We start from the raw sequence: 223777 nt of genomic DNA on the forward strand, positions 1-223777 counted from the left end.
CGAGCAGGAGTACCCAGCCGCCGAAGGCGACGGCAGCGACGAATTCGGGGACGGCGAACCACGTGCCGATATCGATCGCACCGCCGAGGGACGCCAGCCAGCCCAGCCACACGACCGGGTGAACGATTCCGAGCCAGAACGAGGCGACTGCGAGACGGCCATCACCGGCCAGCGCCGCTCCTGACCCGTAGACCCAGCTCGCGAACGGTGCCACGCCGAACACGGTCAGGGCCGCGAGCCCGTGTTTGCTCGTCTCAAGGTAAAGGCTCGTATGTTCGAGGAAGAAGATTCCGACGCCGATCATCCCGACGACGGCGACCGCGAGTAGCGCGACGCCGACGCGCTCGACGGCGTTGCGGCTCGCGATCCAGAGCCGCCACCCGAACGGGAGGCCGATCAGCCCACCCAGAATCAGCCCGCCGTTGAACAGCAGGAACGTCGGGGCCCCGTACCGGCCCATATCGGAGAGCGCCCGGTCTTGCCACGTGAACGTCTCCGGCGGGGCGAGGATCGTCGCGAGGAAAATGGCCCCCACCGAGACGATGGGCCCGACGATCCCGCAGTACGTCGCGATCCGTCGCCTGTCAACCATAGAACTGGGTCATCGGCGCGTGTCTATCAAACTGACCGTTTGGATCGTCGATGAACGTGAGAGGGTTAAGGGTCGGCGCGTCAACTCATCATCCGTCGACCGGTGGCGTTTGCCGGCAACCGTTCTCCGTCGGGACGCGGGAATCGAGCGAAATGACCGGGCCGATCCGACCGACGGGATCGAATTCAGAATCGGGCTAGAGTTCGACGCCGCTGGGGATCAGACTGTGTTGCCGGAGCAGGCTCCCCTCGTCGTCGTAGACGAGAAACGTTCGTTTATCGTAGTCGACGAACGAGTCACCGTCGAGCGTGATCTCGACCGCGTACCGGCCGTCGTCGTCGGCGGTATCGCCGTACCCGCGCGCGGCCTGAATGAATCGGAGGACGTCGTCGGCGTCCTCGTTGAGTTCGAGGATGAACTCGCCGGTGATGCGATTGGTGACGCTCACTACCCCCGCAGTGTCGTCCCCCAGCGGCCCCTGTAATCGGAGGGCAACGTCCGTTTCGCTCGCCTCGAGAACGTCGCCGCCGGGACCGGTCAGGCGCTCGCGAAGCATCGTCGCCGGGCCGGTGAAATCGATCGATACCACGGGCTTCTTCGGTTCGCCGTCGGTCTCGACCCAGTCGATATGAGTGACATCTAACGTGAAGTGCTCGCGCCTCATTCCGTACCCGATGCTTCGGACTCCCGCGGTATGAACGTAACGCACGACAAATTATATTAGCCACCGAATTGGCCGTCCGATCCACCGATAACGGCCACGCCGATCCGCCACGCTGGCTGAGAGCGGACGGCCGACGCGCCGATCGGCCGTCTCCTTTATAATAGTCGCGTCCGGACGTGTCACGAAACCCGCGATCGATGGACTCCTCAGACCACAGCGGTTCGGGCGAAGCGAGAAACGGCGACGAGAGCGACGCCGACGCCCGTCCGTCCGACGGCTCCGCGACTCCCGGCACCGGCGGTTCGGATACGGCGGCGGAGACCGAGTCGACGATCGACGCCGCTCGACGCGCGCTCAGACGGGTCGTCGAGACCCTCCGGGGGTCGACCGTCGACGTCGGAGCCTACGAGCCGGGTAGCCACGGTCCGCTGGTTACGTTCGACGACCCTCAGGGGCTCGAAGAGGTCGACCGCTACTGGGTCGACGCGCCGTTTTCGTTCGTCTCGATCGGCTACGACCACGACGCCAGCCAACACCGGTACCGGACCGTCGAACCGACGCTCCGCGACGAGGAGGCGGTCCTGCTCGAGACGCTGCTCGAGGACGTCCGCGATCCGCTGTTGTACCGCGAGAACGAGGGGGAGGACGTCGAATCGCTGCTCCGGGAGACGGTTCGGGAGTTCCTGGAGCGCTACGGGGCCGAGATCGACGCGGCGACGTTCTACCGACTGTTTTACTACATCCACCGGGACTTCCGGGGGTACGGCCCGCTCGACCCGATCATGCACGACCCGCACGTCGAGGACGTCTCCTGTGACGGCTACGAGTTGCCGCTTTTCGTCTATCACGACGAGTACACCGACGTCGCGACGAACGTCTCCTTCGAGAAGCCCGCGCTCGATCGGTTCGTCGTCCGACTGGCCCAACACTCCGGCCGACACATCTCCATCGGCGACCCGATGGTCGAAACGACCCTCCCCGACGGCTCCCGGGCCGAACTCGCCCTGGGCGAGGAGGTGACGCCGCGTGGCTCGGCCTTTACGATCCGGAAGTACGCCGACGAGCCGTTCACGCCGATCGACCTGCTCGAGTACGGCACGTTCGACGTCGAACAGTTGGCCTACCTCTGGCTCGCGATCGAGCACAACAAGAGCCTGCTCTTCGCGGGCGGCACCGCGTCGGGGAAGACGACCAGCATGAACGCCATCTCGATGTTCATCCCGCCCCGATCGAAGGTGGTGACGATCGAGGACACCCGCGAACTCCAGTTGTCTCACGACAACTGGCTCTCCTCGATCACGCGCGAGCGAGTGCACGAGGGAACCGACGTGACGATGTACGACCTGTTGCGATCCGCGCTCAGGCACCGCCCCGAGTACATCGTCGTCGGCGAGGTCCGCGGCGAGGAAGCGATGACGCTCTTTCAGGCGATGAACACCGGACACACGACGTACTCGACGATGCACGCCGATTCGGTGCAGACGGCCATCAACCGGCTCGAGAACGAGCCGATCAACGTTCCCCGGTCGATGGTCCAGAGCCTCGACGTGCTCGCGGTGCAGACGCTGACGCGCACGGGCGATCAGCGCGTGCGCCGGAACAAGGTCCTCGCGGAGATCGAAGGCGTCGACCAGCGGACCGGCGAACTCGATTACTCGACGGCCTACACCTGGAACGGCGAGACCGACAGCTTCCGAAGCGCCGGCAGCAAGCTCCTCTCGGAGATACGGGACGAACGCGGCTGGAGCCAACAGGAACTCCTGACCGAACTCGCGAACCGGAAGCGGTTCCTCGAGTACCTACAGGCTAACGGTATCGCCGACTACCGGCGCTTTACCGCGCTCGTCAACGAGTACTACAGCGACCCGGATCGGATCCTCGAGACGATCGCGGACGATGTGGACGATACTGCGGACGGCGTGGACGTTGCTGTGGACGGCGCGGACGTTGCTACGGGAAACGTAGGCGATGTGACGGACGAGGCCGCTGATGCTCCGACCGGTGACGACGATCGCGCACCCGCCCGCCCCGACGCGGGACGCGTCGACGGATCGACGCGAACTGAGACTGACGACGCTCGAGACGGATGAGACTCGTCACCGTCGGTCCGCTGGCGTTCGCGGTCTTGCTCTGTGCGCTGGTCGTGATCGCCAGATACGCCGATCGCGTCGATCGAGCCCTGAGTCGGATTGCGATCCGGCTCTTCGGGAGCAGCGTCGATGCGGTCCGCGGCGAGCGCCCGGACAGGCAGGCGGCGTTACGGGCCGCACGGGTGCCGACGACCGGCCGCGATTACGGGTCGAAGACGCTCCTGTACGCCGCCATCGCCGCCGTCGCCGGCTCGGTTCTCGGAGTGTATGCGATCTGGGGCCTTCTCGTTCTCCTCTCGATCGATTCCGACACGATGCGGGCGGCGCTCCCGGATCCGCTCGGCTTCCTCGCGGCCCTGGGCGGGCTCCCGTCCCTGTCGCTGGTCGAACTCGTCGTCCTCTTCTGTGGCTCCGCGCTCACGTTCGGGGCAGTGGCCGGCTACGGCGCGTACTGGTTCCGGTGGTGGTATCCGGGGTACGTCGCCGACGCCCGCGCCCGGCGGATCGAGGCGGGGTTACCCGCGCTGGTCGCGTTTATCTACGCGCTCTCGCGGAGCGGCATGGCGTTCCCGGCGGTCGTCCGCGTGGTCGCCGATCAGCAGGATACCTACGGCGAGGCCGCCGCGGAGTTTTCGGTCGCGCTCCGGAGCATGGACACGTTCGGCACGGACGTCATCACCGCCCTCCAGACGATGGGGCGGCGCTCGCCCAGCCCGCAGTTCCGCGAGTTCACCGAGAACCTCGTCAGCGTCCTCCAGAGCGGACAGGGACTCTCGCCGTTCCTCGAACGCCAGTATCAGGACTTCCGCGAGGACGCCGAATCCCAGCAGGAGAGCGCCCTCGATCTGCTCGGGACGCTGGCCGAAGCCTACGTCACGGTGCTGGTCGCGGGGCCGCTCTTTCTGATCACCATTCTCGTCGTCATGGGGATCGCCGGCGACGACACGTTCGGACAGTTGCGGCTGTTCGTCTACCTCGTCTTGCCCCTGGCTAACGTCGGATTCATGGTGTATCTGAGCACGGTGACCGACAAGCTCGATCCCAGCAGCGGGGTCGCCGAGGAGTCGCCCGCCGTCGACGCGCCGTCCGTCGGCGCGGATTCCGCCGGCGTCGAGCGACGGGCAGACGGCGGGCGCGGAACGGCGGAGGACGCCGCCACTGGCCCAGCCTCGACTCCGCACCCGAACGTCGAACGGGTGCGGTACTACCGCCTGCTGGCCGGGATCCGCGATCGGTTCGGACACCCGATTCGGACGCTCGTCGAGCGGCCGACGCTCACGCTCGCGATCACCGTCCCGATCGTGCTCGTGGCGCTGGCCGGCCGGCTTCCGACGGCGCTCGAGGGCGGGTTCGACGCGACTGCGGTCGACGACACCGTCGCCATCGGGGCCTTCGGGGTCCTGACCGTCTTCGCGGTCGCCTACGAACTTCACTGTCGCCGGCTCGCGGCGATCGAAGGCGCGGTCCCTGACCTGCTCGATCGACTCGCCAGCGTAAACGAGGCCGGCCTGTCGATCGTCGCGTCGATCGGCCGAGTTCGGGGGTCAGCTCTCGGTCCGCTCGGTCCCGAACTCGACCGGATCTGGAACGACATCCAGTGGGGTGCCGATCTGCAGACGGCGCTCGTCCGATTCGAGGGGCGCGTCGGCACCCGCTCGATCTCCCGGGTCGTCACCCTGCTCACCGAGTCAATGAAGGCCAGCGGCAACCTCGAGACTACACTCCGAATCGCCGCGCGACAGGCCGCGGCCGACCGCCGCCTCGAGCGCGAGCGCAAGCAGGCGATGGTCGAGTACATGGTGGTCGTCTACGTTTCGTTTCTGGTCTTCCTGTTCATCATCGCCGTGCTCGCCGGCTATCTGATCCCGAACCTTCCGACCGGGGGTACGGAGCTGCCCGCCGCGTCCGGGTCCGGAATCAGCGGCCTGGGCGGGTTCTCCCAGGTCAGTGCCGACGCCTACGCCACGCTGTTCTACCACGCGACGCTCGTCCAGGGGACGTTCTCCGGGCTGATCGCCGGCCAGTTGAGCACCGGGGATGTCGGAGCGGGGACGAAACACGCCGCCGCCATGATCGGGCTCTCCGTGCTGGTCTTCGCCATTTTGCTCTGATCGACGGCCCCGTGGCAGCCGCGGCGGCCTCCCCAGCCGCCCGACGACCCTTGCGATGTAGAAACGCTTTAGTCCCCGACGACGGAAGCGGTAGTGGGAAGCGCACGGCCGCAAATCCGACTGCGTCACCCCCTCTTTCGGGTGGCTTGGGATTGCGGAAGTGCACGGCGAGAGCCACGGACTGTCGGACAGCGCGACTCCCGACGCGGGAGCAGTAACTGTCGCTCGACAGACGACACTCGCGGTCAGTGCGATTCCTATCCTCAACCAATGGCACGAATGCACACCCGCCGTCGCGGCTCGTCCGGTTCGGACAAGCCGTCGGCAGACGAACCGCCGGAGTGGAGCGACGTCGACTCGGACGATATCGAATCCCGAGTCGTCGAACTGGCAGAACAGGGCCACGATCCCAGTCAGATCGGGATGAAGCTGCGTGACGAAGGCGTCACCGGCACGCCCGTCCCGGACGTCAAGCTGGCGACCGGGAAGAAGATCACCGAGATCCTCGAGGAAAACGACGCGGAAGCGGCGTTCCCCGAGGACCTCCGGAACCTCATGGAACGCGCCGTTCGACTGCGCGAGCACGTCCGCGAGAACCAGCAGGACTACCAGAACAAGCGCGCCCTGCAGAACACCGAAGCGAAGGTTCGCCGCCTGGTCAAGTACTACCGCGGCGACGAAATCGCGGCCGACTTCCAGTACTCCTACGAGGTCGCGACCGAGCTGCTCGAGCTCGAGGACGAATAACCCGCATGTCCACCGAGGGTCGATCCGCCGAGCCGGCGTCCGCCACGAGCGCCCTCGAGAGCGCCGGCTTCGTGCGCCTCGTCGCCCGGGCCGACGGCGACGCACTCGCTGCGAGCGGCCTCCTCGCGAGCGCCCTCGCCGAGCGCGAAACGCCGTACCAGGTGACCGTCGGCCGAACGATCGCGGAGCGATCCGAGCGCGTCCCGGCCTCGAGCGGCGAGGGCGACGCCACGATCCTCGTCGGCGCCGCCGACGCGGCCGACACGGACGATTTCGTCCGGCTCGCGGCCGAGAATCGACCGGCGACGCTGGAAGCCGTTGATCTCGTCCGCGAGATGGGTGCGACGCCGGATCCGGTGCTCGCACTCGCCGGCGTCGTCGCCGGCGGGAGCGACCCCGGTGCCGGCGAGAGCGAGTGGCTCCTCGAGACCGCGAGCGAACGCGGCCTCGTCGAGCGGCGACCGGGCGTCGCGGTACCGACCGCCGATCCGGTCGACGGGCTCGCGCACTCGACGCGCCTCCGCGCGCCGTGGTCGGGCGATCTCGACGCGACGCGCGAGGCGATCGCGGCCGCCGTCGACGGCGACCCCGCCGACCTCGATGCGGACGACCACCGGGCGATCGGCTCGCTGGTCGCACTCGACGTCGTCGGTGCCGACGGGGCGGCCGACGCCGCGGCGGCGTCAATCGGACGCGCGCTCCAGCCGTACGCCACGTCCGAGGCCCCCTTCGCGACGCTCGGCGGCTTCGCCGACGTGCTCGAGGCCCTGGCCCGAACCCAACCGGGGACGGGAACGGCGCTCGCGATGGGCCACGACGTTCGCGAGGCGGCGCTCGAGGCCTGGCGCGAGCACGGACGCCGCGCCCACGCGGCGCTCGCGGACGCCTCGACCGGCCGCTACGACGGCCTGTTCGTCGTCGGGATCGACGACGGTCCCGTCGAAGCCGTCGCGCGGATCGCGGCGGCCTCCCGGTCGCCGGAGCCGGCCGTTCTCGTCGTTTCCGACGGCGAGGCGGCGATCGCGACCCGCGACGCTGACCCCCTCACCGCGACCGTCGAGGGCGTCGCTCGCGAACTCGAGACCGGAGCGGCCGACGGGGACTCGGAGACGGCCCCCGACGCCGGTATCGCGGTCGAGTACGACGTCGGTCACCGGCGCGGCTACCTTCGATACGACCCCGACGTGGACGAATCGGCGATCGTCGCGGCAGTGAGGGAGTTCCGATGAGTCGGCGCGCGACGATCAGGACGGATCACGACGACGCCGCCCTCATCGCGCGGGCGCTCAGCCCGGACAACACCGACGAGATGTCGACCACCGTCGAACGCGACGGTGAGTCGATAGACGCGGACGACGACGCGACGATAGCAGACGACGAGACGACGGCAGACGCCGCAGGCGACGAGACGCCAGCGGACGCGACCGACGGGACGGCGGGCACGATCGTCACGCGGATCGACCGCGAGACGACGAGCGGCCTCCGATCGACGGTCGACGACTACGTCGTCAACCTCGAGGTGGCGATCGACGTGACGTCGCAGGGACGGACGGTACAGCACGCGGAACCGACGGACACGGGACCTGTGTCCGAACGCGGTAGCGACTCAACACACGATACAACACAATGAGTGAACGATCAGTTTCACGCGCGAAACAGGAGAAGCGGTGGTACACCGTTCTGGCACCCGAGCAGTTCGACCGCCAGGAACTCGGCGAAACCCCCGCTGACGAACCGGAAAAGGTCTACGACCGAACCATCGAAACGACGCTCGGCGACCTCAACAACAACGCCAGCGAGAACAACACGAAGCTCACCTTCAAGATCACCGACGTGGGGAGCGACAGCGCGTACACGGAGTTCGTCGAACACTCCCTGACGCGGGACTACCTGCGCTCGCTGGTCCGCCGCGGCGCCTCGAAGATCGAGGCCTACGTCACCGTCCTCACGACGGACGACTACCGCGTCCAGATCCAGCCCGTCGCCTTCACGACGAAAAAGGCCGACGCGAGCCAGGAGAAGGCCATCCGCGAGCAGATGGTCGCGATGATCGAAGAGGCCGCCGAGGAGCGCTCCTTCGAGGAGATCATCGACAGCGTCGTCGAGGGACATCTCTCCTCCGCGATCTACGGCGAGTCCAAGACGATCTACCCGCTTCGCCGCGTCGAGATCCAGAAGGCCACCCTCGAGGCGCACCCCGAGGAAGTCGCCGAAGAGGAAGCGACCGCGGTCGACGTCGACGACGAAGACGTCGCCACGGGCGACTGATACGGCTTGCTGTAACGATTTACCGGCGCGACCGCAGGCCGAATCGCGGTCGCGCCGGAACTGACTTACAGCAGACCGTATGAAACCGGCGCCGAGCGCGATCGATTGTCGCGGTACCGATTTCGATATTTTGGGGCCGAAACTGACCGATAGCGGTCCGTCTCAGAGCTCGAGTTCTTCGGCGGACGCCACGTCGAATCGGGTCACCGTGGGCTCACCGGCGAGTAGTTCCGGTAACGCCGCGGAAAACTCCTGAAAGTGATCGGATTGGGCGTGTGCGCCGAACGCCGCCTCGTCTTCGTACCGTTCGAAAAAGCGGACGACGTTCGGATCGGAGACGTCCGTCGTCGCTCGGTAGTCGATCACGCCGTCTTCTCGCTGTGACTCGGTGACGAGTTCCTCGACCGACTCGAGCGCGTCGTCGCGGCGGTCCGGGTCGATCGGGAAACTCGCGTGAATAACGATCATTGCGGCAGTACAATTCGGCCGGCGGGAGATAAAAGCAATCCGTGAGTCCGCGAGGCTCGAGCCGCCGTCCGACGGCCGTCACTCCGAAACGACGATTGAACCCATCATCTCGGCCCCCTCGTGGGGAATGCAGAAGTATTCGTACGTCCCGGGGACCTCGAAGGTGTGCTCGAACGTGTCGCGCGTCCCGAGTCGACCGCCGCGGCCGTCCCAGGCGTCGTACGCGGCCGCCTGACTCTCGTAGCCGCCGGACGCGAAATACTCGGCGTCGTCCGGAATGAGCGTTTCGTAGGCCGTGACGGTGTGGTCGGCCTCGCTCGTGTTCTTCCAGATCACCGTGTCGCCGACGGATACCTCGTACTCCGCCGGGAGGAACTCGGTGCGGTTCATCCCGATGTGGCAGTCGTCGCCGGTACAGGGATCGTCCTCGAGGACGCTGAGCGCGGACGAACAGCCCGCGAGGCCGGCCGAGGCGGCGGTTCCGACGGCGGCGAGATAGGCACGCCGGTGCATACGTGATCGTTAGGAGAGTTGCGGTATAACCGCCCCGGTTCAATCCTCGAAAGTGAGAACGCTGTGGAAACGAAAACACGTAAGGTAGCTCCCCGTCGATTCCGGGCATATGCTTCCCCGGTTCGTCGGTCGGGTCGGCGTCGCCGACGCGGTGACGATCGCCAACGCCGCGCTGGGGTTCGTCGCGGTCGTCGTCGCGGTCGTCGACATCGATCTGGCGGCTCGGCTGATCCTCCTCGCGGCCATCGCGGACGGCCTCGACGGTATCCTCGCACGGCGCTACGGCGGGACCGACGCCGGCCCCTACCTCGATTCCCTCGCCGACGTCGCCTCCTTCGCCGTCGCCCCCGCCGTCCTCTCGTTCGTCGTCGTCACCGGGGGCCTCGAGATCGGATTCGACGCGGTCAGCGCCGAACTCCTGCTCGTGACGACGGTCTGTGCGCTATTCGTCGCGATGGCCGTCACTCGTCTCGGAATGTATACCGCCTACGACATCTCCGGTAGCTACACCGAAGGCGTTCAGACGACGCTGGCCGCGACGATCCTCGGTGCAGCGATCCTCGCCGGCGAGACCCAGCCGTGGCTCGTGCTCGCGATCACCGGCGCGTTCTGTTACCTGATGGTCTCGCGGATCCAGTACCCCGACCTGCTGGCTCGAGACGCCGCCATCATGGGCGTCATCCACGCCCTCGCGATCCTCGTTCCCGATTTGGTCGGTCGGACCTTTCCGTACGCCCTCCTGACGCTCGGGCTGGCGTACATGGTTCTCAGCCCCTGGCTGTACTGGGGCGACGCCGAGCGGACCGGCGAGGTCGGCGTGCATGGAAACGCTTAGGGCCGTGCTGACACGACCGTAGGGTATGTACACTGTCACGCGTCGGCGTCGCCTCGAGGTGGGACGATGAGCGAGGACGAGTCGAACGGTGACGACGGGGCCGTCGAGGACGAACCGGGCGACGACGAGCAGCCCGCCGACCTCGCGGAGATCCGCGAGCGACTCGATGCGCTGGCCGCCGATCTCGAGGGACTCGATTCGACCCTCGAGGCGGCCGAGACCGAGGACGACCTCGACGTGGTCGAGGCGGATCTCGCGTCGTTCCGGACCGAACTCGAGAGCGTCGAGGTACCGGAGCCGCCCGAAACCGACGACGAGGACGAGGAAGACGAGGACGCGGAACCCGCGCCGGAAGAAGAGTTACAGGAGGAGTACGACGAGATCGAGAGCGACCTCTCGGACCTCGAGTCCGACCTCGAAGACCAGCGCGGCCCCTACGGCGAGGACGTCGTCGGTGAGATCGACGATGCCAGCGGGACGATAACGGACACCCGCTGGACGGAGGAGGGCAAGGCCGAACTGATCGAAGCCGTCGACGACTTCCTCGACGAGTTGAACGGCCTACTCGGAAGCTCGGTCACGCTGGTCAATCGGGGCGAGACGGTGCCCGAGCAGCTCGATGCGACCCTCGACGAGGCGGCCGAAGCCGTCGAGGACGCCGCACTCGACGCCGACGACGACGCCGAGACGATCGCCGACCTGCTCGAGGCGACCGACGGTCTACAGAGCGATATCGACGACGCGACCGAGTGGACCGACCTCGAGATCCGCGAGCAGCTCCGCCGCGAGGGCTACTACGACGTGCTCGATCACGTCAAGGACTTCCCGCCGGAGTGGCACGCGCTCAAGGTCCACGAGAAGCAGGGGAACGTCGATCAGATCCTGCTCGCGCTCGAGACGTTCGACTCCGACTTCATGGAAGAACACTGCATGGAAGCCCTCGAGCGGATGGGGCCCGAGGAGGCCATCGACCCGATGCTCCAGAAGGCCAACCGGCGCGATCAGGCCGCGATGGCCGTCCTCGGGAAGATCGGCGTCGACGACGAGGAGATCGTCGAGACGCTGGTCGATTACGTCGACTCCAACCCGAACCTCCAGCGACCCGCGTTCCGCGCCCTCGGCGAAATCGGTGCCGCGGACGCGGTCGAGCCGATCGCACAGCAGCTCGTCGCCGGCGAGGCCGACGTCCGCAGCTGGGCCGCCCGCGCGCTGGGCCTGATCGGCGACACCCGCGCCATCGAGCCGCTCGCGGACGTCCTCGCGGACGACGACTCAGATCGCGTCCGTGCCAGCGCCGCGTGGGCGCTCAACCGCATCGGCACCCAAGACGCCCTCGAGATCGTCGCCGACTACGGCGACGACCGTGCTTACCTCGTCCAGGCCGAAGCCGAGCGCGTGGATCTCGAGCCCGCGGCCTGACACGCGGAAAGACGGAGAATCGTCTTTCGACTGGTTTCGATCGTACGACACCAGAGCGGACAATGTGGGCGGTCGTACCTTTCGATCCCCTACTACTACTGCTACGGACGGATCCAATCGCGACCAGAACTCATTGACGCCGATATTTTAAGTAGGGAAAGGCAGCCAGACGGAGCGATGGATCTCCGGCGGGCCGCATTCGTCGCCGTACTCGCCTGCTGTCTCGTTGCCAGTGCAACGATACTCGCTGGGTTCGCGGTCGCCAACGGAACGTCGATGCGCGAACTGCCCGCTGCTCGAGCAGCCGCGGATGGAACATCGAGCCAGTCCGAACTCGCCTGTCCGCCTCGAGCGGGGGAGCGGAATCCGATCCCCACTGACACGACGACGAACCCACGAATAGTCGGCCTCTACCCGAACCCCACCACCGACGGCAACGCCGGCGAGTTCGTCGTCCTCGAAGTCCCGCCCGAAACCCGCCTCGAGACCCTGACCCTCGCGGACGGCCACACGACGGCGACACTCCCGAACGAGACGGACACCGGACGTATCGTCGCGAGTACTGCGCCGAACGTCACGAAAACGCTGACCGAGCTCCCTGTCCTCGGGCTCGAGGGTCACCTTCAACTCGCGAACGATGGCGACGACCTGCGACTCCGAAACGCGACGACCACGATCGATTCGGTATCCTACGATCGCGCACCGGCGGCCGAACGGTGGTACCGAACGGAGTTGACCGACGTCGAGGGTGAGAACAAAAGCGGCGGCCACTGGTGGCCGCGAGACGCGACCTGTCACCCCGTCTCGAGCGCCGAAATCGACGAGGCGACGGCGTTCGTCCTCCCCGACGGCCCCGAGATCCCGCGGGAGACGATCCGGAACGCCGACGAGCGGCTCCTGCTGGCCGGCTACACCGTCACTTCCGACGCGATCGCCGCGGACCTCGTCGACGCGGTTGAACGCGGCGTCGACGTCTCGGTGCTCCTCGAGGCGAGCCCCGTCGGCGGTACGCCGGCGGCGACCGAGGGCGTCCTCGAGACGTTCGCAGCCGGCGGGGTCGACGTGCGGGTCATCGGCGGCGAGGGAGCGCGCTACCGGTATCACCACCCCAAGTACGCCGTCGCCGACGACCGCGTGCTGGTCACCAGCGAGAACTGGAAGCCCTCGGGCGTCGGAGGAGAGAGCAGCCGCGGCTGGGGCGTTCGACTCGAGGACGAAACCCTCGCAGCCGATCTCGCGAGCGTCTTTCGAGCTGATTTCGAGGGATGGGACACGGTATCGGGCGAATCCTACCGAGCGAAGGCCTCGTTCATCGACGACGAGGAGCAGGGCTTCTCGTCGTCTCGATCCGAGTTCCCCACGAATCACGAACCCGCGACGGTCCCCGTCGACTCGGCCGAACTCCTGATCGCGCCGGACAACGCCGAGGGCCGACTGCGAGAGCTACTCGCTGGTGCGGACAACGAAATCCTCGTCGTCCAGCCAACTATCGCCGCCGACGTCTCGTTGCTCGAGGCGACCCTCGAAGCGGCCCGTCGCGGCGTCAACGTGAAAATTCTGCTCGGATCGACGTGGTACAACGCGGACGAAAACGAGCGTCTCGCGGCCGACCTCGAGCGGGTCGCCGATCGGGAGGCGCTCCCGCTCGAGGTCCGCCTCGTCGAGGATACCGACCGATTCGAGAAGATCCACGCCAAAGGGGTGGTGATCGACCGAGAGGTCGCGATCGTCGGCAGTGCGAACTGGAACGCGAACTCGCTCGAGAACAACCGCGAGGTGCTCGTGGCGCTCCACGGCGAGCAGGTCGCAAACTACTACGCCGACGTGTTCGACGCCGACTGGTCGGGCGATACCCGGACGTTCCCGATCGGACTCAGCGTGGCGGTCGTCGTTGCCCTCACCGTTGCGGCGATTATCGGACGGCGATACGTTCGATTTGGAAACCAAAGATCGTCCGACTACACGTAACCAGCGGCGGTGTCAATCGATATTCCGGGCGGCAGAAGCGACGGTTCTCAGTCCGCGTGACCGCCGGCCTCGAGTTCGAGCAGTTCACAGCAGTCCGCTTCGGCATCGAAACAGTCTGGACACTGCTCGGGCCGGTCGATGATCGTGTCCAGCCGTTCCGCGACGGTGTCGTCGATGACGCTCTCGAGGGCGCGGGCCTCGTCGCGAAACTCCTCGACCTCGAGGACGTTCGCGAGGAACCGCTCGATGATACAGTAGGTCTGGAGGGCGTTGTGGGCGCGCTCGAGTCCCTCGTCGGTCAGACTGGCTCCCTTGTACTTCTCGTGGTCGACGAGTTCGCGGTCCTGGAGTTTGCCGATCATCTCGTTGACGCTGGCCGGGCTCACCTCGAGCAGATCCGCGAGCGTGCCGGTCGATGCGGGGCCGTCCTCGATTCGCTGCGCCAGATAGATCGCTTTGAGATATTGATCTGCGGTGTTCATGCTCTCCCTCCGTCGGGACCGCCACGGGCCGCGTCCGTGCTGCGCCGGTGTACTCGAATCCGGGGACCGATGCGGGCGTCGGGCGGCGAGCCACCGATAGCGGCCGCCGCGGTCGTCCGTTTCCCGATCATGCTCTGTGCTCCATGATCTCGGTCACTTCCTCGACGCCCTCCTTTTCCTCCTCGCGGATGCTGTACAGCGTCTCGAGTAGCCGATCGCGATCGACGGCGAACGCGGCGTCCGACGCCTCGATCGCGTCGATCAGATCGTCGTAGAACTTGTAGGCCGTCTCCTCGTTCGCCAGCTGATCGTAGAGCACGCCGTCCGTGTCCTCCGGCGGCCCGTACTGGGCGTCGACCAGCGCGTTGATCTCCTCGTACCCGACCGTTTCAGCCTCGAGATCGTCGATCAGCGCCTCGAGTCGCTCGCGGTGGTCGGCCGATTCGGCGGCCGCCTCGGCGAGCAACTCCTCCACCTCCTCGTCGAACTCCGCCCGCTCCTGGGGGGGCAGGGACTCGATGTGGTGGGCGGCGCGTGACTCGACGAGTTCCTCCAGTACGACCCCGATCTGCAGCAGCCGGGTCAACTGGTGGTCGCTCGAGACACGCTGTCCCAGACTCATATCGTGACAAGCGGGCCGCTGTTACTTAGTCGTCTCGGAGAGTGGGCGTCAGAAAGGATCGAAGCAAAAGAACGGAAATAGGGTGGTCGGCGTCTCGGTATTCACGGGGCGCTTCGCGCCCCGTTCGTTCGAGGGCCTCGCGTAGCGAGCCCCTCGCTAGTCTCGCTGCCGGAGTCGCGCACCGATCAGTCCCTCGAGGTCGTCGCGGAGTTCGTCGACGTCGATCTCCTCGAGGACGGGGACGAAGAAGCCCTCGACGAGCATGTTGCGGGCCGACCGCGGATCGACGCCGCGGGAGGTCATGTAGAACAGATCCTCCGCGTCGATCTGGCCGACCGTGGCGCTGTGGGACGCCTCGGTGTCGTGGTTGTTGATGATCAGCTTCGGGGAGGCGTCGGCCTCGCTCTCGTCGGAGAGCATCAGCGTGTTCTCGCGCTGGTAGGAACTGGTGTCCCACGCGTCGGGGCCGACATCCTGGACGCCTTCGTAGACCGAGCGAGCCACGTCGTCGGTAACGCCGCGGGTGACGAGGTCGGCGGTCGTGTGCTCCGCGCGGTGCCAGACCTTCGCGTCGAGGTCGAAGTGCTGATCGTTGTGGCCGTAGAAGGCCCCGACGATCTGCGTTTCCGACGAGTCGCCGCTGAGCGTCGTCGAGACTTGGGTCTTCGTGAGTTGCGTACCAAGGTTCCCCTCGATCCAGTCGATCGTGGCGTAGGTGTCGGCGACGCCGCGCTTGACGGTGAAGTTGTAGGCCTCCTCCGAGAGGTTCTGGAGGCTGCCGTACTGCACGTAGCTGTTCTCGCCGGCGGCGACCTCAACGACGCCGCTGTAGTACTGTTCGTCCTGCTCCGCGCCCGTCGACTGACGCTCGACGATCGTGACCGAGGACGACTCCTCGGTGACGACGAGCGTGTAGTTGAACAGCGACCGGGAGTTCTGCTCGGTTCGGATGGCGACGTCCTCGGCGTCGACGCCTTCCGGGACGTAGACGACCGTCCCGGTGCTGAAGAGGGCGGTCGAGAGCGCCGTCAGGTAGTTCTCCTGCGGGTCGACGGTGGTGCCGAAGTGTTCCTTCAGGAGGTCCTCGTGTTCCTGGACCGCGTCGGCCCACGAGAGGACCTCGGCCTCGTCGGGGCCGACCTGATCCTTGTTCTCGGCCGCGTTCAGCGGGTCCACGAGGGACTCGAAGTCCAGCTCGTGGAGGTTCGTCCAGTCCCGGCCCGGCGTCCGGATGACGTCGGGCATGTCGAGCTCCTCGAGCGCGTCGAGGGCCTCGAGACGGGTCTCGAGGAGCCACTCGGGCTCGTCGAGGCCGCCGCTGATCTCGCGTACCTGTTCTTCGGTCAGATTGGCGTGTACCTGTGTTCCTGCGCTCATATTATCCGAGGCTCCCCTCCATCTCGAGTTCGATTAAGCGATTCAGTTCGACCGCGTACTCGATCGGCAGTTCCTCCGTGATCGGCTCGATGAAGCCGGCGACGATCATCTTCTTGGCGTCGTCGTCGTCCAGTCCGCGCGACTGGAGGTAGAAGATGTCCTCGTCGCCGATCTTGCCGACGGTCGCCTCGTGAGCGACGTCGACCTTCGACTCCTCGATCTCCATGTACGGCATGGTGTCCGACGTGGACTCGTTGTCGAACATCAGGGCGTCACACTCCACCGCAGTCGAGGAGTTCTCGGCGCCGTCGGCGATGTGGACGAGCCCGCGGTAGTTGGTGCGGCCGCCGTCCTTGGCGATCGACTTGGACTCGATGGTCGAACTCGTCTCGGGCGCGTTGTGGTAGACCTTCGCGCCGGTGTCGATGTCCTGACCCTCGCCCGCCAGGGCGATGGTGATGTGGGTGTCGGTCGAACCGCGACCCTTGAGGATCGTACACGGATAGAGCATGGTCACTTTCGATCCCATGCTGCCCGAAACCCACTCCATCGTGCCGTTTTCTTCGCAGATGGCGCGCTTGGTGTTCAGGTTGAACGTGTTCTTCGACCAGTTCTGGACGGTCGAGTACTGCACGTGTGCGTCTTCGCCCACGAAGACCTCGACGCCGCCCGAGTGGAGGTTGTGGGTGCCGTACTTCGGTGCGGAACAGCCCTCGATGTAGTGGACTTCCGACCCTTCCTCGGCGATGATGAGGGTGTGCTCGAACTGGCCCATTCCCTCCGAATTCATTCGGAAGTAGGCCTGAACCGGCATCTCGACGGTAACGTCCTCCGGGACGTAGACGAACGAGCCGCCGGACCAGACGGCCCCGTGCAGCGCGGCGAACTTGTTGTCGCTCGGCGGCACGCAGGTCGTCATGAAGTGCTCCTTGACGAGCTCGGGATGCTCGCGAACGGCCTCGTCCATGTTACAGAAGACGACGCCCTTCTCCTCCCACTGCTCTTGCATGTTCTGGTAGACGACCTCGGACTCGTACTGGGCACCGACGCCCGAGAGAGCGTTCTTCTCGGCTTCCGGAATGCCCAGCTTGTCGAACGTGTCCTTGATCTCGTCTGGCAGCTCCGTCCAGTCGTCGACGCCTTCGCGTTTGTCGACGTCCGGGCGGATGTAGGGAATGATCTCTTCGACGTCCAGTTCGGAGAGGTCGGGCATGCCGGGCCAGTCCGAGGGCATCGGCATGTTCTGGTACTGCTCGAGCGCGCGGAGGCGCCGCTCGAGCATCCAGTCGGGCTCGTCCTTGTCGTCGGAGATCATGCGGATGACCTCCTCGGTCAGCCCTTTTCCGGATCTAACGGCGGAGTTCTCTTCCTTCTTGAACTCGAACCGGGCCTCAGTGTCTGTCTCTTTTAGGTGGTCTTGATCGGAACTCATTGGTTGATGTAGTTGTGTTTACGGCTGTAGCGTTATTACGGTTGTTCTAGTCGGAATCGGTTACGCGGTGCCGTAGACTTCCTCGCGGACCCAGTCGTACCCCTTGTCCTCGAGCTTCTCGGCGAGTTCCGCCCCGCCGCTCTTTGCGATCCGACCGTCGAGCATCACGTGGACGTGATCGGGCTCGACGTAGTCGAGGATGCGCTGGTAGTGGGTGATCTGGAGGATCCCGGTGCCCTGCTCGTCGCGCAGCGCGTTGATCCCGTTCGAGACGTCCTGCAGTCGGTCGATGTCGAGCCCGGAGTCGATCTCGTCGAGGACGGCGATCGAGGGCTCGAGGATTGCGGCCTGCAGCACCTCGTTTTGCTTCTTCTCCCCGCCGGAGAAGCCGGCGTTGAGGTAGCGCTGGGCGAACTTCTCGTCCATCTCCAGCTGTTCCATCTTCTCCTGAAGGATCTGCTGGAATTCGGCGACGCCGACCTCGCCCTCGTCGACGTTCCCTTCCATCGGCGAGGTCTCGAAGCCGTCGTCCTCGGCTTCGGCTTCCTCGCCGTCCTCGTCCTCGAAGAGCTCCTCGCGCTCCTCGATCTTGGCGTTCAGCGCCGTTCGGAGGAAGTTCGTCATCGTGACGCCTTCGATCTCGGCCGGATACTGGAAGCCGAGGAAGATGCCGAGCGCGGCGCGCTCGTTGGGCTCGAGGTCGAGCAGGTTCCAGGTTCGCTGGTCCTCGTCGATCTCGATATCCTCGCCGAACTCCTCGTCCTCCAGGTGGAGCAAGACCTCACCGTCGGTGACCTCGTAGGCCGGGTGGCCGGCGATGACCTTCGCTGTCGTCGACTTCCCGGAGCCGTTGGGCCCCATCAGGGCGTGAATCTCGCCCGACTGTACTTCGAGGTTTACGCCCTCGAGGATCGTCTCGTCGCCCTCCGCCACTTCCGCGTGCAGGTTGTTTAGTTCGAGGCGTGCCATAGTATTCTGTCGTATGGACCAAGGGCCGTTCGCCCCATAACGTTTTCGTGTTCGATTGGATGCGATCCGATTTCGAGAAGATTATTTTTCGTTTTGGAAACTCGCAGACTCGAGCACAGCGGGGTCCGTTCGGGCGACCGCGAGACCGAACGGCGGCGCCCGCTTCGAGGTCGACACCGACCGACTCACATGAAGCTATCGAGGCCCTTCTGCTCCTGTCCGCTTTTGACTTCGTCCCACGAGATGTCGAGCGCCTCGAGGATGCGCTCGATCGGCCCTTGCAGCGTCTTCTCGAGCATCTTGTCGTAGTCGACCTCGAACTCCTCGGGAATCTGGTCCTCGTACTCGAAACAGATGACGTCGGGATCGCGCTTGAACGCGCCGTAGAGCGGGTCGGTGCGGGCGTCGAACCCTTCTTCCGACTCGAGCCGTTCGAAGAACGAGGGATCGACGCGGTCGAGGTAGAGCCGCTTGGGTTTGCTCCCGCGTTGGAAGTTGGTCCCCAGCAGGAGGTTGGCGTACTTCGCGCCGCGGACCTGGGCCGTGTCGGTGTCGTAGTTGTCCAGTCGCTTGCCGATCCCGCCCGGAATCGCGATTTCCTCGAGCGAGATGTCACCGTCCAGGACGTCCTCGATGATGCCGTTGACGTACTCTTTCGCGCCTTCGACGTCGCCCTCGCGGACGATCATCTCGATGACGCGATGTTGGACCTCCTTGGTGATCGGGGCGATATCCGAGCGCTGGTACTCGAAGCCGACGATGTCGACGTTGTTGACGTCCTTGCCCTCCTTCCAGGTGATGTGTCCCGCGTAGCGTTTCTTCTTGCCGGCCTGGAAGAATCGTCGATAGAGCTTCTCGAACTCGATCTGGAAGCGGTGGTCGTCTGCGTTCAGATCCTCGCGCGCGAAGTCGTCGTAGCGGCCGTTGATGTACTCCTCGATCTCGAACGACTGCTCGAGCGCGTCTTCCTTCGAAACGTCGGGGCCGAGCTCGAGCATGACGCTGTCCGTGTCCCCGTACGCAACGGTGTACTCCAGTTCGCCTGCGGCGGTGTCCGTGAACTCGATCACTTCGCGACCGGTCGCGGTGATCGCGGACGCCGCGTCCTTATCGTAGAGCCGAAATTGTTCCCACCCCGACACCCCGTAGAGCGAGTTCATGATGACCTTGACCGCGCCCTGCTGGCGGTCGTACTGCTCGTACTCCCGAGTGCCGGGTTCGTACTCGTTACGCTGAGATTTCTTCTCCTCGCGTTCGGCCAGTAGCTCGTTGATCATCTCCCGCATGACGCCGTCGGGCTCCTTGCGGAAGTGGGTGGGTTCGGGCTTGGTCGGTGCGACGTAGGTCTCCCCGCCGTACTCGTCGGGATCGACCCGCGTCTCCGGCGAAGCGTTGATCGTCGTCATACACATCGGATACAGCGACTTCAGGTCGAGCACGGTCACGTTCTCCTTGACGCCCGTGATCGGCTCGAAGACCGCCCCGCCCTCGTACTCCTCGCCGGCCTCCTGTTGGCCTTTCGAGGGGAGCGCGAACCGCCCGTACGCCTCGTGGAGGACGTACATGTCGACCGCGTCGCCCGGCGTCGGCGCGTCCTCGAGTTTGCAGCCGACGAACGAGCGCACCTCGTCCCAGAAGGTGACGATTTCCTGCTGGCGGTCGAGTTCGACGCAGAGTTCGACGTCCCGGAGGTTGTACTCGAGCAGCCTGGTCGGATCGCCCTCCCAGAGGTCGCCGATGTCGCCGGCGTAGCGCTCCTTCCCGACGCCCAGTTCGGCCTCGCCGACGGCGTCGAGCCGATAGGAGTCGAGTTCGGAGAAGACCGTCCGCTGGTAGGCGTAGAGCAGATCGAAAACGATCCGGCCCTTGATGTCCGGGCCGCCCCAGTTGCTGCGCCAGACCTCGTCGACTCGAGAGAGTTGATCGATCGAGAGATCGTACTCGTGGTCCGGGCCGGCGAGTTCCTCGAGGCGGTCGAGGAAGTACGGCGCGTCGAAGTCCTCGAAGTTCCAGCCCGTGAGGATGTCCGGGTCGGTGTCGTCGATGTACTCGATGAAGGCCTCGAGCATCGCCTCCTCCTCCTCGAAGCACCGGACCTCGTGGTCGATCGCGCCCTCGATGGGGTCGTAGTCGTCGATTTCGGCGGGGATCTCTCCGTCGCCGTTCGGGGCCTCGTAGAGCCACATGATGTACTCGTCGCGGTAGGAGTCGTGGCTGGTGAGACAGACGATCGGCTCCTCGCCGTCCTCGGGGAACCCCTGTCGGTCGTCGACCTCGATGTCGAACGTGTTCACGCGAGGGGCGGCGTCGACGTCGGCCGCCTCGACTTCGGTGTGGGGGACGACCAGTGACTCGTCGTCCGCGCGTCGCTCCGGCACCCGAATGCCGCTCCGGACGTCCTTGTCGATCAGAAACCGGTTCGGGAACAGGATGTCGGCCTCGAAGTGATCGAAGTCGTCCCGGATCTGCCCGACGTCCCGGGGCGTCTGGCCGAAGATCTTGGTGAGCTTCTCGCCCCGAATGCTCTCGTAGGGCTCGCCGTCCTCGTCGTACTCCTCGCTGCCTGTGAGCCGGTCGTATTGCTCCTCTGGCGGTCGCTCGAGCGTCTCCGTCGGCGCGTAGAAGTACGGCTGGAAGCCGACGACCTGGACGTGCTCGAGCGTGCGATCGGGCGTCCGCCCGAACACGTGCATGATCGGGCGCTCTTCGTCGCCGTAGCCGGCGATCGTATAATCGACCTGCATCACGGCAAGTTCGAGTTCGCCCTCGGGTTCGGGGAGGGTCTCCTCGACGACGTCGATCACCTCTGCGGCGTTCGATCCGCCGTTACCGGCGATGGCAACCGCCTCTTCTGCCGGCCGGTCGTCGGTCTCCTCGGAGTCGCCGCCGAACTCCGCGAGTCCGGTCTGGCCCGCCTCAGTCATGATAGCGAGATTTGCAGTCGGCGGATAAAAACCCCTGCAATCCCCGCCCGCGAGCGGTGTCACACCGGGAGCGCTCGTATTGCCGATTCCGTTCTCGGTACTGATCGTTGCGACCCCAACAGGGCCCGCACGTACCGTCGTCGCTTCATAGTTATAGTGATGCGACAGTATCAGTTCGAATTGAAATATGATTATTCGTCTCTATCAGTAGTCTGTTTATATAGGGTGTCGAAAGCTTGCAGGAGCAACAAGACATATAACTTGGTAACACATAGCACGGAATCAGGTGATCGACGTGTCCACCCACATGAAAGACGATGCGACGGATCGGAGTGAACCGAGCAGCGAACCCGAGGGGACCGCAACGATCGAATCCTACGAGACCGACGACGGCGTCGTCTTCTACGACGCCGAGAACCCGCTGGCGTGGGTAGAGACCTCCCAGACGCTCACGCTCGAGGACCTAGCCTGAGACGGTTTGCTGTACCGATGTACCGGCGCAACCGCAGGCCGGATCGCGGTCGCGCCGGAACTGACTGACAACGGACCGTCTGAGACGGCAGTCGCGAAGCGAACGTTTTTGCTCTCGCTGGTCATCGGGCCGTATGTGGTACTCGACCGGAACGAGAACGAGCCCGAGGAGTGGGATCCCGAGGAGGAGTTTTACGACCCAGACAGCGACGGGTTGACGATTCCACAAGTGACGACCGGGAACGACGAGTCGGGCGACGACCCGGGCGAAGAGTCGGCCGAGGTCGAGATCCCCAGCGTCTCCACCTCCGAAATGGACGCTCCGGACGAAATCATCGAAACCTTCTGGGTGCTGGTGTTGGTTATCAACGTCGCCGTTCTGGTCGCGTCGCTCGGGCTGATGCTGGTCGCGTTCGAGGGCGACCTCAGGCGCGGCGGTATCCTCCTCACCGCCGGGTTCGTTCTGTTCGGGCTGGCCGGTCGCCGGTACAGGCGGTTTCCCGACGACGAGACGAACACTGACCGCGAGACGACAACTGAGAGCGATACCGAGATGAACGATACTCCGACCGGGAGCGCGGAACCGACCGAATTTACCGTCGACGAGACGAACACTGACCGCGAGACGACAACTGAGAGCGATACCGAGATGAACGATACTCCGACCGGGAGCGCGGAACCGACCGAATTTACCGTCGACGAGACGAACACTGACCGCGAGACGACAACTGAGAGCGATACCGAGATGAACGATACTCCGACCGGGAGCGCGGAACCGACCGAATTTACCGTCGACGAGACGGCCGAAACCGATACGACCGAAGGCGCGTCAGGGGACGGTATCGACCGACGGCCAGCGAACCGGAACGACCGCTCATGAAAACAGTCGAAGACGACACCGGCAAACGGTACCTGCTTCGGAAGCGATCGGACAACGCGAGTCTCGTTCGCGATCCCGAAACCGGTAACGAGTGTTACATCCAGAACGATCGCCTCGAGCTGATCGGCGAGGAATCCGCCCTCGAGACGGCCGCTCGAAGCGTCAGCGATCCGGTCCTGACGCTGTTGACCAACGTCCACGACGAGGAGACGGTCGGCCTCCTCGTCGAACTCTGGGAGCGGGGGCCACTCGGCGTGCGCACCCTGCTCGACGCCTACGACTTCTGTGAGAGCGATCTGCACGGCCGACTCACGGTCCTCTCCGCCGCAGGGCTGCTCGAGGAGGCCGAGGTGGCCGGCGAGCGCGGCTACCGGCTCACCGAGGACTGTGAGGCCGCACTCGAGACGATTCGGCCGACTATCGAGGCGACGGACGAGAACGTAACTGACCGTTCTTAAGCGTCCGAATCGGTCGAAACGGCGGCTATCGGCCTTCTCTCCGGCTTAATCCGACGCGAGCAGTTCCGCCTCCGGCGGCTCGCCGTGCTCGAGTCGCGAGCGGTTCGACGTCGCGTCTTTTTCGACGCGGACGATGGAGTCGGCCGCGCCGACGAGTTCCTCGTCGTGGCTGACGACGACGATCTGTTCGACGCCGAGATCGCGCATCGACTCGACCAGCGAGACGAGTTGCGTGACGTGGCCCGAATCGAGGAAGACGGTCGGCTCGTCGAGTATCAGCGGTGGCATCGGGGCCGTCCCCTCGACCCCTTCGGCGAGCAGTCGGTAGATCGCACAGCGCAGGCTGAGATTGAACAGCGCCCGTTCGCCGCCCGAGAGTTGTTCGGGCTCGAGCGCTTCGCCGTCTTTCTGATAGACCGTCAGCCGGTAGTCGCCGTCGAGGTCGATCGCCGCGTAGGAGTCGTTCTGGTAGACCAGATCGAACGTCTCGTTCAACAGGCGTTCGAGGGTTTCGACGTTGCGCTGGCGCAGTTCCGCCCGTAGCTCCCCGTAGGTCGTCTGCAGCGTCTCGGCCTCGTCGTACAGCGACTCGAGTCGTTCGCACCGATCTTCGACGGTTTCGAGGCGCTCTCGGAGGCGCTCGAGTTCCTCGAGTTCGTTCTCGACCGCGCCGATGGCGTTCTGGATCCCGTTTCGTTGCTCCTCGAGCTCCGCGAGTTTCTCGTCGACCTGTTCGATGTACGTCTCTGCGTTTTGTTTGTCCGCTCGCGCGGTTTCGACTCGCTCCTCGTCGAACGCCGACTCCAGTTCGAGCTTGCGGTCGCGCTTTTCGGCCAGTCCCTCTCGGCGCTCGTCGTTCATCGTCTCCCAGTCCCGCAAGCGCTCGCGGAGGGTTTCGATGTCGCTTTCGAGGTTGGCTCGTTCGGCGGCGATTTCCGAGATGCGCTCGAGGGACTCGAGCGTCTCCGATATCTCTCCGCGCTCGGTGTTGATCGTCCCGAGTTCGGTTCGCGCGTCGGCTACCTCCGCTTCGCGCTCGTCCGCTGTGGCCCGCTTTTCCTCGGCGTCGGCCTCGTACTCCTCGGCGTCGTCCCGCAACTGGTCGCGCTGGTCGCGCCGCTCTGCGAGGCTCTCGCGTTTCTCCGCGAGCAACTGCTCGATGTTGTCGCGATTCTCCTCGAGCCGATCGACTCGCCGTTCGGCCTCTCGTAGTTCCGCAGCGCGTTCGATCCGCTCGTCGACGTCGTCGCGGTCGGCCTCGAGTTCCTCCCGCTCGGCCTCGAGATCGGCGAGTTCCTCTCGGCGTTCGTCCAGCACGTCGACGTGGGGCGAGTCCTCGACCGGCTGGCCGCACTCGGGACACTTCCCCTCCTCGAGCAGCCGTTCGCCTTCCTCGATCGCGTTCTCGGCGGTCCGGATATCGGCTGTAACGTCGTTGAGGTCCGAAACGAGAGCTTCGCGCTCGGCTTCGAGCTCCTCGAGGTGCGATTCGGCCGCCCCGAACTCGACCGGCGCGTCGTCGAACGTCGCCCGCGCGTCGTCGATCCGCGCGTCGAGGTCGTCGAGTTTCTCCTCGCGATCGGCGATCGTCTCCTCGTCGGTCTCGATCTGGTCCTCGAGTTGGTCGGCCTCTGCGCGAGCCTCTTCGGCTCGTTCCTCGAGCTCGTCGGCCGCCTCGCGGAGCCGCTCGGTCTCGTTGGTCCCTTCCGTGATCGTCACTCGGACCGACTCGAGGTCGTCTCGAAGCTCCTCGTCGCGGGCCTGAAGTTCCTCGATACGGTTCTCGATGGTCTCCTCGTCGGGATCGGCCGCCTCGAGATCGACGTTCTCGAGATGCTCGGCGCGCTCGTCTGCAAGCTCCTCGCGTCGGCTCCGAATCTCGCTGATTTCGTCGGTCGCGTCCTCGCGCTTGCGCTCGGTCTCCGAAATTTTCGATCGCAGCGCGTCGATCTCGTCGTCGAGTTCCGCGATCTCCTCGCGGGTTTCCTCGTGGCGCTCGAGCACGTCCGCGGCGGTCTCGAGCGTCTCCTGGGCCTGCTCGCGCTGTGATTCGTACCGATCGATCTCGTCGGTGATCTCCGTGCGACGGGACTCGAGGCCGTTCAGCCGCTCGTGAAGCTCCTTGTCCTCCTTTTGTTCGACCTGTTTTCGGACGTCCTCGAGCACCTCCTGCTGGCCGTCGAGAACGGTTTTGACGCCGAGCCGAGCGTCGCTGGCCCGCTCGCGATAGTCCTCGAGCGCGCCGAGCTGGAGGAGGTCGTCGATCATGTCTTGACGATCGCTCGGCGAGGCGTGAATGAGTTTGTTCACCTCACCCTGCCGGACGTACGCGCAGTTGACGAACGCCTCGGCGTCCATCCGCAGGAGTTCGGTCACCTCTCGACGAACGTCTCGTGCACCCTCGATGGTCTCCGTCGGCGTCTCGAGGACGCACGTCGTCGTCGTCGCGCGATCACCGCGAAGTTTGAGGCGGCGTTCGACGTGGTACTCCCGGCCGTCGTGGGTGAACCACAGCTCGATCTCGCACTCCTCCTCCCCAGTCGTGATGACGTCGTCGAGGGTGCGCTCGTCCAGCGCCTTCGAGCCGTAGAGCGCGAAGAAGACGGCCTCGAGCAGCGTCGACTTCCCGCTGCCGTTGACGCCGTGGACGACGGTGACGCCGCGCTCGAGCGAAAGGTCGGCGTCGCCGTAACACTTGAAGTTCAGCAGGCGGACGCGGTCGACCCTCACGCGAAATCACCCAGCGATGCGGTGTCGGCATCGGCAGTCTCCTCGGGCTCGTCGTCATCGTCCGTCGGGTCGCCGTCATCGTCCGTCGGGTCGCCGTCGGGCGGTGCCGTCGTCGCGTCGGGGTCGGAAGCCGGTGGGGTCGAATCCCCTTCGGTATCGGCGGCTGCCGTCTCAGCACCTCCGTCCACGTCGGCCGTCTCGGCGCCGCCGTCCGCTTCGGCCGCCTTCGCCGTCTCGGCTGAGTCGACCGCCTCGGCATCGATTGAGTCGGCTGTCGAATCGGTCTCGTCGACGAGCTGATCGGCGACCGTCGTCACGTCCTCGTCGCCCGGTTCGCGTTCGGGCGCCGGGTCGAACGCCGACTCGTCGTCCTCGAGCAACTCTCGAACCCGACGCTCGACGGATTCGCGGACGTTCGAATCGGCGAGATCACCGTTTCGGACGCTCTCGTCGATCTCGAGTGCGGCGTTGCTGAGTCCCAGTTCGCGAACCCGCTCGCGGACGGCGTCGTCCGGGTCGGCGAAACTCACCGACACGTCCTCGTCCGCGTCGGGGAGGTCCCGTCGGTCGTTCACGCGAGCGACGAGCGCGCCGCGATCGATCGCGAGTTCCTCGATCGCGGCCGGGGCAATCGGCCGGCCCTCGCCCTCGACGGTGACGATGACCACCGCGTCCGCGAGGTCGTGCTGGCGGACGCGCTCTTGCACGCGGTCGACTCCCTCGCCCGCCTCGAGTTCGACGTCGACGAAGACGAACTCGCGGGTCGAGGGGAGCCCGCGCCGGCTGATCGCGACTGTATCGTCCTCGAAGTCGACGATGTTGTAGCCTCGATCCTCGCGCTCGCTGGCGCTGGCGCGCTCGGTCGAGCCGCAGTAAGTGACCCAGGTGTCTAGAACGTCCGCGGTGTCCGGTTTGTGGTTGTCCCCCAGCAGGACGGCGTCGAAGTCGACCGTCGACTCCTCGAGGACGGTTTCGGTGTCCCAGTCGGCGTGTGCGAAGGGTTCGAAGAGACCGTGGCTCACCAGGCTCGCGTGGTCCGCTTCGTCTGGCAGCGAGTCGAAGTCGTAGGTGAGGTCCTCCCGGCGCGAGCGGGGGACAAAGTCCAGTCCGTAGACGGCGACGTCGTCGACGACGACCGGATCGGCACCGAGCCGGGTCGCCAGTCCGAGATCCGCGAAGAGATCGAGCCACTGCGCGTCGCGTTTCGACTCGTGGTTGCCCACGACCGCGAGAAAGGGAATGTCCGCGTCGGCGAGCGTCCGGAGGATTTCGACGGTTCCCTGTAGGTCGACCAGCGACGGCCGGCGGTCGTGAAAGAGGTCGCCGGCGTGGATCACCGCGTCGACGTCGTCGGCCACCGCGTCCTCGACGACCGACCGGAACGCCTCGAGAAAGTCCTGTCGTCGGTCGGGCGAATTGTACTGCTGGTACCCGATGTGGGTATCGCCCGTATGGATAACCCGCGTCATTGGCCAGTCGTTGGCGAGCCGACCCTAAAGGGGTTCCGTGACCGAAGTGAAAGTGAAATTGATACGTCACGCGAAACGCATTCGGCCTTCGTCTCGCGTACGGATGAGCCGCCGTTGTAGTGGCGACGCGTTCGGATCGGCTGCGACGACGAACCGAAGCGAAAAGAATCGAGGCGTCGAGAGCGACGATCGACCGTTACGATCGAATATCGAGACTGTACAGGCGCTTCCGCGCGTCGGAGAACGAGAAGCGGGAGTCGATGACGTTCTGCTCGTCGAGGCGGTTCAGCGCGTATCGAACCGTCCGGGAGGGAAGCAACGTCTCGTCGGCGATCTGCTGTTGGGTCATCGTGTCGTTGTACTCGAGGACCTTCGCGACGAGTTTCGCACTCGGGGGCAGCTCCCGAACGTCGTCCCACGTTCCCCGCTCGCTGGTCTCCTGTTGAAGCGACTCTGAAGCACTCATCTTACCTCCCCATTCCGAATACGGGGTAATAATATTTTCTATTCCATCTAATGCTCTACAGTAATACCTCGCGGTTGAGTGCACCTACCCGAAGCCTCTTATGAACCAACACCCAAAGGGTGCGTGATGAGCGACACCGTGGACGACGTCGACCTCCCATATGACGAGGACGAGGCGTCCCAACAGGAGAAAATACAGTCACTCGAGGACCGACTGGAGATCCTTGAGGCGCAAAACGAGGAGATGCGCGACAAGCTCCTCGACGCCAACGCCGAGAACAACAAGTACCAGCAGAAACTCGAGCGGCTCACGCACGAGAACAAGAAACTCAAGCAGTCCCCGCTGTTCGTCGCCACCGTCCAGGAAGTCACGGACGACGGCGTCATCATCAAACAACACGGGAACAACCAGGAGGCCCTGACCGAAGTCACCGACGAGATGCGCGGCGATCTCGAACCCGACGCGCGAGTCGCGGTCAACAACTCGCTGTCAATCGTCAAACCCCTCTCGAACGAAACCGACGTGCGCGCTCGCGTGATGGAAGTCACCGAGAGCCCGGAGGTCAGCTACGAGGACATCGGCGGCCTCGAGGACCAGATGCAGGAGGTCCGCGAGACTGTGGAGATGCCCCTCGAGAAGCCCGAAATGTTCGACGACGTCGGAATCGACCCGCCGAGCGGCGTGCTCCTCTACGGGCCGCCGGGGACGGGCAAGACGATGCTCGCCAAAGCCGTCGCGAACCAGACCGACGCCACCTTCATCAAGATGGCCGGCTCGGAACTGGTCCACAAGTTCATCGGTGAGGGTGCCAAACTCGTCCGCGACCTCTTCGACGTCGCCCGCGAGCACGAGCCCGCCGTCATTTTCATCGACGAGATCGACGCTATCGCCTCCAAGCGAACGGAGTCAAAGACCTCCGGCGACGCCGAGGTCCAGCGGACGATGATGCAGCTCCTCTCGGAGATGGACGGCTTCGAGGAGCGCGGCGAGATCCGCATCATCGCCGCCACCAACCGCTTCGACATGCTCGATCGCGCCATCCTGCGTCCCGGCCGGTTCGACCGCCTCATCGAGGTGCCCAAGCCGAACGCGGAGGGCCGCGAGATCATCTTCGAGATCCACACCCGCGGGATGAACGTCGCCGACGACGTCGAGTTCGCCCAACTGGCCGAAGACGCCGACAACGCCTCCGGTGCCGACATCAAAGCCGTCTGCACCGAGGCCGGCATGTTCGCCATCCGCGACGACCGCACCGAGATCCGAATGGAAGACTTCCACAACGCCTGGGACAAGGTCCAGGCCGAATCCGACGAGACCGAAGAGGTCTCGAAGACGTTCGCCTGAACCCGCTCTCGAGGTCGGTGTCGTTTCTCGCTCCGTTTTCCGTTCGTGCTGAGCAATACGCTCGATTGTCCAGAAGCGCGGTCTCGAGACGAGAGGCGGTGCTCTCGCGTTTGGTATATTTGCGAATAGAACTGTAGAGACGGTCGACAGCGCGCGCTACCGCGTGTCGGCTGCTCAGTCTGAGTGGGATCTATATCGTCTGCACTGCTCGAATGACAATTAGAAACGGTAACGCGATCGAATCAGTCGCTACAGGGCCGAGAAGACGAGCCACGGGACGATGAATAACGCCAGCGTCAGCACCACGAGGATCAGTCCGTATCCGATTCCCATTCCCGCCGCGGTGAGCCACGCCGGATGATCGAATTCGCCGAGATCGACTGCCATGTGCGTGCCATCCGGTGACGAACGCTTAAACGTACCGGAACACCGGCTCCCGCGGCCGACCACTGACTCGAGGGCGCACCCGAGACCGGCCGCGCGCGGCCGGTACCCGGTCCGACTACCGGTAGACGTTCTCGTATCGCTCGCGGTACTCCCGCAGCGCGAGCCTCGCTCTGCGCCGCGAAGTGAACCCGAAGCCGATCGCCTCACAGTCATCGTCGTCGCACTCCCAGCGGAAGGTCTCCGAGTGGGAGTCTCTCCTCACCGATGCGTCCGTCTCGCACAGCGGACAGATCCATCCCCACCGCATATCGCCGGCGTCCGCGCTCGCCCGATCCATTGGTTTGACGACGGAATTGGAGCGACGGGGCAAAAACCCGCGCCTCGAGTGGATCGTTCTTTTTCCGTTCGCCGGCGCTCGATCTCGGTCAGCGGTCGACTCGAGGACGCGTTTCGGACCGTTTTTACCCGGTGATCCGCTACGAACACCCAATGACGACTATCGTCGTGGTGGACAACCACGGACAGTTCACCCACCTCGAGCAGCGGGCGCTTCGCGACCTCGGCGTCGACACGGAGTTGATCGACAACGACACGCCACCCGCGGACGTCGACGCCGACGGCGTCGTCCTCTCGGGCGGCCCGGATATGGATCGGATCGGACGGTCCGCCGAATACCTCGACGCGGACGTACCGGTCCTCGGTATCTGCCTGGGAATGCAACTGATCGCCGAAGAGCTGGGCGGTCGCGTCGGGGGCGGCGAGTACGGCGGGTACGCCGACGTCACCGTCGATATCGTCGACGCCGAGGACCCGCTGACCGGCTCCCTGCATCCCGAGACTCGCGTCTGGGCGAGCCACGCCGACGAGGTCACGGAGCTGCCCGAGGGCTTCGAGCTGACGGCGAAAAGCGACGTCTGCGACGTCGAGGCGATGAGCGATACCGACCGCGATCTCTACGGCGTCCAGTGGCACCCCGAGGTCGCCCACACCGAGGAGGGCGACGAGATCTTCGAGAACTTCCTGGCGATCTGCGAATCGCGATAGTCTCGCGGAGCCGCCGGTTCGGACGCCGGCGACGGCAGTCGTCGTCCCTCTCAGATGCAAGCTGCTTGTTTATTGAAATCAGGGCTGTCCACTCGGACGAAAGTCCATGACCATCGATTCAACCGAAGACCTCTTCGTAGACGGCCTCAAGCACGCGTACTACACCGAACAGCAACTCGTCGACGCCCTCGACGAACTCGAGCAGACCTCCTCGACCGAGGAACTCAAGTCGGGATTCGCCGAACACCGCGAGGAGACCCGGAACCACATCGACCGCCTCGAGGAGGTGTTCGACCAGGTCGACGCCGACGCGGAGGCCGAGGAGGATCCGGTCGTCGAGGGGATGATCCAGGCCCACGAGGAGTTCATGGATAAGGACCCGAGCAACGAGGCCACCGACCGGTTCAACATCGCCGCCGGCCAGAAGTCCGAACACTACGAGATCGCCGTTTACGGGAACCTCATTCCGATGGCGGACCAGCTCGGCATGGACGACGTCGCGGACACCCTGGAAGAAACCCTCCGGGAGGAACAGGACGAACTCGACAGCCTCTCGGAGATGGGTGAGGAGTTCGATTACGGCGAGTTGACGGTCTCGGAGTAACGACGATCCGATCCACATCTCTTTCGAGCGGGCAGTGACGTTCGGGCGTCGTGTGACGGGTTTCGACGACGACCGGCTCGGTACCGACGAAACTGACCGGCAGTCTCTTCCCCGTCCGCACGGATGTGAGAGATGATGACAGTCGACACTGTCGGTCGGTTCGAACGCGCACTCGAGGGACTCGAGGTGGGGTTCGAGCGTGTTCCGGCCGCCGACGCGACCGGGCGAATCGAAACGATCTCCGCGGAGCCAGCGGTCGGTTCGCCGCTCCCCTTCGACGGCGTCTCGCTCCCCGAGGCGGTGACGACAGAGCCGACGAATGCCGAACTCGAGGCGGCCGAGACCGGCGTCACGCCGGTCGGCTACGCGATCGCGGAGTACGGCACCGTCGCCGTCGAGTCGACGGCCGACGGCGCGGAGCCGATCAGCCTCTACCCGGAACACCACGTCGCCGTCGTCGCGGCCAGCGACGTGGTGTCGGATCTGAGTAGCGGTTTCGACCGCCTCGCCGACGGCTTCGCGGACGGCCAGGACAGCGTCGTCTTCGCCACCGGGCGGAGCGCAACCGCCGACATGGGCGATCTCGTCCACGGCGTCCACGGCCCCGGCGAGGTCAGCGTGATCGTCCTGGAGGATCGATAAGATGGCCCAGCGCACGCGATCGGCGCAGGCCGACCGGATCCGACACCTACTCGAGACCGAAGGCGAGGCCATCCACGCCCACGCGAGCGCATCGAACGCCCGCCGGTACGAAACCTACGGCGCGACCGACGATCTCGAGGCGCTGCGTACGGACGCCCGATCGATCAAGGAAGACGCGATCGGCCGACTTCCCGACCTGATCGAGACGGTTCGGGAGGCGGTCGAGGCGAACGGCGGCACCGTCTATCTGGCCGACGACGCCGCGGACGCGAACGCGTACGTGGCCGACGTGGTCGAGTCACGGACCGATGCGAACGGAACGGCGGGGGACGGCGACGCTCCGTCGGTCGTCAAGTCCAAATCGATGACGACCGAGGAGATCGACCTCAACGAGGGACTCGAGGCCGAGGGGATCGACGTCACCGAGACGGACCTCGGCGAGTGGGTGTTGCAGGTGGCCGACGAGACCCCTTCCCACATCGTCGGCCCGGCGATGCACATCTCCCGCCCGGAGATCGCCCAACTGTTCAACGAGCGCTTCGACCCCGAGGAACCGTTCGAGACCGCCGAAGGGCTGACCCGGTTCGCCCGCGACCACCTCGGCGAGCACATCCGAGAGGCCGACGTGGGGATCACCGGCGCGAACTTCGTCGCCGCCGACAGCGGGACGATCGCGCTCGTCACGAACGAGGGCAACGCGCGCAAGTGTGCGGTCACGCCCGACACCCACGTCGCGGTCGCCGGCGTGGAGAAACTGATCCCGACGCTGTCGGACCTCGAGCCGTTCGTCGATATCATCGCCAAGAGCGCGACGGGCCAGCCGATCTCGCAGTACGTGACGATGCTCTCACCGCCGACTGATTCGCCGACGCTGGACTTCGATTCGCCGGACGACCCGATCACGGGCGACGGCGACGGAGCCGCCGACGGGCCGAACGCGGCGGACGGAACTGGTGATCCGGACCGCGAGTTCCACCTCGTCTTACTCGACAACGGCCGCATGGACATGCGCGAGGACGACCAGCTCCGGGAGACCCTCTATTGCATCCGCTGTGGGGCCTGTTCGAACTCGTGTGCGAACTTTCAGTCCGTCGGCGGCCACGGCTTCGGCGGCGAGACCTATTCGGGCGGGATCGCCACCGGCTGGGAGGCCGGCGTCCACGGGCAGGAGTCCGCGGCCGAGTTCAACGACCTCTGTACCGGCTGTTCGCGCTGCGTCGACGCCTGCCCGGTGAAGATCGACATTCCGTGGATCAACACCGTCGTGCGGGATCGAGTCAACCGCAGTCGCGATCCCGAGGCGTACGACTTCCTCGTCGACGGCCTTACGCCCGACCTCGAGGAGGACGGACTCGACCCGGGCAAGCGGTTCTTCGGCAACATCGGTACCGTCGCGAAAGTCGCCAGCGCGAGCGCACCCGTCTCGAACTGGCTGGCCGACGCGGGCCCGGTTCGTTCGGCGCTCGAGCACACCCTCGGGATCGATCGCCGGCGCGACCTCCCCGCGTTCCAGCGCGAATCGCTCGTGGACTGGTTCGAGAGGCGAGGTGGCGAAGCCACCTCGAAAAAGCGAGCGGCAGAGCCGCGAGCACACCGAGGCGGTGCAGCGGCCTCGGAAAAGCGAGCGGAGGGGGCCATCTCCCGCGACGATGGGACCGACCTCGAGCGCGAGGTCGTCTGCTACCCCGACGTCTACACGAACTACGTCGACACCGACCGCGGGAAGGCCGCCGTCCGGACGCTCGAGGCGCTGGGCGTTCCGGTCCGCGTCCCCGATCTGCCCGAGAGCGGTCGCGCGGCGCTCTCCCAGGGGATGATCGCGACGGCGGACCGGCAGGCCAGCCGGCTCTACGCCGCCCTCGCTGAGGATCTCGACGCCGGTCGGGACGTGGTCGTCATCGAGCCCTCCGATCTGGCGGCCGTGCATCGCGAGTACGAGCGGTTGCTTCCCGAGGAGTCCGTGGAGCGTCTCCGCGCGAACAGCTACGAGATCTGCGAGTACGTCTACGGACTGCTCGAGAACGGCGCGGACCCCTCGGCGCTGTCGACCGGCGACGGGGCGGAGCCGGTAGCGTATCACTCCCACTGTCAACAGCGGACGCTCGACCTCGAGGCACCGACCGTGGCCGTCCTCGAGCGCTGTGGCTACGCGCCCGAAACCTCCAGCGCCGAGTGTTGTGGCATGGCTGGCTCGTTCGGCTACAAGCGGGAGTACTACGAGCTGAGTATGGACGTCGGCGAGCGGCTGGCGTCGGAAGTCGAGGGCGCGGAGACCGTCGTCGCGTCGGGAACCTCCTGCGGGGACCAGCTCGAGACGCTGCTCGAGCGCGACGTACCCCATCCGATCGAGTTGCTCGCGCCCGGCGGATATCAGTCGTAGCAGCCGTTCGAATTTTTGTCGGCGATCGAGCCCCGTCCGAAGAGAGCGTCGGGGCGGTTTCTCACGGAAATCGTCAAGGACAGTGATATACGTCTCGTCGTTGAGGATAGGGGTAGTATGCTTGGTGAAGACGTACTCCTGAACGTACAGGACGGTATCGCGACCGTCACGCTGAACCAACCGGACCGGATGAACGCCCTCTCGGCGGGCATCAAAGCCGGTATCGGGGAAGCGCTCGACGAAGTGTCCGACCGAGACGACGCGCGAGTCGTCGTCTTCGAGGGGGCGGGGAAGGCGTTCTGCGCCGGCGGCGACATCAGCGGCATGGACGACGCCGAGTACACGGACCACGAACGCACGCAGGGCATCGTCGAGGACTGCGAGGCAATCCCGATGCGTATCTACAACCTCGAGTTGCCGACGGTGGCGACGGTCGACGGCTACTGCGTCGGGGCCGGCGTGGGCGTCGCGATGTCCTGTGACATGGTGCTGGCGAGCGAGCGCGCCCGGTTCGGGCTGGCGTTTCGCAACATCGGACTGACGCTCGACTACGCGACCTCGCTGTTGGTCACGCGGGCCGTCGGCCCGTACGTCGCGAAGGAACTGGCGCTCACGGGCGAGACGATCACCGGCGAGGAGGCCGACGAAATCGGGCTGATCAACCACGCGTATCCGACCGACGAGTTCGAGGACGAGGCGGGCGACCTGATAGAGCGGATCGCCACCGGCCCGACGGTCGCGCTGCACTACTCCGTTCGCAACATCGACCGGTCGCACAACAGTTCGATCCAAGACGTCGTCGAGCGGGAAGCACAGTCCCAGAACCTCGCCAGTAGCACGCGGGACCACCGGGAAGGCGTCGGGGCGTTCGGCGAGGATCGCGATCCCTCGTTCGAGGGTCACTGACCGCGGTTCCGGCCGGGCTCGAGTCGACTCTCCGCCCGCGGCTCACCGCCCGCGGAACTCCGGCTCTTCGCCGTCTCGCAACGCCTCGACCGCCCGTTTGTAGTCCTCGGTTTCGAAGACGATCGACTGTCGCGTCGCCTCGTTCGCCAGCGCGTCCTCGAGGCTCGTTTCGTGGCTGGTCCGGACGAGTTCCTTGATGTGCTGGAGGGCGATCGGCGGGCCGGTCGCGATTTCCGAAACGATCTCGTCGGCCCGCTCCTCGAACTCGTCGGTCGGGAAGACGTGATTGACGAGCCCGAGTTCTCGAGCGCGGTTGCCGTCGACGATTCGACCGGTCATCGTCAGTTCCATCGCGAGTCCCCGACCGACGAGGCGGGGCAGGACGTACGAGATGCCACAGTCCATACTCAGGCCGAAGCGAACGTGCGAGAAGCCGATCCTGGTTCGCTCGCTCGCGAGCGGAATATCGCACGCGATGGCGAACCCCGCCGCGTCCCCGATCGCCGGCCCGTCGATCTTCCCGATGACGGGAAGGGGATGGGTGATAATCTCCCGGACGAGTCGGTGCTCGTGGCGCTGGATCTGCTCGACGCTCTCGTGAAGCGGCCCGTCCTCGGCGTCCGACTCCCCCATCGACTCCATGTCGAACCCCGACGAGAACGCGTCGCCGGCACCCTGCAACACGACGCACCGCGCGTCGGTATCGCGCGCCGCCTGCAGCGCGTCGTAGATCGCGAGATAATCGTCTCGAGAGAGGGGATTCCCGCGCTCGGGCTCGTTCATCGTGACCGTGACGACTCGATCGGCGAACTCGGTATCGATACTGTCCGACATCGTCAGTCACATCACCGAGTACGCGTGTAAAATTTCCGTACGGTTCTCCTTGACGGCACGTTGTCACGTCGTCTGCTGGGAGTCATGCGCCGTCCAACTGGACGGACCGTCACTCGCGCCCTCGAACCTCTACTATTACGTCGCTCCGGCGACGCCGTCCCGGTATGCAGTCCCTTTCCATGCGCGATCACGTCCGGCCGACCGACGGCGACTACCCGGCGGGAATCTACCGCGTCGTCGGGACGGGCGACGTCGTGACCCTGCTCCGGGTCGGCGACGCCGACGGCCGGCGGGTCAACACCGGCGAAATCGCAACCGTTGCGGAGGGCGATCTCGAGGCGTTCGAACCGGCCGAGAACCCCGACGGGAACCGGCCGCTCGGAGCGACCGTCGCCTCGAGCCTCGAGATGATTTACTGGCGGCTCCGGGCCTTCGGACAGCAACTGGCAGCACGTCCGATCCCCGCCACCGTCGCAGCGGCGCTCGTCGCGGTCGGGTACGTCGGTGACTCCGTCGGTCCCCTCTCGGAGTCCGTCGCGAGCGCGGTGCTGTTCGTCGGTGCCATCGGACTCGCGATCGTCGGCAGCGGCTATCTGGATCGGTGAGTCGAGAGAAGGGGCGACCTCGACCGGCTGCGTCGGGCCGCTACGCTTCGAACAGGTCGTCGACGGCCTGTCGCGCGGTGAGCGCGGCGTCGTCGGCGACCCGCTCGGGATCGGGTTCGCCCTCGCCCTCCGGCGCGTTGAGGTAGACGTCGACTTCTAAGACGCCGTCCTCGAAGACGACGGTCACGTCGTAATCGCGCACGTCGGATTGTTTGTACTGCGAGAAGATCACGCCCTCCGCAGCGTCCGAAGCCGTCTGGACGACGGTCTCGTCAGACGGCTCGTCGGTCGACATTTACGCGCCGCCAGCGCCCGGGCCGCCGGGGCCGGCCGGACCGCCCATGCCGCCGCCACCGCCGAGCAAGTCCTCGAGCTCCTCCTGGAGGCTCTCGAACTGGTCCTGCACGCGTTCTTCTTGCTTCTCGAGGGTCTCGAGGCGGATCTCGAGCGTGTCGACCTTGTCCTCGAGGTCCTCCTCGGCCTGGTCGTAGTCCGTCTCGACGAGGAGTTCGCCGACGTTCCGGTACATGGTCGTTCCCTCGTCGATGTTCTCGAGTTCGTCGAGGGCGTTCTGTGCCTCGGTGAGTCCCGAGTCCGCTTCCTGCTTCTGGACGGCGACTTCCTGTGCCGTCTCCTGAAGATCCTGTAGCTGCTCGATTTTCTCTTGTGCTTCGGGCGGCAGGTTTCCTTGCATATCTCGACCGTCGCCCTCCGGACTGATAAAGGCCAGCTTTGTCTTCCGTATCGCCGTTCGGCCACGGATCGGCGGCCACCCTCTCGGCAGCGTCCGATCGGGCTACTCCGAGCCGCTGCCGTCCGTCGCAACCGCCTCGTCCGTGGCCGTCGGCGTGGCGGCGCTGTCGGACCGAATCACGAGATAGCCGCCGACGATGAAGAGCGCACCCCAGAGCAGGAAGACCGCGTCCCACAGGACGACCGGGCCGGGTCCGGCGGGCCAGACGTGGTGAAGCCCGAGTAACTGATGATCGACGAGCCCCTCGACGACGTTGAACACGCCCCAGCCCATGATCACCGCGCCGAGCAGCATTCGACCTGATTTCGGCACCGAATGGAACCGCCACGCGCGGGAGAACAAGACGAGGCCGATGATCGTGAAGGTGTACGTCGCGAGGTGGAAGAGTCCGTCGGCCATGACGTTGAGCTCCAGATCCGTCGCGACGCTCGAGTCGGGATACGACGACAGCATGTGGTGAATCTGGAGGATCTGGTGGAAGACGATCCCGTCGAAGAAGCCGCCCACCCCCACTCCGAGCGCGAGGCCGGCGATCACCAGCGGCTTGGCGTCCCGTCGCAATCCGAGCCACGTCCCGTCCCGTGCGGCCATACCGATTCCTCGAACGTGCCGATCAAAACACCGGTGCCTGCCTGTTCCGGGATCACGAGCGTTCCGGGACCGAGAGCCGGAAGTCGGCGAGAATCGAAGATATCGGGAAATCGGCTCCGCTCGAGAATACCGTGAAGTTAGCGCGACTCGAGAACTCGTTCGCCCGCGTCGGCGGTCCGTTCCGCCACGTCGATCAGCGCAAACCAGGTGTTCAGCGCCGCCCGCAGGGCGATCACGTCGGCGGCGACGATCTCGATCAGGACCCGGTTTCCGTCTCGCTCGAGGGTCGTCCGCGAGCGCTCGTCGTCGATCTCGCCGATTTCGCGGGCGACGCTCTCGGCGACGAGTCGTGCACGCGACGCGCTCTCGTAATCGAACTCGAGGGTCGCGTCGTGAGAAGACACGCGTTACTGGACGTCGACTTCCTTGACGTCGCGGCTGCGTTCTTTCAGGAGCACGCGGTGACCGCAGTAGGGACAGCGGACGCCGCCGTACTCGTCGAGTTGGACGTCGCGTTTACAGCGGGAGCATTTGTAACTCATGCTGGTCTCGAAGTCGGTTACTCGTCCTCGGTGTCTTCTGCGAGGGCAGCGCGGATGGAGCGCTTGACTGTGCGGCCGGCGGGGGTCTCGGGGCGGTACGCGCCGCCGGTGAAGACCTCGCCGGTCTCGTCGTTCTTCCAGATGCCGGTACCGACACGGGTAACGTCGTCGCCGTCGACTTCGGCGTTTTCCATGTCGTCTTCGATCTCGCTGACGCGACGCCGCGCGACGCGGCCGTAGCGGGCACCGAATCGACCGGCGCTACCGACCTCTCCTTTGTTGGCCATAGTAGTGCTGTCTATCGCCAGCGCATTCTTAAACCTGTTGAGTCACGTCGGTTCCTGCGGGAGCACAGTCTCGTTCGGCCTCCCGATCACGACCCATCCATCCGCTCGGCGACCGGCCACGCGAGCAGTTCCAGGAAGACGACCGCGAGCGCAGCGACGTATCCAGCGACCGCGAGCGGAGTGGTGAGTACTCCCGTGCCGACACCCGGGGCTGCGATCACCGCGCGAACAACGAGGCCGCTCACCGCCAACAGCGGAATCAGGGTCAGGACGGCGTCCGGTCGCTCGAGCATGGCTAATTATATCTAATTACATCGATCCCATTAAGGCCGGGAGAACCAGCAGCACCTGTCACCGCCATCGGGAAGCAACAATACTTGCCTCGAGAATCTCCCGACCGTGAGACTGCCATCGACGGCGGACGCTGGCAGCTACTAGAACTCCGCGTCCGTGAGCACGTCGTTCAAATCCTCCCGGATCCGTTCGCCCATCTCCCGATCGCGGGCGGTCGTCACGACGCGGTTCTCCTGGACGCTCGAACCGTCTCGCAACAGCATCCGAACGTTGCCGCCGTCGTCGGCGCGGGTCACCTTCGCGCGCATGCCGGACTGAGAGCCCTTGCCACCGGCGTCGATCGGGCCGGGAATCACCTTCTTGACGTGGGGATGGTCCGCGACGGTCCGAATGGCCCGCATCCCTGTCCGGCCCCCGATGAGCGTCGTGTGGCTGCCGCCGATCTTCTCGGCCGGCGGCGTCTCGACGACGTCCAGCGCGCGATTCCCGCGGCGCTCGAGCACCGCCCGAACCGGATCGTCGTCGTCGACGCGATAGAACGAGTGGTGGGTGTCGTCGCGAACGGCGCGAATCACCGTTCGGACGCCGCCGGCGTAGACCTCCTCGGGACGTTTCCGACGTATTTCGTCGCCGATCAGGCCCGCGAAGTTCCGGAGTTCGATCGGCTCGTTCTCGCCGTCCTCCGGCGTCGTCGTGATCGTCGTCTCGCCGAGTACCAGCTCGTCGCGGTCGGCTTCGGAATCGGGGTCGGTCGGCTCGTCGGGTTCGCCGGCGAGCATCGTGATGGTCGCTCTGTCGCGCGCCGCCTCGAGGACGATCGCCTCGGTGTTGGCCTCCCGACAGACCAGACAGAAGTCCCCGGGTTTCTCGAGCGGCGATGCGCAGTGGCGACACTCCATAGCGGAGATTCGGGAGACGGATGTAAAACAGGCGTGTTTCCGACCGGATCCGACGGTTGCCAGCAGTTCGTCGGCCCCTTCACGAAACGCGCCGGTCCCGGACCGAAGGCGTCTCGAGCCGAAAGCGAGTCGAATCGACGGCCGCGATCGGTTACCGTCCGCTCCCGCGTACGATCCGTTCGTCGCGCGCCGTGTTTCCGCCCGCATCGATAGCGGTGGCGACGACCCGGTATTCCGGAAGTCGTTTCCCGCCTTGGACACGCAGGGTTGCGGTCACGGTATCGGAACCGCCGCTCAGCTGTCCCTCCTCTCTATCGAGGACCTCGCCAGTGTCGGGGTTTTGAAGTTCAAACGCGGCAGTCTCGAGATTTCCGTCGGGATCAGTCGCCTCGAGGGAGACGGCGTACTCGTCCTGATTGCCGCCGAGATCGGTGACGTCGGTGATCGTCGCGCTCGGTCCGGTCGGCGCCCCCGATCCGCCACGATCCATCACGCGAACGTCGAACGTGGCTTCCCGAGACGGTCCCTCGCCGAAGTTTAGCGCCACCTGGACGTCTCGAGTCCCGTTGACGTCGTCGGGAGCGTCGTAGACGAACGTCGCGCGTCCCTCGGCATCGGTGACGGAATCGACCGCCCGAACGGTGCCGTCACCGCCGGCACTCCCGGTCACGGTAACGCCGCTGACGGGGTTGTCGAACCGGTCGCGGGCCTCGACGACGAGCCGCTGGCGACCGCCCTCCGGGATCGCCGTCGCGTTGCCGTCGACGTCGGTGAGGTACGCCGCGTTCTGCTCACTCACCCCTCCACCGAGGGCGACGGCGCCGAGTCGGAGTTCGTAGGTCGCTCCCTGCTCGAGCGCCAGCGTCAACTGTCCGCAGGGGTCCGGTGGCGCTCGCTGACAGTCGATCCCCGTCACGTACCGGCCGTCGTCCGGCCCGCTCGCCGAATCGAGTTCGTCCGCGAGGAGCTCGACCCACTCGTCTTCGGTGAGCCGGGTGGGAACCGTCAGCGTGACCGGTTCGCCGTCGTCGCGGACCGTCACCGTCCGGGCCGGCGCGCTGGCCGGTTCGACGCCGATCGAGACGTCTCCCGCACGCGAGACGGAGCGCTCGCCCTCGAGCGCGACGAAATCGATCCGGCGGCCGTCGACGAGATCCTGCTCGGTCTCGGCTCGGTTCGTCCCGTCGAGTCTCTCGTAGACGACCCACGGCTCGGAGACCGTCACCGGCGCGCTCCCGTACTCGTTGTAGTCCGGGGCGTACTCGAGCGATCGCGTTTCGAACGTCCGCGGCGTTCCGTTCCAGTAGTCGCCGGTCTCGCCGGCGGCGGACGCGTTGGCGATCTCGACCGCCTCGGGCTCCGTCGTCCGAACCGTCCCGGAGACCGGTGGCGGGTTGACGAAGAACAGTCGGGGCGGATAACGGAGCCCTGCCTCGATCGAGACCGTCTCCCCGGTCCCGGTCGCGGCGACTCGGCCGATGGTCTCGCCGACGCCCCTCACGTCCGTCTGGACCCGCTCGTTGTGCTGGAACTCGAGTCCCTCGTTCACCGCCGGAATCGCCGTCATCTGGAGGACCGCGAGCAGCGCGAGCGCGAGTGCGAACATGAGGATCGCGCCGATAACGGGCGAGACGGCGCGATCCGTGTCGGGAGCCATCGGTCGCACACTCGCACGCGCTGTCGACGGTGTCTCGGTCTCGCGTGCGTCGTTCTCGGATCGTTCGGGGACTGTCTGTCGGGACATGATTACACCAGGAGGAAGAACGCGACGACGGTGAGGACGACGAGCCCCAGTCCGTACTTGAGTCCGCTGAGGACGTCGTTCTCGGCCAGCTTACCGGCGATCAGTCCGCTTCCGAACCCCTGAACCAGCGCCGAGTGGAGAAAGAGGAGTTCGTAGGTCTCGACGGGGATCGCACCCAGCGAGACCGGTCCCTCGGCCGCCGTCGTCTCGGAGTCGGCCGCTATCTCGGCGATCGGCGCGAGATAGCTCGCGCTGACCATGACGATGACCAGCAGATAGACGAGGAAGCCGATCACGACGATGGCGACGTAGGAGCCGACTTCGCGCCGGCGCTGCCGGGCGAGTTTCGCCTGCGCTCGAGTGTTCCTCGCCGCGATCTCGAGCAGGCCGTGGAGATCGCCGCTCGAGCGGCTCCCCTCAGCGACCAGCGTCATCGTCCGCGTCAACTGGGGGACGTTCAGCCGGTCGGCGAAGCCGAGCAACGCCTGGGTCAGGTCGTGGTTCCAGGCCACGTCGTTACGAACGCGGCGGAGCTCCTCGGCGAGCGTCCCGCTCGCCCACCGCGTGACGAGGTCGAAGGCGTCGACCACGTCGACGCCCATCTGGTTCGCGCTGGCGAGGATGCTCAGCACGTCCGGGAACCGCTCGGTGATGACGTTCGTCCGGCGGCGTTCGCGCTCGTGGAGGACCAGTAGCGGCGCGGTCGCGGTCACCAGCGGAACGACGACGAGCCCGACGGTCGTTCGGAGCGGCGTCGCGAGAAATCCCGCGGCGGTCGGCTCGACCAGTCCGGTCCAGATTCCGAGGCCGACGACGGCGATCGCGGCCGGTATCGTCACCCCCAGCGAGAGGACGGGGCGGCGTCTGATCGCCCGAAACGGATCCGAGAGGAACGCCCGAAGGCCGGTCTCTCGCTTGGACTGCCGGTAGGCGGGAAAGCGAGGGTCGTCCTCGACTCGCTCGCTCCGGACCGTCCGTTCGTCTTCGACGGCCAGCCTGGCCGTCGGCTCCTGGTAGGGCCGCGAGAGCAGGTCGACGGCGAGCAGGAATCCGACCATCGCCAGCGGGAAGACGACGTAGACGAGCGCCGCGATCAGACTGACCGTCTCCGCGCCGAGGAAACTCACGACCATCAACACGACGATCAAGAAGAGCGGAGCCGCGACGAACGCGACGACGAACACCTCGCTGATCACGCCGAGCGTCTCGATGAACGACGCCTGCTCCTCGAGCGCGTCGTCGAGCGCCTCCTCGGACACCTCCTCGAAGAACGTCTCGAGGTCGCCGCCGGAGTCGAGGACGCCCAGCAGGTCGTCGAGGAACCGGCGGAAGTCGTCGCTCGGGGTGAGCAGCCGGACGTTGTCGAGGGCCTGCAGCAGGTCGTTGCCGAACAGGTCGATCTCGCGGACGACCAGGTCGAACTCGTTCGCGACCTCGCCGTAGACCTCCTCGCTGTCCCCGAGTCGGCGACACACTTCGATGAAGTTCATCCCGCCGCTGGACAGCGCGTACATGAACGTGATCGCGTAGGGAAGGTTGAGCGCGATGCTCCGCCGCCTCGCGGCGACGACGCTCCGCGGATAGTAGTAGTTCCGGCCGACCCAGACGGCACCGCCGGCGGCGAGGGAACAGCACAGGGGAACGAGCAGCGCGGCGACGAGCAACGGGTTCGACAGGAACGCGTCCCGCGTCCGACCGGAGAGCCCGAAAAGCGGCTCCAGCACGTCGAACCACGTGCCGGTCAGCGCCAGCACGACGAGCGCGGCGTTGCCGACGATTCCCGCGACGATCGCGGCGATCACCGCGAATCTGACGCTATCGGTCAGGTACGTATCGTAGGTATCCCGGACGCGGGCCTGCTTGAGCAGCCGCTGGAGCCCGCGGTATCGCTCCGGGCGCGTCTTGAAAAACGTCCGAATACGCCCGTACGAATCCCTGAGTTCGCGTTGCTCCGCCGCGCCGAGTTCGCGCTCCTCGGCGAGGGGCTGACTGAGCACCTCCTCGGGCTCCGGTTCGGCGTCGTCAAGTTCCGCTCGGCGTCCGTCGCCCGCCTCTCCGAGCGAGTCGTTCGAATCCGACTCGAACGAGACCGTCGGCTCGTCGTCGAACGCGTCCTCGAGAACGGCCGCGGCCGTCTCTTCGTCGAGAGCGGGGTCACGGAACGCGGGTTCGTCCGTATCGCGCTCTGGACCGTCATCGGGGCCGATATCGTCACCGACCGGGGCGTGGTCGACGTCGTCGTGGGACCGATCGCAGTCCACATCGCCGTCGGATCGATCGCGGTCATCGTCACTGCCGGGCCGGTCACGTTCGGTCACGATTCAGTCGTCGGCCTCCGCGATCGCGATCTCGTCGGGATCGAGGTCGCCGGCGCGGACCTCCTCGAGAACGTACTCCGGATCGCGGATGAACCCCTGAATGACCCGCGCGACGCTCTCGTAGTCGGTTATTTCGGCCTCGAGGAGGTATCGCAGGACGGCTTCCCGTCGGTCGAGTTCCCGCTCGATGTGGCCGGGCGTCCAGCCTCGTTCGTCGGCGATGGCACCGAGGACCGTCGATCCCGAGGTCTGTTCGAAGCGATCGGCGTGGGGATCGTACCGAAACACCTCGTGGGGCGCGATTTCGTCCGCGTCCCCGTCCGGATCGCCGTGGCTGAACTCCACGAGCCGCCTGTTCCGCCGAACGCGCTTGCCGTTCTGGGTGGTCTGTTGTTGAATCGAGACGATGTCGAGGTTGCCGATCATCTGCGTCGGGACGTTCAGCGGCTCGTTCCGGAGTCGACTCAACAGCCCGCGGACGGAGTCGGCGTGAAACGTCGTGTACGCCGTGTGGCCGGTAGCGATCGACTGGAAGAAGGTGAGCGCGACGTCGCTCTCCGTTCGGATCTCCCCGACGACGAGGTACTCCGGGCGCTGGCGCAGGGCGGCCTGCAGCAGGTCGAACATCCCGACGGAGCCGCGCCCGCCCGCGGTGACGCCGTCCCGGGTAACGCTCTGAATCCAGTTGTCGTGGGGGAGCGTGAGCTCCGGCGTGTCCTCGATGGAGACGACCTTGCTCTCGGGCGGGACGAACATCGAGACCGCGTTGAGGCTGGTCGTCTTCCCCGAGCCGGTGCCGCCGGCGAACATGAGCGAGGCGTTGTTCTCGACGGCCAGCCAGAGGTAGGCCATCTGCTCGAGCGAGAACGTCCCCCAGTTGACGAGATCGACGGGGGTGAACGGGACCTCGGCGAACTTCCGGACGGTGAAGTTCGCGCCGCCGGTCGTCACCTCGCCGCCGAGGGTGAGCTGGACCCGCGAGCCGTCGGGTAAGGAGGCGTCGACCAGCGGGTCGGCGACCGAGAGGTGTTTGCCGGCTCGCTGCGCGAGGCGCACGACGTAGGCGCTCAGGCGTTCGTCGCCGAACGCGAGATTCGTCCGGAGGTCGCGGTAGCCGTGGTGGTAGACGAAGACGGGTTTGGCCGCGCCGTCACAGGAGATGTCCTCGACGGCCCGGTCGCGCATGATGGGGTCGATCTTCCCGTAGTTCACGAAGTCCCGGCGGAGGTAGTAGAGGAGTTGCTGCAGTGAGCCGTCGCCGACGGTGGCGGCGTGTTCGCGCATGACTCTCGGCACTTCCTCGTCGAATGCGGCCGCCCGGTTCACCTCGCCGTCGAACTCCTTGTACATCAGGTCGCTCCGGAGCGCCCGGATCAGGTCCTCGCGGACGTACTCCTCGAACTCGTCGAGGTCGGGCTCGACGACGTGATACCGATTGGTGTTGGTCGCGTCGTCGTACAGTACCGTCACGTACGCGTACGGCTTATTCACCCAGTAGCGCTCGACTTCCTCGTAGTCGTCGAGGTAGGTGAAATCGAAGAACTCCTCCTCGATGAACGCGTCGGACGGGCGACCGGGGAACACCTTGTCGGTGGTGCCATCAAAGCGATCGTCAAAAAACGCCGTCACGTCCGCGAGCACTGCGTCGATGACCTGCCGCTTCGACCGCGCGTCGGCGGGTGCGATTGCCGACGCCGTCTCTCGGTCGTCCACCGTCGTACTGTCGTCCACCGTCGTACTGTCGTCCACCGTCGTACTGTCGTCCGCAGTCGTCCTGTCGTCCCCAGTCGTCCCGTCATCGGTCCGAGCGACGGCGGAGTCGACGTCCGTCTCCGTCTCGGCGGCCGGACCGACATCGCTCGGGGGGCTCGAGGGGATCCGTCCCGGATTGTCGTCGCGTTCGTCCGGCTGATTGCGGTCCGACATCGATCGATTGCGTCCCCCTTGTGAGCCGATCACCTAAACCGTACTGGCTTCTGAAAAGTCTGGACGCAGTGATAGACGGGGTTACAAAATTTCGTCGAAGACGTTCCGAACCGGTTCCGTATCCACGACCTCGTAGGGGACCCGCAGCGGAGAGATCGACACCCGTTCCTCGAGCAGGGCGTGGCGATCGGTGTCCTCGGCGTCGGGGATGTCCCGGTTCGCCATCTGCTGCCAGAGTCGGTTGGTCAACTGAAACGCGCCGTTTTCGAACGCGGCGTCCATCTCGTAGACCTCGGTCGGCCGGGTCAGTTGGAAGCCGTTCGGATCCCGATCCGGCCGGGGGACGTTCACGTTCAGGTAGTCGACGCGGTCGAACAGTCCGGTACCGGGGACGCCGGCGACGAGTTCGGCGGTGATCTCGCCCGCTCGCTCGAAGTCGGCCGTTTCGAGGTCCCGATCGTAGCCGAGCGTGTCCAGCGAGACGGCGATCGACGGCGTCCCGAGGAACGCAGCCTCCATCGCGGCGCTGACGGTTCCCGATCGGGAGAAGACGTAGGCCCCGAGGTTCGCGCCCGAGTTACAGCCCGAGACGACGATGTCGGGTCGGGGCTCGAGGCCTTTCGTGCCGACGATGGCGCAGTCACAGGGGGTCCCGTCGACGGCGTATCCCAGTTCGTGGTCGGCGTGGGGAACCGGCGAGGTGAACGAGTCCGTCTCCAGATCCAGCGAGAAGTCGTCATCGTCTCGCGACGAACTCGTTCGGCCGTAGGAGAGCGACCGGCCGACGGCGCTCCGGTTTCGATCGGGCGCGATGACGGTGACCGTGCCGACCGCCGAGAGCGCGTCGTGAAGCGCCCGAATGCCGGGCGCGTCGATCCCGTCGTCGTTCGTCAGGAGGATGTGAGGGTCCGAGTCCAGTTCCATTGCCTGTTCTGTCGCTAGCGGGCGAGCTACGTATCAGTTCGGTTCCCCGACGACGAGCGACCGAACGTGGCGGCGAGTTTCGTTCCGCAGGACGGACAGTACCGCGATCCGTCGGCGGCGACTGCGTCGCATTCGGGACAGACGATGCCCTCGTTCGGTTCGGCGACCGGCTCGAGGTCCTCGCCACAGGACGGGCAGTAGTCCGCGGACGACGGCACGTCCGTACCGCAGGACGGACAATCGCCACCGTCCTCCCAGAGGACGCGACGCTGGGATTTCGAGACGTAGTTGTACGCGCCCCAGACGACGTTTCCCAGCCCCATCGAGAACCAGAACGTCAGGAGTGCGACCAGGACGTGAGAGACCACCGAGCCGAACGTTCGGTCGACCAGCACGACGCGATCGGGCGTTTCTTCCTCGATCTTCCAGCCGTGCGCTACGAGGTCGTCGATTTCCCGCTGTAGATGTTTGCTACGCATAGTATTATGGAGGACGCGAGCGAGCAAAAGCCTGTCAGCGGATGCCGGGACGACGTCGAGACAGCACGTTCACATCAGTGCAGTTCCTCTATACGTTATGATCGGACTCAGTCACGCTCATCTGATAGTCGCGCTGATCGCACAAGCCGATCCCGGCATCGATATCGATATCGGCACGACCGGCGGACTCCTCGGGGGTGCGGTCGGGGCCTTCCTCACCACGCTGGTCGTCGGCGCGATCCTGGTCGCCGTCGTCCCCGAGTACACGGAACGGATGATGGCGGACGTGCTCGAGGATCCGATCGGGGCGTTCGCGTACGGGATCGCTTCGCTGCTCGCACTCGCCCTCGTAATTCTCCTCCTGGTCATCACGATCGTCGGAATTCTGGTGGCGTTTCCGCTCGGACTCCTCGCGTACCTCGTGTGGGCGGTCGGCGCAGCGATCGCCGCCCTCGCGATCGCCGAGCGACTGGTCGGTCGCGAGGACGGCTGGCTGAAGCCGCTGGTGGTCGGTGCGGGAATCAACGGCGTCCTCGCGGTGACCGGCGTCGGCGCGATTCTCTCGATCTGTATCGGTGCCGCCGGCTTCGGTGCGGTGCTCCGAGATTACTTCGGGTGACACTGCTTACGGGCCACCGAAAGCGACGGCGTCACCACGGCAGGTATCGCCGAAGGCGAGCTATCACCGACGGTTCGTGGCGCACTCGCAGCGTCGTTCCGTCGGCCTCGAACACCGCTTCGCTCGCGGGAATCCGCTCTCCGTCCGGCAGGTGAACGTACTGCTCGCCGGCCGGAACCGTCCCGCCGCTACTCGCGCCGAACAGCGACTTCGATCTCCCCGTCGGCGCCGAGACGGGTTCGTCGTACTCGATTTCGTACACCGTCTGCCCGTCTTCGGTTACCGTTCGCCAGTCGACGATTTCCCGGTTCTCGTTCGTCCCGATCATGCTCGCGAACCCGATCGCTTCGGCCCGTGGTGAGTCGCGGTGTCCATCTCCTCAGTTGATACTCGAGGCTGCGACCTAAAAACCGGGGTGACTGTGACGACCGGCAACCCGTATCGCAGTTTCGAAGCCCTATCCGAGATCGACCGGATCCACCTTCAGATACTCTCGCAGAACGACCGTCGCGTACGATCCCTTCGGCAGCGCGAACTCGAGCGTCAGCGGCTCGGTCTCGAGTGAAAGATCCGTCCGCAGGAGCATCGCTCGCCGAGTGCCGCTCGAGTGAAACTCGCCGGGGAGATCGAAGTCCGCGGGCTCGAGACCGAGGTCGTCGAGGACGGCGCGCTCGATCTCGCCCTGCTCGCCGTCTGCGAGGTCCGTCTCGGTGCCGACCAGCGGCGCGGTGACGAACGCCCGGCCCCGCTCGCAGTGGCGAGTCACCGAGTCGACCCGGCGCTCGTCGACTCGCTGGAGGCGGTCGGTATCTGGAAGCTCGAGCCCGTCGGGCGCGTCGGTATCCGAAAAACAGACCACGTCGCCCGCGACGGGGCGATCGAACGGCAGCCCGCGCTCGAGACGCTTGCTCAGCATCAGGTTGAACGCGTAGGACTGGGCCGCGTGGACGAACAGCCGCTGGAGGTTCGACGGCACCCGCTCGAGGGCCTCTCGAAATTCCGCGGGGCCGGGCTCACCGTCGTCCTCGGCGAGCGCGTGGATCATCGAGCGCTCGTAGCGGAGGCGGTTGGGAACCCGCTCGAGGGCTTCCTGCCAGTTTCGCGTTTCCTCGACGAACGTCCGAGCTTCTTGCGTCGACTCGGGTTCTGCATCCGTCGGATTCCCCAGATAGGCCATCACCGCACCCTCCCAGTCGTCGCGAGCGATCGCGAGCCCGACTTCGTGCGTGACCGGCCGGCGGCTCCCGAAGCGCTGCTGGCCGAAGAAGTTGGGGACGCCGATCGAAACCGCGGAGTCGCCGTCCGAATCGCCGATACCGCCGTCCTCGAGCCCGCCGAATTCCCCCAATTCGTCGGTGATCGTCGCGGCGTTTTCGGGCCGCTCGGGATCGGAGACCACGAGTTCGAACTCGTTGCCCGCGAGGTCGCCGAACTCGAGGTTCCGCCCGGCCCGCCCGAGCACCTCGATATCGACCCCGTTGATCTCGGGCAGGTCCGCCGGGTCGGCTCCGTAGACCGAAAACAGCTGGGTGGTCACGGCGTACTTGTCCTTCGTGCCGGCCCAGTTGACCCGCTCGCGGGAGACGCCCAGCGCGTCCGAGAGCCGCGAGGCGAAGTCGTTGGTGTCCCACCCCCGCAGCGTCGCTCGAAAGACGAGGTGGGGATAGGCGTCCGTCGGCGCGTCGACGGGTTCGGTGTCGAAGCGCTCGAGTTCGCGCACCCGAAAATCGGCGTCGTCCTCCCGGAGGCGACCGCCGACGCCGTCCGCGTCGCTGACGTAGTACTCCATACCGACGGCCTGCTCCGTGGGGTGGCCTGAGCGCATACTGATTGCCGTCGATTCGAGTGCCGCGCGTAAATCGGTTCGTTCTCGAGGCGCTCAGTCCGTCCGCGGAATCGACCGCGCACCCAGCGCGAACGCGACGACAGCAAGTACGGCGAGAATCCCGAGGTTCGCGAGCGCGGGATCGACGCCGGCGATAGCTGGCGTCTCCGCACCCGAGTAGGTCGCGGCCCGAACTCCCCGTGCGAAGTAGGTCAGCGGCGAGAGGTTCACCAGCGGACCGAACCAGCCCGGAAGCTGGGAAAGCGAGATGAACGTCTCCGAGAGGAAGAGCAGCGGGAGCCCGATCGCGTTGCTCGCGGCGACCGCGCCGTCCTGGGAATCGGTGTAGCTGCCGAGCATCGCGCCGACGCCACAGAAGCAGACGACGCCGACGAGGATGTAGGGCACCAGCAGCGGGGAGAACGCGATCTTCGCGCCGGTCAGCGCGACTACCAGTCCGAGGATGAGCAGGCTCGCGAGTCCGATAATGGCTGCGTTGACGACCGTCTGGGCGAGCAACCACTCGCCGCGAGTCAGCGGCGTCGTCGCCAGCTTCTCGAAGCGACTCCCCTCGCGGTGGCGCGCGACCTCGCTGCCCATCCGCGACAGCGGGGTGAAGAGGACGACGACGGCGAGGTAACCGGGAACGTAGTAGGCCGCCGGCTCGGTGAACAGGCCCTCGCCGGTCGGATCGGTGCGGATCAGCGCGCCGAAGATGACGATCAGAATCACCGGGAAGAAGAAGGTGAAAAAGACCGCCGTCCGCCGGCGGATGAACGAGCGCCAGCCGGCGCTCGTCTCGGCTCCGACGCGGCCCATCCGACTCACGCCGTCTCACCCGCCTGCGCGATATCTGACTCGCCGGAACCGCTTTCTCCGCGCCCGGCGCGCTCCCCGTCCGCGAGTCGATCGGTCCGCTCCCGCTCGGCCGCGTCGGCCAGGGAGAGATAGACGTCCTCGAGGTCGGGTTCGGCCCACGAGAGTTCGGTGTACTCGATGCCGCGGGTCTCGAGATAGTCGACGACGGTGCCGATCGCGGCGGGATCGATATCTCGGACGACCACTGCACTGTCCGGGCTTCGACCCCGGCCGCGCTCCGGGCGTTCGACCGGGTACTCGAGGTCCGCGAAGGCGTCCGGATCGGCCGCCGTTTCGATCGTGAGCCGGCTCGAGCCGCCGTGGTCCCGGACGAGTGCGTCGGGCGTGCCCTGTGCGACGAGCGAGCCGTCGGCGAGCAGGCCGACGCGGTCGGCGAGCCGTTCGGCTTCGGCCATATCGTGGGTCGTGAGGACGACGGTCGTCCCGCCCGCGGCGAGGTCCTCGATCAGTCGCCAGACGGTGCGACGGCCGGCGGGATCGATCCCGGTCGTCGGCTCGTCGAGAAAGAGCAGATCGGGGTCGTTGACCAGCGCGGAACCGACGCAGACCCGGCGCTGCTGGCCCCCCGAGAGGTCCTCGTACCAGGTGTCGCCGGCGTCGACGAGACCGACGTCCGCGAGCACGTCGTCGGAATCCCGCGCGTCGTCGTAGAGTCCCGCATAGTAAGCGAGCAGTTCTCTCGCGCTGAGTCTGCCGGGTGGCGAGAACTCCTGTGGTAGCACGCCGAGTCGGTCGCGGTCGACGGCCGACGGCGACGCGTCGAGGATTCGTGCGCTGCCGCCGTCGGGTTCGGTCGTCCCCGTCAGCGACCGGACGAGCGTCGTCTTGCCGGCCCCGTTCGGACCGATCAGCGCGAAGACCTCGCCGCGCTCGACGGAGAGCGACGCCCCCGAGAGGGCCGTCGTCTCGCCGTAGACCTTCTCGAGGTCCGTCGCTTCGACTACGGCTTCCATACCGACGGGTTTCCGCGCATCGCGGGTAAGACGTTCGATTCCCGCGGCAGGCGCACTCACTCGCTCACGGCTTCGCCGTTCGCCCGCGGTTCTCACTCGCTTCGCTCGTTCCGAACCGCGCACGCGCTCTTGCCGTCGCAGGTACAACCGTTACCCGTCCGGCAGTGATACGAAATCGGGAATGACGAAACTCGGATACACCCTCTCGAGCGAGGAGTTCGGCCCGACGGAACTGGTCGACATCGCCCGCCGCGCCGAGGAAGCCGGCTTCGACTTCCTCTCGATTTCGGATCACTTCCATCCCTGGACGTCGGCCCAGGGCGAGTCGCCGTTCGTCTGGTCGACCCTGGGCGCCATCGCGACGGCGACCGACGAGATCGAAGTCGGCGTCGGCGTCACCTGTCCGACGATCCGGATCCACCCGGTCAACGTCGCCCACGCCGTCGCCACCGTCGACGAGATGCTCGGCGACCGCTTTACGTTCGGCGTCGGCACCGGCGAGAACTTGAACGAACACGTCACGGGCGAGCGCTGGCCCGAACACGACGTTCGACTCGAGATGTTGGACGAGGCGATGGACGTGATGCGCTCGCTCTGGACGGGCGAACCGACCAGCCATCACGGCGAACACTACACGGTCGAGAACGCGCGCCTCTACACCGTTCCCGACGAACAGCCGACGACGATCGGGAGCGCGTTCGGCCCGCAGACCGCCGAGTGGGTCGCCGAGACCGTCGACGGGCTCTGGTGTTCCGGCCCGAAGGAGGAGCCGGTCGAGGCCTACGAGGACGCCGGCGGCAACGGCCCGAAATACACCCAGCTGCACGGCTGCTACGCCGACAGCGAGGAGGAGGCGATCGAGACGATCTACGAGCAGTGGCCCAACGGCTCGATTCCGGGCGAACTCGGGCAGGAGCTGCCGACGCCGGCCCACTTCGAACAGGCCGCCCAGATGGTCGAGAAGGAGGACATAGCCGAGGCCGGAACCACCACCGAACCGGACCCGCAAGCCCACATCGATAGCATCGAGGAGGCGATCGACGCCGGCTACGATCACGTCTACTTCCACCAGATCGGGGACGAACAGGAGAAGGCGCTCGAGTTCTACGAGGACGAAGTCGTGCCGGCGTTCGATTAGCAGGGGACGCCGAGAATCAGCACGCGAGCGCGACGAACTGGTTGATCGCCTCGTCGCTCCCCGCGACGATCAGCATGTCGTCGGTCCGGACGACGAACTCCGGCCCGAGGTCGGTCAGTAATTCCCCGTTCCGTTCGACCGCGACGACGGTACACCCCGTCCGCGCTCGCAGGTCCACGTCGCCGAGACTTCGACCGACGATCCGCGGGGCAGTCGTTCTGACGAGTTCGAACTGCGTCTCCGGCGTGAGGATCTCTTCGTCCTCGATCAGGATAGAGGCGAGCATTCGGCCGGTCACCGTCGACAGCGACAGGACGTACTCGGCTCCCGCTCGGTAGAGCTTCGGAATGTTCTCGGTCTCGTTTGCACGTGCGATGATCTCGACGTTGGGAGCGACCTGTTTGAGGACCAGCGTCGCGTAGATCGTCGTCGCATCGTCGTCGAGGGTGAGAATGACGGACCGGGAGTCCTCGACGTTCGCGGCCTCGAGGACGGATTCGTCGGTGGCGTCGCCGACGATGTCAACCCCTGCCTGGTCCGCGATATCGACGACGCAGGTCGAAACGCCGCCGGACGCCAGGGTCTCGACCGCGGTTCGGCCGACGACGCCGTAGCCGCCGACGACCACGCGGTCCGTGTTGTGCCGCAGCGCCGACACCGTCCGCGATTTCAGCTCCGTGAGATCGTCGCGTCGCCCCGCGACGAGCAGGATCGTGTTGCCGTCGATCACGTTTTCGGGCCCCGGAACGGGGACGAACTCCCCGTTGAACCACGCGCCGATGACGGTGATCCCCATTCGGTCCCGGATACCCGACTCCGGGATCGTCTGGCCGACGAGGTCGCTGCGCTCCTGGACGAGGAGTTCGGTCACCGCGAGGTCCTCGCTGAGCTCGATCGTGTCCCGAAGCTCGGCCGAGACCGTCGTCGTCGCCTTCGTCGCCAGACTCTGTCCGAGCACCCGTCGCGGCCGGACGATTTCGTCGGCGCCGGCGTAGCGGTGATAGCTCGCGACGTCCTCGTCTTCGACCACGCTGACGATCCTGAGATCGCTCGAGAGCTCTCGAGCCGTGAGGATCACCATCGCGTTGGTTTCGTCGTCGATGTCGGTAACGAGGGCGTGAGCGTCCGCGGCGTTTGCCGCCTGCAGCGTTTCCTCCTGATCGAGTTCGCCGTAGATGGCGTTGGTGCCGTCGCCATTGAGTTCGACGACGAGTTCGGCGTCGTCGTCGATGAAGACGTAGGGGACGTTCGCCGCCTCGAGTTCCCCCGCGAGCACGTCCGAGCGCGGCGTGTACGAGCAGATAATGACGTGATCGGTGAGCTCTGTCGACTCCGGCGGCCGATCCTCGAGGGCCTGCTGGAACAGCGGGATCACGATCAGCGGCAGCGCGAGGAAGACGAGCAATACGCCCGTGAGGTTCATGACGACCACAAACAGGTTCATCTGGGGACTCTGCCAGTCGTCCGCGTCACCGCCGAAACCGGCCGTCGTCAGCGTCTCGATGACGGTCTGGATCGCATCGGCGTACGTCCTCGTTTCACCCTCGAACGTGGCCATTCCCAGTTGGTAGAGCCACGCATAGACGAGGACGAGAACGAGGACGGCGACCAGCGAGAGTACGATTCGCCGCCACCAGTGATTCATCATCGGGAGGTGACCGTCGAGTACTTTGTAGCTTCGGAAAGCACGCTTGGAACTGTCCTGCGGTGAGGGGACGACGGAGCTCGATCCCTCGCCGCTTCCCAACTCGTTTTGACCCTCGCTGCTGAACCGCTTCCCATGGAGTACACGACGCTCGGCGACACGGGCACGACGGTCTCGAAACTCTGCTTCGGTACCTGGCGCTTCGGAAAGGAGAGCAACGGCACCGTCGAAACCGACCGCGAGGAGGCCCACGAACTCCTCGATACCTGTTGGGACAACGGTATTAACTTCATCGACACCGCGAACGTCTACGGCGATCCGAACGGGAAAAGCGAGCGCTGGATCGGCGAGTGGCTAGAGGATCGGGACCACCACCGCGAGGACCTCGTCCTCGCCTCGAAGGTCTACTTCCCGTTCGACGGGCGCGGCGAGCCCGGTCCGAACGACTCCGGGCTGGGACGCAAGCACATCCGCGCCCAGATCGAGGGCACCTTAGAGCGGCTGGGCACCGACTACCTCGATCTGTACTACATTCACCGCTGGGACGAGAACACGCCGATCCGGGAGACGATGCGGACGCTCACGGAACTCGTCCGGGAGGGGAAAGTCCACTATCTGGGGGCCTCGAGCATGGCCGCCTGGAAGCTCACTAAAGCGCTGTGGGAAAGCGACGCGGAGGGCCTCGAGCGCTTCGACGTGACCCAACCGATGTTCAACGCCGCCGATACGGACGACGTGAGCGACTACCTCGACGTCTGTGCGGATCAGGACGTCGCGGTCTGTCCGTACTCGCCGCTGGCCGGCGGCTTCCTTACCGGGAAGTACGAGCGGGCCGAGGACGGCACCGTGATCGCGCCCGACGGCGCTCGCGGCAGCCTCACCGACCTCTTCGAGGACCGCTACACCAGCGAAACCGCCTGGGAAGTGCTCGAGGCCGTCGAGTCCGTCGCCGAGGAGGTCGACGCCACGCCGGCGCAGGTCTCGCTGCGCTGGCTGATGGAACAGGATCGCTTTACCTGCGTGCCGATCGTCGGCGCGCGGACGCCCGACCAGCTCGAGGAGAACGTCGGTGCGGTCGAACTCGAGTTGAGCGACGAGCAGTTCGGGCGGATCGACGACGCTCGGGGTCCGGACGACGGCGGTTACCGCTGAGTTCCTCGGTCGCCGTGATCCGACTCCCGGTACCCGAAGCGGGGCTCACGGCGAGCACCTATACTCATTATTCGATTACATTTATCCGTCGGTCGGACGTTTCCTCGGCTATGCAACGTGCCAGTCGCCACACCCTCATCGCCCTCATCCTCGGAGGCGGGATCGGGGCCGGTCTCTACTGGCTCGGCGGATACGCCAGTCTCGCGCTCGTAACCGGTCTGTGCTGGACCTGCGGGCTCACGCTCACCTTCCGCATCGGTCGCCTGTATCCGGCGTACGCCACGGGCGAAACGTGGGCCGATAAGCGGTGGACGGGGCTCGGCGTCGGGCTGGTCACCCTCGCTGCTCTCACGGGTGTGAGTCCGGCGCTCCCGATTTCGGAGGAACTACGGCTCGGACTCGGGGTCCTCGTCACGGGCGCCGGCGTAGTCGCGTACGCGGCAGGGACGATCGCCGTCCTGGAACGGGTCGAGGACGTATCGAACGTCGCTCCCTCGAACGCCGGCGCGTCGTATTCGGCGGACGGCGATTGACGCTGCGGTGTCCGAGGCGAAATTCCGATCCGAAACGGTATCTTCCGAACGCAGCGCGATCTATCGTCGCCCGTCGGCGGTCGGCTCGAGCCCGATCCGATACTCGGTGAGGTTCTCGTAGCCGTCCTCGGTGACGACGATCAGATCCTCGATGCGAACGCCGCCGACCGCGGGGTCGTAGATGCCCGGTTCGATCGAGATCACGTGGCCGGGCTCGAGCTCGCCGCCCGAGGGCGAGACGCTGGGCTCCTCGTGGATGTCGAGGCCGACGCCGTGACCGGTGCTGTGGATGAATCCCGTCTCCGCGTTCGGATCGCTGCGCAGCGTCTCGTAGCCCGCGTCCTCGATCACGTCGCAGGCCGCACCGTGCACGTCGGCACCCGTCACGCCGGCCGCGACGGACTCGAGCGCGGCCTCGTACGCCTCCCGCGTGACCTCGTAGCGCCGCCGGGCTTCCTCGCCGGGGTCGCCGCGGGCGAACGTCCGGGTCATATCGGCGAAGTAGCCAGTCTCCTTGTCGCGCGGGAAGATGTCGATCACGATCAGTTCGTGGGACTCGAGCGGCCCGCTTCCGCGGTCGTGGGGGTCCGCGCCGTCGGCCCCGCAGGCGACGATGGTCTCGTCGAGCGCGCAGCCGTGGCGGAGTAAGGTGATCTCGATCTCCTCCGTGACGCGCTCGCTGGTGAGCGCGTCGCCGTCGCGAACGAGGATGCCATCCTCGACCTCCGCGGTGGCGATCAGCTCCTCCGCCCTCGCCATCGCGGCCTCGTTCGCCCGCTGGCTCGCCCGGATCCGATCGACCTCCCACTCGGTCTTCGTCGCGCGGATCTCCGTCACGATCCCCTCCCGTTCGACCGTCACCGCGAAACCGTGCTTGCGGAGGCCGTCCGCGGTTCCCGTCGGGAAATTCTGGGGGACCGCGATCGAGGCGACGTCGTGGTCCTCGAGAAATGCCGCCAGCGTGCGGATCTTCCCCTCGTATCGGCCGTACTCGGCGACGAGTTGCTGGTAGTCGTACGCGGATCGACGAGCGACGGAGTCGACGCTCGCTTCCGCGCTCGCGCGACCGTACTCGAGGCCGGAGACGAGCAGATGGACCCCGTCGGAAGTCACGAGCGTCTGAAAGGGATCCGGTGCCGTAAAGCCCGAGACGTACCGCTGGTCGGAGTCCGAGGCGTCGTCATCGAGCAGATAGCCGTCCAACTCGTTGGCCTCGAGAACGTCCCGAAGCGGGGAGAGATCGACGTCGAGATTCATGAACGGACGTGTGACAGCGTCGTACATAATCCCGGGGATCCCGGCCATCGGTTCGAACCCACAAACTTATCACTAGTGATGGTAATTCCCCGCGTATGAACCGTCGTCGGCTCCTCGCAACGGGTGCCGCGGTCGCACTCGCCGGCTGTCTCAGCGACCCCGACGATGGGACGCCGACGGGCGAGGATCTCGTCAGAGACGCGATCGAGACGCGCCGCCACATGCGCTCCCTCGAGGCCCGGCGGACCGTGGCGGTCGACGCCCCGGACGAGAGCGTCGAACGGGCCGAGCGCATCGCTCGACGACCGCCGGCCGAACAGCGGATCGAAGTGCTCGAGTCGACCGATTCGGACGTCCCGGTCGGTTCGATCACCGTGACGAATCGGGCGACGACGTGGGAGTACAACCCGTCGACGGAAGTGGTGGACAAACAGTACCATCCGAACAAGGTCGACACCGACCGGACGCGCCTCGTTCTCGAGAATCTCCTCGAGGAGTACCGTCTCGGCTACGAGGGAACCGAGACCGTCGACGGCCGCACTGCACACGTCGTCGAGACGAAACCGCCGGTCGACGACGTCGGACCGAAGGTCGAACTCGTCGTCGGAGACACGACGTACGTCATGCCGGTGAACATCATCCGAGACCTCGAGAAGCTGGACGTCTCCCGAACCGTGTGGATCGACGACGAGTATCGGTATCCGATCAGGGAACGGAACACGATGAGCGAGGAGGGCGAAACGCGCCACGACCTGACCGTCACGTACGAGGACCTCTCGATCGACGCGGGGCTCCCATCGGGGACGTTCACGTACGAACCGCCGACGGGAGCGACCGTCGTTACTGACGGTCGCGAGCCCGAGGGCGTCTTCGAGCGTCGAGAGGCCGCCGAAGCGCACCTCCCGTACGGTCTTCCGGAGCCGGACGTGCCGGACGCGTACGCGCTCGACCGGATCACCGTCATCGATCGGGAAGACGAGTACGGTGGGACCACCGCGATGCTGTGGTACAACGATCCGAACGTGGTCGCACGCGAACTCTACGTGGCCGTCCGAGAGTTCCAGCGGTTCAGCCCGACGTCGTCGACGCTCGAGGAGGTCGAGGTCGACGGAACCACGGCCTACCGTCGCGACGGGCGGATTCAGAGCATGTTCTGGACGTGCGACGACCTGAGCTACGAGGTCTCGAGTCTCACCGACGACACGCCGCTGCTCGAAATCGCGGCCTCGATCGGCTGTGCGTGATTCGTTCGTCGACGGCTCTCTTCGACTACCGTTCAGGCAGGAACGCCCCGCTGATCGGTACGGATCGGGTAGATGCCGAAGGTTGTTCGCTGCCAGGTCGCGAGCCTTCTCGACCTACTCGTCGGTCATCTCGATACCCGTCACCGTGCCGGTCTCCGTGACGTGCACCCCGGCGACGAAGGCGACCATTCCCGACCCGCTACCGAGGTCGAGCACCGCCTCGCCCGGCTCGAGCTCGGCCAGGTCGAAGCGGTAGCAGACACCCGCGAACGAGTCGATCGCCGCGTCGGGAACGTACTCGAGATCGTCGGAGTCGTAGCCGAGACGGTCGACGAGGTCGCGGCCCGTCTCGAAGTGGAACGCCGCGTCAGCGGATTCGGCGACGTCCCGATACATCGACCAGACCTCACGTTCGAGTTTGTCCGTGTCGAGCGATTTACTCAGCGGTGGTCACCGGTTAGTCGTCGCCCACCACCTCGGTGGGCGCGTTGATGGTCATATCGACATCCTGAGCGAGAGAGACGAACGTGTAGACCGGTGCCCGCCGCGCCCATTCGTCGATCAGGTCCTGATCGAGACTTTCGCCGTCGATCTCGACCTCGGCAGAGAGGTTCTCGAAGACCGAGTCGGCCTCTTTGAGTTCCTCGAGACTGAAGAGAACTGCTGGATCGAAATCGGTCCGGACGCGCGTCTGGAGGTGGTCGATATCCACGCCGTTCGCGGCGGCGTTGATGGTGATGCCGACGTTGATACAGGCGGCCAGCGCCGACAGCGCCGCTTCTACCGGTTCGAGCCGATCGGTCCCACCGACCCACCCACCGGCGTCCAAGACTTCCTTCCAGGCACCGTAGGGAATCGTGTATTCGCGCGTTTCACGAGCGATCGTCTCACCCCCGAGCTCGTAGCTATCGACTTTCGCCAGGCTGTGCGCGGCCGTCCCCTCGTAGGTCGCAGACGCCTCGAGGCCGAACTGGACGGCTTCGGGGTTCTCCGCCGCGTGTGCGGCGAACCCCTCGAGTGTTTCGAGGTCGATACCGTGCGATAGTTGTCGTTCGTCAGTCATCGTTTGTGTTTCCTCCGGTTAGAGCGTTTTTTGTGTCTCCAACCGGCGAGAGTGATTACGAACCCTTGCGTATAGTAGCTATTTCGTGAAAAATAGTCGATTCCTGCCGTTCACGCACCCACTGGAAAAGAACCACCGACTGCGATCCGGCGCGCGTCGAGTCCGATCACAGTAAAGTAGCAGCTACGCCTCACACTCCTGCGAAAAGTGCGTGGAACGTAATCGGTCGGATTGCGTCGCTGGAACCCTTACCCGACAGTCGTTTGCGGTTCGACGGGGCGTGCACCGGACCTGTAGGTTTCGTAGACGGACACCGCCCACTCGCGGACCGCCGGCGCGTCAGTGTCGATCAGTGCGTGTACCGCTCCGCTATCCTGCTCGTAGCAACCGATCGTAACGCGTTCGTCGAGCAGACCGATTCCGTTTGGAGGGAGGTCGTCGTGCTCTAGAACCGTGAAATTGTCCCGTCGCATCATCTCCGAACTGCGATCCGGGTACGTCGAAATAAAGTACGCGTGACACTCGGGACGGTCGATCAACGTCACGTCTACGCCCTCGTCGATCAGTCGGTAGAGCACGTCGAAACACGGATCCATCAGCGCGACTTCCGGGCGAAGAGACCGTACGGTGGTCGTCTCCCGGAGAAGCGACTCGAATCGTCCTACCGGCCGATACGGAGCGTCGGGTTCGGCGACCGTTACGGTCAGTTCCGACCACGTCTCGAACGGAAACTCGCCGATCGCGTCGGGGAGCCAGTGCCAGACGTGACGTAACGTTCGCTCGGTTTCGACCCGTTCGATCAAGTCCTCCATCCCGGACGCGATAGCTTCTCCCAGCCGTGTCGCGACGTACTGGTACCCGTCTTTGCGGATCCAGAGCCGGTCGTCGAATTCGTCCAGCGTCCGGCGCATCGTGGACGACGAAACCCCGGTCAACTCGCAGAGTTCGGAGCGGCTCCGGGGGCGCTCCGTCAGTGCGACGAGCGTCGGGACGCGATGTTCGGACCGCGCGAGATACGCTATGTCGACGACCGGCGAGTCTCCAGTATAGTGTTTCAAGTTAACATCCCCCAATGAAGTGGGTACGCGAAGGAACGTGAAAACGATTGGGTGCTCTCACACGAGGATCGATAGTCGGTTCGCCGAGGCGTCTGCCGAATTCTGATAAACGCGGTGCAGTCACGGAAACGCGCCATCACTCGCTCGTCGATATGTCTCTCGGGCCGAGACTAACGGGATCGGTATCGGTAAGGCGGGGCCACCCCACAGAGCGACCATGAACGTCACTATCAGGCCCTCGAGCGTCGAGGGGACGGTACAGGCACCGCCCTCGAAGAGCTATACGCACCGGGCGATCCTCGCGGCGGGCTACGCCGACGAGGCGACCGTCCGCGACGCGCTCTGGAGCGCGGACACGCAGGCGACCGCCCGCGCGGTCGAACGCTTCGGCGGCGACGTCGACCGGCGCGAGGACGGAAACCTCGAGATCGACGGCTTCGACGGCCGGCCCACCGTCCCGTCGGACGTCATCGACTGCGCGAATAGCGGCACCACGATGCGCCTCGTTACCGCCGCGGCCGCACTCGCGGATGGCACCTCGGTGCTGACCGGCGACGAGTCCTTGCGCTCGCGTCCCCAGGGACCGCTGCTCGAAGCTCTTACCGGTCTCGGCGTCCGAGCCGACAGCACCCGCGGAAACGGCCAGGCGCCCCTGGTCGTCACCGGCCCCCTCGCGGGCGGCGAGGTGTCGATCCCCGGCGACGTCTCCTCCCAGTACATCACCGCCCTGCTCATGGCCGGTGCGGTCACCGACGAGGGAATCGCGATCGAGCTCGAGACGGAACTCAAGTCCGCGCCGTACGTCGACATCACGCTCGAGGTGCTCGACGACTTCGGCGTCGAGGCGCGGAAGACGGACGCCGGGTTCGCGGTCGACGGCGGGCAATCCTACGCGCCCGCGGGCGGCGAGTATGCGGTCCCCGGCGACTTCTCGTCGATCTCGTATCCGCTGGCGGCGGGTGCGATCGCCGGCAACGAGGGCGAAGGCGTCCGCATCGAGGGGGCACATCCGAGCGCGCAGGGCGATACCGCGATCGTCGAGATCGTCGAGCGGATGGGTGCCGACGTCGACTGGGATCGGGACGCGGGGACGATCGACGTCGCCGAGGCCCCGCTCACCGGGATCGAGGTCGAGGTCGAAAACACGCCCGACCTCCTCCCGACGATCGCGACCCTCGGTGCGGTCGCGGAGGGCGATACCCACATCGCGAACGCGGAACACGTTCGGTACAAGGAGACCGACCGCGTGAGTGCGATGGCCGAAGAGCTGGGCAAGATGGGCGTCGAAACGACCGAGGAACGGGACTCGCTGACGGTCCACGGCGGCGACTCGAGCCTCTCGGGAGCGACCGTCTCCGGGCGCGACGATCACCGGATCATCATGGCGCTCGCGCTCGCGGGGCTGGTCGCCGACGGCGAGACCACCATCGAGGGAGCCGACCACGTCGCCGTCTCGTTCCCGGGTTTCTTCGGGATGCTCGAGGAGTTAGGGGCCGGACTCGAGCGACTGGAGTAGGCTATCGGGAGCGCTGCCGACCGCCCCTCGCCGATCGCGCCGGTCGCGTTCCGACAGAGATAGCTATTTATGCCCTCGAAAAATGATGATATACAATGGCAAGCAGTACGCCGGTAATCGTTAGCGCTGTTAGGACGGCTCAAGGAAGAGAAGACGGTGCGCTCGCGGACATTCGGAGCGAGGATCTCTCGATTCCGCTAGTCGACGAGATGCTCGCCGAGACGGGCGTCGACGGCGAGGACGTCGACGACCTGATGTGGGGCTGCGCCCAGCAGCGAGCGGAACAGCGAACGAACATCGCGCGACAGATCGCGCTCTTCTCGGAACTCGGCGAAGGGGTTCCGGCGACGACAGTCGACCGGCAGTGTGCCTCCTCGGCGCAGGCGATTATCAGCGCCGCGGACTCGATCGCCGCGGGCCGCCACAATGCGGTTATCGCCGGCGGCGTCGAGAGCATGAGCCGCGTCAAGATGGGAGCCGCCGACAGCGGCGAGATGTATCCCGGACTCGACGAGGAGTACGGCATGCGCAACCTCCAGATGGGGATGACGGCCGAGAAGGTCGCCGAGCAACACGACATCTCCCGGGCGGAACAGGACGAGTACGGGGCGCGGAGCCAGCAGCGCGCGGTCGAAGCCACCGAGGAAGGAAAGTTCGACGACGAGATCGTCCCCATCGAGACCGACGAGGGTGTCCACGACGAGGACGAGGGCCTGCGCCCCGGCACCACGGCCGAGAAACTCGCCGAACTCCCCACCGTATTCAAGGAAGACGGCACCGTCACGCCGGGCAACGCCTCTCAGATCGCCGACGGCGCGGCCGGTGTCCTGCTGACCAGCCGGGACTTCGCCGACGAGAACGACCTCGAGGTCCTCGCCGAAGTCGGGACCAGCTACGTCGCGGGCGTCGACCCGACCGTCATGGGAGTCGGCCCGGTCCCCGCCACCGAGGGCCTGCTCGAGCGAGCGGGCCGCGAGATGGATGACTACGGACTCGTCGAGATCAACGAAGCGTTCGCCAGTCAGACGCTGTACTCCCAGCGCGAACTCGGGATTCCGGACGATCAGCTCAACGTCAACGGCGGCGCGATCTCGATCGGGCACCCGCTGGGATGTTCGGGCGCGCGCCTGCCGGTGACGCTCGTCCACGAGATGAACCGCCGCGGAGTCGACCGCGGGATCGCGACCGAGTGCGTCGGCTTCGGACAGGGAGCGGCCATCGAGTTCGAACTGCCCTGAGACGCGTCGGCTGCGTTTTTAGCTCGCTTCGCGAAAGTGCGGGACCGCTGGTCCCGCATACCGTGCGAACGGCACTTCGTGCCGTGAGCAGACGAAGTGAGCGACGGTCAGCGGGAGCTATGAGAGGTCGTACGTCGTCTCGAGGTGCGTAACGAGCTCGTCGACTATCGATGGGGCGTACGTCCAGAAGCCGTAGAACTCGCCGTCTCGGCGTTCTTCGGCGAGTAACGCACAGGCCTCCATCTCGTTGTCACCGCCATCGAACGCCACGAACCAGAACTCGCCGAGCTCGCTGCCCGATTCGGAAACGACCGTCACGCCGTCGGGTGGCGCTTCGTCCCACGCGTCGTCGAGGAACACCGCCACCGCGAGCGAGCCGTGGCTCCCCAACCGTTCGTAGACCGCAGTCTGTGCGGCGAGTGCCGCCGCTCGCTGGAACCCCGCGTACAGCCGGCCGGACCCGACGCGCCACGCCCGTTCTTCGATCTCGCGGGCCGTGGCCACCATCTGCCGGCGGTCGTAGGCGGTGAACAGCGTGTTCTCGAGGAAGTCGAACAGGACCGATCGGTCGGATCGGCGTCGGCGAGTTCCCAGGGCGGATGGGTTTCCGGCGAGAGGATCGCGCGAAACTGGTCGATCCCCAGCGCGCCGCGGAACTCGCCGTCGGCGCTCCGAACGATCACGAATCCCGGATCGTCGAGCGAGCCGACGGATCGATGGACCACGTCGACGTTCCGCGTCTCGAACTGGCGTTCCAGTTCCGCGCCGATCGCGTCGTCGTCCGTGTGGATCTCGAGCGTTTTCCGCCGTCGTTCGACCCGTTCGATGAGGGTTCCGAGCGAGTTCATGGCGGTGAATCGGTTACTCCCATAGCGTCGGTGACTGTGGTCGGGATGGTCGCGTCGGTGACGGCGTTCGTCTCGGAGTCGAACGCGATGAACCCCAGCGCGTCGATCCGGGGAAGTATCGCGTGATACAGCCGAACCCGGATCGGATTCCGGTCGGCCGGCGTCGCGATCGTCCCCCTGACGCTGGCGTCTTTGGCCGCGAGGACGTCCGCGAGTTCCTCGACCGTCGGCGTCGGATTTTCGTGCAGATAGACGAGCGCGTAACGGGCGTGACGATCCGCGAGCAGTCGGAATACGTCGTCGACCGGAAGCTCAGCAGCCGCTGCGTCGAGGGTGAACGGATCGGGTTCGAACTCGCGGTCGCCCATTCAGTGATCGTACGCCGTCAGTACTGAAATAGCTGTACACGGTGATGGGACGCTCGAGCGCGTTCGATTACGGCCAGTCGACCGTTTCGCCGGAGCCGGCGGCGATAGAGACGGTGGCGCTGTCGACGGGGATACCGCTCCGATTGTAGACGGAGACGGTGACGTCGTACGCGTCCCCGTTGACGCCGCCGCGTCGGTTGTCCGCCGAGGGATAGACGACCGTCCCGGTCGGCGCCCCATCGTTCGTTTTCGTGGCATCGGACCAGTCGTGTTCGGTGTTGTCGAAAACGACCCTGACCTCCTCGAAGTCCGCGCCCGGATCGACTTCGTAGTCGACGGTGAACCGATTGTTCGTATGCAAGACGTCGTTCGTGACGGAGAACCCGACGAGCGTCGGATCGCCTTCGTCAGCCAGATCGTCGCCCGGCGGATTCGAACCGTCTGCGGTCGTCGTGACCACCCTGGAGAGATCGGTGACCTCGCCGGAGCCGTCGTACACGCGAAACCGGAACTCGTAGGTATCGCCGGCGGCGCCGCCGTCGGTGCCTCCTCCTGGCGGATACGGGACGGTCTGCTCCGGAGCACTCTCGGTGTACGTCGTCGTCCCGATGTGACCGGCATCGAGGTTCTCGACCTCGAGTTCCACCCGGTCGAAGTTCGGGAGTCGACTTACGCGATAGGAGATCGTAAACGCGGCGTTGTTGTTCCGCGAATCGTCGCGAATCTGCTGTTTGAACGCCGGGCCGGAGGAGACCGTAACGCGGCGTTCCAGCGACACGCTCAGCGTCTCGTTCGATGCGACGACGTCGAACGCCAGCGCGTCGCTCCCGGTCGGGCTGTCGGAATCGACGGAGACGAGGACGGACCGAGTCGCCCCGCTCTCGATCGAGGGGGCGGACGTCGAGAGCGTCCCCTGACCGGGGTCCGAGAGCGCGAGCGAGACGTCGAGGGTGTCGCTCGTGTTATTCGTCAGAGCGACCAGATTCTGGTCGGCCGTCCCGGCCCGTACCGACGAAGCGACGTCGAGTCCGAGCAACGCGTTGCCGTCCTCGGTCGCGTTCACGGAGACCGCCCGGTTCGCGCCGAACTGCGAGAACGCCCCCGTCCCACCGAGAAGCAAGGCTCCGCCGCCGACGAGCGATCCGTTCGCGAGAAACCGGCGTCTCGTACTCCCCCCTCGAGATCGCCGACGGCGTCGTCCCATTTAATTACCAATTCTATTATATGAATCCGGTCGTGATGAGTGTGTCGGTAGCGCGAAACTAAAGCGACGCGACGGAACGATCCGCCGTCGACGCGATCCGAGCGTTCGACGGGGGCCGATCTCGGACGCCCTGCGTGAATCCTGCACCGCTAAGTGGCCCCGCCACCGAGGACGTGGTAATGAACGGCAACCGCTTCGGTCGCCTCTTTCAGGTGACCACGTTCGGCGAGAGTCACGGAGAGGCGATGGGCTGTACGGTTTCGGGCTGTCCCGCCGGCCTCGAGCTGTCGGCGGACGACATCCAGGGGGACCTCGACCGTCGAAAGCCGGGGCAATCGATGATCACGACGAGTCGCGGCGAACCCGACGCGGTCTCGATCAAGTCCGGGATTCAGGACGGCTACACGACCGGGACGCCGATCGGGCTGGTCATCCAGAACAAGGACGCCCGATCGGGCAAGTACGAACCCTTCATCACCGCACCCCGACCCTCTCACGGCGACTTCACCTACTCGGCGAAGTTCGGGACGCGAAACTGGGGCGGCGGCGGCCGCTCGTCGGCCCGCGAGACGGTCAACTGGGTCGCCGCGGGCGCGATCGCGAAGAAGCTGCTCGCCCGGGAAGGGATCGAACTCAAGGCCCACGTCAACCAGATCGGTGACATCGAGGCCCCCGAGGTGGACTTCGAGGAGATCGTGGAGCACTCGGAGGAAAACGACGTCCGCTGTGCCCACCCCGAGACCGCCGAGCGGATGCAAGAGCGGATCGCGGAGTACCAGGAGGAAGGCGACTCCATCGGCGGCAGCATCTACTTCGAGGCGCAGGGCGTTCCGGTCGGCCTCGGTGCACCTCGCTTCGACTCGCTGTCCGCGCGACTGGGACAGGCGATGATGGCGGTGCCCGCCACGACGGCCTTCGAGTTCGGCCTCGGGCGCGAGGCCCGCGAGTGGACCGGCAAGGAGCGCAACGACGACTGGGAGTTCGACGACAGCGAGGCGCATCGCGCCTCGGACGAGAGTAGCGCGGAGCAAAGCTCCGCGGACAGTCAAGCGGCGAAGCCGCGAGACGACGGCGATGAGCCGCGAACGTGGGGGAACCCGACTCCGGTCGAGAACGATCACGGCGGGATTCAGGGCGGGATCTCGAGCGGCGAACCGATCTACGGCGAAGTGACGCTCCACGCGCCCACCTCGATTCCCAAGTCCCAGCAGACCGCCGACTGGGAGACGGGCGAGATCAAAGAGGAGAAGGTCATCGGCCGCCACGACCCCGTCCTCCCGCCCCGCGGCGTCCCCGTCGTGGAGGCGATGCTCGCGCTGACGCTGGTCGACTTCATGCTCCTCGGCGGCCGCATCAATCCCGACCGCGTCGACGACCAGCCCGGCGAGTACGACACGGAGTACCATCCGAGCAATCCGAACAACGAGTAGCTCGCCGGTCCGAAGGAACGCCTTCGATTCGATGCAGACGTCTCCTGTACACCGAGTTGCGAGCGGAGGGGAGCGAACTGAGAGACGCTCCCTACTCCGAGCTGTCAGATGGACGATTCGGGCGAAGACGAGTCCTCTTCACAGTAGTAGATCCAGAACGTGTGTGCAGCTGAACATTCCATCTTCGTGTGCTCTCCGAACGCCGCTCGATACGGACTGATTTTCAGTTCTACGTTCGCGTCCGGGACCGGTACGGTACTCGGCTCACCGCATTTTGGACACGCGACTTCCCGTGTTTTTGGTACTTGCATCTGCGCTGATCGAGCATAATAGGTCACGAACAATCATGAACTTATCTGCGCCCGGTTGATAGATTCGCCATCGCGACAGTCTCCGCACTGATCATCGAGACTCGAGAGAGCGTGTCGCGTCAGGTGGCGTTACTGCACTACAGAGGGTCTGCCGACGCGATTGGATCCGTTAGTATCCCAGCTGCTCGCGGACGAGCACGACGGTCGTGCGCCCCTCCTCGAGTTCCCGTCGGAAGATGAGTTCCTTGGCGATGGCCGAATCGACGCCGTAGGCCTCCTTCGCTCGTTCGTTCTCGAGGGGGTAGGCCACCGACTCGAGGCGATCGAGCGCGTCGTCGAGCGTCGGGACGATCTTGTTGACGCCGCTGACGATGACGACGTTGGCCGCGGCGAAGGGGTACGCGCCGATCCGACTGCCCGAGCGGTCGGCCGCGACGAGTTCGCCGGTCTGAGAGATCGCGTTGATCCCGCCGAGGAAGTAGTCCGCGGTCTGGGAGTCGCGACGGGCGGCCTGTCGTTCCGCGTCGTCGTCGATACTCCAGATTTTCTCCGCCAGGTTCTCCCACTCGTGGTCGCCCTCGGAGAGGTAGTCGGCGAAGCCGATCTCCTCGAGGGTCGTCGAGTGACCGTTCATCACCGACGCGTCGGCGGGGATCCGCGACTGAATCGTTTCGAGGGCGTCCTCGGCCGAGTCGGCGACGACGACCTCGAAGCCGTTGGCCTCGAGGTTTTCCGCGGCCGTCTCGACGGCCTCCTCGGTCGGTAGTTCGTCGAGCGTTGCGTCGATCTCGGCGTCGTCTGCGTAATCCGATTTCTGCTGTGACATCTAATGGTTCCGTACGTTCCTCTGGGGCCGAGATCGACTTAAGCGCTCGCGGATACCGGTGTTAGCTGATTACGCCGGTGTTACCCCGCCCGCTTTGCGAACCGATCGCGTCGTCGGCTGCGACCGAGCGGCCTCTTCACACCGCCGGCGGCTCCCCGCTCCGACACTCGCTCCTCGAGCGTAACACCTAACCCGCAGTCCGTGGTCAACGACGTATGCGGGATTTTCACGTCCACTCGAACTACTCTGACGGCGACTTCCTCAGGAGAATGGTCCGCGCCGCCGAGTCGGCCGGCCTCGAGGGCGTCGGCTTCGCCGACCACTGTAACGTGGCCTCGCGCGAGCGCCACGCGTCGATGCGGAACGTCTACGGGTTCAATCTCGATCTAACCTACGAGCGCCGACGGCGGGGAATCGACCGCCTGCGTGACGACTTCGCGCTCGAGATCTACGACGCCGTCGAGATGGACTACGACCCGCGTGACGAGGACGCGATCGACGCGTTCCTCTCGGAGGCGAGTTTCGACTACGCGATCGGAAGCGTCCACGACGTCGACGGAAACAACGTGCAGGTCCCGTCCCACTTCGCCGAGATGAGCGACGCCGAGCGCAACGCGGTCGTCGACGAGTACTTCGAGACCCTGATCGCGCTCGTCGAGTCGGAACTGTTCGATATCGCGGCTCACGTTGATCTACTCGAGCGCACGCCGCCGTTGCGAGGCCGGGCGACGACCGACCAGTATCGGCGGGTGGCGCAAGCGTTCGCCGACTCGCGGACCGTCCCGGAGATCAACGCCGGGCGAGCGCTCACCGACGCCGAGATCGTCCACCCCGCCGAGCCGTTCCTGGCGGTGCTTCGCGATCACGACGTGGCCGTCACCCTCGGTACCGACTCCCACCACCCGACCGAAATACCCGAGCGCGCGGACTTCCTCGCCGGGTTCGTCGACGAGATTGGCCTCGAGCCGGTCGTCCCCGACGGGATCGCGTCGACGTCGTAGAAACTCGTAGGAACGTGCGCAGAATTCAATAGCGGGAAACGCGGTGAGTGTTCCATGAACGAATGTGAGCAATCGTGGCCGGAATGCGCGACAAAAGTAATGGTCTTTCACACATATTCTTCAATGGATGTCCATTCTTCACGAAAGTTCCTTGGTAATCTATAGCAAAGTCTTTAGGTTCGGTAGTGCGAATTCCGAGTACGGTTGGCCCACAGGCCACTGATCCACATATGAGCAGCGACGAACTCATCTGGCGAATCGCAGGCGGTTCCGGCGACGGAATCGACTCGACGAGCCAGAACTTTGCCAAGGCGCTGATGCGCTCGGGGCTCGACGTATTCACACACCGCCACTATCCGTCGCGGATCCGCGGCGGCCACACGTACGTCGAAATTCGGGCCGCAGACCGCGAGGTACAGTCACGCGGCGACGGCTACAACTTCCTGCTCTCGCTGGGCGACTCGTTCGCCCGCAACCCGCAGGAGGAGGCCTACTACGGAAACGAGGAGATCAAACCCCTCTCGGAGAACTTGGACGACCTCCGCGAGGGCGGGATCATCGTCTACGACGAGGGCCTCATCAGCGAGGAGGACGTCGAGGCGATCGATCTCGAGGCCCGCGCCGAAGAGAACGACTGGCACGTCTTCCCGATGGACCTCCGGTCGCTCGCACGCGAACACGGCCGCGAGGTCATGCGCAACACCGCCGGCGTCGGCGTCACGGCCGCGCTGCTCGACATGGACCTCGAGCACATCGAGGACCTGATGTCGGACGCCATGGGTGGGGACGTTCTCGAGGCGAATCTCGAGATCCTCCACGAGGCCTACGACACGATCAACGAGGAGTACGAGTTCGAGCACGACCTGCGCGCCCCCGAGGGCTCTCACGAGACCGAGCAGGCGCTGCTGTCGGGTTCGAACGCGATCGCCTACGGCGCGATCGACGCCGGCTGTCGGTTCATCGCCGGCTACCCGATGACGCCGTGGACGGACGTGTTCACCATCCTTGCCCAGAACTTCCCCGACATGGGCGGCGTCTCCGAGCAGGTCGAGGACGAGATCGCCGCCGCGGCGCTCGCACTCGGCGCGAGCCACGCGGGCGCGAAGGCCATGTCCGGTTCGTCCGGCGGCGGCTTCGCGCTCATGAGCGAACCGCTCGGCCTGGCGGAGATGACCGAGACGCCGCTCGTCCTCGTCGAGTCGATGCGGGCCGGCCCCTCGACCGGGATGCCGACGAAACCCGAGCAGGGCGACCTCGAGTTCGTCCTCTACACGAGCCAGGGCGACTCCTCGCGGGTCGTCTTCGCGCCGAGCAACATCGAAGAGGCCTACGAGCAGACCAGGCTCGCCTTCGAGATCGCGTGGGACTACCAGCTCCCGGCGATCGTCATCTACGATCAGAAGCTCTCCGGCGAGAACAAGAACGTCGACGTCGAGTTCTTCGATCGAGAGCCCCAGCCGGATCTGGGATCGACGCTGACCGAAGACGAACTCGCCGAAGCCGCCCACGACGCGAGCGGCAAGTTCAAGCGGTTCAACTACGAGGACGCCGAGAACAACGTCGCCCCGCGGTCGCTGCCCGGCCAGAAGGGCGGTCGCTACCTTGCGACCGGCAACGAACACTCGCCGGTGGGCCACATCAGCGAGGATCCCGACAACCGCGTCGCGCAGATGACGCGGCGCATCGAGAAACTCGAGACCATCCGCGAGGAACTCGACGAGGAACACGAGTCGAACCAGACCTACTACGGCGACGAGACGGCCGAGTACGGCATCATCACCTGGGGTTCCTCCCACGGTGCCGTCCACGAGGCCGTCGAACGGCTCAACGACGACGGCCACGCCGTCAAGGGGATCAGCGTCTCCGATATGATGCCGTTCCCCAAGGCCGAGGTCACGGAGTTCCTCGAGAGCGTCGACGAGGCGATGGTCGTCGAGATGAACGCCACCGCGCAGTTCCGCGGGCTGATCCAGAAGGAACTGGGCCGCTTCGGCGAGAAGATGACCAGTCTGCTGAAGTACAACGGCAACCCCTTCGAGCCCGCCGAAGTCGTCGAGGGCTACGAAGTCAACCTCGCCGACGAGGACCGCGAACCAACCGCACAGGTACGAATCGAACCGGCGGCAGGTGACTAACCATGAGTGCATTCAACGCAATCGGAGAGGAACGAGAGATCGACCGGGACGAGTTCACCCCGGGCGTCGAACCGCAGCCGACCTGGTGTCCGGGCTGTGGCGACTTCGGCGTCCTGAAGTCGCTGAAACAGGCGCTGCCGGAAGTCGGCAAGACGCCCGAAGAGGTGCTGACGGTCACCGGGATCGGCTGTTCGGGCAAGCTGAACAGCTACCTGGATACCTACGGCTTCCACACGATCCACGGCCGCTCGCTGCCCGTGGCCCGCGCCGCGAAGCTGGCGAACACCGATCTCGAGGTCATCGCGGCGGGCGGTGACGGCGACGGCTACGGGATCGGCGGCAACCACTTCATCCACACGGCCCGGGAGAACCACGACATGACCTACATCGTGTTCAACAACGAGATCTTCGGCCTGACGAAGGGCCAGACCTCGCCCACGAGCCCGAAGGGTCACAAGTCCAAGACCCAGCCATCGGGCAGCGCGAAGACGCCGCTGCGGCCGCTATCGCTGTCGCTGACCGCCGGTGCGAGCTACGTCGCTCGAACCGCCGCCGTCAATCCGAATCAGGCCAAGGAGATCATCGCGGAGGCCATCGAACACGACGGCTTCGCCCACGTCGACTTCCTGACCCAGTGTCCGACCTGGAACAAGGACGCCCGCCAGTACGTCCCCTACATCGACATCCAGGAATCCGAGGACTACGATCACGACATTACCGACCGGCGCGAGGCCGCCGAGATGATGCACGAGACCGAGGACGTCCTCAACGAGGGCACCGTCCTGACCGGTCGCTACTACGTCGACGAAGACCGGCCGTCCTACCAGCAGGAGAAGTCGGCCGTCGGCGAACTCCCCGACCAGCCCCTCGCCGAGCGGTACTTCGACGAGGACGCCGAGTGGGAGCGCAGCTACGACCTGCTCGAGCGCCACACCTGAGCGCACGCCGAATTGCGGTCCGTTCCCATAGCCCGACAGTCGGTACCGGGACGGCCCCCGACCGTCGGTCGTCTCTCCGTTTTTCAGGACGTTTCGTCGGTTAACAGCCCGTTTCGAGCGACTCGCCGACCGCAAGCGCCGTTCCGTCGTCGAACCCGCTCTCGACGAACACCGAGTAGTAGCGACCACCACACGGCCACTGTAGTTCCGTCCCCTCGTCGGTTTCCGCGATCGTCCCCCTAGCAGCGCCGACCGGGACCGCGTCGCCGCCGTTCGCGAACCGCCGCGGCCCGTCGCTCGTGACGACCGACACCGTCTCGTCGGCCGCGGTCCGGTACTGCAGCGTCACCTGCGTCCGGTTTTCGTCCGGGAACTCGTAGCCCGTGACCGACTCGAGTTCGACCCCGTCGGGCAGCGCGCTCGCAGCCGGCTCGGCGACCTCGAACGGGACGGCGTCCTCGGCCGCGTCGACGGTCTCGTAGGAATCGATCGATGGGAACGTGATCGTCCCGACGCCCGTTTCGTTCCCCGGCGACGACTGCGGATCGAACGCGAAGCGGTCGTCGTCGATCCCGCCGTCGATCTCGAGGTTCCGGTAGGTCCGCTCCAGCGTTACGCCGTCGCCCTCGATCGCGTGTTTGACCGGGAACAGCGTCTCCTGACCGTACCAGATCTCGACGCGATCAGCGCCGCGCTGTGCGGGCTCTCCCTCGCTGGTCGCCAGCGGCAGGACGTACTCGGTGTCCTCGATCAGGACGCTGATCGATCGCTCGATCGTCTCGTTAGTCGGCGGGTCGAACGTGACGCGATAAGTGTCCCGACCGTCGACCGTCGCCTCTTCGACTCCCGTGATTTCGTAGGCCTCGAGGTAGCGCTCTTGCTGGGCGTATATCCCCTCGAGGTACGACGTCGCGTTCGGGTCGGTCTCGAGGCGAGTCGCCCAGTCGGCGGCGGCGTCGTAGTGCCAGCGATCGTCGCCGTCGTCGACGACGACGGTCTCGGTACCGTCGGCGCTCGTTTCGACGCGGCTCCGACCGTCGGCGCGGAGCCAGACCTCCTCGGTGTACCGGGTCGTTTCGCCGTCGATCGTCCGGCTGACGTCGACCGTTGCGGAGACCTCGTCGGGCGGGTCGGCCGCGGCGATCTCTCGCTCGAGATCCGCCGGTGTCGGACCGGAACTCGGAAGGGCGGCACAGCCAGCCGTCAGGAGAACCACCAGCAGCGCCAACACGGTGAGTACGGACCGGACGTCGCTATCGCCGACGAACATGTTTACTACGTCACCTGTCGCGTCTCATTAACGCATCGGTCCGGTCAACGGCGGGAGCGAGGGACCGGCGGTCGACTACTCGCCGGCACCGAAGCCGCGGGCGAAGAGCTTCGAGAGGTAGCTCAGAACGAGCAGCGCGACGACCAGACCGGCGAGCAGGCTGGGCTGGAATCCGTACCGCATCTCGCGAACGCCGTAGGCGACGACGAGCGCTCCCATCAGCAGCGCCGACCCGCCGGCCCACCGGGAGACGTGTGCGGGGTCGACCGACTCGTCGTAGTTCGCGTGCAGGTCCACTCGTCCGCGAAACGCGATGAGCGAACCGAGACCGAGAATCGCGAGCCCGCAGACGACCCAGACGGCACCGCTGACGAGATTCGGTTCGACCATATCGATAGCGAACTTGCGGCCAGCGGGCGAATAAGTCCGGCGGTTACGTGCCCGCGGCGGACGACCGTCGGAACCGCCGTCGCATCGTCTTCCGTTCGGATATCCGTCGTTTTCGTATACAAAAGATATTTTTCCGCCGGAGCAAAACATACGGTCATGAGTACTCAGGCGACGGAAGATCGTATCCTCGAGGTCCTCGAGGAGGACGCCCAGGCGTCCTACGCCGAGATCGCCGACCGGGCGAACGTCTCGAAACCGACGGTGCGGAAATATATCAACCAGCTCGAGGAGGACGGCGTCATCATCGGCTACTCGGCCGATATCGACCCGAAGAAACTCTCGAGTCAGACGATCGCGCTGGTTGGGCTCGACGTCGCGAGCGAACGCTACGTCGAGGCGACGCAGGCGATCAAGGACCTCGAGGAAGTCGAGGCGTTATACAGCTCCAGCGGAGATCACATGCTGATGGCCGAAGTGCGCGCCGAGGACGGCGACTCGCTGGGAGAGATTATCTCGGAGGAACTGCTCGAGATCGACGGCGTCACCGCGGCGCATCCATCGTTCCTGCAGGAACGGTTGAAATAAACCGCTCGGTTCTCCGCTCCGTCGTCGCCGTTCGTGGGTGGACGTTTTCCCGCTGGCCGTCGTAGGGTGCACGAGCGATGCCGACGTACGAACGCGAAACGACCGTCGACTCGCCATTTGATGACGTCTGGGCGTTTCACTCCCGAGTCTCCGGCCTCGAGGCGGTGACGCCGGACTGGCTGGGCCTGCGCGTCGAGCGCGTGATCGGTCCCGACGGCGAACCGAATCCGAACGTGCTCGAGCCCGGCTCGGAAGTCGCGCTCTCGATGCGCCCGTTCGGGGTGGGACCGCGCCAGCACTGGACCTCGGTGATCACGGACCGCGAGCGCGACGAGGGATCGGCGTACTTCCGCGACGAGATGGTTCACGGCCCGTTCGACCGATGGGAGCACACGCACGGCTTCTTCGCCGACGGGGATCGGACCGTCGTCCGGGACCGAGTCGAATACGAGCTTCCGTTCGGCGGACTCGGCGACCTCGTCGAACCGGTCTCGACGGTCGGGTTCGAGGCCATGTTCCGAGCGCGCCACCGGCTGGCGAAAGCGCAATTCGAGTGAGCGGCGCTCCCGGTGGCCCCGAGCGGGAGCGCGCCCGGATTCGACGCCCGAACCACGTCGGTTTTGACCGATGGCCCCGTAGAGCGGCGTATGACAGAACGCGCCGGCCTCGAGCGACGGCGGCTGCTGGGCGCGCTCGGGATGGGCGCGACCGCGTGCGTCGGGGGTTGTCTCGGCGGCGACGGAGCCGGAGACGACGATGACGGAGACGCCGACGCGCAGGTATACGAGCCGTCGATGGAGATCGAGTTCGACGGCGACGGCCCGTTCGCCTTCGACGACGAGGAGCGCTGTGCGGTCTGTGGCATGCCGGCGAAGAAATACTTCGGAACGGGACAACTCGTCCACGAAAACGGGCTGGCGGCCGTCTTCGACTCGCCGGGCTGTCTGTTCGCCTACACGGTATCGTCGACCCCCGACTCGCCGGTCGCGGCCGTCTGGACGACCGATTACGAAACCGGAGACCTCGTCGACGCGACCGCGGCACATTTCGTCCTGATCACGGACGAAGAGGCGGCCGACGACCCGATGGGGATCGATCCGCGTCCCTACGCCGACCGCGAGGACGCCGTCGCCTTCCTCGAGGAGTGGGAGGCGGAGGATCTGACGCCCGAGGAGGATATCATCGTCGGGCTCGAGGACGTCGACATGGAAACCGCGGCGATCTACCGCGGGAACCGGCTACCCGACGAGTAACGCGTCGCTCCCGACACCGATCGGTGCGAAACAGTCGCCTGCTCGAGATTGTCGGCGCGATCCGTCCGGTTACTTAGTAGCGCTCCGCTCGTGATGCCACATATATCATGTCATCAAATGGCACGATTCCCGTCACCGTCGTCAGCGGTTATCTCGGCGCGGGAAAGACGACGCTGCTCAATCGCGTCCTGTCGAATCCGGGCGGGCGGCGGGTGGCGGTGATCGTCAACGACATGGGCGAGGTGAACGTCGACGCGGAGCTGATCGCGCGAGAGAACGACGACGAGGGAATCGTGGACCTCTCGAACGGCTGTATCTGTTGTCGGTTACAGGGCGACCTGCTCGAGGAAGCGACACAGCTTGCGGAAAGCCGAGCGTTCGACTACCTGCTGGTCGAGTCGTCGGGGATCAGCGAACCGGTTCCCGTCGCGCAGGTGTTCACCGAAGGGACGGACGAAAGCGATGTGGATCCGACGACCCGCTTTCGGCTGGACACGATGGTAACCGTTCTCGATACGTACGGGTTCTGGAAGGAGTTCGACGCCGGGGCGCAGCTCCCGGAGGGTGCCCAACCCGACGAGGACCGACCGTTGAGCGAGGTCCTCGTCGAGGGAGTCGAGTTCTGCGACGTCCTGCTGCTCAACAAGGCCGACATGGTTCCCGACGACGTCCTCGAGGAGATCGAATCGGTCGTCGAGACCCTCCAGCCGCGGGCGAAACGGCTTCGAACGACCTACTGCGAGGTGGATCCGGACGTCGTTCTCGACACCGGTCGGTTCGACTTCGAGACGGCGAAGCGCTCTCAGGGGTGGAAACGCCACCTGCGCGGGGAGGGCCACGACCACGAGGCGCACGATCACGACGAGGAGCGAAGCGCCGCTGAACGACACGGCGTCTCCTCGTTCGTCTTCCGGTCCGATCGACCGTTCCACCCGGAGCGACTCGCGGCCTGGCTCGAGGACTGGGACGGAGCGATTATCCGAGCAAAGGGCGTCTGTCACGTCGCGAACCGCGAGGAGGTGATCGGCGTCAGTCAGGCCGGGACGTCCGTCAGGGCCGGTCCGATCGGCGAGTGGCGGCCGGACGACGACCGTCGGACGCAACTGGTGTTCATCGGCCGAGACATGAACGAGGAACGAATTCGCGAGGAACTCGAAGTGTGCGTACTCGAGGCCGACGAGACGGAGGGAACGGAGGCGATGGCCGACCCGTTCCCGCTGTAGCCGTTGCCCCGTCTCTACGATTCCAGTTGGTCACTGAGTTCCGCCCAGGACTCGTGAAAGCCGTGCGTCGACTGATCCGTCGTTCGTTCGGGACGGGCGTCCTGATAGACATCGTCGTACTCGAGCAGCCGCGTCCAGCCGTCGTGCAGGGAGTAGCTGCAGTACTGGCACATACTATCGGCTACGTCGTTCGTCGCCATACCAGTTTCTCCAGTCGAGCGGCCGCTCTCACTCGAGTCGGTCGTGAGCGCGGGGCGACGTCCCGGCGGTAGCGGACGCGAGTGATCGTCGGTCGGACCAGAAGAACTATACTGACGTGAGAACGCGACGATGAGCATGAGTCGACGGGGCGGATACGTTAGTAACGCGAACGACACGGTCGAACGGGAGTGCGACCGCTGCGAGTGGCACGGGGCTGCGGGATCCTATCCGGAACTGATCAAACGGTATCAGGATCACCTCCGTGACGAACACCCGACGGCGTGGCTGCGAAGCTAACGTCGGGCTCTCCGACGGGCCGGAATCCCGTCCGGTCCGATCCCGACGGAACGGTTACGGCTCGAGCAAGACTTTGATGACGCCTTCCTCGCGGTCGTCGAACTTCTCGTACATCTCGGGCGCGCGCTCGAGGTCGACGCGGTGGGAGACGACCCAGCTGGGGTCGGCGCGCCCCTCGATGATCATGTCTCGAAGCTCCCGATTGTACTCCTTGACGTTACACTGGCCGGTGCCCAGCTTCAGTCCCTTCTCGAAGAGTTTGCCGAAGTCGATGCCGAGACGGCCCTGCGCCGCCATCTCGTCGGGCGCGCCGGGGTCCGACGGGACGTACAGGCCCGGGATACCGAGTTCGCCGGTCGGTCGCACGGTCTGGATGAGCTGGTTGAGCACGATCGCGGGGTTTTCGCGGGCCGGATCGTACGCGTCGTCGGACGGATCCGTCTCGGGGTCGATCGCCTGATAGCCCACCGCGTCGACGCCGTTATCGACGCCCCCGCCGTGCAAATCCGTGATCTGTTCGACCGGATCGCTCTCCTCGAAGTTGATCGGGCGCGCGTCGCAGTGATCTTCGGCCAGCTCGAGGCGGCTCTCCACGCGGTCGACGACGTAAATCTCGGAGGCACCCTGAATCTTCGCGCTGTAGGCGGCCATCAGGCCGACGGGGCCGGCCCCGAAGATCGCGATCGACTCGCCGGGTTGCAGGTTCGCGAGTCGGGTGCCGTGCCATCCCGTCGGGAAGATGTCCGCGAGGAGTGCGAAGGAGTCCTCGTGCTCGTCACCCGCCGGTAGTTTCAGCGCGTTGAAGTCGGCGTACGGGACACGGAGTGTCTCGGCCTGGCCGCCCTTGTACGGTCCCATCGCGACGTACCCGTACGCACCGCCGGCGAAGCCGGGGTTGACGTTGGTACAGAACCCGGTGTAACCGTTCTCACAGTTCCGACAGAAGCCACAGGCGACGTTGAACGGCATCACGACCCGGTCGCCCTCCTCGAGGGACGTGACGGCGTCGCCGGTCTCGATCACGTTCCCCATGTTCTCGTGACCGAAGACGATCCCCGGGTCGGCCGCGGTTCGTCCCTCGTACATGTGGAGGTCCGAGCCACAGATGCAGGTCGTCGTGATGTCGACGAGAATATCGTTTTCGTGTTCGATCTCGGGTTCGTCTACCTCCTCGACGGCCACGTCGTGCGGTCCCTGATAGACGACGGCGTCCATTGACATTTGGTATCAAACCTCGATGAACGGACCACAAGCGCCGTTGTAAATGTTCGTGTAGATTCCGACGATAATCAAGAATCAATATTGTTTGAGTGTCGATAGAGCCTATATATAGAGATTACAGGTGAGTGTACTGGACATATGGGATTTTTCATAGAGGGTATTTATTCCTCTCTAGAGTGTGTGGGAAGTCCGCATGGTAGAGACAGTGCGCCTCGAGACAGCGAAGGAGGTCATCGACGCGGCCGAACGGCGAGCCGACGAGATCGACAATCCCATGGTGATCACGGTCGCGAACTCCGAGGGTAATCTCGTCGCTCAACACCGGATGGACGGCGCGTGGCTCGCGTCGGTCGACATTTCGCGGAACAAAGCCTACACGGCGGCCGCCCTGGATATGCCGACGGACGAACTGGCCGATCCGACCCGGCCGGGAGAATCGCTGTACGGCCTGCAGAATACCAACCAGGGACGGATGGTCATCTTCGGCGGCGGCTACCCGCTGATGCGAGACGGTGACGTCGTCGGGTCGATCGGCGTCAGCGGGGGCGCGGTCGAACAGGACATGGACGTCGCGGAATCCGGCGTCGACAGATTCGACGAGCTCTCCACGTAACGGCCGTCACGTGTTCGACGTCCGTCGACCGCACCGAAGAAAAACGAGGATCGCCCACGGCGGAGCGGTTTCAGTCGCCGGTCGTTTAGCCGTCCCCTCCGCTGACGGTAATCTCACCGAGCGCATCGAGTTGCGACTGGTCGAGATAGACGGCCATCTCTTCGTTGGCGACGAACTCGACGGTCTGCGTCGCGCCTTCGTCGGCGGTGAAGTCCGACCGGACGTACGTGTTCCACTGGTTCGTGTCGCCGCCGCTTGCGATCGCGAAGTTGTGACCGGGGAGGGGTTCGTAGTGTCTGTTCTCTCCCTCCGGCTGGTGGCGACCGATCGCGTTCTCCCACTCGACCGCGTAGGTTTCACCCGCCTCGAGTTCGAGCGTCGGGTTCGTCTCGTCGGCGATCGAGTCGGGCGATCGGCCGACCCACTGGCCCTCCTCGAGTCGCATCGAGTAGGTCTCGGTCGGCTCGCCGGGTTCGATAGCCGATAGCGTCGCGACGAACTCCCTGTCGCTACCGTCGATCGTCACCGTATCCGTGATCCGTTCGTGGCCGTAGGTCCATATTTCGACGTCGTACTCGCCGTCCTCGAGGAGATCGAACCGGGCGACCGCCCGCTCGTCCGACCGCTCCTCGGGTGGGCTCGGCCGAGCGGCGATGTTCGAAAACGAGTGACGGTCGCCGACGAGCACCTCCGCGCCCAGCGGCTCGCCGTTCTCGTCCTCGACGCGGACGACCAGTTCGTGGGCCTCGTCCGGGCTGATCAGCTCGACCGGACCGCGCATCTGGGCCGGATGCGGCGCGCAGAAGTACTCCTCCATTCCCTCCTGCGGGGTGAACTCGAGGGAGGTGGTCGCTCCCTGTTCGGAGACCGTCTCCGTCGACTCGAGTATCTCGCCGTCGCCGCCGACGGCGCTGCCGGTGGTGATGTTGAAGTTGTGCGTCGCGCCGTCGCCGTTCGTCCAGATGATTTCGTGCTGTTCGCCTTCGATCAGCCGCAGCGTCGGGTTCGAGACGGCGTCGACGTCGTGGGGGGAAACCCCCATCCAGCCGCCGACGATCCCGAGTAACTGAACGGTTCGGCCCTCGCCGTCGTTCTGAGCGGTGGGGAGCGTGACGTCGAGCTCGCGATACGCACCTGCGCGACCCGCGGTCGCCGCCGCCCCGGCGAGCGTCGCCGTTCCCATCAGCACGCCGCGGCGGGAAACGTCCTCGCGTGAGCGTTGTTCGTTCGTCATGGGTGTGTCGTGTCTCAGTCGGTTTCGTTGTCTGTCTGCTCAGGCGTCCATCGAGAACACGGCGAGCGTGTCGCCGCGCGGTCCCTGCCGGAGCCAGCCGCTGCCGCCGACCTGCACGGCGACGTACTGTTTCTCTTCGCCCGGGTCGTACCAGCTCATCGGCGACGCGCTGATCGGCACGTCGAACTCGTGCTCCCAGAGGCGGTCGCCGTTCTCGCCGTCGTAAGCGACGAAGGTGCCGTTTTGGGTCCCGTTGAAGACGAGTCCGGTCGCGGTCGACAGCGAGCCGCCCCACATGTAGCGTTCTTCCTCGCTCTCGATCCACTCGCGCCAGACGCGCTCGCCCGTCGCCGGATCGACCGCCGCGAAAGCGGTGATCGACCCGTTCCACTCGTCGGGGAACTCGCTGGCCGGATCGTCGAGGTTGCCGCCCCAGTAGGGGTTGCCCTCGCTGAACTCCTCGTAGCGCCAGTAGAGGTCCTGCGGGTAGTTCTGGTGGATGACGTACACCAGCCCCGTTTCGGGGTTGTACGACGGCGGCTGCCAATCGTTGCCCCCCGGCGCGCCGGGGACGAACGGGATCCGCTCGTCCTCGCTGATGTGGGGGATCATCTCCCACATATTGATGTGCTGGCAAATCTCCTCGCTGCGCTCGTGGAGTCGGCCGGACTCGGCGTCCAGCATGTAGACCCAGCCGGTCTTGTCCGAGCCGGCGACGATGTCCATCGACTCGCCTTGGACGTCCACGTCGCGTACCAACACTCGCGGCGCGACCGCGTCGTAGTCCCAGACGTCGTGCGGACTGCTCTGGAACCCCCACTCCCACTCGCCGCTCTCGAGGTCCAGCGAGATGGTTCCGCAGGTGGGGAAGTTCGGTCCCGGCCGCACCGTGCCGTCGAAGTCCGGTCCGGGGTTCGCGACCGCCGTGTAGAGGACCTCGCGGTCCTCGTCGATCGTCGGCGTCATCCAGGTCGTCCCGCAGCCGTGCTCTCGACTCGCGCCGACCCACTCGTCCTCCGGAAGCGTCTCGGTCTGCCACTGCATTTCGCCGCTCTCGGCGTCGAGGGCGGCGACGAACCCGAGCACGCCGTACTCGCCGCCGGCGCTGCCAGTGTAAATCGTTCCGTCGCGGATCACCGGTGCCCACGTCGCGGAGTACCCCTCCTCGTGGTCCGCCGTGCTCGTGTACCAGACCTCCTCGCCGGTGTAGCGATCCAGCGCGACGACGCCCGAGTCGAGCGTCGTCATGTACACGTTGTCGCCGTAGACGGCCGCCCCGCGATTGTTGTCGTCACAACAGAGCTCGACCCCGATCGGCGGCGCGTAGGTGTAACTCCAGAGGACCTCCCCCTCGCGGGGGTCGATCGCCTTCATGTGGTTCGGTCCGTTCGTCTGGTACATGACCGGCGGGTCGCCCGGGACGACGATGGGCGTCCCCTCCATGCTCGAGCCCGTCCCGACCGACAGTTCGTACTCGAGCTCGAGGTCGCCGACGTTCTCGGGGGTGATGACGTCGGCGGGTGTGGCTCGGTGCTGTTCGTAGTTCCCGCCGTACATGAGCCACGACTCGGGATCGTCCCCGGTGTTGCTCAGCATCTCCTGGTCGACGTCGCCCTCGGGAATGCGGTCGGTGTCGTGCTGTTCGGTGACCGCCTCTTCAGGGCCACCGACCAGGGTATAGCCGTCCTCTATCTCTTTCAGTTCGATGTCGCGTGCGGCCTGTACGGCCCTGTCGTTGCGTAGTGCCATACGGAATCACCTCAGTTCGCTCGGAGCGCGCATCCCGTCCCTGATGTAGAAGACGCTGTGCAGCAACTCCTCTTGGCTGACGATCTGGACGGCCGAACCCGCGGTGAGCGCGGCGGTCAACTGTTCGTCCGTGAACCGCCCGTCCCCGGCGAGGTCCCACGCCGCGGTCGCCGTCACGAACAGCCCGCCCAGCATCGCTTTGACGTACCTGACCGCGTCGTCGAGGATCTCGTCGGTGATCAGCACCTCGTTCTGCCAGAGGTGTCTGTCGAGTCCGCGGATCCACAGCAGCGCCCCGCCCATCGCGCGCTGGTGGAGCGGCGGGACGGTCTCCGTCTCGAACTCGACGCCGTCCGGAATCTGGTTCGACGGGACCCAGCGGGCGAGGCGCTCGTCGTTGTTCGCCACGTCGAGCAACAGTGCCGTCTTCTCCGACTCGTCGAACCCGACGTCGTCGAGCGACGACGACAGGGGATCCGCGAGGAGGAGTTCGCGCGCCGTGGTCTCGATGTGATCCGCCGTAAACCGCGGCAGGTTCTCGTCGAGGCTCTCGAAGAAGTCCACCTCGAGGAGATGGTCGTACAGTCGCCAGCCGGGTGCTGCGACGTCCGTATACGGTCCGCTCGGTTCGTCCGGGACGCCGACATCGCGGACGTCCGGTAAACGGCGGATTTCGTCCGCGATGTTCTCGCGTTCTCGCTCGAGCAACTCCTGATCGAGTCGTCCGGCGAGATCGGCCCGGATCGCCTCGCCGCGAGAGGCGAACGCCGAGTCGGACTGCGGTTCGATCCGTCCTGCGAGTAGCTCCCACGTCACCGCCCCGTCCCCCGGGGTGTCGACGTCGAGGGTCGTCGCCAGATCGCGTTGTTCCGCGACCGTCATATCTGACGCAGTGGATATTTGTGTCATGATACCACGCCACAAAGAACTCCATTACGTGTTTTGATAATGCTTACCAATGGATTCCGGATCGCTACGGACTGGCTAAATGAATGTGTGTTTACAATAGATAAAGTTGCGGACAGTCCCGGTTTCGGTTCGTTCGACCCTCGTCGCACCGCGGCGACTAGCCCGCAGAGCGGACGGAGTTCGGTACGATCTCGATTACAGTCTGTAGCGGTCGCCTTCCCGAACGTGACGACCGCCGTCCGTCGCAAACGATCGGTACGGCAACTCGGTATCGTCGCTGCACGCGCTTCCCTTTGACGCGAGTACGGCAGCGGTTTTTCACCGTTCGGACCGTACTGATCGACAGTGAGAGCCGGTGATCGATCGTCCCGACGTCCTCGCGCGGCTCGAGCAGCCCGCCTACACCGGTGAAAATCGGTGTCTCCCGTGTACGGTGGGCAACGTCGCGATCGCACTCGCGCTCGCGGTCAGCATCGCTGTGGCGACCACTGCAGCCGTCGGTGCACTCGCACTCGCAGCCTTTCTGGGAGTCATCGGTCTCCGCGGCTACCTCGTTCCGGGGACCCCGACGATCACTCGGCGGTATCTCCCGGAGCCCCTTCTCGCCGCGTTCGGAAAATCTCCGTCGGACGCCCCGACGGTCGAGGCCGTCTCGCCCCAAGCCCTCGAGGACGTTCTGACCGCCGCTACCGTTGCGACCGACGACGGCACCGGGATCCGACTGACGCCGTCCTTTCGGGAGCGATGGAACGACCGACTGCCGCGCGGCGGCGCTCCCGAACCATCTTCGGACGACGTGCGATCGACGCTCGGTGCGGACGAAATCGGGCGACTCGACGACGCGTCGTACGTTCTCGACGGGCGAAAGCGGGTCCGCTGGGAGTCGACCGCGGCGCTCGCGGCGGACGCCGCCGCGGCGGCCGAACTCCGAACGCGACTCGACGGATGGGAGACGCTCGAGGTCGACGAGCGTCGCGACCTCCTGACGGGACTGCGACTGCTTCGAGACCGCTGTCCCGCCTGCGACGGCGGGGTGACGACGACGGCCGAGCGCCTCGAGCACTGCTGCCGGAAGCCTCGCGTCGGGATCCGATCCGTCTGCGAGGCGTGTGATCGGCCGCTGGCCGAGGTCGTCGTCACCGAGTCGAACGCCGACCCGTGGCTCGAGTTGGCCGGCGCGACGGTCGCGAACGACTCGGCGTCCGACCCGTAGGAACCGAGCCGCGTCACGCGGCCGTCTCAGTCGTCGTCGGCCGCCGGATCCGCGGTTTCGCCGAGGGGTTCGATATCGACGTCGATCTCGGCGGCGGCGGCCTTGTACTCGGGAATCTTCGAGCGCTCGTCGAGCACGTGGTTCGTGAGCTTGTTCGCCGAGGCGGCCGCGAAGTGCGGCGTCGTCCAGACGACCCCCTCCTTGGTGTCTTCCGTTACGTGGGCCTCGAGCGTAATCTCGCCCCGCCTCGAGCGAAGCCGGACGTACTCGTCGTCCTCGATGCCGTAGCGCTCGGCGTCGGCCGGATGCACGTCGACGAAGTTCTCCGGGGTCTGTTTGTTGAGCGTCGGCGACCGGGTGCTCATCGTCCCGGTGTTGTAGTGTTCCTCGAGGCGCGCGGTCGTGAGGATCAGCGGGTACTCGTCGTCGGGCGTCTCGGCCGGCGGTTGGTGATCGACGCCCTCGATTCGGCCGAGGCCGCTCTCGGTGTCGAACTCGCGTTCGTAGAGGAACGGATCGCCCTCGTCGCCGGGTTCGTAGCAGGGCCAGTGAAGCCCCTCCTCGCCCAGCAGGTCGTAGGTCATCCCGTGGTAACTGGGACAGACCTGCCGGAGTTCCTCGAAGATCGCTTCTGGGTCGTCGAAGCCGAACTGTTCGTCGCCGTCGTCGAACAGCCGAGTACCGATCTCCCTCAGGATTTCCCGGTCGTGCTTCGTGTTCTCGTGGACTTTGCCGACGCCGCGCATCCGCTGGACGCGGCGGTCGGTGTTGGTGACGGTGCCGCCGCGTTCGGCCCAGGTCGTCGCCGGGAGGATCACGTCGGCGTACTCCGCGGTTTCGGTGTGAAAGATGTCCTGGACGACCGTGAATTCGAGCTCCGCGAGCCGCTCGGCGACGGCGTTGGCGTCGGGTTCGCTCATTACAGGGTTCTCGCCCATGACGTAGAGGCCCTTGATCGAGTCGCCGGCCTCGTAGGAGATTTCGACGTTCGTCAGGCCGGGCTCGTCCGGAATCTCGAAGCCCCATACCTCCTCGACCGACTTGCGGGCCTCGTCGTCGTCGACCAGCTGATAGCCCGGCAGCACGTTCGGCATCGCGCCGACGTCGCAGGTCCCCTGGACGTTGTTCTGCCCGCGCAGCGGGTTGACTCCCGTGCCGGGTCGACCGAGGTTACCCGTGATCAGCGCCAGGTTGATCTCGTTTTGCACGTTGTCGACGCCGCAGGCGTGCTGGCTCATCCCCATCCCGGTGAAGATGGCAGCGTTGTCGGCCGTCGCGTACTTTTCCGCCGCCAGTTCGATCTCTTCGAGGGAGACCCCACACTCCTCGGCCGCGGCTTTCTCGTCGAAGTCCTCGAGCGTCTCGACGAGGTGGTCGAATCCCTCGGTTCGCTCCTCGATGAACTCCTCGTCGATCCAGCCCTCGTCGGGGTTCGCCTCGTGGTGCTCGAGGATCGTCTTCAGGACGATGTTGAGCAGCGGGATGTCGGTGCCGGGATTCAGCTGCAGGTGTTGGTGACGGTCGGTGTCGTCGATCTGGAACGATCGCGTCGTCTTGTTCGCGTGCGGGTCGACCTGAATGACGGTCGCCCCCTCGAGGACGGCCTGCCGGAAGTACTGGCTGTTCGCGATCGGGTGTTGCTCGCCGGGGTTGGCCCCCTGGATCCAGAACACGTCGGCCTCCTCGCGGAGGTCTCGCATGCTGTTGGTCATCGCTCCCGCGCCCAGACTCGTCCGCAGCGCCCAGACCGTCGAGGCGTGGCACATTCGCGTGCAGTTGTCGACGTTGTTGGTACCGTAGCGGCGAGCCAGCTTCTGGAGGAGGTAGTTCTCCTCGTTCATCACCTTCGAGGAGCCGAAAAAGCCCATCGCGTCCGGGCCGTAGTCGTCGCGAATCCGCTCGAGTTCGCCGACGACGTACTCGTAGGCCTCCTCCCAGGAGGCCTCGCGGAACTCCCCGTCTTCTTTGATCAGCGGCTCGGTGAGCCGGTCCTCGTGGTCGACGACTTCAGTCGCCGCGCCGCCTTTGATGCAGATGCGCCCCTCGTTGACCGGGGCGTCACCCCACGGCATGAACTGCACGTCGCCGGGCTCCTCGCCCGGCTGTACCTTGATTCCACACCCGACGCCACAGTACGGACAGATCGTCTTGACTGGCTCCTGTTGATCGCTAGACATCGAAATCACACCCGTTAGGCGAACCAGTCTACCTCCACGTGCATGTCACTTTCTACCACGCAGATGGTATGTGGTTATCAGTAGCTAGTAACTCGCTTTTGTTTTCCACAACTATCCGTGAAACCCGCGATCAGCATAGGGGAGCAACGTATCGCTCCAAACCAGTCCACCGGCGTGCGGTGGCGCACGCTGGGCCGCGGCGAGCGGATTGTGAGCCGCGGCCTGAAGCCGTGCGAGGGATGAGCGAGCGCCGCGAGGCGTGAGCGAATCGGCTGGGGAGGGCGTGGCGACCCCCTGTTGCCACGATAGCAGGACGCTTTGTCCTGACCAATTCCAACCAGTAACCCACTGTTCCATTCACATCTGTGGTTATCGCTCAGTACAGGTGAGGAACATACCGTTCAGAACAAATACGAGAGTAACAGCTGTGTGTCACCATCTCTATCTACTAAGTACAGAGTCAGAACAAAAGCCAATCATATTAAATAGATGATGTTAATCAGTGTAGATATATGACCGAATGGACTCGTCGACAACTACTTGGAGTGAGTCTTGGACTTGTCGGCACGTCCGCCGGCGGGTACGCCATCGGCAACTGGCAATCCAGTGACGATGATCCGGATGACGATGATCCGGAGCCACTCCAATTGAGCCAAGTTAGCTACCAAAATAGGGATGATTCACCACACACACTGGACATTATCATCAGTACCGCTGACGAAGTCCGCTACTGGGACACGGTTAATTTGACCGCCGTAGATAACGACGAAGAGTCCTCGTGGGACAAATTCGATATTCCATCGTCAGAAAAACCCGACGAGTACACTGTAATCGCTCGAGTAGACGGGGAGGAAACGGATCAAATCAGTTCTGACGACGGCCTCGATTGGTTAACCAGCAACGCCTCGAGAGATTCACGCTGCACGCTCGTCTCTATCTTCATTGAATCCGGCGGCTCAATCTACGTAGAGAACCACCAACAAGAGAAACAGGAGTGTGAGGATAACTCGACAACGAATACGCAATAACCAGCCGATGACACTATCCATTCCGATCGAGTGATGCGTGGACGATGGATCGAACGCCGATCGCTATCGAACGGCGGTCCCGTCTCGAGGATACCGGGATAACGCCTACGGCCCACCGTGTCAAACAGTTCTGCGATGGAACTCACTCGCTCGCTCGTCACCTCGAGGGCCCGCGAGTACCTCGAGCGGGAGCCACTGTATACCGTCGAGGCGGAACAACTCGAGACGCTCCCGGCGGCGTTCGAGTCGGGCGAGTACGGCCGGCGGGACGCGGCCTGGGTCGTCAGATGGTACTACCGGCGATTTCTCGGCGACTACCCCGACGACGAGCGCCGCGAGGCGGAGGATCGATTCTGGAACAACGATTTCGAAACCGTCCGGAGCGCCATCGCCGACGCCGTCGATGCCGCCGACGCCGCCGACGAAAACGACCCGAGCGACGCCGCTGCGGGAATCGACCCGCTGACCGAACTCGAGGCGGTCGACGTCCCCGTCGCCTCGGCGTTTTGCATGTTCATCGACCCGGCGCAGTACGTCGTCGTCGGCCCCCGCGAGTGGTCGGCGCTCCGGGACGCGGACGAACTCTCTCACTCGTATCCGGACCCGCCGTCGGGTTCGCAGTACGCGACCTACCTCGAGCGCTGCCGGTGCCTCGCCGACCGCTTCGATTGCGATCTGTGGACGCTGTATCGGGCGCTCTGGCGACTCTCGGACTGAGCGGCACCGCTCGATCGCGACCGGAACGCGCCCGGACCCTTTTGCCGTCGCTGGACGAACGGTCGACTATGTCCATCGAGAGCGGGCGAGACGAGCGCACGGGTATCATCCTCGCGGGCGGCCACTCGACGCGCTTCGGCGAGGCGGACAAGGCCGTCGCCGACCTCGCCGGGACGCCGATGATCCGCCGCGTCGTCGATCGCCTCGACCCCTCGGTCGACGAAATCGTCGTTAACTGCCGAGACGAGCAGGTGCCGGCGATCCGCTCGGCCCTCGAGGGCGGTCCGGACGCCTCGTTCGCGGTCGACCCGGTCCCCGACCGCGGGCCGATGGCGGGCATCATGACCGGACTCGGCGAGGCGACGGCGGCGTACGCCGTCGTCGTCGCCTGCGACATGCCCTTCGTCGAGCCGGCCCTCGTCGATCACCTCTTCGAGCGGGCGGCCGGCCACGAGGCCGCGGTCCCGCGGCTCGATGACCGGTGGTTTCAGACCACCCAGGCCGTCTATCGCGCCGGGCCGATGATCGACGCCTGCGAGCGCGCCCTCGAGCGCGACGAGCGCAGAGTCGTCGAGCCCCTGCTGGACCTCGACTACGTCGTCGTCGACGAGGACGAGGTCCGCGAGTACGCGCCGCTCGAGACGTTCGAGAACGTCAACACCCGCGAGGAGTTCGAGGCGGCGCGCGAGCGACTCGAGGGGGAGTGACGGGACCGCAGCTACGACTCGAGGACGGCGACCACCGGGTCGTCGGCGACCATCCGCGCGAGCACCACCCGGGAGACGGCCGGCGCTCGCTCGAGCACCTCCCGTCCGATTTCCTCGGCGGTGTCCCGCAGCTCGGCGTCGTCGACCTTGTTGAGCAACGGGACGACCGTCGCACCGTCCGGCACCCCCTTGCATCCACCGCGATCGCTCGCGAGCACTCGAGCGACGTCTTCGGGCCCGATCGCGTCGCCGCGATCGAGTCCGGTGATCGCCGCCACTCGCTCCGGCCGGTGGACGTGGTCGGCCGAGAGCGGTTTCCCGACGGCCTGCACGCTCGCGATCGGGACGACGGTGTCGACGCGTCGGGGGAGTTGCGGTTCGCGCTCGTTCGGCGCTTTGAACTCCCGCGTCCGCGCACCGTCGGCCTTGACGAGAACGAGATCGGCGACGCCGGCCGCCGCGATGTCGTCGACGGCTTCGGGATCGTACCCCTCGTACCGGTCCTTTCCCGCTTGCTCCGGGACGACGCCGACGGGCCACGCGTCCGCTCGCTCGAGGGCCGCGACCGGATCCGCGGTCACGACGACGTCCTCGACGCGTCGATCGAAGATCGGGATCCGAACCGTCGCCGTCACGACCGCTCGCAGGGAGCGATCGCGTGCGGCGCGTTGGGCCAGCGTGTAGAGCGTCGTCTTCTTGCCGCCCGCACCGACGACGGCGACGACGCCGGACTCGGCTCGGAGCGCCTCGGGAACGTCCATACCGCACCTACGACCGGATCCGGCTAATCGTTTGGGCCCGTGAGCCCGCGGCCGTCGCTCGAGTCCGGCGCAGTGAGGGCGGGCACCGCCCGCCTCTTTTATCCGCCCGAAGACCGTACTGCACCGGAGAGCGACGATGGCTTCGATTCTCGTCAGTTACGGGACCGGTGAGGGACAGACGGCGACGGTCGCCGATCGAATCGGCGACGTGCTCGCCGACCGCGGTCACGACGCTACGACGATGAATGTCGACGCGATTCCGGCGGGCTTCGACTGCGAGGCGTACGACGCCGTTCTCGTCGGCGCGTCGGTTCACATGGGGAAGCATCAACCGGCCGTGGGAAAGTTCGTTCGTGATACCCGCGAATCACTGATCGGCCGTCCGACGGCGTTCTTCCAGCTCTCCATGTCCGATGCCGTGAGCGACGAAACCCGACGCGCTGAAGCGGCGGGCTACGTCGATGCGTTTCTCGAGGAGACCGACTGGCAGCCCGACCGAATCGCCCGCTTCGGAGGCGCGCTCCGGTACTCGAAGTACGGCTTCCTCAAGCGGCTCATGATGAAACGGATCGCCGCGGATGCGACCGGCGATACGGACACCGCCCGCGACTACGAGTACACCGACTGGGACGAGGTCGACGCCTTCGCCGCGGACTTCGCCGCGTTCGTCGAGGGTCGTCTCGGCCTGCGATCGCCCGAAAACGGCAGCGCGAACTGACTCGAATGGCCGCGTCTCAAACCGCCGTTCCACGTTCGTACGGCCTCGCGTCGCTTGCGACGCTCGTTTTGACGCTCGTTGCGACGCTGGTGGGGCTGTTCGTCCCCGGTTTCTATCGCGACGCGCCGGTACTGCTCCCGCAGGTGTACGGCCAGGACCTGCTGACGCTCGTCGTCGCCGTCCCCGCGCTGGCCGTCTCGCTGTTCTTCGCCGCTCGCGGCTCGCTCAGAGGATACGTCTCGTGGCTCGGCGTCACCGGTTACCTGCTGTACACGTACGCCTCGTACGCGTTCATGACCGCGTTCAACGAACTCTATCTCGTCTACGTCGCGCTGCTCTGGCTGACGCTGTTCACGTTCGTCGGCGGAACGGTCCGTTTCGATGCGACCGCGTTGAAACGGCGGGTCGGAGACGCGTCGATCCGCTCGTACGTCGGCTTCCAGCTATTGCTGGTCGTCCTGATCTCGGTGCTCTGGCTGTCGGAAATCCTGCCGGCGACCGTTTCGGGGACGACACCGCCGAGCGTCGCCGACGCCGCGCTCCCGACGTCGGTGATCTACTCGCTCGATCTCGGCGTCGTCGTGCCCGGGTTCGCTCTCTCGGCGTACTGGCTCCGGCAGCGCCGGGCGTGGGGCTACGCGTTCACGGCGGTCCTCCTCGTCAAGATCGCGACTCTCGGCGGGGCCGTGCTGGCGATGTCGGCGTTCATGATCCGCGACGGGCAACCGGTACCGCTCCCCCAGATCGTCATTTTCGGCGTACTGACGCTCGTAAGCGTATTTTTGATGGGACAATTCTTGCTCTCCATCGGTTCCGAACCGCGCTTCGCAGCCGACCGAGCCGACACCTAGCGCCCGAGAATATCCCACGCTTGCGCCGGCGTCGCGACCTCGCGGCCGATTGTACCGACTGAAACGATTCACAGATCGATCGCACAGCCGTCGTGCGATCGGGTATGCAGCGACGTTCAGTGGCTACTCTCGTGCTCCATCGATCAGCCGGTCAGGTAGATCGGAGTGATACGTCGCCCATCGGTACCGAACGCCGATCGGTCTGCCGGTGCTCGCGGCTTTAATACGTACCGACGCGTACGAGGCTTCATGACGGACTCTCGCTCGAGCGAGCGCGATCCGGCCTTCCGATTCGAGTACGAACCCGCCACCGTCAGGTTCGGAGCCGGCTGCGTCGACGACCTCGATGTGGAACTCGAGGCTCAGGGTCTCGAGCGCGCGCTGGTCGTCTGTGGCTCGACCGTCGGGAGCACGCCCGACGTGATCGACCCGGTCAGGACGGGGCTGGGCGATCGGTTGGCCGGCGTCTTCGACGAGACGACGCCGAGAAAACGGCTCGCGACGGCGATCGACGGCCGCGAGCGGCTGCGAACGGACGACGCCGACGTGCTCGTCAGCCTCGGCGGCGGCAGCAGCCTCGACGTCGCGAAGCTGATCAGTACCCTCGCGGCGAGCGATCGGTCCCACGAGGACGTGGCGGCCGAGTTCGCTGCTCGAGGGACGATCGCGGTCCCGGAGGAGGGACTGGTCCCGATCGTCGCCGTCCCGACCACGTTGGCCGGTGCAGACCTCTCGATGGTCGCCGGCGTCACGGCGTCGCCGGACTCGAGCCCGGTCGACGCGGAGATCGGCGGCGGGGGGATCAGCGATCCCGGATTGATGCCCGCGACCGCCGTCTACGACCCAGCGCTGGTCGCGACCACGCCCGACTCGATCCTCGCGGGCTCGGCCATGAACGGCTTCGACAAGGGAATCGAGACGTTGTACGCGCGCAATGCGACGCCGATCACCGACGCGACCGCCCGCCACGGCCTCGAGAAACTCGGGGACGGACTGCGAGCGTTCGGCGACGGCGAGCGGGATATCGGGACGTTCGAGACGATCCTCGAGGGGGTCGTCCTCGTCCAGTACGGCATCTCGAGACCCGGGGAAACGACGGCGTCGATCGTCCACGCCTTCGGCCACGGCCTCACGCGGACGGACGACGTTCAGCAGGGGGCGGCCCACGCCGTCGTCGTCCCCTACGTCCTCGAGTATCTCTTCGAGAGCGACGGCGTGGACGCTCGAGCGGGGATGCTCGCGAACGCGCTCGGGGTCGGGGACGCCGCGGATCACGAGGCCGCGGTCGTCGAGGCGGTCACCGAGGTTCGGGACGAACTCGGCCTGCCTTCGCGGCTGCGGGACGTCGACGGTCCCGACCCCGCGGCGTTCACCGCGGTGGCGGAGGCGATTCTGAACGACGCGTTCATGGCGAACGCGCCGCCGGGACTGGAGCCGACCGTCGACGAAATCGAGGGCGTGCTCGAGCGGGCGTGGTGAGTGACCGAAAAACCGGCCAAGATCCCGTCTCACTGGTAGTATTTCCGCTGTCGCAACCGTTCGAACTCCCGCGTTTCCGGAGTGGAACGTACTTATTGAACCGATAAGTAACAGTGCTCGATACCGCCGTTCGGATAGATCATGAGCGAGCACGACAGACGGACCGTTCTCCGGTACGCCGGACTCACGCTTGCTGCCGGAGTCGGGGCGGCGACGGGCACGGTAGCAGCCCGGGAACCCGTCGTCGACGGATCCGCGGACGACGCAATCGCGGAGGGGGGATCGACGACCGGCGAATCGGTGACCGCGAACGGCTCGAGGGGCTGGTCGTCGATCCGTGGCGATGCGGGAAACACGGGTTTCGCTCCGGGTTCGGCCGGGCCGAAATCGCCTGTCAGCGTCGCCTGGGAGGACGATCACGGCGGAACGTTCGCCGTCGTCGACGGGACGGTCTACCTCGTCGCCGACGACGGGCAGGTGCGCGCGATCGACGCGATCGACGGAACGCTCCGGTGGGAGACCGAGATCACGGCGGCGAGTCGAGAGGAGCCGGTGGACGCCACGGGGCCACCGGCGGTGGCACACGAGACGGTGTACGTCACCAGCAAAGGAGACGACCCGAATCTGACCGCGCTCGACGGTGCGACCGGGGACGTCCGCTGGCAGGAGAGCGGCCTCGGATCCGAGACGAACCTGTCGCCCACCGTCGCGAACGAACTGGTGTTCCTCGTGGCCGACAAGGTCCTGTACGCGCTCGACGCGCATAGCGGCGAGCGGCGGTGGCAGTTCCAACCGGGCACGGTGACGACTGACGACGGGCGAGAACGGGGCGATTACCTGCAGCGAGACTCGGTCGCCGTCGCCGGCGGAACGGTGTTCGCTCTCAGCAACAAGCGGCTGATCGCTCTGGACGTCGAAACCGGGGACGAACGGTGGACGGACGGCGTCGACGACTGGGCCTCGAGCACGTTCTCCGGTCGCCCGATCGCCGCCGACGGTGTCGTCGCCGCCGTCAAAGCCGGCGTCGTAACGATCTACGACGCCGGAACCGGTGCGGAGCGATCGACGATACCCACCCACTCGCTGGACGTACTCACCGACGATCGCGTGTACGCCGTGACCGACGCCGAAGACGGCGACCGGAAGACCGTCACCGGCTACGATCCGGAGACGGGAGATCGCGTCTGGCAACCGTCTGACGGCGACGGATCGTTCGCGTCGGTGGTCGTCGCCGACGACTCCGTCTACGTTGGGCTCGAGGAATCCGGCGTGGCCGCGTTCGCCCGAACGGACGGCAGCGGCGAGTGGCGCGTCGACACCGGGACGAAGCCGCGACAGGTAGCGGTCGTCGGCGACACCGTCTATGTCAGCAGCACTGGCCTGTTCGCGATCCGGACCGACGGCGAAGAGCGAGGCGAGGCGAGCGACGGCGGTGAAACCGGGAACTCCTCCGATGCCGGAAACGAATCGTCCGATGCCGGAAACGTATCGACCGATGCCGGAAACGAATCAACCGGTGGCTCCGAGAACGGAGCGGCCGACGACACCGATACCGAATCGGCCGACGATGCCGACGAAACTCCGGGTTTCACCGCCGGCACGAGCATCGCCAGCGGGGTACTCGCCCTCGAGTGGCTGCGCCGACGGACCGGCGGCGACGAGTGAAACACAGAGTCGAGGTGGCGCGGTAACGGCGGTCGGGGTCAGCGGTCACGGTTCGTGAACGCCTCCGTCCCAGTCTCCGACCCCGATCCGACCGCCGACGGCGGTTCGACCCCGCGTCGCGGCGGCTCGAGGCCGGGGTGGAAGGGTGAGCACAATCTAACGCCGTAAATCAACACGATCGTCCCGCCGGCGGCGAGGATGAACAGGACCGTGGGATCGGCGACGTGGACGAGCCGGAGGAGCGTGAGCCCGAACCCGCCGGCCAGGAGGGAGAACACCTGCCCGACGGAGACCCAATCGGGAACGCGCTCGACGATCGCTTCTCGATAGGACGTCACGTACAGGAAGCCGGAACAAACGCCGAGGATCACGACCGGCCAGTACTCGAGCGGCCGGGGAAGCCCCGCATCGAAGTGAACGAACGCGGCCAAAGCCGGCAGGGTGAGTGCGAGCGTCACGAACTCGCCGCGACGCCCCTCGGGGAACTGCCAGCCCCCGTCATCGTCTCGGAACCAGCGGGCCACAAAGCGCGTCACGAGCGGCCGGTTCGACGTGTCGGCTGTTGAAGGTTTTCATCGCGTTTCGGAATCCCGGACGGTTTCCGACGGATTGTGACGTATACTGACGTCTTTACTGACCGCCAGGCTCGTCCGCGTACGACGGTCGCTCGGCGTACTCGATCGGGTCGCGAACGCCGATATTCTGGAAAGCCTGCAGCCGGAACGCACACGCGTCACAGGTGCCACAAGCGGGCTCGTTCTCGCGGTAGCAACTCCAGGTGTGCTCGTAGGGGACCGCGAGTTCGACGCCGCGCTCGGCGATGTCGGTCTTCGAGTCGTCGACGAAGGGGGCTTCGATCGAGAGGTCGGTCTCGGGTTTCGTGCCGACGTCGACGACCGCCTCGAAGGCCTCGAAAAATTCGGGGCGGCAGTCGGGATACCCCGAGAAGTCCTCGCTGTGGGCACCGATGAAGACGGCCTCGCAATCGTTCGCTTCGGCGTAGGAAACGGCCATCGAAAGCAGGTTCGCGTTCCGGAAGGGGACGTACGACGAGGGGATCTCGTCGCTCTCGAGGTCGGCGTCGTCGACGGCCATTTCGTCGTCGGTGAGGCTCGAGGCCCCGATCGCCGACAGGTGGTCGGTCTCGAGTCGCAGGAAGTCGGCCGCGTCGAACTCGTCGGCGAGCCGGCGCGCGCACTCGAGTTCGCGATCCTCCGTTCGCTGGCCGTAGGAGGTGTGCAGCGCGTAGATCTCGTAGCCCCGTTCGCGGGCCTCGGCGGCGGCGGTGGCGCTGTCCATGCCGCCCGAGAGGAGGACGACGGCGCGTTTGGCGGTCGATTCGTCGGTCGTGGGCTCGGTGGTTGTGTCAGTCATGCAGGTGGCGTCAGATCACGTTTCGGGGGCGTCGTTCCAGAGGTCGACGTGCAATCGCGGCGTGTACCGAAAGCCGTACTCCATCGCGAGGTCGGCGACCGCCGTTCGAGTCTCCGCGAGGCGCTCGCGAGTCGCCCCTTCGGGCATCAAGAGCACGTCGTCGTCGCTGATCGGAGCGTCGGCAACAGTGCGAAGCTCTGCGAGTAGCTCGAGGATTTCCGGCATGTCCTCGGCGTCGGTCACGACGAACTTCAGCTGAAAGTCGTAGTCTTCGACCAGCCTCGCGAGCGAGTCCATGTCGATTCGATCGCTCTCGTGGCGCGCTTCCCACTCGCCCTCACCGCTGGGATCGCGTTCGGGCGTCGGCGTACTGCTCTCGAGTTTCGGACTGATCGAGGCCAGATCGATCGGCGCGTCCCGGTAGATCGTCCCGTTGGTCTCGACGGTGGTGTGATAGCCGCGCTCGTCGAGCGCCTCGAGCAGGGCGACGCTCTCCTCGTGAATCAGCGGTTCGCCGCCGGTGAGGACGACGTGATCGGCGTCGTGGGACTCGATTTCCGCCAAGATCTCCTCGAGTCCCAGCCACGCGTGGGTCGGCTCCCACGAGGTGTGATAGGAGTCGCAGAACCAACACCGGAGGTTACAACCGCTCGTCCGGACGAACACCGAGGGGACGCCGGCGAGCGTTCCCTCTCCCTGCAGCGAGTAGAACAGTTCGTTGATCGGGAGCCCCTCGGTGGAACGACCGTCCTCGGCGTCGATTTCGGCCGCGTTCTCGGCATCAACCCCGGCCACGTTCTCGAGATCGACCGAATCGGAAACCGGCATCTCAGAACCCGCTTCCGCCGCAGAGTTCGTGCGTCTCGCTGACCTGCACGGAAACGTCGGTGACCGTCTCGGGCAGGGCCGCCTCGAGTTTCCGCTCCAGGATCACGCTCATCACCTCGGCCGTCGGCGGGTGGTCGAGGACGACGACCGCCTCGTCGTCGCCGGCGGTCTCGAAGGCCTCCACGAGGGGGTCGCCGGTCTCGAGCAGGAACGCGTGGTCCCACTCGGATATCACCTTAGTAATATCGCCTTTGTCGGCGATCCACCCCTCCTCGGTCAGGTGACCCGCGACGGTGACGGCGACCTCGTAGTTGTGTCCGTGCGGTCGCGAACACTTGCCGTCGTGATGTCTGATCCGGTGACCGGCGCTGATTCTGATCGGCCGGTCGCGGCCGACGTGGAGGACGCGATGGCTCCCAACGACCCCGTCGTCCGCCGTGGCGGCCGGGCCGGACTCGCGGTTCTCGACTGATTCGGTCATACCGTGGTCTTCTCTCGGGAATACTTAAAGATGGTCGCTTACCGACGCGCGACCGGATCGGCGTCGGCGAACGATCGTCTCTCGGTAGTGACGGAGCAGATCGATCGCAGAAATATCGGTCCTTCGGCGTCGACTTCGTCTCCGGATTGCTGTCCCGGTTTCGCGATGCAACTGCGACCGTCCGTCCGGAGCCGTCGAAACCGACTTCGAGCGGTCCGTCCCGTCAGTTCTCGAGTTGATCCTGGAGCCGGTTTTTCGCCTCGGTGCGACGCTTGCGCGAAAACTCGGGCGCGTCGTCCGAGAAGTCGATCTCGATCTCGTCGAGCGTGCGTCGGTAGATGTTCGTTCGTCGGCCTTCCTCGGAGAGCTGTCGGCCCTCGCAGGTCAACAGCCCGGCGTCCACGAGTTCTTCGATTCGGCGATAGCAGGTCGCGATCGGAATCTCGATCGCTTCGCTCAGTGATTGGGCTGATTTCGGCGTTCCCGCGGCGCAGAGGATTTCTGCGCTGTATTTGTTGCCCAGCGCGGAGAGCACCGAGGTCGAATCCCCGTCCGTTCGTTCCGTCCGACTGCGAGACATACTCCGCTCGTTATCAATTACCATAATTGAATCTTTTGGTTATTACTAGTTATCTGTTATACTGAATTACCCGCTCGATTAACTCTCCATATCTCAGAGTGTTATTACGGCTACAACTAATGCGATATCTACTCGCAGAGTAAACGACCGAGACGTCGGTCCCATTGAAAGCGTGGTATATCTGTCCGTCGACGAGGGCGAGACGCATTTGAGGACCCGGCTCGAACGGGCCGGTATGAACGTCGCGGTCGTGACGATCGGAGACGAACTGCTCGCCGGACGAACGGCGGACACGAACGCAACGTGGCTCTGCGAGCAGCTCGACGATCGGGGCGTCGACGTCGAGCGCGTGACGACGCTCCCCGACCGGGTCGGCGACATCGCACGCGTCGTCAACGAGTATCGCGCCGAGTACGACGCCGTGATCATCACCGGCGGTCTCGGCCCGACTCACGACGACCTCACGATGGAGGGCGTCGCGGCCGCGCTCGGGCGCTCGCTCGAGGAACACGACGACGCACTCGCCTGGCTCGAGACGGACGGCTACACTCGCGACGACCTCGCGGCGGGAACGGCCGACCTGCCGGCCGGTGCGCGGGCGCTGCACAACGAAACCGGCGTCGCTCCCGGCGCGGTCCTCGAGGGCGTCTACGTGCTCCCCGGCGTTCCCTCGGAGATGAAGGCGATGTTCGAGACGATCGCCGACGAGTTCGCGGGGACGCCGACCTATCGGGAGACGGTCGTCGCCGACGAACCCGAAAGCGCGCTCCTCGATCGGATCGCCGCCCTCCGCGAGCGCTACGATGTCTCCGTCGGGAGCTATCCGGGCGAGTCGGTCCGGATCGAACTCAAAGGGGCCGACGAGTCGACCGTCGCGGAAGCGGCCGCGTGGCTCCGCGAGCGGGTCGAGTCTCCGTAACCGGATCGAACCGTCAGCGGTAGAAGTAGGCCATCCAGGCGACCGTTACGAGCAGGCCCAGAGCGAGCGCGCTCCAGCCGACGATATCCATTGGTAGCTCCGTGTCCGTCGCGAGAACGGCGGCGTCGATCAGTGCAGGCATGGTCGGCGATCGGTTCCCGTCCCTCTTAATCCTTCAGAAAACGAGCGGATCGCTCGTCGCTCGTCGGTCTCGAGCCGGTGGTGAGTTACGGGCGAGCTGTGGCTGGATCGCGGACCGGTTGCAGTATCGCTCGCGGCGCGAGACCGACGGACGGCTGCGACACGGCTTTCCCACTGGCGTCCGCATAGCACGCCATGGAGTCCATCGGCGTCGTCGTCAACCCGATCGCGGGGATGGGCGGTCGGGTCGGATTGAAGGGGACCGACGGGAACGTCGAGGAGGCGCGACGGCGCGGTGCCGAGCCGCGAGCGCCGGACCGAGCGCGGGAGGCGTTGCGATCGCTCCGCCGACGCGCGCCGGATCTCACCGTCTACACCGCCGCCGGCGTGCTGGGCGAACGGGCGGTCCGGGACGCGGGCTTCGAGCCCACGGTCGTCTACGAACCGGGAGCGACCGGCGACGACGGCTCGAGCGATCCGGCGCGGCCCGACGATCCTGGAGCCGCCGAGACGACGGCGGACGATACCCGCGCTGCCGTCCGCGCGCTGCTCGAACGGGATGTCGAACTAGTTCTGTTCGTCGGCGGCGACGGCACCGCGGTCGACGTCGCCGCGGTGCTCGAGGAGGCGGCGGGAGAGACGCCGATGCTCGGCGTGCCGGCCGGAGTCAAGATCTACTCGTCGGTCTTCGGCGTCACCCCGACCGATGCCGGCCGGATCGCCGCGGAGTTCGAGCGCGTCGAGTCCCGCGAGGTCAACGACATCGACGAGGCCGCCTACCGCGAGGGGGAGGTCCGGTCGGAACTGCGGGCGATCGTTCCGGTTCCCGTCGCGCCGGCGTTACAGTCGGGCAAGCAGGTCTCGAGCGGCAGCGTCGACTCGCTGGCCGCGGGGTTCGCCCGCGAAGTCGAACCCGGGCGGACCTACGTTTTCGGTCCCGGCAGCACCGTCGGAGCCATCGAGCGGGAACTGGGAATCGACCCCTCGCCGCTGGGCGTCGACGTCTGGCGCGCTGGGCTCGAAACGGGCGGGGCCGCGGGCGACGACGCCGAGTCGGACGACCGGCGCGGTGACGTTCTCGCTCGCGACGCCGCGGAGTCGGACATCCTCGCGGTGCTCGCGGACCCGGTTACCATCGTCGTCTCGCCGATCGGCGGGCAGGGGTTCATCTTTGGTCGGGGAAACCACCAGATTTCCCCGGCAGTGATCCGCCGCGCCGACGATATCGAGGTCGTCGCCGCCGACGAGAAACTGGACGGAATCGAGACGTTGCACGTCGATACCGACGACGATGAGATCGACGAACGACTCGAGGGGTGGCTGCAGGTTCGGACGGGTCGGTTTACCACCCGGATGGTTCCCGTCGCCTGACGGTTGGGGCAGCATCCAGTTATTTGCTGTTCCATACGGCATTCCGTCAGCTGCACCCTAGACGTCCCGTCGGCAACTACTCTACGCGTCCCGTCGGCTGCGATCCCGAGGGCGTTTCGAACAGCGGTCCCCTACCGAATTATATAAGGACGATGTCGCATCTGCCAACGACCTCAACCATATAACGATTGAAGACGATATAATGACCATATAGTCAAGATTAAGGTCAAGTCGGTCGTATGGTGTCACATGGAAACGCGGAAAGTGCAACGACTCGGTCCATCGACCCTCGCCATGACGCTCCCGGCGGAGTGGGCGTCCGAACACGCCGTCGAAAAAGGCGACGAAGTATCGCTGCGGACCAGCGGCAAGGGCACACTGACCGTGATGCCCGAGTCGGCCAACACGGAGGAGACCGAAGCGATCATCCACACCGACGAGCTCGACGCCGACGCCGTCGAGCGCGCGATCGTCGCCCAGTACGTCCTCGGGCGGCGCATCATCCGCATCGAGCGCGAGGACGGCGCCCTCGAGTCCGATCACATCAACGCCGTCTATCAGGCCGAGACCCAGCTGATGGGACTCGGCGTCATCGAGGAGACCCCCGAGAGCATCTCGATCCGCTGCTCGGTCGATCCCGAGGACTTCACGCTCGATAACCTCCTCGAGCGCCTCGAGCGGACCGGCCAGACGATGCGCGGCGAGGGCATCAAGGCGCTGGCCCACGGCAACCCGGATCTGGCCCAGCGCGCCCTGAATCGGGAGCGACAGGCCAACAAGATCTTCGTCCTCCTGTTGCGCCTGATCTTTACGGCCTACCAGAACCCGAACCTCGCGCGAGCGGTCGGCCTCAACACCAGCTTCCCGCTGATCGGCTACCGCTCGATCGCGAAGAACCTCGAGTTGACCGCCGACAACGGCGAGGACATCGCCGAGATCGTCATCGAGACCGAAGGGCACTCGCTCAACGTCGATAGCTCCGTGATGCGCGACATCCGGGAGCTGAACGAACTGGTCGACGATATCACGTCCAGAGCCGTCGAGGCCGCCGTCGAACGCGACTACAACAAGTCCAACGAGGTCCGCGCGCTGTTCCACGATATCTCCGACCTCGAGCAGGAGATCCTCGCGGAGTTACCGGAGATGGATAACGAAGACCTGCTACGAGTCCGTGAGGTGCTCGTCAGCCTCCAGCAGACCGCCCAGTACGCGATGCGAAACGCCGAAATCGCGGCGAACCTCGCGCTTAACGAGGAGTCCGAGCACACCACGATCAAGTGAGATTCGTCCCGGTAGTTCCATCGCGGATCTCCCGGTCCGTGGTGCAAGGATAGCCGGTAAACAGTCCCGTTATGCAGGACTAGCACGAAATCCGTGATGACTATTCGACAGCTGTACAGCTGCCGAATCTACCGAGGTGACGCCTATCCGCTAGTAGTGACGTCGATAACGTTGCGATGGCTTCACACGAGTACCGATCTGATAATCTTCGCTTCTGCTCGTCGAAGATGATCTCCAACTGTTCCCCGTGAAAGTCCGAGCTCGGTGGCTAACTCGCGTTGGGTTGTCCGACGAGGGATGTCATAGTATCCTGCGGCGAGTGCTGTCCGGAGGATTTCTTTCTGCCGGTCGGTGAGTTGCCCCGCTGGGTCGCTCACGTCCGGCTGATACTCTCCCGCGCGTTCGAGAGTCACGTCTACTTCCGCGGGGAGGCCAGCGATCAGTTGCTGAAGGGCTGCATCCTCACCAAAGAGCGTAACTTGTAGTCCATCATCGGTCTCTCTCATCGGCCAGTCGATACTGATCGCTTCGGTATCGATCCGTTCGAGAAGGGCAGTTTCGAGTTCATCGGGCTCGTAGTGCAGATACGCCAGCCACGTCTCACCGCCCGTCACAGTGCAAGATCTGATCTCAGGGATCTCGTCTTCGATCGTCCCGAGCCGGTCAGCATCGCCCCTGAACCGCGCGACGCCGACAACGGTCCCATCATCGAGGAGATTGACGTAGTGTATCGCTTCCTGTGTCGCGACGAGCGTGCCATCAATCCGAACCTCTCTCGGATCGTCGACGCCTCTTTGCATCCGTTGCTCGTTTTTCGACCGAATGTGTTCTTCCAGGGCTACGACGACGGTTACGTATCTCATTATCGGCAATAGTCACACACTCGGGCGTACCGTTCGGTTCGTGTCGAATCGTCTCTCGGGATGTAGCGTTTTTGCCGTCATCGTACAAGGGTGTGATACTGTAGTCGGTTATAAAGGAAAGGTGCATGCTCGGCGTTACACCGGAGGATACACGCCCCCTCTGTTGCTCTGATGGAGAGTCGAAAGATCCACACGTGGAACACGAGAGCGATTGTACTGATAACCCTCGGCGCCTTCGTGGCGCTTCTCGGAGCGTTCTGGGCCGTCCAAGGCCTCGGAATCGTTCGGGTAGATCCGATTTTGTGCGCCACAGACTGCGAACCGATCACCGGACGATCAGTGCGGTGGACGGTCACGGGCGCAGTGGCCCTGTTCGTGGGACTCGTCATTGTCGGGGCGGGGCTGAGACGGACTACATACTGAGTTGCGGTGACTCAGTACCGATCTAAAGCTCGACACATTCGGATTGGATAGTTAGTGATCAGTTCTACCGCCGAGGAGGGGGGATTGAGAACTGTTCTCGTCGTCGTCAACTCGTCTTCGCTCCTGTGGTGGTTTGATACCGTTCCAGCCGAATATGCGGGAGGATTCCCGACCAATTCACCGGTCGTCGTTCTCGTCTCCTCGGCGTTCATGAATGAGTGAAGTTAAGAGACCCCACACACAACGCCCGAGCATGGCTACGGAAACCGAGGCGACGGACAAGGGCGTCGGACTGGCGCTCGCACTGGGCGCACTCGCGGTGATCGGCGCACTCGTCATGCTCGTCGGCGCACCGGACGTGACCGCGGCGTGGGGCTTCGCTGGGGCCGTTCTCTTTAGCTCGCTCGCGGTCGTCGGCATCCACCTCTTCGACTGACGAGGTGCAGCGACGACTCGACAGTAGAATCGACGGCCCGAACCGAATCAGGGGCTCGAGACGACCGATCGACCGGCGCTCGGTACCGAACCCGGGACGCTCCGGCCGTTAACAGTTAAGACCGACGACCACCTAGAGTGGCGTACGGACGATGACCGACTACTCCGACGAAGAGCGGCGAATTGTCTCGTACCTCCGCGAGAGCGCTGCCCGCGGCGAACAGTACTTCCGGGCGAAGAACATCGCGGACGCGATCGGACTCTCGTCGAAACAGGTCGGCGCTCGACTGCCACACCTCGCGGAGAAAACGGACGACGTCGACATCGAGAAATGGGGCCGCGCCAGGTCGACGACCTGGCGAGTCACGATCAGTTGATCGCCGTCGACGCGCGTAACTCGACGCTCCCAATCTACCCCGATTTCGCTGCGTATCGCCACGATCGCAGCGACTGGTCACCCTGCCGGTCCACTGTCTTTTTATCCGACAATCGCACAGGTACGGGCATGACTGTACGGATCGAGCGATCGTTTGAGGTGGATGCGTCGCCGGAACGAGTCTGGGAGTTCATCGTCGATCCGGCGAACCGGGCCGAGGCGATCAGCGTCGTCGAATCCTACTCGATCGACGATCCGGAGGGGCGGCGCGCGACCTGGCGGGTCTCGCTCCCGATTCCGCTCGTTCGGAAGACCATCGCCGTCGACACCGAAGACGTCACGCGACGACCGCCGGAGTACGTCAAGTTCGTCGGCGAATCGAAAGTGATGGACGTCATCGGCGAACACGAGATCACCGAGACCGACGACGGTGCCCGCCTCGAGAACGGCTTCGTCGTCGACGGCAAGCTCCCGGGCGTCGAGCGGTTCTTCAAGCGAAATCTCGATTCGGAACTCGAGAACCTTCAGCGCGCGCTCGAGCGGGACCTGCAGAAGACACAGTGATGCGGTCGACACGGTAACGCGGTCGACACGGTACCGCAGCCGACACAGTAACGGTGGTGGGGCGGCCACAGGTGAACGATGACTGCTGACGCGAACGCCGCCGCTGCGGGCGCCGAAACCGGCGACTCGCTCGGGCTCGCACTCGCACAGATCCGCGTCGAGGCCGGCGAGGTCGACGCGAACGTCGACCGGGCGCTCGAGGCGGTGTCCCGGGCCGCCGATCGCGGCGCGGACCTGGTCGCCCTGCCGGAACTGTTCACCGTGGGCTACTTCGCGTTCGACCTCTACGCGCGCACCGCCGAACCGTTCGCGGGGGAGACCTTCACCCGCATTCGGGAGGCGGCCGCCGATCACGACATCGCCGTCCTCGCGGGCAGCATCGTCGAGGATCTGTCGGCGACCGACAGCGTCGCCACGCCCGCCGACGAGGGACTGGCGAACACCGCCGCGCTGTTCGACGCCGACGGCGACCTGCAACTCGTTTACCGAAAGCACCACCTCTTCGGCTACGAGTCCGCGGAGTCCGAACTGCTCGTCCCCGGCGACCGCCTCGAGACGGCGACGATCGGTGACTTCACCGTCGGCGTGACGACCTGTTACGACCTGCGATTTCCGGAACTCTACCGGCGACTGGTCGACGACGGCGTCGAACTGGTCCTCGTCCCGAGCGCGTGGCCCTATCCGCGCATCGAACACTGGGAGACGCTCTCGCGGGCCCGCGCGATCGAAAATCAGGCCTACGTCGCGACGATCAACGGCGCCGGCGAGTTCGACGACGCCACGCTGTTGGGCCGCTCGAGCGTCTACGATCCCTGGGGCGTCTCGCTGGCCTCGAGCGGCGACGAGCCGGCCCTGATCACGACGGAGATCGACCCCGAAACGGTCGACAGGGTCCGCGCGGCGTTCCCGGCGCTGCGGGATCGGCGGCTGTGACCGCTCGGAGTCGGCGGCCGTGACTGCTTTTGCACTGCGACCGTCGCCGGGTGCCGACCGCTGACTTTTTACTTCACCAGATCCTTGGTTCGGATGCCGGCACAGGCGCTTTTCACGTCTACCCCGGCATAGCGCGTCGCTCCGGCCCGTCGCACGCTCGGTTTCCCGCGGGAACCGAGCGACCACGTCCGCACCCACTTCCGCCTCTTCCCACCTTTCGCCTCCCACCTTTCCTCTCAGTTTCCTGCTCGTTCGCTCGAGAGAAGTCAGTTCGATCGACGCGAGTCCGTCAGCAGAACCTGAATACAGCGCACAGTTTACGCAATCTGTAATGGGAAGTGGATTCTGATAGGATTGGGGAGACGAAGCGTCCTGCTATCGTGGCACCAGGGAATCGCCACGCCCTCCCCAGCCGATTGCTACTCACGGCGGCGGAGCCGCCGTTCGTATGGTTCGCGGAACCGACGGTTCCGCGCTTAACGCTCACTCACAGACGTTCGTTCGCTCATCCACTGTCAGAGCACGCTCTGACAAGCCTTCGTTCACTGCGTCTGCTCACGGGTGCAAAGCACCCGTTCGCATGGTATGCGGGACCGTCGGTCCCGCACTATTCACGAAGACCTCGCACGACGTCGCGCCGCGGTTTATTCGCATTCACCGCGGCCCAGCGCGCGCCACCGCACACCGGCTGGACGGTCTGGAGTGAAATGTGTTTTTTCTGTACTGAGCAGACGGCTATCAAGACTGCGGTGGACGGGCCGTCTAGTGCCGCTCGAGTCAGAACGGGAAGCCGCCGTAGCGGAGATAGACCATATCGAGTATCAGGAGGAGCTGGAAGAAGCCCTGGACGCCGCCGAGCATCGCGTTCTGTTGGCCGATCGCGGCGATGACCGACGGATCGGGCGCGGGTGAGCGCATCTCTCTGTACATCCGCAACTCGCCGGGGAGCAAGAATCCGAACCCCTGTACCGAGAGGATCGTGACGATGCCGAGCGCGACGGCGATCGCGGGCTCGGTCATCGCGAACCCGTCGATCGTGAGCGCGACCCAGGTCAGCGAGCCGATCGCGGCGACGGCGAAGGGTATCTGCCAGCGGCGATCGGCCCACGCGTTCAGTCGCCACCCGAGCAAGAGCAAGATCGGAATCAGGTTCACCGCGGTGAACAGCGCCAGCCACGACTCGGCGTGGGGAAACATGCCGATCCGCTGGGACAGCGTGATGCCGCCGGCGATCGTGACGAACGCCAGCGACGGGAGGAGAAACGCCGTCTTCGGCGTGAGCCGCTGGAACACGGCCGAACTCTGGTCGTCGTCGAGGCCGCCGATGACCGGCCCGAGCACGGCTCCGATGAAGAGATCGATCCCGGTCCAGAGTATCCCCGCCATCACGTGCACGTAGGTGTGTTGCTCGAGCGTCCCGACCGTCACCGCGTAGCCCAGCGCGGCCAGCGGCACCACCACGACGGCCACCGCGAATGCCGGATTCGCTCGTTCCCCCATCCCCCTGATCGTTCCGCGAACCGTCGCCGTCGACATGGGTGGTAGCTGATACCAATGCCACATAAATAGTCGCCCTCGAGCAACTACTTCCGGAAGGACGCACGTCTCGGCGCTGAATGGGTTGAATCGCTAGTTTCGATATCGAATGTCAGGGGATGATTGCCATCCGTCGGCTCTGGTGTGCAATTGAGAAGCGACAGTAGCCGACGATACCGCCGAGGACGGTTCGAAGGGGCCGGCGGCCGGCCCGTTACCGGTCTCGCTCGATGGTTTCGCCGGGTCTCGTGGTCGCACCGGACTCGAGTTTCAGTCCGGGTGTGAGACTCGTGTTGATTCCGGTTTTGGCCTCGTCGCCGGCGACCACGCCGAACTTCCGTCGGCCCGTCGAGACGCGCTCGCCCTTGACCGTAAACCGGATATCGCCGTCGTCGTGGCGAAGGTTCGCCACGTTCGTCCCCGCGCCGAAGTTGACGTTGCGACCGAGGACGCTGTCGCCGACGTAGGAGAGGTGACTGACCGACGTTCCGCGGGAGACGACGCTGTTTTTGATTTCGACCGAATGGCCGATTTCGGCGTCCGGTCCGACCATCGTCGCTCCTCGCACGTACGCGTTCGGCCCCACCTCCGCGCCGTCGCGGATCAGCGCCGGCCCCTCGATGACGACGCCGGGTTCGACCGTCGCGCCGTCTTCAACGACGACCGCTCCCTCGAGCCGCGCGTCCTCGCTCACGTCGCCGTCGATCCGGCGCCCCATCTCCGCGAGTTTCCACTCGTTGGCCTCGAGCAGTTCCCAGGGCCGGCCGACGTCGAGCCACCGCTCGAGGGTGATCGGCGTCACGTCGTACTCGTCGATCACCCGCGCGACGACGTCGGTGATCTCGTGTTCGCCGCGTTCGCTCGAGGGAACCTCGAGCCACTCGCGGGCTTGGGCGGGGAAGGCGTAGGCCCCGGCGTTGGCGAGGTTCGTCGGCGGATCGGCGGGCTTTTCGACGATCTCCGTTACCGGGCCGTCCTCGCCGGCGGTGCTGAGGACGCCGTAGTTGCTCGGCTCGTCGACCTCGATCGCGCACACGGCCGGACAGGCGTCGAACAACCGATCGATCGCGGCCTGATCGTAGAGGTTGTCGCCGTTGAGCACGGCGAAGGGACCTTCGATGTGGTCTCGAGCGGCGTTGACCGCGTCGGCGGTCCCGGCCTGTTCTTCCTGCACGGCGTAGGAAACGGGGATACCCCGATACTCGGTACCGAAGTAGTTTCGAACCGTTTCGGCCTCGTAGCCGATTACGAGGACGATTTCGTCGGCTCCAGCGTCGACCGCCGCGTCGACGGTGTGGGCCGCGAGCGGTCGATCGGCGACCGGTAGCATGGGCTTCGGAACCGATTCTGACAACGGTCGCATCCGCGTTCCTTGACCCGCCGCGAGAACGACTGCCTTCATGTACTCCTCCCTTCCACGAATCCCCGGATAAGCGATTCGTTCGCGGATAGAAAGTGAAAGTCGAATGGGTCGTTACTACGGGCGAGGAAGCCAACGGCGTATCGGTGCGGAGCTGACAGTTCGACGACTGCCGCCATACGGTCCGCTCTCCGTCAGTTCCGGTGCACCCGCGACCCGCCGGAGGGGTGCGCCGGCACGGCGGGACAGCGGACCGTCTCAGTCCTCGGTCGTCTTGATATCGGCCGACAGCCCCTGTGCCATCTCGATCTCCGTGGAGTTGTTCATCGTCCACGCCGTCCGCTCGGTGACGGCTTCGATGGCCTCGCGGGCGCTCGGATACCCGTTTCCGGACGCTTTGACGCCGCCGAAGGGAAGCTGGACCTCCGCGCCGATACACGGCAGGTTCGCGTACGCGAGCCCGAGGTCGGCGCGGTCGCGGAAGTAGTTGAGCTGGCGGTAGTCCTCCGAGATGATCGCGCCCGCCAGCCCGTAGGGGGTGTCATTGTGGATCTCGACGGCGTCCTCGATATCGCCCGAGTATTCGATGAGGGCGACGTGCGGTCCGAAACACTCCTCGTTCAGACAGCGTAGGTCGGATTCGTAGTCGATCTCGTAGACGAACGGGCCGACCCAGTGGCCGTTCGCGTAGCTAGCCCTCCGCTCACCATCGGCGTCCTCAGAAGCACGTTGTGTTTCTGATGTGCCCGCAGAATCGCGTTGCGATTCTGGGACGGCAGTGGCCGCCCCGTCTTCGGAGCCGTCCGGAATCTCCTCGTCTCCGAGTTCGAATCGGTCGACGAGGACGTTCGCACCCTCTTCCCGGGCGAGTTCGTTGTGCTGACGAATCTTCTCGACGTGGTCGGCCTCGATGGCCGGCCCCATGAACGTGTCCTCCGCGAGCGGATCGCCGACCGCGATGTCCTCGGCGATGTCGACGAACCGTTCTTTGAACTCGTCGTAGACGTCCTCGTGGACGATCAGGCGCTCGCTCGAGACGCAGCGCTGGCCGGTCGTTTTGAAACTCGACATCACCGCCGAGTGGACGGCGAGGTCCAGGTCCGCCTCCTCGGTGATGACGATCCCGTTCTTGCCGCCCATCTCGCAGGCCGCGAGCTTGCCGGGCTCGCCGCCGACTTTGCCGGCGATCTCGTGGCCGACTTCGGCGGAACCAGTAAAGAGGACGGTATCGACGCGCTCGTCGTCGGTGATCGCGGCCCCGGCGTCGCCGAACCCCTGGACCATGTTGAAGACGCCGTCGGGGATCCCCGCGTCTTCGAACATCTCCGCGATGATCTGCCCGCACCACGGGGTCTGCTCGGCGGGCTTCCAGACGACGGTGTTGCCCTCGACCAGAGCGATGGCCATGTGCCAGAACGGGATCGCGACCGGGAAGTTCCACGGCGTGATGCAGCCGACGACGCCGCGCGGTTTCCGGCGCATGTAGGCGTCTTTGCTGCCGATTTCGCTCGGCACCACGTCCCCGTGGGGGTGGCGCGCGTTGCCCGCCGCCCACTCGACCATGTGCCAGGCCTCGGTGACGTCGGCTTTCCCCTCCGAGATCTCCTTGCCACACTCCTTCGAGACGATTTCGCCGAGTTCCTCGTGGCGCTCCCGCAGTTCGTGGTAGATGTCCCAGAGGTACTCCGCGCGGTCGATGTAGGACAGGGAGCGCCACTCCTCGGCGGCCGATTCGGCGGCCGCGAGGGCCGCATCGACGTCGGCCGCCGTCCCGCGCTGGAAGGTCGCCAGCGGCTCCCCGGTCGCGGGGTTCTCGCTCTCGAACGTCCGTTCGTCGTCGGATTGCGTCCGATCGCTGGCGGATCTCCGTTCCGCGCCGTTCGCGTCGGTCCACTCGCCGCCGATGTAGTGGCCGCGTCCCCGTTCGGTGAGTTGCTGGCTCATACGAGAGAGAACGGCGGGCATAGTGAAAATCCTGATGGTGGTTTACATATCGCGAATGGACTGCGGCATTCGGCGCCCGAAACGCCGCTGTTCGGTCACTCGAGTCCCTACTTGGTAGACGCGTGAACATCGACAGCGCTCCGTGTTCGACCCACCGTGCCAGCCGATCGATAGCTGACGAAGAGAACCGACTGATCGACGCGAAGCCCTGAACAGGCCAATAACACGGAAATTCCAGTCGGCGAATTTCCCGACAGTCGCAGGCACGCACGTTTTGCTCGAATGGCCGCTACCTCCGAGCGAGTAACAAATGAGTGACACACCAAACACCGAAACCGGCCGCGATACTCGGACCGACTACAACTCCCTGAATACGGACGCGATGCAGTGGCTGAGCGCCCTCGTCGCACTGCTCGGGCTCTACCTCGTCGCCTCGCCGTTCCTCTTCGAGGCCACGGACGCGGCGATCTGGAACGATACCCTCGTCGGAACGGCGATTTTCCTCGCCGCGGGCTACAACTTCGTCCGCCTCTCGAGGGATCGATTGGCGAGCGTCGGCGTCGCATCGCTCGCGGTCCTGCTCGGGCTGTGGGCGCTCATCTCGCCCTCGTTCATCGAGATGGGAAGCAGCACGCTCGCGACCGGGACCGCGATCACCGGCCTGCTCGTCGCCGCCCTCTCGGCCTACAACGCCTACGCCAACAACAAGGCCGACACGCCGGAACAAACGCGAGCCCGCGCCTGAATTCGAACGGCCCGTTTTTTCGGTCGGTGAAACGCTCGAGCAGCGATAGAGAGTCTACTGCTCTCGTTTTTCAAGACAGTCGAATGCAATAGGGGAAGAGACTTGAGATCACTTCGGCTCGATCAACCGACGTGCGGTGGCGCGCGCTGGGCCGCGGTGAATGCGAATAAACCGCGGCGCGACGTCGTGCGAGGTCTTCGTGAATAGTGCGGGACCGACGGTCCCGCATACCATGCGAACGGGTGCTTTGCACCCGTGAGCAGACGCAGTGAACGAAGGCTTGTCAGAGCGTGCTCTGACAGTGGATGAGCGAACGAACGTCTGTGAGTGAGCGTTAGCGCGGAACCGTCGGTTCCGCGAACCATACGAACGGCGGCTCCGCCGCCGTGAGTAGAAATCGGCTGGGGAGGGCGTGGCGATTCCCTGGTGCCACGATAGCAGGACGCTTCGTCTCACGAGATTCCATCGAAACGTACCGACCCGTCTACACGTCCGATTATCGATCCTCCTCCTCGCCACGGTCTTTCGTGACCGTCCGGTCCCCCTCCGGCGGAGCCTCCTCCATATCCGGGTGCCGCTCCTCACCCGCCTCCGTCATCCCCTCGGTCGACGGCTCGAGGCCCTGCCCGGTTCGCCCCTCCTGGCTTTCGGCCGGCTCGTCGGGCGCACCCGGCTGCGGACCCAGCGTCCGCTGCTCGTCGCTATCGTCGCGCGCGTCGGTGCTCTCTTCGCGCTCGATGACGGGATCGGTGCCTCCCTCGGCCGGTTCCGCCGGAGACGAACGCTCGTCCGCGAGCCGAATCGCGGTCTCGGTGACTTCGGCCACGGCGCTCTCGTCCATCGGGACGATCGCCTCGTCGGTCTCCCACTCGAGAACCGCCCGAATCGTCCCCGTGGCCCCCTCGTTCGCGTCGACGTAGGCCGTTTCGGCCTCGGTCATCCGAACGGTTCCCAGCAGGTCGCCGCCGGCGGTTTCGACCCGCTTGCCGACATCGTCGTCGGTGAACGTTGCGCACATGCGTCGGCGTAGTGCCAGATCGCGAAAACGCGTGGTGCCTGCACCGGCCGGTCCGTCGGCGATGAGATTCCAGTCCTCGGCGATGGGAGTCCGGTCGTCGGCGATCAGGGTCCGATCGTCGGCGATCGCCGACGGGCTCGAAACGGAGTCGAACGCGGGTCAGCGCTCGCCGAGAGCGGCCGCCTTCTCGAGTTCGCTGCGGAGCGTCGTCGAGTCAAACTCGTGATCGGGGCGGAGTCGGACGAAATCGAGAAACTCCCGCGCCGAGAGCAGTTTCGGGGGGTCGTACACCGTTGCGGCCGCGTCGACGGCGTCTCGGGACCCGATTCGGGGTTCGAGGACGGCCAGCGCACAGGCCAGATCGTACGCGGTCGTCTCGTCTGCGCGGTCCTCGTGGACGCTGGTCGCGTCGATGAAGTAGAATTCGCCGTCGCAAAGCAGGATGTTTTCGGCCCGCAGATCGCCGTGGGCGAGCCCGTGCTCGTGGAGGGTGGCGAGCATTTCGAACAGTTCGGGGGCTCGCTCGGCGACGAGGTCGTCCGGGACGTCGTCGAGCGACTCGAACTCGGGGAGATACTCGAGGACGAGCACCCCGAGCCCGTTGACTTCGAAGGCGTCGATCGGCTGGGGTGCGTTGACGCCGATCTCTTGCATGCGCTCGGTCGCGTCGTACTCGTGTTCGACCATTTCCCGCGGGGTGTCGAACCGGTCGAAAAACCCCTCCGTCCCGGAGGAGAACGCGCCGACGTTCCGACCGGTCGTCAACACCGCGTGGACCAGGGCGTTCTGTCGGGAGACGATCTTGACGAACCACTCGTCGTCGATGACGCAGGGGGTCGAGAGCCAGTTGTCGGCCTCGAGGAACTCCACGCGGACGCACTCGCGGTCGTAGCGGTCCGCCAGCGTCCGGACGACGCGCTCGATGCGGCTCCACTCGACGGTCCCTCGCGCGAGCCGGCGGATGTCCATACGTTTCAGTCAGGAGCGTCGGCGTTAAATGCGTCCCGAACTGTTACCGGTCGGACGTGTTCCGCGTTCGGCGGGCTGTGTCACGCGTATTGACAGAACAACAAGATTAACACTCCAGACGCCCTATTCGAAGGCAATGTTTGCGATCGACGATTTGAGCGACGCTATCGACGTGACTCGGGAGTTTCTGACGCCGATCCGTCCCTGGACGTGGCTCAAGTTAGCGCTCATCGCCTTCTTCGTCGGCGGTACCGGGTTCGGCGGATCGTCGTTCTCTGGCGGCGGGTTCGGCGGCGGAACGCCGTCGGAGACGGGAACCGACCCGGTGACGAGCGTCGATTTCGCCGAGTGGGTGCCGATACTGATCGCGATCGGGGCGATCCTCCTCGTCATCGGGCTCGGGTTCTTCTTCCTGAGTTCCCTGTTCGAGTTCACGCTGCTCGAGTCGCTGCGTTCGGGCGAGGTTCACGTTCGCCGCTACACGTCGCGAAACGTCGGCCGCGGCGCTCGGCTCTTCGGATTTCGGGTCGCGCTCGGGCTGATCGCGTTGCTTCTCCTCGGCGTTCCCCTCGGCGCGATCGTGCTGTCGACTTCGGAGGGGATCGCGTGGGGGTTGATCGGCCTGCTCGCACTGTTCGCGATCCCGGTCGTGTTCGGCTTCGCAATCGTCGACCGGTTCACCACCGTCTTCGTCGCGCCGACGATGCTCGAGCGGGATCTCGGCGTCCTCGCCGCCTGGAAACGGTTCTGGCCGACGATGACCGGGAACTGGACGGAGTACGTCGTCTACCTCCTGCTCGTCTGGGTGCTCCAGTTAGTCATCGGCTTCGCGACGATGATGCTCCTCGTCGTGCTGTTGATTCCGTTCGTGATTCTCCTCTTCATTCTCCTGTTCATCCCGTTCGTGAACCTGCTCCTCGTGCTGTTCATCCCGCTGTTCATTCTGCTGTTCGTCCTTCTCGGCGCACTGATTCAGGTGCCGGTCGTCACGTATCTGCGATACTACGCGCTGTTAGTCCTCGGAGACACCGACTCGGAACTCGATCTGATCCCCGAGCAGCGAGCGGCGGTTCGTGACGGCGGTTCGGACCGCACCGGTGGAACGGGCGGTAGCTGGGACTCCGACGGCGACGGACCTGACGGGGACGACCGCGGGTGGGACGACGACTCCGATCCGTGGGGCCGTGACCGGTCTCGAGACGGCGAGCGGAACGATACCGACGAAACCGGTTCTCGGAACGGGACCGGGTGGGACGACACCGACTCGCAGGACGACATCGACTCGAGCGAGTCCGACGACGACCGCGGCTGGTAGCGGTCGGCCCGTTCGCGGTCGGCGGTGCGTTTATTCCTCGTCCCGGCAAGTATCGCGTATGCCCGTCGAGCTACCCGACGAACACCGGATGATCCGGGAGACCGTCAGGGACTTCTGTGAGACCGAGATCGAACCGATCGCCCAGGAGATCGAGGACGAGCATCGGTTCCCCGACGAGATCTTCGATCAGCTCGCCGATCTCGATATGATGGGCGTCCCGATCGACGAATCGTACGGCGGTCTCGGCGGCGACACGCTCATGTACGCGCTGGTCGCGGAGGAACTCGGCCGCGTCTCCGGCGCGATCGGGCTCTCCTACGTCGCCCACACCTCCCTGGCCTCGAAGCCCATCGAACTGTTCGGCACGAGCGCGCAGAAAGAGCGCTGGCTGCGCCCGCTCGCCGAGGGCGAGTACGTCGGCGGCTGGGCGCTGACGGAACCCGACAGCGGCTCCGACGCCTCGGACATGGATACCCGGGCGAGGAAGGAGGGTGACGAGTGGGTGCTCGACGGAACCAAACAGTTCATCACGAACGCCTCCGAGGCCGGCTCGATCCTCGTCAAGGCGGTCACCGATCCCGACGCGGGCTACGACGGCATCTCGACGTTCATCGTCGATCCCCGCGAGGACGACGGCTTCGAGGTGACGACGATCTGGGAAAAGATGGGGCTCAACGCCTCGCCGACCTGCGAGATTGTACTCGAGGACGTTCGCCTCCCCGAGGACCGCCTGCTCGGCGCGGAAGGCGACGGCTGGGAACAGACCAAGAAGACCTTAGACGGCGGCCGCATCTCGATCGCCGCGCTCTCGACGGGGCTCGCACAGGGGGCCTACGAACACGCGAAGGCCTACAGCAAGGAGCGCGAGCAGTTCGGCCAGCCGATCTGCGAGTTCGACGCGATCCGAGACACGATCGTCGATATGTACCGCAAGACGGAACGAGCGCGGCTGCTCACTCGCCTGGCCGCCCGAAAATACGATCGGGGTGATCCGGTAACCAAGGAATCGGCCCTCGCGAAACTCGACGCCAGCGAGGCCGCCCGCGAGGTCGCCGAGGACGCCGTGCAAGTACTGGGTGGCTACGGCTACACCACCGACTTCGCCCCGCAGCGATTCTACCGCGACGCGAAACTCATGGAGATCGGCGAGGGTACCAGCGAAATTCAACACCTGGTGATCGGTCGAGAACTCGGGCTCTGAGGGGCACGCGGTCAGAGAGACACGCGTCGGGGCACCGGCCGATCGACCGTCTCGAGGCCGTATAGAAACCCTTGCCCGAGACGGCGTTAGCCGAGGACGCCGTCGTCGCTTTCGTTGTCGCCGCTGCCGTCGTTGCTTTTGTTGTCGCTGCTGCCGTCGTCGCTTTCGTTCGAGTCGCTGTTTCCGCCGTCTCCGGAACCGCCGGTCGAATCGTCCGGATCGACGTCGGTGGTCACCGATTCGGTGAGCGTCGCGATGTTCGGCCGCTCCTGGCTCTGCAGGTCCCGGGGGTAGACGCCGATGGTCACGAGCAGGTCGTCGTCGGCCTCGACGGCCTCGGTGATGTGGATGTCGACCTCGAGTTCCTGCCCGTCGAACGTCGCGTCGGCGGTGAACCGCGACTGGGTCGTCGACTGGTCGAGGATCGTGACGTCAGTGTCTCCCTCGTGAGAGATGTCGTTGATCCCGTCGTAGTTACTCCTGACGAGGTCGACGAGTTCCTGCGTCGACATCTCCCCGACGGGGTTGAGCTCCCGTCCGAAGATGTTGACCTGCGGGGTCGTCAACACGTTGTAGATGGCGGCGCGCCGCTCGCCGAGTCCCATGATCCCGACCTGTTTTTCGTGTTTGGTCATGTGATTGCGGACCGTGACGGTCTCGTTCGTGGGACCGACGTCGCGCTCGATAGGGAGTTCCTCGATCTCGGTCTGTTCGTAGCCGGTCTCCTCGCGGGCGCCGTCCTCGACGCCCGCAGGCGAGGACTCGTGTTCGGCCATTCCGATCAGTCCCAGACAGCCCGACAGGCTCGCGAGACCGGCGACCCCGAGGCCCGCGACGACGCTGCGTCGATTCAGTTGTCGATCCATTTCCCCCTATATGACGTTTCAGGTGGTAAGTGTTTATTGGAACGACGACAGTCTGTCACTGCGACATCGTTTTCCCGGTACCGTTCGGAACGAATACGGTCGGCCGAAGGGCACTGAGGCGAACTCGTCGGGCAATTTCGGCAGCCCACCACGGAAAGAAGAGGTCGGCGGACCGGACGGCGACGCGCTCGCCGAAACTACTGCTCGAGCCGCGCAAGCGGCCGTCGGCCAGCTATCAGGGCCAGCTATCAGGGCCAGCTACCGGCTTCCGCGAACGCGTCGGCGACGCGCTGGATCGCGACGACGTACGCCGCGGTCCGGGGGTTCTCGAGGTCGTGTTGCTCGTAGGTGTCGACCAGCGCGTCGAAGGCGTCGACGATGACCGTCTCGAGTTCCTCGTTGACGCGCTCTTCGGACCAGTAGAAGCGCTGGCGGTTCTGGACCCACTCGAAGTAGGAGACGGTGACGCCGCCGGCGTTCGCGAGGATGTCCGGGATGACGAAGGCGTCCGTCTCCTCGAGGACCTCGTCGGCTTTCGGGGTCAGCGGCCCGTTCGCGGCTTCGGAGATGACGTCCGCCTCGACGTCCTCGGCGAGGTCGGCGTCGATGGCGTTCTCGAGCGCGGCCGGAATCAGCAGGTCGACGTCGAGCGTGAGCACGTCCTCGTTCGTGATCTCCTCGCGTCCCCCGAAGCCGACGACGCTGCCCGTCTCGTTCTTGTGATCTTTCGCCGCGACCGGATCGAAGCCGTCAGGGTCGTAGATACCGCCCGACGAGTCGCTGGCGGCGACGACGGTCGCACCCATTTCGTCGATCAGCTTGGCGGCGATCCAACCAGCGTTGCCGTAGCCCTGCACGGCGACGGTCGCGCCCTCGAGATCTTTATCGAGGTAGTCGAACGCCTCGCGCGCGGCGATGACCGTCGAGCGGCCGGTCGCCTCGACGCGGCCCTCGCTGCCCCCGGAGTCGAGCGCCTTACCCGTGATGACGCCGGGTTCGGTCGTGTTCTCGAGGCTCTCGTAGGTGTCTTTGATCCAGTTCATCTCCCGCTGGCCCGTGTTCACGTCGGGTGCGGGGATATCGCGGTCCTCGCCGATCAGGGGGCGAAGCTCTTTCGCGAACGACCGGGTGAGTCGCTCGAGTTCCGCTTCGGAGTAGTCGTCGGGATCGATGATGATGCCGCCCTTCCCGCCACCGAGGGGGATGTCGACGATGGCGGTCTTGTAGGTCATCCAGCCCGACAGCGCCTTGACCTCGTCCCGGGAGACGCCCGGATGGTAGCGGATCCCGCCCTTGTAGGGCCCTCGGTCACCGTTGAACTGCGCGCGGAAGGCCGTAAACCGCTCTAGGTCGCCGTCGTCGCGTTCGATCGTGAGGTTGGTCTCGAGGACCCGTTCGGGGTGTTTGAGCCGCTCGATCACGTCGTCCCCCACGTCGAGAAAGGCTGCGGCGTCGTCTATCTGCGATTGCAGACTCTCGAATGGGTTGACATCCTCGCTCATACACGGATGATTTCAGCGACCGGGGGATAAGCGTAGCGAATGTCTACCACGGAATGCGTCGTTCATCCGACTTGCTCGGCGTAATTGCCTTTTATATTGGCCATTCGGTCACCGTTTCTCGGCCGCTTCCGCCCTGTCTCGGATACGCTCGGCGCGCGCGATCAGCGGCGCGTCGATCATCTCGCCGTCGACCGCGAAGACCCCCCGCCCCTCGGCGTCGGCCTCGCGTTTGGCTTCGACCACGCGGTCGGCCCACTCTCGTTCCTCGGCCGACGGCGTGAACGCCTCGTTGATCGGTCCGATCTGTGCGGGGTGAATCGCCAGCTTGCCATCGTACCCGAGTCGAACGGAGCGGTCGGCGTCGTCGCGGAGTCGCTCCTCGTTCTCGAAGTCGGTGACGAGGGTGTCGATCGGCGTACAGTCGTTCGCGGCCGCGGCGAGGACGACCCGTTCGCGTGCGTAGAGCACCTCGAGACCCTCCGCGGACCGCATCGCGCCGATATCCGCCGCGAGGTCCTCCGCGCCGAAGGCGAGCGCGGCGGTCGCGGGCACGGCCGCGATCTCGGGCGCGGCGAGGATTCCGGCCGCGCTCTCGAGCAGCGCGAAGACGGGTAGGGACGCGTCGTAGTCGTCGAGTTCGTCGACGAGCGCACGGATGTCGTCGGGCGAATCGACTTTCGGGAGCATGAGGCTCTCAGGAGCGTCCTCGCCGTCACCGAGCAGTCCCTCGAGATCGTCCGCGGCGGCCGACCCCGCGGCCGCGTCGATCGCGTTGACCCGAACGCAGACCTCGCAGTCGGGATCGAAGTCGGGATCCGACAGCACGTCTCGAACCGTCTCGCGGGCCTCGGCCTTGCGTTGGGGAGCGACGGCGTCCTCGAGATCGAAGATGATAACGTCCGCGCCGGAACCGGGCGCTTTTCGGCACATTTCGGGGCGATCGCCGGGGGTGAACAGAACGCTTCTGCGGGCCATACCGTTCGGTCGATCGTCCACGGACAAAGTCGTTGGCTCGAACGCGAGCGACCGGAAAAAGCGGACGAGTGAGACGAAACGATCGGGGCGGAGCGAATGGGCTGGCTCGAGTTACGTCGCTTCGAGGAGATCGGAGCGGGATCGCGACCGCCGGTCGACGGTCGTTCCGCAGTCGGGACAGACGAGCAGTCGATCGCTCCCGGCCGTCGCGATATCCCAGTCGTCGGGGAGGGGGCCCTCGTGACTGCACTCGGGGCAGAAGAGGACCGTCTTCGGGCGCTCGGGCGGCGGGTGTGAATCGTCGCGGTACGTGTAGGTCGACATTGCCGTTGCTAGGGGCTCGAGGTGAATAGGAGTTGTGTGAGACGAACGACCGTGACGAACAGTGACTCCCGTAGTGGGCAGCCCTGCGTACTAAGCCGTTGGTCGTGGTCGGTCGCGACGTGTCCATCGAGAGTACCAATCCGGCGACGGGAGACGTGGTCGACAGCTTCGAGGAGACGTCGGACGAGGAGCGAGAGGAACGCGTTCGGCGGGCGAGCGAGACCTTCGAGGAGTGGAGCGAGACGCCGATCGAGACGCGCCAGCGACTCCTGGCGAACGCGGCCGACGTCTTGCGGGAGAACGAGGACGATTACGCCGAACTGATGACCGAAGAGATGGGGAAACCCATCGGCCAGGCTCACGACGAGGTCGAAAAGTGCGCGTGGGCCTGTGACTACTACGCCGAGACCGCCGCCGAACACTTACAGGACGAGGTGATCGCGAGCGACGAGAGCGCGCGGACGGTCATCGCCTACCAGCCGCTGGGGCCGGTGCTGGCGATCATGCCCTGGAACTTCCCCTTCTGGCAGGTGTTCCGCTTCGCCGCCCCCAATCTCGCCGCGGGCAACGTCGGCCTGCTGAAACACGCCTCGAACGTCCCCGGCTGCGCGCGGGCCATTCAGGACGTCTTCGAGCAGGCGGGGTTCCCCGAGGGCGCGTTCACGTCGCTCCTGATCAGTTCCGACGAGATCGAGACCGTGATCGAGGACGACCGCATCGCGGGCGTCACGCTCACCGGCAGCGACGGCGCGGGTCGAGCCGTCGCCGAGACCGCCGGCAGCCAGCTCACGAAGAACGTCCTCGAGCTGGGCGGGAGCGACCCCTTCGTCGTCCTCGAGGACGCGCCGATGGACGAGACCGTCGAGACGGCGGTCCAGGCGCGGCTCATCAACAACGGCCAGTCCTGTATCGCCGCCAAGCGCTTCATCGTGGTCGACGACGTCTACGACGAGTTCCTCGACCGGTTCGTCGACGAGATGGCGGCCCAGACCGTCGGCGATCCGATGGACGAGGACACGGACATCGGCCCGCAGGCCCGCGAGGACCTCATGGAAGACCTCCACGAGCAGGTCGAGGAGACGCTCGAGCAGGGCGGCGAACTCGAACTCGGCGGCGAGCCGATGGATCGCGAGGGTGCGTTCTACCCGCCGACGGTGCTCACCGACGTTCCCGACAACGCGCCCGCGGATCAGGAGGAGCTGTTCGGCCCCGTGGCTACGGTCTTCCGGGTCCCCGACGAGGAAGCCGCGATCGAGAAGGCCAACGACACCCGGTTCGGGCTCGGCGCGAGCGTCTGGACCGAAGATCTCGAGCGCGGCGAGCGCGTCGCCCGCCGGTTCGAGTCGGGGCTGGCGTTCGTCAACGAACTCGTGAAGTCCGATCCCCGACTCCCCTTCGGCGGCGTGAAGGACTCGGGCTACGGGCGAGAGCTCTCCGAGCATGGGATCCGAGAGTTCGTCAACGCGAAGACGATCTGGGTCCAGCAGGACGCCGGCGAGGAGACCGGGATGGTCGAATAGCGTCGCGTGAGAGTGGTTCGACGCCGACTTTCGAACTGGATCGAGAACTAGCGCGGAGACAGCCTCCCTTTCACTTACTCCGCGCGAGTGTCGCGGTAGCTGGCAATCGTTTCAGTGACGAGATAACTGCTGACTGCAAGAACCATAACCGTGATCCCGATCGTACTGAGCGAGACGGTCGCAATCGTTCGGTCGCCGCCGTAGACGAGCGCTCCGCCACCGAGTAGCCCGCCGAGCATCGCCACGTAGCGCCACCGTGCCTCGACTGGAATCATCCCGTCGTCGCCTCGAAGGGCGAGATAGAGGTGTGCACCGCCGAAAACAATGCCATTGAAGAGCAGGGCCACCGCGATCGCAACCGGTCCGGTCCCGACTCCCACATCGAAGGACGCAGCGGCGAGCAATACGAGAAACGCGACGGACACGGCACCGAGTTGGGCGGACAGCTCTCGAGAGACCATAACGGGTGCTGTTTCGGAGCTAACATGAGTCTTGTGTGAAAATAAAACGATTCCAAACCGGTCACTCAGGTGTCGGAGAAGGGAAAGATCCAGATCCGTCGGGTAGCTGATCACGGCGACCACGACCCATAGCGGCTGTAGCTGTCGGGGCCGAACGGATCGTGTTCAGCCCACACATCGCTCGAGCGCGACACCACGTTTTTGTAGGTACTGTGTGACTCCGGACCTATGACGGGACTGTACTACGAGGAGTTCGCCGTGGGCGAGACCATCGCCCACGACCGCCGGCGGACGATCTCCGAGAGCGACAATCAGCGCTTTTGTGACATGACGATGAACCAGCAGCCCCTCCACCTCGACGGGGAGTTCGCGGCCGACACCGAGTTCGGCGAGCGGCTGGTCAACGGCCTCTACACGATGAGCCTGGCCGTGGGCGTCTCGATCCCGGAGACGACCGACGGAACGATCGTCGCGAACCTCTCCTACGACGACGTCGAACACCCGAACCCGGTCTTTCACGGCGATACGATCCGCGCCCAGTCGACGGTTACCGACAAGCGCGAGACCAGTGACGGCGAGCGCGGGATCGTCACGATGCACGTCGAGGCGTTCAAAGCGAACGAACCGGACGAACCCCTCGTCTGCGAGTTCGACCGGACCGTGCTCTCGCTGAAACGCGAGCGCACCGAGACGGACGGGGACGGGGAGGAAACGCGATGAGCGCCGGAATCGAAACCGGCGGCGTCGACACCGCCGACCTCGAGTGGCTCTCGCTGGACGGCGGCGAAGAAATCGTCTGGGCCGGCGGCCCGGACCGGCGAACGCTCATTCCGGCGTTCGCGATCGGCATTCCGCTCGCGATCGTCCTGATCGGGATCGTCATCATCGTCAGCGAGTACCTCCGCGTGACCAACACCCACTACGTGGTGACGAACCGCGCGCTGTACGCGAAGACCGGCGTGCTCTCGCGGGACGTCAAGCGGATCGAACACGAGAAAGTCCAGGACATCTCCTACAGCCAGAGCGCCCTCGGAACCCACTTCGGCTACGGGAACGTCGAGGTCAGCACCGCCGGCGGCTCCGGCGTCGAAATGGCCTTCAAATCCGTGCCGGACCCGAAAGCCGTCCAGCGCACGATCAGCGAACGGGTCGACCGCAATCGCGGCGAACCGGCGGACGGCCACTCGAGCGAGGAGGTCCTCGAGGAGATCCTCACCGAACTGCGAACGATTCGGAAGGCCGTCGAGGACGGTCGATCCGTTCGAGTGAACGGTAGTGGCGCCGACGAAACCACCGATCGAACGGCCGACCGAAGCGACGATCGACAGGGAAACGAGTATGACACGGACGAGTCCGTCTGACTCGATGTCGGAGTCGGTTGAGGCGTCCGACGAGTCGTCAGCTCCTCGCGATCCGACGGCGGTCCCGGATTGGCTCCCGCTCGAGTCCGCGGACGGCGAGCGGGTCCGCTGGCGAGGCGGCCCGCGAATCCAGACCGTCCTGCCGTGGGCGGCGTTCGCACTCGTCGGAACGGTGGCGGTGCTGGCAGCGGTCGTCACCGAGGTGCTCCCGGCCCTCGCGGTCGTCGGGATTCCGATCGTCGTCGCGCCGGCGCTGTGGCAGTACGCCCGCGTCTCGCGGACGGCGTTCGTGATCACGAATTCGGCGGCCGCGACCCGCCACGGCGTGCTCGGGATCCGAGTCCGAACCGTCTCCCTCGAGCGGATCCAGAATACGACCGTCGAACAGGACCCGATCGGCCGGCTCGTCGGCTACGGCACCGTCACGATCGAGACGGCCAGCGGCTCGGAACTCGCCTTTTGGAACGTCGAGGAGCCCGGTCGAATCCGCGAGCGACTCGAGGCCGAACGAGAGCGACTGACGGGCGACGAGATTCCGGGTCGGCCCGAGCAGTGGGACGCGATCCTCGAGGAGGTTCGGGAGTGGCGACGCCTCACAGAGCGGCGTCCGTGATCACGAGGGAGTCGTCGGCCGACCGGCCGTTTACAGCCACGAACGGGCGACGGTGCGCCGACGGCATCGATCCGTCCGATTCGGGTTAGTTGACCGCGATCGTTCCCGCCGCATCCGACTCGTCCGGTCCGCACCTGTATGCGGCTATCTCCTCGGTCGCGGTAAATTCGAACCACGCTTCGCCGTCTTCCCCGTGGATCCGCTCGGTCGCGAGATCCCCGACGACGGTACCCTCTGCATCCACGAGCTCGAGGTTGTGCGTTCCACCGTCTCCAGCAGTCCACCCGATTTCGTAGGATTCACCCGCCTCGAGTGCGAACGGCGGGTTCTCGAACCCTTCAATATTCGACGGCGCGATGCCAACCCAGTCGGTCCGTGCCTCGAGTTCGATCCGCGTTCCCGGCTCGATCACCTGATGGCCGTCCGGTCCGACCGCGTCGACCCCCGCGGGTTCTTCGACGGTCGTCTCTCCGAACTCGCCGAATTCGAACTCGAGTTCCATCTCCATCGCCACCTCGTCGTTTTGCCCGCTCTGCGTCGTCCGATATCGATGGATGCACCCCGTCTCGTCGACGAGAACGAGTCCGTCACCGTCGGTCTCGCTGTCCAGAAACGGTCGCGGGATCAGCTCGGAATCGATCCCCGAGAGACGGTACTCGTGAAGGTGGCCCGCCTCGTTCGATCGCGTTCCGCGGTATTCGGCGACGGCCTCGAGCAGCCAGTCCCCGATCGGCTCGAGCGAATCCTCGATGAGGTCCCCTGCCGATTCCTGCGTGAGGGGACCCGGATAATCGGTCGCTCGATAGTCGCCGTCGATGTAGACCACCCGTTCGACTGAGGGAGAGGGAGCGCCGCCGCGCCGCGATCGCACGACGCGTTCTGCGCTCGGTTCGGCACGGATATCGAAGGCGTCCATCGTCACCGGTGACTCTCTGGAGTCGTCTACCTCCGCGACGTCCACGGACAGCTGACGGTCGTATTCGCCGGTGAAAGACGTCGCCGTCACGGCTTCCCCGTGCGCCTCGAGGAGCGCGTCGGGATCGTCGACGCCGTCGGAACTCAATCCGGGTGGAAATTCGATGCTCGTCGAGTCAGCGAACGGGTTCAGACAGCCTGCCAGACCGACGAGGCCGAGTGTCGTGCCGCGACGGAGAGCCTGTCGTCGAGTCGACGTTCGATAGCGAGCCATAGCGTCACTTCTGCCGGTATCCGGTATAAACTCGGAGACGCGTGGAACGAACGAGCGTGGTTCTTCCGCGTCGTAACCGCCGGCGCTCTGTGTCAGACGGCAGCGGGATCAGAGAACGAGCGAAATCATGTAGAGGTTCACCATCGCGGCGACCAGCCACGGCACCGCGAGCCCCGCCGGAACGATCGGACGGTACGCCTGCTCGAGGAGCGGTCGACAGACGAGGCCGACGCCGATCGCGAACGCCTTCAGCGCGAGCATCCCGGCCAGGCCGTAGCCCTGGATCGCTCCGCGGGCGGCCGGGTTCGACTCGGAGAGCCCTAAATGAAGGCCGACGAACGTCGTTACGACGTCCGCGATCAGGGCGAGCGCGACGAACGCCCAGCACAGTCGCTCGAGGTCGACCGGCGTGACGTTGCCAGGCAGTCGGCGGCGCAAGAACGCGCCCTCGGAACTCATAGCCTCCCCGCCGGAATCGAACCGGAGCCGCGCCACTGGGAGTACGCGCCAGTTCCAGGGTTCGGTGTATTGTTATGTCAGGCATAGGCCGGCACACGCCGTCGGTAAGTCGTCGTAACTGTCGGTCGACTCGAGCGATAGCGGATCCGAGAGCGGGTAGGCAGTGCTATTCGACGGTTTCACTGGACGCTATCGGTAATCGCGGACTACCGGACGAACGGAACGGTCGGCCGAGCCGAGGAACGGACGAAACTCGATTCGAGTAGCGGCTCAGTTCTCGCGAGCGCGCTTGAAGAATGCGACCGCAGCGCCGAGTAGTGCGATGTTTTGCAGAAAGGACGTGAGTTCTTCACCGCGTGACTCGGAGTCGACGTTCCAGAAATCGTGCATGACGGGCGTGACTCCCGCGAAGAACGCGATCACGCTTCCGGCAGACAGCCTCGGAAGTCGCCAGAGACCGATACCGACGCTTCCGCCGAGGAGAATCCCGCTCGCCGCTGGGACGAGCGAATCCGCGGCCGGGACGCCTTTCGCGTCCGCGTAGGCGATGCGCCCCTCGAGGTCCGTGAGATTACGAACGGCGAGAACGGCGAGTCCGGTCGCAAAGAGGAGCCGACCGAACCGAGACGGTGTACTATCGACGGTGGAATCGTGTTCCGACATCGTTCGGTGACAGGGGCCTGACCGTGATAACCCCTGCCTTCGTCGAAGCGTCTGCCGCGACCTCGGTCGTGGATAGTAGGTCGGTGCCGGTGGTCGGTTCCAGCTATCGCTCGCCCCGCTATCAGAGGATCGTCCCGTGTTTCTTGTCCGGCAGGGACTTCTCGACATCAGCGTAGAAGTCGAAGCGAGCGGCCAGTTCCTCGCGAAGCCGACTCGGCGGGACGAGCTCGTCGATGACCACGTCGCTCGCCATCCGATGGATGTCGATATCTTCGCGGTACTCCTCGCGGAGTCGTTCCTCCATGCGCTCGCGCTCCTCGGGATCGTCTATTTCGGCGAGCTTGCGGGCGTAGACCGCATTGACCGCCGCTTCGGGACCCATGATAGCGATCTCCCCCGACGGGAGACCGATGACGCTCTCGGGATCGTAGGCCGGGCCGCCCATCGCGTAGATCCCCGCGCCGTAGGCCTTGCGAACGACGACCGTCTGTTTGGGAACCGTCGCCGACGAGGTCGCGTAAATCAGCTTCTTTCCCTGCTCGAGAATGCCGTCTTTCTCGACCTGCGAGCCGGCCATGAAGCCGGGGGTGTCACAGAGGTAGAGTAAGGGGATGTTGAACGCGTCCGACTTCCAGACGAACTCCGCGGCCTTCTCGGCCGCGTCGGGGAAGATCGCGCCGGCGCGATGGGCGGGCTGATTGGCGACGATACCGACCGGGCGGCCGTCGATCCGGGCGTAGGCCGTGATGATCTCCGGGCCGTAATCGGGCCGTAACTCGAAGTACGAGCCCTCGTCGACGAGCCGGTCGATCACGTCGGTCATGTCGTACCCCTTGTTCGGCTCCTGTGGGACGACGGCGTCGATCCCGTCCGGAGATTTTGCGGGTGCCTTCGGCTCCCGTTTCGGCGGTTTCTCGTCCGCGTTGTCCGGCAAGTAGGTGATCAGTTGGGCCACCAGTTCGCGGGCGTGTTCCTCGTCGTCGGCGATCAGGTCCGCCGAGCCCGATTCGCGCATGTGAACCCGCGGGCCGCCGAGTTCCTGCAGGTCGATCTCCTCGCCGGTGACCATCCGCACCATCCGCGGAGAGGCGATCGCCATCGCGGACATCCCCTCGACCATGATCGTGAAGTCCGCGAAGACCGGGGTGTACGCCGCGCCGGCGATAGAGGGGCCGTAGAGCACGCAGATCTGGGGCACCCGCCCGGAGAGCATCGAGTGGTTGTAGTAGTACTTCCCGATCCCCTCGCGGTTCGCGAAGAAGCCGGTCTGCTGGTCGATCCGGCCCCCCGAGGAGTCCATCAGGTAGAACACCGGATTGCCCGTCTTGAGCGCGCGCTGTTGCATCCGGAGGAACTTCTCGACGCCCTTGGCGGCCATGCTGCCCCGCTTGACGGTGTAGTCATTGGCCATGACGTGGACGTCTCGCCCCTCGAACGTCGCCGCGGCCGTGATGAGTCCGTCCGCCGGCAATCGGTCGCCGTCACTGCCGTTTCCGTCATCGTCTGCAGCGCCGCCGTCCTCGCTGTCGCCGTCACCGCCCTCGCTATCATCGCCTCCATTACCGTCGGTTCCCGCGCCGCTGGGATGCCAGTCGTCGAACGCCGCAAATGTGCCGTCCTCGAAGCGCAGTTCGCTGTCCTCGCCGGCAAACCACAGCTCGAGCCGGTCGCGGACGAACAGCTTCCCCTGTTCGGGGAGCTGATCCCGGTACTTCTCGGGGCCGCCCTCGAGGATGTCGTCGATCTCGTCCCACAGGCGCTCCTCGCGTTCGGTCGGTCCGAGATCGTCGTCACCGCGATCGGCGTCGGGCCGATCGCGCTCGTCGTTCCGCGCGTTCGGACCGCCGTCGGTCGGGGCGACCGCGTCTCGCTCGAGGTCGTGGACCGCCGTGGGCTCCGTCTCGTCGCCGGCGTACACCGAGACCGATTCGTCGAGGTAGTCGGCGAGAGCGGCGGCGATCGCCACCGCCTCGTCGTCGGCGACACCAGCCGCGATGCGAACTCGCATGCTCCCACCTGTGTCGGGCGGCGGGATACCGTTTTCGCCGTGGCGCGCTCGAGGGCCGGACGAGTAGCTCGAAAGCGTTGACGACACGATACGAGGAGAGGGGGTTCGCGCCGGATCGATCACCACCGATCCGGAGGGTGCCGCGAGCGGATGAGGAGGACTCGTCGCGGCGCGAACCGATCGAGAGTGCGTCGTGCCTCCGCGGTCACCATCGCGGAGACGGACGATACTGATCGGCCGCGTGTCACGAACGCTCGCGTTCAGTTGTACAGTCATTATATCCGGCCGCCGTCGTCGACGGTGACTGCAGTTCCGTCGGCGGCACCTGCAGGCAGAATCCCTTTGCTCGATTTCGGCGTTTATTTCGACGGTTACCGATCCCGTTCCGCGACGGTTGCGATCGGTTCGTTCGACGAGTTGCAGTGGCGGAACGGGACAGTAGCGAGGATCAGTATCGCGATATGTCTGAGGCGCACACCGAGCAGTCAGCCCAGCGACTCGCAACGGTTCGAGACCGAATCGATCGCGGAATGGACAGGCGTTCGTTCCTTCGGACCCTCGTCAGCGGCGGATACGCCCTCGGGATGGCCGCGTGGCTCGGCGTCGACGACTTCCTCGCGGCCGACGACGGCGAGGTGCCCGTGGTCACGGCCCTCGTCAGGGAGGATCCCGACGATCCGTGGTCGATACGGGAACGAACCCGGACGGTCCCCGCGGAGTGGTACGCGGCAGTCGAGTCCGCCTTCGAACTGAATCAACGGCTGGCCCGTATCGCCTTCACCGGCTATCTCGGCAGCGCAGTCGTTCCCGGCGACCACGAGAGCGGGACCGCCACCGTCTCCGTCGGCGTCTCGGGCGACGGTCACTCCGTCTCCGAGATGGTCGGCGAACTCGCCGAGGGAATCGATCTCAACGCCGAAACGATCATCGACGTCGACGACATTCAAAACAGTCCGGAGCACCGGGAACCGCGACTCGCCGATGCGATCTCGGACGGCGGGGTCCCGAGCGGCGTCGCCTGCGAAACTCCCTCAAGCATGGCGACGCTCGGGCCGGCGCTGTATCACCCCGACGGGCAGCGCCAGTTTTTCGTGACGGCCGAACACGCGTTCATGGACGACCACGAGTCGACCGACGGCACGCTCTCGCTCCCTCGAGAGGAGCGAGACGCCATCGAACTGGGGACCGTCGCACACTACCATCCCGCCGAGGACATCGCCGCCGTCGAGCCGACCGGTCGAGTCGAGCCGACCAGCCGAATCGAGACGCCGAGACGACCCCGCGTTCGCGGCCAGTTTACCAAGTTCGGCCTCGCCGATCTCTGCGCCCGGGACGCGGAACTCGAGAAAGTCGGCGCCCTGAGCGGTCACACGACCGGGAAGATTCAGGGGGTCGACGCGGTGACCTGTTTCACCGAGGACTTCTGTCGCCGCGGACAGATCCGCTGGGGCGGCGAGATGGACCTGACCGACGGCGACAGCGGCTCCGTGAGCTATCACTCCGACCCGGAGGGCGAGGACGAGGACGTCCTCATCGCGGGCTTCAACAACGCCCGTACCTGGTGGCCCGGACAGAGCTACGTCTGGGGCGTCGGGGCCTATCGACTGACCGAACAACATGGCTACCACTTCTGATCGCCGACGAACCGCACCGCGCCGACACGACCGAACGACTCAGCATGAGTAACGATACCCCTCGTACCTCGAGAGCCGGGCGGGCTCGACGGGGCCTCAGCGCCGTCACGAGCGGTGCGCTGCGCATTCTCGTCGACCTGCTCGTCGTCTCGCTGTGGGTCCTGTTCCTGACGCTCGTGTTCCTCGAGAACGGATGGCCCCGCTGGGCGTTCTACGGCCTCCTGCTCGGCGGTGTCGGGTTCTACGTCGCCCTCACCGCGGCCTGGATCGACGGGGAACGCGACCATCGAGCCGAGTCGAAGTGAGTCGTGACGCCCCCGCTTGCACTCCGCGGCTACGCCAGCGCGTCCTCGAGCCGATCGATCAACTCGCCGTTGCCGACGTGGACCGGCGTCCGGTCGTGGAGGTCGTCGGGCTCGACGGTCAGTAGCGACTGCGAGCCGTTCGAGGAGCGCCCGCCGGCCCGCTCGACGACGTAGCCGATCGGATTCCCCTCGAACTGTAGCCGAAGCTTGCCGTCCGGTCGAGACTCGAGGCCCGGATAGCCGAAGGTGCCGCCGTAGGTGAGCACCTGATTCACGTCGCCGATCAGGGCGCCGCCGTAGCGGAGTTTGAGTTCGGTCTCGATCTCGCGGGCGTACTCCCGGAAGTCGTCGGGCCAGTCGGGGACCCGACCGCCGAAGCCGTAGACGACCGGCTCGTCGGGCAGGGCGAGGTCGCGGTCGACGATCGTCCGCTCGCCGCCGGAGAGTTCGTACTCGGTGACGATGTCGTCGGTCGCGATCACCATCGTCGTGATCGGGCCGTAGAGGACGAATCCGGCGGCGACGAGGGTATCGCCGCGAGCGGGAAGCGCGGCGTCGTAGACGCCGAAGATCGTCCCCATCGTGTTGTTCGACTTGAGATTCGAGGAACCGTCGAGGGGATCCACCGCGACCGCGTACGCGGCCGAATCGGCGGGATCGTCGCCGCAGTCGATCACGTCGGCTCGTTCCTCGCTGGCGTACTGGCCGACGCCGTCTATTTCCGCGAGCCGCTCGCCCAGCAACTCGTCGGCCCAGACGTCGGCCTCGGCCTGGGTCTCGCCGCTGGGGTTCTCCTCGTCGACCGTCCCGCGGCGGCCGATCAGTCCCTGCCGTATTTCGGTCGCCGAGCGGCCGATCGTCGCCACGACGCTCTCGACGACTGGGTCGGAGACCGTCATCCTATTCGGCGGCCTCGAGCGCGGCGTCGGCGGTCGCCTCCTCGTAGATGACCTCCTCGAGCGCGTCGAGGATGCGCGTCGGGTCCTCGCGCTGCCAGACGTTGCGCCCGACCGCGAGCCCGCTCGCGCCGGCGGTGACGGCGGACTCGACGGTCGAGCAGAAGTCGTAGTCGGAGGTCTTCGACCCGCCGCTCATGACGACCTTCATGTCGCCCGCGGCCTTGCAGGCGTGTTCCATCGCGTCGGCGCTGCCGGGGTACTTGACCTTCGCGATGTCGGCGCCGACCTCGAGGGCGATGCGCGTGGCGTAGGAGATCGTGCTCGGCTTGGTGTCGTTTTTGAGCCCCTGCCCGCGCGGATAGGACCACATGACGACGGGAAGGTCGTACTCGCGGGCCTTCTCCTGGACCCGACGGAACTCCTCGTACATCTCGACTTCGTGGTTCGACCCGCTGTAGACGGTGAAGCCGACCGCGTCGGCACCGATCTCGGCCGCGTAGTCGACCGAGCAGTTGATCGCCGAGTCGGGCTCGCCCATCCACATGTTCGAGGTCCCGTTGAGCTTCACGAGGAGGTTGACGTCGTCCTCGTAGCTCGGGTAGTAGCCCTCCGCGATCCCCTTCTGGACGGCGATCGACGTGACGGCGTCGTGCGTGGCCGTCTCGAAGACCGTCGACGGATCGAGCTTCTCCGGGACCGCTTCGAAGTCGACCGGGCCGTGCTCGAGCCCGTGGTCCATCGCCAGAATCAGTGACTTGCCGTCGCGAACGATCGGAGAGTCGTCGATCGGAATCATCTGTAAGACGGTCCAACAGGCCGCTATAAATCTCTGATGATCCGGATTATAGAAATTCCGTACAAAGGTAGTAATTGTGCTGGTTCCCGTCTGTCAGTCGTGTCGTGAAGGCGCAGTTCGTTCCGACTCTCCCGTCGAAAGTAGCTACTTGAGCAGTTCGCGCGCGTTATGACGCCACGTTCGGACGTGCAACACGTTCAGATCCAGGAGGCGTGCAACTGTCATCGCGTCCACCGTCGCCAATCGCTCCGCCGAGCGGACGCCGGCCTCGGCCAGCGCGTCGGCGTCGTCGGGGCCGACACCAGCCACCGCCGTGACGGGCGTCGGCTTCGGATACGGACGCTCCGACGGTCGCTCCCGTCCGACCGAGATCGGCTCCGTGTGGTCGTACTCGAAGGCCTGCCAGTCCTCGTCGCCGCTGACGGCGATCCACTCCCGCTCGGCGTCGCCGAGTCCCCGAACCTCCGTCGAGCGCCGCTCGAGGTCGCCGTCGGATTCGAACGACCACGGCAGCGAGAACCGCCGTCGGAGGGCGTCGGCGACCGACCCGTCGACCCCCTCGTCCAGTAACAGGCGATAGGAGTACTCCTTCTCCGCGACGGCGTCGGGGTCGATATCGCACTCCTCCAGCGTCTCGCGTTCGTCGGACTCGAGCGCGGAATCGGCTGCCGTCTCGGGCCCGGGACCCGCTTTGACCGCCTCGTCTCCCGCTCCCTCGTCGAACTCGAGTTCGATGGCGTCGCCGGCGTCGCCGTCGATACTCGAGTCGTCGCCGCTGACGTCGACGGTGATACCGATATCGACGACACCGGTCTCGTCGGTCGTGTTCTCACTCGTCGTCCCCGTTCCCGCGTCGCTGGCGACCTTTTTCTTGCTCACGCGATTCACCGGGTATCCGTAGCTCACACTCTCGCATCTTGAAACTTATCCTCGCCCGCAGGTCCGCAATCGGTCCGAGCGGCGCGGTCGGCCTCGGACGCCGCCGCTACGATAGTGACCACCTCCAGTACGCCACCAGCACGCTTACGGCAACGACGGGGGAAGCGTCCGTATGGTACGCGAGCAGATCGACCGGATCGGCGTCGTCGGCGCGGGGACGATGGGCAGCGGTATCGCACAGGTCGCCGCCGCGAACGGCTACGACGTGGTGATGCGCGACATCGAATCGGAGTTCGTCGCGAACGGCTTCGACACCATCGACGACAGCCTCCAGCGCCTCGCAAATCGAGGGAGCCTCGAGGCGGATCCCGAGACAATCCGCGACCGGATCGAGGGAACGACGCTCCTCGAGGACCTCGCGAAGTGCGACCTCGTGGTCGAAGCCGCACTCGAGGAGCTGGAAGTCAAGCGTGAGATCTTCGCCGACCTCGAGCGGGTCTGCGACGAGGACGTTTTACTGGCGACGAACACGAGCACGATCTCGATCACCTCGATCGCGGCCGACCTCGAACGTCCCGAGCGGGTGATCGGCTTGCACTTCATGAACCCCGTCCCGATCATGGAGGGCGTCGAGATCGTGGTCGGCGAGAAGACGACCGACGCGGCGACCGAACTGGCCCACGAGATCGCCGAGGACCTCGAGAAGACGACCTGGGAGGCCGACGACAAGCCGGGCTTCGTCACCAACCGTATCCTGATGCCCTGGATCAACGAGGGGATTCGAGCCTACGACGAGGGCGTCGCCACGAAAGCCGATATCGACGCGGGGATGGAACTCGGCACGAACGTGCCGATGGGGCCGCTCACCCTCGCGGATCACATCGGGCTGGACGTCTGCCTCCACGCCACCGAAACGCTCCACGACGAGTTGGGCGACCGGTACAAACCCGCCTACCTCCTCAAGCGGAAGGTCGAGGCGGGTGACCTCGGTAAGAAGACGGGGGCGGGGTTCTACGAGTACGACTGACCGAACCGCGGTCGTCCGGGTGTGGCGTCGGTCCGGTACCGTCTCGTCCGGGGAGTCATCGGTCCGGTATCGTCTCGTCCGGCAGGGAGCCCGCAGTCACGCGAGTTCGTTTCAGCTCGTCGTAACGTATTTGTGGGTGACATTCGTCCATCGAGTCGATGCGCCTCGCTCGTCTCGCCGTCGTCGCCCTCTGTTGTAGCCTCGTCGGCGTGGCCGGCGTCACTGCGGTCGCCGGCGCACCCCCGCCGTCGCAGCTCTGTGGCGTCTGCGGGCCCGGCATCGCGAACGATGCCCAGATCGCGGGTGCGACGGGGCACGGAACGCTCGACGTCTACGTCGACGAGGCAGGCGATTCCCAGTGGGTGGCCCGGGTCCCCGTGAACGAATCGGCCGCCGAGCGCTACCGGAGCAACGCGACCGCCCTCGAGGCCGCGGTCGGCGACGCCTGGGCGCGCTCCCACGTCGCCGACGGCGACGTCCGGGCCGTGGAGTCGAGACTCGAGGGCGAGACCGTCGTCGTGAACTACGCGGTCGATGACGTGGCCGAACGCGGCGTCGGCGAGAGCTGGATCGTCGACTACTTCGTGACCGGCACGTCGCCGACGCGCTACCAGCTGGTTGCCGACCGGCTGACGATTCACGCGCCCGACGGGACGGCGATCACGAACCGAATCCCCGGCGCCGAGATCGACGGCAACGCTGCGACGTGGACGAACGAAAACGAACGCGACCCGAGCGGCGCCTTCGGCGAGCAGACGCGGGTTACGTACGGCAGCGGCGGCGTCCTCGGGACGGCGAGTGGCTACGCGACGATCGGCCTCGATGTCGGCCCGACGGCGCTCTCTCACGGGGTCAGCGGCGGGCTCGTTCCCGGACTACTGGTCGGAACCGTGGGAATCGCGATCGCTCGAATCGACCGGGGGGTGACCGCCTTCGATGCGACGACGCTCGAGTGGCTGATCGTCGCCGTCGGTGCCGTCGGCGCGGGCGGCTTCCTCGTCGTCGGCGTGGCCGCGACCGGTGCCGATCCCGCGCCGGGTGCCGTCGCGCTGGCCGCGCTCGGAATCGGGTACGCCCTGCTGGGAACCGCGGCGCGCCGTTATGGCAACGGGCTCGAAACTCGCGGTCTCGTCGGTCTGTCGGTGCTCGCGACGGCCGCCGCCGCAGGGGTCTCCCTTCTGCTCGCTGGCCCGCCGGTGTACGCGTTTCCCGCGCTGTTCGGCCTGGCGACCGCGCTCTGCCTCCCGATCGGTTACGCCGCCGAGCGCGGGCGGACGGCGGTCGCGCTCGTCGCGATCACCGCGCTGACGCCGATCGCCGCGATCGCGGCCGTCGCTCCCGTTTCCGTCCTCGGCTACGGACCGGCCGTCTACGGTCTCTTGTTGCTCCCGTGGGTCGCCAGCGTCGCCGTATTCGGCTACCCGCTCGCGCTGCTCGGTCGACGGCTGGCTATCGGTATCGATTGAACCCCCGATCGCGACGTCTCTCTTCTCCCCGTCTCACTCGAGGAAGCGCGCACCGACGTCGACGTCGGCCGGCGGCATGGCACATTGCTCTTTCTTGCCGAACCAGCGGTAGCGGCGCGCGGCGACGAAGTCGTATGCCCGGTCCCGAAGCCGACGCGGCAGGAATCGAGCGGGGCCGAGCAGCGCGTAGACGCCGCCGAGGAGGCGCGCGATGCGAATAACAGCGGACGACTTCACGTAACAGTCGTCGCCCTCGATCAACACGATCGACTCGAGTTCGTCGGTCGGTAGCCCGTGGTCGGCCAGCAACGCTTTGCCGACATCCGACTGCAGCGAGGCGAACCGAAAGACACCGGCCGTATCCCGCGGGAGGAGAAACTGGACGAACCCGTTACAGAGGTTGCAGACGCCGTCGAAGAGGATGACTGGATTCTCTCCCGCGATCGCGTCGCTCATCGATTAGCAGACGGTTGGGACCCGCCGTAATTCAGCGTTCCGGTCGTTCGAACGCGGTCGTGTGACCCCGAACCCGACGAGCGCTCACTGGTGGAGCGGCTGCTCCGCCATCTTGGCGCGAAGTTCGTCCAGTCGCGAGCGGGGGACGCCGTCCTCGAACTGCTGGAGGAGGGCGAACACCTCCGCTCGAGACACTTTGACATCGCCCTCGCGAACGACATCTTCGGGGCGTTCGCGCAGTTCGCGGAGGGTGCCGACCGCGAGCAGGTAGGGAATCGCCCACGCCGAGAGCCGGTTGCCGTGGTGTTCGGGCACGACCTCGAGGTAGCGGTGGGCGTCGTCGAGGTAGCGTTCGGCGCGGTTCGTCACCCGCTTGATGACGTTCGTGACGCCGCCGTGGTGGTCCTCGTCGGTCACCGATTCGATATCGACGTCCTCCGCCGCGAGCCACTCGGCGGGGAGGTAGACGTTGTTCTCGTCGTGATAATCGGACTCGACGTCCTTCGCGATGTTGACCAACTGGAGGAGGAGCGCGAACGAGCGCGCGTTCCCCCGCATCTCGTCGGCCCGTTCCTGCGACGTGCCGCGGGCGACCAGTCCGGTGATCAAGGTACCGACGGTGCCGGCGGCGTACCAGCAGTACTCCTCGAGTTCCTCGATCGTCTGGAGGCGTAACCCGCCTTCGCTCGCGTAGCGGTCGGTGAACATCGCCATCCCGTCGACGAGTTCGCGGACCGGTTCGCGCATGATCTCCCGGGGCTCCTCCTCGAGCGATTCGAACGTCCGCAGGACCCGGGGCGTCTCGGCGACGACGTCCCAGTCGTCGGTTCGCTCCTCGGGAATCCACGGTTCGACGTCGTCCATGAACGCCGAGACGGAGCCGCCCGCGTTCGGATCGAGCAGTCGATCGTACGTGGCGAGCAGTTCGGTCTGTGCGTCCGGCGGGATGTGGCCCGCATCCTCGATCGTGTCGGCAATTCGACAGAGAAGGTAGCCGACGCAGATGTGTCTCGACATCGGCTCTTCGAGCCGGTCGATCGTGATCGAGAAGGTCCGCGAAACGCCGTGAACCGCGTCGTAACACCACTCGAGGTCGGCGTCAGTGGGGGGTTCGGGCTGGCCCGTGGTCATCTACTCGAGTTAGTTTCGTGACCATCGGGGAAAAACACCGCGGTCGCGGCGTGCTCTTCCGATCGGTGGCCAAACGAAGGTGCGACCGACCCCGGACGCGATCCACTGCGACCCGGCGACTCCCGACAAAACCGGTATCACGGAGCGACGCGAAGCCGAAGTCGTGACCGAAACCGTACTCATCGCCGGCGCGCACGGGCAGGTCGGACAGCACGTGACGGAACTGCTCGGCGCGAGCGATCGCACCGCTCGAGCGATGGTCCGCGACGAGTCTCAGACCGACGAGATGGCGGAACTGGGCGGAGAACCGGTCGTCGCGGACCTGACCGGAGACGTCGACCACGCGGTCGAAGGCTGTGACGCGATCGTCTTCGCGGCCGGTTCGGGCGGCGAGGACGTCTACGGCGTCGACCGCGACGGCGCGATCAATCTGATCGACGCGGCGAGCGAGGCGGGCGTCGACCGGTTCGTCATGCTCAGTTCGATGGGTGCCGACGACCCCGAGGGCGGTCCCGACGCGCTCGAGGACTACCTGACTGCGAAAGCGGAGGCCGACGAGTACCTCCGGCAGAGCGGTCTCGACCACACGATCGTCCGCCCGGGGGAGCTGACCGACGACTCCGGGGTCGGGACGATCGAAATCGGGGAGGACATCGGACTGGACGCCGGGGACATTCCCCGCGAGGACGTCGCCCGGACGCTCGTAGCCACGCTCGACTACGACTCCCTCGTCGGGCAGACGTTCGAACTCCTCTCGGGCGACGAACCGATCGGCGAGGCCCTCGAGACGATCGGCTCGCAGTAGTCGCGTCCTTCTTCGCGCCACATCGGCCGCGCCGTGGCCGTCACAGTACCGTTCGGATAATGCGTGATTCCGCCTTCTGGAGGTGCTCCGCCGCGGTACTTCGCGCACACTCCAGTTCCGCCGCTACGTCCTCGATCGTCGCCTCGCGCGGGGTTTCGTAGTAGCCCGTCGCCAGCGCGGTGGCGATCGCTTCACGCTGGCGCGACGTAAGCGCAGCATCGACGGTTTCCCGCGCCGTGTCGTACTCCCCGACGCGTTCGACCGCAACGTTGATTCCGTCAGGAACGGTCGCCAGTGCAGTCCGGAGCGCGTCAGCCTCACCGACCACCTCGAAGCGGACCCCGCCGTCGTCCTCATAGGTCAACGGTGGAAGGACGAGCAGCCCATCCCGCGTGAACGCCTCGTACAGGGTTCGCTCGATCGCGGTCGTCCGCCCCTGCGTGTAACAGTAGAACCGTCGCTCATCGATTCGCGTGATGGCGAACGACTCGGTTTCGGAGGTCGACTCGAGCGCGTCCGCGAGCGCTCCGGCGTCGCCGACGACGGAAAACAGGAAAGCGGGGACATCGATGTCCGCGATGTTCCAGTGGACCATCCGGACGCGGTCGACGAACTCCCGCTCCGTCATGACCGTGTGCACCGGATGGATTTCGCGGTCCGTCGGCCGGACGGTCAGTCGGAGATACCGCATGGATCGGGGTTTGGACGGCACTACTATAAACGTCCGAATATGTCTCGCAGAATCGAACTCCGGGAGCGGGACGAACCACTGCGCATGACGCTACTCCCCGAGGCGGTCGCTCGGACGCTGTTCGGCGTCTCACCGTCTCTCCTCGAGCAGATTGTCGCTGCGATCGCTGCCGCCGTACTCGTCGCGTCGATTCCATTGACGTGTGCGGCGATCGTTATCTGGGCAAAGCGCAAAGTAACGGCCGCATTCACCGACCGGATCGCCCCGAACCGACTCGGACCCGGCGGAACGCTAATCATCGTCGCCGACGCCGTCCGCCTGCTTAGCAAGGAACTGATCGTTCCGGCGGAAGCCGACCGGCCGGCGTACGACCTCGGTCCGATCGTCGTCGTCTTCTCGGCCATCGTCGGATTCGCGGTCGTTCCGATGGGGTCGATCGCCGGCGTCACCGTTCAGTTGGCCGACCCCGAGGTCGGGCTGGCGTACGTCTTCGCGGTCGCGTCGCTTGCCACGCTCGGACTCGCGATGTGCGGCTACGCGTCGGCGAACAAGTACTCGCTGCTCGGCGGACTGCGTGCGGTCGCACAGAACATCGCCTACGAGATCCCGCTGATCGTCACCGGGATGTCGGTCGTGATCTTCGCCGGCACCTTACGGATGGGCGAAATCGTCGCTGCCCAGCAAGCGACGCTCTTCGAACTCGGCGGGCTGTCGATCCCGTCGTGGTACGCGATCGTCAACCCCTTCGCCTTCGCCCTGTTTATGACGGCGAACCTCGCGGAAGTCGGCCGCAACCCATTCGACGTGCCCGAAGCACCGACCGAACTCGTCGCCGGCTACCAGACCGAGTACTCCTCGGTCTACTTCGTGCTCGTCTACATGGGCGAGTTTGTACACGTCTTTCTGGGCGGTGCGATCGTCGCCACGGTCTTCCTCGGCGGGCCAGCCGGTCCGATCCTTCCCGGATTCGTCTGGTTTCTCGGCAAGATCTGGGCCGTGTTCCTGTTCACGCAGTGGGCGCGCTCCGCGCTGCCGCGAGTCCGGATCGACCAACTGATCGAGATCGGCTGGAAGGGGCTGCTCGTGTGCTCGTTCACCAACCTGTTCGTTACCGCGGCCATCGTCGGCTTGTTGGCCGGGTGAGTCGCCCGATGTCGGGGTTCGACGCCGCCTCGAGGCCGCTGCCGAAGAGGGAACTCTAAAGACGCGAGGCCACGCATTCGGGCGTATGGACTTTGCACTCTCGGCCGAGCAACAACAGATTCGAGAGATGGTCTCGGAGTTCGTCGACGAGGAGGTCGTCCCCGTCGCCGACGAGATCGACCACGACGACGAGTTCCCCGCCGATCTCGTCAGCGAGATGGGCGAACTCGGGCTGATGGGGATGCCCTTCCCCGAGGAGTACGGCGGTGCCGGACTGGACTATCACTCCTACGCGATCGGCCTCGAGGAGATCGCCCGCGGCTCGGGCGGCCTGGGAACGATCGTCGCGGCCCACACCTCGCTGGCGGGCAACATGCTCTACGAGTTCGGCGACGACTCCCAGAAGGAGGAGTACCTGACGCCGCTGGCCGAGGGGCGAGACATCGGCGCGTTCGCGCTCTCCGAGGCGGGCGCGGGGAGCGACGTGCCGGCGATGGACACCACCGCGACGAAAGAGGGCGACGAGTACGTGATCAACGGCGGCAAGCTCTGGATCTCGAACGGTTCCGTAGCCGATACGGTCACCCTGTTCGCGAAAACCGATCCGGAGGCGGGCAACAAGGGGATCTCCTCCTTCATCGTTCGGCCCGAGGAGGACGACGGCTTCATCGTCGAGGGCACGGAGGACAAACTCGGCGACAAGGGCTGTCCGACCGCGGAACTCCGGTTCGACGACCTTCGGATCCCGGAATCGCGCCGGCTCGGCGAGGAGGGCGAGGGCTTCGTCCACGCGCTGAAGACCCTGAACGGCGGCCGAATCACCATCGCGGCCCGCGGCGTCGGCATCGCCCGCGCGGCCTTCGAGGAGGCTCGCGACTACGCGAACGAGCGCGAGCAGTTCGGCCACCCCATCGGCGAGTTCCAGTCGATCAAGCACAAGCTGGCGGACATGGACACGAAGATCCAGGCTGCGAAAATGCTCATGCACAAGGCCGCGGACAAGAAGATCCGCGGCGAGGACTACATCAAGGACGCCTCGCAGGCCAAGCTCTACGCCTCCGAAGTGAGCCGCGAAGTCGCGAACGAAGGAATCCAAATCCACGGCGGCTACGGCTACACCAAGGACTTCGCCGCCCAGCGCTTCTACCGCGACGCCAAACTCAACGAGATCTACGAGGGCACCAGCGAGGTGCTGCGGAACACGATCGGCGATCAGTTGCTCGAGGAATAGCACCGACGGAAAGCGAGTCGCGGACTTCTTCTCGCTCGATCACGCCGACGACAGGAACGTGACTTTCGCTCTTCCCTGCTGAAGCACTTCAGGGAAACGGGGAGGAAGGTGCATTCGATGCCCACTGTGGAGACAACTGTGTATCGGACATCTGCTCAGAATCCCGCTCCGAGACCGTGTCTGCCGGCTCTTGTTAACCTCTGAAGCAATCTGATCCGGTATCCGATGCCGATCGTTTGAAAAGCAGACTGCGATTACTCCCACTCTGAGCGCGGATCCGTCGGCACGATCCACGCTGCGAGTCCGTCGGGATCCGTCGACCGCTCCGCACGGAATCGCTCCCGTTCGAGGGCGATTTTCATCGCGAAAAAACCGCTCAGGACGGTTATGGTGCCGACCCGTTCGGCGTTCGATTCGGCGACGGTCGACTCCGCGAACAGGAGAATCGAGAGCCCGACGAAGAAATACAGCGTGACAAAGCCGCTGTACAGTAAGATGAAGCGAACCGGGAGCTCGAGCGTGGTGTATGCCGACAGGGCTTCGTGGCGACGGCGACGAAAGTAACCGCGAGGAACGGTGACGAGGTGAGCGGCGACTATCGCCAGCGCCGCGCCGAGTACCAAGGGGGACGTGAACTCCGAGAGCGCCGCCAGAAACGGCGATATCGGTACGGCCGGCCGGCTCCCGCCAGACCAGTCCGCTTGCCCCGTCAGAACGACTCCCGCCGAGAGTACGAGGAAGACACAGAAGAGCACCGGGGGGACGACGATCCGCAGATTCCGCGGGTAGATCGAGGGCAGTGACCGGTGGAGATCAATTGTCCAGGGCTCATCGCTCTGGTTGGTGCCGCCGCCGATGACGGGAAGAAGGGTTTCCTCTCGCTCCTCGACGAGACTGTTTCGCTGTGCGAACATGGCACAGCCACCGTATACGACGAGCAACGTTATCGCGTCGAGACAGTAGAGTTGCACGACGGTAATAAATTCCCAATCGAGCACCCCGTAGCCGGCGAGCGGCAGTAGATTGGCGATCGCTACCAGCCAGAGTTCGAACCGATCGCCACCCATCTCTCGGTTTCTGGACATCGCCGCATAATTTATCGGTATCGTGTCGATGCTAAATGCATCGGTCCGTTGATCCGCGTGACAGCAGTCGATCGGTTGCCGCCTCGAGCGTCGAGGCACTCGTGCTATTCGCTCGCTACGTCTCCCTCCAGACAGTCCCGAACCCACTCTGCGTGTTCTCGGACCCTTTGCTCCCCGCCATCGGTCAGCGCGTAGACGTCGTGCAGTCCCTCAGTTCGTTTCTCGACGAAGCCCGCGTCGACCAGCGCCGACAGCGAGCCGTAGAACGACTTCGGATCGAGCCGGTCGTCGTAGTGGGACTCGAGGTACGATTTCAGCTGCTGGCCGCGTAGCTCGCCGTCCTCGGCCGCCGCGAGCAGGAAACAGACGTCCCGACGGCGACCGCTCCGGAGCCACTTGCTCATACCTCGAGGTGCGTCCGAGAGACGCTCGAGCGTTACGGTTTCGACTCTCGCTCGCACGTTCTGGTTCAGTCGCGCTCGAGCCGTCCGCGGACGGTCGCCACGGCCGTCCACCCGATCCCGCCGAGGACGGCCGCGGCGAGCAGCGCCCAGTCACCGATCTCGAGGAGGGCGGTGCCGTCGGGGTGGCGGTCGTGACGGAAGAGCAGCCAGCCCTTCTCCGGATCGCCGAGGACGACGTCGCCGGTGCCGACCGCGAGCGAGAGGAGGACGGCCAACAGCGCGTAGGTCACGATCGCGGCGAGGGTTCCGACGCTCCCGGTCAGAAATCGCGCGAGGAGCGGCGTGCCCGGAAGCCGGCCGACGGAGCGGTCGTCAGCGCCGTAGATTCCGAACCCCTGCACGCCGCCGGGCGGGTCCCCGACGCGAACGTCGGCGGGGTACTGGCAGAGGACGGCCGCCATCCAGAGGTCGCCGATCGAGCCGGCGGCGTTCGCCGCCAGCGGCACGATCAACAGGGGCGACGGTACGACGACCATCGCGGCGAGTCCGAGGGTCGTGATCACCGCGAACGGCGCGAGCAGGGCGACGAGCAACTGATTTCGGGTGTAGCTCGCGCCGCTCGTTTCGGCGTACGCGTACGGTAACACGAAGTACGAGAGACCGATGCCGTAGTCCGGCGTGTCGCCGTAGCGTGCCATGAACACGCCGTGAAGCAGTTCGTGGGGGACGACCACGCAGACGAGCAGCCCGAGGGAGACGGCGACCGCGCCGGCCACCGTCGGCGGCGAGGACGGCGCGATCACGATCGGCTCGAGCGACGTCCCGCGAATCCACGCGAGGACGTGCCCGAAGCAGTAGGCGGAGCCGAAGAATCCGACCGCGGAGACGACGAGCCACTGGAGCGTGACCGCTCGAGTGAGTCGAAACGCCGCGAGCGGTCGGCGGGCCGTGGAGGGTTCGGAACGGCTCACGAGGCGACCCTCGAAGGCGACCGAAAAATCGGTGTCGATGTTCGCTTCCCCCGCGGGCCGTCGATCGGAACCGACAGCTTCCCGGTGGTCGCCCCGCGAGTTGCCGCCATGACCGACGATCGGACGGCCGAGGCCGACGGTATCAGGGCCACTTACGAGGAAACCGAGACGGAACGAGTCCTCTCGTTCGAACGCGTGGAGGCCGACGGCGGCGAGGTCGGCCTCACGGCTGCGATCGCCCAGAACCGCGAGGGGTACGCGATGTTGAAAGTACGACCGACGGCCGAGGGCGACGAACTCGAGCGCTATTACGGGTTCGACATGGCCCTCGATCACGCGGGTGAGTTGCTCGGCGTCTCGCCACACGACCTCCCGATTCCGGACGCGGCCGACGATATGGGGATGTAACTCAGACGGTCTGCTGTCAGTCAGTTCCGGCGCGACCGCAGGCCGGATCGCGGTCGCGCCGGTACATCGGTACAGCAAACCGGATCAGACGACGAACGCGGCGACGATCAACAGACCGAAGTACAACAGGACCAGGACGCCGAGGGCGTACAGCCGAAAGCGGCGCGTCTCCGCGCGCTCCTCGCGGATCGCCCGCTCGACGGTCGCGCGTTCGCGATCCGAGAGTCGGTCGGGATGCTCGAGGCCGCGATGGAAGGACTCGTAGCGCGCTCGCCGAAAGGGTCGGTTACAGTAGGGACAACGAACGGGCGGCTCGTCGCGAACTTCGAGCTCGGGCTCTCCAGTGGCTGTACTCGCTCCGGAGAGGGTATCGATCGCCGGGGCTTTCTCGCGTGAGTCACCGGACACGGCGACCACTACGCGGGCCGGCCCAATGCCTCTTCGGTGTGCACCCGATTGCTGCAGTCCGACGGCGATACCGTCGACTGCCGGTCCGCATCCTCTGTCCGGTTCAGTGGGCGGAAAATCGCCGCAAGCGGGAAGAAGCGGGAGCCATAAATACGCGGAGTCGAAGGATGTAGACGAGACTAGCCGTGGCAACAGAGTCGTTTCCCCGCCCGATCGGCACGCGACGCCGCTTCTCCGCACTGCTCACAGCGACCGCGCTGGGCGTCTACCTGCTGTTGATCGTCGGCGCGACGACGTCGCTGACGAACGCCGCCGCGTCGTGCTCGACGTGGCCGACCTGTCACGCACCCGTCGACCCGCTGAGCCAGACCGAACTCGCTATCGCGTGGGCCCACCGACTCACGGCCGTCGTCGTCGGCCTGCTCGTCACCGCGACGGCCCTCGCCGCGCTCCTCGGTGACGCCTCGAGCCGCGTCCGAGCGGCGCTGGTCGTCGCCACCCTCCTCTACGTCGTCCAGATCGGCGTCGGGGCTGTCACCGCGACGACCGGTTCCGCTGCGATCCTCCCCGGACTCCACCTCGCGCTCGGCCTCGTGATCTTCTCGGGGATCGTCCTCGCGCTCGCGTGGGACCTCGAGATCGCGACCGGGAGCGACGATGACGCCATCGACTCGCCCGAACCGCTCGCGGACCTCGACGAGGAGGTTCCGACCGCGTCCGAACGCACGCTCCCCTCGAGTCGGCTGGCCCGCGCACGGCTCACCGCCTTCGCCTACTTCCAGATGATGAAACCGCGGCTGATGTGGCTGCTCTGCCTCGTCGCCGCCGCCGGAATGGCGCTCGCCGCAGGCCCCGGCCTCGAAATCTACACCATCGTCGCGACGCTCGGCGGCGGCGTCCTCGCGATCGGCGCGAGCGGGACCTTCAATCACGTCCTCGAGCGCGACGTCGACCAGAAGATGTCCCGCACGGCGGATCGACCGCTGGCGGTCGACCTGATCCCGGTTCGAAACGCGCTCGCGTTCGGACTCGGGCTGACCGCGCTGTCGCTCGGGGCGTTCCTGACGATCAATCGGCTCGCGGCCGCGCTCGGCCTGGCCGCGATCATGTTTTACAGCGTCGTCTACACACTGGTTCTCAAACCGAACACGGTCCAGAACACCGTCATTGGCGGCGCTGCGGGCGCGCTACCCGCGCTGATCGGCTGGGCCGCCGTGACGAACGAGATCGGCTGGCCCGGGCTCGCGCTCGCTGGCGTCATCTTCCTCTGGACGCCGGCGCACTTCTACAACCTCGCGCTGGCGTACAAGGACGACTACGCTCGCGGCGGCTTCCCCATGATGCCGGTCGTCCGGGGCGAGACCGTCACCCGCAAACACATCCTCTACTACATCGCCGCGACGTTCGTGAGCACCATCGCCCTGGCGTGGATCACCGAACTCGGCGCGCTGTACGCCGGCACGGTCGTCGTCTTCGGCGGGATCTTCCTCTGGGCCGCCGTTCGCCTCCACTTCGAACAGACCGAAGTCGCCGCGTTCCGGTCGTTCCACGCCTCAAACGCGTTCCTCGGTGCTGTGCTGGTCGCGATCCTCGTGGACGCGCTCGCGTTCTGAATCAGTTGCCCCTCCCGTTCCAACGGCCTCCGTGATAACTGTCACAAGCGGCCTGCTGAATATAGAGGCTGAGTTCAGCACGCTGCTTCCTTTGTTTCGCGCCGAAACCGACGAACTTTCCGCTCAGTAGACCTGCTTACTTAACAGCGGGACTCACCCTTCCATCCTCGCACGTGTCCGGTGGACAGGCCGGTTCGGTTAGGAGGAGTCGAGTTGTTCGGTAAGTTCGACGATCAGACCCTCCGGGCCGCGGACGTAGCAGAGCCGGTAGATGTCCTCGTAATCGCGAACCTCGCCGACTGTGTCAAAGCCTTTGCCTCGTAGTCTATCAACGATCGTATCGAGGCCATTGATCTCAATGGCGATGTGCCGGAAGCCCATTCGGTTCGCAGGAAAGTAGTGTGCCTCCTCATCGCCGGTCGGCGCGTGGTACTTGACGAGTTCGAGCCTACCACTGCCGTCCGGCGCTCGCACCATCACCACCTCCGCTCGGACGCCGTCGAGCCCGTTGATCTTATCGACCGTCTCGCCCTCGACCAACGCCCCGCCCTCGCGCTCGAATCCCAGGTCGAGGAAGAACGCGGCCACGGCCTCGAGGTCATCGACGACAACACCCACATGATCGAAACGTAGCGTCTCCATCTCGCGCACTCTAGGCGTTCGACTCTCTTGAACCAACCTGCTACTGAAACGCTGAAGTCGCGAGGACGACCGGATCGAGAGTGATCCATTTGCGGCGGTTGATTGGAGGTAACCCCAACGATATCTACACGTCCTGTACTGAGCGCCTTCAACTTCGCAAATCGGGCTAGTCTCATGCGACATTCGCGTCTTCGATTCAGCACGCGCTCAGAACATCATTCCTATCCAAACAACTGTGTCACCCTCTTCGGTCGCTCACCACAGCAAATGTGGCCAGACGAACGTAAAGAGGAACCAGATGATCCCCGTCAGCACGACGGTCATAATTGCGTTCAGTACGAGCCCCGTCCGGAGCATGTGGCGCTGCTCGACGTAGCCGCTACCGAATACGATGGCGTTCGGCGGCGTCGCGACCGGGAGCGCGAAGGCGAAGCTCGCGGCGATCGCGCCGGCGACCGAGAGGAAGAGCGCGGTCGAAAAGTCGGTCAGCCCGAGCGTCGCCGAGAAGACGCTCCCCAGGCTGATCAGGATGGGAACGATGATACTGGTCGTCGCGGAGTTCGACGTCATCTCGGTCAGGAAGATGACCACCAGGACGACCGCACCGATGACGAGGACGATAGGGGCGCCGACGAGGCCGCCGAACACCGTATCCGCGATCCACTCCGTCGCGCCCGTGTCCGCCAGCGCGTTCGCGAGGGAGATACCGCCGCCGAACAGCAATAGCGTCCCCCAGTCGATGTCGACCAGTTCGTCCCACTCCATCGTATCGGCCAGCACGAGCGCGGGAATCGCGGCGACGCCGACCATGACGTAGTAGAGCAGTCCCTGATGGCCCTCGACGCCGAAGACCGTCATTCCGTCCCCGCCGAACAGCGTCGTCAGCCAGACGCTCGAGAGGTACGGTTCGAAGAACTCGCCGAGTCCGCCGAGCATCCAGAGCCCGGCCGTCACGGCGAAGATCGCCGCAACCCGTTTCCCGCGAGGATCGAGTTCGCCCATGGCCTCGAGTTGTTCGCGGGCGGTGGTACGAGCCCCCTCGACTTCCGGAATCTTCGGCGGATACAGCACGTACGTCAGGACGAACCAGACGATCGGGAGCGTCACGACGACGACCGGGAAGCCGACGAGGAACCAGTCGGTGAACCCGATTTCGTAGTCCAGAATCGCGTTGAGCTGGCCCACGAGGATCGCGTTCGGCGGCGTGCCGATGATCGTCCCGACGCCGCCGACGCTCGCGGCGTAGGCGGTCCCGAGGAGCATTCCGATTTGGAGGTTCGTAAAGTCGGCCGTCTGTTCGACGGCCCCGCCGTCAGCGGCCGTTTCGGTCGTTTCGACCGCCTCGGAATCTCGGGTCGAGTCCCCGGCCGACGCGAGATCGTCCCGGTCGAGCACCTGCGTGAGGACGCCGATCGCGATGGGCGTCATCATCGCGGCCGTCGCGGTGTTCGAGACCCACATCGACAGTACGGCGGTCACGACCATGATCGCGAGGATCAACCGTCGCGGTGAACTCCCCATCCTGGCGATGGCGTATAACGCGATCCGTCTGTCGATATCGTACTTTTGAATCCCGTTCGCCAGCATGAACCCGGCCAGAAAGAGGAAGATGATGTGGTCGGCGAACCCGACGAGAGCGGCGTCCATGGTGTCGTAGACGCCGGTCCCGGTCAACAACACCGGAATCGTCAGCGCGGTGACCGCCAACGGGAGTGCGCCGCTCACCCAGAGAAAGCCGGCGAAGAACATCGTCGCGATGGCGTACTGCCCCGTCGTCGAGAGCCCCGACGGAGATGGCGCGGCCGCGATCGCCACCAACCCGATTCCGGCTAGGAGAAATTGCAGTATTCGGCCGTTTGACCCGCCTAACAATCCATGTATCATTGATACAGGCAGGATTATCACTATTATTCTTAAGCTCTTTCATTCGCGAACGTGCCCACGGTGACAGCTAGAAGTGGTCGACGATCGCTCGCATCTGCTCGTCAGTGAGTTCGGAGCCGTAGAGTTTCAGGAGCGTCCCTCGGCGGGAACGAGACAGGGACCGACTCCCGCTCTCGAGCATCGAGAGATGGGCCTGCACGAGCTCGTCGATTTCCCGTTCGACCGCCCGCTGATCGTATCCGGCCGCGACCCGGAGGAGTCGCCACGCGAGGGGAGAGACCGCGTCCGGATCCGGACCGTCGGGAGCGTCCATGATAGTCAGGTACGAGTGAAATGAAAGGCATCATTGAAATGTGCTTCGTCAGGCCGCCGATACTCCCCACGCTCGCCTCGTCGAACGGACCGAACCGACGCGAGGCCGTCGGCGCCGTCACCGCTCGCCGCGCGTCTCAAGTTGCGACGGCGGTGGATCGGCCGTCGCGACCGCTTCGTCCGAGCCGGTTCGTACGGTCTGCTGTACGTCAGTACCGGCGCAACCGCGATCCAGCCTGCGGTCGCGCCGATACATCGGTACAGCGAACCGTATCAGAGGGTGTAGTCGTACTCCCCGTCTTCGGTCGCCAGAAACGCCTCGAGCAGGTCGATCGTCGCCGCGACGTCGTCGACGTGGGCGGTCTCGGTCACGGTGTGGAGGTACCGCGTTGGAACCGAGATCGCACCGACCGGTTTCGCGCCGGACGCCTGCTGGAAGCCGGCCGTGTCGGTGCCGCCCGCGGGGAGGATCTCGAGTTGGTGGTCGATTCCCTCCGCGTCGGCGACCGACTGCAAGCGGCCGTGGAGCTTCGGGTTGGTGATGACGCTCGAGTCCTTGAGCTTGATCGCCGTGCCGTCGCCGAGTTCGGTGACGCGCTCGCCGGCGTCGAAGCCGGGGATGTCGTTGGCGACGGTGACGTCCAGCGCCAGCGCGAGGTCGGGGTCGATATCGACGCCGAGGGTGCGCGCGCCCCGCAGGCCGACTTCCTCCTGGACGGTCGCACAGAAGTGGATCGTCACGTCCGGCTCCGTCAATCGGCGGGCAGCCTCGAGCATGGCGAACAGACAGACCCGATCGTCCAGGGCCTTGCCGGTGATCGTCTCGCCGACGCGCTCGGTGGTCTGGTCCATCGTGACGAGATCGCCGGGCGAGACGCGCTCCTCGAGCTCGTCGTAGGGGAGGCCGGGGTCGACGACGACGTCCTCGACTTCGGGGGTCTTCTCCCGCTCTTTCTCGTCTAACGTGTGCGGCGGGGGCGAGCCGATGACGGCCGGAACGTCCTCGTCTCCGGCGTGGATCGTCACCCGCTGGGCCTTGAGGACGCGGGCGTCCCAGCCGCCGAGCGCGTCGAGTTCGACGAAACCGTAGCCGTCCTCGTCACCGCGGACGTGGCGCACCATGAAGCCGATCTCGTCCATGTGTGCCGCGACGGCCACCGAGTAGTCGCTCTCGCCCTCGAGCGTTCCGACGACGTTGCCCATCGCGTCGGTCCGGATGCGGTCGACGGACCCCTCGAGTTCTCGGACGACGAGGTCGCGAACGCGATCCTCGTAGCCGGGGACGCCGCTCGTCTCGGTGAGTTCCGTCAGGAGATCCAGGTCGAACGGAACGGTTGTCATGCTCGAAACTGCGTCGGCTTCTCATAAAAGGCCGCGGAAAGAGCGACCGTAACTAAATATGACGTGTCACCGAACGTGAGGGGGGATCCGTAACCGCGGAGTATTAACGGATCCGACCACTACCTGTGCCTATGAGTGACGTACGAGTAGCAGGCACAGGGCTAACGCCGTTCGGAAACAGCCCCGAACGGACCGGCCGCGACCTCTTCGCCGAAGCGAGTATCACGGCCTTCGAAGCGAGTGGCGTTCCGCGAGACGACGTCGAGGCGGTCCTCTACGGCAACTTCATGGGCGAGCTTTCCGAGCATCAGGGCCACCAGGGACCGCTGATGGCCGAAGCGGCGGGCGTCCAGGCCCCCGCGACCCGCTACGAATCCGCGTGTGCCTCGAGCGGAACCGCCGTCCGCGAGGCCGTCAAACGAATTCGTAACGGCGAGAACGACGTCTTGCTGGTCGGCGGGGCGGAGCGGATGACTAACCTCGGTACCGCGGGCGCGACCGAAGCGCTCGCGATCGCCGCGGACGACCTCTGGGAGGTGCGAGCCGGCGTGACCTTCCCCGGTGCGTACGCCCTGATGGCGCAGGCCTACTTCGACCGGTTCGGCGGCGAGCACGAGGACCTCGCCCACATCGCCGTCAAGAACCACGCGAACGCGCTGACCAACGAGAAGGCCCAGTACCAGAGCGCGATCGAGGTCTCGGACGTTCTCGAGGCCCCGCCGGTCTCCGAACCGCTCGGGCTGTACGACGCCTGTCCGATCTCGGACGGCGCGGCCGCGCTCGTCCTCACGAGCGAGTCCTACGCCCATGAGCACGACTTGGAGGCGTCCGTTGCGATCACGGGCACCGGGCAAGGCGGCGACCGGATGGCGCTGCACGACCGCGACCATCTCGCCCGCTCGCCCGCCGCGCGCGCGGCCGGCGAAGAAGCCTACGCCGACGCCGGCGTCGACGCGAGCGACGTGGACCTCGCGGAGGTCCACGACTGCTTTACGATCGCCGAAGTGCTCGCGCTCGAGGCCTTGGATCTCGAGCCGATCGGCGAGGGGATCTCGGCGGCTCGCGACGGGCGGACGACTGCGGACGGCGAAACGCCGGTCAACCTCTCGGGCGGGCTCAAGGCCAAGGGGCACCCGGTGGGCGCGACAGGCGCATCCCAGATCGCCGAAGTCACCGATCTCCTGACCGGCGAGCATCCCAATAGCGAACACGTTTCGGACGCGACGACCGGCGTCGCCCACAACGCGGGTGGCACGGTCGCCAGTGCGACCGTTCACGTGCTGGAGGTGACGGATCGATGAGCGACGCCGAATCCGTCGCCGACGCCGGCTTCGACGAGTGGCTCGAGGCTGCCGCGGACGGCGAGGCCTACTTCCTCGAGTGCGCCAACGGTCACGGCTCCCTGCCGCCGCGACGGGTGTGCCCCGACTGCGGCTCGACCGACCTCGAGGAGGCCGCCCTGCCCGAGACCGGCGAGGTCCAGACGTTCACCGTCACGCACGTTCCGACGCCCGCTTTCGAGGAGGACGCCCCGTACGCGACGGCAATCGTCGACTTCGGCCCCGTGCGGATCACCGGTCAGATCGTCGGCGTCGATCCCGCGACGGTCGAGACCGGGCTCGAGGTCGAACTCGAGAGTACGGTCTCCGAGACGACCGGCGAGCGCGTTATCGGACTCCGGCCGGCGTAGCCGGTTCGCATTCGACCGAGTCCGTCGCGACGATCGTTTGACGCGCGGTTTCTTTCGGTCGCCAGAGGGTATTTTTACTTCGACGAGTACGACATGCTATGACTCTCTCGTCTCGTGTCAAGAGCAGCTTCGTCGCCGGGCTAATCCTGGTCGCGCCCCTCGCGGTCACGCTGTACATTCTTCGCTTCCTCGTCAACTGGTCGTTACAGTTCGTCACGCCGGTCGTTCGCGCCGCGGGGTTGGCGCAGTACACGAGAAACGTCGAAGTCGTCGCTCAACTGTTGGCCGTCGTCCTGATCGTCGCCGCGATCGTCGTGCTGGGCTTTCTCGCCCAGCAGAGCGTCGGCCGACACCTGTTCGGCAACATCGGTCGGCTCGTCAACGTGGTGCCGCTGGTCAGCACGATCTACGGGAGCGTTCGCCAGGTCGCCGACTCGCTCGTCGAGCGGAAGACGAGTTACGAGAGCGTCGTGCTGGTCGAGTACCCTCGCGAGGGCGTCTACATGATCGGCCTCGTCACGGGCGAGAGCCCGCGGGCGGTCGAGGACGTGTCCGGGCAGGAGACCTATAACGTCTTCTTGCCGAACAGTCCGAACCCGACCGCCGGCCGATTGGTGTTGCTTCCGGAAGATCAGGTTCACGAGATCGACATGAGCGTGCGCCGCGGGATGCGCCTCATCGTCACGACCGGTATGGGCGACGAACGAGAGGAAGCGGCCGTCTCGCCGCCGGCGATCGAGAACGTTCCGAAGTAAGGGCGGAGTCAGCGGATACGTCCGGCTACTCGTCGACGTCGATACCGGCCCGCGGGAGTTCCGCGCTCAGGTACTCGACGAACTTGTCGGGGTGTTCGGCGTGTGGCAGTTGGGTCGCATAATCGATGACGACCAGATCGAGATCGGCCGCCTCGGCGAGATCTCGCCCCTTCCGAAGCGGGACGAGTTCCGCATCGCGGCCCCAGACGAGCGTGGTCGGCGTCTCGAGGGCGGCCAGTTCCGTCGCGAGATCGAACTCGGGGTCGAGGGTGCCCGCGGCGAAGGACGCGGGGGCGTAGCGCGCGCCGGGCTGGTGGGCGGTGTCCCAGGCGTACTGGACTTCGCCGGCGTCGATGCGGTCGGAATCGTAGTAGCCGTCGCGGTCGTAGAAGTACCGGATCGACGGCTTGCTCGCGAGCAGGTTGTACAGCGTCGTCCCGACGATGGGCGTCCGCAGAAGGGTGCGGACCCACGGTCGCGCGTCGCTCGTCTCGTCGGTCGGACTGATCAACACCAGCCGTTCGATATCGATTTCGTCGGCGGCGTCGACCGCGAACGCGCCGGTCAACGAGGACGCGACGACGATCGGCTCGTCGGTGACGTCGGCCGCGAAGTCGCGGATAAACTCGGCGTAGAGGGACGCCGAGTAGACCAGCGGCGGCCGCTCCGATCGGGCGAAGCCGGGGAGGTCGACCGCGTAGACGTGGTAGTTCTCGGCCAGTTGCTCGAGGATGGGCCCGAACTCGTTACTGCTCGCGCCCGCGTGAATCCCGTGGAGTAAGAGCATATCGGGGTCGTTGGGATCGCCGGCGACGGTGTAGGTCGTCTCGATTCCCCGCCACCGATACGTTCGTTCGATACCGGGAAGCGGACTCTCGAGGTCGCCGGCGCGCCGTTTCAGGAGGCGATTGCCGAGAATGGCCCCGCCGACGGTTCCGAGCGCTGCACCGAGGACTGTTCGGGCTTTCATGGGGGACCGTACGACGGCAACGGCCTTAGATCTCGGGTTCTGATGGGGTCCCTGCCGGGAGCGAGACCGGGGAGAGGCCGACCGGGGATTCGTTCCCACGCTCCAGTAATCGATTGAAGAAAGAAATTACCTACAGATATTAACCATACACATCATAAAATTCAATATAATTGTTTTACAATTCAGCAGTGAATGTTCAGCGATAAAGACAGTTCGGCTGGTCATCAAGCAGTACATCGAGGGGCTCTCGATTGCGATTCCGACCTGCAGCGTGCCCGGTTGTTCGACACGACGCTCCGCGACGGCGAGCAGTCGCCGAGCGTCTCGTTTACCTACGACGAGAAGCGAGCGGTCGCATCGACGCTTGACGAGATGGGGACCCACGTCATCGAAGCGGGATTTCCGGCGAGCTCCGACGCCGAGTTCGAAGCCGTTCGGGATATCGCCGCCGCCACGACGACGACGACCTGCGGGATGGCACGGGCCGTCGAATCCGACATCGACACCGCGCTCGAGGCCGGCGTGGAGATGATCCTGACGTTCGTCTCGACCAGCGACGTTCAGTTAGCAGACTCGATGGATACCACTCGGGGGGCGGCGAAACGGCGAGCGGTCGACGCCGTCCGCCGGGCGGACGAAGCCGGCGTCGAGGTGATGTTCGGCCCCATGGACGCCACTCGAACTGACGAGTCGTACTTGCTCGAGGTCGTCGATGCGGTTACGGACGCCGGCGCGGACTGGATCGTCGTGCCGGACACGTGTGGCGTCGCCACGCCGGATCGATTTTACGACCTCGTCTCGCGGATCGACGCTCGAACCGACGCGCGGATCGACGTTCACACGCAGGACGACTTCGGGCTCGCCGCGTCGAACGCGCTGGCGGGGCTGCGAGCCGGTGCGTCGCAGGCGCAAGTGACGGTCAACGGGATCGGCGAACGCGGCGGCAATGCGGCCTACGATGAAGTCCTCATGGCGTTGCACAGCCTGTACGACGCCGATACCGGGATCGATACGACGCGGCTCACGGCCCTCTCGGAGACCGTCGCCGAGGCGTCTGGAATCGCGGTGCCGGCGAACAAGCCCATCGTCGGAGCGAACGCGTTCGCCCACGAGAGCGGGATCCACGCCGCCGGCGTCATCGAGAACGCCGACACGTTCGAACCCGGCGTCATGACGCCCCAGATGGTCGGCGCCGAACGGAAACTCGTCCTCGGGAAACACTCCGGCACCCGCTCGGTCCGGGAACGGCTCTGCGACCTCGGATTCGCCCCGTCCGACGAGAACGTCCGGGCGATCACGCGGGCGGTCAAAGAACACGCCGCCGCGAAAAACCGAGTGACGGTGGAGGACCTCGAGCGGTTCGCCCGCGACGTTGGCGCGACGCGGACCGCCGATGGAGCGGTGAACGATGATTGAACCGAAGTCACCGACCCGCTCGCCGTCCCTGCCGACCGACGATCGCCGGGGGGAGCGCCGACGATGAGCCGGGGAACGCTGTACGACAAGGTCTGGGATCGACACACGGTGCGGTCGCTTCCCACGGGGCAGGACCAGCTGTACGTCGGTTTGCACCTCGTTCACGAGATGACGAGCCCGCAGGCGTTCGGAATGCTCCGCGAGCGGGGGCTGTCGGTTGCCCGGCCCGACCGGACCCACGCGACGGTCGACCACATCGTCCCGACCGGCGACGCGGAACGGCCGTATCGCGACGACGACGCCGAGCGACTGATCACCGCGCTCGAGGACAACGCCGAGCGGACGGGGATCGACATCGCCGGTCCGGGGACGGAGACGCGAGGAATCGCCCACGTCATCGGGCCCGAACGGGGGTTGACACAGCCCGGTATGACAATCGTTTGCGGCGACAGCCACACGTCGACGCACGGGGCCTTCGGCGCGCTCGCGTTCGGAATCGGAACCTCTCAGGTTCGGGACGTCCTCGCGACGCAGACCGTGGCGGTCGAAAAACAGGCCGTCAGGCGGATCGAGGTGACCGGAACCCTCGCCGACGGCGTCGGCCCCAAAGACGTGATGCTCGAGATCGTTCGACGACTCGGGACCGACGGCGGTGTCGGCTACGTCTACGAGTACGCCGGCGACTGTATCCGTGAGTTGGGCATGAGCGGTCGAATGACGATCTGTAACATGTCGGTCGAAGGAGGTGCCCGCGCCGGGTACGTCAATCCGGATCGGACGACCTACGACTGGCTGCGGGCGACCGACCACTTTCGCGACCGGCCCGATCTATTCGAGGAGCGACGGGCGTACTGGGAGTCGATCCGCTCGGATGCGGACGCCCGGTACGACGAGACGGTGACGATCGACGTCAGCGACCTCGAGCCGATGGTGACGTGGGGGACGACGCCCGGACAGGCCGTCGGCATCTCCGATCCGGTTCCCGACCCCGATGGGCTCGACGACGACGACCGCGTCGCCGCTCAGCGCGCCCAGCGCCACATGGACGTCGAGCCGGGGGAGCCGATGGACGGCTACGAGATCGACGTCGCGTTCGTCGGCTCGTGTACGAACGCGCGGCTCGCGGACCTCCGCCGTGCGGCGTCGATGGTTCGACACCGACGCTGTCACGACGATGTCCGCGGACTGGTCGTTCCCGGAAGCGAGGGCGTCAAGCGGGCCGCCGAGGCCGACGGGCTCGACGACACCTTCCGATCGGCCGGTTTCGAGTGGCGCGAACCCGGCTGCTCGATGTGCGTCGGCGTCAACGAGGACCGGCTGACGGGCGAGGCGGTCTGTGCCTCGTCGTCGAACCGGAACTTCGTCGGCCGGCAGGGAGCGAGCACGGCCCGTACCGTCCTGATGAGCCCGCGGATGGTCGCCGCCGCCGCGATCGAAGGGTGCGTGACCGACGTGCGTACGTTCGACGGGGTGGCGACGTGACCGAACGCGCTGGCGATCCGCCGTCGGTCGCGTCCGTCGCCGGCAGCGGGATACCGATCCGCGGCAACGACATCGACACCGATCAGATCATCCCCGCCCGTTTCGTCACAGTGGTCACCTTCGACGGAATCGACGAGTTCGCGTTCTTCGATGCGCGCTACGACGAAACCGATACCCCGACCGACCACCCGATGAACGACGATCGGTTCGACGAGGCGTCGGTGATGGTGGTCAACCGAAACTTCGGGTGTGGGTCCTCCCGAGAACACGCGCCACAGGCCCTCGTCCGGCGAGGGATCGATGCCTTCATCGGCGAGTCGTTCGCCGATATCTTCGCCTCGAACTGCCTGCTTCTCGGCGTGCCGACGGTGACCGCGGACGCGGCGACGATCGACGCGCTGCAAGCGTGGATCGAGACCACCCCCGACGGTACCGTCACCGTCGACATCCCCGGCGAAACGGTCACGTACGGCGACCGGACGGTCGACGTTACCGTTCCGGAAACGCAACGGCGCGCGCTCGTCAATGGCACGTGGGATACGACCGCCATCTTACGGTCGGGCGAAGCCGCGATCCGCGAGACCGAACGGTCACTCCCGTATCTCGAGCCGCGATCGTGACGCCACAGTGGGACGGACGACGGCCGCCGGAATCCGACTAGCCACGAAGCGCCGTCCGCCTGATTTTCCCCCGTTTCGTCGTCGGTATCTCGGGGATCACCGCGATCGAGCCCGGCACTTGATGCGGGGCCAACCGCTCGGAGAGGTGCGACAGGAGTTCGGCTTCGATCGCGTCGGTATCGAGTTCCGCGGCCGCATCGTCGCTCAGTTCGACGTACGCCACGATCTCGCCGTCAGCTTCCCGGCCGACGACGGCGGAGGCAGCCACCGGAGACGACGCGTTGAGCACCGTCTCGACGTCCGTCGGCCTCACGTACTGCTCCTCGAGTGCGATAATATCGCTTTTTCTGGAAACGTATTCGACGGAGCCGTCCTCGTCCCGCCGGCACATCACGTCGGTCCGCAAGACGTCGCCGACCCGCTGTGCATCCGTTTTGACGGGCATGTTCCAGTAGCGGTCGAACGCGACCGGATGCGACGCGGGGACGGCGAGTTCGCCGATCCGGTCGGTGCCGACGTCGTCGCCCGACTGATCGACGAGTCGAACGTCGGCACCGGGTGCAGGCTTCCCGATGCGATCCGCACTCGGCTCGAACCAGGCCGGACAGTCCGAGAGGAACAACTGCGCTTCGGTCTGACCGTAGGCTTCGACGGGCACGGCACCGAGCGACGACTCGACCCACTCCAGCAGCTCCGATCGATACGGCGAACCGCCCGTACTGACAACGGAGAGTCGCTCGAGCGCGGGCACCGTCTCGTGGGACTCTTTCAGCCGTTTGAGATGCCCCGGCTTGATGAACGCGTTCGTCACGCCCTCGGACCGCAGGAGTTTACCCAGCGCGTCGCCGTCGGTCGGGTCGTCCAGCCGCCGAGCGACGTAGGTGCCTCCGTAGTGAAGCGCGGTGTAGAGATAACAGAGCGCGCCGACGTACGCCCACTCGGCGTTCGACCAGTAGACGCGGTCGACCCCGACCGCGAGGTCGTTCCACATCTCCGCACCGGGATAACAGCCCACGAAGTGTCCGTGGCCGTGGACCACTCCCTTCGGGTCGCCGGTCGTCCCGCTCGTGTAGATCACCATCGCTGGATCGTCGATAGCCGTCGAACGCGCCGCAAAATCGGCGTCGAACGCGGCCCGTTCCCGCTCGAGGTGACAGTCCGCACGCTCCCCGCCGTCGATCGAAAGCACCGACTCGAACGCCGTCTCGAGGTCCATCACCGTCGCGATCCGGTCGAGCACCGTCGCGTTCGCCACCAGATGCTGAGCGCCGCTGTCGGAAAGGCGGTACTGCAGCGCGTCCGCGTCGGACTCGGACGAAAGCGGGACTACCACCGCACCGAGCTTGAAGATCGCGAGCTGCGAGCACAGCGTCAGCGGGTCGTTCGGCGCGGCGACGGCCACGCGGTCGCCCCGCGTCACGCCCTTCTCGGAGAGGAGGGTCGCGAGTTGGCTCGCCGTCGCGTCGAGGTCGGCGAAGGTGTACCGCGTCCCACCGTCCTCGTCGGGGACGACCATCGCGACGCGACGCTCGGCGTTCGGTTGCGTCTCGAGGATATCCGTCGCGATGTTGTACTCGTCCGGGATCTCCCACTCGAACTCGTCGCGAGCTGCCTCGTAGGTTTCGAACGTCGATAGCGCAGGGTCGTGCGTGTACGGGTCCATCGTGATGAATATACGAACCGTCCGTCTTTTATTTTTCCTCACATCGATCTGCAGAAACGGTCGGACGATCGGTCGACCGTTCGTGGTTGCGGCCGGGAACCACCCGTCCCAAATCGTTCACCGGAAGCCATCTCCGGGAAATGTTACCTCCTCGGAACGAACAATGTACAAATATTTAGCAATTTTTATTAACTCGGTCTGGGAGGATCGAATATGGCTGCAATCGATGTCGACGGCATCAGCCTGACGTACGCTGATGGAACGCGAGCCGTGAGTGACGTTTCACTCACGATTCCCCACGGAGAGTTTTTCGGATTCCTCGGCCCGAACGGTGCGGGGAAAACGACGACGATCAAGATGCTGGCGAGCCTCTTGAAGCCCACCGGTGGCGATATCAGCATCAACGGGTTCGACGTCGCGTCGAACGCACAGGGGGTGCGCGAATCGATCGGATACATGGCACAGGAAACGAGCGTCGACGGTGAGCTTACGGCTCGCGAGAACATCCGATTCGCGTGTGAGATCTACGGCGTCGCGCCGTCCCAGCGACCGGATCGCATCGACGCGCTCCTCGACCTCGTCGGTCTCACCGACGTCGCCGACAAGAAGGCACGGGAGTTCTCCGGCGGGATGAAAAAACGACTCGACGCTGCGACGGCACTCGTCCACCGGCCACCGATCGTCTTTCTCGACGAACCCACGACGGGACTCGATCCCAAATCGCGACTCCGGCTGTGGGACTACTTCCGCGACATCAACGAACGCGGCACGACGATCTTTCTCACAACGCAGTACCTCGAAGAAGCCGACCAGTTGTGTGACCGCATCGCGGTTATCCAGGACGGAACGATCGTCGAGACGGATTCGCCGGCCGCATTAAAATCCCGCGTCGGCGGCGACGTCGTGTCGATATCGCTCGAGGATCCGTCGGCGTCGACCAAAGCCGACGCGATACGGGTCGCCCGGAATACGGACCTGTTCGACGACGGCGATCTCGAGCGGACCGACGAGGGGATCAGCGTGACGTCTCGCGACGCCCACCGGGCCGGGTTGGATCTCATGATCGCGTTGCGCGATGCCGACATGCCAGTCAGCGGCTTTGACATTCGGTCGCCGACCCTCGACGACGTCTTCCTCACGATCACCGGCGATGAAAACGTCGCGGACGACGACACCGACATCCTCTCTACGTCCACGCGGGCGGAGCTATCCCAATGAGCGTACCAACGGACTCGGCCGACGACGAAAGACCGACTCGAGCCGAAGGCAACGGGTTCGCCACCGACGTGTGGATAAATCTCAAACGCTGGCTTCGCAAGTCCACGCGGACCCTGTTCGTGGTGGCCGGCTCCGTCATCCAGCCGATCTTCTTCCTGATCGTGATCACCGTGGTCTTCGAACCGGTCACACAGGAGGTCGTCGGCGACGCGGTCAGCGCGAACGTGAGCTACGTCGCGTTCATCACGCCGGCGATCATCATCCTCTCGGTGATGGAGACGGCGACGAGTTCGGGCATCGGCCTCATCGACGACATCGAGAGCGGAATGTTCGACAAAATACTCGTCTCCCCCATGAACCGCGGCGGAATGCTCCTCGGAAAGGCGCTGTCGGAAGTGATTCGGTCGATCCTGCAGGCATCGCTCATCCTCCTGTTCGGCTACGCGTTCCTGCTGGTCTACACCGGCGGATCCGGGGGGCCATACATCGCGACGGGAGTACCCGGCATCCTCGGAATCGTCACCATCGTAGTTCTCTTCGGGCTTTGGTCGACTGCGGTCGCAAACATCGTCGCGCTCGTGACGCAGGACAGGGAATCCACGATCATCGGGGTGAACATCTTTCGGTTCCCGCTACTGTTCCTCTCGAGTGCGTTTATCCCCGTGTCGCTGCTGACCGACTCGGCACAAGCGATCGCAACGGTCAATCCGGTCACGTACGGGGTTGACGGCATCCGGGCGCTCATGCTCGGTGAACACACGCTGACGGTCGTCGAAGTGACGGCGTTCAGCGGGATCTGGAACACGCTCGTCCCGGTGATCGCGCTATTCGTCGCACTCGATCTCGTATTCGGGTCGATCGCGACGTACTTGCTCCACCGGGCGTCGAACGCGGAAGCCAAATAACCGGCCACGACGAGGCGTCGCGACCGCCGTACCGTCTCTCTCGGTCCCCTTCTTTCCGTTACTCTCGGTTCCCCTCCTTCCGCCGCTCGAGGTACCGATCACCGAAGGAGCCGCCTCGGCGAACTGCCACAAAAACACGTCCGACGGGACGCAACGCCGCCGATCCGTTCGCGGTCACCGCCCGGCGACGGACGGTATCCGGTGTGAGACGAGTCCCGAACTCGAAGCCGGTCCTACGACGCGTCGAAGGTTCCGTCGATCTGCGTCGCCGCGAGGACCGTCGCGTCCATCGAGATCGCGGATCCGAGGCGCTGCTTTCGCGTTTCCGGGGGCATCTCGAGTTCGGAATCGAGCGCGAGAAGTTTGAACCGGTATCGGTGGCTCCCCTCCGGCGGCGCGGGCCCGCCGTATCCCCGCTCGACGAAGTCGTTGTACCCCTCGACGGCGTCGGGGTTCCATCCCGCCGGAATCCGTCCGATATCGGGGTCGATGTTCCAGACGAGCCAATGCGTAAACGTGTGGCCGGCCACCGATTCCGCGTCGGGATCGTCTACGACGAGTACCAACGACTCCGCTTCGTCCGGAACGCCACCGATCTCGATCGGCGGGTTCTCGTTCTCGGTCGCATAGCCGATCGACTCCGGGAGCGGGCCGCCGTCGTCGAATCGCGGGCTCGTCAGCTCGAGGTGCTGGCGCTGTTCGATCTCTCCAGTCACAGGTGTTGTCATCGTTGACTTATCCAGGTTAATATTTGATTCATATTCTATACGGTATAATACTATTTGGAAGTGGGTGATAAGAATTTCGAACTTCGATTCCGTCGAACGGTCTCGGTTTCCGAAAACGGGTATCCGACCACCGAGGTCGTTCCATTATTGAACGCACATCGGGACACGCATCCACTGCTGCAACCGAGATGCCCACAGATATATCATATACTTTTATTAACCCACCACAGTTATCGTAGATCATGACTGATGATGAAATTCACGAGGGAATCGAGAATATTACCGTTGCGGAGACGAATCTAAGTTATATCGACGGAGCGGGCGGAACGCTCATCATCGGCGGCTACCCGCTATCGGAACTCGCGACCAATGCGACCTTCGAGGAAACGCTGTTCCTTCTCTACAACGACGAACTGCCGACGGAAGCGGAGCTCGACGAGTTCAAATCATCGCTGGCCCAGTACCGATCACTCCCACCGGGAACGATGGCCGTCGTGCGTGCGGCCGCCGAGTCGGGATCGGCGCCGATGGATGTGCTCCGGATGGGTGCAGCGTCGCTTACACTCGATATCGACGGCGAAGACCCCGAGCGGGATGCGCTCGTCTTAGTATCACGGTTCCCCACGATCGTCGCCGCGTACTGGCGGCTTCGCAACGGTGTCGAACCGGTCGAGCCACGCGAAGACCTCTCACACGCAGCCAACTACCTCTATATGCTCACGGGTGAGGAGCCGTCGACCGCCCGCGTTCGCGGACTCGAAACGTATCTGAACACGGTCGTCGATCACGGCCTCAACGCTTCGACGTTTACCGCCCGAACTATCGTTTCGACCGAATCCGATCTCTATTCTGCACTCACCGGCGCTGTCGGGGCGCTCAAGGGGCCGCTACACGGCGGCGCACCCGGCCCGGTGCTCGATATGCTCTTGGAAATACAGGAGCGGGGCGACGTCGAACAGTACATCCGCGACACGATGGAGGCGGGTAATCGGCTGATGGGCTTTGGCCACCGAGTCTACGAGGTGCGTGATCCGCGAGCGGAAGTCCTCTCCACGGCGGCATCGGAGTTCTATCAATCCGGCGGCGACTCGGAGTTTTTCGAACTGGCCAAGGAGATCGAAGCCGTCGCCGTCGACCTCCTCGCGGAGTACAAGCCGGGACGGAAACTCGAGACGAACGTCGAGTTCTACACGGCCGTACTCCTCCACGGCGTCGACGTGCCCAAGGAACTGTTCACGCCGACGTTCGCTATCGCCAGAGCCGGCGGCTGGACGGCACACTGCCTCCAAAAGCTCGAGAACAACCGACTCATTCGGCCGCGAGCGAAGTACGTCGGAGAGAAAGATCGGACCTGGGTACCACTCGAGCAGCGCCAGTAACTCCCGCGTCCGAACGCCGATCGACGAGCCGGGCTCCGTCCCCGTTTTCCCTCAGATTACGACGAACAGTTCGCCGTCGTCGATTTCGACGTCGAACGTGGGTACGCGATATCGGTCGTCGTCGATGTTCTTCCCCGTCGTCACGTCGAACCGCCAGCAGTGCCACGGACACTCGACGACGTCCTCGGTTTCGTCGTAGGTGAGGTCTCGGTCGTCCGTGACCTCCGTGTGGCCGGTCAGCGTCCCGTTTCCGAGCGGGGCACCGACGTGGGGACACCGATTGGGGAGCGCGTAATGCTCACCGTGAACGTTGAAAATCGCGACCTCGATGCCGCCGAGTTCGGTGACGGCACTGGAGCCGTGGTCGGCCACGTCGATGGCGTCGTCGACTTTGTAGCGTTTCCCGGGCATCTCACGCACCGACCCCGTCGAAGCCGAAGACATCGATGGCGTTGCCACCCATTACGGCACGAACCTCGTCCGGATCGAGTCGACCCCGGATACGACGGTAGAGCTCCTCCGGCGTATCGAAATCGGGGTGGGGGAGATCGGTCGCGAACATGAGTTGTTCGGCGCCGACCATCTCGATCGTTCGTGCGATATAGTCGGCCGTCTCTCGACTCCCCGGTTTTTCCGTCAGGCCGACGGGCTGCGTCGAGAAGTAAAACTGGTCCTCGATGTATTCGCTGGGGAGCTTTTCCAAGTAGGGGACCTCGTATGCGCGTTCCAAATAGTGGTCGTCTAATCGCCACGTGAAGTAGGGAATATAACCGATACCCGCCTCCTGGAAGACGAACTCGAGGTCGGGGAACCGCTCCGGAACGCCGCGGTACAGCATCGTCGAGAGGTTCCACATGTGGGAGAAGGGATGGTTGACCGAGTGCTCTTCGACGTATGTATTGGCACAGCGTGCGATCTCCGGAAGCAGAAGGGCGGTGTTGCCGCCGCTGTGGAACAACACCGGCAGTTCGTTGTCCTGAGCCGCCTGATAGATCGGATCGTAGTACTCGTCGCCGGGCGGCGGGACGAGTCCGGTCGCCGGCAACTGGACGCCCGCAACGTGGTCTTCGTCACCGTATCTGTCGATCTCCGCTGCAGCCCGCTCGGGTTTGTGCGTCGCGACGGTCAACGCCACTTTCAGTCGCTCGTTGTCGACGGCATACTGATCGAGGATGTACCGGTTGTACGCGTTTGCGAGCGCAACGGCGTATCGAGGACGGTTGACCGTCGGTAGCAGTAACGAGAGCGTCGGCGTGATGATGCCACAGTCGACGCCGACCTCGTCCATCTTCGCGAGTTTCTCGTCGACGTCCATCTGTTCCGTGATGATGTCCGAGCCGGTCGATTCCTCGTTGAACGGCTGTGAAGGAGTCGATCGGGACAACGTCATGATGTCGTTTAACGGGAGCGACGCGGCCTCACAGACACGTTGTACGTCCGCGTACTCGTCGTCGATGTAGGAGACGATTTCGTCGAACGTCTCGGTGATGTGGGCGTCGGCGTCGGCGACGGTGATCGACTCGAGGCTGGGATCTCGCTTTGATCGCTCGGTTGCTTGCGTCTCGTTCATGGTACGATACAGAGGCCATTCAATCTTATATTAATGAATATTTCGATAACTCGATATAGCGGTGATACTATATGATCGGTGTTTGAACCTATGACTATGATTTTAACAGTTAGATTTCGAAGTATATAACTAAATTAAATCTGTCGGAGTAGTATGGTCAACAGTATCGACTGGCGAGCCGACCGCGTCACCGCCGTCGACGATTGCGTGCGATCAGTCCCGTGTACGGTAATGCGAGGGGGAACGAGCCGTGCCGTGTTCTTTCGAAAGCAGGCGCTGCCCGACGATCCGAACGAGCGGGATCGAACGATTCTCTCCGTCATGGGGAGTCCACACGCCCGCCAGATCGACGGACTCGGAGGTGCGGATATCCTCACGAGCAAGATCGCAATCGTCTCCCCTGCGTCGGAGGCGACCGCGGACGTGCGATACACGTTCGGACAGGTCGGAATCGAGGCCCCGACGATCGATTACGACGTGAGCTGCGGCAATATTTCGGCCGCCGTCGGGTACTTCGCTGTGACGGCAGGGCTGGTCGAACCGAGCGAGCCCGAGACGACGGTCCGGATTCGAAACGACAACTCCGGGCTCTCGATGCTCAACGAGGTTCCGGTCGACGACGGTGTCCCGCGGGTCGCCGGCGATTTCTCGATACGGGGCGTTCCCGGAACGGGCGCCCGGGTCAACGTCGGGTTCGTCGACCCCGGCGGCGAGACGACCGGCGAGGGCGTGTTACCGACCGGATCGCCCCGAGAGGAAGTGGTCGTCGACGGCGAGCGAATCGAGTGCTCGTACGTCGACGCGGGGAACCCGTGCGTGTTCGTGCCAGCGGCTGCGCTCGGCTGTGACGGCACGGAACTACCAGCAGAGATCGACTCGAACGAGTCGCTTCTCGAGACGGTCGCGAAACTCAGAACGACGCTCGCCGTCCGTTCGGGGCTGGCCGCTAGCGCTCGAGACGCCCGCGAGAAGACGATCCTGCCGCTCGTGGTCCTCGTCGCGGCCCCGACTGACTATCGCGATTACGAGGGTGATCGAGTGCGAGAGTCCGAGGTCTCGTTGGTGGGCCGCCTCATCGCCGATGGGACCCTTCACAAAGCCTACGCCGGAACCGGTGCCGTCTGTACGGCCGTTGCGAGCCGGATCGACGGGACCGTCGTCGACGAACTCGTCTCGCCGTCTAACGATCGCGATCGACTGACGATCGGCCATCCGTCCGGAACGATGGACGCGCTGATCGAAACCGAGGGCGGCGATGTCGAGCACGTGTTGTTCGCCCGGACCGCGCGACGGCTCATGGACGGCGTCGCGTACGCACGCCCCGGGCTGATTCCATAAGCCGGCGCTCACGCTGCGACGCGAAGGGGAAGCCGTTCCATCCCGTTGAGCACCGTACTGTAAAACGGCTGCAGCGTGTCCGCGTCGAGGTCGATCTCGCGGTATCGGTCCGCGACCCTCGAGAGCACCGCTTCGGCCTCGAGACGGGCGAGTTGGTTACCGATACACGTGTGAATACCCTGCCCGAAGGCGATGTGTGGCCGCTCGGCGGTCCGGCCCGGAACGTATCGATCCGGATCGTCGAAGACCCGCTCGTCGCGGTTAGCCGACGCCGGCCAGAGGATGAGCCGATCACCCTCGTCGATCTTCCGCCCGGCCAACGTCGTCTTCTCGGCCGCCACTCGATCGAAGCGCAACACCGGCGACCGATAGCGAAGCACCTCCTCGAGGGCGTCACCGATCGTCACCTCGCCGGTTCGAATACGCTGCCAGACGTTCTGTCGCGTGAATACGAGGGCCGCGTTCGAGATGAACGTCGACGTCGTGATGTGGCCGGCGGACATGAGGATGTTGCACGTATTGAGCGTGAGCTCCCGGTCGAACATATCGACTCGGTCTTCGGCCTCGAGGAGCGTCGAAATGAGGTCGTCACCGGGATCCGCTTCACGCTCTCGAGCGATCCGCTCGAAGAACGCCGTCATCTCGCGTCGGGTTTCGTCACGACGTTTGTGGCTGGCTCGGACTTTCTCCGGGACGATCGCGGGCGGCGCGCCGAACAGGGCCTCCGTCCACTCTCGGTACCGGTCGCGCTCTGACTCCGGAATGCCCAGAAGGTCGGCCAGAACCGAGATCGGGAACGGGTTGGCGATCGCCTCGTTGAAGTCGACCGTTCCGACACCGTCGATCGCCCCCGTCACGTACCGTTCGGCCTTTCGCTCGATGGCGGGTGTGAGGTCGGCCAACCCGCCGGCGTCGAACTGATCGCTAATCACGTCACGAAGGATCGTATGCTCCGGGGGATCGGTCGCGATGATCTGTTTGCCGAAATGCGACGTTCCGGCCGACGAGTACAGGTCCGGCTGCGAGACGACCTCGTGAACGTCGTCGTATCGGAACACGTCCCACACTCCGCGACGATCGTCGTACCGAACCGGATCGTCGCGCCGTCGTCGCTCGAAAAACGGATACGGGTCGCGTTGCGCATCCGCGGTCGTCAGTTCTTCTGGAATTTCATAATTGCTGTACTCTTTCATTATATATCACTCCTCTAGAATCTGTAGTTAATTATGTTTTTGGTTTGTATTTACAGACTGGAGCGGTCGCTTCGGACGGCGAGGATCCGTCAGCAGTGACGGCTCTGCAGGAGAGACGGCTGCTCCTCGTAGCGGATTCAGTAGTGGGGTAGAACGTCGGTAGACGCGAACGACGCATTCGGCGTCTCAGTCGAACGACCGATCGCGGCGGAGCGGACCGAAAACGACGGCTCTAGTTCGGGTTCGACTCGACGTCAGCGTCGGTCTCGAGATCCTCGAGACACGCTTCGACGGGCTCGAGAACGTCGCTGGCGATCGTGTACGGATCGGTCTCGCCCTGGCGAACGGCCTCGGCGAGGTCGTCGATTCCGCCGGCCGCGGCGAGTTCGTCCTCGAGCATCGCGTGGACGTCCTCGCGCAACAGGGTGCGGATCTCCTCGGCATAGCGCGTGCGTACCTGCTCGGCGTGCTCGCCGGAGCCGACGAGGTAGTCACGGTGGGCCGCGAGTTCGTCGATGAACTCGTCGACGCCGGTGCCGTGGATGGCGACGGTCTCGACGATCGGCGGCGTCCAGCTCTCGTCGGTCGCGGCGCCGTCGTCGGGCTCGCCGTCCCAGTCGTCGTGGGCGTCGATGACCTCCTGGCTGTGGTGGCCGCCGCCACCGGCGAGGTCGCTCCCGTCGCCGAGCTGGATCATCTCTCGCAGTTCCTGAACGGTCCGGTCGGCCCCGTCGCGGTCGGCCTTGTTGACCACGAAGACGTCTGCGATCTCGAGGATGCCGGCCTTCAGCGTCTGGATGTCGTCGCCCGAACCCGGCGGGACGAGGACGGCGACGCTGTCGGCGGTCCGAACGATGTCGATCTCGTTCTGGCCGGCACCGACGGTCTCGATGATGATCTTGTCCTTGCCGAAGGCGTCCATCGCCTTCACCGCGTCCGCGGTCGCCGTCGAGAGCCCCCCGAGCGTGCCGCGGGCGCTCATCGACCGGACGAAGACGTCCATATCGCCCACCGTCGAGGCCATCCGGATCCGATCGCCCAGCACGGCCCCGCCGGTAAACGGCGAGGAGGGGTCGATCGCGATGATCCCGACCGTGTCACCGCGCTCGCGGTAGGACTCCGCGAGTTTGTCGACCAGGGTGGACTTCCCCGCGCCCGGCGAGCCGGTGATGCCGATCACGTCGGCGCTTCCCGTGTGCGCGTACAGTTCGGAGACCAGATCGCGATAGCCCGGCGAACGGTTCTCGATCTTCGAAATGGTCCGGGCGAGCGCGCGGTGTTCCCCCGCCAGCAGCGCCTCGAGCAGCGCCCGGTCGTCGGGGTCCACGCTCATCGCTGGGGCGCGTTCTCGCGGACGAACTCGATGGTCTCCTCGATCGAGGTGCCGGGGCCGAAGATCGCCGCGACGCCCGCTTCCTCGAGTCCCGCGCGATCCTCGTCGGGGATGACGCCGCCGGCGAGGACCAGCGTGTCGTCTTTGGCACCGTACTCCTCGAGGCCGTCCATGATCTTCGGAACGAGGGTGTCGTGGGCCCCCGAGAGGATGGAGATACCGAGGACGTCGACGTCCTCTTGCACCGCGGCCTGGACGATTTCGTCGGGGGCTTTGTGCAGTCCGGAATAGATGACCTCGAAGCCGGCGTCTCGGAACGCGCGGGCGATGACGTGAGCCCCGCGGTCGTGGCCGTCGAGGCCGACTTTGGCGACGAGACACCGAATCGACTCCGCTTCCTGTTCGCTGCTCATACCCACACCTTCCCGAGCCGACCGTTTGACTTTAACGGAAAATAGTTCGCATCCGACGCGCAGCGACGGGATTTCGAGACGAGAACGATTCGGGGAGTACGGCGGTCGGTCGACCGTTCTTCGTGCCGTGACTGTCACGTTCTCCCGAAACCGTTCCGAACCAAAGGCTAAAGAGCGAAACGACCGAACATTCCGGTAATGACTATCATTCGTCTGCTGCGGAGGGATCTATCGTGGGCGTTGAAATAAAAGAAACGCGAGTGGCCGACGCCGAGTTCGAGGCGATGAAGGGATTCGTCTTCGAGTACCTCGCGGCGAGCGTCGAGAAAGAAGACGAGGGCGGCCGGATGCGCTGGTACCCCTGGCACTCCGCCGAATACCGGCACAACCACATCCTCAACGTGGTCGATCTCGCGGTCGAGATCGCCGAGGAGGAGGGCGCGGACACCGACGTCACCCGCGTCGCCGCCCTCTTCCACGACGTCGCCAAACTCGAGACCGATCAGGAACTCCACGCGGAGGCCGGCGCTCGCGTCGCCCGCGAGTACCTCGAATCGCGCGGGGAGTACCCCGAGTCGTTCGTCCAGCAGGTGTGTCGCGCCATCGAACACCACTCCCATCAGGGCGATCTGAGCGACCTCGCGCTGGAGACACAGTGTCTCATCGAGGCCGACCTGCTCGACAAGGTCGGCGCGAACGGCACCGCCCTCATGTTGCTTCGGATGGGCTACGAGGCCCGCACTCACATGGAGTGCGACGAGATGATCGAGCGCGTGCTCGAGCGCGGCTACGACGCCGCCTCGCGGGTCGAGAGCGACACCGCCGAGAGCATCGCCCACCAGCGCCTGAAACGCGTCAAGTGGTTCAGCGAGTGGCTCGAGGACGAGATCGCCGCGCTGGGCGAGTAACCCGTCTTCAGACGAGTTGAACCGCGCCCATCGCGAGAAAGAGCAGGCCGAACCCGACGAGGACGACGGCGCTCAGCGCGGCGACCGCGGGTGCGACGGCGTCGACGCGCCGCCTCGCCGCGACCAGCGCCGCCGGATAGGCGACGATCCAGCACGCGACGCCGCCGAAGAAACCGATCAGCAGCGCCGGCGAGCCGGTCCGGACGACCAGCGCTCCCTCGAGCGCCTGCCCGATCGCCGGGGCGTGTGCGAGCACGTCCAGCGTCCCCGGCTCGAGCAGGCCGACGCCGACGGTGAGCCAGAAGCCGATCTGGTAGGGGTTGGTCAGGGAGAGCACGAACGTCTTCCGGAACCCCGAGGCGGCGGCTCGACCGGCGTCGGTAAACGACGTGGCGGTTCTGGCCTCGTCGATCGCGCCGATCGCGAAGTACAGCATGAGACAGCCGCCCGCCAGATAGAGCGCGGGACGGACGCCCGAAAGGCGGTCGATCACGGCGACGATACCGGCCAGCGTGAGGACGAAGAAGAGCACGTCCGCGACCATCGCACCGAGCCCGGCTCGAAAGCCGGCCGTCCAACCGCGGACGACGCTTTCTTCGGCGATGATCGCGTTCATCGGTCCCGGCGGGGCAGCGAGCGCGAGCCCGAAGCAGACGCCGGCCAGAACTGTGACGACGAGTGAGGTCACGGTTTCGATCTCGAGTGAACGATACAGGCGCAAAAGCTCACCGACCTGCCGTCGGCGAATTCGCTCGAATTATCCACCACCCCACCTCGAACGGGGCTTCTCGTTGCACTGTCGCAAACGGCCCTCAGGGACCGTCACGCCGTGTCGTTCGCCGTACCATTCAGTCCGGTAACCAAGTAACCTTAGTTCCCGACTCCCCTTCGCATCTCGTATGGTGCACTATCGGTATCGATTGCGTTCCGCCCGAACGGTGGGGCGGCCATGAGACGCCGAGAAATTATCGCCGGACTCGGGAGCGTCGGCGTCCTCGCCGGCGCAGGCGGGCTCTTCCTCGGGGGCGTCCCCTCGTTCGAGGCCGTTCCCTCGTTCGAGCCCGACAGCGCCGAATCGGAACGCGAGGGCGGCTCCGACGGGCCGATCACGGTCGAGACGATCGACGCTCGCGGGAGCGAAGCCGGCGCGGTCACCGTCCCCAACGGCGACGTCATGGTCGTCGAACTCTTCGTCACCGGATGTGGCAACTGTCAGGCGCAAATGTGGAACCTCGCCGAGGCGCACTCTCGACTCGCCGCGGAGTACGGCGACGGTCTCACGTTCCTGGGTGCGACCTACCAATCTACCGATAGCAAGCCGCCGACCGAACTGCGAGACTGGTGGCGCGGTCACGGCGGCGACTGGCCCGTCGGCTACGACCCGAAGGGGGACATCTCGGCCCGCTACGGCGCCGTCGGCTATCCCGTCACCGTGGTCATCGACGAACGGGGCGAGAAACGCTGGGAGCAACTCGGCTTCGCGCCGCCCGAAACCATCGTCGAGGCCGTCGAACCCGTTCTCGAGACGGACGACGGGGCGGCAACGAACGAATCGACGACATCCGGAGCGAACGAGTCACGGACCGCGTGAACGGGTCGATCGATCACAGCGGCGTTCCCCGAAGACCGCTGAAGCCGTCCGCTCGAGCGCTGGCGTTCGTCGGTGGCTCCCCCATCAGGTGCAGGCCGACTGCACACTGTCATCCGCCGCTAACGGATCAGTGAAGCGTTCTCGACAAGGAGTGCAATCGGACTCGAGCACGGGACGACAGCAACCGATCACTGGACCTCGAGACGGATGGACGACGGAACGAACGGTCGACTCGATGAGGCGGTACAGCGCGATACCGAGATGACGCCGCACGAGAACGGGACGACCCGGCGCACCCTGCTCGCCGCGTTTGGGGGTTCGAGCGTCGCGGCTGTGGCCGGGTGTTCGACGATGCTCGAGACGGATTCGGGGTCGCGATTCCGGCTCGGGACGCTCCGTCCGCCGATCACGCTCGATCCGATCGCCGCGAAATCGATCGGCTCCGAACAGGTCATCGGGAAGATTTTCGACGGGCTCTACGAGTACGGCGAGGGGACCGACACCGTCCCCAAAATCGCGGCTGGGGAACCCCAGTTCGAGAACGACGGCCGAGCGGCCGTCGTCGAGCTCGACGACGCGCGATTTCAGAACGGGCGGGCGGTGGTCGCCGACGACGTCGTCTACTCCTATTCCGCGCCGCTCGAGGAGGACGCGCCGACGGCGTGGCGGGTGAGCCCGTTCGACTCGGTCGAGGCCGTCGACGAGCGCACTCTCCGCTTTTCGCTCGAGGAACCGTATCCGGGTCTCGAGCACGCGCTCACGCGGCCGATCGTCCCCCGGCAGGAGCGAGAAGACGACAGGGAGGCGTTCGCGACGGAGCCGGTCGGAGCGGGCCCCTTCGAGGTCGCGTCGTTCAGCACGGAGAAGAAAGCCACGCTGCGTCGCTGGGACGACTACTGGGGCGATCCGATGCCCGCAATCGATCGGCTCACGATGGCGTTCGTCGAGTTCCCGATGACGCAGCTAACGAGCCTGCGGGCGAACCGTAACGACGCGATCGAGCCGGTGTCGCCGATGATCGTCGATCACGTCGACGACGTGGCGAACGCGTCGGTGAAGCGACGGGAGGGATTCACGTCGTTTTACTTCGGTTTCAACCTGAACCAGGGGCCGACGACCGATCCCCGAGTTCGGGAGGCGATCAGCTACTGTCTCGATCTCGAGAAAGCGGTTTCGGAGTTCGTCGAGCCGATGGGACAACGCCAGTACGGTCCGCTCCCGCCGCGGGTCGCCGACGAGTGGGACATGCCGACCGACGAGTGGGCCGACCTCGCGAACGAGACGAACCCCGAACGGGCCCGCCAACTGTTCCGCGAGGCCGACGAAGCGAGCGGCCAGCTCCGCATCCTGACCTCGACGGACCCGAAACACAAGGAGTTCGGCGAGGCGCTGGCCGGCGGACTGCGAGACGCCAGCCACGGCGCGCTCGTCGTCTCGAAACCGGAATCGACGTTCCTCGAGCGATACGTGTCCGGCTCCGAGCGCGACTATTCGGTGTTCGTCGGGGAGATCAGCGGAACGCCGGATCCGGACTCCCACCTCTACCCGACGTTCCACGAGAACACGGCGGGCGTGACGAACGGGACCTTCTACCGCGAGGACGCGGTCATGGAGCGGCTCACGGCGGCTCGCCAGACCGAGAACCGCGAGCGGCGGCGCAGGCTCTACGAGGGTGCGATCACGCGGCTGCTCGAGGATCGGGTCTGTCTCCCCATCTGCTCGTTCGAGAATAGCTTCGCGGTGGCCGCGGACGTGCGGAACTTCCGCGTCCACTCGATCTCGCAGGTGAATCCGCGGCTCGCAGCGGGGGAGGAGATCGTCACGGTGGGATCGGACTCATGAGTGAGAACGACGGCGGCGAGAACGCCGATAGCGGAAACGACGGCAGCGGGAACGGAGACAGGAAGAACGACGGCAGCGGGAACGGAGACGGAAAATTCGGCGTCGGAACGGCCGTCGCACTGGGCGTGGGCGGAATCGTCGGCGGTGGCATTTACGCGGCGATCGGGATCGTCGTCGCCGCGGCGGGCATCCTGACGTGGTTCGCCTACTCGCTGGCGACCGTCGTCGTGTTCTGCTGTGCGTACTCGTACATCAAACTGAACGAGGCGACCGACAGCAGCGGCGGCTCGGTCTCGTACATCGAGGAACTGACGGGGCGGTCGACGGTCGCCGGCGTCGTCGGCTGGACGCTCGTCGTCGGCTACATCGGGACGATGGCGATGTACGCCTACGCCTTCGGCATGTACGGCCAGATGCTGATCGGCTACGAGTACGTCTGGGGGCTCCCGATTCGGCAGTTCCTCTCGGTCGGCGTGCTCGCGATGTTCGTCGGGATCAACCTCCTCGGCGCGGGCTCGTCGGCGGCGGTCGAACGGTATCTCGTCTTCGTCCAGGCGGGGATCATCGCCGCGTTCGGCCTGATCGGACTCTGGTTCGGCGCGGCGAACTACCAGCTTCGGCTCGGATTCGCGGAACTCGGGCTCAATCCCATCCTCGCCGCCTCGGTCGGATTCGTCTCGTTCGAGGGGTGGCAACTGCTGTTTTACGACCAGGAACAGTTCGACGATCCTGACGAGACGCTCGCGAAGGGCGTGTTCATCTCTATTCCCATCGCGGCAGCTATCTACATCCTCGTCGGGTTCGTGATCACGACGCTGTTGCCCGAAGAGGTGGTCGCCGCCCAGCCGGAACCGTCGCTGCTCTACGCCGCGTTGACCGTCTCGAAGTGGCTCGCGCTCGCCGTCGGACTCGCCGGCCTCATCTCGACGGCGAGCGCGATCAACTCGACGCTGTTCAGCGAGGCCATCTTCGCGAAAAACCTGATCAGCGACGACATCCTCCCCGACGAGATGGGCGACGCGGACGCCGACGCCGCTCCGTCGCGGACCGTGATCGTCATCGGGCTCCTGACGGCCGCCTTCACCGTCCTCGGGAGCCTCGAGGCCGTCGTGGAGTTCGCCTCGCTGGCTTTCATCGTCGTCTTCGGCGCGATGAGCGCCCTCGCGCTGTCGGTGCGCGACGCGGCGGGCGTCGACGTGAACCCGATCCCGCCGCTGCTGGGCGTCGTCGGCTCGGCGGCCTTCTTCGTCATGCTGACGTGGTACCTCTACTCCCAGCTCCCGGCCGTCTTCTGGCTGGTCGTCGCCATCGCGGCGGCCGTCTTTGCCGTCGAAGCGATGTATTTCAAACGCCGGAAACTCTCGGAGGGCGTTCGACAGGTCGAAAAGCGGATCTGAAACGGCCGAGGGACGAAAAGCGAACCGAGTCGGCGCTACGCCTTCGCCTGCCAGGTCCGAACCCGGTCGGCGCTGACGCCCTCGACGTCCGACGCGACCGCGTCGGGATCGGCGTCGGTCAGGTCCTCGAGGTCCTCGATCCCCGCCGCGGCGAGCTTCTCGACGGTCTTCGCGCCGACGCCGTCGAGCGCCTCGAGGTCCGAGCCCGTCTCGCTCTCGCGGGCCTGGAACTCCTGGTAGTTACAGATCGGACAGCCCAGCTCCCAGGGCTCGTCGCCGCTGTGGACGACGAGTTCGGGCAGCTCGTGTTCGTCGCAGTACTCGTCGGTGACCTCGATATCGCCGCGCCGGGGCAGGGGCAGCGAGTACTCGCAGTCGGGGTAGCGGGTACAACCCACGAGGCGTGAGCCGCTCTGGAGCGTTTTGACCGCCAGCTCGCCCCCGTGTTCCTCACCGCAGTCGGGACACTCGCCCAGCACCGGCCCCTCGCCGGCATCTTCGGCCTTACAGAGCGGGCAGCCGTGGACGAACGTCTGCCGGCCCGCGAGCATCTTGACCTCGTTCAGGCCGTGGTCCTCGCACTCGTCCTCGAGGATGAGCGGCTTTCCGGTCGAGGGCAGCGGCAGCGTGTTCTCGCAGTCGGGGTAACCGTCGCAGCCGATGAAGTACGAGCCGTGGCGGCTCCGGCGGACGAGCAGGTCCTCCCCGCACTCGGGGCACGGCCCGAGGCGCTTGTCGTCTTTCAGCGACTTGCGGAGGTGGTCGCCGATCTCGTCGCGCGAGTCCGCGAGGTTCTCGAAGATCTCCTCGAGCATCTCCCGGGACTCGTCGGTCACGTCGTCGAGCGTCGCCTCGCCGTTCGCGATGGCGTCCATATCGGCCTCGAGCTGGGCGGTCATCTCCTCGCTGACGACGCGGTCGGCGTAGTTCTCGGCCGCGTCGACGACGGCCATCGCGAGCTTCGTCGGCCGCGGCGGATCGCTCTCGATGTAGCCCCGATCGTACAGCTTCTCGAGGGTGTTGTGTCTCGTCGACTTCGTCCCGATCCCCATCTCCTCCATCGTCTCGATGAGCCGCGACTGGCCGTATCGTCGGGGCGGCTGGGTCTGTTTGGCCTCGAGTTCGACGTCGGAGAGCGCGAGCTCCTCGCCCTCGTCGACGTCGGGAACGAAGTTCTCCGTCGTCGAGAAGTACGGGTAGACGTCGTGGTAGCCGGGCTCGACGAGGCGCTTGCCGTTGGCCTTCAGCCGGCAGTCGTCGACCTCGGCGACGACCTTGAGGTGTTCCCAGACCGCGGCGTCGGCGACGGTCGCGTAGAACCGCCGCACGACGAGTTCGAAGACCTCCCACTCGTCGTCTGAGACATCGCCGCGGGTCGGGATCTCGCCCGTGGGGTGAATCGGCGGGTGGTCGGTCGTCTCCTCGTCCCCCTCCGTCGGGCTGATCTCGTCGGCCTCGAGCAGCGATTCGGCGGACTCGCCGAGCGAGGGGTGGCCGACGAACTCGTCTAAGAGATCTTCGGGCTCGAGATCGTCGGGGTAGACGGTGTTGTCGGTCCGCGGATAGGTGATGTAGCCGGCGGTGTAGAGGTCCTCGGCGATCGACATCGCCCGTTTGGCGGAGTAGCCGATGGCACCCGCGGCGCGGATGAACTGGGTGGTGTTGAACGGCTCGGGGGGCGTGTCGGTCCGGGTCCGCCGGTTGACGTCGACGACGGTCGCCGCATCGTGACTCGAGAGCGTGTCGTAGACGTCCTCGGCGACGGCCTCGTCCCAGACGCGTTCGGCCTCGTTGTCGTCCTCGTCGCGGTAGAAGTACTGGGCCTCGAAGGGAGCCAAATCACCCTCGCTCTTCGTGAGGTCCGCGAACAGCTCCCAGTAGTCCTCCGGATCGAACGCCTCGATCTCGCGCTCGCGGTCGACGATCAGCTTCAGCGTCGGCGACTGGACTCGGCCGACGGAGATGAAGTCGTTGCCCAGTTGCCCGGAGGACAAGGAGAGAAAGCGCGTGAGCGCAGCCCCCCAGACGAGGTCGATGATCTGGCGGGCTTCGCCGGCGGCCGCGAGATCGAAGTCGAGCTCGTCCGGCTCGTCGAACGCCTTTTGCACCTCGTTTTCCGTGATCGAGGAGAACCGCACGCGTCGAATGGGAACGTCCTCGTCGACCTCGCGGACGATATCGTAGGCCTCCTTGCCGATCAGCTCCCCCTCACGGTCGTAGTCCGTCGCGATGGCCACGCGGTTGGCGCGGCGGGCCAACAGGCGCAGCGTCGCCACGATGTTCTCCTTCGTGGCCGTCTTCTCGACGCTCGCGTCGATCAGCTCCACGGGCTCGACGTCCCGCCAGTCCGAGTACTCCGAGGGGAAGTCCACGCCGACGACGTGACCCGACAGCCCCACGCAGCGCTTGCCGCCCCACTCGTAGACGTTGACGCCGTTCTCGCGAGTCGAGTCGTAGGTCCCGCCGCTCAGGATGTCGGCGATTCGGCGGGCCGCGTTGTCCTTCTCCGTGATGATCAGCTCCACCGCGGCTCACCTCCCGGTCCTCGAGCGTCCGGCCGTCGTCGTGGACGAATATCGGTCATCGTCGCTCGATACGACTGAGGATCTGATAACGTTTTCGCCGAAACCGACCGACAGCGCGGGTGTGCGCGCTGCGCGGGCTCGCGTGGGTGCGGTCGCGCGTGCGAACGACCGTGCGGAGCCGGCAACCCAAACCCGCGAGCCGAGCGCTTTTGCCACGCCCGAGCGACACACGGAACGGACCGTTTCGTGTCAACACCGGAACCCGAACGCAAGCGCGTCGACATGACGACGGGGGCGATCTCCCCGAAGCTCTGCCGCCTCGCGTGGCCGCTGGTCCTCGGAAACCTCCTCCAGACCGTCTACAACCTGGCGGATATGTTCTGGGTCGGCCGCGTGAGCAGCGACGCCGTCGCCGCCGTCTCACTGATGTTCCCGCTCTCGTGGCTGTTCGTCTCGACCGCGATGGGAATCACCGCGGCCACCATCGCCCTCGTCTCCCAGTACGTCGGTGCCGGCGACGACCGGGCGGCCGACCGCGTCGTCGCCCAGACGATCCTGCTCACGCTCGCCGTCTCGAGCGTCCTCGCCCTCCTCGGCTACGCCGTCCGGCGGCCGCTGCTCTCCCTGATCGGCGCTCGCGGGCCGGTGTTCGTCGAGGCGCTGGCCTACATCGAGGTGATCTTTCTGGCGCTTCCCTTCACGTTCCTCTTCTTCGCCTTTCGGGCCTCGCTACAGGGCGCGGGCGACACGAAGACGGCGATGTGGCTCGTCTTCGTCTCGGCCGGACTCAACGTCGTACTCGATCCGTTTCTCGTCCTCGGTTGGGGCCCCTTCCCCGCGATGGGGACGCGGGGAGCGGCCATCGCGACCTTCCTCTCGCGCGGGCTCGCCACCGCCGCGGGGATCGCGATCTTGCTGGACGGGCGGTTCGGCGTTCGGCTCCGAATCGGCGATCTCGCGCCCGATCTCGAACTCCTGAAGCGGCTGATCGACATCGGCTACCCGGCCACGGTCGACGGCTGGGCGCGCAGTTTCGCGGCGGTCGCGATGGCCGGCTTCGTCGCCCGCTTCGGGCCTGCGCCCACCGCGGCCTTCGGAATCGGCGTCCGGTTGATGTCGGTGACCTGGGCCGTCGCTGGAGCCGTCGGGCAGGCGACCGCGACCGGAGTCGGACAGAACCTCGGCGCGGAGACGCCCGATCGGGCCGTCGCCGTCGCGCGAACCGCGACGGCGGCGACGATGGGATTCATCTTCGCCGTCGCGGCCGTCCTGTTCGCGTTTCCGGCCGCGGCGATTCGGGTCTTCGTCGCGGATCCTGCCGTCATCGCCGAGGGCGTGGTCTTCCTTCGGATCACCGCCCTCTTCTGGGCACCCTTCGCCGGCGTGATGGTCATCCAGGGCGCGTTCCGCGGGGCCGGGAACACACGCGAGGCCATGGTTCTCTCGATCCTCTCTCGGTGGGTCTTCCGGTTCCCGCTGGTGGTTGGACTCGCGTTCGCCTGGACCGTGACGATCCCCGGTACTGATCTCTCGATCTCCGGCCTCGGCTGGGGCGTCGACGGTATCTGGTGGGCGCTGGTCGCCGGCATGGTCGGCTCGTTCGTCGTCGCCGTCGGCTGGTTCCGCCTCGGGACGTGGACCGAAGGCGTCATCGACGAGAGCGGTTCTCCTCGAGACCGGCCGACTACCGGCGGCGAGAGCGAACCCGAGTACGTCGACGATTGAGTCGTCGAACTCGCCGTGTGTGACCGAGGAGTCGCGTCGCCGACCGAAGGCACGGACGGCGCTGTTACTCACGAACGTATCACAACGGTAGAACCCCACGAACGTTGATTATATCCGGGTAGCGACGACGACAGACTTATTACTACTCTGTGTTACCACCTAGTTGTATGAGCGAATTCGAGCAGTTCAGTCAGGTCGGCGAAGCCGACGTGACCCGCGCGATCGGACAGGAGTGGACCGAGGAGTTCATGGACTTCTCGGACTCGGACGTCATCATCGTCGGCGGCGGCCCCTCGGGGCTGACGGCGGCGAAGGAACTCTCCGAGCGGGGTGTGAAGGTAATGGTCGTCGAGAAGAACAACTACCTCGGCGGCGGCTTCTGGCTCGGCGGCTTCCTGATGAACAAGATCACGGTCCGCGATCCCGCCCAGCAGGTCCTCGACGAACTCGAGGTGGACTACAAACAGTCCCAGGATAGCGAGGGGCTCTACGTCGCGAACGGCCCCGAGGCCTGTTCGGGGCTCATCAAGGCCGCCTGCGACGCGGGCGCGAAGATGCAGAACATGACCGAGTTCACGGACATCGTCATCCGCGAGGACCACCGCGTCGGCGGCATCGTCATGAACTGGACGCCGGTCCACGCGCTGCCCCGCGAGATCACCTGCGTCGACCCGATCGCCGTCGAGGCCGACCTGGTGATCGACGCGACCGGCCACGACGCGATGGCCGTCACGAAACTCGACGAGCGCGGCGTCCTCGACGCGCCCGGCATCGCCGACGCCAAGGAATCGGGGACGAGCATGGACCAGACCGGCGACGACTCCTACGGTGCACCTGGCCACGACTCCCCCGGCCACGACTCGATGTGGGTCGGCAAGTCCGAGGACGCCGTCGTCGAGCACACCGGCCTCGTTCACGACGGACTCATCGCGACCGGGATGGCGACCGCGACCACCTACGGGCTCCCGCGGATGGGTCCGACCTTCGGTGCCATGCTCGTCTCCGGCAAGCGCGCCGCGCAGGTCGCGCTCGACGAACTCGAGGTCGACGCCGATCCCGTCGAACTGACCTCGCGTGCGGCTCCTGCCGACGACTGATCGGGCCGTCGGCCGCCGAACCCCGACCGCTGAAAACTGTCTTTCGTATTTTTGCGCCCGGTGCCACCGCTGTACACTCGAGTACACACCCCTTCGCCATCGGTCAGCGACAGCCCGACTCGCGATTCCCGCTCACTCGGACGAGTCGTCGACCGGTGCGTTGGGTGTCGACGCTGCGGTCGTTCCGGTCTCTTCCGGCAGTTCACGTTCGATTCCCGTGACCTCGAACCGCGCGCCGCCATCCCGTCCTTCCGTCACCGCGACGGACCAGCCGTGTGCCGTCACGATCGACTCGACGATAGCGAGGCCGAAGCCAGTCCCGTTCGCCCTCGTCGAGTAGCCGTGTTCGAAGACGGTTTCGCGTTCGTCCTCGGGAACCCCTCGCCCGTCGTCGGCGACGAAAAACCCGTCCGCAAGCAAGCCGACACGGACCGTCTCGCCGCCGTGTTCGGTCGCGTTTCGAAACAGGTTCTCCAACAGCGTTCGGAGCCGCGAGGGGTCCGCGTGGATGCGGACGTCGTCGATGTCGGTTTCGAGCGTGCCGTCCTGGGTGTCGCTGGTCGACCACGCGTCCGCGACGACCGATCGAAGCGACACGAGTTCGGGATCGTCGATCGCTCTCCCCTCCTGTGACAGCGTCAGAAGGTCCTCGATCGTCTCGTCGATCCGCTCGAGTGCGTCGAGTACCTCCCGGAAGTGCGCCGGCTCACCCGTCTCTTGTGCCAGTTCGGCGTAGCCAGTAGCGACCGCGACCGGATTCCGGAGGTCGTGAGAGAGCACGCTCGCGAACCGCTCGAGTTGGTTAGTCTTGCGCTCGAGGTCGGAGGCGTAGGCCTCGAGTTCCGATACGTCGCGGACGATCAGCCCGTAGCCGCGCGGCTCGCCGCCGCTTGCGACTTCGTGGACGGTCACGCGGAACGTTCGTTCACCGTCGGCGGTCGACCGTGTGATCGTGCCGGCGAACGGCGTCGCGTTCGACGATCGATCCGGGTGCGGGTCCTGGCCGTGGTCGTCCGTTCGAGCCGTCTCGATCTCTGAGACGAGGGCCGGATACACGTCCTCGAGCGGGTCGCCGGCTCGATCGACGACCTTCGGGAAGCGGTCGGACGCGGTTTCGTTGAAGTCGACGATGCGCCGGTTGGCGTCGACGACGAGGACGGTGTCGTCGATCGAATCGAACAGCATGTCACGCGCCAGCGGTGCCACGGCGAACAGCCCCGTTCGGAACAGTGCGAGCGCGACGAGGGTCCCGAAGACGCCGGCGCCGTACACCCCGTAGGGAAACCCCCGGAGCGGAACGATGTCGGTCGCCGTGAGGACGGCGGTGACGATGATCGTGGCGATCCCGCCGACCAGCGCGAGCAGTTGCCACAGGGTGTTCCGCCGGGAGAAGAGCAGCGTTCGGAGCAGGAGTCCGAAGCCGACGTACAGCGGGAGGTTGGTGAGGACGATCAGCCCGTCCATCAGTCCGGTCCGCCGGTAACCAAGATACGAGATCGGCTCCGAGACGATCCGGTAGTCGACGAGCAATAGTTCGTGAACCGGGTTCGTCAGCACCATCCCTGCCGGGAGGACCGCGCCCGCGACGAGCGCGACTCGGACCGGTTTCGTCAGCCAGTACTCCCGGCCGGTGTAGTAGACCGCGAACACGAACCAGAGGATCGGATTCGATACAGTGACGACGTAGACCAAGTGATACGACAGCAACCCTGTCAAGGAGAGCGATGAACCCGAAAGCACCGCGACGGCACAGACCGCGATGAGAACGTGGGTACTCAACAGGAGGACCATCACCGTTCCCGCTCGGTCGTCGGTCTGGCGGCGAATCCACCACGCCCCGCCGCCGGAGACGGCGATCGTCAGAACCAACCCGGCGAGGTGGGCGAGATACAGCATACGAATACAGAACTCGTCGTGGCCGATATCGCTTGTGGCCTGTGTGACGGTCTCGTTTTGTCCCGCCACGGGATGTCGGCCGCAGTCGCCGTCACAGCTGTTCGGCCACTCTCTCGGAAGACCGGTTTCGACCATCGTCTCCGACAATCGCGACCGTTTCAATATTTGGTGGTACAACTAGGAGGTATGGCCGCGTATCGAATCGACGGTTCGTCCGACAGCCAGCATTCGTACGAACACCCGTCCAACCGATCGGTTCGCGCTCGCTAACAATGGACTAACGTGTCACACTCTACCGCGCACCGTCGACGGTCGCCGCCGTCGACCGAATCGATACCGATCAAGACGCTGCTCGCCCGCTCGAGGAGATCCCCGGCGTCGGACTAGAGGAGGTCTCGAAGGTGGCCGGCTCCTACTTCCCGATGTCGGAGGCCTTTGCCCGAGCGCGGAGCGTCTCGGCATCTCGTCTCAGCATGTGGCCGCGGCCGACGGCCGCCGAACTCGCCGTGCTGATCGCCGTGACGTAGGCGTCGTGGGACGGGTAGAGCCGCTCGAGCGTCGCCCCGTCGAAGCGATCGGTCCGGCCGGTCAGGTCGCAGTTCGCGGCGTCGTAGGTCGCCACCGGTACGTCCAGCACGGGGAGCCGGAGGCCGCCCTCGGCGTTGCCGAAGCGGTCGCGCTCGAGGGTCACGCTCCCGTCGTCGATGGTGCGCTCGATGCGGTCGGCGCGGGGCGGCCGATCGCCGCGGGCGACCCACTCCCGGAGCTGTTCGAGGGCGGCCCGCCAGGCGTACCGCGCCGGGAAGTAGTTGTAACCGCACTCGCCGTAGGTGCCGTCGGGCTGCTGGCCGTAGTCGCCGGCGGCCTCGGGGTCCCAGTTCGGCTCGAGCCCCTGGAAGTCCCGCCGGCGGACCGCCTCGGTCCACCGGCTGAGCCAGTTGTTCACGTGCGAGGCCCCCGCGACCTCCCAGAGCACGAAGTGGCCCTCGTCGTCGCGGGGCCCGATGGACACCTCGTCGAGGCGGAGCCCCGACGTCGGGATGTCTATCTCCGGCGTATCGCCGTTCTCCGAGAAGTCCTCGAGGCCGCCGGCCTCGTCCTCGCTGTTGAACCACAGGATCGGCGCCTGATCGGTCCGGGCCGTCGTGAGCGGGCTCCCCGCGGGGAGGAACCCGTCGACGACGCCGTACGCCGGCGCGGCCAGGTTGATATACCGCAGCAGGAAGAACGCCGACTGCGAGTGGCCGGTCGCCAGGGCGTTGTCGGGCTGAAGCGGCCCCAACGGGTCGGTCTCGAAGTCCCAGCGATCCCAGCAGCGCGGCTTGAGCGCGGTGATCGCCTGGGCGAAGATGTCGAGCGCGTATCGGTCGCCGGGGTGGTGAAGACTCCCGTACCGCTCGGGGTCCCAGCTCACTAAATCCTGGTCGGTCTGAGAGTCGTCGACGCCGACCTTCTGTGCCGAAACGAGCGCGACGGCGGTCCCGTTACGCAGCAGCGAGTCGTAGGCGTTCGGCCACGCGACCGGCGCGTCCATCTGCGTGCTGACGTTCAGCCACTCGACGGCGGCGGTGCCGTTGAAATCCCTGCGGCGTTTCGGTCGGTAGACGAGAACTCGAGTTTTGTACTCGCTCGTCTTCCCCGCCTGTTCCCCGCCACTGAAGGAGTCGTCGTGGCGCGCCTCGCCCGCGATGAAGTACTCCTCTTCGACGTAGCCGTACGACTCGAGATCGTGGGGCGCTGCGAGCAGCGGCCCGCCGGTCCGGCTCCCGCCCTCGATCGGCCCCTCGACGGTCGGACTCGAGACCGAAGACAAGGACGTAGCGCTCACCGCCGCGCTCCCGACGCTCGCCGCTGTCAGCCCTGCGACGCTCCCGAGAACGGCCCGCCGGGAGGTCCTGTGGTCGTAACTCGGTGCGGTCGATCGGTCGCTCGAAGCGGTTCGGTCGATATCGTTCGTCTCGTCTGCCATGATCCGCTCGGCCGTACCACGATGGGGGATATTGAACCGTTGATTGCAGATTAAATTGCGGCTATCGGAAGTAGTTTTCACTGCGAAAAATAGTGTGAAGCGCGTCGGTGTGAACTGAGTGTTCTTTTACCGTGGGCGGTGTCGGTCAGCGGAATGACGGCGTCTCAATCGACAGTACCACCGATCGGCCGAGCTCGATCTTCCACGACTCACGTCGATGTGTCGGGCGTCCGAATCGGTAGTTCGATCGCCGCGAGCTGACAGCCGACCGAAACCGTTTCAATCGGTGGTACCACCGGTTTATACATGGTCGAACGCGTCATCTGCTACCGGGCTCCGACGACAGTTGCGGACATCGGGGAGATCGCCGACTGGGTGGACTGTCGGATCGAGGCCGACGTGACCATCCGCGACCGCTTCCTCGAGGCCCACCGCACGGACGACCTCGCCGAGCGGTTCGCCGAGGCCCGCGTGCCGTCGCCGTACGAGCGCGAGACGGGCAACACGATGCTCGGCACGATCCGCTACGAGGAACGGGCGCTCGAGCATCCCGACCGGGAGGGCGGGGTTCTCTACGACGGCGTCCGGATCCAGCGCGCGCTCAACGCTGCCCTTCCCGAGGACGAACGGGGGCTCGAGACGCTCCACGTGGCGATCCTCGACCGCGCGATCGGGACGTGGGGCGACCACGACGGTCGCTGGCACAAGCGCGTAACCGTTCTCGGACAGCCGGCGCTGATCTCGGTGCCGGGGCTCTACGAGGCTCCCGCGAAGCCCGAGGACTATTACAAAGAACAGCAACGCCACGCCCTGCTTTCGGGCGACGCGCCGCCGCGAGAGGTCCTCGAGAACCAGGTCGACGGCGAGTTCCTGATCGAGGAGGATCCGCGGACCACCGACGCGCTGAAAGGGTACGTCCTGCAGGCGTTCCACTACCTCGAGACCGGCGAGGCCTTTTGCGACCGGGAGGGCTGTCGACTCTTCAACGCTCACTACCACGAGGATCTGATCGACGCGCAACTGCGCGAGCCGGCGTTTTGCAACGAGCACGCGCCATTGTACGAGGGATGAGTCTCACCGGTGGATCTCCCGGTATACGGTGCGGTGGCGCGCGCTGAATCGCGGCGAGACAAGCGAGGTGCGAGCGGTGCGAGCGCCTCGAAAACGCGAACGGCGAAGCCGTGAGCGCTGGCGAGCCCCGAATCGACATCGCGCGAGGGATGAACGAACGCCGCGAGGCGTGAGTGTTAGCGCGGAACCTCCGGTTCCGCGAACCATACGAACGGCGGCTCCGCCGCCGTGAGTAAAAATCGGCTGGGGAGGGCGTGGCGATCCCGTGTTGCCACGATAGCATGACACTCGTTCCTCTCGAGCCGCTGTTCTCGGACTCAGAAACGGTACCATCCGCAGTTGAACCGGTGCGTATTTTTGTCTCAGTCGACTCCGACAACGTACAATGAGTGCCGAGTTTACCGTCGACGTTCCCGTTCGCTACCGCGATTTGGATCCCATGAACCACGTCAACCACGCCGTCTACGCGAGCTACCTCGAGGCCGGTCGGACCGCCTACCTCGAAGAAGTGGCCGGGCTCGAGCCCGAGGAAATCTCGTTCGTCATCGCCGACCTCCAGCTCTCCTACGAGCGTCCGATCACCGAGGGCGACGAGCCTACGGTCGCGCTCTCGGTCACTCGGCTGGGTGACTCGAGTTGCACCATGGCCTACGAGATCCGCGTCGACGGCGACGTCGCGGCGACGGCCGAGACGACGATCGTTCACATCGATCCCGACACTGAGCGACCGACCCCGATCCCCAACGCGATGGCACAGCGCATTCGGGAGCACGACGGAATCGAGGCGGCGGCCAGTCGATAGAACGAGTACCGACGAGCGGAGTCCCATCGGTGCGAGCGAGAAACGGCGAGTCCGAATTGAGCTGTCGTCCCGTCGTCCGAAACGGTTCGATCGCTAGTCGAGTCGCCCGCCCGTCAGTCGGACGACGCCGAAAAGGTGAGTCTCGTCCGCGACGGCGACCGCGCGCTCTCGGAGACGGGCGTGTGCGGCGTCGATTTTCTCGTCGAGCCGGATGTGTGGATCGCTCTCGTACCTGAGTCGCGTCGTCGGCGGCGTCGAGAGGACGACGATCGCCCGGAAGACGGCGTTGACCGGCGGCGCGTACCACTCCCGGCTCCGGGCGGCGTTGGCGAGCACGACGGTGCCGTCGGCGCCGACGAGGTCACACCAGTCGTCGACCGCTTCCGCCGGCTCCTCGAGCATCCCGACGACGAACGTCGCGAGAACGGCGTCGATCCCGTCGCCCTCCGCTGCCGGAACCGTGATCCCGTCTCTGCCATCGCCCTCGAGCCCGACGGGCGGCCGCGTGGCGTCACCCCGTAGGACGTGGACGTTGTCGTACGCCGCGGTGGCCGCGCGGGCCCGCTCGAGCACGGGTCGCGTGAAGTCGATCCCGATTACGGTCCCCTCGGGACCGACCCGCTCGCGGAGGAACGGGAGGTTCGCGCCCGTCCCACAGCCCATCTCGACGACGGTGTCGCCGGGCTCGAGCCGGCAGGCGGCGGCCGCTCGCTTCCGGAGTCGTGCGATTCCGGGCGTTCGACGCGCGATCAGGTCGTAGAGACGGGCCCAGCGGCCGTAGAACTCCTGTGCGGATTCGGTCGTCATGTAGTGTCAGCGATACTCGCTCAGACGAGCGATCGAATCGTGTCGGCGACCGACTCCGCGTCGGTCCCGAGGACGTAGATCAGCGGCTCGATCCCCATCCCGCCGGTCTGGTAGAGCACCGTCGCCTCGGGTTCCTCTTCGATCGCCGCGCCGACGCTCGAGGAGACGTCGCCCGACTCGTCGAACTCCGCTGCGACGCGGCCCCGCTCGGCCAGTTCGTCGACCAGTGCCGGCTCGTAGGTGATGTCGATTCCCGCCGAGACGTCCGCGCCGTGGCGGCGCGCGGCCAGCAGGACGCGCGCGACGTGTTCGGAGACGCCGAACTCGGGATCCGCGGGGACGGTCGCCCGCCCTTTCACGTCGAAGATCCGTCCCGGAACGCCCGCCACGTCGTCGACGTCGTCGGCGTCGGGCGTGCACGCGACGAGATTCGAGCCGACCGCGGGGATCAACGCGGTGAACCCGCCCGTCGTCTCGAGGATCCGTAGCCCGCGCCGGACCGACGAGAGGATCCGCTCGCTGGTCCGGAGGTTACTTTCGGGATCGTGGACCCGAAACCCCGTGCCGTGATCCGCCAGTTCCGGGACGGCAGCCTCGTGAAGTTGGGCGAGGAGGTCCCCGCCGGCCTCGAGTTCCCGGATCAGCACCTCGAGTTCGATCAGGGCCTGTACCGGGGATATTTCGCCGGCGGCCAGTCCGGTTCCGAGCTCCTCGACGAGTTCTCGGACGCGCTCGTCGGTGGCGATGCGGTCGTTGACGGTCACGTCGCCGTGGGCGTACTTCGAAACGGCGCTCTGGCTGATGCCGAGCACCTCGGCGACCTCGCTCTGCGTGAGGCCGCGCTCTCGGAGATCGCCGGCCAGCAGCGAGCGGACGGTGGGCAGGAACTCGTCCACGACGATTTCTTCGACGAATTGCATTCGTTGTTCGGGATACGGGCGGCTGACGGGAGAAGCTGTTGGTCCGTTCGGTGGGCGAACCCGCGCGCCGACTCGAGTCGCTTGCTCAGAGGATCGGGACGAGCATCGCCGCGAACTCGTAGTCGTAGACGTGGTTGAGGAGGACGTAGGTGACGACGCCGAGGAAGAGACTCAGGATCCACGCACCGGCGGCGATGCGGCCGATTCTGGCGTGGGGCGTCCGCCGGAGTTCCGCGGGCGTGTGGGTCAACCCGAGGATCAGCGCGTAGAGGACGACCGGCACCGAGACGATCGAGAGGATGATGTGGATCGCCAGCATGATCAGATAGGCGTAGTAGACGCCGTCGGGGCCGACGAACTCCTTCGTTCCGCCGCCGCCGACCTTGAGCAGGTAGACGACGAGGAAGCCGAGGATCAACACGAATCCGGAGACCATCGCCAGTCGGTGCTTCTCGACGTCGCCGGCGCGGATCCGGTACCAGCCGAACAGTAACACGACCGTCGCGGTCGTGTTGATGACCGCGATCACGTGAGAGAGCAGGTTGACCTGCGCGTTCGTCAGATCGGGGTAGATCGGCACGTCCAGCAGGAACGTCCCGAGTACCAGCGCGTAGCCGACGATCGTCAGGAGGACCGTGACGCCCATCGGGCGCTCGCGGAGCCGGCGTCTCGCGTCAGCGGTTGCCATTATCGGACGTTCGGCGCACCGCCGTATCACGTTTGCTGTTCCAGGACGGCTCGCACGCGCCCGGCACAGGAATCGGCGCTCGAGGTTCAGTCTCGAGCGAACGGGAACCGATTCAACCGCTCGCGGACGAGCGGCCGCAGTTCGAAGAGGTAGCGCTCCGTGTCCGCGACCCCATCGGCGTCCTCGTCGGGGACGTGCTGGGTGTACATCACCTGATCGAGGGAGACATCGTCGGGGTGCTCCTGGGCGATGACGACGCCGTCTACCGCGCGGCCCGGCTCGAGTTCGACGTCGGTGCCGGTCCAGCGCTCTGGAAGGTCGTTCGCGTGCGGGGCGACGATGCTCGAGCCCTCGTAGAGGAAGCCGTCGTCGCCGAAGAAACTCGTGTTCGCTTTCCCCTGCCAGGGAAGCGGCCGCGAGCTCGTGTTGTGGGCGCGGAAGAAGGCCACCGTCCGCGTGGTCGCGACGGTGATGGGGCCGTCGACCAGCGAGGCGAGATCGACGTCGTGGACCAGTCCGACGAGGCTGAGCGTGAGGTACTCGCCGCTGACGGTCAGTTCGTACCCGCGGTCGCCGCTTTCGTCCCGCTCCGCCGGGTCGTAGGTCGGACTCTGTTGCCGAGCGGACCGGGAATTGCCCCCCGTGATCGCGCCCCCGTCCGTTTCGCGGTTGCCCGGCGCTCGTTCGCCGAGGATCGCCTCGTAGGCGTCCTTGATCCGTAGAAACTGTTCTCGAGAGCCACCCTGATCCGGGTGATGGACCTTCAACAGGCTCCGGTAAGCCCGACGAACCGCCCGGTCGTCGGCGGCCGGCGACAGCCCGAGGACCTCGTAGTGGCTCTCCATCGGTGCAGTACTCGATGCTTCGTCGAAAAGAGTCTTTCCGTGTTCACCGCCGCCCCCATCCGTTGGTAATCGTCGGCACCTCCGCCGCCGTCAGTCCGCCGGTTCGGTCGGCTCCTCCAGCGTGACCGTGCCGTTCCGCTCGACGGTGACGTGGTAGTCACAGAACCGAAACGAGACGGTTCCGTCCGATCTGTTCGTGCCGTTCGGCCGATCCGCGAAGAGCGCGTCGAGCGCCGTCGGATCGACGATCGCGTGAAGCGACTCGTACTGCGGCGGCGCCAGTTCCGTCGGCTGCACGCCCTCGGCCTCGGCGACCGTTTCGATCACTGCCTGACTCGGCGGCACCACTGACGGCGCGCCGACGCTATCGCCACCCTCCACCATCGTATTCGCACCTTCTGAATCGGGTGGAATAAAACTGTCCTTCTCGGATGAGTCGTGTCCCCTGACGACAACGCCCGTCTTCCCCTCGCGAACGCGGATCCCTCGTGTGGTTCGAAGCCGCTCGTGCGGGATCGAACCTCGTCGGACGAAACTCGAGTAGCTCGCCGGAGACCGAACGCGACGAGCGAGCTACTCGATGTGGATCGCGGGCTTGCCCGGCCGCGCTTTCTCCGCCAGGTCGTCCTTAGCGCCCGCCCGGCGGACGGTCACGTCCGCACCGAACTCGTCGGTGACGAGCCAGCTCGCGCGGTCGAGAACCTCGAGTTCGTGATCCGCGCCCAGCCGCTGTCCGGGTTCCGGGCCGCCGTCGCGGCCGACCAGCCGGCCGACGAACGAGCCGACGGTCTCGGGGTCGGTCGCGACGCCGTCGGCCGCGAGGAGTCGGTCGACGATCGCGTCCGCGTCCGGGACCGCGTCACGGGCGTCGGACGCCGCCTCGTCGACCAGTTCGGCGGCCCGATACTTCCACTCGCGCGCACAGACCAGTTCGATCCGTTCCGGTTCGTCGATCGCGGCGACGTCGACGATGTCCCGAACGTCCTCGAGCGTCCGCTCGACCAGTCCCCGCTCGAGTTGGTAGGCCGACGCGTCGCCGTCGGGCTCGGGCCAGTCGGCCTCGACGACGAGTCCGTCGCCCCGGAGCTTGTTCCAGCACTCCTCGCCGAGGTGCGGTGCCATCGGGGCGATCATCGCGGCGAGCGTCAGCATGCCCCGCCGGTAAACGTCGTCGTGCGGCCGGTCGTACTCGCGGTAGCGCCGCAGCAGGCGCGCCAGTTGTCGAATCTCGGTTGCCGCGCGGTGGAACCGGAACCGGTCGTACTCCTCGGTGACCGCGGCGATCGTCCGGTCGATCTCGCGGTCGACGTACTCGTCGTGATCTCGCCGTTCGACGCGGGTATCGCCCGCCTCGACGAACGCGGCCGCCATCCGGTAGAGCGTTTGCTGGAGGTCGTAGGCACCGCGGACGTTGTTGGCGGTCCACTCGAAGTCCTGTTCGGGGTGGGCCGCCGAGAGCACGAACAGCCGCGTCGTCTCCGCGCCGTACTCCTCGGGAGCGACGACGTTGCCCTTCGAGCTGGACATCTTCTCGCCGTCGTACAGCACCGTCCCCTGACTCTTGAGTTCCCGAATGGGTTCTCGTTGCTCGAGCAGGCCGATATCGGCCAGCGCCTTCGTGAAAAAGCGACTGTAGAGCAGGTGGAGGATGGCGTGCTCCTCGCCGCCGACGTAGACGTCGACGGGCATCCAGTCGTCCGCGCGGTCGGTGTCGAAGGGGGCGTCCGCGAGATCGGGCGAGAGGAAGCGCAGGAAGTACCACGAGGAGTCGACGAACGTGTCCATCGTGTCCGTCTCGCGGCGCGCGGGGCCGCCGCAGTCGGGACAGGTCGTCTCGTTCCACTCCTCGGCCGCGTCCAGCGGATTGCCCGTCGTCCGGACGAACTCGGGGAGTTCGACCGGGAGGTCGTCGTCGGAGACGAGGACGTGCCCGCAGTCGTCGCAGTGGACGACCGGGATCGGCGTCCCCCAGTAGCGCTGCCGGGAGATCAGCCAGTCGCGCAGCCGGTAGGTGACGTCTTCCGCGAGCGCGTCGTGGTCGGCCACGAGCCGCGTGCGGGCCGTCTCGCTCTCGAGCCCGTCGTACTCGCCGCTTCCCTCGAGCGTTCCCTCGCCGGTGTAGGCGTCGCTTTCGACGTCGGACTCGACCGCCCCGTCCTCGGGAACGATCACGCGCTCGATCGGCAGGTCGTGTGCGAGCGCAAAGGAGTGGTCGCGCTCGTTGTGGCCGGGAACGCCCATCACGGCACCGGTGCCGACGTCCTCGAGGACGTAGCCGGCGACGTAGACCGGGAGTTCCGCTCCGGTTACGGGATGCACCGCGGTCGCGTCCGTCTCGACGCCCGAAAAGCCGACCTCGTCGGGGTCTTGCTCGCGAACGGTTTCGATGTACTCGTCGACGGCGTCGTCCGTCTCTGCCAGTTCCCGCGCCAGTTCGTGCCCGGGCGAGACCGCGAGGTAGGTCGCGCCGTAGACCGTCTCCGGACGGGTGCTGAACACGTCGACGGTTCGGTTACCGTCGCCATCGCTCCCATCGCCGCCGTAGTCGGACACGTCGAACGTGATCCGCGCCCCTTCCTGCCGGCCGATCCAGTTGCGCTGGATCTCGCGGACGCCGTCGGGCCAGCCCTCGAGGTCCGCGAGCCCCTCGTGGAGCTCCTCGGCGTAGTCGGTGATCGTGAAGAACCACTGGTCGAGTTCGCGCCGCCCGACGGGCGTCTCGCAGCGCCAGCAGACGCGATCCCCGTCGCTGCTCTCGGCTTCGCCGTCTTCTCGCGGGCTTCGCTCCGCGCTACTCCCCTGATCCGAGGACTCGCCGTGTTCGCCCTCGCGCTCGGCCACCTGCGCGTCGGCCAGCACCGTCTCGCAGTCGGGACACCAGTTGACCGTCGCCGCCTCGTACTCGACGAGTCCGGCCTCGTAGAGGCGCTTGAACAGCCACTGGTTCCACCGGTAGTAGTCGGGCTCGCAGGTGGTGATCTCGCGCGACCAATCGTAACCGAAGCCCATCGTCTCGAGTTCCTCGCGCATGCGCCGGATACACGCCTGCGTCCAGGATTCGGGATCGGTCTTTCGCTCGAACGCGGCGTTCTCGGCGGGGAGGCCGAACGCGTCCCATCCCATCGGGTGGAGTACGTCGTCGCCTCGCATTCGGCGATAGCGAGCGTGGGCGTCCGTGATCGCGTAGTTTCGGATGTGACCCATGTGGAGCGATCCCGACGTGTAGGGAAACATGCCGAGGACGTAGGTCGGATCGTCGGCGTCGGAATCGAGCGCGTAAACGTCGTCGCGCTCCCAGACGTACTGCCAGAACTCCTGTACCTGCGCGTGATCGTAGTGGCTCGTCATTATCGGAGAGATCCGTTGACTTTCACTCGGTGGGCCGGCTATATCATTGTTCGGCCGCGGACGGCGGCTTCGTCGGACGGTGCGGTCGACACGCGACTGCGAACATCGCGGTCGGTGCTCGACTGCGAACATCGCGGTCGGTGCTCGACCGCGGCCGTCGCGGTCGACGCCCGACTGGTCGGAGCCGTTCTCGACCGACGTCGGCCCGCTCGAGGGGGTTCTCCCCCGTTTCGAACGGGAGAATCCAGTGCCTGTGGCGCTGTGGGCTGAAATTAACAAAGCGGGTCGGCCCGGTACCGGTCGGTGAATGTCACGCGTACGCGACGACACCCCATCGGGCGCGGCGTTGCTCGCCACCATCGCGGTCGTCTTGCTCGCGTTCGGGGCCCTCGCAGTGCTATTCGCCCCGGGCATGACTGCGGGCGACACGGACGCTTCGTCGGTCGAGACCGACGACGACGCGTCGACCGCCCAGTCGAACGCGACGACGGCGGAGAGCTCGAACGAGCGCGAATCCGAGACGACTACCGAAGACCCCGCGGACGGTGCCGACGACTCGCCCGACGATGCCGACGCCGGCGATCCGACGGCCGATCCCGACGGCGATTCGCCGCCGACGGCGGACGATCCGGCCGAACCCGATCCGTCGAGCGACGAGGAGTCGACCACCGATTCGTCCGACGACGACCCCGATCTGTTCGAGCGGGTGTTCGGGGACGAAGAATCGGCTGACGGGGACGGCGAATCGGCCGGCGGAGGCGACCGCGGGCCGCCGGCGGATGCCGGTCCGCCCGACGATACCGGGCCGTCGGATGACGGCGATACCGGACCGTTCGACGGGAATGACGGGCCGTTTGGCGACGATGAGGGGCCGTTCGATGACAATAGCGGGCCCTTCGACGACGACGGTCCGGACGATTCGTTCGACGACTGAGCTGCTCGTTCGGCCGTCGTTCGCCGCGGAATTCGTCACGATCCGTGACACTCCGCGCAGTCGACCGCCGGGACTCCCTTTACCGCCCTCGTCGTAGTCCGTCCCATGGCCTCGACCGCACTCGTGACCGGCTGTTCCACCGGAATCGGCTACGAAACGTCACGCGCGCTGCTGGCCGACGACTGGCGCGTCTACGCGACCGCTCGAGACCGCGACAGGGACGGCCTCGAGGACCTGGCCGACCGCGGCGCCGAGACCGCGGCGATGGACCTGACCGATCCCGGTGCCATCGAGCGGGTCGTCGCGCGCATCCGCGACGAGGACGGCGGCGTCGACTGTCTCGTCAACAACGCGGGGTACGGCCAGTTCGGGCCGGTCGAAGACGTGCCGACGAGCCTGCTCGAGCGCCAGTTCGCGGTCCACTGTTTCGGCCCGCATCGATTGATACGAGCGGTCTTGCCGGGAATGCGCGAGCGGGGCCGCGGCCGGATCGTCAACGTCACCAGCGCCGCGGATCGCCTCGCGCTCGCCGGTATCGGCGGCTACACCGCCTCGAAGTGGGCGCTCGCGAGCCTCAGCGACGCGCTCCGACAGGAGCTGGTCGGCTCGGACGTCGAGGTCGTCGTCGTCCAGCCCGGCGTCGTCGCGACGCCGTTTTACGACGGCGCCCTGCGGGCGGTCGACGACGCGGCTGCGACCGCGCGGTCACCGTCGCGCTCCGACGTCGACGCGGAAGGAGCCACGGACGACCACCGAAACGTGAGCGTCGTCAGACCCACGCAGTACACCGATCTCTACCGCGTTCTCCGGCGGGTCCGCGCCGTCGAGGGCGGCGGTCCGCTGATCAACGAGCCCGATCGTGTCGCCGCGACGATTCGGGAGGCTGCGACCGTTTCGGACCCCGACACGCACTACCGCGTCGGCCCGGTTCCGTTCCTCGGATCGCTCTACGGCACGCTCGTTCCCGCCGCGATCCGGGATCGGCTGACGCGAGTCGCGATTCGACTGGCCGCGACCGAACCGGTCCTCGACCTGCTCGAGCGACGCACGCCCGACGCCGATTCGGAGCGGTATCCGTGACGGAACCGCCGACGAGGGCATGACGGAACCACCGACGGAGAAACGCGATCCGTTCGGTATCGGATCGATCCGAACTGCGGTCTGTCGGGGAGTCCGTTCGAGCGAGGATCACGTCCCGGTGGCCGCGCGCCTCGAGAAGTCGCGGTCGCCGACGTACGCGATGTACGCCGACAGTGCCGCGGCGACCGGCCCGGAGACGACGTTACTCCAGAGGAGCCCCGTGCTCGCTTCCTCGAGGCCGCCCAGCGCGAACTGCCCGGCGATCGCCCACTGGGAGACGGCGAGCCACACCGCCAGCAGGGCGGCGAGCGACATCACGCCGGTACTGGTGGAGTGGCCGTTGCTGATCCTATAGTAGTTGTAGCCCGCGAGCACGACGATCGCACCGCCGATCAACAGGTTGTTCCACAGCACGGACTCGGCCGTTTCGTAGACAAACGGCGAGAGGGCCAGCCACAGCCCGATCAGGGAGACGATCCCGCTCAGCCACCGCTGGCCGGCCGGTTCACCCCGTCCGCGAGCGTGCGATTCCCCGGTCGAATCGTCGGTTGCGGACTCGCTCATACTGTCTCCCGAGACACCCTCGAGCGGGCTGAAAAACCGCGTCGACCGTTCCGGCTCGTCCGGGGAAATTAGCTCGGAGATCGTCCCGCTCGGTCTCGAGTAAGGAATCACGACCGGCTCCAAATCGGCGTTACGGGACGCCAATCGATGCCTGGCGACAGCCCCAGATGCGGAGTGGGACCGCGGCTAGCTGGTAAGACGGGATTACTCTCGAGTCCGGCGAGAGCGCTCCGTGATTCGCCGAGGGGACACCAGTCGTGAGCGGGCAGTAGCGGCCCGACGAACCGACGGGGAGGAACCCCCCGTCCGGGGGAACAGCTATATGCCGCGACTCGGATCACGCAAAGGAAAGCGGTGTCCCGGAACCGAGTCGGCGCTCCCACCGACCGCTCCCGTCGCGAGGGGTGTCCCTACCGGACCAGCCACGGCGCGTTCTCGAGCGCGTACCTCGAGGACCGCCTTCCCGAGACGGACGCCTGGGAGGACGTCGACGAAGACGAGCTCCGAGCGGCGTTCGACGAGACCCGCGCGCGTTGGGAGCGAGTCGACGAATCGACCGCGAGCGAAAACCGCACTCGACTCGAGGAGACGTTCGTCCGACCCGTGTTCCGGGCGCTGGGACACTCGTTCGTGCGCGACGAGCGGACCGATCGAACGCGACATCGGGCGGACTACGTCTTCCTCGAGTCCGACGACGCTCGCGACGCGGTCGCTTGCACCGAAGTCGACGGCGATAACGACAGCCACGGTACCGGAGACGAAGATGCCGTCGCGATCGCCGACGTCAGGCGCTGGGAACGCCCGCTCGAGGCGCGCGGGGGCGGTGAGCGCGATCGCGACGCCGAGACCCCGTGCTACAGAATCCACGCCGCCCTGCGAGAGTCGTCGGTCGAGTGGGCCGTGCTCACGAACGGCCGGCGGTGGCGGCTCTACACCGGGCGGACGGGGCATCGACTGGACGCGTACTACGAGATCGATCTGCCGGCCGTGCTCGAGACGGGGGACCGCGAGGCGTTCAAATACTTCTACCTGTTTTTTCGCCACGACGCCTTCCGCGACGACGCCGAGAGAAACTGCTTTCTCGACGATGTCTACGACCGGTCCGCCGAGTTCGAACGGGAGATGGGGGCGACGCTCGAGCAGAACGCCGCCGACGCGCTCGAGGTCCTCGCGCGGGGGTTTCGCCGATATCCCGGGAATGACCTCGGAGAAGACCGTACGGGGACCGACTCCGGCGACGATCCTAGTCACGTGGACCTCGACCTGCTTTACGACGCCTCGTTGGTCGTTCTCGTTCGGCTCACCGTCGCGTTCGCTACGGAGAGTCGACGGCAGCGGCTCACGGAAACGAACGACGGACAGGGAAACGAGGCACGCGGAGATGCGGAACGCGACACCGAGTCTCCCCTGTCGGAGCGCGTCAGGTCGATCGCGCGAGCCGTCGCGACTGAATCCGACGATTCGGGGCCGTCGGACGCCGATCGAACGGCCGAGCTCTGGTCGCGACTCGAGGACCTCGGTTCGCCGATCGGCCGCGGGAATCGAGCCGTCGAGGACGACAGCCGCACCGCTCGGTTCCTCGAAAACCACCGCGTCGGCGACGCGTCGCTGGCGACTGTCATCGACCTGCTGGCTCGACGGCGGGCCGACGGCGGCGGAAAAACGTTCGTCGACTACTCGTCGCTCGACGGTCGCCGCCTCGGGGATATCTACGAGGGGCTGCTCGAGTATCGGCTCGCGATCGCCGACGAACCGCTGGCGCTCGCGGACGGCGAGTACGTTCCCACCGGCGACGGCGACACCGTCGCGGTCGCGGCCGGCGAGGTGTATCTGACCGCGGACGGCGACCAGCGGAAGGCGTCGGGGTCGTACTACACCCCTGGGCACGTCGTCGAACACGTCGTCGAAGAGACGGTCGGACCGCTCCTCGAGGAGATCCGGGCGGAGTTCGCTCTCGTCGATAGCGACCGTGACGACGGAGTCTCCGACGCCGATCTTGACCGGAAGGACGGACTCGCCGACGCCGATATCGACCGGACGGGCGGCGTCGCCGAGCGCGCGTTCGACCGCTCGATCCTCGATCCCGCGATGGGGACCGGCCACTTCCTGACGTGCGCGCTCGAGTACCTGACGCGGGAGATCGTCGCCGCCGAAGACGCGGCTGCTCGAGCGGGTCTCGAGTCCGCCCCGGCGGACCGCGGCGTGGACGAGGTCCGGCGGCGGGTCGCCCGGCGCTGTCTCTACGGCGTCGACCGGGATCCCCTCGCGGTCGAGATCGCGACCGCGTCGCTGCAACTCCGAACGCTGTCCACCGATCGACCGCCGGTGGCCCTCGATCACCACCTGAAAACCGGCAACGCCCTCGTCGGGAGCGACCTCGAGGCGGTCGCTGACTCCGCAGCGAGCGACGATCTCACTGGCGATGACCCAAGGCGTCTCGAACCCGAGCCGACTCGAGACGGGGTATTCGGGCGGACTGAGAGTCGAGAGCGGCGCGACCGGCGACAGCGACTCGAGGCGATGGCGAACGTCCACACCGCCCGCGAGTTCGGACTGGAGGGGATACCCGACGACGCGCTCGAACGGCTCGCTGCCGCGCTCGAGAGCGACGACGACTGGAAGACGCTCGCCCGAACCGAGTGGTTCACAGCGGCGCAGCAACGGGCCAGCGCCGAGGACGTCTTCCACTGGGGGCTCGAGTTCCCGGAGATTTACGACGACGGCGGTGACGACGACCGGCTCGAGGCCACCGGCTTCGACGCGGTGATCGGCAACCCGCCCTGGGTCGCGACCGCCGGTCGGGCGAGTATCAGCGCGACCATCGACGCGGGGCTGCGCTCCTACCTCGAGGACGCGTTCAGCGCGACCGAGAACCAGTTCGATCTCTACGTCGCGTTCTACGAACAGTCGATCCGACTGTCCCGGGACGGACGGGTCGGCATCGTCGTCCCCGATTCGATCCTCGCTCGGGAGGGGAACGAGCCGATCCGGGAGTACGTCCTGAGCGAGACGTCGCTGTCGGAAATCGTCAGGGTCGGCACCGCGTTCGACGGCGTCGAGAGCGGCGCGGCGATCCTCGTTAGCGGCGGTGACGAAACTGACGTCCGCTGTGCCGACGCGACTACGCGGACGGACCTCGCGTCGCTTGCCGCCGACTCCGATCGGGTGAATTCGATCCCCGCGAGCGTGTTCGAAGGAGCGGATGCGAGCCGTTTTCTCATCTATCTCGACCGCGAGACGCGGTCGGTCCGCTCGACCGTCGCGGCCCACCCGCCGCTGGGGGACGGCGTCTCCGTCTCTCGCGGCGAGGAGATCAGCAAGCGAGCGGACAGTCTCCGGAAGCAGTCGGGGCCGACGACGCGCCCGATCGCCCCCGGGAGCGCCGTGTGCCGATACGGGATCGACGCCGACGAGCTCCGATTCGTCGAGCCGACCGACCTCGAGAAAGCAGCCGCCAACTACGAGAGCCCCAAGCTGGTCGTCCGGCAGACGAGCGACTCGCTCGTCGGGACGTACGACGCCGACGGCATCGCCACGATCAAGTCGGCCTACAACGTCCGTAGCGACGTCGACTCGCCGGCCGAGTTGAAACATCTCCTGGGCGCGTTACACTCGTCGGCGCTCGCGTTCTACCACCACTACACACACGCGGCGTACCGCGAAGTCTTCCCGCAGATCAACCAGTCGACGCTCGAGGGGCTCCCCGTCCCGATGGCCGCCGGACCCGACGCAGAACTCGTCGCGGCCGTCGAGAAACGGCTCGCGCTCACCGCCGAACGGGCGGCGATCGACCTGCACGTCCCCGACTATCTCGGTCGGGATCCGAACGGGCCGTCGCTCGACGATCTCGACGCCGCTCGACGGACGGACGGCGTCGCGGCGACGAAACTCGCGTCGACGACCGAGGAGTGGCCGAACCTGCGGATCGGTTCGGTCGCGGTCGACTCGAGCGGTTCGGCCGTCGTCATCTCGGCGACCGTTCGATACAAACCCGATCCCCCCACGGCTGCCGAGACCGATCGGTGGGGCTACGCAGAAACCGATCCGATTCCGGCCGTCGAACTCGTCGGCGTCGAGACCCGACTCGCGGCGCTCGTCGACGCCTTCGTTCCCTACGCCACCGAGGCTGTCGACTGCGTCGCCGACTTCAGACCGACCGCCGCGAAGACGATATCGCCACTCGAGCGCCTCGAGGCGGTGACGCTCCCCCGTCCGAACGAGGTCGAAGACGGGCTTGGGCGGTTTCTCGAGGCTCGAGACCGGGCCGCGGAACTCGAGACGAAGATCGACGCGACCGATCGGCGGATCGACGATCGCGCGTGCTCGCTGTACGGACTGACGGACGCGGAGCGCGAGATCGTGCGTCGCGAATTCGACGAGGGGTGACGGCGCGGCGACAGTACTGCGGGCTCGTCGCGTTCGGAACGGACCGACCGACGGAAACAGTACGGCTCCCGACCGGAGGGCTGGCGGAGCGACCGTCTGCGGTGGGGATACGACAGTGGACCGATCGCTCGAAGGCGGACGGTCGGCGTAGCGCGACGGCTGGTGTGGCGACTGCAGACGACGCGCTCGTGAATCTGATCTCCCTCCCGACGCGATTGCAGTAGCGGTCTCCGTGTTGCTCGTCTCGATCTCGAGAAAAAACGAGTCGACGGTCGTTACGCACACGGCGGTTCGCGGTACTGCGGCGGATCGATTTCGCGGAGGAAACCGACCCACATCCACCAGTCGTAGTCGTAGTTGTGCCAGTCGACTCTGACCGTGCTGTTGGACGAGTCGACCGCTCTGACGATGCCAGCGTATCCCTGATCGATAAGCTGATAGTCGCCAGACCGGTCCCTGTTCTCCCAACCGGGGGCCGCGCTCCCCTGGTCGGGCCACACCTGCACCTGGTCGCAGACTTCGAACGGGCTGGCCGCGGCCGCGCTGCCGGTAACTGCCACGGAACCGACACCGGTGGCCAACGCGACGCCGGCCGATCGAAGGACGGTTCGACGGTTTACGTTACTGTCTTCTCCATGCGCCATGCGAGAGTAATTTATGAGAGTGTATAGATAAATTTTCCTGGGTGATTCAATTTGTGAAGGGGTGGAGGACCGCCTCACTCGATCCGTTCAGTCGGCACGGACGGTCCGTCTCTCGCCGGGACGAATTCCGCCGGCTTCCGCTGGCCGACTCCGATGATCGCGTCCTCGACGCGTCGACGGAGAGTTTCGAAGGGGGACGGCTGGGCGCCCTCGATCAGTTCCCCTTCGGACTCGATTACTCCCGTTCCTCGAGGCGCGAACTCCGTCCTGCGACCACGTCGAGGCCGGGGCTGTAGAAGTAGACCGGGTCGGTCTCCGGGTGCGCGAAACCGTTCGCGGCCAGCACCGTGTTCGATTCGATGTCGGCGGCCGCCGGATACAGCGTCCACGGCTCGTGTTCGACGTCCGTATACCGGACCGAGCCGTCGGGGGCCTCCGTGTAAAACCGGTAGCGCTCGACGAGAAACTCCCCCAGCGGGTCGTCGGGAGACGAAAACGGCTCACCGGTCGGCCGATAGGTCGCCTCGTACTCGGCCGGTCGGGCGCCGGGCTGGCGTCGCCGACTACTGAATCGAATCCGGCCGTCGGCCCCTTTCCCCGCCGGAGTCGCCTCCACGTCGAGCGAAATGCGGGCGTAGTAGTACGGCAGGTGATGGAACAGGCGCGCACCGATGACGCTCGCGAGCCCCTGTGCGTCGAGGCTGAAGAAGTAGACGCTGGGGACCCCGTCGCGAGTGACGTACGTTCTGACGTTGAGCTCCGGCAATCGGATCCCGACCCGTTCGGGAAGCCCCTTCGGACGGACTGCGACGTTCGTGAACGGAATGACCGACAGCCACGCGGCACCGTCGTGTTCGTCGACCTCGAACGCGTCGGGGAGGTGCGCGTCCATCATCGCCGGATCGACCGGCCAGTTCTCGAACAGCAGGTGTCGCCAGCCCATCTCGAGTGCGAGGACCATAGTTCACTCTGTGTCAACACCTCAAAAACAACTTCCGTTTCTGTAACGGGATCAGCAGCGCCGATCCGCTCGAGGGCGTCTCGAGCTACGACTCGCGGGCAGTCGACGCCGGCAACGCGAACGACACGGAGGTTCCGTCACCGGGTTCGGAATCCACCCAGATCTCGCCGCCGGCAGACTCGCTCCGCGAGCCCGCCGAGCTCGCTTCGCTCGCTCGAACGCCGTGGCGCTCGACGATGCGCCGACAGAGCGCGAGGCCAATTCCAGCGCCGGCGTGGTCCTGGTGACTGTGGAGGCGCTGGAATACCTGAAACACGCGGTCGGCGTCGTCGGGATCGATACCGATCCCGTCGTCGCGAACCGAGATGACCCACTCCGTGTCGCGTCGATCGGCCTCGACGCGGATCCGCGGTGGCTGCTCCCCGCTGTACTCGATGGCGTTGTCGAGCAGGTTCTGGAACACCTGTCGGAGCTGGCTGGCATCGCCCTCGACGGTGGGCAGCGACCCGACGCGAATCTCCGCGTCGCTCTCCTCGACCTGGAGGCGGAGGTCCTCGAGCACGTCGTCCACCACCGTCTCGAGGTCGACCGGCTCGAAGGGATCGCCGCCGGCTTCGATCCGCGAGTACGCCAGCAGCCCCTCGATCATCTCGCGCATCCGGTCGGCACCGTCGACCGCGAACTCGATGAACTCCCGGCCGTCGTCGTCGAGTTCGTCGGCGTACCGGCGCTCGATCAATCGGAGGTAACTCGAGACCATGCGCAGGGGCTCTTGCAGATCGTGTGAGGCGGCGTAGGCGAACTGCTCGAGGCGTTCGTTCGACTCCTCGAGTTGCTGTCGATACTCCTTGCGCTCGGTGATGTCTCGGACGACGCCGACGCGTTTCTCCTCGCCGTCGTCGGTCCGGAGCGTCGCGAAGGTCCCTTCGGCCGGGACGCGGTCTCCGTTCGCCGTCCGAATGGTCGCCTCCATGGCCGGGTCGGACTCGTCCGTCTCGGCCGCTCGCATCGCTCGCGACCGTTGGATCGTCTCCTCGTCGACGACGAGCGAGGCGTGCTCGCCGAGTAGCTCGTCGCGGTCGTAGCCCGTCAGTTCCGCGTACGCCTCGTTGACCATCGTGAACCGGCCGTCATCGTCTTTCACGTAGATCCCGTCGTCGATCGTCTCGACGATCGTCTCGTACTTCGCCAGCTCGCGTTCGCGTTCCGTGTGCTCGGTGACGTCCTGTGCCATCGCCATCCCCGCGAACACGTCCCCTCGCTCGTCGGTGATCGGCACCGCGTGAAGGATCCAGTCGCGATCGGCGTACTCGACCTCGACCGACCGTTCGTCGCCCTCGAGCGCCGCCTCGAACGCCGGCTCGATCACGTCGGCGGTATCGCCCCAGATATCGGTGATCGAGCGCCCCTCGACCGCCGGCGGTTCGATCGGGATCCGGCTGAACCCCCGTCCGGCCGCCAGCGTGTACTCGAGATCGTGGTCGAACAGCGTCACGATCCCGTTCGGGAAGGACTCGGCGAGCGCCCGGTAGCGCCGCTCGGACTGCTCGAGGGCGCGCTCGTGCTCCCTGCGCTCGGTGATGTCGACCAGATAGCCCAGGTAGTGCGTGATGTCGCCGCTCTCGTCGCGAACGATCTTGGTGGTGTCTTTCACCCACCGAACGTCGCCGTCGCGGGTCCGGACGCGGTACGGATCGTGGGTGAACCGCTCGGTCGTCTCGTCGCTGTTCGCCGCGACCTCCTCGGCGATGCGGTCGCGTTCGTCCTCGAGGAGCAACTCGGAGTAGGAGATAGCGCCGGACTCGAGTTCGGCCGGCGCGTAGCCGAACGCGTCTTCGACGTTCGCGGAGACGTACTCGACCGGCCAGCCGTCATCGTTCGCCCACCTGAAGACGACGGCGGGCCCCTGGGCGAACATGTCGCGCTCTTCCGCGAGGCGCTGCCGGGCCCGTTCGCGCTCGGTGCTGTCGCGAACGATGCCGACGGTTCCGCGCACGTCGGCCACGTCGATCGGGCTGACGCGGACTTCGCAGCGAACCCCGGTTCCCGCGGCGGTCCGGACGGTGAACTCGAGCAGGTCGCTCTCGGTCGGGTCCGTGAGCGAACGCTCGAGCGCCCCGGTCTCGTCCTCGAGCACCACCGAGACGTGTTCCTCGAGTAGTTCCTCGCGTGCGTACCCCGTGAGGTCGGTGAAGGCGTCGTTGACCGCGGCGAAGCGTCCGTCGGCGTCGAGCTGGTAGATCCCGTCGTCGGTCGCCGCCACGAAGGTTTGAAAGCCCCGGAGAGCAGCGGTGTCGTCGGCCTCCCCCCAGAAGGTCGCATCCGGCGTCGTCCGCTGATCGCTCATACTGGCGGGAATGATCGGCGAGTCAAATAAGTCCCCCGTCCGGTCTCGTTCTGGAGGGCGGTACTTCCTGGATGGCTTTCGTGTGAGAGCTCACGGGTCCGCCTCGAGAGACTCGACCCACAGATCCCTAGCTATCGGGAATTTCTATTGGACGTTTTTGTCACTAACTACTTCGATGGCGTTCGAGAGCATTTTTCTGTAAATGGATCACGACAACAACTTGCACCCCACTATCACGTATACTGCCGAGACGGGAACATTTCTGCTCTCTCACGATTGGGACGGGCCGCTCTCGCTCAGCGTCGTCATCGCGCTCGCAATCGAGGAACTTTCGAATAAGAAGCGAGAAGAAATAGCGCCACTCCATGCGTGTATCGAGACAGATGCACTAAACAGGATATTCGAACCACGATCAGATGGAAACACACGAATGAGCGGTCACCTGCGTTTTACGCACGAACGGTACACCATATTCGTCTATAGTGATGGGAACGTGATTCTGTATCCACCCTCTGTCTCGAGCCCCGAGGCAGGGTTCCATGACCCTCAATAAGAGCGCGGACTCTCTGCTTCGTCAGTAACAGGATCCAGTGACGGAGCGGGGAGCCTGAATTAGTTATCGTAGATGCGGATATGCTCTAGAGAAATTATCATTATGAATTAGACAGAATTTCCGTATAGATTGAACATGACCCACCAGCAAGCCACTGTCAACACTGTCGTATCGATAGTCGTCAAAACATACTCAAAAGACCGAATTAAGAAAGCAGAGGGCCTGAAGGCCCAAATATTGAGTGGACTTGCCGGGATTTGAACCCGGGGCCTCTCCCATGCCAAGGGAGTGATCTACCGCTGATCTACAAGCCCTCGAGCGCATCTCTCACTTTCCGACGGGAATAGATAAACCCCTCGAATTCCTCGAGTCCCCGTCACAGTCCCGCATTCACACGATTTTAACGGCCCCTTCTCGAGCGAAACCCAACCATCTCGAATCGTCGCGAACGCGCCGGAACGCGACGCAGGCCGTTTATTCCAGTAGCTATAAGTTACAGTACAAACAGTATCGGAACGGAAGCGACGGTTCCGAACGCGGGGGCGTGCGTCAAAATGCCCCGGGTGTTAGCGCACCCGAAGCGTGGCTTCCAAACACGAGCCGTTTGCAAGCCATGATTCAATTCATTCTACCGAGACATAAACGTCTCGCACGACGACAGCAGAATCGCCACGCTCGAGGAACCTCGAGCCACAGCAGCCGAACACCGACCGGAGAGCCGCGATGACCGCTGGTGACGCGGACTCGAGCGGGCCCGAAGCCACCGGTGACGCCGCCGACGCTCGAGACGGTCACTCGAGCTTTCCGCCGTGTCCGAACTGCGACGACGCGGTGATCACGGTCACGTCTCGGGGGCCGATGGAACATATCGCGGGTCCGTGTGGCTGTCGGCTCTCCCCCGGCGAGGTCCAGCGGCTCTGATACGGACTGTTGGAACGATTTCCCAGAGAACCGCAGAGAGGGGAATGACCGAAACCACCACGAAAGCCCCTGCCGCGGTCGACCGTCCGGGCCTCGCTTCGCTCCTCGCTCCCGTCGGTCGCTCCGGTGCTTACGTCGTCCGGGACGGACCGACCGCGGCAGCCCCTTTCAGTCCCACCCGCGGTGGCACCCCGAGCAGCCGATACGGGTGGGACTGAAAGGGGCTGCTGGCTTCGGGATGACGGACGACGCAAGCACGCGACCGTCGGGAGCGCGCACAGCGAGTCCCTCGACCGGAGCCAGCAGGGGCTTTCGTGGTGTTCGTAGTGGGTGGAAAAGACTCACAAGAGACCGATATACAACTCCTCGAGAGGTTACGAACATTTTTTGCGGGTTCGCCGACGAAACCCGACGATGGCCGGGGATCAGGATCGAGAGCGGGACCGCGACCGAGCTCACGGATCCGACGACGGACGCGCCCGCCGCGCCGACGTGCGCGACACCTACGACCGGATCGCGACCCACTTCGCGTCCACGCGAGAGTACGCCTGGCCCGAAGTCGAGGGCTTCGTCGAAACCCACGCGACCGACCGCTCCGGCATCGGGCTCGATCTCGGCTGCGGCAACTGCCGCCACGCCGAACTCCTCGAGTCCCACCTCGAGACGGTCGTCGGCCTCGACGTCAGCCGCGGCTTGCTCGAGACGGGTCGGAAGCGCGCGCTCGAGCGCGAGTTCGACGTCGAACTGGTTCAGGGGGACGCCGCCTCGCTCCCGCTGGCGGCCGACGCCGTCGACGTGGCGGTCTACGTCGCGACGCTGCACCACCTGCCGACGCGGGCGGCCCGCCGGGCGAGTCTGGACGAACTCGCACGAGTACTCGCCCCCGACGGCCGCGCGCTGGTCAGCGCGTGGTCGACCGCCCACGACCGATTCGACGAAACCGAGGGGTTCGACACGACGGTCGAGTGGACGCTCCCCGGCGGCGAGCCGGTCGACCGATTCTACCACATCTACGCCCCCGAGGAGTTCGAGGCCGACCTCGCCGAGAGCGACCTCGAGTTACTCGAGTGGGAGCTCTCGAGCGGGAACTGTTACGCGACGGTGACGGGCGCGGAGACGGACGAATAGTCCCGTTTCGAAGCCCTCGATTCGCCTCCCCCGACGCGCTGATCGCCAGCGGGCGGTCACGAGGAAAAGGAAGAGCCTTAAACGTGGAACGAAAATCCGAGAATGCGCGCGGATGGTCTAGTGGTAGGACCTGAGCCTTCCAAGCTCATGGCCCGGGTTCAAATCCCGGTCCGCGCATCACCGTTCTCCACATCGTTAGCGTCCACTCGAGCGAAGACCATCTCAGTGCAGTAAGCCAGCGACCCACGAACAGGGTTCACGCGAAACTGGACGAGATGTAACTCATGGCTTCCGGGTTTCCTCACGTAGACAGCACACGGTCCATCGACCCATGAGTGAAGAAACCGAGAACATCGTCCTCGTACCCGAACCGTCAGCGAAACACCTCAATCCTCGACAGTGCGTCTCCTACCGAGACCACCGGAGTAAACTCGTCGACTGGATGCTCTCCGGGGGAAAAGATCCGAAGCGATCGATCGGCTACGCCCGTTCGACGACTCGTCAACGAGCGTACCGCCTCGACACGCTTTACCGAAAAACGTGGAAGGCAGAGAACCGATATACGGAGAACAGTACGATCAAGCGCCGATCGAGGAACGAAAAGCGGCACTCGAGCAGATGGGGTGAATCCCCTTCTGTTGCCGTTGGTCTATTACCTGGACCACGCGTTTGCACACCGCTTGCTGAATACCCTCGGCGATCACAATCGTCTATGGCCAACGACGAGACGACCGGACTCGATCAGCCGGAAATTCTCTGCGATACGATCGCCGAACTGATCGACGTGCTCGAGGACGGCGACCTACTCACTGAAGACAGAGCATCCGAATTACGGTCCGAAGTCTATCAGTCGATCGATCTGGGAGAGTATCCATCAGAAGAACCCGGAGAATAACCCGACCGGTCCGGTCCATACCGAACGGTTCGATCCGCGGTGTCGATCCTCCACCGATTAGCGAACAACCGTGACTGGTACCGGCGCGCGACGAGTAACCGTTTCGGCGATGCTTCCCAGCAGAACGCGACTCGTACCGGTCCGACCGTGAGTTCCGATCACGATGTGATCGATATCGTGGCCATCCGCGAATTCGACGATAGAGCGGGCGGGAGATCCGACCATCCGTTCCGTATCAACGATCCCATTCACTCTCTCATCTCGGTCCTCGACGCCCGAGAGGATTTGGTCTGCGATCTCTTCTTGTTGCTCCCGATGTGCGTCGTAGGCCGCTGGGGCAGTCGCTTCCATCGTGGCAGCACCGTGGAAGTCGGCAGGATCGAGCACGTGTAACGCCGTTATCTGCGCGTTCGGATGCTCCGAGAGGGCGTATTCGAGTGCAGCATCGGACTGTTCGGACTCATCGACCGGGACGAGGACGTCAGATGCCATTACGTGATGTCTCGTTCTCGGACACAAAAGCGAACGACACGCGTATGCCGATGGTCGAGCGAGCGCTTGGATGTTCACATGAGAGACGTGGAACAGAGACGTCCGCAGGCGTGACCGGGAGCATTGCACCGCAGCTCACGGAGGCGGTCGAGGGGGAAACCGAATCCGCCCTCGATAACGCCGTGAATCGGGTCGTGGAAGCAGGGGTCAGCTACGACCGAACCGCTCGTAAGGGCGATCCGCACGGCGTGATGGGGTATACGTCGCGGAATACAATATCGATCTCGTTGTCGTAGGGCGAGCGGTCGTTCCGATAGCGTGTTCGGAACACAGACGGAGATCGTCCGGCGATTCCAGACCGGACTCCGAACCCGGCGACGGCTGAAGTCCGACTCCGTTACCCACAGCGATCCATAATGCGCCGCACCGGTCGGGGTCGCTCAATCGTCCCAGTCGATGAGCGGTGCTCGCTCCGATTCGTGGAGGACGAACGGGCCGATAGCACCCGACTCCTTCGCGATGGAGGCCGTCCGAAGGACGTACGCAGTGAAGATAAAGAACGGAATCAACGCGAACGTGACGCCGCCGTTGATCATCCAGACGAGTACGGGGACGCCGAGTACCGTACCTGACACGGTCCCGGGCTTCAGATAGAGCGCGGCGTAGATCGTGAAGAGGAGCGCCGGAATTCCCGTATAGAGGATCCGTCGGGAGAGGTTGACCAGTTCCCACTGGAGATAGTGGGCCTTGAAAAACTCCTCTGCAGGGCCGAACAGCTCCAAGATATCGACCAGATCGTCGATCGCCTCCCGTTCCTCGTCACTCAAACTCTCTCGATGCTCCCAGTACAGCCGACGAACGAGGTAGATCTTCCACGAGTAATTATACGAGAGGGCGGCTTGCATTATCGTGAACTCTCCGAACGGCGCGTCTTCCAACTCGTCGGTGATTTCGTCGGCGCTCGTAGTGATCCGATCGACTAGCTGATCGACCCGGTTCCGAAGGAGTTGGTCGGAGTTTCCGTTCACGGCCTCTTGTACTGTCTTGGCCCGATCGACGCTCGTGTTGATGAGCGTGCTGAGGAACCGCTCCGGCTTTGGCGGACCGGTCCATTGAAACTCTCGCTCGGAGTCCTTCCTGAACGTCATCGATTTATCCATCCGCTCGCGTTGTCGACCCAGCGATCCGAATTCCTCGGACAGGACGAGTTGGTTGATCGAGACGACCAGCGTCATTCCGGTTATGAGAACACCGACGAGGGTCTGAAACAGCGTCTCGACCGTGTCACCCTCAGTCAATATCGACTGGAAGGGGATGGGAAGCATACTGAAAACCGTAAGGAGAACGAAGCAGGTGAGCGTCAGTATCCCCGTAACGGTCAAGCGGCTTGCGCTGAACAGGACCCAGTCTCTGATCGATCGTCCGTTATCCATTCTAGTTCAGGCGTGTAACCGCTCGCCAGGGGAGCGCGGTTCAACGGTCATCGCTCGAGCGGCGTCCAGATCTACCGGTTTCGCCGTGAATCGTCGTCCGGAGGGCCAGCATCCCGTGGCTGTTTCTCGTTCTCTGATGGACTGATGCGATAACGGTGATTTCTACGAGCGGAACTCATTCTCGAGCGACCAGCACCGAGGTAGTCACCGACTCGAGAACGTCCTCCGTCGTGCTCCCGAAGAGTCGTTCTGTGAAGGTCGAATCCTCGCTTTCTCCGATCACGATGAGGTCGATCCCGTTATCGGCGCTATACTGCGGTATTGCGTCTTCCGGAAATCCTTCGAGAACGGCTCGTTCGGATGTAACTCCGGCCTCATCGGCCATTTGCTCGGCCTGCTCGAGCGCCTCTTCCCCTTCCTCGTCGAGCGCTTCGGTGAGGTCGTCCGCGATGTCACCAACGGCGGATGCGGACATCTCCGTCCCAACGTCTACGACGTGCAGGAGATGCACCTCGGCACCCATACTCGACGCGGTTTCAATCCCGTGGTTCAGCGCTGTTACGCTCGCATCGGAGCCATCCGTCGGGATAAGGATGCTGCGGTACATGTCGACGTCCTATTGGCTGAACGGCAAAAAAGCGTGGCCCTGAGTCAGATGGCCCCATGCTTTTTTGCCTCGACGCTGTATCGATGGATCAATACTGAATGCAAGCACCCGAAATACTCCTTCGTCTCGTCGCGGGTGCCGCATTGATTCTCGCCAACGGGTTTTTCGTCACCATCGAGTTCGCGCTAACCCGTGCCCGACAGTATTCCGAAGCGGAGTTCATGGAACCCGGTCTCGAACGCGCGTGGGAGATGACTGAGGACCTCGAAATCTATCTCACCGGGTGTCAGGTCGGCATTACCGCCTGTAGCATCGCACTGGGTATCGTCGCCGAACCCGCGCTCGCAGCGCTGTTCGAGCCGTTGTTCGGCGGGACGGTTCTCGCGTCGATCGGTGCGGGCGTGATCTTGGCGTACATCATCGTGAGCCTGGTGCACAAGGTCTACGGCGAACAGGCCCCCACCTACCTCGGCGTCGAGCGCTCGAAACAGGTCTGCCGCTACGGCGCGACGCCGCTGTATTGGTTCACGTGGATCATTCGACCGATTCTCCGCGTCGGTGACTGGGTGGCGAAATGGACGCTTTCGCTGTTCGGCGTCGAGATGACCGGCGCGTGGCTCGAATCCGAGGGCGAGGACATCGAGGGGCGTGCGGACCTCCACCGACAGCTCGGGTCGATACTCGACGACAATGAGATTCCAGAAGAGCGTCGTCAGGAAGTGATGAACGCGTTGGTGGTCGAGGAAATTCCCGTCCGTGACAGCATGGTGCCGCGCGAGGAAATCACCGCACTCTCAACCAACGATACCCCCGAGGAAAATCTCGCAATCGTCGAGGAGCATCCACACCTCCGCTTTCCGCTGGTCGGCGAGGACATCGACGATTTCCGAGGGGTCGTTTACCTTGCGGCGGTCACAAACCAGTTCGAGGCGTTCAAAAACGGCGACATCGACATCGAAGACCTCGCCGAGCCGCCGATGACGCTGCCGGCCGCCGAGGACATCAGCGACGCTATCGACCGCTTCCAGACGGAAAATCAGGAGCTCGCCCTCGTCACTGACGAGGGACGAGTCGTCGGCCTGCTAACCTCGACGGACGCCTTCGAGGAAGTGATGGGCGAACTCGAGGACCCCATCGACGCATACCAGCGCGAACAACGCGGGGACGACGCATCGGGACTGGACTCCCAGAGCGACCCGGCTTGAGACACCTCGTGAGGACGGGATCCGTCGGAGTGGGAAGAATCGGTATGCAGACAAGCCGTTTATCCGTGTTGCTCCTCGTATAACCTGGTATGCCGATGACCGCGCTCGAAGCCTCCATCAGGCTTATCGCCGGTCTATTACTCATTCTCGCCAACGGGTTTTTCGTCGCCATCGAGTTCGCGCTGACCCGCGCCCGACAGTATTCCGAAGCGGAGTTCGTGGAACCCGGACGAACCGCTCTCGAACGCGCGTGGGAGATGACCCAGAATTTGGAGATCTACTTGACCAGTTGCCAGATCGGGATTACGTTCTCGAGCATCGCGGTCGGTATCGTCGCCGAACCCGCGCTCACGGCCATCTTCGAACCGCTGTTCGGTGGGACCGTTCTCGCATCGGTCGGCGCAGGGGCAATCCTCGCGTTTCTCATCGTCAACCTCGTCCACCTCACTCACGGCGAGCAGACGCCGACCTATCTCGGCGTCGAGCGCTCGAAACTGGTCTGTCGGTACTGTGCGACGCCGCTGTACTGGTGGACGCGGGGCATCTGGCCGGTCATCAAGTTTGGAGACGGGGCGGCGAAATGGACGCTTTCGCTGTTCGGCGTCGAGATGACCGGCGCGTGGCTCGAAACCGAAGAGGACGTCATGCAGGGGCGTGCGGGCCTCTACAAGCGCTTCGGCTCGGCCCTCGAAGCGGGAGAACTCTCCGAGGAACGCCGGCAGGAGGTGATGAACGCGCTGGCCGTTGGCGAAATCCCGGTCGAGGTGATCATGGTGCCGCGCGAGGAGATCGTCGCGCTCTCGACCGAGAACACCCCCGAGGAGAACCTCGCGCTCGTCGAGGAACACTCCCATTCTCGCTACCCGGTGGTCGGCGAGGACATGGACGACTTCCGCGGCGTCGTCTATCTCCCGACGATCACGAACCATTTCGAGGAGCTCATGAGCGGCGACGTCGGCATCGAAGATATCGCCGCGTCGCCGATGACGCTCCCGGCCGCGGAGGAAATCAACGACGCCATCGACCGCTTCCAGACGGAAAACCAAGAGCTCGCACTCGTCACCGAGGGTGGCGAGATCGTCGGTCTCCTGACCTCGACGGACGCCTTCGAGGAGGTCATGGGCGACCTCGAAGACCCGATAGACGAGCGGGCCGGACGCGCGCGCCGCGGTGCGGATCCGACCGGGACCTGAAACGACCTGACGTCTTATTCGGGCGGTCGCAGTGGGTTCTGTCTGGCTATCGGTGTTTTGGCGGTATCCCTCGGCGATCAGCCGCTCGACGAAGCGCTCGAATACCTCTCCGATCTCGAGGTCACGGTTGACTTCGGGGCTGTCGGCACCGTCGTCCTACTAGCGTGTCCGGAGTACTAGACAGAGATCCGTCAGCGGTTCCGGTCGGTCACAGCAGCAGCTACTGTCTGCTCTTGATACCGATCCCGTAACCGTGAGAAACCGTAAGCGTCTGAAAATAGCGGTAGAACGGATGATGTGGAGTATAGATGTAAGCCCTGAAGCTCACGACACGGGTATTTATAATATTCTAGATAGTATTACGAGCCGAGGAAACCGGGAACGCTGACGAGGGAAAATGCAAGACTGAGCCGGGGTGACTGTCGAAGCCGGTACTGAATCTGTGTCGTTCTGCGTCGAATTGAATCCTGTTTGTCGGGTGAAACCACACGGATTGTGATAGAAGTCTTCCAAGCTCGCGGCCGGGTTCAAATATCGGTCCGCATCCGTTTCGCCGAATCGCTAGCTCTCGAGGTAGCCCAGCGACTCGAGGCGCGCTTCGACTTCGTCCTGCGCTTCCCCCTCGTAGTCGTCCGTTTCGGTTTCGGCCTCGACGGTGGCCAGAACCTCTTCGACGACGAACGTCACGTACTCGTCGGCCGAGTCGAAGTCGCTTCTGGGGACTCGAGATTCGATCCGCGAGACGAGTTCCGACGGGAGTGCGACCGATTCGTGGTCGTCGCGGTCCAGCCCAACGGTCTGATTCGAAGCCATGAAGCGATTATCGGAGTACGAGATAGATTATTACCCGGCGTATAAACCGTTGAGGCTGTCGAATACGACACCGGTATTAATCACCGTGGCCGGATAGCGACTCGACAGAATGGGCGATCAACGGAACGTTATACTACTGACTGTCGACAGTCTTCGACTCGATTACTGTGGCTATGCGGACGACTCGTCGGGATCGATGCCGACCCTCGAGCGACTCGCCGACGAGGGGCTCGCGTTCGAGAACGCGATCGCAACGGGGCCGGCGACCCACGAGTCGGCGACGACGTTCATGACGGGATCGCACGCCGTCGAGCGACCGGGGAGCACGGAGCTCACCAAAGCGCAGATGCGAACCCACATCCAGTCGCACCTCCGCTCCCAGCGGACGATCGCCGAGCGGCTGTCGGCGGCCGGGTACGAGACGGCGGGATTTACCGCGAATCCGTGGACCTCGAGTCACTTCGGCTTCGATGCCGGTTTCGACCGCTTCGAGGACTTCATGGACGAGGATCTCTCGTCGGGGTTCATCGAGGGCGGGAAGCCGGATGACTCGATCCGCTACGCGCTCGTCCAGGCTCTCAACTGGTGGCAGGGCCAGGACATGTTCATGTCGTGGGAGACGTATTACGACGAGATGACGTCGTGGCTCGAGAGCGCCGACGAGCCGTACTTCATGTGGTCGTTCCTGGTCGATCCGCACCTCCCCTACATCCCGGGCGACGAGTATCGTTCGCGCTCGAGGGTGATGACGTACCTGGCGAATATGTGGATGTACGCCGGCCGCCCGGACTGGTTCGACGAGCGGTTCCGCGCGGCGCTCCTGGACGCGTACGAGGACACGGTTCGACACACCGACGCGTTCCTCTCGCAGTTGCTGGACGATCTCGACGAGATGGACGAGGAGCCGTTAGTCGTGATCCACGCGGACCACGGCGAACTGTTCGGCGAACACGGCCGGTACGGCCACGGCGGGTACCCCCACGAAGACCTCGCGCAGGTGCCACTGGTCGTCGCCAACGGGCCGACCGATACCGTGACGGAGCCGTTTTCCCTGCGCCGACTGCCCGAACTCGTCTCGACGCTGGCGGCGGGCGGCGACTACGAGTCGCTGACGGACCCCTGGGTGGTCACGCGGAATCGGAATCCGACGACGTGCGTTCGCGGTGCGACCTGGAAGTACGCCAGGACGCACACGGGTGAGGAGCGGCTTCGCACGCTGCCGGAGGAAGAGCCACTGGAGAACGAGGAACTGCGCGCGATCGGCCGCCAACTGATCGACGACTGGGAAGCGGCGAAATCAGAGCGCGAACGGATCGTCGGAGCCGTCGACGACCTTCCGATCGCCGACAAAGCGTAGGCGACCTCGGCCGACGCCGCGCATTTAACGGTGCGGTAAAACGGTAGACGCGGCTCAGACCGCCTCGACGCGCTGGAACAGCGCCGCGCCGATCGCGACCATCGCGGCCGACGAGACGACGAGCGCGCCGAGATCGAGCCAGACGGAAAACGACGAGGTGCCGACCAGCACCCCTCGCAGTCCGTCGACCCCGTAGGTCAGCGGGTTCGCGTACGCCAGATACCGCACCGAACTCGGGAGCCCCTCGAGCGGGTACAACGCCCCGGAGAGGAAGAAGAGCGGGAAGATGACGAACTGGACGATCAGGCCGAACCCCTCGCTGTCGCTGAACTGGGAGGCCAGCGCGATCCCGAAGCCGACGAACGTGATCGCGAGGAGCGCGAGAAAGACGGCCGCGATCGGCAGCGAGAGCAGGCTCACGGGCGCGAACCCGAGCGGGACCGAGAGCCCGAGGATCAGGAGTGCCTGCACGAGCGCCGTCGTCGACCCACCCGCGATCCGACCGAGGACGATCGAGGTGCGACTCACGGGCGCGACGAGGATCTCTTTGAGGAAGCCGACGTCCTGATCCGCCAGAATCGAGAGACCGGCGAACGAGGCCCCGAACAGCATCGTGAAGCCGACGATTCCGGGCACGAGGTACTGCAGATAGTCGACGTCCTCGGGAAGACCCGGGATCGCCGCGCCCTGAAATCCGAATCCCATGAAGACGAGAAACAGCAGCGGCATCGCCAGCGAGCCGACGATCCGCGACGGCGACCGGAGGAACCGCTTCGTATCGCGCAGCCAGAGCCCGTAGATCGCCTGCGGGTCGACGAGTCTCATGGTCGATCCCCCGTGGAAACCGCGCTCGAGCGGTCGTCGTCTCCCTTCCCACCCGAGCGACCGCTCGAGTCGATCGAATCGCTCGCAGTCCCGTTGCTTGCCCCACGGCCGTCGCCGGATTCGAGCGCCTTTCCGTTCCGATCACCGCTCGCCATCACGGTCCGATCCCCGGCTCTCCCGTTCCGGTCGCTGCCCGCCGCCGAGCGATCGGTCAGTTCGAGGAAGACGTTCTCGAGGGTCGGCTCGCGGAGATCGACCGACGAGATGCGGACGCCCGCGTCGTCGGCCAGTCGAACGAGGTCGGCGATCCGGGCATCGCCGTCGTCGACCGTGACGCGGACGCCGTCGTCGCTCGCGGTGTACTCGCGGCTCCACGACTGCCCCTCGAGTCGGTCGAACAGCGCTGTCGGGTCGTCGTCGCCCGCGAACTCGAGGGCGACGACGTCGCCGCCGAGCGAGGCTTTGAGCGCCGAGGGCGAGTCCATCGCGACGATGTCGCCGTCGTCCACGATCGCCACGCGATCGCAGAGGTGGTCGGCCTCCTCGATGTAGTGGGTCGTCAGGATGATCGAGACGCCGGCCTCCGCGTTCAGCCGTTCGATGTACTCCCAGGTGTCGCGGCGGGTGCGCGCGTCGAGCCCCACGGTCGGCTCGTCGAGGAAGAGGACGGCGGGTTCGTGCAGCAACCCGCGTGCGATCTCGAGGCGGCGTTTCATCCCGCCGGAGTAAGTGCCGACGGAGTCGTCACGTTCCGCGGAGAGTCCGACGAGTGCGAGCACCTCGTCGATTCGCTCGGCGCGTTCGGTCCGATCCTGTCCGTACAGTCGCGAGTGAAACGCCAGGTTCTCCGCGCCGGTGAGCTCCTCGTCGAGGGCGGGTTCCTGGAAGACGATGCCGAGGCTGGACCGAACCGCTCCTTTTTCGGTTCTAATGTCGTGGCCGTTGACCGTCGCCGTGCCGGCAGTCGGCGGGAGAAGCGTTACGAGCATGTTGATCAGCGTGGACTTGCCCGCGCCGTTCGGGCCGAGCAGTCCGAACAGTTCGCCGCGCTCGACCGCAAACGAGAGGTCGTTGACCACGGTAACGCCGCCGAACTCTTTGGTAACGCCGTCGACACGTATTGCATCCATAGCGGGTCAGCTCTACTACTGAATGGCTGGTCAGTCAATAAACAGTCGTCGGTGAGGAGACTCTCAACTCTCACGACCGGCCGCGTGCCGAGACGGCTACTGGGGCAACGTTCGAAGCCGGTAGCGGGTCGTAACGGTCGAGGCAGCTCGGTAGAAGGGGCCGGCGAGCGAGACGAGATGGTCGGTCGAAAGGAGACAACGGACGGGACGAGACAACGGTACAGTCCCGCTACAGCGGCGTTTCGGGGGTTCGATCGCGGAGATCGACGACCGAGGCGAAGACGGCTCCGAGGACCACGCCGAACAGCGCGTGCCCGAGCAGGCTGCCGGCGGCGACCGACGAGAAGGTCTGCTCGCCGACGCCGAGCGTGGATACCCAGACGGGGAGGACGATCAGCGGGAGAATCGCCCAGACCGCGAGTCCGAAGACGAGTCCGGCTCCGATCAGCCGGATGATGATTCCGGTGCGAGAGAGCGCGTCGGTCTCGACATCGGTCCGGAGCACTCCGAGGACTGAGGGGCGCGTGACGAGCAGGCCGAAGAGCAACCCGAGGACGATCCCGTGGGCAATGTGGATCCCCCAGCCGAGGGGGCCGGCGGGCTCGAGGCCGTAGATCGCGGGGATGGCGGCCTCGAGGACGCCCGGCTCGAGGAGCAGCATGACGATTCCGAACGCGATGGCGCCGATCGCACCGCCGAGTGCGCCGCCGACGAACCATCCGGTGGTGCCGCGCAACCCGAACGCAGTCGTCGTGTCGGATTCGCCGCTCATCGTGGGCGGGCTATCACGAACGAGCCTAAAAGTGTTCGTCACGGTCGGTGATGGGGACAGTCACCCGTCGCGAACCGTTCGAACCCGGACATTGTAGTAGGTCGCTAGCCAAGCGATCCCGTGGAGTACGAACTGCTCGGCTGGCCGCCCGACGGCCCCACGCTCCGACTCGATCACGAACGGTTCAGCTACGCCGGCAAGTTCGTCATGACGAACACGGGCAAGGCGGTGGCTCGAGCCCCCGACGGCCGGATCGTCGCAGCGGTGGCGTTCAACGAGGATCGCACCGACGCGGACACGCTGTGGCTGCGCTACGTGACCGTCGACCGAGCGCTGCGCGGGGAGGGGATCGGCCCCCGCCTCTGCGGGCTGGTCCGCGATCGCGCCGTCGAACGGGACTACGACCGGCTCCGGATCGCCGTCAACAACCCCTACGCCTACGAGGCGCTCTACCGGACCGGCTTTTCCTATACCGGCGAGACGACCGGCATCGCCGAACTGATCCTCGAGTATCGAACGCCGGCCGACGAACCGGCTGCGGACGACGCGGGACGGAACGACTCGGGATGGGACGACCGGGACCGGTACCAGGCCGGGCTCGAGGAGTTTCGCGACCGCGACCTCTCGGACGACGAGGAGGCGTTCCTGGACGCGCGGCGCGACAGCGGGCCGCCCGCTCCCGAGTCTCACGACGGATAATTGCCGCCCCGATCCTCACGCGAAGGTATCGACCACTGTCCCCGTGTCTGGACCGGACGTGTAGTAGTAACCGTCGGCTTCGGAAAGGGGTCCCCAATCCTGCCAGCTCCCCTCGTAGTTCCGGACGGTCTCCCACCCGAGTTGCTCCATGATGAACCAGCCGACGGAGCCGCGGACGCCGGTCGAGCAGTACGATATCGCCTCCGCAGTCGGATCGAGACCCGCCTCGTCCAGCCACAGCGTTTCGAGGTCCGCCGGCGAGCGAAGACGGTCTCCGTCGTCGATGAGATTCTGCGTGAACTCGATATTTATTGCGCCGGTTATGTGACCGCGTCGACCGACGTCGTCGTCGCCGCGCTCGCCGCGGTACTCCGCCGGCGACCGATTATCGACGAGTTGGACGTCCGCACCGTCCTCGTCGACGGTCGCAGCGACGCGGTCGCGAGTCGCGATCACGTCCATCTCGAGTTCGGGATCGTAGCTCGCGGTTGTGGCTTCGGGGAGTCCGGTTTCGGTTTCGCCGTCGGCGGCCGTCCAGGCCGAGAACCCGCCATCGAGCAAGGAGACGGTACCGTCGTGACCGATCGCACGAAGCGTGTAGATCGCGTAGGTTTCCCACAGATTCGACCCCGCACCGTAGACGACCACGTCAGCAGCGGGCGTTATGCCGGCGTTCGCGACGACGTCAGCGATCGCGTCCGGTGTGGCTTCGTATCCGTCCATCGTTTCCTCGTAGTGATTTTCCAGCATCGCCGTCTCCGGAAATCGACGTGCGCCGGCGATATGTCCCTCGGTAAACGCCGTCTTATCCCGAATATCGAGGAGTTCGACGTCGCTGAGGTGCTCCTCGAGCCACCTGCTATCGACGACTGCCTCGAACCCGTCGGCCGCCGGCGTCGCGTACAGGTCCGGATCCGTCTCGCCGTTCGCGCCGAGACAGCCTGCGATCGAGAGTCCGCCGGCGACTGCGCCAGCGCCCAGCAGAACCGTCCGTCGGTCGAGTCGGTGATTCGGATCCACGTGTCACTAGCCGAGTGGCTCTCGGTGTGCAAAAGCGTAGCGTCGCTCGTGGCCTGCTGCTCGAGGCCCGAAAGCCGTGAACGGAGGATTCACTCGCGCACTCGAGAAGGCAACGTTTCAAATCCCGGTCCGCCTAACTACATCTCAATGGGTAACGCAGCACTGCGGGACATCGCCGTCATCGAGGAGATCCCCTTCGACGACATCGACGGCGTCGTCGCCGTCGACGCGCACAACTGGCTCTACCGCTATCTGACGACGACGGTCAAGTGGACCGACAGCGCCAAATACACGACCGGCGACGGGACCGAAGTCGCGAACCTGATCGGGATCGTCCAGGGGCTCCCCAAGTTCTTCGAACACGACATCACGCCGGTGATGGTCTTCGACGGCGGCCCCTCCGAGCTGAAAGACGACGAGATCGAGTCCCGGCGCGAACAGCGCCGGAGCTACGAAGAGCAACTCGAGACGGCCCGCGAGGAGGGCGACGCGGTCGCTATCGCGCAACTCGAGTCGCGAACCCAGCGGCTGACGCCGACGATTCAGGAAACCAGCCGGGAACTGCTGCGACTGCTCGACGTGCCGATCGTCGAAGCGCCCGCGGAGGGGGAAGCCCAGGCCGCCCACATGGTCAAGCGGGGCGACGCCGACTACGTCGGCTCGGAGGACTACGACGCCCTGCTCTTTGGCTCCCCGCTCACCCTTCGCCAGCTGACGAGCAAGGGAGATCCCGAGCTGATGGATCTCGAGGCCACCCTCGACCACCACGAGCTGACCCTCGAGCAGCTGATCGACGCGGCGATCCTCATCGGGACGGACTTCAACGACGGCGTCTCCGGCATCGGTCCGAAGACGGCGATCTCGGCGATCACCGAACACGGCGACCTCTGGAGCGTCCTCGAGGCGCGGGGCGCTCACATCGAGTACGGCGACCGCGTCCGGCAGCTGTTCCGCGACCCGAACGTGAGCGACGACTACGAGTTCGACGCGGCCGTCGATCCGGACCTCGAGGCGGCCCGCGAGTTCGTCTGCGAGGAGTGGGCGGTCGACGACGACGAGGTCGCCCGCGGCTTCGAGCGGATCGAGGAGAGCGTCACGCAGACGGGGCTGGACCGCTGGACGTAACCGATCCCGGACGGCCAGAGCGAGGGGAGGGGCCGACGGGCTCTCGAACCGTCGTGTCTCGCTCCGACGGACGAGAGTCGGTTAGTTCCGGCGCACCCGCGACGTCGTGCGGGTGCACCGCGGACTGAGTTGCGGTAGAGCGTCTCACTCGTCCCGTAGCGCGCGTTCGCGAGACGGCGTCCCCTCTCCCGACGGGGACACCTCGACGCGGCCGTTTCCGTCGACCGACACGTCACGGCCCCTGTACCGAAACCGGATTCGAAGTTCGGCCGATCCCGAACCGACGAGCGAGTCCAGCGCTTCGAGATCGACCGCGTCGTAAAGCGGCGGCGTCAGTTCCATCGGAGACTCATCGAACGCGGTCGCGACCGCCGTGATGACGTCTTCGCTGGGCGGGCTCCCTCCGTCGGAAGGCTGGGATGCTAGTGGCATTGTCCGCCTCTAGTCCGAGGAGGGGTTAAAGGTCGTCGTGTATTGTACAATTTCCACCGGGCTGCCCGTTTACCGGCAACCGAGTCGAAAAACGGCCAGCCATCGACGAAACGAACGGAAACTCAGCCGTCGGTCGTATACTTCTCCCCGAAGTGGTCGAACGACCGCCTGGTCGCTTCGGTGATGACGCTCGTTTTCGTGATCTCGATGCCGAGTTCGTGCAACTCGTCGGCGACCGCTTCCGCGCGCTCTTGGGATCGGGAGACGAGTTCGATATGTAGATCGTCTTCATCGGTCAGCAACCGTCTCACGCTGATAACGTTCTCGAGGTCGCTGACCGCTGCGACGATCGCTTCGTCGTCGCTTTGAACCGACCCGACAAGGAGCATCCGCTGTTCGAACCCGGCGGTCTCGTAGTCGATTTCTGGTTCGTAGCCCGTGATAACCCCGTTGTCCTCGAGCTGCTTGATCCGCGCCGCGACGGTGCTCGCCGCGAGATCCACCCGCTCGCCGATCGATTCGGTCGTCGCGTTTCGCGCGTCGTCCTGGAGGACATGAAGGATCGCCATGTCGTCTCTGTCGAGGTCGGCCATCGGTGTCAGTACGAACACTATGGGGAACGTCTCATATAGACTCTTTCGGCGACGGAGAATCGGCGCGCCTCGTCGCCGGTATCCCTCCGAAGGCGCGCGAGTATGCCGGACGGCGGAAAGCCGTCGCGTTTCAGAACAGGTGCTTCTCTTCGTCGAGGAGTTTCGCGGGGCCGCCGACGTCCCAGGTGGTCGTTGAGACGCCGCAGTCGGAGACGGCTTGCTCGACCTCCTCGGCGTACTCGTCGGTGGTGTTGACGTAGACGCTGGCACCGGTGTCGGTCGAGAAGTAGACGGGAACGTCTTCCTCCTCGCGGAGTTCGCGCACTTTGTTGAAGACGGCGAGCGTGGCCGGCTGCCAGTAGACCCAGCCGGAAGGGCCGGTCATCGTGGTCGCCGCGAGCGACAGCGAGTCGTGTTCGGCGAGTTCGAACGCGCCCTCGAAGTCGTTGTTTCGCAGCGCGTCGCGCATCTCGGCGATCTGGCCGTGAATGTGGGCGTTGCGCGCCTGGAACATGTGACTGTCGGCGGCCTCGCGGTGGGCGTCCTCGGTCTCCTTGTGATAGGGGACGAGTCCGACGATGATCTTGAGGTTCTCGTGGAGATCCGACGGAATCCGCTTCGAGCGGCAGTCCTCATCGTTCATTCCGGTGTAGAGCTGGGAGAACGCGCCGGTGACCGCGCGCGCGGCCGACGCCGAGCCGACGCGGGCGATCGTCGAGATTTCCTGTTTGCTGGCGTCGAGTTCGGCGGCCTCTGCCAGCGCCATCGCCGCCGCCGCGAAGCCCGACGAGGACGACCCGAGCCCGACGTTCGAGGGGAAACTGTTCTCGCTCTCGAGGCGCACCGGATACACGGTGTGGGCGGCGTCGGAGCGCGAGCGGGCCTTCTCGACGACGGCCTCGACTCGTTCGTACGCGCGGCCGTCGAGTTCCTCGCCGTCGACGACGAAGGTGTCCTCCTCGTAGTCCATCGAGAACTCGACGGTCGTCCGGGTGTGGCTGGGGGCCGTACAGACGCTGATGCTGTCGTGATAGGGAAGCCGCTTGATGTCGTCGCGCATCCCGTGGTACTTGACCAGCCCCTGAATCGGGTGGGCCATCGCCGTGGCTTTCATACCCGGATAGGTGGCTGAAGGCCGCTTAAATCACACGGCATCCTATCGGCCTCGACTATTCGACCCTTCAGCGGCGTATTCGACGGTTCTGGCGGATATTCGCCGTGGCGCCGGACGGAGAATCCGATTCACGGCGTTCGATCCCGAGCATCGGCGTCCCGTCGCGACTTCTCGAGTTCGGGTTTCGTATCGGTTCCCGTCGCCGCCTCGAGCGCAGCGAGTCGCCGCTCGAGCGATGCGATCTCGTCCCGCAGAGCGATCCGTAACCGTTCGAGATCGGTCTCGAGGTCCGACGTGACCGCGTCGAAGGCGGTCGCGACCGTTCGCTCGAGGCGCTCGAGGTCGTCCGCGAGCGCGTCCAACTGGGCGGCATCGGCGTCGGTATCGGTGCCGGCGTCGGCGTCCGCGTCCGTAACGGTATCGTGTACGGCGGCGAGCTCCGAACGGAGCCCCCTCGTCTCGGATTCGAGTGCCGTCAGCCGGTCGTCGAATCCCTGCAAGCGACGAGCGAGGGAATCGAGCCGCGGCTCGAGGTCGTTCTCGATCGCGGCCCGCAGCTCCGCTTCGACCGCCGCGCGGTCGTCGACGTCCGCCCGCAGCGTCTCGAGGTCGTCCTCGATAGCCGCGACTCGGTCCGCACTGGCCGATCGTTCGAGGTCGAGCGCCCGACGGAGCGTCGCCGCGTTCGGTCCGTCGTCTGCCTCGAGTTCGGCGAGCAATACGTCGAGAAGGCCGGTGCTCCGCCCCTCTCCGGTCCGGTCGAACTGCGCACGAGTGTCATCATCCCCTGTCATGATCGAAATTCGACCCCGGTCGAACTCTCTTCATACTAGTGTTCCGGCGCATGATAATAATACCCCTTCAGTCGCTCTCCCGACGGATCCGATTGGCGCGCCCCCGCTCGCCACCGGTATCGACGACCATCGAAACCGAGAGCGTGGACGGATCACCGCGGCGCGGACGGACCGTCTCGAACCGAACGGCTCAAATGCGCGCTCTCGCAACGATTTCAGCATGGGAACCCCGCTCGAGACCCGCGCCGACCAGGCCGAGGCGATCGTCGACCGCCTCGAGGACGCCTACCCCGATTCGACGATTTCGCTGCGGTACTCGAACCGGCTCGAGTTGCTGATCGCGGTGATCCTCTCGGCACAGTGTACGGACGAGCGGGTGAACAAGGAGACGAAGCAGCTCTTCGAGACGTACGACGGCCCCGAAGACTACGCGAACGCTCCCCAGGAGGAGCTCGCGGAAGCCCTGAACTCGATCACGTACTACAACAGCAAGGCCGAGTACATCCGCGACTCCTGCGAGACGATCCTCGAGGAACACGACGGCGAGGTGCCGGACACGATGGACGAGCTGACCGAACTCTCGGGCGTCGGTCGGAAGACGGCGAACGTCGTCCTCCAGCACGGTCACGACATCGTGGAGGGGGTCGTCGTCGATACGCACGTCCAGCGACTCTCGCGACGGCTGGGACTCACCGAACGGGAGCGGCCCGAACGGATCGAGACCGACCTGATGGAGATCGTCCCCGAGGACGACTGGCAACAGTTCACCCACCTCTGTATCGATCACGGGCGGGCGACCTGTACGGCGCGCAACCCCGACTGTGCCGACTGCGTACTGGCGGATATCTGCCCCTCCGAGAAGGGCGACGGCGAGATCGACCTTGCCTCCGGAGAGTCCTGGTAATCGTCCGAGATGGCGATATAACCGACGTGCCGACTGTCGCAAGCCCAACTCCTTTTCAACGACCGGCGGTAGCCTCATCCGGGATCACTATGTCCGATAACTCAGACCAGCGTGACAACACCGGGAAGGATGAACACGGACGAGACGTCCAACTCGAGCACGAGAAAACGGACCCCGAGGAAGCGCGGGACGAAGAGGAACTCACCGAGGAAGAGAAGGAAGCTCGCGAGCGACAGGACGAAGAGCAACGTCGGCAGGACATCGAACACAAGTCCGACGATCGAGTCGACGACGCCCTCGAAAATACGAACCCCGATAACCACCGAGACGAGGAGCCGTTCAACAGCTGAGAGGGGCGAGGCGCTCCGGTTTCCGCCCGCTGCCAACCGCGGACGACCGCCGAGCCGACATCGCGTTTTTACCACGCCACCTGCCGAGTCCTCGAGTTACTCCTCGAGTCGGTCGTCCGGAACGGCCAGCGTCGGGAGCGTTCCGGCCTGAGAGACGGCGACCCGCGAGTCGACGGAGACCGTGCCGACCGCTCGGCCGTCGACGACGAGGGTGACGTCGCTCTCCTCGCGTTCGACCGTGAACGCGAGGTCGTCGTTCGGGAGTACCCACCGGCGGGTCTGCGTCACGAAGGGGCCGATCGGTGCGACCGCGGCCGCGTCGACGCCCGCCGAGAGGGACGGCGCGTCGACCGCGCTCGCGTAGCCGTGGCTCCCCGCCGGCGTCGCCGCGACGACCCCGTCAGCGCGAAAGGTCGCGACAGACGCGTCCCGGCTTCGGACGCCGTACTCGGAGATCCGGGCCGGTTCGTCGGTGACCAGCGTCACGTCGAACAGCGCTCGCTCGCCTCCGTCGATGTCGTTCCGATCGGTCCCCGACTCCGTTCGATCGGTCTCCGGTTCGGTGTCTGATTCCGTCTCGAGTCTCGACTCGAGGGTAACGCCGAAGACGGGCCGAGAGCGCTGGACGGCGCGTCCCTCGAGCGTCGCCGCGACCGCGTCGGGAAGGCGATCGCGGTCGACGGATTCCATTCCTGTGACGGGGCCCACCGGGAGAACGGGCGTTTCGACGCCGGCGCGAGCGACCGCCGACAACGCCGCGTCGCCGACCGTCACGAGCACCGACGGCTCCGCCGCGAGAACGGCGTCGAGACCGTCGGTGACGATCGTCCCGTCCGTATCGGCGAGCACCGACTCGAGCTCTTCGACGGTCTCGATGGCATCGCTCGAATCCGCTTTGCGGTCGACGACGCCGACGACGGGCGAATCGCCCGCGCTCCACGCGGCATCCATGACCGGCAGTTCACGCGGCCCGCTCAAAAGCGTACGGTTGTCGGTCGCCGACCGCGCGCCGGCGGTCGATTGCAGTCGGCGGCGATGGTCACATCACAGCGAAAAGCGTTCGCGGGACGATGGCACAGTCCGCGGTCCTCGCTCGCGGTGTTCGCTGACCGTTCGCATCCCTCTGGTCCTCGCTCACTGAGCGAGAACCGCGCTCCCTCGTACGATCGGGCGTGCGCTGCCCGTCAATCGCTCCCGGACTCGCCGTACGGCCAGTCGCCGGTGATTCGCATCCCTTCGGCGAGGTCCTGCGATTCGAGGTCGGCCGCGATCGCGTCGGGATCCCGGTGGCCGATCGTCACGTCCTCTCGGGCGAGCGCGACGACGTACGCGGTCAGGAGGATCGCCTGTTCGGACAGGGTTCGGGGCTCGA

221 protein-coding genes, 2 tRNA genes and 2 pseudogenes (2 of these 225 running past the window's edge) are annotated in these 223777 nt (G+C 65.4%); 100 read left to right on the forward strand and 125 right to left on the reverse strand.

Annotation, left to right across the window (positions count from 1 at the left end; all coding sequences use genetic code 11):
• Both AC0QDI_RS06545 and AC0QDI_RS06550 read right to left on the reverse strand, forming a co-directional pair.
• Positions 1-592, reverse strand: the 5' portion of a protein-coding gene (locus tag AC0QDI_RS06545; protein ID WP_474666426.1) for a DUF998 domain-containing protein. 53 nt of this gene lie to the left of the window's left edge; 592 of the gene's 645 nt are visible here — the first part of the coding sequence; the start codon lies at positions 590-592; its stop codon lies beyond the left edge, outside the window.
• Between the two features lie 196 nt (positions 593-788).
• The gene (locus AC0QDI_RS06550; RefSeq protein ID WP_474666428.1) at positions 789-1256 is read right to left on the reverse strand and encodes a DUF5793 family protein; all 468 of its coding nucleotides are present in this window, start codon (positions 1254-1256) and stop codon (positions 789-791) included.
• Between the two features lie 197 nt (positions 1257-1453).
• Between AC0QDI_RS06550 and AC0QDI_RS06555 the strand changes: the two genes are divergently transcribed.
• The 6 genes from AC0QDI_RS06555 (at position 1454) to AC0QDI_RS06580 (ending at position 8472) form a co-directional block, all read left to right on the forward strand.
• Positions 1454-3346, forward strand: coding sequence for a type II/IV secretion system ATPase subunit (locus AC0QDI_RS06555; protein ID WP_474666430.1), 1893 nt, complete (start codon positions 1454-1456; stop codon positions 3344-3346).
• Positions 3343-5457, forward strand: coding sequence for a type II secretion system F family protein (locus AC0QDI_RS06560; protein ID WP_474666432.1), 2115 nt, complete (start codon positions 3343-3345; stop codon positions 5455-5457). Before AC0QDI_RS06555 ends, AC0QDI_RS06560 begins: the two co-directional genes overlap by 4 nt.
• Before the next feature lie 270 nt (positions 5458-5727).
• Complete coding sequence (locus AC0QDI_RS06565; protein ID WP_474666434.1) at positions 5728-6204, forward strand: 30S ribosomal protein S15; 477 nt, start codon at positions 5728-5730, stop codon at positions 6202-6204.
• 5 nt (positions 6205-6209) lie between these two features.
• A complete protein-coding gene (locus AC0QDI_RS06570) occupies positions 6210-7433 on the forward strand; it encodes an exonuclease (RefSeq protein ID WP_474666436.1) in 1224 nt (407 codons plus the stop codon).
• Positions 7430-7834 carry a KEOPS complex subunit Pcc1 gene (locus tag AC0QDI_RS06575; RefSeq protein ID WP_474666438.1) on the forward strand — a complete coding sequence of 135 codons (405 nt, stop codon included), beginning with the start codon at positions 7430-7432 and terminating at the stop codon, positions 7832-7834. The genes AC0QDI_RS06570 and AC0QDI_RS06575 overlap by 4 nt, the downstream gene beginning before the upstream one ends.
• The gene (locus tag AC0QDI_RS06580) at positions 7831-8472 is read left to right on the forward strand and encodes a 30S ribosomal protein S3ae (protein ID WP_474666440.1); all 642 of its coding nucleotides are present in this window, start codon (positions 7831-7833) and stop codon (positions 8470-8472) included. The genes AC0QDI_RS06575 and AC0QDI_RS06580 overlap by 4 nt, the downstream gene beginning before the upstream one ends.
• 162 nt (positions 8473-8634) lie before the next feature.
• Here the strand turns inward: AC0QDI_RS06580 and AC0QDI_RS06585 are convergent, their stop codons facing one another.
• Positions 8635-8940 carry a putative quinol monooxygenase gene (locus AC0QDI_RS06585; RefSeq protein WP_474666442.1) on the reverse strand — a complete coding sequence of 102 codons (306 nt, stop codon included), beginning with the start codon at positions 8938-8940 and terminating at the stop codon, positions 8635-8637.
• 78 nt (positions 8941-9018) lie between these two features.
• Entirely contained in the window at positions 9019-9453 is a 435-nt protein-coding gene (locus AC0QDI_RS06590) for a cupredoxin domain-containing protein (protein WP_474666444.1), read from the reverse strand.
• Positions 9454-9562: 109 nt separating this feature from the next.
• Between AC0QDI_RS06590 and AC0QDI_RS06595 the strand changes: the two genes are divergently transcribed.
• The 3 genes from AC0QDI_RS06595 (at position 9563) to AC0QDI_RS06605 (ending at position 13675) form a co-directional block, all read left to right on the forward strand.
• On the forward strand, positions 9563-10288 hold the full coding sequence (locus tag AC0QDI_RS06595; protein WP_474666446.1) for a protein sorting system archaetidylserine synthase: 726 nt from the start codon (positions 9563-9565) through the stop codon (positions 10286-10288).
• A 66-nt stretch (positions 10289-10354) separates the two neighbouring features.
• On the forward strand, positions 10355-11707 hold the full coding sequence (locus AC0QDI_RS06600) for a HEAT repeat domain-containing protein (protein ID WP_474666448.1): 1353 nt from the start codon (positions 10355-10357) through the stop codon (positions 11705-11707).
• Positions 11708-11884: 177 nt separating this feature from the next.
• Positions 11885-13675, forward strand: coding sequence for a phospholipase D-like domain-containing protein (locus tag AC0QDI_RS06605; RefSeq protein WP_474666450.1), 1791 nt, complete (start codon positions 11885-11887; stop codon positions 13673-13675).
• 47 nt (positions 13676-13722) lie between these two features.
• Here AC0QDI_RS06605 and AC0QDI_RS06610 read toward each other — a convergent pair whose 3' ends face one another.
• The 6 genes from AC0QDI_RS06610 to AC0QDI_RS06635 all read right to left on the reverse strand — a co-directional run bounded on the left by AC0QDI_RS06610 (position 13723) and on the right by AC0QDI_RS06635 (position 21481).
• On the reverse strand, positions 13723-14157 hold the full coding sequence (locus tag AC0QDI_RS06610; RefSeq protein ID WP_226040988.1) for a metal-dependent transcriptional regulator: 435 nt from the start codon (positions 14155-14157) through the stop codon (positions 13723-13725).
• Positions 14158-14284: 127 nt separating this feature from the next.
• Positions 14285-14779 carry a ferritin-like domain-containing protein gene (locus AC0QDI_RS06615; protein ID WP_474666453.1) on the reverse strand — a complete coding sequence of 165 codons (495 nt, stop codon included), beginning with the start codon at positions 14777-14779 and terminating at the stop codon, positions 14285-14287.
• 156 nt (positions 14780-14935) lie between these two features.
• Positions 14936-16156 (reverse strand): Fe-S cluster assembly protein SufD, encoded by a 1221-nt coding sequence (gene sufD / locus AC0QDI_RS06620; RefSeq protein ID WP_474666455.1) that lies wholly within the window; start codon positions 16154-16156, stop codon positions 14936-14938.
• Position 16157: 1 nt separating this feature from the next.
• Complete coding sequence (gene sufB / locus AC0QDI_RS06625) at positions 16158-17588, reverse strand: Fe-S cluster assembly protein SufB (protein WP_474666457.1); 1431 nt, start codon at positions 17586-17588, stop codon at positions 16158-16160.
• Between the two features lie 60 nt (positions 17589-17648).
• Positions 17649-18557 carry an ATP-binding cassette domain-containing protein gene (locus AC0QDI_RS06630; RefSeq protein WP_474666459.1) on the reverse strand — a complete coding sequence of 303 codons (909 nt, stop codon included), beginning with the start codon at positions 18555-18557 and terminating at the stop codon, positions 17649-17651.
• 185 nt (positions 18558-18742) lie between these two features.
• Positions 18743-21481: a DNA-directed DNA polymerase gene (locus tag AC0QDI_RS06635; RefSeq protein WP_474666461.1), complete on the reverse strand. Its 2739-nt coding sequence runs from the start codon at positions 21479-21481 to the stop codon at positions 18743-18745.
• A gap of 307 nt (positions 21482-21788) precedes the next feature.
• Here AC0QDI_RS06635 and AC0QDI_RS06640 point away from each other — a divergent pair, with 307 nt between their 5' ends.
• The 3 genes from AC0QDI_RS06640 to AC0QDI_RS06650 all read left to right on the forward strand — a co-directional run bounded on the left by AC0QDI_RS06640 (position 21789) and on the right by AC0QDI_RS06650 (position 23290).
• Positions 21789-21953 carry a DUF7331 family protein gene (locus AC0QDI_RS06640; protein WP_474667306.1) on the forward strand — a complete coding sequence of 55 codons (165 nt, stop codon included), beginning with the start codon at positions 21789-21791 and terminating at the stop codon, positions 21951-21953.
• A gap of 135 nt (positions 21954-22088) precedes the next feature.
• Positions 22089-22832 (forward strand): DUF7322 domain-containing protein, encoded by a 744-nt coding sequence (locus AC0QDI_RS06645; protein ID WP_474666463.1) that lies wholly within the window; start codon positions 22089-22091, stop codon positions 22830-22832.
• Entirely contained in the window at positions 22829-23290 is a 462-nt protein-coding gene (locus AC0QDI_RS06650; protein WP_474666465.1) for a DUF7346 family protein, read from the forward strand. The genes AC0QDI_RS06645 and AC0QDI_RS06650 overlap by 4 nt, the downstream gene beginning before the upstream one ends.
• 45 nt (positions 23291-23335) lie before the next feature.
• Here the strand turns inward: AC0QDI_RS06650 and rad50 are convergent, their stop codons facing one another.
• From rad50 to AC0QDI_RS06665, 3 genes are all read right to left on the reverse strand, one after another.
• Entirely contained in the window at positions 23336-26020 is a 2685-nt protein-coding gene (gene rad50, locus AC0QDI_RS06655; RefSeq protein WP_474666467.1) for a DNA double-strand break repair ATPase Rad50, read from the reverse strand.
• On the reverse strand, positions 26017-27489 hold the full coding sequence (gene mre11 / locus AC0QDI_RS06660) for a DNA double-strand break repair protein Mre11 (protein WP_474666469.1): 1473 nt from the start codon (positions 27487-27489) through the stop codon (positions 26017-26019). The genes rad50 and mre11 overlap by 4 nt, the downstream gene beginning before the upstream one ends.
• A gap of 196 nt (positions 27490-27685) precedes the next feature.
• A complete protein-coding gene (locus AC0QDI_RS06665; RefSeq protein ID WP_474666471.1) occupies positions 27686-27955 on the reverse strand; it encodes a MarR family transcriptional regulator in 270 nt (89 codons plus the stop codon).
• Positions 27956-28081: 126 nt separating this feature from the next.
• Here AC0QDI_RS06665 and pan1 point away from each other — a divergent pair, with 126 nt between their 5' ends.
• Positions 28082-29299, forward strand: a complete 1218-nt coding sequence (pan1, locus tag AC0QDI_RS06670) for a proteasome-activating nucleotidase Pan1 (RefSeq protein WP_226040999.1) — start codon at positions 28082-28084, stop codon at positions 29297-29299.
• Between the two features lie 249 nt (positions 29300-29548).
• On the opposite strand, the gene AC0QDI_RS06675 is transcribed toward pan1, so the two are convergent.
• On the reverse strand, positions 29549-29686 hold the full coding sequence (locus AC0QDI_RS06675) for a hypothetical protein (RefSeq protein WP_474666473.1): 138 nt from the start codon (positions 29684-29686) through the stop codon (positions 29549-29551).
• Between the two features lie 115 nt (positions 29687-29801).
• Positions 29802-30023 carry a hypothetical protein gene (locus AC0QDI_RS06680; RefSeq protein WP_474666475.1) on the reverse strand — a complete coding sequence of 74 codons (222 nt, stop codon included), beginning with the start codon at positions 30021-30023 and terminating at the stop codon, positions 29802-29804.
• 152 nt (positions 30024-30175) lie between these two features.
• Here AC0QDI_RS06680 and AC0QDI_RS06685 point away from each other — a divergent pair, with 152 nt between their 5' ends.
• The 5 genes from AC0QDI_RS06685 (at position 30176) to AC0QDI_RS06705 (ending at position 35262) form a co-directional block, all read left to right on the forward strand.
• Positions 30176-30730 (forward strand): GMP synthase subunit A, encoded by a 555-nt coding sequence (locus tag AC0QDI_RS06685; RefSeq protein WP_474666477.1) that lies wholly within the window; start codon positions 30176-30178, stop codon positions 30728-30730.
• 106 nt (positions 30731-30836) lie between these two features.
• Positions 30837-31334, forward strand: a complete 498-nt coding sequence (locus AC0QDI_RS06690; protein ID WP_474666479.1) for a YciE/YciF ferroxidase family protein — start codon at positions 30837-30839, stop codon at positions 31332-31334.
• Between the two features lie 135 nt (positions 31335-31469).
• Entirely contained in the window at positions 31470-31976 is a 507-nt protein-coding gene (locus AC0QDI_RS06695; RefSeq protein WP_474666481.1) for an LUD domain-containing protein, read from the forward strand.
• 1 nt (position 31977) lies between these two features.
• On the forward strand, positions 31978-34356 hold the full coding sequence (locus AC0QDI_RS06700) for an LUD domain-containing protein (RefSeq protein WP_474666483.1): 2379 nt from the start codon (positions 31978-31980) through the stop codon (positions 34354-34356).
• Between the two features lie 117 nt (positions 34357-34473).
• Positions 34474-35262, forward strand: a complete 789-nt coding sequence (locus tag AC0QDI_RS06705) for an enoyl-CoA hydratase/isomerase family protein (RefSeq protein ID WP_474666485.1) — start codon at positions 34474-34476, stop codon at positions 35260-35262.
• Positions 35263-35304: 42 nt separating this feature from the next.
• On the opposite strand, the gene AC0QDI_RS06710 is transcribed toward AC0QDI_RS06705, so the two are convergent.
• On the reverse strand, positions 35305-36096 hold the full coding sequence (locus AC0QDI_RS06710) for an enoyl-CoA hydratase/isomerase family protein (protein WP_474666486.1): 792 nt from the start codon (positions 36094-36096) through the stop codon (positions 35305-35307).
• Positions 36097-36260: 164 nt separating this feature from the next.
• Between AC0QDI_RS06710 and AC0QDI_RS06715 the strand changes: the two genes are divergently transcribed.
• Positions 36261-36701, forward strand: a complete 441-nt coding sequence (locus tag AC0QDI_RS06715; RefSeq protein WP_474666488.1) for a hypothetical protein — start codon at positions 36261-36263, stop codon at positions 36699-36701.
• A 40-nt stretch (positions 36702-36741) separates the two neighbouring features.
• Here AC0QDI_RS06715 and AC0QDI_RS06720 read toward each other — a convergent pair whose 3' ends face one another.
• The 13 genes from AC0QDI_RS06720 to AC0QDI_RS06780 form a co-directional block, all read right to left on the reverse strand.
• A complete protein-coding gene (locus tag AC0QDI_RS06720; RefSeq protein ID WP_474666490.1) occupies positions 36742-36996 on the reverse strand; it encodes a DUF3194 domain-containing protein in 255 nt (84 codons plus the stop codon).
• Entirely contained in the window at positions 36997-37395 is a 399-nt protein-coding gene (locus AC0QDI_RS06725) for a prefoldin subunit beta (RefSeq protein WP_474666492.1), read from the reverse strand.
• Positions 37396-37497: 102 nt separating this feature from the next.
• Complete coding sequence (locus AC0QDI_RS06730; RefSeq protein WP_474666494.1) at positions 37498-38046, reverse strand: DUF2243 domain-containing protein; 549 nt, start codon at positions 38044-38046, stop codon at positions 37498-37500.
• Between the two features lie 137 nt (positions 38047-38183).
• Positions 38184-38450 carry a KEOPS complex subunit Pcc1 gene (locus AC0QDI_RS06735; protein ID WP_474666496.1) on the reverse strand — a complete coding sequence of 89 codons (267 nt, stop codon included), beginning with the start codon at positions 38448-38450 and terminating at the stop codon, positions 38184-38186.
• A 3-nt stretch (positions 38451-38453) separates the two neighbouring features.
• Positions 38454-38588, reverse strand: a complete 135-nt coding sequence (locus AC0QDI_RS06740; protein ID WP_006181151.1) for a DNA-directed RNA polymerase subunit P — start codon at positions 38586-38588, stop codon at positions 38454-38456.
• A 17-nt stretch (positions 38589-38605) separates the two neighbouring features.
• Positions 38606-38875 (reverse strand): eL43 family ribosomal protein, encoded by a 270-nt coding sequence (locus AC0QDI_RS06745; protein WP_474666499.1) that lies wholly within the window; start codon positions 38873-38875, stop codon positions 38606-38608.
• A gap of 86 nt (positions 38876-38961) precedes the next feature.
• Positions 38962-39168: a hypothetical protein gene (locus AC0QDI_RS06750; protein ID WP_474666501.1), complete on the reverse strand. Its 207-nt coding sequence runs from the start codon at positions 39166-39168 to the stop codon at positions 38962-38964.
• A 141-nt stretch (positions 39169-39309) separates the two neighbouring features.
• Positions 39310-40068, reverse strand: a complete 759-nt coding sequence (locus AC0QDI_RS06755; RefSeq protein WP_474666503.1) for a DUF2103 domain-containing protein — start codon at positions 40066-40068, stop codon at positions 39310-39312.
• A 151-nt stretch (positions 40069-40219) separates the two neighbouring features.
• Positions 40220-41725 (reverse strand): Ig-like domain-containing protein, encoded by a 1506-nt coding sequence (locus AC0QDI_RS06760; RefSeq protein ID WP_474666505.1) that lies wholly within the window; start codon positions 41723-41725, stop codon positions 40220-40222.
• An 89-nt stretch (positions 41726-41814) separates the two neighbouring features.
• Positions 41815-44019, reverse strand: coding sequence for a type II secretion system F family protein (locus AC0QDI_RS06765; protein ID WP_474667308.1), 2205 nt, complete (start codon positions 44017-44019; stop codon positions 41815-41817).
• A gap of 114 nt (positions 44020-44133) precedes the next feature.
• Entirely contained in the window at positions 44134-46056 is a 1923-nt protein-coding gene (locus AC0QDI_RS06770; RefSeq protein ID WP_474666507.1) for a type II/IV secretion system ATPase subunit, read from the reverse strand.
• A gap of 81 nt (positions 46057-46137) precedes the next feature.
• A complete protein-coding gene (gene surE, locus AC0QDI_RS06775) occupies positions 46138-46980 on the reverse strand; it encodes a 5'/3'-nucleotidase SurE (protein WP_474666509.1) in 843 nt (280 codons plus the stop codon).
• Between the two features lie 26 nt (positions 46981-47006).
• The gene (locus tag AC0QDI_RS06780; RefSeq protein ID WP_474666511.1) at positions 47007-47459 is read right to left on the reverse strand and encodes a zinc ribbon domain-containing protein; all 453 of its coding nucleotides are present in this window, start codon (positions 47457-47459) and stop codon (positions 47007-47009) included.
• 97 nt (positions 47460-47556) lie between these two features.
• On the opposite strand from AC0QDI_RS06780, the gene AC0QDI_RS06785 reads away from it, so the two are divergent.
• Positions 47557-48078, forward strand: coding sequence for a DUF8173 domain-containing protein (locus tag AC0QDI_RS06785; RefSeq protein ID WP_474666513.1), 522 nt, complete (start codon positions 47557-47559; stop codon positions 48076-48078).
• A gap of 31 nt (positions 48079-48109) precedes the next feature.
• On the opposite strand, the gene AC0QDI_RS06790 is transcribed toward AC0QDI_RS06785, so the two are convergent.
• From AC0QDI_RS06790 to AC0QDI_RS06805, 4 genes are all read right to left on the reverse strand, one after another.
• Positions 48110-48406 carry a hypothetical protein gene (locus AC0QDI_RS06790; protein WP_474666515.1) on the reverse strand — a complete coding sequence of 99 codons (297 nt, stop codon included), beginning with the start codon at positions 48404-48406 and terminating at the stop codon, positions 48110-48112.
• A 129-nt stretch (positions 48407-48535) separates the two neighbouring features.
• Positions 48536-49903, reverse strand: a complete 1368-nt coding sequence (truD, locus tag AC0QDI_RS06795; RefSeq protein ID WP_474666517.1) for a tRNA pseudouridine(13) synthase TruD — start codon at positions 49901-49903, stop codon at positions 48536-48538.
• Between the two features lie 54 nt (positions 49904-49957).
• A complete protein-coding gene (locus AC0QDI_RS06800) occupies positions 49958-50731 on the reverse strand; it encodes an ABC transporter permease (RefSeq protein WP_474666519.1) in 774 nt (257 codons plus the stop codon).
• Positions 50728-51735 (reverse strand): ABC transporter ATP-binding protein, encoded by a 1008-nt coding sequence (locus AC0QDI_RS06805; RefSeq protein ID WP_474666521.1) that lies wholly within the window; start codon positions 51733-51735, stop codon positions 50728-50730. The genes AC0QDI_RS06800 and AC0QDI_RS06805 overlap by 4 nt, the downstream gene beginning before the upstream one ends.
• A gap of 181 nt (positions 51736-51916) precedes the next feature.
• Between AC0QDI_RS06805 and AC0QDI_RS06810 the strand changes: the two genes are divergently transcribed.
• The gene (locus tag AC0QDI_RS06810) at positions 51917-52873 is read left to right on the forward strand and encodes a TIGR03557 family F420-dependent LLM class oxidoreductase (protein WP_474666523.1); all 957 of its coding nucleotides are present in this window, start codon (positions 51917-51919) and stop codon (positions 52871-52873) included.
• Positions 52874-52889: 16 nt separating this feature from the next.
• Here the strand turns inward: AC0QDI_RS06810 and AC0QDI_RS06815 are convergent, their stop codons facing one another.
• On the reverse strand, positions 52890-54518 hold the full coding sequence (locus AC0QDI_RS06815) for a potassium channel family protein (protein ID WP_474667310.1): 1629 nt from the start codon (positions 54516-54518) through the stop codon (positions 52890-52892).
• A 135-nt stretch (positions 54519-54653) separates the two neighbouring features.
• On the opposite strand from AC0QDI_RS06815, the gene AC0QDI_RS06820 reads away from it, so the two are divergent.
• Both AC0QDI_RS06820 and AC0QDI_RS06825 read left to right on the forward strand, forming a co-directional pair.
• Positions 54654-55670, forward strand: coding sequence for an aldo/keto reductase (locus AC0QDI_RS06820; RefSeq protein WP_474666525.1), 1017 nt, complete (start codon positions 54654-54656; stop codon positions 55668-55670).
• 110 nt (positions 55671-55780) lie between these two features.
• On the forward strand, positions 55781-56203 hold the full coding sequence (locus tag AC0QDI_RS06825) for a sterol desaturase (protein ID WP_474666527.1): 423 nt from the start codon (positions 55781-55783) through the stop codon (positions 56201-56203).
• A gap of 60 nt (positions 56204-56263) precedes the next feature.
• Here AC0QDI_RS06825 and AC0QDI_RS06830 read toward each other — a convergent pair whose 3' ends face one another.
• The gene (locus AC0QDI_RS06830; protein ID WP_474666529.1) at positions 56264-57460 is read right to left on the reverse strand and encodes a M24 family metallopeptidase; all 1197 of its coding nucleotides are present in this window, start codon (positions 57458-57460) and stop codon (positions 56264-56266) included.
• A 95-nt stretch (positions 57461-57555) separates the two neighbouring features.
• On the opposite strand from AC0QDI_RS06830, the gene AC0QDI_RS06835 reads away from it, so the two are divergent.
• Positions 57556-58704: a LolA family protein gene (locus tag AC0QDI_RS06835; RefSeq protein WP_474666531.1), complete on the forward strand. Its 1149-nt coding sequence runs from the start codon at positions 57556-57558 to the stop codon at positions 58702-58704.
• A 114-nt stretch (positions 58705-58818) separates the two neighbouring features.
• Here the strand turns inward: AC0QDI_RS06835 and AC0QDI_RS06840 are convergent, their stop codons facing one another.
• The 3 genes from AC0QDI_RS06840 to AC0QDI_RS06850 all read right to left on the reverse strand — a co-directional run bounded on the left by AC0QDI_RS06840 (position 58819) and on the right by AC0QDI_RS06850 (position 60825).
• Positions 58819-59100: a hypothetical protein gene (locus tag AC0QDI_RS06840; protein ID WP_474666533.1), complete on the reverse strand. Its 282-nt coding sequence runs from the start codon at positions 59098-59100 to the stop codon at positions 58819-58821.
• 61 nt (positions 59101-59161) lie between these two features.
• Positions 59162-59767: an OsmC family protein gene (locus AC0QDI_RS06845; protein ID WP_474666535.1), complete on the reverse strand. Its 606-nt coding sequence runs from the start codon at positions 59765-59767 to the stop codon at positions 59162-59164.
• Positions 59768-60015: 248 nt separating this feature from the next.
• Positions 60016-60825 (reverse strand): helix-turn-helix transcriptional regulator, encoded by an 810-nt coding sequence (locus AC0QDI_RS06850; protein ID WP_474666537.1) that lies wholly within the window; start codon positions 60823-60825, stop codon positions 60016-60018.
• Between the two features lie 217 nt (positions 60826-61042).
• On the opposite strand from AC0QDI_RS06850, the gene aroA reads away from it, so the two are divergent.
• Together aroA and AC0QDI_RS06860 are read left to right on the forward strand one after the other, a co-directional pair.
• The gene (aroA, locus tag AC0QDI_RS06855; protein WP_474666539.1) at positions 61043-62341 is read left to right on the forward strand and encodes a 3-phosphoshikimate 1-carboxyvinyltransferase; all 1299 of its coding nucleotides are present in this window, start codon (positions 61043-61045) and stop codon (positions 62339-62341) included.
• Positions 62342-62436: 95 nt separating this feature from the next.
• Positions 62437-63579: a thiolase family protein gene (locus AC0QDI_RS06860; RefSeq protein WP_474666541.1), complete on the forward strand. Its 1143-nt coding sequence runs from the start codon at positions 62437-62439 to the stop codon at positions 63577-63579.
• A gap of 117 nt (positions 63580-63696) precedes the next feature.
• Here AC0QDI_RS06860 and AC0QDI_RS06865 read toward each other — a convergent pair.
• From AC0QDI_RS06865 to AC0QDI_RS06875, 3 genes and pseudogenes are all read right to left on the reverse strand, one after another.
• Positions 63697-64427 (reverse strand): annotated as a pseudogene (locus AC0QDI_RS06865) (DICT sensory domain-containing protein).
• Positions 64424-64795, reverse strand: a complete 372-nt coding sequence (locus AC0QDI_RS06870; protein WP_474666543.1) for a DUF7344 domain-containing protein — start codon at positions 64793-64795, stop codon at positions 64424-64426. Before AC0QDI_RS06870 ends, AC0QDI_RS06865 begins: the two are co-directional and overlap by 4 nt.
• 67 nt (positions 64796-64862) lie before the next feature.
• On the reverse strand, positions 64863-65999 hold the full coding sequence (locus AC0QDI_RS06875; protein ID WP_474666545.1) for a hypothetical protein: 1137 nt from the start codon (positions 65997-65999) through the stop codon (positions 64863-64865).
• Positions 66000-66178: 179 nt separating this feature from the next.
• Here AC0QDI_RS06875 and aroC point away from each other — a divergent pair, with 179 nt between their 5' ends.
• The gene (gene aroC / locus AC0QDI_RS06880) at positions 66179-67429 is read left to right on the forward strand and encodes a chorismate synthase (protein ID WP_474666547.1); all 1251 of its coding nucleotides are present in this window, start codon (positions 66179-66181) and stop codon (positions 67427-67429) included.
• A gap of 104 nt (positions 67430-67533) precedes the next feature.
• Here aroC and AC0QDI_RS06885 read toward each other — a convergent pair whose 3' ends face one another.
• Positions 67534-67740: a hypothetical protein gene (locus AC0QDI_RS06885; RefSeq protein WP_474666549.1), complete on the reverse strand. Its 207-nt coding sequence runs from the start codon at positions 67738-67740 to the stop codon at positions 67534-67536.
• Positions 67741-67909: 169 nt separating this feature from the next.
• Positions 67910-68566, reverse strand: a complete 657-nt coding sequence (locus AC0QDI_RS06890; protein WP_474666551.1) for a lactate utilization protein — start codon at positions 68564-68566, stop codon at positions 67910-67912.
• Between the two features lie 215 nt (positions 68567-68781).
• Here AC0QDI_RS06890 and AC0QDI_RS06895 point away from each other — a divergent pair, with 215 nt between their 5' ends.
• From AC0QDI_RS06895 to AC0QDI_RS06905, 3 genes are all read left to right on the forward strand, one after another.
• Positions 68782-69567: a PHP domain-containing protein gene (locus AC0QDI_RS06895; protein WP_474666553.1), complete on the forward strand. Its 786-nt coding sequence runs from the start codon at positions 68782-68784 to the stop codon at positions 69565-69567.
• A gap of 230 nt (positions 69568-69797) precedes the next feature.
• Positions 69798-71702, forward strand: coding sequence for a 2-oxoacid:acceptor oxidoreductase subunit alpha (locus AC0QDI_RS06900; protein ID WP_474666555.1), 1905 nt, complete (start codon positions 69798-69800; stop codon positions 71700-71702).
• A 2-nt stretch (positions 71703-71704) separates the two neighbouring features.
• On the forward strand, positions 71705-72640 hold the full coding sequence (locus AC0QDI_RS06905) for a thiamine pyrophosphate-dependent enzyme (protein WP_474666557.1): 936 nt from the start codon (positions 71705-71707) through the stop codon (positions 72638-72640).
• A 100-nt stretch (positions 72641-72740) separates the two neighbouring features.
• Here AC0QDI_RS06905 and AC0QDI_RS06910 read toward each other — a convergent pair whose 3' ends face one another.
• Both AC0QDI_RS06910 and AC0QDI_RS06915 read right to left on the reverse strand, forming a co-directional pair.
• On the reverse strand, positions 72741-73910 hold the full coding sequence (locus tag AC0QDI_RS06910; RefSeq protein ID WP_474666559.1) for a LolA family protein: 1170 nt from the start codon (positions 73908-73910) through the stop codon (positions 72741-72743).
• A gap of 75 nt (positions 73911-73985) precedes the next feature.
• Positions 73986-74300 (reverse strand): hypothetical protein, encoded by a 315-nt coding sequence (locus AC0QDI_RS06915; protein WP_474666561.1) that lies wholly within the window; start codon positions 74298-74300, stop codon positions 73986-73988.
• A gap of 156 nt (positions 74301-74456) precedes the next feature.
• Between AC0QDI_RS06915 and lrpA1 the strand changes: the two genes are divergently transcribed.
• From lrpA1 to AC0QDI_RS06935, 4 genes are all read left to right on the forward strand, one after another.
• The gene (lrpA1, locus tag AC0QDI_RS06920) at positions 74457-74885 is read left to right on the forward strand and encodes an HTH-type transcriptional regulator LrpA1 (protein ID WP_226041049.1); all 429 of its coding nucleotides are present in this window, start codon (positions 74457-74459) and stop codon (positions 74883-74885) included.
• A 77-nt stretch (positions 74886-74962) separates the two neighbouring features.
• Positions 74963-75442, forward strand: coding sequence for an SRPBCC family protein (locus AC0QDI_RS06925; RefSeq protein ID WP_474666563.1), 480 nt, complete (start codon positions 74963-74965; stop codon positions 75440-75442).
• A gap of 90 nt (positions 75443-75532) precedes the next feature.
• Entirely contained in the window at positions 75533-76138 is a 606-nt protein-coding gene (locus AC0QDI_RS06930; protein ID WP_474666565.1) for a nitrous oxide reductase accessory protein NosL, read from the forward strand.
• Between the two features lie 107 nt (positions 76139-76245).
• The gene (locus AC0QDI_RS06935) at positions 76246-77361 is read left to right on the forward strand and encodes a CobW family GTP-binding protein (protein WP_474666567.1); all 1116 of its coding nucleotides are present in this window, start codon (positions 76246-76248) and stop codon (positions 77359-77361) included.
• A gap of 14 nt (positions 77362-77375) precedes the next feature.
• Here the strand turns inward: AC0QDI_RS06935 and AC0QDI_RS06940 are convergent, their stop codons facing one another.
• Complete coding sequence (locus tag AC0QDI_RS06940; protein ID WP_474667328.1) at positions 77376-77561, reverse strand: hypothetical protein; 186 nt, start codon at positions 77559-77561, stop codon at positions 77376-77378.
• Between the two features lie 136 nt (positions 77562-77697).
• Between AC0QDI_RS06940 and AC0QDI_RS06945 the strand changes: the two genes are divergently transcribed.
• Positions 77698-77859: a hypothetical protein gene (locus AC0QDI_RS06945; RefSeq protein ID WP_474666569.1), complete on the forward strand. Its 162-nt coding sequence runs from the start codon at positions 77698-77700 to the stop codon at positions 77857-77859.
• A 54-nt stretch (positions 77860-77913) separates the two neighbouring features.
• On the opposite strand, the gene AC0QDI_RS06950 is transcribed toward AC0QDI_RS06945, so the two are convergent.
• The gene (locus AC0QDI_RS06950) at positions 77914-79074 is read right to left on the reverse strand and encodes a glutathione-independent formaldehyde dehydrogenase (RefSeq protein WP_474667312.1); all 1161 of its coding nucleotides are present in this window, start codon (positions 79072-79074) and stop codon (positions 77914-77916) included.
• Between the two features lie 199 nt (positions 79075-79273).
• On the opposite strand from AC0QDI_RS06950, the gene AC0QDI_RS06955 reads away from it, so the two are divergent.
• Complete coding sequence (locus AC0QDI_RS06955; RefSeq protein ID WP_474666571.1) at positions 79274-79693, forward strand: GlcG/HbpS family heme-binding protein; 420 nt, start codon at positions 79274-79276, stop codon at positions 79691-79693.
• A gap of 85 nt (positions 79694-79778) precedes the next feature.
• On the opposite strand, the gene AC0QDI_RS06960 is transcribed toward AC0QDI_RS06955, so the two are convergent.
• From AC0QDI_RS06960 to AC0QDI_RS06970, 3 genes are read right to left on the reverse strand one after another with little or no spacing between them, the layout of a single operon-like run.
• Positions 79779-80927 carry a plastocyanin/azurin family copper-binding protein gene (locus AC0QDI_RS06960; protein ID WP_474666573.1) on the reverse strand — a complete coding sequence of 383 codons (1149 nt, stop codon included), beginning with the start codon at positions 80925-80927 and terminating at the stop codon, positions 79779-79781.
• Between the two features lie 39 nt (positions 80928-80966).
• Positions 80967-82676 (reverse strand): outer membrane protein assembly factor BamB family protein, encoded by a 1710-nt coding sequence (locus tag AC0QDI_RS06965; RefSeq protein ID WP_474666575.1) that lies wholly within the window; start codon positions 82674-82676, stop codon positions 80967-80969.
• A gap of 6 nt (positions 82677-82682) precedes the next feature.
• Positions 82683-83558 carry a hypothetical protein gene (locus AC0QDI_RS06970; RefSeq protein WP_474666577.1) on the reverse strand — a complete coding sequence of 292 codons (876 nt, stop codon included), beginning with the start codon at positions 83556-83558 and terminating at the stop codon, positions 82683-82685.
• A 382-nt stretch (positions 83559-83940) separates the two neighbouring features.
• Here AC0QDI_RS06970 and AC0QDI_RS06975 point away from each other — a divergent pair, with 382 nt between their 5' ends.
• Positions 83941-84798 (forward strand): DUF8054 domain-containing protein, encoded by an 858-nt coding sequence (locus AC0QDI_RS06975; RefSeq protein ID WP_474666579.1) that lies wholly within the window; start codon positions 83941-83943, stop codon positions 84796-84798.
• 26 nt (positions 84799-84824) lie between these two features.
• On the opposite strand, the gene fdhF is transcribed toward AC0QDI_RS06975, so the two are convergent.
• Entirely contained in the window at positions 84825-86975 is a 2151-nt protein-coding gene (gene fdhF / locus AC0QDI_RS06980) for a formate dehydrogenase subunit alpha (RefSeq protein ID WP_474666581.1), read from the reverse strand.
• Positions 86976-87487: 512 nt separating this feature from the next.
• Here fdhF and AC0QDI_RS06985 point away from each other — a divergent pair.
• From AC0QDI_RS06985 to AC0QDI_RS06995, 3 genes are all read left to right on the forward strand, one after another.
• Positions 87488-88003 carry a hypothetical protein gene (locus AC0QDI_RS06985; protein WP_474666583.1) on the forward strand — a complete coding sequence of 172 codons (516 nt, stop codon included), beginning with the start codon at positions 87488-87490 and terminating at the stop codon, positions 88001-88003.
• Positions 88004-88138: 135 nt separating this feature from the next.
• A complete protein-coding gene (locus AC0QDI_RS06990) occupies positions 88139-88720 on the forward strand; it encodes a hypothetical protein (RefSeq protein WP_474666585.1) in 582 nt (193 codons plus the stop codon).
• A gap of 68 nt (positions 88721-88788) precedes the next feature.
• The gene (locus tag AC0QDI_RS06995) at positions 88789-89427 is read left to right on the forward strand and encodes a molybdenum cofactor guanylyltransferase (protein ID WP_474666587.1); all 639 of its coding nucleotides are present in this window, start codon (positions 88789-88791) and stop codon (positions 89425-89427) included.
• An 11-nt stretch (positions 89428-89438) separates the two neighbouring features.
• Here the strand turns inward: AC0QDI_RS06995 and yqeC are convergent, their stop codons facing one another.
• On the reverse strand, positions 89439-90188 hold the full coding sequence (yqeC, locus tag AC0QDI_RS07000) for a selenium cofactor biosynthesis protein YqeC (protein WP_474666589.1): 750 nt from the start codon (positions 90186-90188) through the stop codon (positions 89439-89441).
• Positions 90189-90324: 136 nt separating this feature from the next.
• Between yqeC and AC0QDI_RS07005 the strand changes: the two genes are divergently transcribed.
• From AC0QDI_RS07005 to AC0QDI_RS07020, 4 genes are all read left to right on the forward strand, one after another.
• Positions 90325-90906, forward strand: a complete 582-nt coding sequence (locus tag AC0QDI_RS07005; protein ID WP_474666591.1) for a flavodoxin domain-containing protein — start codon at positions 90325-90327, stop codon at positions 90904-90906.
• 5 nt (positions 90907-90911) lie between these two features.
• Positions 90912-91757, forward strand: coding sequence for a hypothetical protein (locus AC0QDI_RS07010; protein ID WP_474666593.1), 846 nt, complete (start codon positions 90912-90914; stop codon positions 91755-91757).
• A gap of 249 nt (positions 91758-92006) precedes the next feature.
• Positions 92007-93236 (forward strand): iron-containing alcohol dehydrogenase family protein, encoded by a 1230-nt coding sequence (locus AC0QDI_RS07015; protein WP_474666595.1) that lies wholly within the window; start codon positions 92007-92009, stop codon positions 93234-93236.
• Between the two features lie 141 nt (positions 93237-93377).
• Complete coding sequence (locus AC0QDI_RS07020; protein ID WP_474666597.1) at positions 93378-94901, forward strand: outer membrane protein assembly factor BamB family protein; 1524 nt, start codon at positions 93378-93380, stop codon at positions 94899-94901.
• A 38-nt stretch (positions 94902-94939) separates the two neighbouring features.
• Here the strand turns inward: AC0QDI_RS07020 and AC0QDI_RS07025 are convergent, their stop codons facing one another.
• The 5 genes from AC0QDI_RS07025 to AC0QDI_RS07045 form a co-directional block, all read right to left on the reverse strand.
• Entirely contained in the window at positions 94940-95437 is a 498-nt protein-coding gene (locus tag AC0QDI_RS07025; protein WP_474666599.1) for a hypothetical protein, read from the reverse strand.
• A 94-nt stretch (positions 95438-95531) separates the two neighbouring features.
• On the reverse strand, positions 95532-96275 hold the full coding sequence (queC, locus tag AC0QDI_RS07030; protein ID WP_474666601.1) for a 7-cyano-7-deazaguanine synthase QueC: 744 nt from the start codon (positions 96273-96275) through the stop codon (positions 95532-95534).
• Positions 96276-96290: 15 nt separating this feature from the next.
• Positions 96291-97103, reverse strand: a complete 813-nt coding sequence (locus AC0QDI_RS07035; RefSeq protein ID WP_474666603.1) for a 7-carboxy-7-deazaguanine synthase QueE — start codon at positions 97101-97103, stop codon at positions 96291-96293.
• Position 97104: 1 nt separating this feature from the next.
• On the reverse strand, positions 97105-97584 hold the full coding sequence (locus AC0QDI_RS07040) for a 6-pyruvoyl trahydropterin synthase family protein (RefSeq protein WP_474666606.1): 480 nt from the start codon (positions 97582-97584) through the stop codon (positions 97105-97107).
• A 223-nt stretch (positions 97585-97807) separates the two neighbouring features.
• Entirely contained in the window at positions 97808-98164 is a 357-nt protein-coding gene (locus AC0QDI_RS07045) for a helix-turn-helix domain-containing protein (RefSeq protein ID WP_474666608.1), read from the reverse strand.
• A 235-nt stretch (positions 98165-98399) separates the two neighbouring features.
• On the opposite strand from AC0QDI_RS07045, the gene AC0QDI_RS07050 reads away from it, so the two are divergent.
• Entirely contained in the window at positions 98400-99083 is a 684-nt protein-coding gene (locus AC0QDI_RS07050) for a competence/damage-inducible protein A (RefSeq protein ID WP_474666610.1), read from the forward strand.
• A 13-nt stretch (positions 99084-99096) separates the two neighbouring features.
• Here AC0QDI_RS07050 and AC0QDI_RS07055 read toward each other — a convergent pair whose 3' ends face one another.
• The gene (locus AC0QDI_RS07055; protein WP_474666612.1) at positions 99097-99225 is read right to left on the reverse strand and encodes a hypothetical protein; all 129 of its coding nucleotides are present in this window, start codon (positions 99223-99225) and stop codon (positions 99097-99099) included.
• 194 nt (positions 99226-99419) lie between these two features.
• On the opposite strand from AC0QDI_RS07055, the gene AC0QDI_RS07060 reads away from it, so the two are divergent.
• Both AC0QDI_RS07060 and AC0QDI_RS07065 read left to right on the forward strand, forming a co-directional pair.
• The gene (locus tag AC0QDI_RS07060) at positions 99420-100595 is read left to right on the forward strand and encodes an ATP-NAD kinase family protein (RefSeq protein WP_474666614.1); all 1176 of its coding nucleotides are present in this window, start codon (positions 99420-99422) and stop codon (positions 100593-100595) included.
• Positions 100596-100844: 249 nt separating this feature from the next.
• Positions 100845-101876, forward strand: coding sequence for a PhoU domain-containing protein (locus AC0QDI_RS07065; protein ID WP_474666616.1), 1032 nt, complete (start codon positions 100845-100847; stop codon positions 101874-101876).
• Between the two features lie 182 nt (positions 101877-102058).
• Here the strand turns inward: AC0QDI_RS07065 and AC0QDI_RS07070 are convergent, their stop codons facing one another.
• Positions 102059-102739 (reverse strand): helix-turn-helix domain-containing protein, encoded by a 681-nt coding sequence (locus AC0QDI_RS07070; protein ID WP_474666618.1) that lies wholly within the window; start codon positions 102737-102739, stop codon positions 102059-102061.
• A 676-nt stretch (positions 102740-103415) separates the two neighbouring features.
• Here AC0QDI_RS07070 and AC0QDI_RS07075 point away from each other — a divergent pair.
• The 4 genes from AC0QDI_RS07075 (at position 103416) to AC0QDI_RS07090 (ending at position 105470) form a co-directional block, all read left to right on the forward strand.
• Positions 103416-103598 (forward strand): DUF7525 family protein, encoded by a 183-nt coding sequence (locus AC0QDI_RS07075; protein ID WP_474666620.1) that lies wholly within the window; start codon positions 103416-103418, stop codon positions 103596-103598.
• A 151-nt stretch (positions 103599-103749) separates the two neighbouring features.
• Positions 103750-103974 carry a DUF7123 family protein gene (locus tag AC0QDI_RS07080; protein WP_098724144.1) on the forward strand — a complete coding sequence of 75 codons (225 nt, stop codon included), beginning with the start codon at positions 103750-103752 and terminating at the stop codon, positions 103972-103974.
• Between the two features lie 128 nt (positions 103975-104102).
• Positions 104103-104537 carry an SRPBCC family protein gene (locus tag AC0QDI_RS07085; protein ID WP_474666622.1) on the forward strand — a complete coding sequence of 145 codons (435 nt, stop codon included), beginning with the start codon at positions 104103-104105 and terminating at the stop codon, positions 104535-104537.
• Between the two features lie 78 nt (positions 104538-104615).
• Complete coding sequence (locus tag AC0QDI_RS07090; protein ID WP_474666624.1) at positions 104616-105470, forward strand: carbon-nitrogen family hydrolase; 855 nt, start codon at positions 104616-104618, stop codon at positions 105468-105470.
• A gap of 777 nt (positions 105471-106247) precedes the next feature.
• On the opposite strand, the gene AC0QDI_RS07095 is transcribed toward AC0QDI_RS07090, so the two are convergent.
• From AC0QDI_RS07095 to AC0QDI_RS07105, 3 genes are all read right to left on the reverse strand, one after another.
• Complete coding sequence (locus tag AC0QDI_RS07095) at positions 106248-106970, reverse strand: hypothetical protein (protein ID WP_474667314.1); 723 nt, start codon at positions 106968-106970, stop codon at positions 106248-106250.
• A 250-nt stretch (positions 106971-107220) separates the two neighbouring features.
• Positions 107221-108408 (reverse strand): bifunctional sugar-1-phosphate nucleotidylyltransferase/acetyltransferase, encoded by a 1188-nt coding sequence (gene glmU / locus AC0QDI_RS07100; RefSeq protein WP_474666626.1) that lies wholly within the window; start codon positions 108406-108408, stop codon positions 107221-107223.
• A 216-nt stretch (positions 108409-108624) separates the two neighbouring features.
• Complete coding sequence (locus tag AC0QDI_RS07105) at positions 108625-110310, reverse strand: aldehyde dehydrogenase family protein (RefSeq protein ID WP_474666628.1); 1686 nt, start codon at positions 110308-110310, stop codon at positions 108625-108627.
• A 310-nt stretch (positions 110311-110620) separates the two neighbouring features.
• Here AC0QDI_RS07105 and AC0QDI_RS07110 point away from each other — a divergent pair, with 310 nt between their 5' ends.
• Positions 110621-111055, forward strand: coding sequence for an SPW repeat domain-containing protein (locus tag AC0QDI_RS07110; RefSeq protein ID WP_098724150.1), 435 nt, complete (start codon positions 110621-110623; stop codon positions 111053-111055).
• 496 nt (positions 111056-111551) lie between these two features.
• On the opposite strand, the gene AC0QDI_RS07115 is transcribed toward AC0QDI_RS07110, so the two are convergent.
• Together AC0QDI_RS07115 and AC0QDI_RS07120 are read right to left on the reverse strand one after the other, a co-directional pair.
• Entirely contained in the window at positions 111552-112073 is a 522-nt protein-coding gene (locus tag AC0QDI_RS07115) for a hypothetical protein (RefSeq protein ID WP_474666630.1), read from the reverse strand.
• A gap of 159 nt (positions 112074-112232) precedes the next feature.
• A complete protein-coding gene (locus tag AC0QDI_RS07120; RefSeq protein ID WP_474666632.1) occupies positions 112233-113042 on the reverse strand; it encodes an RIO1 family regulatory kinase/ATPase domain-containing protein in 810 nt (269 codons plus the stop codon).
• Between the two features lie 136 nt (positions 113043-113178).
• Between AC0QDI_RS07120 and AC0QDI_RS07125 the strand changes: the two genes are divergently transcribed.
• Positions 113179-114357, forward strand: coding sequence for a DUF7544 domain-containing protein (locus AC0QDI_RS07125; RefSeq protein ID WP_474666634.1), 1179 nt, complete (start codon positions 113179-113181; stop codon positions 114355-114357).
• A gap of 58 nt (positions 114358-114415) precedes the next feature.
• A complete protein-coding gene (locus AC0QDI_RS07130; protein WP_474666635.1) occupies positions 114416-115558 on the forward strand; it encodes an acyl-CoA dehydrogenase family protein in 1143 nt (380 codons plus the stop codon).
• 86 nt (positions 115559-115644) lie between these two features.
• Here AC0QDI_RS07130 and AC0QDI_RS07135 read toward each other — a convergent pair whose 3' ends face one another.
• The 4 genes from AC0QDI_RS07135 to AC0QDI_RS07150 form a co-directional block, all read right to left on the reverse strand.
• Positions 115645-116412: a DUF6517 family protein gene (locus AC0QDI_RS07135; RefSeq protein WP_474667316.1), complete on the reverse strand. Its 768-nt coding sequence runs from the start codon at positions 116410-116412 to the stop codon at positions 115645-115647.
• A gap of 260 nt (positions 116413-116672) precedes the next feature.
• Complete coding sequence (locus AC0QDI_RS07140) at positions 116673-117926, reverse strand: Glu/Leu/Phe/Val family dehydrogenase (RefSeq protein WP_474666636.1); 1254 nt, start codon at positions 117924-117926, stop codon at positions 116673-116675.
• A 108-nt stretch (positions 117927-118034) separates the two neighbouring features.
• Complete coding sequence (locus AC0QDI_RS07145; RefSeq protein WP_474666637.1) at positions 118035-118901, reverse strand: HpcH/HpaI aldolase/citrate lyase family protein; 867 nt, start codon at positions 118899-118901, stop codon at positions 118035-118037.
• Between the two features lie 111 nt (positions 118902-119012).
• Positions 119013-119225, reverse strand: coding sequence for a DUF8106 domain-containing protein (locus AC0QDI_RS07150; protein WP_474666638.1), 213 nt, complete (start codon positions 119223-119225; stop codon positions 119013-119015).
• A 119-nt stretch (positions 119226-119344) separates the two neighbouring features.
• Here AC0QDI_RS07150 and AC0QDI_RS07155 point away from each other — a divergent pair, with 119 nt between their 5' ends.
• Positions 119345-120745: an NAD-dependent succinate-semialdehyde dehydrogenase gene (locus AC0QDI_RS07155; protein WP_474666640.1), complete on the forward strand. Its 1401-nt coding sequence runs from the start codon at positions 119345-119347 to the stop codon at positions 120743-120745.
• Between the two features lie 74 nt (positions 120746-120819).
• Here the strand turns inward: AC0QDI_RS07155 and AC0QDI_RS07160 are convergent, their stop codons facing one another.
• On the reverse strand, positions 120820-121206 hold the full coding sequence (locus AC0QDI_RS07160; protein WP_474666642.1) for a hypothetical protein: 387 nt from the start codon (positions 121204-121206) through the stop codon (positions 120820-120822).
• Positions 121207-121434: 228 nt separating this feature from the next.
• On the opposite strand from AC0QDI_RS07160, the gene AC0QDI_RS07165 reads away from it, so the two are divergent.
• Genes AC0QDI_RS07165 through AC0QDI_RS07175 form a run of 3 tightly spaced genes read left to right on the forward strand, consistent with a single transcriptional unit; the run spans position 121435 to position 123180 of the window.
• Positions 121435-121926, forward strand: a complete 492-nt coding sequence (locus AC0QDI_RS07165) for a MaoC family dehydratase (protein WP_474666644.1) — start codon at positions 121435-121437, stop codon at positions 121924-121926.
• Positions 121923-122567: a PH domain-containing protein gene (locus AC0QDI_RS07170; RefSeq protein ID WP_474666646.1), complete on the forward strand. Its 645-nt coding sequence runs from the start codon at positions 121923-121925 to the stop codon at positions 122565-122567. Before AC0QDI_RS07165 ends, AC0QDI_RS07170 begins: the two co-directional genes overlap by 4 nt.
• Positions 122568-122571: 4 nt before the next feature.
• Positions 122572-123180: a PH domain-containing protein gene (locus tag AC0QDI_RS07175; protein ID WP_474666648.1), complete on the forward strand. Its 609-nt coding sequence runs from the start codon at positions 122572-122574 to the stop codon at positions 123178-123180.
• Between the two features lie 85 nt (positions 123181-123265).
• Here AC0QDI_RS07175 and AC0QDI_RS07180 read toward each other — a convergent pair whose 3' ends face one another.
• The 4 genes from AC0QDI_RS07180 to AC0QDI_RS07195 form a co-directional block, all read right to left on the reverse strand.
• Positions 123266-124369, reverse strand: a complete 1104-nt coding sequence (locus AC0QDI_RS07180) for a plastocyanin (RefSeq protein WP_474666650.1) — start codon at positions 124367-124369, stop codon at positions 123266-123268.
• Between the two features lie 108 nt (positions 124370-124477).
• A complete protein-coding gene (locus AC0QDI_RS07185; protein ID WP_474666652.1) occupies positions 124478-124828 on the reverse strand; it encodes a DUF5658 family protein in 351 nt (116 codons plus the stop codon).
• A 270-nt stretch (positions 124829-125098) separates the two neighbouring features.
• Entirely contained in the window at positions 125099-125491 is a 393-nt protein-coding gene (locus AC0QDI_RS07190; protein WP_474666654.1) for a DoxX family protein, read from the reverse strand.
• Between the two features lie 121 nt (positions 125492-125612).
• Positions 125613-127499 carry an acyl-CoA carboxylase subunit beta gene (locus AC0QDI_RS07195; protein WP_474666656.1) on the reverse strand — a complete coding sequence of 629 codons (1887 nt, stop codon included), beginning with the start codon at positions 127497-127499 and terminating at the stop codon, positions 125613-125615.
• A 461-nt stretch (positions 127500-127960) separates the two neighbouring features.
• On the opposite strand from AC0QDI_RS07195, the gene AC0QDI_RS07200 reads away from it, so the two are divergent.
• Complete coding sequence (locus tag AC0QDI_RS07200) at positions 127961-129133, forward strand: hypothetical protein (RefSeq protein ID WP_474666658.1); 1173 nt, start codon at positions 127961-127963, stop codon at positions 129131-129133.
• A gap of 44 nt (positions 129134-129177) precedes the next feature.
• Positions 129178-129438 (forward strand): DUF8119 family protein, encoded by a 261-nt coding sequence (locus tag AC0QDI_RS07205; protein WP_474666660.1) that lies wholly within the window; start codon positions 129178-129180, stop codon positions 129436-129438.
• Positions 129439-129467: 29 nt separating this feature from the next.
• Here AC0QDI_RS07205 and AC0QDI_RS07210 read toward each other — a convergent pair whose 3' ends face one another.
• The 3 genes from AC0QDI_RS07210 to AC0QDI_RS07220 form a co-directional block, all read right to left on the reverse strand.
• Positions 129468-130337, reverse strand: a complete 870-nt coding sequence (locus AC0QDI_RS07210; RefSeq protein ID WP_474666662.1) for a class 1 fructose-bisphosphatase — start codon at positions 130335-130337, stop codon at positions 129468-129470.
• A gap of 1 nt (position 130338) precedes the next feature.
• Complete coding sequence (locus tag AC0QDI_RS07215; RefSeq protein WP_474666664.1) at positions 130339-131133, reverse strand: class I fructose-bisphosphate aldolase; 795 nt, start codon at positions 131131-131133, stop codon at positions 130339-130341.
• Positions 131134-131277: 144 nt separating this feature from the next.
• Positions 131278-132012, reverse strand: coding sequence for a hypothetical protein (locus AC0QDI_RS07220; RefSeq protein ID WP_474666666.1), 735 nt, complete (start codon positions 132010-132012; stop codon positions 131278-131280).
• Positions 132013-132184: 172 nt separating this feature from the next.
• Between AC0QDI_RS07220 and AC0QDI_RS07225 the strand changes: the two genes are divergently transcribed.
• Together AC0QDI_RS07225 and AC0QDI_RS07230 are read left to right on the forward strand one after the other, a co-directional pair.
• Positions 132185-133039 carry a 3-hydroxyacyl-CoA dehydrogenase family protein gene (locus AC0QDI_RS07225; RefSeq protein WP_474666667.1) on the forward strand — a complete coding sequence of 285 codons (855 nt, stop codon included), beginning with the start codon at positions 132185-132187 and terminating at the stop codon, positions 133037-133039.
• Positions 133040-133197: 158 nt separating this feature from the next.
• Positions 133198-134505, forward strand: a complete 1308-nt coding sequence (locus AC0QDI_RS07230) for a hypothetical protein (protein ID WP_474666669.1) — start codon at positions 133198-133200, stop codon at positions 134503-134505.
• A 33-nt stretch (positions 134506-134538) separates the two neighbouring features.
• Here AC0QDI_RS07230 and AC0QDI_RS07235 read toward each other — a convergent pair whose 3' ends face one another.
• Complete coding sequence (locus tag AC0QDI_RS07235; RefSeq protein ID WP_474666671.1) at positions 134539-134961, reverse strand: thiol-disulfide oxidoreductase DCC family protein; 423 nt, start codon at positions 134959-134961, stop codon at positions 134539-134541.
• An 84-nt stretch (positions 134962-135045) separates the two neighbouring features.
• Entirely contained in the window at positions 135046-136092 is a 1047-nt protein-coding gene (locus tag AC0QDI_RS07240) for a phytoene/squalene synthase family protein (RefSeq protein WP_474666673.1), read from the reverse strand.
• Positions 136093-136255: 163 nt separating this feature from the next.
• Here AC0QDI_RS07240 and AC0QDI_RS07245 point away from each other — a divergent pair, with 163 nt between their 5' ends.
• Positions 136256-136897 (forward strand): SDR family oxidoreductase, encoded by a 642-nt coding sequence (locus AC0QDI_RS07245; RefSeq protein WP_474667318.1) that lies wholly within the window; start codon positions 136256-136258, stop codon positions 136895-136897.
• Between the two features lie 40 nt (positions 136898-136937).
• Here the strand turns inward: AC0QDI_RS07245 and AC0QDI_RS07250 are convergent, their stop codons facing one another.
• Entirely contained in the window at positions 136938-137588 is a 651-nt protein-coding gene (locus AC0QDI_RS07250) for a helix-turn-helix domain-containing protein (protein WP_474666674.1), read from the reverse strand.
• Positions 137589-137627: 39 nt separating this feature from the next.
• On the opposite strand from AC0QDI_RS07250, the gene AC0QDI_RS07255 reads away from it, so the two are divergent.
• Positions 137628-138731 (forward strand): complex I subunit 1/NuoH family protein, encoded by a 1104-nt coding sequence (locus AC0QDI_RS07255; protein WP_474666676.1) that lies wholly within the window; start codon positions 137628-137630, stop codon positions 138729-138731.
• An 85-nt stretch (positions 138732-138816) separates the two neighbouring features.
• Positions 138817-139962, forward strand: coding sequence for an acyl-CoA dehydrogenase (locus AC0QDI_RS07260; RefSeq protein WP_474666678.1), 1146 nt, complete (start codon positions 138817-138819; stop codon positions 139960-139962).
• 254 nt (positions 139963-140216) lie between these two features.
• Here the strand turns inward: AC0QDI_RS07260 and AC0QDI_RS07265 are convergent, their stop codons facing one another.
• From AC0QDI_RS07265 to AC0QDI_RS07275, 3 genes are all read right to left on the reverse strand, one after another.
• On the reverse strand, positions 140217-141029 hold the full coding sequence (locus AC0QDI_RS07265) for a hypothetical protein (RefSeq protein WP_474666680.1): 813 nt from the start codon (positions 141027-141029) through the stop codon (positions 140217-140219).
• 122 nt (positions 141030-141151) lie between these two features.
• A complete protein-coding gene (locus AC0QDI_RS07270) occupies positions 141152-141451 on the reverse strand; it encodes a PadR family transcriptional regulator (RefSeq protein WP_474666682.1) in 300 nt (99 codons plus the stop codon).
• Between the two features lie 65 nt (positions 141452-141516).
• On the reverse strand, positions 141517-142422 hold the full coding sequence (locus tag AC0QDI_RS07275; protein WP_474666684.1) for a DUF3267 domain-containing protein: 906 nt from the start codon (positions 142420-142422) through the stop codon (positions 141517-141519).
• 108 nt (positions 142423-142530) lie between these two features.
• Here AC0QDI_RS07275 and AC0QDI_RS07280 point away from each other — a divergent pair, with 108 nt between their 5' ends.
• Positions 142531-142830: a DUF7111 family protein gene (locus AC0QDI_RS07280; protein ID WP_474666686.1), complete on the forward strand. Its 300-nt coding sequence runs from the start codon at positions 142531-142533 to the stop codon at positions 142828-142830.
• Positions 142831-142914: 84 nt separating this feature from the next.
• On the opposite strand, the gene AC0QDI_RS07285 is transcribed toward AC0QDI_RS07280, so the two are convergent.
• On the reverse strand, positions 142915-143238 hold the full coding sequence (locus AC0QDI_RS07285) for a DUF7410 domain-containing protein (protein WP_474666687.1): 324 nt from the start codon (positions 143236-143238) through the stop codon (positions 142915-142917).
• 185 nt (positions 143239-143423) lie between these two features.
• On the opposite strand from AC0QDI_RS07285, the gene AC0QDI_RS07290 reads away from it, so the two are divergent.
• Complete coding sequence (locus AC0QDI_RS07290) at positions 143424-144851, forward strand: heme o synthase (protein WP_474666689.1); 1428 nt, start codon at positions 143424-143426, stop codon at positions 144849-144851.
• A 198-nt stretch (positions 144852-145049) separates the two neighbouring features.
• On the opposite strand, the gene AC0QDI_RS07295 is transcribed toward AC0QDI_RS07290, so the two are convergent.
• The 4 genes from AC0QDI_RS07295 to AC0QDI_RS07310 all read right to left on the reverse strand — a co-directional run bounded on the left by AC0QDI_RS07295 (position 145050) and on the right by AC0QDI_RS07310 (position 149030).
• Complete coding sequence (locus AC0QDI_RS07295; protein ID WP_474666691.1) at positions 145050-145493, reverse strand: VOC family protein; 444 nt, start codon at positions 145491-145493, stop codon at positions 145050-145052.
• A 255-nt stretch (positions 145494-145748) separates the two neighbouring features.
• Entirely contained in the window at positions 145749-147377 is a 1629-nt protein-coding gene (locus AC0QDI_RS07300; RefSeq protein ID WP_474666693.1) for an SLC13 family permease, read from the reverse strand.
• Positions 147378-147444: 67 nt separating this feature from the next.
• The gene (locus tag AC0QDI_RS07305) at positions 147445-147690 is read right to left on the reverse strand and encodes a hypothetical protein (RefSeq protein ID WP_474666695.1); all 246 of its coding nucleotides are present in this window, start codon (positions 147688-147690) and stop codon (positions 147445-147447) included.
• Between the two features lie 272 nt (positions 147691-147962).
• Positions 147963-149030: a M42 family metallopeptidase gene (locus tag AC0QDI_RS07310; protein ID WP_474666697.1), complete on the reverse strand. Its 1068-nt coding sequence runs from the start codon at positions 149028-149030 to the stop codon at positions 147963-147965.
• 131 nt (positions 149031-149161) lie between these two features.
• On the opposite strand from AC0QDI_RS07310, the gene AC0QDI_RS07315 reads away from it, so the two are divergent.
• From AC0QDI_RS07315 to AC0QDI_RS07325, 3 genes are all read left to right on the forward strand, one after another.
• Positions 149162-150331, forward strand: a complete 1170-nt coding sequence (locus tag AC0QDI_RS07315) for a thiolase C-terminal domain-containing protein (protein ID WP_474666699.1) — start codon at positions 149162-149164, stop codon at positions 150329-150331.
• Complete coding sequence (locus AC0QDI_RS07320; RefSeq protein ID WP_474666701.1) at positions 150328-150720, forward strand: Zn-ribbon domain-containing OB-fold protein; 393 nt, start codon at positions 150328-150330, stop codon at positions 150718-150720. Before AC0QDI_RS07315 ends, AC0QDI_RS07320 begins: the two co-directional genes overlap by 4 nt.
• A 98-nt stretch (positions 150721-150818) precedes the next feature.
• Positions 150819-151475, forward strand: coding sequence for a DUF502 domain-containing protein (locus AC0QDI_RS07325; protein WP_474666703.1), 657 nt, complete (start codon positions 150819-150821; stop codon positions 151473-151475).
• A gap of 25 nt (positions 151476-151500) precedes the next feature.
• Here the strand turns inward: AC0QDI_RS07325 and AC0QDI_RS07330 are convergent, their stop codons facing one another.
• Positions 151501-152445: an alpha/beta fold hydrolase gene (locus AC0QDI_RS07330; protein ID WP_474666705.1), complete on the reverse strand. Its 945-nt coding sequence runs from the start codon at positions 152443-152445 to the stop codon at positions 151501-151503.
• A 192-nt stretch (positions 152446-152637) separates the two neighbouring features.
• Here AC0QDI_RS07330 and AC0QDI_RS07335 point away from each other — a divergent pair, with 192 nt between their 5' ends.
• The 3 genes from AC0QDI_RS07335 (at position 152638) to leuD (ending at position 155963) form a co-directional block, all read left to right on the forward strand.
• Complete coding sequence (locus AC0QDI_RS07335; protein ID WP_474666707.1) at positions 152638-153861, forward strand: LeuA family protein; 1224 nt, start codon at positions 152638-152640, stop codon at positions 153859-153861.
• 63 nt (positions 153862-153924) lie between these two features.
• Positions 153925-155343, forward strand: a complete 1419-nt coding sequence (gene leuC, locus AC0QDI_RS07340; RefSeq protein WP_474666709.1) for a 3-isopropylmalate dehydratase large subunit — start codon at positions 153925-153927, stop codon at positions 155341-155343.
• Positions 155340-155963, forward strand: a complete 624-nt coding sequence (gene leuD / locus AC0QDI_RS07345) for a 3-isopropylmalate dehydratase small subunit (protein ID WP_474666710.1) — start codon at positions 155340-155342, stop codon at positions 155961-155963. The genes leuC and leuD overlap by 4 nt, the downstream gene beginning before the upstream one ends.
• A 37-nt stretch (positions 155964-156000) precedes the next feature.
• Here the strand turns inward: leuD and AC0QDI_RS07350 are convergent, their stop codons facing one another.
• Positions 156001-157626, reverse strand: a complete 1626-nt coding sequence (locus AC0QDI_RS07350; protein WP_474666712.1) for an AMP-binding protein — start codon at positions 157624-157626, stop codon at positions 156001-156003.
• Positions 157627-157839: 213 nt separating this feature from the next.
• Between AC0QDI_RS07350 and AC0QDI_RS07355 the strand changes: the two genes are divergently transcribed.
• Positions 157840-158844, forward strand: coding sequence for an ABC transporter ATP-binding protein (locus AC0QDI_RS07355; protein ID WP_474666714.1), 1005 nt, complete (start codon positions 157840-157842; stop codon positions 158842-158844).
• Positions 158841-159749 (forward strand): ABC transporter permease, encoded by a 909-nt coding sequence (locus AC0QDI_RS07360; protein ID WP_474666716.1) that lies wholly within the window; start codon positions 158841-158843, stop codon positions 159747-159749. Before AC0QDI_RS07355 ends, AC0QDI_RS07360 begins: the two co-directional genes overlap by 4 nt.
• A 233-nt stretch (positions 159750-159982) precedes the next feature.
• On the opposite strand, the gene AC0QDI_RS07365 is transcribed toward AC0QDI_RS07360, so the two are convergent.
• On the reverse strand, positions 159983-160465 hold the full coding sequence (locus tag AC0QDI_RS07365; protein WP_474666718.1) for a YbhB/YbcL family Raf kinase inhibitor-like protein: 483 nt from the start codon (positions 160463-160465) through the stop codon (positions 159983-159985).
• A 254-nt stretch (positions 160466-160719) separates the two neighbouring features.
• Here AC0QDI_RS07365 and AC0QDI_RS07370 point away from each other — a divergent pair, with 254 nt between their 5' ends.
• A complete protein-coding gene (locus AC0QDI_RS07370; RefSeq protein WP_474666720.1) occupies positions 160720-161856 on the forward strand; it encodes a citrate synthase in 1137 nt (378 codons plus the stop codon).
• Positions 161857-161907: 51 nt separating this feature from the next.
• Here the strand turns inward: AC0QDI_RS07370 and AC0QDI_RS07375 are convergent, their stop codons facing one another.
• Together AC0QDI_RS07375 and AC0QDI_RS07380 are read right to left on the reverse strand one after the other, a co-directional pair.
• On the reverse strand, positions 161908-162267 hold the full coding sequence (locus AC0QDI_RS07375; RefSeq protein ID WP_474666722.1) for a Rieske (2Fe-2S) protein: 360 nt from the start codon (positions 162265-162267) through the stop codon (positions 161908-161910).
• A gap of 1 nt (position 162268) precedes the next feature.
• Positions 162269-163426 (reverse strand): amidohydrolase family protein, encoded by a 1158-nt coding sequence (locus AC0QDI_RS07380; RefSeq protein WP_474666724.1) that lies wholly within the window; start codon positions 163424-163426, stop codon positions 162269-162271.
• A 153-nt stretch (positions 163427-163579) separates the two neighbouring features.
• Here AC0QDI_RS07380 and AC0QDI_RS07385 point away from each other — a divergent pair, with 153 nt between their 5' ends.
• A complete protein-coding gene (locus tag AC0QDI_RS07385; protein WP_474666726.1) occupies positions 163580-164764 on the forward strand; it encodes a PrpF domain-containing protein in 1185 nt (394 codons plus the stop codon).
• An 8-nt stretch (positions 164765-164772) separates the two neighbouring features.
• Here the strand turns inward: AC0QDI_RS07385 and AC0QDI_RS07390 are convergent, their stop codons facing one another.
• The 3 genes from AC0QDI_RS07390 to AC0QDI_RS07400 form a co-directional block, all read right to left on the reverse strand.
• Complete coding sequence (locus tag AC0QDI_RS07390) at positions 164773-165957, reverse strand: cytochrome P450 (RefSeq protein ID WP_474666728.1); 1185 nt, start codon at positions 165955-165957, stop codon at positions 164773-164775.
• Between the two features lie 232 nt (positions 165958-166189).
• A complete protein-coding gene (gene meaB, locus AC0QDI_RS07395; protein WP_474666730.1) occupies positions 166190-167290 on the reverse strand; it encodes a methylmalonyl Co-A mutase-associated GTPase MeaB in 1101 nt (366 codons plus the stop codon).
• The gene (locus AC0QDI_RS07400; protein ID WP_226041123.1) at positions 167287-167703 is read right to left on the reverse strand and encodes a cobalamin B12-binding domain-containing protein; all 417 of its coding nucleotides are present in this window, start codon (positions 167701-167703) and stop codon (positions 167287-167289) included. Before AC0QDI_RS07400 ends, meaB begins: the two co-directional genes overlap by 4 nt.
• Positions 167704-167936: 233 nt before the next feature.
• On the opposite strand from AC0QDI_RS07400, the gene AC0QDI_RS07405 reads away from it, so the two are divergent.
• On the forward strand, positions 167937-168611 hold the full coding sequence (locus tag AC0QDI_RS07405) for an HD domain-containing protein (RefSeq protein ID WP_474666732.1): 675 nt from the start codon (positions 167937-167939) through the stop codon (positions 168609-168611).
• 7 nt (positions 168612-168618) lie between these two features.
• On the opposite strand, the gene AC0QDI_RS07410 is transcribed toward AC0QDI_RS07405, so the two are convergent.
• Entirely contained in the window at positions 168619-169299 is a 681-nt protein-coding gene (locus tag AC0QDI_RS07410) for a LysE family translocator (protein ID WP_474666734.1), read from the reverse strand.
• Positions 169300-169560: 261 nt separating this feature from the next.
• Here AC0QDI_RS07410 and AC0QDI_RS07415 point away from each other — a divergent pair, with 261 nt between their 5' ends.
• The 3 genes from AC0QDI_RS07415 (at position 169561) to AC0QDI_RS07425 (ending at position 173441) form a co-directional block, all read left to right on the forward strand.
• Complete coding sequence (locus tag AC0QDI_RS07415) at positions 169561-170202, forward strand: TlpA family protein disulfide reductase (protein WP_474666736.1); 642 nt, start codon at positions 169561-169563, stop codon at positions 170200-170202.
• Positions 170203-170409: 207 nt separating this feature from the next.
• A complete protein-coding gene (locus AC0QDI_RS07420; protein WP_474666738.1) occupies positions 170410-172044 on the forward strand; it encodes an ABC transporter substrate-binding protein in 1635 nt (544 codons plus the stop codon).
• On the forward strand, positions 172041-173441 hold the full coding sequence (locus AC0QDI_RS07425; RefSeq protein ID WP_474666740.1) for an APC family permease: 1401 nt from the start codon (positions 172041-172043) through the stop codon (positions 173439-173441). The genes AC0QDI_RS07420 and AC0QDI_RS07425 overlap by 4 nt, the downstream gene beginning before the upstream one ends.
• A gap of 35 nt (positions 173442-173476) precedes the next feature.
• Here the strand turns inward: AC0QDI_RS07425 and AC0QDI_RS07430 are convergent, their stop codons facing one another.
• A complete protein-coding gene (locus AC0QDI_RS07430; RefSeq protein WP_474666742.1) occupies positions 173477-175966 on the reverse strand; it encodes a DNA topoisomerase I in 2490 nt (829 codons plus the stop codon).
• A gap of 282 nt (positions 175967-176248) precedes the next feature.
• On the opposite strand from AC0QDI_RS07430, the gene AC0QDI_RS07435 reads away from it, so the two are divergent.
• On the forward strand, positions 176249-177691 hold the full coding sequence (locus tag AC0QDI_RS07435) for an MATE family efflux transporter (RefSeq protein ID WP_474667320.1): 1443 nt from the start codon (positions 176249-176251) through the stop codon (positions 177689-177691).
• A gap of 167 nt (positions 177692-177858) precedes the next feature.
• Positions 177859-178788, forward strand: coding sequence for a sulfide-dependent adenosine diphosphate thiazole synthase (locus AC0QDI_RS07440; RefSeq protein WP_474666744.1), 930 nt, complete (start codon positions 177859-177861; stop codon positions 178786-178788).
• A gap of 132 nt (positions 178789-178920) precedes the next feature.
• Here AC0QDI_RS07440 and AC0QDI_RS07445 read toward each other — a convergent pair whose 3' ends face one another.
• On the reverse strand, positions 178921-180684 hold the full coding sequence (locus AC0QDI_RS07445) for a sensor histidine kinase (protein WP_474666746.1): 1764 nt from the start codon (positions 180682-180684) through the stop codon (positions 178921-178923).
• A gap of 412 nt (positions 180685-181096) precedes the next feature.
• Complete coding sequence (locus tag AC0QDI_RS07450; protein ID WP_474666748.1) at positions 181097-182653, reverse strand: alpha/beta hydrolase domain-containing protein; 1557 nt, start codon at positions 182651-182653, stop codon at positions 181097-181099.
• Between the two features lie 306 nt (positions 182654-182959).
• Here AC0QDI_RS07450 and AC0QDI_RS07455 point away from each other — a divergent pair, with 306 nt between their 5' ends.
• Both AC0QDI_RS07455 and AC0QDI_RS07460 read left to right on the forward strand, forming a co-directional pair.
• Positions 182960-183724 carry a DUF7001 family protein gene (locus tag AC0QDI_RS07455; RefSeq protein ID WP_474666750.1) on the forward strand — a complete coding sequence of 255 codons (765 nt, stop codon included), beginning with the start codon at positions 182960-182962 and terminating at the stop codon, positions 183722-183724.
• A gap of 385 nt (positions 183725-184109) precedes the next feature.
• Complete coding sequence (locus AC0QDI_RS07460) at positions 184110-184526, forward strand: acyl-CoA thioesterase (protein WP_474666752.1); 417 nt, start codon at positions 184110-184112, stop codon at positions 184524-184526.
• 93 nt (positions 184527-184619) lie between these two features.
• On the opposite strand, the gene AC0QDI_RS07465 is transcribed toward AC0QDI_RS07460, so the two are convergent.
• The 6 genes from AC0QDI_RS07465 to AC0QDI_RS07490 all read right to left on the reverse strand — a co-directional run bounded on the left by AC0QDI_RS07465 (position 184620) and on the right by AC0QDI_RS07490 (position 191134).
• Entirely contained in the window at positions 184620-185333 is a 714-nt protein-coding gene (locus tag AC0QDI_RS07465) for a class I SAM-dependent methyltransferase (RefSeq protein ID WP_474666754.1), read from the reverse strand.
• A 20-nt stretch (positions 185334-185353) separates the two neighbouring features.
• Entirely contained in the window at positions 185354-186253 is a 900-nt protein-coding gene (locus AC0QDI_RS07470; protein WP_474666756.1) for a thiamine-phosphate synthase family protein, read from the reverse strand.
• 85 nt (positions 186254-186338) lie between these two features.
• Positions 186339-186941, reverse strand: coding sequence for a DUF420 domain-containing protein (locus AC0QDI_RS07475; protein ID WP_474666758.1), 603 nt, complete (start codon positions 186939-186941; stop codon positions 186339-186341).
• A gap of 86 nt (positions 186942-187027) precedes the next feature.
• A complete protein-coding gene (locus AC0QDI_RS07480; RefSeq protein WP_474666760.1) occupies positions 187028-187786 on the reverse strand; it encodes a J domain-containing protein in 759 nt (252 codons plus the stop codon).
• 90 nt (positions 187787-187876) lie between these two features.
• Positions 187877-188170 (reverse strand): HalOD1 output domain-containing protein, encoded by a 294-nt coding sequence (locus AC0QDI_RS07485; RefSeq protein ID WP_474666762.1) that lies wholly within the window; start codon positions 188168-188170, stop codon positions 187877-187879.
• A gap of 189 nt (positions 188171-188359) precedes the next feature.
• A complete protein-coding gene (locus tag AC0QDI_RS07490) occupies positions 188360-191134 on the reverse strand; it encodes a leucine--tRNA ligase (protein ID WP_474666764.1) in 2775 nt (924 codons plus the stop codon).
• A 307-nt stretch (positions 191135-191441) separates the two neighbouring features.
• Here AC0QDI_RS07490 and AC0QDI_RS07495 point away from each other — a divergent pair, with 307 nt between their 5' ends.
• On the forward strand, positions 191442-192068 hold the full coding sequence (locus tag AC0QDI_RS07495; RefSeq protein ID WP_474666766.1) for a hypothetical protein: 627 nt from the start codon (positions 191442-191444) through the stop codon (positions 192066-192068).
• Positions 192069-192173: 105 nt separating this feature from the next.
• On the forward strand, positions 192174-193148 hold the full coding sequence (locus tag AC0QDI_RS07500) for an SDR family NAD(P)-dependent oxidoreductase (RefSeq protein WP_474666768.1): 975 nt from the start codon (positions 192174-192176) through the stop codon (positions 193146-193148).
• Positions 193149-193256: 108 nt separating this feature from the next.
• Here the strand turns inward: AC0QDI_RS07500 and AC0QDI_RS07505 are convergent, their stop codons facing one another.
• Positions 193257-193712, reverse strand: a complete 456-nt coding sequence (locus AC0QDI_RS07505; RefSeq protein ID WP_474666769.1) for an SPW repeat protein — start codon at positions 193710-193712, stop codon at positions 193257-193259.
• Between the two features lie 354 nt (positions 193713-194066).
• Between AC0QDI_RS07505 and AC0QDI_RS07510 the strand changes: the two genes are divergently transcribed.
• Positions 194067-198098 (forward strand): Eco57I restriction-modification methylase domain-containing protein, encoded by a 4032-nt coding sequence (locus AC0QDI_RS07510; RefSeq protein ID WP_474666771.1) that lies wholly within the window; start codon positions 194067-194069, stop codon positions 198096-198098.
• A 275-nt stretch (positions 198099-198373) separates the two neighbouring features.
• On the opposite strand, the gene AC0QDI_RS07515 is transcribed toward AC0QDI_RS07510, so the two are convergent.
• The 4 genes and pseudogenes from AC0QDI_RS07515 to AC0QDI_RS07530 form a co-directional block, all read right to left on the reverse strand.
• Complete coding sequence (locus AC0QDI_RS07515; RefSeq protein ID WP_474666773.1) at positions 198374-198742, reverse strand: twin-arginine translocation signal domain-containing protein; 369 nt, start codon at positions 198740-198742, stop codon at positions 198374-198376.
• 235 nt (positions 198743-198977) lie between these two features.
• Entirely contained in the window at positions 198978-199703 is a 726-nt protein-coding gene (locus AC0QDI_RS07520; RefSeq protein ID WP_474666775.1) for a YqjF family protein, read from the reverse strand.
• Positions 199704-199788: 85 nt separating this feature from the next.
• Positions 199789-201285: a sensor histidine kinase gene (locus tag AC0QDI_RS07525; protein WP_474667322.1), complete on the reverse strand. Its 1497-nt coding sequence runs from the start codon at positions 201283-201285 to the stop codon at positions 199789-199791.
• A pseudogene (locus tag AC0QDI_RS07530) lies at positions 201265-202050 on the reverse strand (PAS domain S-box protein); the annotation flags it as partial. The gene AC0QDI_RS07525 and the pseudogene AC0QDI_RS07530, both read right to left, overlap by 21 nt.
• Before the next feature lie 202 nt (positions 202051-202252).
• Between AC0QDI_RS07530 and AC0QDI_RS07535 the strand changes: the two are divergent.
• A complete protein-coding gene (locus AC0QDI_RS07535) occupies positions 202253-202603 on the forward strand; it encodes a HalOD1 output domain-containing protein (protein ID WP_474666777.1) in 351 nt (116 codons plus the stop codon).
• Between the two features lie 242 nt (positions 202604-202845).
• On the opposite strand, the gene AC0QDI_RS07540 is transcribed toward AC0QDI_RS07535, so the two are convergent.
• A tRNA-Ala gene (locus AC0QDI_RS07540) sits at positions 202846-202917 on the reverse strand.
• A 409-nt stretch (positions 202918-203326) separates the two neighbouring features.
• On the opposite strand from AC0QDI_RS07540, the gene AC0QDI_RS07545 reads away from it, so the two are divergent.
• The 4 genes from AC0QDI_RS07545 to AC0QDI_RS07560 all read left to right on the forward strand — a co-directional run bounded on the left by AC0QDI_RS07545 (position 203327) and on the right by AC0QDI_RS07560 (position 205547).
• Complete coding sequence (locus AC0QDI_RS07545; RefSeq protein ID WP_474666779.1) at positions 203327-203524, forward strand: hypothetical protein; 198 nt, start codon at positions 203327-203329, stop codon at positions 203522-203524.
• Between the two features lie 414 nt (positions 203525-203938).
• A complete protein-coding gene (locus AC0QDI_RS07550; protein ID WP_474666781.1) occupies positions 203939-204652 on the forward strand; it encodes a class I SAM-dependent methyltransferase in 714 nt (237 codons plus the stop codon).
• A gap of 106 nt (positions 204653-204758) precedes the next feature.
• Positions 204759-204829, forward strand: a tRNA-Gly gene (locus AC0QDI_RS07555).
• A gap of 535 nt (positions 204830-205364) precedes the next feature.
• Positions 205365-205547 (forward strand): hypothetical protein, encoded by a 183-nt coding sequence (locus tag AC0QDI_RS07560; protein WP_474666783.1) that lies wholly within the window; start codon positions 205365-205367, stop codon positions 205545-205547.
• 57 nt (positions 205548-205604) lie between these two features.
• Here the strand turns inward: AC0QDI_RS07560 and AC0QDI_RS07565 are convergent, their stop codons facing one another.
• The 3 genes from AC0QDI_RS07565 to AC0QDI_RS07575 form a co-directional block, all read right to left on the reverse strand.
• A complete protein-coding gene (locus AC0QDI_RS07565; protein ID WP_474666785.1) occupies positions 205605-206039 on the reverse strand; it encodes a universal stress protein in 435 nt (144 codons plus the stop codon).
• Between the two features lie 440 nt (positions 206040-206479).
• A complete protein-coding gene (locus AC0QDI_RS07570) occupies positions 206480-207472 on the reverse strand; it encodes a DUF7972 family membrane protein (RefSeq protein ID WP_474666787.1) in 993 nt (330 codons plus the stop codon).
• Between the two features lie 175 nt (positions 207473-207647).
• Entirely contained in the window at positions 207648-208079 is a 432-nt protein-coding gene (locus tag AC0QDI_RS07575; protein WP_474666789.1) for a universal stress protein, read from the reverse strand.
• A gap of 98 nt (positions 208080-208177) precedes the next feature.
• Here AC0QDI_RS07575 and AC0QDI_RS07580 point away from each other — a divergent pair, with 98 nt between their 5' ends.
• Together AC0QDI_RS07580 and AC0QDI_RS07585 are read left to right on the forward strand one after the other, a co-directional pair.
• Positions 208178-209284 (forward strand): hemolysin family protein, encoded by a 1107-nt coding sequence (locus tag AC0QDI_RS07580; protein ID WP_474666791.1) that lies wholly within the window; start codon positions 208178-208180, stop codon positions 209282-209284.
• Between the two features lie 95 nt (positions 209285-209379).
• Entirely contained in the window at positions 209380-210477 is a 1098-nt protein-coding gene (locus AC0QDI_RS07585) for a CNNM domain-containing protein (RefSeq protein WP_474667324.1), read from the forward strand.
• A gap of 561 nt (positions 210478-211038) precedes the next feature.
• Here the strand turns inward: AC0QDI_RS07585 and AC0QDI_RS07590 are convergent.
• Complete coding sequence (locus tag AC0QDI_RS07590) at positions 211039-211290, reverse strand: hypothetical protein (RefSeq protein ID WP_474666793.1); 252 nt, start codon at positions 211288-211290, stop codon at positions 211039-211041.
• 109 nt (positions 211291-211399) lie between these two features.
• Here AC0QDI_RS07590 and AC0QDI_RS07595 point away from each other — a divergent pair, with 109 nt between their 5' ends.
• A complete protein-coding gene (locus AC0QDI_RS07595) occupies positions 211400-212647 on the forward strand; it encodes a sulfatase (RefSeq protein ID WP_474666795.1) in 1248 nt (415 codons plus the stop codon).
• A gap of 54 nt (positions 212648-212701) precedes the next feature.
• Here AC0QDI_RS07595 and AC0QDI_RS07600 read toward each other — a convergent pair whose 3' ends face one another.
• The 3 genes from AC0QDI_RS07600 to AC0QDI_RS07610 form a co-directional block, all read right to left on the reverse strand.
• Positions 212702-213472 (reverse strand): ABC transporter permease, encoded by a 771-nt coding sequence (locus tag AC0QDI_RS07600; RefSeq protein WP_474666797.1) that lies wholly within the window; start codon positions 213470-213472, stop codon positions 212702-212704.
• Positions 213469-214602, reverse strand: coding sequence for an ABC transporter ATP-binding protein (locus tag AC0QDI_RS07605; protein ID WP_474666799.1), 1134 nt, complete (start codon positions 214600-214602; stop codon positions 213469-213471). Before AC0QDI_RS07605 ends, AC0QDI_RS07600 begins: the two co-directional genes overlap by 4 nt.
• Before the next feature lie 229 nt (positions 214603-214831).
• Entirely contained in the window at positions 214832-215374 is a 543-nt protein-coding gene (locus AC0QDI_RS07610) for a hypothetical protein (protein ID WP_474666801.1), read from the reverse strand.
• Between the two features lie 120 nt (positions 215375-215494).
• Here AC0QDI_RS07610 and AC0QDI_RS07615 point away from each other — a divergent pair, with 120 nt between their 5' ends.
• Positions 215495-216073 (forward strand): GNAT family N-acetyltransferase, encoded by a 579-nt coding sequence (locus AC0QDI_RS07615; protein WP_474666803.1) that lies wholly within the window; start codon positions 215495-215497, stop codon positions 216071-216073.
• Between the two features lie 15 nt (positions 216074-216088).
• Here AC0QDI_RS07615 and AC0QDI_RS07620 read toward each other — a convergent pair whose 3' ends face one another.
• Positions 216089-217093, reverse strand: coding sequence for a sulfurtransferase (locus tag AC0QDI_RS07620; RefSeq protein WP_474666805.1), 1005 nt, complete (start codon positions 217091-217093; stop codon positions 216089-216091).
• A gap of 147 nt (positions 217094-217240) precedes the next feature.
• Here AC0QDI_RS07620 and fen point away from each other — a divergent pair, with 147 nt between their 5' ends.
• Positions 217241-218218 (forward strand): flap endonuclease-1, encoded by a 978-nt coding sequence (gene fen, locus AC0QDI_RS07625; protein WP_474666807.1) that lies wholly within the window; start codon positions 217241-217243, stop codon positions 218216-218218.
• 144 nt (positions 218219-218362) lie between these two features.
• On the opposite strand, the gene AC0QDI_RS07630 is transcribed toward fen, so the two are convergent.
• The 4 genes from AC0QDI_RS07630 to AC0QDI_RS07645 form a co-directional block, all read right to left on the reverse strand.
• Positions 218363-218650, reverse strand: coding sequence for a HalOD1 output domain-containing protein (locus AC0QDI_RS07630; protein WP_474666809.1), 288 nt, complete (start codon positions 218648-218650; stop codon positions 218363-218365).
• A 122-nt stretch (positions 218651-218772) separates the two neighbouring features.
• On the reverse strand, positions 218773-219243 hold the full coding sequence (locus AC0QDI_RS07635) for an Lrp/AsnC family transcriptional regulator (protein WP_474666811.1): 471 nt from the start codon (positions 219241-219243) through the stop codon (positions 218773-218775).
• Between the two features lie 130 nt (positions 219244-219373).
• Positions 219374-220357: a phosphomevalonate decarboxylase MvaD gene (gene mvaD / locus AC0QDI_RS07640; protein ID WP_474666813.1), complete on the reverse strand. Its 984-nt coding sequence runs from the start codon at positions 220355-220357 to the stop codon at positions 219374-219376.
• A gap of 128 nt (positions 220358-220485) precedes the next feature.
• Positions 220486-221151, reverse strand: coding sequence for a hypothetical protein (locus AC0QDI_RS07645; protein ID WP_474666815.1), 666 nt, complete (start codon positions 221149-221151; stop codon positions 220486-220488).
• A 220-nt stretch (positions 221152-221371) separates the two neighbouring features.
• Between AC0QDI_RS07645 and nth the strand changes: the two genes are divergently transcribed.
• Positions 221372-222055 (forward strand): endonuclease III, encoded by a 684-nt coding sequence (nth, locus tag AC0QDI_RS07650; RefSeq protein ID WP_474666817.1) that lies wholly within the window; start codon positions 221372-221374, stop codon positions 222053-222055.
• Positions 222056-222144: 89 nt separating this feature from the next.
• On the forward strand, positions 222145-222405 hold the full coding sequence (locus tag AC0QDI_RS07655; RefSeq protein ID WP_474666819.1) for a hypothetical protein: 261 nt from the start codon (positions 222145-222147) through the stop codon (positions 222403-222405).
• A gap of 96 nt (positions 222406-222501) precedes the next feature.
• Here AC0QDI_RS07655 and AC0QDI_RS07660 read toward each other — a convergent pair whose 3' ends face one another.
• On the reverse strand, positions 222502-223356 hold the full coding sequence (locus AC0QDI_RS07660; RefSeq protein ID WP_474666821.1) for an NAD(+)/NADH kinase: 855 nt from the start codon (positions 223354-223356) through the stop codon (positions 222502-222504).
• Between the two features lie 233 nt (positions 223357-223589).
• Positions 223590-223777, reverse strand: partial view of a M28 family peptidase gene (locus AC0QDI_RS07665; protein WP_474666823.1) — the end only. Its footprint extends 1135 nt past the window's final position; the window shows 188 of its 1323 coding nt (coding positions 1136-1323); its start codon lies off the right edge, out of view; it ends in the stop codon at positions 223590-223592.

The sequence above is a fragment of the Natrinema sp. LJW11 genome (assembly GCF_056135975.1).

What these genes read in the sequence shown, in the direction of transcription:
- AC0QDI_RS06550 (WP_474666428.1), bottom strand. Translation starts at nt 1,256, where the DNA reads ATGAGGCGCGAGCACTTCACGTTAGATGTCACTCATATCGACTGGGTC.
- AC0QDI_RS06555 (WP_474666430.1), top strand. Translation starts at nt 1,454, where the DNA reads ATGGACTCCTCAGACCACAGCGGTTCGGGCGAAGCGAGAAACGGCGAC.
- AC0QDI_RS06560 (WP_474666432.1), top strand. Translation starts at nt 3,343, where the DNA reads ATGAGACTCGTCACCGTCGGTCCGCTGGCGTTCGCGGTCTTGCTCTGT.
- AC0QDI_RS06565 (WP_474666434.1), top strand. Translation starts at nt 5,728, where the DNA reads ATGGCACGAATGCACACCCGCCGTCGCGGCTCGTCCGGTTCGGACAAG.
- AC0QDI_RS06570 (WP_474666436.1), top strand. Translation starts at nt 6,210, where the DNA reads ATGTCCACCGAGGGTCGATCCGCCGAGCCGGCGTCCGCCACGAGCGCC.
- AC0QDI_RS06575 (WP_474666438.1), top strand. Translation starts at nt 7,430, where the DNA reads ATGAGTCGGCGCGCGACGATCAGGACGGATCACGACGACGCCGCCCTC.
- AC0QDI_RS06580 (WP_474666440.1), top strand. Translation starts at nt 7,831, where the DNA reads ATGAGTGAACGATCAGTTTCACGCGCGAAACAGGAGAAGCGGTGGTAC.
- AC0QDI_RS06585 (WP_474666442.1), bottom strand. Translation starts at nt 8,940, where the DNA reads ATGATCGTTATTCACGCGAGTTTCCCGATCGACCCGGACCGCCGCGAC.
- AC0QDI_RS06590 (WP_474666444.1), bottom strand. Translation starts at nt 9,453, where the DNA reads ATGCACCGGCGTGCCTATCTCGCCGCCGTCGGAACCGCCGCCTCGGCC.
- AC0QDI_RS06595 (WP_474666446.1), top strand. Translation starts at nt 9,563, where the DNA reads ATGCTTCCCCGGTTCGTCGGTCGGGTCGGCGTCGCCGACGCGGTGACG.
- AC0QDI_RS06600 (WP_474666448.1), top strand. Translation starts at nt 10,355, where the DNA reads ATGAGCGAGGACGAGTCGAACGGTGACGACGGGGCCGTCGAGGACGAA.
- AC0QDI_RS06605 (WP_474666450.1), top strand. Translation starts at nt 11,885, where the DNA reads ATGGATCTCCGGCGGGCCGCATTCGTCGCCGTACTCGCCTGCTGTCTC.
- AC0QDI_RS06610 (WP_226040988.1), bottom strand. Translation starts at nt 14,157, where the DNA reads ATGAACACCGCAGATCAATATCTCAAAGCGATCTATCTGGCGCAGCGA.
- AC0QDI_RS06615 (WP_474666453.1), bottom strand. Translation starts at nt 14,779, where the DNA reads ATGAGTCTGGGACAGCGTGTCTCGAGCGACCACCAGTTGACCCGGCTG.
- sufD (WP_474666455.1), bottom strand. Translation starts at nt 16,156, where the DNA reads ATGAGCGCAGGAACACAGGTACACGCCAATCTGACCGAAGAACAGGTA.
- sufB (WP_474666457.1), bottom strand. Translation starts at nt 17,588, where the DNA reads ATGAGTTCCGATCAAGACCACCTAAAAGAGACAGACACTGAGGCCCGG.
- AC0QDI_RS06630 (WP_474666459.1), bottom strand. Translation starts at nt 18,557, where the DNA reads ATGGCACGCCTCGAACTAAACAACCTGCACGCGGAAGTGGCGGAGGGC.
- AC0QDI_RS06635 (WP_474666461.1), bottom strand. Translation starts at nt 21,481, where the DNA reads ATGACTGAGGCGGGCCAGACCGGACTCGCGGAGTTCGGCGGCGACTCC.
- AC0QDI_RS06640 (WP_474667306.1), top strand. Translation starts at nt 21,789, where the DNA reads ATGAAAGACGATGCGACGGATCGGAGTGAACCGAGCAGCGAACCCGAG.
- AC0QDI_RS06650 (WP_474666465.1), top strand. Translation starts at nt 22,829, where the DNA reads ATGAAAACAGTCGAAGACGACACCGGCAAACGGTACCTGCTTCGGAAG.
- mre11 (WP_474666469.1), bottom strand. Translation starts at nt 27,489, where the DNA reads ATGACGCGGGTTATCCATACGGGCGATACCCACATCGGGTACCAGCAG.
- AC0QDI_RS06665 (WP_474666471.1), bottom strand. Translation starts at nt 27,955, where the DNA reads ATGAGTGCTTCAGAGTCGCTTCAACAGGAGACCAGCGAGCGGGGAACG.
- pan1 (WP_226040999.1), top strand. Translation starts at nt 28,082, where the DNA reads ATGAGCGACACCGTGGACGACGTCGACCTCCCATATGACGAGGACGAG.
- AC0QDI_RS06675 (WP_474666473.1), bottom strand. Translation starts at nt 29,686, where the DNA reads ATGGCAGTCGATCTCGGCGAATTCGATCATCCGGCGTGGCTCACCGCG.
- AC0QDI_RS06680 (WP_474666475.1), bottom strand. Translation starts at nt 30,023, where the DNA reads ATGGATCGGGCGAGCGCGGACGCCGGCGATATGCGGTGGGGATGGATC.
- AC0QDI_RS06685 (WP_474666477.1), top strand. Translation starts at nt 30,176, where the DNA reads ATGACGACTATCGTCGTGGTGGACAACCACGGACAGTTCACCCACCTC.
- AC0QDI_RS06690 (WP_474666479.1), top strand. Translation starts at nt 30,837, where the DNA reads ATGACCATCGATTCAACCGAAGACCTCTTCGTAGACGGCCTCAAGCAC.
- AC0QDI_RS06695 (WP_474666481.1), top strand. Translation starts at nt 31,470, where the DNA reads ATGACAGTCGACACTGTCGGTCGGTTCGAACGCGCACTCGAGGGACTC.
- AC0QDI_RS06700 (WP_474666483.1), top strand. Translation starts at nt 31,978, where the DNA reads ATGGCCCAGCGCACGCGATCGGCGCAGGCCGACCGGATCCGACACCTA.
- AC0QDI_RS06705 (WP_474666485.1), top strand. Translation starts at nt 34,474, where the DNA reads ATGCTTGGTGAAGACGTACTCCTGAACGTACAGGACGGTATCGCGACC.
- AC0QDI_RS06710 (WP_474666486.1), bottom strand. Translation starts at nt 36,096, where the DNA reads ATGTCGGACAGTATCGATACCGAGTTCGCCGATCGAGTCGTCACGGTC.
- AC0QDI_RS06715 (WP_474666488.1), top strand. Translation starts at nt 36,261, where the DNA reads ATGCAGTCCCTTTCCATGCGCGATCACGTCCGGCCGACCGACGGCGAC.
- AC0QDI_RS06720 (WP_474666490.1), bottom strand. Translation starts at nt 36,996, where the DNA reads ATGTCGACCGACGAGCCGTCTGACGAGACCGTCGTCCAGACGGCTTCG.
- AC0QDI_RS06725 (WP_474666492.1), bottom strand. Translation starts at nt 37,395, where the DNA reads ATGCAAGGAAACCTGCCGCCCGAAGCACAAGAGAAAATCGAGCAGCTA.
- AC0QDI_RS06730 (WP_474666494.1), bottom strand. Translation starts at nt 38,046, where the DNA reads ATGGCCGCACGGGACGGGACGTGGCTCGGATTGCGACGGGACGCCAAG.
- AC0QDI_RS06740 (WP_006181151.1), bottom strand. Translation starts at nt 38,588, where the DNA reads ATGAGTTACAAATGCTCCCGCTGTAAACGCGACGTCCAACTCGACGAG.
- AC0QDI_RS06745 (WP_474666499.1), bottom strand. Translation starts at nt 38,875, where the DNA reads ATGGCCAACAAAGGAGAGGTCGGTAGCGCCGGTCGATTCGGTGCCCGC.
- AC0QDI_RS06750 (WP_474666501.1), bottom strand. Translation starts at nt 39,168, where the DNA reads ATGCTCGAGCGACCGGACGCCGTCCTGACCCTGATTCCGCTGTTGGCG.
- AC0QDI_RS06755 (WP_474666503.1), bottom strand. Translation starts at nt 40,068, where the DNA reads ATGGAGTGTCGCCACTGCGCATCGCCGCTCGAGAAACCCGGGGACTTC.
- AC0QDI_RS06760 (WP_474666505.1), bottom strand. Translation starts at nt 41,725, where the DNA reads ATGGCTCCCGACACGGATCGCGCCGTCTCGCCCGTTATCGGCGCGATC.
- AC0QDI_RS06770 (WP_474666507.1), bottom strand. Translation starts at nt 46,056, where the DNA reads ATGTCGGACCGCAATCAGCCGGACGAACGCGACGACAATCCGGGACGG.
- surE (WP_474666509.1), bottom strand. Translation starts at nt 46,980, where the DNA reads ATGGAACTGGACTCGGACCCTCACATCCTCCTGACGAACGACGACGGG.
- AC0QDI_RS06780 (WP_474666511.1), bottom strand. Translation starts at nt 47,459, where the DNA reads ATGCGTAGCAAACATCTACAGCGGGAAATCGACGACCTCGTAGCGCAC.
- AC0QDI_RS06785 (WP_474666513.1), top strand. Translation starts at nt 47,557, where the DNA reads ATGATCGGACTCAGTCACGCTCATCTGATAGTCGCGCTGATCGCACAA.
- AC0QDI_RS06790 (WP_474666515.1), bottom strand. Translation starts at nt 48,406, where the DNA reads ATGATCGGGACGAACGAGAACCGGGAAATCGTCGACTGGCGAACGGTA.
- truD (WP_474666517.1), bottom strand. Translation starts at nt 49,903, where the DNA reads ATGCGCTCAGGCCACCCCACGGAGCAGGCCGTCGGTATGGAGTACTAC.
- AC0QDI_RS06805 (WP_474666521.1), bottom strand. Translation starts at nt 51,735, where the DNA reads ATGGAAGCCGTAGTCGAAGCGACGGACCTCGAGAAGGTCTACGGCGAG.
- AC0QDI_RS06810 (WP_474666523.1), top strand. Translation starts at nt 51,917, where the DNA reads ATGACGAAACTCGGATACACCCTCTCGAGCGAGGAGTTCGGCCCGACG.
- AC0QDI_RS06815 (WP_474667310.1), bottom strand. Translation starts at nt 54,518, where the DNA reads ATGAATCACTGGTGGCGGCGAATCGTACTCTCGCTGGTCGCCGTCCTC.
- AC0QDI_RS06820 (WP_474666525.1), top strand. Translation starts at nt 54,654, where the DNA reads ATGGAGTACACGACGCTCGGCGACACGGGCACGACGGTCTCGAAACTC.
- AC0QDI_RS06825 (WP_474666527.1), top strand. Translation starts at nt 55,781, where the DNA reads ATGCAACGTGCCAGTCGCCACACCCTCATCGCCCTCATCCTCGGAGGC.
- AC0QDI_RS06830 (WP_474666529.1), bottom strand. Translation starts at nt 57,460, where the DNA reads ATGAATCTCGACGTCGATCTCTCCCCGCTTCGGGACGTTCTCGAGGCC.
- AC0QDI_RS06835 (WP_474666531.1), top strand. Translation starts at nt 57,556, where the DNA reads ATGAACCGTCGTCGGCTCCTCGCAACGGGTGCCGCGGTCGCACTCGCC.
- AC0QDI_RS06840 (WP_474666533.1), bottom strand. Translation starts at nt 59,100, where the DNA reads ATGTATCGGGACGTCGCCGAATCCGCTGACGCGGCGTTCCACTTCGAG.
- AC0QDI_RS06845 (WP_474666535.1), bottom strand. Translation starts at nt 59,767, where the DNA reads ATGACTGACGAACGACAACTATCGCACGGTATCGACCTCGAAACACTC.
- aroA (WP_474666539.1), top strand. Translation starts at nt 61,043, where the DNA reads ATGAACGTCACTATCAGGCCCTCGAGCGTCGAGGGGACGGTACAGGCA.
- AC0QDI_RS06860 (WP_474666541.1), top strand. Translation starts at nt 62,437, where the DNA reads ATGGCAAGCAGTACGCCGGTAATCGTTAGCGCTGTTAGGACGGCTCAA.
- AC0QDI_RS06870 (WP_474666543.1), bottom strand. Translation starts at nt 64,795, where the DNA reads ATGGGCGACCGCGAGTTCGAACCCGATCCGTTCACCCTCGACGCAGCG.
- AC0QDI_RS06875 (WP_474666545.1), bottom strand. Translation starts at nt 65,999, where the DNA reads ATGGGACGACGCCGTCGGCGATCTCGAGGGGGGAGTACGAGACGCCGG.
- aroC (WP_474666547.1), top strand. Translation starts at nt 66,179, where the DNA reads ATGAACGGCAACCGCTTCGGTCGCCTCTTTCAGGTGACCACGTTCGGC.
- AC0QDI_RS06885 (WP_474666549.1), bottom strand. Translation starts at nt 67,740, where the DNA reads ATGCAAGTACCAAAAACACGGGAAGTCGCGTGTCCAAAATGCGGTGAG.
- AC0QDI_RS06890 (WP_474666551.1), bottom strand. Translation starts at nt 68,566, where the DNA reads ATGTCACAGCAGAAATCGGATTACGCAGACGACGCCGAGATCGACGCA.
- AC0QDI_RS06895 (WP_474666553.1), top strand. Translation starts at nt 68,782, where the DNA reads ATGCGGGATTTTCACGTCCACTCGAACTACTCTGACGGCGACTTCCTC.
- AC0QDI_RS06900 (WP_474666555.1), top strand. Translation starts at nt 69,798, where the DNA reads ATGAGCAGCGACGAACTCATCTGGCGAATCGCAGGCGGTTCCGGCGAC.
- AC0QDI_RS06905 (WP_474666557.1), top strand. Translation starts at nt 71,705, where the DNA reads ATGAGTGCATTCAACGCAATCGGAGAGGAACGAGAGATCGACCGGGAC.
- AC0QDI_RS06910 (WP_474666559.1), bottom strand. Translation starts at nt 73,910, where the DNA reads ATGTTCGTCGGCGATAGCGACGTCCGGTCCGTACTCACCGTGTTGGCG.
- AC0QDI_RS06915 (WP_474666561.1), bottom strand. Translation starts at nt 74,300, where the DNA reads ATGGTCGAACCGAATCTCGTCAGCGGTGCCGTCTGGGTCGTCTGCGGG.
- lrpA1 (WP_226041049.1), top strand. Translation starts at nt 74,457, where the DNA reads ATGAGTACTCAGGCGACGGAAGATCGTATCCTCGAGGTCCTCGAGGAG.
- AC0QDI_RS06925 (WP_474666563.1), top strand. Translation starts at nt 74,963, where the DNA reads ATGCCGACGTACGAACGCGAAACGACCGTCGACTCGCCATTTGATGAC.
- AC0QDI_RS06930 (WP_474666565.1), top strand. Translation starts at nt 75,533, where the DNA reads ATGACAGAACGCGCCGGCCTCGAGCGACGGCGGCTGCTGGGCGCGCTC.
- AC0QDI_RS06935 (WP_474666567.1), top strand. Translation starts at nt 76,246, where the DNA reads ATGTCATCAAATGGCACGATTCCCGTCACCGTCGTCAGCGGTTATCTC.
- AC0QDI_RS06940 (WP_474667328.1), bottom strand. Translation starts at nt 77,561, where the DNA reads ATGGCGACGAACGACGTAGCCGATAGTATGTGCCAGTACTGCAGCTAC.
- AC0QDI_RS06945 (WP_474666569.1), top strand. Translation starts at nt 77,698, where the DNA reads ATGAGTCGACGGGGCGGATACGTTAGTAACGCGAACGACACGGTCGAA.
- AC0QDI_RS06950 (WP_474667312.1), bottom strand. Translation starts at nt 79,074, where the DNA reads ATGGACGCCGTCGTCTATCAGGGACCGCACGACGTGGCCGTCGAGGAG.
- AC0QDI_RS06955 (WP_474666571.1), top strand. Translation starts at nt 79,274, where the DNA reads ATGGTAGAGACAGTGCGCCTCGAGACAGCGAAGGAGGTCATCGACGCG.
- AC0QDI_RS06960 (WP_474666573.1), bottom strand. Translation starts at nt 80,927, where the DNA reads ATGACGAACGAACAACGCTCACGCGAGGACGTTTCCCGCCGCGGCGTG.
- AC0QDI_RS06965 (WP_474666575.1), bottom strand. Translation starts at nt 82,676, where the DNA reads ATGGCACTACGCAACGACAGGGCCGTACAGGCCGCACGCGACATCGAA.
- AC0QDI_RS06970 (WP_474666577.1), bottom strand. Translation starts at nt 83,558, where the DNA reads ATGACGGTCGCGGAACAACGCGATCTGGCGACGACCCTCGACGTCGAC.
- fdhF (WP_474666581.1), bottom strand. Translation starts at nt 86,975, where the DNA reads ATGTCTAGCGATCAACAGGAGCCAGTCAAGACGATCTGTCCGTACTGT.
- AC0QDI_RS06985 (WP_474666583.1), top strand. Translation starts at nt 87,488, where the DNA reads ATGACCGAATGGACTCGTCGACAACTACTTGGAGTGAGTCTTGGACTT.
- AC0QDI_RS06990 (WP_474666585.1), top strand. Translation starts at nt 88,139, where the DNA reads ATGGAACTCACTCGCTCGCTCGTCACCTCGAGGGCCCGCGAGTACCTC.
- AC0QDI_RS06995 (WP_474666587.1), top strand. Translation starts at nt 88,789, where the DNA reads ATGTCCATCGAGAGCGGGCGAGACGAGCGCACGGGTATCATCCTCGCG.
- yqeC (WP_474666589.1), bottom strand. Translation starts at nt 90,188, where the DNA reads ATGGACGTTCCCGAGGCGCTCCGAGCCGAGTCCGGCGTCGTCGCCGTC.
- AC0QDI_RS07005 (WP_474666591.1), top strand. Translation starts at nt 90,325, where the DNA reads ATGGCTTCGATTCTCGTCAGTTACGGGACCGGTGAGGGACAGACGGCG.
- AC0QDI_RS07010 (WP_474666593.1), top strand. Translation starts at nt 90,912, where the DNA reads ATGGCCGCGTCTCAAACCGCCGTTCCACGTTCGTACGGCCTCGCGTCG.
- AC0QDI_RS07015 (WP_474666595.1), top strand. Translation starts at nt 92,007, where the DNA reads ATGACGGACTCTCGCTCGAGCGAGCGCGATCCGGCCTTCCGATTCGAG.
- AC0QDI_RS07020 (WP_474666597.1), top strand. Translation starts at nt 93,378, where the DNA reads ATGAGCGAGCACGACAGACGGACCGTTCTCCGGTACGCCGGACTCACG.
- queC (WP_474666601.1), bottom strand. Translation starts at nt 96,275, where the DNA reads ATGACTGACACAACCACCGAGCCCACGACCGACGAATCGACCGCCAAA.
- AC0QDI_RS07035 (WP_474666603.1), bottom strand. Translation starts at nt 97,103, where the DNA reads ATGCCGGTTTCCGATTCGGTCGATCTCGAGAACGTGGCCGGGGTTGAT.
- AC0QDI_RS07040 (WP_474666606.1), bottom strand. Translation starts at nt 97,584, where the DNA reads ATGACCGAATCAGTCGAGAACCGCGAGTCCGGCCCGGCCGCCACGGCG.
- AC0QDI_RS07045 (WP_474666608.1), bottom strand. Translation starts at nt 98,164, where the DNA reads ATGTCTCGCAGTCGGACGGAACGAACGGACGGGGATTCGACCTCGGTG.
- AC0QDI_RS07050 (WP_474666610.1), top strand. Translation starts at nt 98,400, where the DNA reads ATGAACGTCGCGGTCGTGACGATCGGAGACGAACTGCTCGCCGGACGA.
- AC0QDI_RS07055 (WP_474666612.1), bottom strand. Translation starts at nt 99,225, where the DNA reads ATGCCTGCACTGATCGACGCCGCCGTTCTCGCGACGGACACGGAGCTA.
- AC0QDI_RS07060 (WP_474666614.1), top strand. Translation starts at nt 99,420, where the DNA reads ATGGAGTCCATCGGCGTCGTCGTCAACCCGATCGCGGGGATGGGCGGT.
- AC0QDI_RS07065 (WP_474666616.1), top strand. Translation starts at nt 100,845, where the DNA reads ATGGAAACGCGGAAAGTGCAACGACTCGGTCCATCGACCCTCGCCATG.
- AC0QDI_RS07070 (WP_474666618.1), bottom strand. Translation starts at nt 102,739, where the DNA reads ATGAGATACGTAACCGTCGTCGTAGCCCTGGAAGAACACATTCGGTCG.
- AC0QDI_RS07075 (WP_474666620.1), top strand. Translation starts at nt 103,416, where the DNA reads ATGGCTACGGAAACCGAGGCGACGGACAAGGGCGTCGGACTGGCGCTC.
- AC0QDI_RS07080 (WP_098724144.1), top strand. Translation starts at nt 103,750, where the DNA reads ATGACCGACTACTCCGACGAAGAGCGGCGAATTGTCTCGTACCTCCGC.
- AC0QDI_RS07085 (WP_474666622.1), top strand. Translation starts at nt 104,103, where the DNA reads ATGACTGTACGGATCGAGCGATCGTTTGAGGTGGATGCGTCGCCGGAA.
- AC0QDI_RS07090 (WP_474666624.1), top strand. Translation starts at nt 104,616, where the DNA reads ATGACTGCTGACGCGAACGCCGCCGCTGCGGGCGCCGAAACCGGCGAC.
- AC0QDI_RS07095 (WP_474667314.1), bottom strand. Translation starts at nt 106,970, where the DNA reads ATGGGGGAACGAGCGAATCCGGCATTCGCGGTGGCCGTCGTGGTGGTG.
- glmU (WP_474666626.1), bottom strand. Translation starts at nt 108,408, where the DNA reads ATGAAGGCAGTCGTTCTCGCGGCGGGTCAAGGAACGCGGATGCGACCG.
- AC0QDI_RS07105 (WP_474666628.1), bottom strand. Translation starts at nt 110,310, where the DNA reads ATGAGCCAGCAACTCACCGAACGGGGACGCGGCCACTACATCGGCGGC.
- AC0QDI_RS07110 (WP_098724150.1), top strand. Translation starts at nt 110,621, where the DNA reads ATGAGTGACACACCAAACACCGAAACCGGCCGCGATACTCGGACCGAC.
- AC0QDI_RS07115 (WP_474666630.1), bottom strand. Translation starts at nt 112,073, where the DNA reads ATGTGCGCAACGTTCACCGACGACGATGTCGGCAAGCGGGTCGAAACC.
- AC0QDI_RS07120 (WP_474666632.1), bottom strand. Translation starts at nt 113,042, where the DNA reads ATGGACATCCGCCGGCTCGCGCGAGGGACCGTCGAGTGGAGCCGCATC.
- AC0QDI_RS07125 (WP_474666634.1), top strand. Translation starts at nt 113,179, where the DNA reads ATGTTTGCGATCGACGATTTGAGCGACGCTATCGACGTGACTCGGGAG.
- AC0QDI_RS07130 (WP_474666635.1), top strand. Translation starts at nt 114,416, where the DNA reads ATGCCCGTCGAGCTACCCGACGAACACCGGATGATCCGGGAGACCGTC.
- AC0QDI_RS07140 (WP_474666636.1), bottom strand. Translation starts at nt 117,926, where the DNA reads ATGAGCGAGGATGTCAACCCATTCGAGAGTCTGCAATCGCAGATAGAC.
- AC0QDI_RS07145 (WP_474666637.1), bottom strand. Translation starts at nt 118,901, where the DNA reads ATGGCCCGCAGAAGCGTTCTGTTCACCCCCGGCGATCGCCCCGAAATG.
- AC0QDI_RS07150 (WP_474666638.1), bottom strand. Translation starts at nt 119,225, where the DNA reads ATGTCGACCTACACGTACCGCGACGATTCACACCCGCCGCCCGAGCGC.
- AC0QDI_RS07160 (WP_474666642.1), bottom strand. Translation starts at nt 121,206, where the DNA reads ATGGTCTCTCGAGAGCTGTCCGCCCAACTCGGTGCCGTGTCCGTCGCG.
- AC0QDI_RS07165 (WP_474666644.1), top strand. Translation starts at nt 121,435, where the DNA reads ATGACGGGACTGTACTACGAGGAGTTCGCCGTGGGCGAGACCATCGCC.
- AC0QDI_RS07170 (WP_474666646.1), top strand. Translation starts at nt 121,923, where the DNA reads ATGAGCGCCGGAATCGAAACCGGCGGCGTCGACACCGCCGACCTCGAG.
- AC0QDI_RS07175 (WP_474666648.1), top strand. Translation starts at nt 122,572, where the DNA reads ATGTCGGAGTCGGTTGAGGCGTCCGACGAGTCGTCAGCTCCTCGCGAT.
- AC0QDI_RS07180 (WP_474666650.1), bottom strand. Translation starts at nt 124,369, where the DNA reads ATGGCTCGCTATCGAACGTCGACTCGACGACAGGCTCTCCGTCGCGGC.
- AC0QDI_RS07185 (WP_474666652.1), bottom strand. Translation starts at nt 124,828, where the DNA reads ATGAGTTCCGAGGGCGCGTTCTTGCGCCGCCGACTGCCTGGCAACGTC.
- AC0QDI_RS07190 (WP_474666654.1), bottom strand. Translation starts at nt 125,491, where the DNA reads ATGTCGGAACACGATTCCACCGTCGATAGTACACCGTCTCGGTTCGGT.
- AC0QDI_RS07195 (WP_474666656.1), bottom strand. Translation starts at nt 127,499, where the DNA reads ATGCGAGTTCGCATCGCGGCTGGTGTCGCCGACGACGAGGCGGTGGCG.
- AC0QDI_RS07200 (WP_474666658.1), top strand. Translation starts at nt 127,961, where the DNA reads ATGTCTGAGGCGCACACCGAGCAGTCAGCCCAGCGACTCGCAACGGTT.
- AC0QDI_RS07205 (WP_474666660.1), top strand. Translation starts at nt 129,178, where the DNA reads ATGAGTAACGATACCCCTCGTACCTCGAGAGCCGGGCGGGCTCGACGG.
- AC0QDI_RS07210 (WP_474666662.1), bottom strand. Translation starts at nt 130,337, where the DNA reads ATGACGGTCTCCGACCCAGTCGTCGAGAGCGTCGTGGCGACGATCGGC.
- AC0QDI_RS07215 (WP_474666664.1), bottom strand. Translation starts at nt 131,133, where the DNA reads ATGATTCCGATCGACGACTCTCCGATCGTTCGCGACGGCAAGTCACTG.
- AC0QDI_RS07225 (WP_474666667.1), top strand. Translation starts at nt 132,185, where the DNA reads ATGGTACGCGAGCAGATCGACCGGATCGGCGTCGTCGGCGCGGGGACG.
- AC0QDI_RS07230 (WP_474666669.1), top strand. Translation starts at nt 133,198, where the DNA reads ATGCGCCTCGCTCGTCTCGCCGTCGTCGCCCTCTGTTGTAGCCTCGTC.
- AC0QDI_RS07235 (WP_474666671.1), bottom strand. Translation starts at nt 134,961, where the DNA reads ATGAGCGACGCGATCGCGGGAGAGAATCCAGTCATCCTCTTCGACGGC.
- AC0QDI_RS07240 (WP_474666673.1), bottom strand. Translation starts at nt 136,092, where the DNA reads ATGACCACGGGCCAGCCCGAACCCCCCACTGACGCCGACCTCGAGTGG.
- AC0QDI_RS07250 (WP_474666674.1), bottom strand. Translation starts at nt 137,588, where the DNA reads ATGCGGTATCTCCGACTGACCGTCCGGCCGACGGACCGCGAAATCCAT.
- AC0QDI_RS07255 (WP_474666676.1), top strand. Translation starts at nt 137,628, where the DNA reads ATGTCTCGCAGAATCGAACTCCGGGAGCGGGACGAACCACTGCGCATG.
- AC0QDI_RS07260 (WP_474666678.1), top strand. Translation starts at nt 138,817, where the DNA reads ATGGACTTTGCACTCTCGGCCGAGCAACAACAGATTCGAGAGATGGTC.
- AC0QDI_RS07265 (WP_474666680.1), bottom strand. Translation starts at nt 141,029, where the DNA reads ATGGGTGGCGATCGGTTCGAACTCTGGCTGGTAGCGATCGCCAATCTA.
- AC0QDI_RS07270 (WP_474666682.1), bottom strand. Translation starts at nt 141,451, where the DNA reads ATGAGCAAGTGGCTCCGGAGCGGTCGCCGTCGGGACGTCTGTTTCCTG.
- AC0QDI_RS07280 (WP_474666686.1), top strand. Translation starts at nt 142,531, where the DNA reads ATGACCGACGATCGGACGGCCGAGGCCGACGGTATCAGGGCCACTTAC.
- AC0QDI_RS07295 (WP_474666691.1), bottom strand. Translation starts at nt 145,493, where the DNA reads ATGGAGACGCTACGTTTCGATCATGTGGGTGTTGTCGTCGATGACCTC.
- AC0QDI_RS07300 (WP_474666693.1), bottom strand. Translation starts at nt 147,377, where the DNA reads ATGATACATGGATTGTTAGGCGGGTCAAACGGCCGAATACTGCAATTT.
- AC0QDI_RS07305 (WP_474666695.1), bottom strand. Translation starts at nt 147,690, where the DNA reads ATGGACGCTCCCGACGGTCCGGATCCGGACGCGGTCTCTCCCCTCGCG.
- AC0QDI_RS07310 (WP_474666697.1), bottom strand. Translation starts at nt 149,030, where the DNA reads ATGACAACCGTTCCGTTCGACCTGGATCTCCTGACGGAACTCACCGAG.
- AC0QDI_RS07315 (WP_474666699.1), top strand. Translation starts at nt 149,162, where the DNA reads ATGAGTGACGTACGAGTAGCAGGCACAGGGCTAACGCCGTTCGGAAAC.
- AC0QDI_RS07320 (WP_474666701.1), top strand. Translation starts at nt 150,328, where the DNA reads ATGAGCGACGCCGAATCCGTCGCCGACGCCGGCTTCGACGAGTGGCTC.
- AC0QDI_RS07325 (WP_474666703.1), top strand. Translation starts at nt 150,819, where the DNA reads ATGACTCTCTCGTCTCGTGTCAAGAGCAGCTTCGTCGCCGGGCTAATC.
- AC0QDI_RS07330 (WP_474666705.1), bottom strand. Translation starts at nt 152,445, where the DNA reads ATGAAAGCCCGAACAGTCCTCGGTGCAGCGCTCGGAACCGTCGGCGGG.
- AC0QDI_RS07335 (WP_474666707.1), top strand. Translation starts at nt 152,638, where the DNA reads ATGTTCAGCGATAAAGACAGTTCGGCTGGTCATCAAGCAGTACATCGA.
- leuC (WP_474666709.1), top strand. Translation starts at nt 153,925, where the DNA reads ATGAGCCGGGGAACGCTGTACGACAAGGTCTGGGATCGACACACGGTG.
- AC0QDI_RS07350 (WP_474666712.1), bottom strand. Translation starts at nt 157,626, where the DNA reads ATGGACCCGTACACGCACGACCCTGCGCTATCGACGTTCGAAACCTAC.
- AC0QDI_RS07355 (WP_474666714.1), top strand. Translation starts at nt 157,840, where the DNA reads ATGGCTGCAATCGATGTCGACGGCATCAGCCTGACGTACGCTGATGGA.
- AC0QDI_RS07360 (WP_474666716.1), top strand. Translation starts at nt 158,841, where the DNA reads ATGAGCGTACCAACGGACTCGGCCGACGACGAAAGACCGACTCGAGCC.
- AC0QDI_RS07370 (WP_474666720.1), top strand. Translation starts at nt 160,720, where the DNA reads ATGACTGATGATGAAATTCACGAGGGAATCGAGAATATTACCGTTGCG.
- AC0QDI_RS07375 (WP_474666722.1), bottom strand. Translation starts at nt 162,267, where the DNA reads ATGCCCGGGAAACGCTACAAAGTCGACGACGCCATCGACGTGGCCGAC.
- AC0QDI_RS07380 (WP_474666724.1), bottom strand. Translation starts at nt 163,426, where the DNA reads ATGAACGAGACGCAAGCAACCGAGCGATCAAAGCGAGATCCCAGCCTC.
- AC0QDI_RS07385 (WP_474666726.1), top strand. Translation starts at nt 163,580, where the DNA reads ATGGTCAACAGTATCGACTGGCGAGCCGACCGCGTCACCGCCGTCGAC.
- AC0QDI_RS07390 (WP_474666728.1), bottom strand. Translation starts at nt 165,957, where the DNA reads ATGAAAGAGTACAGCAATTATGAAATTCCAGAAGAACTGACGACCGCG.
- meaB (WP_474666730.1), bottom strand. Translation starts at nt 167,290, where the DNA reads ATGAGCGTGGACCCCGACGACCGGGCGCTGCTCGAGGCGCTGCTGGCG.
- AC0QDI_RS07400 (WP_226041123.1), bottom strand. Translation starts at nt 167,703, where the DNA reads ATGAGCAGCGAACAGGAAGCGGAGTCGATTCGGTGTCTCGTCGCCAAA.
- AC0QDI_RS07415 (WP_474666736.1), top strand. Translation starts at nt 169,561, where the DNA reads ATGAGACGCCGAGAAATTATCGCCGGACTCGGGAGCGTCGGCGTCCTC.
- AC0QDI_RS07420 (WP_474666738.1), top strand. Translation starts at nt 170,410, where the DNA reads ATGGACGACGGAACGAACGGTCGACTCGATGAGGCGGTACAGCGCGAT.
- AC0QDI_RS07425 (WP_474666740.1), top strand. Translation starts at nt 172,041, where the DNA reads ATGAGTGAGAACGACGGCGGCGAGAACGCCGATAGCGGAAACGACGGC.
- AC0QDI_RS07435 (WP_474667320.1), top strand. Translation starts at nt 176,249, where the DNA reads ATGACGACGGGGGCGATCTCCCCGAAGCTCTGCCGCCTCGCGTGGCCG.
- AC0QDI_RS07440 (WP_474666744.1), top strand. Translation starts at nt 177,859, where the DNA reads ATGAGCGAATTCGAGCAGTTCAGTCAGGTCGGCGAAGCCGACGTGACC.
- AC0QDI_RS07445 (WP_474666746.1), bottom strand. Translation starts at nt 180,684, where the DNA reads ATGCTGTATCTCGCCCACCTCGCCGGGTTGGTTCTGACGATCGCCGTC.
- AC0QDI_RS07450 (WP_474666748.1), bottom strand. Translation starts at nt 182,653, where the DNA reads ATGGCAGACGAGACGAACGATATCGACCGAACCGCTTCGAGCGACCGA.
- AC0QDI_RS07455 (WP_474666750.1), top strand. Translation starts at nt 182,960, where the DNA reads ATGGTCGAACGCGTCATCTGCTACCGGGCTCCGACGACAGTTGCGGAC.
- AC0QDI_RS07460 (WP_474666752.1), top strand. Translation starts at nt 184,110, where the DNA reads ATGAGTGCCGAGTTTACCGTCGACGTTCCCGTTCGCTACCGCGATTTG.
- AC0QDI_RS07465 (WP_474666754.1), bottom strand. Translation starts at nt 185,333, where the DNA reads ATGACGACCGAATCCGCACAGGAGTTCTACGGCCGCTGGGCCCGTCTC.
- AC0QDI_RS07470 (WP_474666756.1), bottom strand. Translation starts at nt 186,253, where the DNA reads ATGCAATTCGTCGAAGAAATCGTCGTGGACGAGTTCCTGCCCACCGTC.
- AC0QDI_RS07475 (WP_474666758.1), bottom strand. Translation starts at nt 186,941, where the DNA reads ATGGCAACCGCTGACGCGAGACGCCGGCTCCGCGAGCGCCCGATGGGC.
- AC0QDI_RS07480 (WP_474666760.1), bottom strand. Translation starts at nt 187,786, where the DNA reads ATGGAGAGCCACTACGAGGTCCTCGGGCTGTCGCCGGCCGCCGACGAC.
- AC0QDI_RS07485 (WP_474666762.1), bottom strand. Translation starts at nt 188,170, where the DNA reads ATGGTGGAGGGTGGCGATAGCGTCGGCGCGCCGTCAGTGGTGCCGCCG.
- AC0QDI_RS07490 (WP_474666764.1), bottom strand. Translation starts at nt 191,134, where the DNA reads ATGACGAGCCACTACGATCACGCGCAGGTACAGGAGTTCTGGCAGTAC.
- AC0QDI_RS07495 (WP_474666766.1), top strand. Translation starts at nt 191,442, where the DNA reads ATGTCACGCGTACGCGACGACACCCCATCGGGCGCGGCGTTGCTCGCC.
- AC0QDI_RS07500 (WP_474666768.1), top strand. Translation starts at nt 192,174, where the DNA reads ATGGCCTCGACCGCACTCGTGACCGGCTGTTCCACCGGAATCGGCTAC.
- AC0QDI_RS07505 (WP_474666769.1), bottom strand. Translation starts at nt 193,712, where the DNA reads ATGAGCGAGTCCGCAACCGACGATTCGACCGGGGAATCGCACGCTCGC.
- AC0QDI_RS07515 (WP_474666773.1), bottom strand. Translation starts at nt 198,742, where the DNA reads ATGGCGCATGGAGAAGACAGTAACGTAAACCGTCGAACCGTCCTTCGA.
- AC0QDI_RS07520 (WP_474666775.1), bottom strand. Translation starts at nt 199,703, where the DNA reads ATGGTCCTCGCACTCGAGATGGGCTGGCGACACCTGCTGTTCGAGAAC.
- AC0QDI_RS07535 (WP_474666777.1), top strand. Translation starts at nt 202,253, where the DNA reads ATGGATCACGACAACAACTTGCACCCCACTATCACGTATACTGCCGAG.
- AC0QDI_RS07545 (WP_474666779.1), top strand. Translation starts at nt 203,327, where the DNA reads ATGACCGCTGGTGACGCGGACTCGAGCGGGCCCGAAGCCACCGGTGAC.
- AC0QDI_RS07550 (WP_474666781.1), top strand. Translation starts at nt 203,939, where the DNA reads ATGGCCGGGGATCAGGATCGAGAGCGGGACCGCGACCGAGCTCACGGA.
- AC0QDI_RS07560 (WP_474666783.1), top strand. Translation starts at nt 205,365, where the DNA reads ATGGCCAACGACGAGACGACCGGACTCGATCAGCCGGAAATTCTCTGC.
- AC0QDI_RS07565 (WP_474666785.1), bottom strand. Translation starts at nt 206,039, where the DNA reads ATGGCATCTGACGTCCTCGTCCCGGTCGATGAGTCCGAACAGTCCGAT.
- AC0QDI_RS07570 (WP_474666787.1), bottom strand. Translation starts at nt 207,472, where the DNA reads ATGGATAACGGACGATCGATCAGAGACTGGGTCCTGTTCAGCGCAAGC.
- AC0QDI_RS07575 (WP_474666789.1), bottom strand. Translation starts at nt 208,079, where the DNA reads ATGTACCGCAGCATCCTTATCCCGACGGATGGCTCCGATGCGAGCGTA.
- AC0QDI_RS07580 (WP_474666791.1), top strand. Translation starts at nt 208,178, where the DNA reads ATGCAAGCACCCGAAATACTCCTTCGTCTCGTCGCGGGTGCCGCATTG.
- AC0QDI_RS07585 (WP_474667324.1), top strand. Translation starts at nt 209,380, where the DNA reads ATGACCGCGCTCGAAGCCTCCATCAGGCTTATCGCCGGTCTATTACTC.
- AC0QDI_RS07590 (WP_474666793.1), bottom strand. Translation starts at nt 211,290, where the DNA reads ATGGCTTCGAATCAGACCGTTGGGCTGGACCGCGACGACCACGAATCG.
- AC0QDI_RS07595 (WP_474666795.1), top strand. Translation starts at nt 211,400, where the DNA reads ATGGGCGATCAACGGAACGTTATACTACTGACTGTCGACAGTCTTCGA.
- AC0QDI_RS07600 (WP_474666797.1), bottom strand. Translation starts at nt 213,472, where the DNA reads ATGAGACTCGTCGACCCGCAGGCGATCTACGGGCTCTGGCTGCGCGAT.
- AC0QDI_RS07605 (WP_474666799.1), bottom strand. Translation starts at nt 214,602, where the DNA reads ATGGATGCAATACGTGTCGACGGCGTTACCAAAGAGTTCGGCGGCGTT.
- AC0QDI_RS07610 (WP_474666801.1), bottom strand. Translation starts at nt 215,374, where the DNA reads ATGAGCGGCGAATCCGACACGACGACTGCGTTCGGGTTGCGCGGCACC.
- fen (WP_474666807.1), top strand. Translation starts at nt 217,241, where the DNA reads ATGGGTAACGCAGCACTGCGGGACATCGCCGTCATCGAGGAGATCCCC.
- AC0QDI_RS07630 (WP_474666809.1), bottom strand. Translation starts at nt 218,650, where the DNA reads ATGCCACTAGCATCCCAGCCTTCCGACGGAGGGAGCCCGCCCAGCGAA.
- AC0QDI_RS07635 (WP_474666811.1), bottom strand. Translation starts at nt 219,243, where the DNA reads ATGGCCGACCTCGACAGAGACGACATGGCGATCCTTCATGTCCTCCAG.
- mvaD (WP_474666813.1), bottom strand. Translation starts at nt 220,357, where the DNA reads ATGAAAGCCACGGCGATGGCCCACCCGATTCAGGGGCTGGTCAAGTAC.
- AC0QDI_RS07645 (WP_474666815.1), bottom strand. Translation starts at nt 221,151, where the DNA reads ATGACAGGGGATGATGACACTCGTGCGCAGTTCGACCGGACCGGAGAG.
- nth (WP_474666817.1), top strand. Translation starts at nt 221,372, where the DNA reads ATGGGAACCCCGCTCGAGACCCGCGCCGACCAGGCCGAGGCGATCGTC.
- AC0QDI_RS07655 (WP_474666819.1), top strand. Translation starts at nt 222,145, where the DNA reads ATGTCCGATAACTCAGACCAGCGTGACAACACCGGGAAGGATGAACAC.
- AC0QDI_RS07660 (WP_474666821.1), bottom strand. Translation starts at nt 223,356, where the DNA reads ATGGATGCCGCGTGGAGCGCGGGCGATTCGCCCGTCGTCGGCGTCGTC.